Raw genomic sequence first — 205,073 nt, forward strand, 5'->3', positions numbered from 1 at the left:
CGGCCTGTTTGGCGACGCCCTGCAACAGGTGGTGGCCCTGGCTATCCTGATGCCGGTGGTCGCCAGCATGGGCGGCATCGCCGGCAGTCAGACCCTGGCGGTGGCCCTGCGGGGTATCGCGCTAAACCACTTGAAGCGCAGCAACCTCACCCTGCTACTGGATAAGGAGCTGAAGATCGCCGCCTTCAACGGCGTGCTGCTGGGCGCCCTCATAGGTGTGGTGGTCAGTTGGTGGTTCTCCTCCCTGGCGCTGGGTGGCATCATCTTCGTGGCCATCGTATTCAACAGCCTGGCGGCGGCCTCATCGGGCACGGTTATTCCCTTTGTGCTCAAGCAGATGCGCATCGACCCTGCGGTGGCGGGCTCGGTGATCCTCACCACAGTCACAGACGTGGTGGGCTTCTTCATCTTCCTCGGCCTGGGTAGCCTGCTCCTGCTGAGCTAGCCCTAGACTTGGCGTTGATTTTGAGTCGAGGCGTGTGGCGTAGCAAAAGACGGCGCGGCGAAACCTGACATAGGTAAGGTTAATAAGCTCGAATCTGTGGTAAAACACCCGGCATTCGAAAACGGTGGGCAGGATAAAACCTGCCCATCTGGTTAAACAAGATATGGAACCGATGAAAGCATTGTTTCAAAAGTGGCCCTTTCCCCCGGCTCAGGCGATCTTCTTTGTCGCCGGCGCCCTCTGTCTGACACCGGTGATCTCCTCCCCCATCGCCCTGGTGATCGGCTTCACCCTGGCAAGCCTAGGTTTGGTACCCCACAATCTGGATATCGGCGCCCTGACCAAGAAGCTGCTGGCCTACGCCATTATCGGTCTCGGCTTCGGCATTCAGCTCGACGCTGCCATCAGCGCCAGCAGCCAAAATATCGGGCTGATCTTAGGCTCTATCGTATTCACCCTGCTGCTGGGGACTGCCCTGGGTAGACTGCTCAGAGTCGATGCCAAGCTGAGCCATATGATCGCCTCGGGCACCGCCATCTGTGGTGGCAGCGCTATCGCCGCCGTGGCTCCTGCCATCAAGGCAGACAGCCAGGATACGGCCATAGCCCTAGCGACCGTGTTCGTGCTCAACTCCATCGCCCTATTTCTGTTTCCGGCCCTCGGGCATCTGTTGCAGCTGAGTCAGTATCATTTTGGGGTATGGAGCGCCATCGCCATCCACGACACCTCGTCGGTCGTGGGCGCCGCCTCGGCCTATGGTGACGAGGCGCTGCGCACCGCCACCACGCTCAAGCTGGCCAGGGCCCTGTGGATAGTGCCGGTTGCGCTGGTGAGTGCCATGGCGTTTGGCGGCAATCGACGCAAGGTCGCCGTGCCTTTCTTTATCCTCTTCTACTGTCTCGCCATACTGCTGGCACACTTCGTGCCCCAGGGACAGGTGCTGTATGACGGCATCTTTGCCTTGTCGAAGCGGGTGTTGGTGCTGTGTCTGTTTATGATAGGCGCGGGGATCACCATAGGTAAGATGCGCCAGGCGGGAATGCGGCCGATGGCCCTGGGGTTACTGCTCTGGCTGATTATCGGCGCGGGTTCTCTGCTCTACATCGTCAACTTTAGCTGAGACGCTGTAGCGCCACACCAGGGTTACTATGGTGATAAAGGCCACCAGCTCCACCAGGGATCGGGTTAGCCCTGTGGTGAGCCAGGACGCCAACAGGAAGGCGCAACATAAAAGCACTAGCCACTTCTTCATCTTTGCCTCCTTATATTTGACCAAATGGTCTGGCGAAATGATCGAGTGGCTATTATTTATTGCCGCCGAAATCTCAGCAAATATCCGTTTTTACTAACAAATAGCTGAATCGGCTAAGCACTAAATCGACTAACTTATGACGGCGTAGGGATCCTTATCGGCGTCGCTGTTCCATTGATATTCGGTGAGCGTCTCTATCTTCCGCGCCTGAGCCTCGCCATAGGTTTGGGCGATATAGAAGAGGGCTGCATCTATCCCCGCCGACACGCCGGATGAGGTGAGGAAACGGCCATCGTCCACCCAACGGGCGCTGGGCTGCCAGATAACCTTGTCGTTTAATCCTGTCACCCAGGTATAGGCCATCTTGTTGGTGGTGGCGCTCACGCCATCGAGCAGATCGGCCTTGGCCAATAAGGCCGCGCCGGTACAGACGGAGAACACCTTGTTAGAGACCTTGGCCTGACGCCTCAGCCAGTCCAACAGGCGAGTGTCGTCCACCAGCTTGCGCGTGCCCATGCCACCGGGGACCAGCAGGAGATCGCACTCGACCACATCATCGAGCAGGCGATCGGCGACCACTCTCGGCCCCTGATAGCTGCGCACGATAGACTGGGGGCCGATAAGGGTGATCTCGACGCTGGGCAGATGCCCCAGCATCTCTAGCGGGCCATGAAGATCTAAGGTTTCATAGTCGTCAAACACCAGGGCCAGCACCTTGAGCGGCGCCTGAGGTTGATCACCCGACAGGGAATGCGTCTGTATTTGATTTGAAGTAGGACTCGCGGCAAAAAGCTTAGGGGAGAGACCGGCGGCGAATACCGCGCCGCCGGCCAGGATAAATTCTCGTCTGTTCATCTATGAGTTAAGCCAGTTTAGGTAAGAGATTGGCGCCAGTGTAACCGCCCACGACGCGCCATACAGCACGACATGGGACTTCTGCTAGCCGGCGCGCAAATCCGGTGAAACCTTGATGCCTGATCCAGATCAGTAGAAAGGCGTAGGATCCACATCCAGGCTGCTGGGCGACACGCCGCGTTCGATGAAGAGGTCCGATTTAAGCAGATCCACCATGGTCACCTCGGTGTAATGCTTATGCTTCACCGAGTAGAAGGTCTTGAGCACGGGATGCAGGGCATCTCTGTCTTTCGCCTCCCAGACGATGCCAATCCGACCGTCGGAGAGCTGCACCAGTGAACCCACGGGGTAGATACCGACACAGCGGATAAACTCATACACCAGCTTCTCATCCAGATGGAAGGGGGTCAGGCTGAGGAGAATCTTAAAGGCGGCAGCCGGGCTCATCGCCTCCTTGTAGCAGCGGGTCGCGGTCAGGGCGTCGAAGATATCCACGATACAGCTCATGCGGCCATGGAGGGAGATCTCCTCTCCCTTTAGGCCATTGGGATAGCCCTTGCCATCTAGCTTCTCGTGGTGCATCAGACAGACGTCGCGGCTGATCTGCGACAGATCCTCTGTCTCGGCTAGGATCTCCTGAGCATAGACCTGATGCAGCTTCATATGCTCAAACTCTTCCGGCGTCAGGCGCCCCGGCTTATGCAGTATGCGATTATTGACGCGCACCTTACCGATATCGTGCAAGATACCGCCCACCGCCAACTGTTTAAGCACGCTACGCTTGAGCTTGAGGTAGCGACCGAAGGTCACCAGCAGGAAGGCCACATTGATGGAGTGTTCCAGCAGGTAGGCATCTTTGGAGCGCAGGGCCGAGATACACTTGAAGGCGTCGGCATCGAGCATGACGGATTCGAGCATCTTGTCCGCCAGCGCCTCGAAGGGCTCTACCTTGACCGCCTTACCCTCGAAGGTCTCGGACAAGACCTTCTTGACCAGATCTTTCGCCTCGCTCATCAGGCGTTTGGCCTTCTCCTGGGATTGATCCCGGGTCAGACGTATTATCTTCTCTGGCTCTTGTTTCGGCCTGAGTCCACACTCTGGCGCCGACCTTTCTACGTCGACCCAGACATACTCGATACCGTTTCGCACCAGCTTATCTATGGCTTGTCGATCTTTAATCTGTCCCGGATTGGTGATATTGACTCTTCCCTGATGATCGATAGCCGCAACATACATACCCAGCGCCAGGTTTGGCACCGGCACCTTCATAACATCCGCTTTTTCGTTCACACTTTCGGTCATACCGCGTTCCCAAAAAATCACCCGGTTTTCGCATCCGCTCCTTTTTAGCCTAGTCTAAATCCCTTAGCTTCGGTGCGATTGCCTGTGAAAACACTGTGATAGGAGGAAATTATAGTATGCCTGGGCGCGGCAGAACGCCAGAGGCTGGCGAGGATAGTTTCAGGCTCGATGCCGATTTATCCTATTTGCCAGCCCCAGAAAATGAGTCAAGTTTTTGTAAAGCAAAGACTAATATACTGCTACAAGAAGGTACACTCGATGGCGTCGATCAACCAACGACGACGGGCACAATTAACGCAGGAACGCTCGATATCATCCACCTGCTCATCTTCATCGTCGGCGATGAAGCCGTCGCACCCGGCCGCCAGTTGCCGCGAGGTGCTGTAGTCTTCCCCTGCTAGGGTCAGTTGCCAGCGCCCCTGGCGTAGTTCAAATGCTTGCTGCATGCTATTCCTCATCGACTTGGCCGTGGGCCGTTAATAGTGTTTCAGCTGCTGCTTGAGGGCGTTGCGCCAGCGGCCCTGATCCTCATACACCAGTAGAGAGACCTGATGATCCCGATAGACAGCCTTGACCTTGCCAGACAGATAGAGGAGCGTCTTGAAGCAGAGCTGCTCGCCGCTATCGCTGAGCACACGGTCGACCCCGGTCAGCTCGATCGCCTCACCGACCGAGAGTGACACCTCGCCCGCCTCTAGGCCGGGCAGGTTAAACTGCCCCTTGATGCGACCATCGTTGCCCTGCAGCCTAAGCCCCAGGCCCGCCAGGGCGCCTATGATCCCCTGCCCAGTGCCGCCATGTTCACTCAGATGTATGCCAAGCTGCTCGGCCAGGGCGTAGGCTTGCGCCTTGGTCTTCACCTCTTCCTTAGCCTGCTCGCCGAAGGCGATGAGCGCCTCACGATCACATGAATGCTGCAGATCCAGCAGGGCGATGCCGGGATCGGACGCCGCGGCGCTCTCGCTACGCAGATGGGCCACGGCTATTGCTAAGATCTCATCCTGAGACTTAGCGGTGCGCACCTGAAAACACATGGCGCTGTTGTGTGAGGTGTAGGGAATATCAGGGTGCACATAGAGCTGATGCCTAGTCACGAAGGCGCAGCGACTCAGGTGATTATCGCTCAGCAGATACGCTATCTCCTCGGCGATCTCCCCGGTTCCCTTGGTACCGATATCGTCGGTATCGTCGATGCACACCAACCAAGATCTCAACCCAGATGCTCTCACCATGCTTATATCTCCTCTCTATCAATCAGGTCGTGGCTACGCAGTCGCTCCAGTACGGGCGGCACCAACATGGCCGCCAACAGGGCGAAGAAGCTGCCAAACAATAGGCTCTTACCGAACTGTAGCGCCACCATTTGCGCACTCAGCCCCGCCAACAGCCCCTCGATCAGGCCCTTGCTGGCCCAGGCCAGGGTGCCCACCAGCGCCAGTATGATGCAGCGCCACTTGAGCGCCAGCAGGCTGGGCAGTAGCAGCAGGCAGATATCCATGGCGATGGCCGGCAGGCCAAACTTCACCAGCAGGAAGGGACCACCCTTGCCCACGCCCAGCGTCATGGCCATCATGCCCGCCAGCAGGCCGCATAGGCTGATGGCACCGCGTTTACCGACGGCGCCATAGCAAATTAAGTAGAAGAAGCTCATCAGGAACATGGAATGTCCCGACAGCCCCAGCTTCAGCCTCAGCATCCCCTTCAGCGCCACCAGCAGGGTGGCACAGAAGCCGATAAACAGGGCGTCATTTAGGTTGAATCCTTTATTGTTCATACGCTTGGTTCTCACTAATAGGGCCAGTGGGTCGGCTTGGGATGACGACCAAACTGGCGCAGCCTGGCCGCTGTGGCCATCTGCTTGGATAGTTTTAACAGCTGGATCAGCAACGGATAGAGCACGCAGTAGATCAGCTCGCGCCAATGCTTGGGCCGCCACAACGACTTGAGACAAATGTTGGCACCGCGCATCACCTGCATCTGATAGATCTCCCGCGTCTCCTGCCCTAGGTAAGGCAAGATGCCGAAACAGGCGGCCAGCACGAAGGCCCATTTGTGGGGCAGACAGAAGCTGAGTACCTCGCCGATACGCTGGGGCGAGCAGGCCACCGACAGCCACCAGCCGGGGATCATGGCCATCAAGATGCGGCACACGGCGATAATCCCCTCGGGCAGGCGATCGAGCCCGTGCAACAACAGATAGAGCAGGCTAGTGATCGCCAACTGACTGGTGAAGATCACCAGCAGCCCCCTGAGTCGCCCCCCCAGGTAACGCCCCTGTATCAGCAACAGCAAGTTCGCCAGCCCCAGGTAATGCAGCCATGACAGGGGCAACAGGAAGGCGCAACTGGAGAGCCCCAGTGCGAGCAAGATGGCGAGCGCGCACCAGCGGGTGTCGTTGACCGCGAAGTGGCGTTTTGTTCGGCGCACTCCTGGCGCACGTACGCCGCGTCTAGCCCACACGAGAATATGCCTGTGGCGAGGCCGAGAGTGATTCGAGACGCCCATCCACCACCCGCCAGAGGCGATCCACCGGCAGCGCCGCAATCGGCCTGTGACTGGCGATCACCAGGGCTGTGCCCTGACGGCTCAGCTCCATCAGCAGCGCCACTATCTTGTCTGTAAAATGCTCGTCCAGCCCGGCGAAGGGATCATCCAGCAGCAGTAGTTTGGGCCTGAGACAGGCGAGCGACGCCAGGGCGATCAGATGCTGCTGGCCGTAGGAAAGCGTATGAGGCGAGTGCCGCGCCAATGTAGTCAACCCAAGTTGCCCTAGGAGTTCGATGGCCCGCTCCAGCGGCAAACCGAAACGCTTGAGGCTAAACTGCATCTCCTCGATAACCGTGTTTTCAAACAGCTGTCGACTCGGCCGCTGATGCAGCAAGGCCAGGTCGGCGCCAAAGCGTCCCAACTTGGGCTTCTTGCCAAACACCTTGATGCCCAAGGGATCGATATCCGCCTGGATACCGGCCAGGCTCTTGAGCAGGGTACTCTTGCCGCAGCCGTTGTCGCCCACCAGGGCGGCAATCTCACCGGGGAAGAGCAGCAGGGAGTCGGCGTCAAACAGCTTCTGGCGCTCGCAAAAGGCCAGGGTGAAGCCATGGCTGTCGATGACGTCGCTGCCCTGTGGCCAGGCGGGCGACTCGCGCCAACTTACCTGCTTCGAAGTCGCTTCACACTCCGCCGGCGCTAACGCCTGCAGCTGGCCCTGACTGAGCTGCCATCTGTGGGTGACCAGATCCTTGAAGACGCCTCTGTGATGCTCGACGATCAACAGGGCCACACCCTGCTGCTTGAGCTGATTGAGCACGGCCGACAGCTCAGCCACACCCTGATCGTCCAGCTGCGCCCAGGGCTCGTCGAGCAGCAAGAGGTCTGGCTCGAGCACCAACTGGGCGGCGATCATCAGGCGATAGCGCTGTCCCAGCGACAGGCTGGCGATGGGCGTATCCAGGCTGATATAGAGGCCGACCCGTCTTAGGGCCGAGCGCACCTGCAGCAGCATCTCACTGCTGGCGACGCCTAAGTTTTCCAGGGCGAAGGCCACTTCGGCCCCCAGCGTCTGGCGCAGCAGCTGCACATTGGGGTCCTGCATCACCACGCCCAGGGTAGCCCCCTCGGCGATCTCGCGCTCCCCTTCCCAGGGACGCTCCAGGATCCCCAGCAGCAGCTTGAGCAGAGTCGACTTACCACAGCCGGTGTAGCCGTGGATCAGGTGACACTCGCCAGCAGCTATGGTCAGATTAAGATCCTCAAACAGCGGCTGCGCCGCTGTCTGGAAGTTAAAATGGATCTGACTGAGTCGCACCAGGGCCATGGTTTATGCCTATAGCTGCCAGTTCACGCCCAGGAACAGCTGACGCCCCGCCTGAGGTAGCCCCTCGCTCTGATAGTAACGCTCATCGAGCAGGTTAGTGGCTCTGAGGTAGACAGACAGGGCGTCACCCGCGATAGGCTGGCTCAGCTTGAGATCCACCAGTGTGTAGTCATCCAGCGACTTCTCCACCAGCTGTTTCTGACCGGCCACCTTCTCTTCGGTGTGGTACACCTGACCCATGATGTGCTCGATATTCAGGTTGATGCGGGTCGCAAAGCTAAACTCGTAATCCGCCTGCAGCCTGAATTGATGACGCGGACGGTACTCTAAGGTATCCAGTCCCGGCGCCGCATCCTTGTCTTCGCTATCGAGGAAGCTGTAACCGAAGCTCAGCGACAGGTTATCGATGCTCTGATCGCGCACCAGGAAATCGACCCCCTTGAACTGATAGCGGCCCATGTTCTGATAGATGCCATCGACATCCTTGGCGATATAGTTGTCTGCATCCGTGTAGTAAGCCGCCAGGCTCAGATCTGTGTTGCTACCCAGCCCCTGAGCCAGACTCAGCTCCAGATGTTTAGAGGTCTCGGATTGCAGATCTTGGTTACCCGACGAGAGTGAATAGAGGTTGCGCATCGATGGGAAACGCACCTTACGGGCCACACCCAGATTGAGGCGAGTCGCTTCGGCGGCCTGCCAGTAGGCTGAGGCCTGCGCCGAGTAGTCGGACTCATCTTCGCGCACACGTTGCTGCTCATGTAGGGCGCCGCCTAGGCTGGCACCGATACTATCCTGTTGATACTGATATTCCGCCGCCAGGGTGTAGAGCCAGGACGAATCGTCGAATGACTCGGCGCCGCCAGAGCCATTACCACCGCCAGTACCAGAGCCATTACCACCGCCGGTTCCTGAGCCAGAACCGCCACCTGTGCCAGATCCGCTACCCGAACCAGTTCCACTGCCTGAACCCGAACCGCTACCGGTTCCCGAGCCCGAGCCTGATCCGCCCCCAGTACCTGAGCCCGAACCACCTCCAGTTCCTGTTCCAGATCCGCTGCCAGAGCCAGTACCTGAGCCACTTCCTGAACCACTGCCGGTGCCACTTCCTGTGCCACTTCCAGAACCAGTAGTGTCGGTATCTACCTGATTACTCTCCGACTCCCAGCTCTGATGCTCTGCGATCAGGGCACCGGTCAGCAGGTGACCCTTATCGAAATCGGCGATCAGCTGCAGGTTACCGCCGCTGACCACAGAGCGGCCGTCCAGGCTCTGCTGCAGGCCGGCGAAGCTGTCATCCAGATAACGGTTTTCCAGCACGTCAGACTGATTCTGATAGATGAAGCCCCTCAGGGTCAGTAGTTCGTTGAATCTATGGGCCAGACCCAGTTGCACCGTATGAGCATCGTAGTCGTCGACACGTTCAAATTTGGCCTTGCCAGAGGTGGTGCCATCGACGGCGGGCTTGCCCCACTCGCCGCTACGCAGGCTGAGGTTTGCCATCAGTTGGGTATTGTCCGACAGCCAGTAGCTGCCCTGGGCAAACAGGTTGTTGATCGTCTTATCGCTGTTGAAACGGGTATCGCCCTGCTGCACCTCGGTATCCGGCTGATCGCCAGACACAGGCCAGCCATCGGTTTGCTGACGTGACAGCGACACCAGTCCCTGCCATCGATCGCCCGAGCCCGCTACTGTCACGTCGCCGTTGAAGGTATCGTTTTCGCCGCCCTCGAGATGACCAGAGAAGCCGGGCACATCGGCGCCCTGTTTAGTACGGATGTTGATCACGCCGCCGGCGCCGCCCGGACCATAGAGCACTGAGGTTGGGCCCATGGAGACGGTGACCGAGGCGATCTGACTGGCTGGCACCACGCTAGGATCGAACTGACCATCTTCGGCGCCGTTGGCGGGTACACCGTTGATCAGATAGATGACGTGTCTGGCCTTAAAGCCGCGCACATCGACCCTGGGCGTGCCCTGACCACCGGTGCGCACATAGACGCCGGGGGCATTCTTCAGTACCTCATCCAGGCTCTGGGCACCCATGGCCTGAATTTCATCGGCACTGATGGTCCAGCTACTCGTGGTCTGTTGCAGCGGCGTCGGCTTCTCGCCGGTCACCACTATGACTTCGGCCACATCTAAAATGGGCTCGTGTTTGACTTCCTCGGCCATGACCAGAGGACTGGCGGCTACCGCGGCTGCCACGAGTGATAATTTGAGACTGATTGGTTTGCTTTTCATGTTTTCATCGCTGTGTCATTTCCCTATGGCCGTCATTCTTCCGGCTTACACCTGTAGCAACAAGCTAACGAAAACCAAAAACAAACCCAGATCGACAAATTTGAACAAATGCCGCGGTGACGACGATAGACAAGGGACATTTTGTCCAGTGTAAAACCTTGATTAGACAAAAATACACAGGCTTGAAATGCTTCCGAAAAAACTGACAAATCTCTCTTTTCTTGGACAAGCTCACAGCTTAACCGCCTGTAACTTGACAGCTAACAGTCGGCACATTAATTTGTGGTAAAGATTCTTATTACCAATTCAGATAAGTCTCACATTCGCCGCGTTTGATGTCCTTAACCCGCCCTCAAACTCACGCACTTTTTACCAGGTTGGAGTATTTCTTGAGCGTTTCCTCGCTGCCACAGGCCATACAATCCTTATCCCGCAAACTCGAAAAACTCGACATACACCCCCAGGGTGAGCCGATCATTCAGTTGTCGGTGACGGCCTGTGTGATGCCTATGATCGCCTGGATCGCCAGCCAACCTTGTTATCCCAGGATCTACTGGCATGGCCGCGACACCCAGGAAGAGGTCGCCGCCCTGGGATGCTGTAAAGATTTCATCTTCGAAGATGCGGTAGACGACAACCAGCTTTCCCAGGCCTATCAGACCCAGAGGTCACTCTCGACCAACCAGGAGATACGCTACTACGGCGGTGTCGCCTTCGATCGTCATACCGAGTGCTGGCCCGAGTATGGCCGCGCCCATTTTATCCTGCCCAGGGTCGAGTTGAGACGCAGCGGCGATGAATACAAGCTGCTGGTCAATCTCAATGTCGAATCCGGCGATATCGAGCAGGAGCGCACGCTGGCGCTGCAGGCCCTCGCCACCCTGGTACCGCCCAAACCGCTGGCACCACCGAACAAGATACAACTGCTCAGTCGCAGCGATCGTCCCAACAAGCTACGCTGGCACGAGCTGGTCAATCAGGTCACCCATGACAGGTTTATCCAGGACACGCCTAAGGTAGTGCTGTCCCGTCTGACCCAGCTCGAAGTGAACGAGAAGGTCGATCCCTGGATGCTGCTGGCCAGCTGGCAGGGGCGCAACCAGAACAGTTTTCAGTTTGGCTTTCAGTTCAGCCCTGAGAGCGCCTTTATCTCCTGCACGCCGGAGCGTCTCTACCGACGTCGTCAGCGCGAGGTATTTACCGAGGCCTTAGCGGGCACCACCACACGCGGGCTCAACGAGGCCGAAGACGCCATGTTGGCACAACAGCTGCTGGACGACACCAAGAACAGCCATGAGAACCAGCTGGTGCGCGAACATATCGTCGATGCCCTGACCCCATTGAGCAACTATGTGGGCGCCGATGAGCTGGCCAAGGTGTTTAAGCTGAGCCATATCCAGCATCTGCACAGAGCCATTCGCGCCGAACTCAAGCCTGGGGTGAACGATTTTCAGATCCTGCAGGCCCTGCACCCCACCCCTGCCGTGGGCGGCCTGCCAAAGGCATCGGCCATCAACTTTATTCGCCAGCGAGAAGGCTACACCCGTGGCTGGTATGCCGGTGCCTGTGGCTACTTCAACAAGTATGAGAGCGAGTTTGCGGTGGCGATACGTAGTGCGCTGATCGAACCCGGACGCATCAATCTGTTTGCCGGTGCGGGGATAGTCTCGGGCTCTGAAGCCGAGGCGGAATGGAACGAGCTGGAGAATAAGCTCAAGACCATAATGTCGATCCTGACAGAGGTCTAGGTTAGTTAACTGTCGGCACTCGGGCGCGATAGCTGATGTTGGCCTGAAACAGCCTGTCCAGCTCGCCACTCTCGGCCATGCGCGCCATGACACCATTGAAGATCGCCTTCAGACGCTTGCCCTTAGGCGTCTGGGGAAAGACGAAAAACACCTCTGGATTCAACACGTTTTCCTTAATCACATATTGCTGCGGCCGATTCAGCTGGCTGGCGAGTCCCTGCAGGGAACGCTTGTAGTCGAGCACGGCATCTATCTTGCCGTTGTTGACATGATTGAGCATCTGCAGCAGATCGCTGCCCTCCTCGTAATACATGGGCACCTTGATGAAGGTGTCGTAGCGATACTCCAGCAGCGCCTTCACCTTCTTCTTTTTCAGGCTGTTGATATCCTGCCAGATGGCCGCCAGCTCTGGGGTGAGGGCCGCGTCCACCTGATCCACCTCCACCGGCAGGTCGCAGTAATAATCGGGTTTGACTTCGTCGATATAGAAGCCCAGCCCCACATCGACCTTTTGCTGCTGCACCATGTAGAGGGCGCGGGAGAATGGCACGAAATCTATGGAGAGTTTCCACTTGGGGGCGGGGAAGGCGCTTTGCAGCAGCGCGAGATAATAGCCCTTGCCATCTGGCGTGCTGTAACCGGGCCAGTTGCCGGTCACGACAGTGATCTCTTCCACCTCTTCGGACACGGCGCGCCAGGGCGTGCTCACTAGCAGACAGGTGCACAAGATAACCACAAGATAACGCCAAGATCTCATCGGCCCCCTCCTCGAAATCATGGTGATAGTCAACCAAGTGTAGTCTCTTTATGTGGTCCAAGCGGGAGCCGGGCAGAGAAAACGGCGCAAAATCCTTGCTCATTTGGTCTTAATGACTATAATTTGCCGCCCTGTCTCCCGGCCAACCCTGGAAGACGGCTAACCGAGGCGTAAGCCTTATCCAGTTTCTAAGCGGGTTCCCTCACCCCGCGTTAACCCACTAAAAAGGCCACAAGATGTTAATGTTATCCCAAGCGCAGATTCAGCGTGCGCTACTGCTGCTCGTCAGCTTTCATATTGCCATTATCACCGCAAGTAACTACTTGGTTCAGCTACCCTTTCAGCTATTTGGTTTTCATACCACCTGGGGCGCCTTTAGCTTTCCCTTCGTCTATCTGGCCACAGATCTGACGGTGAGAATCTTCGGCCAGCAGTCGGCGCGTAAGATCATCCTCAGGGCCATGATACCAGCGCTGTTGATCTCCTATCTGATCGGCGTGCTCTTCCATCAGGGCAGCTTTCAGGGTGGCGACGCCTTGGCGCAGTTCAACAACTTCGTGTTTCGTATCGCCTTCGCCAGCTTCGCCGCCTATCTGGTGGGCCAGCTGATGGACATTACCGTGTTCGCCCGCCTCAGACAGGCCAAGGCCTGGTGGGTAGCGCCTGCAGCCTCGACGGTTATCGGTAACCTTATCGACACCCTGGTGTTCTTCAGCGTGGCCTTCTACGCCTCGAGCGATCCCTTCATGGCCGAGCACTGGATGGAGATCGCCAGCGTCGACTATGGCTTCAAGCTGATCGTCAGCCTGGGGCTCTTCCTGCCCGCCTACGGCGTCTTGCTCAGGGTATTGCAGGAGCGAATTTTGCGAGAAGGCCAGACAAAATCGCAGAGCGAACTGGCCTGACCAGTTGATTTGTACTATCATCGCGGCACTCAAATTTTCACCAGTGCCGCCATGCTAGCGACAAACTTTGGAGAGCCAAGATGTACACCACAAGTATCGAGCATCACACCCAGCTGAGCGATGAGCTCATCAACACCCTGATCGACCTAAGCCAGGAGGTGCCCGAATTCGACGGCCGTCATCAGGCTGAAGACTATCAAGCACGCCTCAGCGGCAAGACCTTTCTGGTGCAGCTGATCCGCATCGAGGGCGAGTTGGCGGGTTACAAGATAGGCTATGGCGAGACCAATGGTGAGTTCTACAGCTGGCTGGGCGCCATTCTGCCAGAGTTTCGTCAGCTGGGGCTGGCCAAGGCATTGATGCAAGATCAGGAGCGCTGGGCCAAGACACAGGGCTTCAACACCCTGGCGGTGAAGACCTATAACCGCTTCGCCAACATGTTGCAGCTGCTGATCCAGCAGGGCTACAAGATAGCCGGGTTGGAAAATACCGCGACCAATATCGATGATAACAAGTTGGTTTTAAACAAATTACTGAACTAGAGCCTGTTGATCGTGAATCTTTACACGATAAAAGCTTGCAAACCTAAATGATAATTATTACTATTTAGGTGCGTTCCAAAACTCAGTCTGTTTTAAGCACTTCATCTCTGCTTACTATGATGAGTTCGCAAGCACAACATTGCTCACACACTCTTTGTGGCCGGAATATTAATATTCCGGCTCTTTTTTTATCTGAAGTCCAGACTTATAAGGCCTGCCAGGGAAACTCTACGTATCCCTAAGCCTTACCAATCACTAAACCTTACGAATCCCTATGCCTCTCTCGCCTTCTTATCCAGGGCACTGGAGAAATGCAGTCCCTCGTAAGGCGGATTGAACTGATCGTCGATCGCCTTGTGGTACAGGCCTATGGTAAACAGGGTGCCCTTGCCGACCGTGGAGCTGACCTCTATGGTGCCGCCGATACGCTTTATGATGCCATAACTTAGCGACAGCCCCAGTCCGGTACCATCCTGACGCGTGGTATAGAAAGGATCGAAGATGCGCCCCAGTTGCTCCTCAGGGATCCCCTTACCCTCATCTTCCACCTCTATCTTGACCCCTATGGGCTCACCGCCCTGGACCCAGTCATAGGTGCGGATCCAGATGCGTCCCTGTCCATCCATGGCGTGGGCGGCGTTAACCACCAGGTTGATCAGCACCTGCAGCAGCTGAGGACGATTGACCTCGATAGGATAGCTGGCGTTGAGATCCTGGATCAGCACCACCTCTTGCTTCTTGATGGAGTGCCGCACCAGGATAGCCATCTCCTCGACAATAGGCGTGAGCTGATGCATCTCCAGCGGTGCGTTGAACTCGCCGGGACGACTGTATTGCAACAGGCTGCGAATGATGGTGCTGATGCGCCCCACCTGCTCGATGACGATATCTATCTCTTCCTCGACATCCTCGGCCTTGTCGCCCAGCTCAGACTTGAGCAGCTCCATGTTACCCAGGATCACAGCCGTGGGGTTGTTGATCTCGTGGGCGATACCTGCCGTCAACTCACCCAGGGCGGTCAGCTTCTCGTTGGTCACCAGCTGCTGGCGGGTCTCGTTCAGCAGGGCCACGTTACGCTGCAGCTCCTCTGTCTTCTCCTGCAGGCTGCGGGTACGCTCCTCGACCTTGACCTCAAGCTGCTCTGCCGCCGCCTGGATCTGCGAGTTGCGTCGCTGCAACAGATCCAGCATACGGTCGAACTGCTCGGCCAGATTCGCCAGCTCGTTGTCGCGCTCCAGCCCCAAGGACCCGATTCGCAGGTTACGGCCCGATTGCACCGCCTTCACCACATGGTGAATACGCTCGATCGGCTGCAGCAGGCTGTAGGCGCCGCGGTAGACCAGCAGGCCAGACACCAGCAGCACCAACATGAGGATAGTGCCCAGCTCTATGATGTTCAGCAGGTAGTTATGAATAAAGGGAGATTCGGAAAATCCGGTGTAGATCATACCGATACGTTCGCCGCGAATATCTTTCAGCGGTGCATAGGCGGAGATAAACCAGTCGTTATAGACGAAGGCGCGGTCGACCCACAGTAGCCCCTGCACCAACACCTTCTGCCGTACCTCTTCCGACACCAGACTACCGAGCGCGCGGCCGCGCTTCTCGCTGTCCTGAGGGAAGAAGTTCAGCGGCACGTTAGTGCTGATGCGGGTGTTGTCGAGGAAGATGGTTACCGTGCCGATGGAGCGCTCTGGCAGCGTGCCCTTGTCATAAACCAGGTCACGAATATGGTCCACGATGCGAATGTCGCGATTAAGCAAGATGCCGCCATCCAGATACCAGCCCACTGTGCCATCGCTGCCCAGGATCGGCAGCAGGCTGCGGCTGAGCATGCCGCGCTTCTCCACATCCTTGCTCGGCTTCTGGGATCTTGGGGTGTCCACCAGGGTGATCACCGCCTCCTGCTCCAGGTTAGGCGCCAAACGGGCCAGACGCTGGGGCTGCAACACCATTAAACCCGAGAAGGGCTGATTGTCCTGTATCTTGGGCAGCATCACCCTTAAATCAGGGTCCTGGGCCGCCTCGGAGACGCTGATCAGTCTGAGGAAATCCAGGTCGAGCTCTGCCTGCTTCTGCTTGAGCAACTCAGCCAGCTGAGCTCTGGCGGCCTTGCTGTCGGTATCGAGATCGCGAAATTCGTTTTGAAATTCCCAGGAGGCGCGCACCAGCTCGAGCTGATTTTCCTGCTTCTCCTGCACAGAGATCAGTGTGTTGCTAGCAACGGTAAGGTCGGCCTTCACCTTCATGAAGAGCTGTTTGCCCGTGTAGCTGATGTTCCAGTAGATGGTGATGAATACTAGGCTCACCAAGGTCAGCAAGATGGGCAGTAGGGTAAGGATCAGGATGCGATAACGCACCTTGGCCTGCAGCTGCTGCCAGTTGACACCAAAGAGACGCGAGAAAAAAGACACGGTTATTCTTCCTCGAGATGATTGAGTTCGAACCACTCTTTATATTTACGATCCAGTGTCTTACGGGAAACCCCGAGATCGCGCGCGGCGGCAGACTTGTTGCCCTGATGCAGGTCGACCACTGAGGTCACATGGTGTTTCTCAACTTCCTTGAGCGACCAATCCAGCGGATAACCCAGCTCGCCAGTTGCCTCTGATTTAGGCTGCTGCTTCCAGTACTCGGCCGGCGGCTTACCCAACAGGATGCAACGCTCTATCATGTTACGCAGCTCGCGGATGTTGCCCGGCCACTCATGCTGTTGCAGCTTGAGCATATCCTCGTGGCTCCACACCACCTCTTTAACCCCGAGCTCGGCGGCCAATAGGCGGGTGAAGTGATGGGTCAACTCCACCACATCTTCGGGGCGCTCCCGCAGCGGTGGGATCACTATGTCTAATACGTTGAGTCGATAGAAGAGATCACGCCTGAAGTTGCCGGCCTCAACCTCATCCGCCAGCTTGCGGTTGGTGGCCGCCAGCACCCGGACATCGATATTGATCTCCTTCTCGCTGCCCACGGGGCGTATGGTACGCTGCTCCAGCACCCTAAGCAGGGCCGTCTGCATCTTGAGCGGCATCTCGCCTATCTCGTCGAGGAAGATGGTGCCGCCCGAGGCGAAGCTGAATAGGCCTTCACGGTTGCCCTTGGCGCCGGTGAAGGAACCGGCCGCATGGCCAAAGAGTTCACTCTCCAGCAGTTCGGGGGCGATGGCGCCACAGTTGACCGGTACAAAGGGCCCCTGACGACCGCTGAGCAGATGCAGCTGTCTGGCCACCAGCTCCTTACCCGTGCCCGATTCGCCTTCGATCAGAATTACCGCGTTGGTGGGCGCCACTCTCTCGATCACATGTTTCACCTCCATCATGGCATCGCTGCTGCCTATGATGGTGGAGGATTGGCCGATGGAGACCTCGCGGCGCAGCATGAGGTTTTCGCGCTTGAGCAGACGACGTTCGATGCAGCGGTCAACCGCCTTCATCATCTGCTCTAGGTGGAAGGGCTTCATAATAAAGTCGGAGGCGCCGGCGCGCAGCGCCTTGATGGCCACGTCCATATCGGCATAGCCCGTCATGAAGATGATGTCTGAGCGCCGCTCCTGATCGCTCAGGGCCTCGTCCCACTCGATGCCGGAACGACCCGGCAGGCGGATATCGACGATCAGCAGATCGAAGTGACAGCGGCTCCGAAGCTGCTCGGCATCTTCGACGCTACCTGCGGTTTCCACCAGGGCAAACTTCTTCGACAGCGCCTTCTTCAGGAAGCTGCGCATGCCCGGCTCATCGTCGACGATAAGCACAGATACGGCGGATGGTAGGGGCTTCATCTCTTTATTGGGCTGGCTCATATTGTCTTCTTTTGGACATTTTGACTCATATTGAACAGATTCTAGCATCAAACCTCGGCCAATTGGTCACCCTGAACCAGTAGAATCGCGCTCTGGGACAATATGTCTGGCGATAATTTGCCAAGCTTGCGATCTGCTTCACACTTTGTTGGCAACTTGTGAGCTTTTTTTGCAGATAATGGATTTGGCACTGTTTTTGCTGAAACAGAGTCGTTATTCACACAATAATCCGCGTGATCCCGGCAACATCACGCAAACCAGCAGATGCCAAGGAGCAAAAATGCTAAAGCTAAAATCAATCCTCAGCCTAGCGATCGTCGCCAGTGCCCTTACGCTAACCTCTGCCCAGGCAGAAGAGGTCATTAAACTGGCCACCACCACCAGTACAGAAAATTCTGGTCTACTCAAGCACCTACTGCCTAAGTTCGAGCAGGAGTCTGGCTATAAGGTTCAGGTTATCGCCACAGGTACGGGTAAGGCCCTCAAGCTGGCTCGCCAGGGCGACGTGGACGTGGTGATGACTCACGCCCCAGCTGCCGAAGCCAAATTCGTTAACGAAGGCTACGGCATACTGCCACGCGGCATCATGGAAAACGATTTTGTGATCTTGGGCCCGAAAAATGACCCAGCGAAGATCCGTAGCAGTAAGACAGCCGAAGAGGCCTTTGCTAAAATAGCCGACTCTGGCGCGGGCTTCGTCTCTCGCGGTGACAACTCTGGTACCAACATGAAAGAGTTGATCATCTGGAAAGGCGCCAAGGTTGAGCCAACATTTAACGGCTACCGCGCCGTGGGCCAAGGCATGGGTAAGACGCTGCTGATGGCAAACGAGCTACAGGCCTACACACTGTCTGATCGCGGTACTTTCGTTGCCTACAAGGCGAAGTTAGATCTAGCGGTTGATTATGATGGCGGTAAGACACTGGCTAACCCTTATCAAATCATGTTGATCAACCCTGAGAAATACCCAGATCTGAACCACAAAGGTGCTAAGGCGCTGAGTGACTGGCTGATCGGCAACGAAGCCCAAGGCATGATTAACAGCTACACCGTACAGGGTGAGCAACTATTTAAGGCAACATATAGCGAATGAGTGAAGGCTGGTTAGCCCTAATACAGCAGGCGTTGAGCCTGCTGTTTTCATTAGATCCCGATGTTTGGTCTATCGTCAGCGTCTCCTTTTCTGTCTCTTTTGCGGCGCTGGCGATCACCCTAATTCCCTCTATGGTACTGGGCTTCGTGCTGGCCTTCGCCCGTTTTCCCGGACGTTGGTTTGCCACAAACCTGGTACAGACGACCCAATCTATCCCCACAGTGGTGATCGGCCTCTTGGTCTATCTGATGCTTACCCGCATGGGTCCCCTGGGGGATCTTAAATGGCTATTTACCCAGAAAGGCATGATACTGGGACAGATGATGATCTGCGCCCCCGTGTTAATCGCCATGAGTCAGGCCGCCTTTACCAGCGTGGACAAGCGTGCCTGGGAAACCTCGCGCACCTTAGGCGCCTCCTGGCTGCGTTCCGTCTGGCTGGTGTGCCGCGAACTCAAGGTGCCGCTGTTGATGGCCATAGTCGCGGCCTTTAGCCGCATTCTCACCGAGGTGGGCTGTTCCATGATGGTGGGCGGCAATATTGCCGGCGTCACCCGTAATATCCCCACCGCCATCGCCCTGGAAACCAGTAAGGGCGACTTCGCCCAGGCTATCGCCCTGGGACTGGTGCTGCTTATCCTGGCCTTAGTGCTTAACTTCACTCTGGGCACCCTCAGAGGCAGAGCCGAACCTAGGAGCCTATAGCCATGGTCAAGATCATCGCCAACAACATAGAGATGCGTTTCGGCAGCCGCCTGCTGTACCGTTTAGATCGCCTCTGCCTGGCTCAGCACCAGACCATACACCTACAGGGCGACAACGGCAGCGGCAAGACTACACTGATGAAGATGTTGGCAGGCCTGCAGGCGCCTAGCCAGGGCGAGATCCACACGGAAGGTTTTAGCCCAACGCCATGGTGGCGCCGTAACCCCTTGCTGGGCAAGGCGGTCTATCTGCATCAACACCCTTATCTGTTTGATGGCAGCGTGGCCTATAACCTCAACTATGTGCAGCCCTTTTGCGACATGACAGAGCAGGAGATCGCCTCACGCACCCAGACGGCTATCGAGATGGCCCAGCTGGGTAGCCTGCTCAACCAGAGAGCCGCCAGCCTCTCTGGCGGCGAGCGCCAACGTCTGGCCATCGCCCGCGCCTGGATCATGCGTCCACGCCTGCTGATGCTGGACGAGCCTACCTCCAACATGGACAAGCTGTCCCAGCAGCTGGTGCTGACCATGGTCAGCCACCTGAAGCAACAAGGCACAGGCATGCTGATCAGCAGCCATCAGAGCTGTTCGCTCACAGGCCTGTGCGAGCAGACCTGGCAAATTCAGGCACAAGAAATTCAGGTAAGCCCGTCGCCCCTCGACGAGCGCCCCTTCACCCCATCACAGCAGGAGCTGAGATATGTCACCGCAAATTGATGCCGTGATCCTTGCCGGCGGCATGGCCAGACGCATGGGCGGCAACGATAAGGGACTGGTCGAACTCAACGATCAGCCGATGATAAAACACGCAATCGACAGGATAAAACCTCAGGTTAAGCAGATCCTGATCAACGCAAATCGCAACCAAGATCGCTATGCTGAGTTTGGTTATCCAGTATTGAGTGACGAAGACTCGGGTTATTTAGGGCCGCTGGCCGGCATGATCACGGCAATGGGACAGACCCAGGCCGACTACCTCCTGGTAGTCCCCTGCGACTGCCCGCTGCTGCCGACGGATCTGGTACAGCGTATGCTGACGGCGATCACCGCAGAAGACGCTGAGATGGCGGTAGCCAGCGACGGTAAGCGAGAGCAACCTGTGGTGTTACTGATGAAGCCTGCACTGCGGGGGTCGATGAAGGCCTTCTTGGATGCCGGCGAGCGTAAGATCGATTTCTGGTACGCCAAGCACCACTGCGTCGTGTGTGACTTCTCCGATCAGCCCAACGCCTTCGTGAACGTCAACACGCAAGAACAAAAACAACAACTTTCCGAGGCAATTGCCCACTAAAAATAGAGGTGTACATGAGCGTACCGTTTAACAATCCACTGCCGATCCCCGTCCTCGGATTTTGCGCCTACAGTGGCACAGGCAAGACGACCCTGCTGAAGAAGCTGATCCCCGAACTCAATCGTCGAGGCCTGCGGCTAGCCGTTGTCAAACATGCTCATCACAACTTCGATGTGGATATTCCCGGTAAGGACAGCTTTGAAATGCGCAAGGCCGGTGCCCGCCAGATGCTGGTCGCCTCCCATGTGCGCTGGGCGCTGATGACGGAAGATCCGGTTGAGGATGCGCCCGAGCTGCCCCACCTGCTGGCGCAAATTGAAGCCGACAAGGTGGATATCGTCCTGGTAGAGGGCTTCAAGAAGCTGGCCCTGCCTAAGGTCGAGCTACACCGAGCCGCCCACGGCAAGCCCTTTATCCATACCCATGACGAGCACATTCAGGCCATCGCCTGCTGTGATGACACTGAGCTACCCTCGGATCTCAGGCGCCTAGATATCAACGATGTGGGCCAGATAGCTGACTTCGTCATCGAATACGCCAACAATTGGCGCCCCTGCATGCCATCGCTCCCCCTCGCGCCCGAGTGCGGCTGCGAACTGGACACCAGCAAGACGCTGTCGGTGAGACAGGGGATAGACAAGATCCTCTCCTACGTCACGCCTGTGTCGACCAGCGAAGAGGTCGCCATCGACGACAGCACAGACAGGGTTTTGGCCGAGGATGCCATCTCGCCGGTAGACGTGCCCCAGCACACCAATTCGGCGATGGATGGCTTTGCGTTTGCCTACTCAGACCCCATGCTAGACAGCTACACCTTGGTGGGCGATGTGATGGCCGGTCATAGCTATCAGGGCACACTCAACCCGGGCGAGGCGGTGCGCATCATGACGGGCGCCCCCATGCCGGACGGAGCCGATACGGTGCAGATGAAGGAGATGGCTGAAGATCGCGGTGACAGCGTCAGCTTCCAAGGCAATATCAGCCTGGGGCAACACGTGCGTCAAGCCGGTGAAGACATCGCCAAGGACCACACCGCCCTGAGCGCCGGACACAGACTCAAGGCCGCCCATCAAGGCATGCTGGCCTCCTTGGGCTTTGGCAAGCTGCCCGTGTACCGCCGGCCCAAGGTCGCCGTCTTCTCCACCGGCGACGAGGTGTGTCAGCCTGGCGAGCCCTTAAAGCCTAACTGCATCTACGACTCCAACCGCTTCACCATCAAGTCCATGGTGAAACAGTTGGGCTGTGAGGTGATCGATCTCGGCATCCTGGAAGATAACGAATCAGCCCTGGTCGACGCCCTACAAGGCGCGGCGCAGCAGGCGGACGTGGTGATAAGCTCCGGTGGCGTCTCGGTAGGTGATGCCGACTTTATCAAGTTGGCACTCGCCAAGGTGGGACAGATCAACTTCTGGCGCATCAACATGCGTCCGGGTCGTCCGCTGGCCTTCGGTCAGATTGGCGATAGCCTCTTCTTCGGCCTGCCAGGTAACCCAGTTGCCGTGATGGTCTCCTTCATGCAGTTTGTGCAGCCTGCGCTGCGCAAGCTGGCGGGAGAACAGGAGTGGGCGCCGACCTTAGTGCCCGCCATCGCCGACTGCACCCTACGTAGCCGCACCGGCCGCACCGAGTTTACCCGCGGCGTCTATCATCTGGGCCCTGACGGTCGCCTGCATGTGACCAGCACAGGTGCTCAGGGTTCAGGCATGTTGAGCTCAATGGTGAAGGGTAACTGCCTTATTGTGATCGCCGAGAAAGACGAACAGCTCAACGTGGGTGATACCGTTTATATTCAACCCTTTGCCGATCTCTTATAGTCGACAATGGATTAGCTAGGCGGGTGAGACGAACTCCCCGCCGCCGTAGGTGATTCTGTATGAGTTTGATAGTCGATACCTTTGGCCGCACCGTGGAATATCTGCGTCTCTCGGTGACCGACAGATGCGATTTTCGCTGTGTCTACTGCATGAGTGAAGACCCCTGCTTCCTCGACAGAGAGCAGGTGCTCAGCCTGGAGGAACTGGCCTGGATAGGTCAGGCCTTTACCGAGCTTGGGGTCAAGAAGATCCGCCTTACTGGCGGCGAGCCCCTGGTGCGCACCGATTGCGACCAATTGGTCAAGCTGCTGGGGAGACTCCCCGGCCTCAAAGAGCTGTCCATGACCACCAATGGCTCACGCCTAAGCAAGTTTGCCGGCAAGATGCGTGAGGCGGGCCTGAGCCGGCTCAACATCAGCCTGGATACCCTGAAACCCGAGCTATTTACCCAGCTGACCCGCAACGGCAACCTGGAGCGGGTGATCCAGGGGATCGATGCCGCCAAAGCGGCAGGCTTTAACCGCATCAAGATCAACGCCGTGATCCTGCGCGGTCAGAATGACGACGAGGTATTGGATCTCATCGAGTTTTGCCGCGAGCGCGAACTGGATATCGCCTTCATCGAGGAGATGCCACTAGGTGTCATCGACGAGCGCAAGAAGAGCCGCCACTGTAGCAGCGAAGAGGTCAAGGCGATCATTGCCAAGCGCTATCCACTCAGCGTGTCTGACAAGCGTACCGGTGGCCCGGCCCGCTACTACACCATGCCCGGCAGCAAGATACACGTGGGCTTCATCTCGCCCCACAGCAACAACTTCTGCCACGAGTGCAACCGAGTAAGGGTCACAGTAGAAGGACGTTTACTCCTCTGCCTGGGTAACGAAAACTCGGTGGACCTTAAGGCGATCGTCAGGCAGTATCCCGGCGATATCGAGCGCCTTAAGCAGGCGATTCTCGAGGCGATCAAGCTCAAGCCCAAGGAACATCACTTCGGCCCAGAGGGCGACACCCAGATCCTACGTTTCATGAATGCCACCGGCGGCTGATGCCCTGGGCCATTTTCGATGATAGACTCTGACACATCTGATATTGAATGAGTCTGACTCGAGATGGCCCTGACCCGAAGAAAATGGAATAACATCATCATCTTCGCCTCCATCGCCATGGTGGCGATACTCACCTTTTTAGAACGTCACCGCCAGGCGATCCCGGAAGATGCTCAGCCCCTCTTCGATCAACAGGCGCCCCTGTTTCAGCTGCAATATGACGATCTCTGGCTCGCCCAGCAGGGCTTCGGATGGCAGTGTGACCCTCAGGTGCTCAACTGTCGCCAGTGGGCCGAGGCCTGGAGTGGTATCCTGGTCTCGCCAATCGCCAAACCCGCAGGTATAGCCACTCCCGCCCATGAGTTGGTGATCCAGATCCGCGACATAGAGACGCCACAGCTCTGGCTCATCTACCCCGAAGAGGGACTGCTCAGCTCACCGGCCGGTAACTGGTACCGGATCCCGCCGAGCCTGCGCCTGTCATTGCAGCCGATCCTCAGACTCGATAATCCTTAAACACGCGAAACGAAGAGACACCTATGCCCGAACTCCCAGAAGTCGAAGTGACCCGCCAAGGGATCTCCCCTCACCTGCTCGATCAGCAGGTCACAGGATTAACTGTGCGTAACGCCTCCCTGCGCTGGCCGGTCCCCGAGGTTGCCCAGCAGATAGTGGGGCAGACCATCAGAGGCATACGTCGCCGCGCCAAATACCTGTTGCTGGATACCGATGCCGGCACCACCATAGTTCACCTCGGTATGTCCGGCAGCCTGCGAATTCTCCCCAAGTCGACGCCGGTGGAGAAGCATGACCATATCGATCTGGAACTGGCCAGCGGCAAGGTGCTCAGGTTTAACGATCCCAGACGCTTCGGCGCCTGGCTCTGGTGCGAGCTCCCCGAAGCCGCCCACCCCTTGCTGGCTAAACTAGGCCCAGAGCCCCTGCAATCGGGCTTCAATGTCGACTATCTGGCCAAGGCCCTGGAAGGTAAGAAGAAGGCGGTCAAACTCTGCCTGATGGACAATCATATTGTGGTGGGCGTAGGGAATATCTATGCCAACGAGGCCCTGTTTGCCGCTGGCATACACCCGCAGGCCGAGGCGGGACGAATCGATAAGGAGCGCCTTACCGTGCTGGTTGCCGAGGTAAAACAGATCTTGGCTCAGGCGATCAAACAGGGCGGTACTACGCTCAAAGACTTCACTAATGCCGATGGCAAACCCGGTTATTTCGCCCAGAAACTGCATGTCTATGGCCGTGGCGGCGAGACCTGCACCCAGTGTGGCAACCTGCTGAGTGAGATCAAACTGGGCCAAAGGGCCACCGTCTTCTGCGGCCTGTGTCAGCCACGCTAATCCAAGCTCAGTAAATCCCTACCTCAAAAAGCAAAAAGGCTGACAAGATGTCAGCCTTTTTCTTTACTCGTTTTCAGCTAAAGCCTTAGCTAAACAACTACTCTAAACATTAGAAGCGATACTCATAGCTGCCGAACAGGGTCGCATTGGTATCCTTGTCGTCCGCCTCAAATTCTGACTGAGACACAGTGCCGCCCAGGCTCATCATCCCTTTCCAGATTGGCAGGCGATAGCTGAGCTCCAGCATCAACAGATCTTCCTTACGCGGCTTGGGTGCCCAACCATTATTGACCGTCTTTCCATCCTTGTTTAACTGAGCATAACGCAGCAGAGAGGTGAAGCCATGGCTATTGGCAAACTGACCGATAAGCCCCAACACATAGACGTTGGCATCGCTGTCATAGGTGCTGCCGAGCGAGCGGCCATAGTAGCGCGATCCACTCTTGTAGGTGCTGTGCTCATAGAAGCAGTTGAAAGCGTTCTGGTTCTCACCACAGGCCACCATGGTATCTGAATACTCGAAGAAGAGCTTATACTGCTGAGAGTCAAACTCGAAACGGGTATCGGCGCCAAACAGCTTGGCGCAGTCGGCCAGATCCCAGGGCATAGGGCCGCTCGAGTCTTCACAGGTACGCTCTAAGTAGAGGCCTACCGGGATATCGAACCAGGTATCGGCGTAACGAATATCGAAGCCCGCCATCTGGTTGCCTATCTTAGATTGCAACGCTGGGTCACAGCTCGCCTCACCGTTCACACAGGTGGTATTACCGGCGATGGCATCGAACAGGGTCGATAGGCCGCACTCCTCGCCCTCGCCACAGAACATTGTGGTCCAGGAGATGCCCATCTCTAACTGTCTGAAGGGGCGTATGGTGCCGCGGAAGTTCCACAGCAATGGATTGGCGACGGCGCGCTCCTCTTCCAGATAGCTGATGCCCGTTGTCAGTGTCCAGGGACCTATCCAGGAGAGCCAGGGCGTCTCGAACGCCGCCGCGTTGTTGCGGCTCAGCATCAGGCTAGGCAGCGGACGGGCATTGTTTGAGCGATGCAGGGCGGTATCGAATCCCGGTCCCCACCATTGATCCACGGCGCCGGCCGTCACCATCCAATTACCCAGGGCAACGGCAAAATAGGAGTCATCCAGGCGAATTTCTTTCTCGTCCATGGGATCATAATGGGCCGAGGCCGCGACTTTGAAGGCAAATCTGTCACCCAGATACTCGTGGGACGCCTGCACCTCTGCCTTCTCGCGATAGTCAGAACCGAAATGCTGGAATCGAGCTGGATCGCTGCCACCGGCCAGCTTGAGGCGGCTGTTACCACGATTCTCGACCGCATTGCGGTAGTAGAAGTTCACCCGGGCAAACGCGGTGGCGAGACCCGGCGAGAGCACCGAGGGTTCCACCTTACTCAGATCGCTCCCAATACCCGACCACATCAGGGGATAGGTATTGACGGGCACAGTGATCACACCGGCATCGGCGAGGGCCTGAATGTCGGCTCTGAGATAGATATCGGACACATCGACCCAGGGGGCCGCGTGGGCTAAGGAGGTGATCATCAGGCCTAAGGCCGCGACGCCTCCAACAACATAAGCGCGAATTTTTTCCATCATAACGGGCAAATTAATCCTTTTTTTGCAGCGCTTTGGCTACTTCTTCATGCACAAATTGACTGACATCACCACCATGTAATGCCACCTCTTTCACCAGCGTCGAAGAGATAAACGAGTTCTCTTCGGCCGGGGTTAAAAATACGCTCTCCAGATCGGCGCTCAGGCGCCTGTTCATATTGGCGAGCTGAAACTCATATTCGAAATCTGATACCGCACGCAGACCACGCACCAGGACACTGGCATTCTGCTCCTTGGCAAAGTCCACCAGCAGGCCGCTAAAGCCCACCACCTCAACATTGTCCAGATGCTCGGTCACTCTTTTGACCAACTTTACCCTCTCCTCCAGGCTGAATCTCGGCTGCTTAGAGGGGTTGGCGGCGATGCCTATCACCACCTGTTTGAACAACTTCGCCGCACGCTCGATAAGGTCCGTATGACCGTTTGTGACGGGGTCGAATGTTCCAGGATAAATCGCTTTCGTGTGCATGGCTCGCAGTCTTTAGTTAATGGCGGAATTGCGCCTAGTTTAACGAGTTTCCCCCCCGGATTGAACCACTGGCATCGAATTGTTTATTGTCGAAAAAACCCCTAAAAGTTACAATTTGCATCAATAGTGTAAAAATGCCGTGGGAGAATGCTCGGCAAGACACTCGCCGATGCTATGATAGATGAGATTAACCGTCGTTCTAAGCACGCTTGTTTTAAGCATTCGGCCTTAGGCGCTGTGCCTACTAACAGCCTCCCATCAGATAAGTTTTCATATGATTAAAAGCGTACTAGTCATTCGCAATGATAAAATTGGCGACTTCGTGCTCACCTGGCCCGCGCTCTATGAGCTTAAAATGGCGCTGCCCAACGCCAGCATTGAGGTCTTCGTCGATCCTTTACTGAAAGATTTCGCAAAGGCCTGCCCCTACATAGACCATGTGATAGTGGATGATGGCGACGACCAGGCAATCACCAAGGCATTTGCCGAGCGCCATTACGATGCGGTTATCGTGTCACGCTCGCAGATACGCACCTACCGACTGCTACGTAAGCTGGATATTCCCTACAAGCTGGCCCCTAAGCTCAACTGGTATCAGTATCTTTACCAGCACAGAACCAGCATAGAGGTGCCTAAAGGCCTGGGTGGCTGGCGTAAGAGCTGCATGATGGTCGAGCGCTTCCTGGCCGATCACAGGATTCCTGTCCCCACACTGCCGACACGCTACTGGGATCTCTCCCACGAGCGGCGCAAGTGGCAAGATCACTACGGCCAACAAGGCGAAGAGCGACTGATCTTCGCTCATCCCGGCACCGGCGGCTCGTCGGGCGGCATCTCCCCCAGCGACTTTGCCGGCCTGCTGGCGCAGGTAGACAAGCTGACCGCAATTGAGTGCAAGTTCGTGCTGACCTACAGCGGTCAGGAGATCGCTCTGGCCCAGCAGATCTATGACCTGCTCAGTGCCCAAGGGATCAAGGTGGTGATGGCCGAGCCACTCGCCAGCCTGGCCGACTTTGCCAAGTCTCTGGTCGCCGCCGACATGTTTATGGCAGGCTCTACCGGTCCTCTGCATATCGCCGGCTTACACAATGTGCCGACAGTCGGTTTCTACGCGGGCAGACGCTCTGCGCCTAAGGTGCGTTGGCAGACCCTAACCCAGAGCGAGAGGCGTCTGGCCTTCACTCCACCCGTCGGCAAGAAGACTGGCAGGAACATGGCGCTTATCGACTTCGATCTGGCTGCCAAGGAGATCGCGGCCTTTTTAGATACCCAATACGCGAGTCAGTCAGCTGTCAGCTAAGCTAGCTGGTGTGACTCTGTTTTTCTCACAAACGGGACAAGTATTATGATCATAGTAACGGGTGCTGCCGGCTTTATCGGTAGCAACTTAGTTAAAGCGCTCAATAATTTAGGGCGTAGTGACATTATCGCCGTAGACGACCTGACCGACGGCACCAAGATGTTTAACCTGGCCGACTGTGAAATTGCCGACTATCTGGATAAAGCCGACTTCATCGAGCAGATCGCCCAGGGACAGTTCGATGACAAGATCGAAGTGATCTTCCATCAGGGTGCCTGCTCGTCGACCACTGAGTGGGATGGCAAGTTCATGATGGCCAACAACTACGAGTATTCCAAGACACTGCTCCACTTCTGCGAGCGTAACGGCAGCCAGTTTATCTACGCCTCATCGGCTTCTGTCTATGGCGGCAGCGATAAGTTTATCGAGCAGCGGGAACTGGAGAAGCCACTCAACGTCTACGCCTACTCTAAGTTCCTGTTCGACCAATATGTCAGACAGCACAACTTCACCACTCAGGTGGCGGGCCTACGTTACTTCAACGTCTATGGGCCTAGGGAGCAACACAAGGGCGGCATGGCCAGCGTAGCCTTCCACTTCAACAACCAGATCAAGGCGAGCGGCATCTGTCGCCTGTTCCAAGGCCACGACGGCTTCGAAGATGGCAAGCAGCTAAGAGACTTCGTCTACGTGGAAGATGTGGTCAAGGTCAACCTCTGGCTTTGGCAAAACCCAGGGATCTCAGGAGTATACAACTGTGGTACGGGTCAGGCACAGAGCTTCAACGACGTGGCCAATGCGGTGATCGCCTATCATGGTAAGGGAGAAATTGAATATATTCCCTTCCCGGATAAGCTCAAGGGCGCCTATCAGAGCTATACCCAGGCCGACCTGACGCAGCTAAGAGCCGCCGGATATACCCAGGCATTTAAGACGGTCGAAGAGGGGGTTCCCGAATATCTGGACTGGCTGGCCGCGCAGCACTTTATCGGTCAGTAGTGAACGGTCTGTAAATTATCGATCAGCAAAAGAAAGCCCCGGGTGATACCTGGGGCTTTTTTTATCTTATCTCCCGCACGACCTCGATCAGCTGGGTCGTCGAGATGGCCGGTGTTCGCGGTAGATAGATCACCTGGCACAGAGGTTTGAGATGGTCGAACTTGCCTTGCCAGTCATCACCCATCACCAGGATATCGGCCTGATGCGCCTCGATATATTCCGCCTTTAACTCCAGCGATTCCTCCAAAAATACCTCGTCGACACAGGCGAGCGCCTTGACGATGCGCATTCTGTCGCGTTCGTTACAGATGGGGTAGCGCTGTTTCTTGGAGAAATTCAGCGCATCCGAGGAAACGCCCACCGTCAGGTGTTCCCCTAACTCTCTGGCGCGCTCGATAATGTTGAGGTGTCCGATATGAAACATATCGAAGGTCCCGAAAGTAATAATTCTCATGAAGCCTCTTCGGACAAAAGATAATCGACGATGCGCTGACTAGAGTGGCCATCAACCCGACCGGCCAACTCTAGAGTGTACTCTGCCCGCTTGGCAGCAAATGACTCGGGCTGGGCGATCTGTTGATCCACCACGGCTTTGAGCTCCTTGTACGACGCCGCGTGAGCGGCCACACCGGCATAACGGTAGAGATCTTCATCCATGCGATTCTTGAAACGGAAACTTAAGATGCCGCGATAACTCCAGCGCAGGTGGTAGAAATCACACCAGACCACGGGCTTATCCAAGGCCGCAAACTCAAACAGCGCCGACGAGGCGTCGCTGATCAAGAGATCGGCACTGGCCATGAAAGGCAAGAGGTTCGCCTGCTCAACAGGTGCCAGGTAGACGTTATCAAAAGTGCCCCAATGTTCCAGCAGTTGCTTCTGTTTCTTATAGCTGGGTTTGCTAAGCGAAAAATAGTGCGGCTTGAGTAAAATGTTGTATTCGCTAAAGGCGCTGGGCCAATCTTTGGCCATCTTCTCTATGCTGCTGGGATAGAAGGTCGGCGCGTAAAGCAGCGTCGGCTTGGCCGGATCTAAGCCTAATGCCGCCAGATCAAGCCCTGCCTCACTGCCCTGCACGATAGGATCCAGCTTGGCATAGCCGGTATCGATAAAGGTCTTATGGGGAAAGAGCTGCTGCAGGCGCTTGAGGCGATATTCTCCCTCGACGAAACGCACATCCATATCCGATTCGGACACAGTGTAATAGCAGGCCTTAGGGCCGATACCGTGCTGCATCAGGGCGGTCTTGCAGATCCCCTTGAGTTTAGCGGCCGCATCGAAGCTGTTGCCAAAGATCACCCAGCTGGGTTTCTCCTTCAGGTAGTAGGCGAGTGCCTCCTCCTGGGAGTCGACCCAATGGGCCTCCAGGCCATTCTGCGCCACCAGGGCATCGAGTGCCGCCTGCTGATCCTGACTGCGATAGATCACGAAGCGCACTACTTGTCCCCGAGCCTGCAACTCCTGCATGACGGGCAAATATTGCGGCAAATAGTATGGATGCAGAACATCAAAACAGATCACAATCAATCTTCTCGCTGGTTATCGAAACCTTTGACCCGGCGCGAGGGGCAGCAGATCGCCGCCAAACTCTCAACCTAGCCTCAGTCTATCAATGGGCATACTGGCGCAGATTGTAACACATTCCATTAATACTACAGCCAATTTGTCACCTCGCCAGGCGAAAGCCTGACCAGTGAGCCCGCCGCAATTGGCGCCGAGTCACAAATGAGCAAACTCATAGTCCCGGGTCACTGGCAAATAGCCATTGGCCAAGGTTTTCTCTGTCATCAAAGCCATGTATCCTTAAGCCACTTTTATTTTATCGGCTAGGGCACAATGTCTCTTATTCCAAGTGAACGATTAGCACAGGCAAGACGCCTCCTCTTTGTTTCCCCTTTGGCGCTGGGCGATTTTCTCTATATCAAGACCTTTCTGGCCGCACTCAAACAGCAGCATCCAGCACTCGAGGTGGATATTTGGCTCGACGATAACCGCAACAACCAAGACAGTTGGCGCCTCTCTCGCAGCAAGATCATGCAGCAGTGGATCGCCGCCGAGCCCGCCTTTAGCCGCAGCTATGGTTGCAGCGACAGCAAGGCGATGCAGGACAAACAGGTCGAGGCCGCCCAGGCCCTAGATTACGACCTGGTGATCACTCACTCAGGCAGCAAGAGCGAGCAATTTTCGGCGCTGGCCAGACGCATCAGTCCCAAGGGCTTTATCGTCACCAGCCTGGCCAAATCCAAATTTGGCGGACTGCTCGACCCCTGGTTTTTCCGTCACAGCGACAAGACCTTTAAGATGGATGTGGCGGCCCTCGGCGAGCAGCACCATATTACCGATCGTTACTATCAGCTGCTGCACCGAGTTGCCGGGCTGACACTGGACAAATCGGCCTTCATGCCGTCGCTGACCATCACGCCAGAGGTTACCGAGACGGGAAAGGCCTGGCTAAGCAAGACCTTTCCCGGTCAGTCTCAGGGTAGGCTCTATTTTCTCAACCACCTGTCGACCAATAAGAAGCGCGATTGGCACCAGTCTCAGCTGTTTGAATTGATCGCCCGTCTCACCGAGCAGGCACCAGACAGCCGCTTCATCGTCAACAGCACCCCGGAAAACTTTAGCGCCCTCGAGCAGGCCATCGCCGATGAGCCTAAGCTGGCGAACAGCCAGGTCGCAGTCTTTACCGTGCAAGACAACTTCTTCGAGCTGCCAGCGATGATCGCCGCCGCCGATATGGTGATCACGGTAGAAACTGCCATCATGCACTTCGCCACCGCCAGTCAGCGCCCACTTATCGCCATGATGCGGCAGAAGAAGCCCTACTGGGCGCCGCCAGAAACCGCCAGCTCCAAGGTGCTATACGCCTCTACCGGCAAGGGCTATGTCAGCGATATCGGCGTCGACGAGGTATTGGCCACGCTTGCCCAGATATCTGACGACGAGAAGCCAGCCGCCCATTCACAGTTAAGTTCATAACAGCCAAGGCCCCATTATGAAAAAAGCCATCTTCACCCTCGCCATTGGCGACAACCCCATGTACCGCGCGGCGCTAAAAAGCTTCGAGCGCTACGCCGAAAAGGTCGGTGCCGATCTCGTGGTATCGGATCGCCTGCACTACAAGATCCATATCGAGAACCCTAAATACTCGGCCAGCCCGGCCTGGCCCGAAAAGCTCTATACCGCCGAGCTATTGAAGCAATACGACAGGGTGCTCTATCTGGATGCGGACATCATGGTGACGCCATGGGCGCGAGATATTTTCGAAGAGTATCAAGATCTTGAAACTGTCTACATGTTCGACGAAGGTCCTTACACAGACCGCACCATTCCGGTCGGCGAGATCAATGCCGCCTTCGACGCCGTCGAGAACTGGCCGCAAACCGATGGCCACTACAGCTACTACAACTTCGGCATGTTCCTGATCTCGAAGGAGTGCCCCCTGTTTGAGCTCGCCACCCTGGAAGGGATGCAGCAGGTGTGTAACACGGTTAAGTTCTACGATCAGACCTATGTGAATTACGTCATTCAGAAGAACAAGATTAAGAACCAAGGCGTCGATGCCGCTTTCAATCGTATGGATCTGCTGGGCAACGAAGATTATCGCAAGGCCGACTTTATTCACTACGCCGGTCGCGGCTACCGCATTAAGTGTCCGAGCCGCGAGATCCGCTATGTGGACGACTACTGCCAGATGTATGGCGATACCCTGACACCAGCAGAGATCAAGCAGCTCAAGCTAGACGCCTGGAACCTCTATACCGCCAACCTAAAGCGTAAGAGTGGCGTGCCCCAGGGACTACTGAACTTTATCGGCAAGCCAACTCTGGGACGCAAATGGCTTAAATAAAAGTGGCTTAAATAAAAGCGGCTTAAATAACGGTTTATCTCAACAAGCAATTACTTAAGTTTTGGGGCTGCAACACTAACAATTGCAGCCCTTTTCATGCCACAGTCCACCAGCCTTTCGTTCACCTTTGCAACCGCAGATTTACCCCGCAGTTACAGCGACCCCCATGCATTAACACAAAACCAGCTAATCAATTGAAAAGATAAGACTTATCCCCTCTAACGAGTAAAATTCCGGCCAAGATTATCACTCGTTAAGGCGCCATGAAGACCTCTCTCATCATCACCACCTATAACTGGCCCCAAGCACTAAATACTGTGCTCGCCAGCGTCCAGAGGCAAAGCCAGCATCCAGACGAGGTGATCATCGCCGACGATGGCTCAGGCCCGGCAACACGCGAGCTTATCGACACACTTAAGGCCAGCTTTCCCGTCCCGCTGATCCACAGCTGGCATGAAGATAGGGGCTTTCGTCTGTCTGCCAGTCGCAATCGCGCCATAGGGCTGGCCTGCTTCGACTACATCATAATGATCGACGGCGATCTTGTGCTGCACCCAGACTTTATCGCCGACCACTTAGCCGTCGCCGAGCCCGATTGCCTGGTGACGGGCAAACGAGTGAAGCTGGGACCTACCTTAAGCCAACGAATATTAACGAGTAACGCGCGGCCGAGTCTCTTCTCGCGTGGCATCGCCAGGGGCAGAGAGCAAGCGCTTCGCAGCCGTTGGCTATGCGAGAAAAGCGGCTGGGGCACGCCGGACTCGATAGAGGGCATACACGGTTGTAACCTGGGATTCTGGCGGCGAGATGCCCTGGCCATCAACGGCTTTAATCAGGCGTTCGAGGGCTGGGGCCCTGAAGATAAGGAGTTTGCCCTGCGCATGTACCACAACGGTAAATGGCGCAAGCGGGTAAAGTTTTATGCCGTCGCCTTTCACCTGCATCACAAGGAGAGCTGCCGCCAGCAGCTGGCCTGCAACAATCTTTTGTTTCAGCACACGCTCACCCAGAGGTCAATTCGCTGCGCCCAGGGCATAAGTGAACTCGGCTCTTAAGGTGACTGGCAGAGGCTCAGATAGTCGGCGATTATCTTATCGATTGCCACCTGAGTGAGGATCTCACTGTCGGCAAGGCTTGGATAATGCTCCAAGGCCTTATCTAGCTTACGACTCAAGGCCTCACTATCCCGCCTCGGCACCAGATACTGGGCAAGCTCATTTGTCATGATCTCATCCGGCCCATGGGGACAGAGGGTGCTGACCACGGGCGTACCACAACTCAAGGACTCGATTAGCACGGTGGGCAAGCCTTCATAATCTGAACTCAGCACTAAGAGGCGCGCCGCCTTGATCCAGGGAAAGGGGTTGCCCTGAAACCCAGGGCAGATGATGCGATCGGCCACGCCATGCTTCTTGGCCAGCTTCATCGCCTTCTTGGGGTTGTTACAGAGCAGCACCAGTGGCAAGGGCTTATGCATCTTGGCAAGCGCCTGGAACAGTATGTCATGACGTTTCTGGCGGGCGACGCGACCCACGTGGATAAGGAATTCCCCCTTGGGGATATCCGGGTTCGCCTCAGCGGCCTTTGCCCTTATCGCCTCGACATCGAAGGGGTTGTAGATGGTGCGCATGCTGCGAGGCACGACTCGACCACTTTGGTTGATCTCGCGTGCTATCCCCTTGGACACTGTGATCAACGCCTGGCCGTTTAGTGCCCGCTTGGCTCTGAGCATGTTGAGATAAGCGATAGGTCCGAGCTTACGCTCGCGCTTCAACTCCTCTTCAATAGAGTTATGCACCACGATGTAGAGCGGCGACACGCTGGCGCGGGTCAGCAACAGGTTACTCTTGTCCAGATTAGACAGAATCAGATCGAACTTGCCATGGGTCTGCTCGAGTCCGCCGATCCACTGTTTCACCCTGGCCGCCGAGCGGCCTAGTCGCCACCAGGCGATGATATGACGGTCGCGCTCATCGAAACAGACATGCAGGGGAATATCTGCTGGCACGGTATAGTCATAATGTGGGGAAAGTACCAGCAGGTGCGGCTCATGACCGAGACGTTTCAACTCAGCCGCCAGGGTCAGAACAATCTTCTCTGCCCCGCCACCGGCGAGGCTGTCTATGGCCAAGCCGATACGTTTAGCGCTCACCGACGAGCCCCAAGAGTCGTTCAATCTCCGCCATGCAGATATCCAGCCCCTTAGCCTCGGCCTCTCTATCCATATTGGCAACTAGCTGCTGGGCGGTCTGGTGGTCCAGCAGGCGCTGCACCTGAGCACACATGGCATCGAGTTCGAGATCACAGCTCAGCGCCAGGCCTCGCTGCACGCAGCGCTGGATCCGCTTGGGCTGATCCTTAGAGACGGCCACCGCCAACGTCGGCACCTTGAGGGCGATCGCCTGCAGCAGGGTATCGCCGCCGCTCAGCACGGCGCCTGCGGCGCCATCGAGTAGATTGATAAACTCAAGGCTAGAGAGTCGCTCTATGGCCACCACGCCCTCTAACTGAGGTAGATCTTTGGGGTAATTAGGGCCAAATACCATGACGCTGGGGATCCCCGTCTCTCGATAACAGGCCTGTGCCACCTGGGCGAAACGCTCGGCCGCCAGGGTCGAGCCGACATAATGTCCACCGGAGCCGGCGCTATAGAGAAGGTAACCCTTTGGCTCTAGGCCATATTCTTGCTGCAAGGCGTGCTGCAAGGCGCTATCTGGCCGCGCGAAGATAGAACCGGTAAAGATCGGCTCGGGGCGGTTAATCAGGTTTAACTTAAAGCGATCAAAACGGCTGATATCGCCAATCACAAACTCGGGCTGCACCACCCAATGGCTGTCGGTGACCAAGGCACGCTCGAGCTTCATGCCGCGGGCACGCTTGCGTTTGTGTTGGCTGATGAAAACCACCTTGGCGCCGCTACGGTTGGCATGTTTAAGCTGTGCCTTGCGGCCGGCGGCATCGAAGATCACTAGGTCAGGCTTGAGCTTTGAGACCAGCTGATTGACCTCTTTCACTCGCTTGGTGGGCGTGTCGTTAACCAGATGGGTCGGATAGGGGCAATGTTTGGCATAGGGCGCGCGGCTATTGAGCACGAATTCAACCTGCGCCTGCGGCCAACGCAGCATGATCTCGTCGGCCACTATGGTGGAACGCATATATTCACCTATCCCCTCTTCACAGGAGACAGGTACAAACAGAAATTTTGGCGCCACTGACATCGACGATATCCCTAAAAATGAATGGGAAAACCCCATCTTCCCTCATTGCATGACTCAGCCGACGGTGGCCAGATGAGCCAATCAAACCTGAAGTCTACCATTAATCGCCAACCCCTGGCTAATGGCCGGCGTGTGACTGCGGCTGGCTAACTTGGTCTCCTACACTTGCTTGCGCCAGGCGATCAAACTCAGCCAGCACGGGCGCTACCTGAATCATCTCCATCAGGTGCTCTCCCTTGGCACGGGTTCCCCAGGACACCTCGCCCGAGTGTTGCTGGGCGATCACCTGCTCATAGACGCTAATCACGCTATCTAAACAGGTATAGGGGCCGGTGCGCCCAGGATTAGAGTGGGCGTAGAGGCCGATCACTGGCGTACCCTGAGTCACCGCCATATGGGCCGGGCCGGTATCTGGCGCCAGGACGATACTCGCCTGTTTCAGAAGCGCCAGAAGCTGGGTCAGCGAGGTCTTACCCACCAAATTCTCGATGCGGGGATCGCCATGTGAAAGGATCGCCTCGGCCAGCTCACGCTCCATAGGAACCGGGCCGCCACACAGCAGCACCCGATAGCCCTTCTCAAGCGCATGGTCCGCTACCTGGGCATAACGCTCGGGCAGCCAGTTGCGCTCGGCCTTACTGGCGGCGGCGCAGATCACTAAGGTCTTATCCCCATCTGGGATCAGCTGGCGGGCAAACTCGGTATCCGCGGCGGGCACTGGAATTTCCCACTTAGGCTTAAGATCCTTGACGCCCACAGCCTTGGCAAAGCCCATAAACCCCTCGAGCACATGGGGCGTCGCCAAGGGCTCCACCCGGCGATTAGTCACCAGCCACTGCCCTTCCTTGGCACGGGCGCGATCGAAGCCCAGACGCACCTTTGCCGAGATAGCCAAGGAGGCGATGGTTGCCCTCAGTGCCACTTGCATATGCAGCAGCAGATCGAAACGACGTCCCTTGAGGGCGCGGCGCAGATTGAAATAACTGCGCCAACCCTGGGATTTGTCGAAGATCACAAACTCGACGCCGGGCAGATGCTTAAGCAGCTGATACTCCACCTTGCCAATCACCCAGGTGATCTTAAGATCTGGATACTGGCGCTGAATCGCCTGCACCATGGCCACCGCATGACACACGTCACCGATGGCAGATAAACGTAAGAGACACAAAGAGTGGGCAGTCTGCAAATTCAAGCTCATATAGGGGCCGCTGAGAAATAGTAAGGGAGTAAGGATCCGCAACGAGTTTAATGTAGAATGTCACCAGGTTCCATGATTAGGCCGCCATAGGAACGAAAATGAACGAAATTCCCTGTTTACCGGCCGGGTGACACGATGAAGATCCTCAATACTTCCATTCCAGACGTTAAGCTGCTCGAGCCTCAGGTGTTCGGCGATGAGCGCGGCTGTTTTTTCGAGACATTTCGTCAGCAGTGGTTTAAGGAGCACCTGGTGGATCTCGACTTCGTGCAAGAAAATCAGAGCCATTCGCAGCAGGGCACGCTGCGTGGGCTGCACTATCAGCTCAGACAGCCTCAAGGCAAGCTGATCCGCGTGGTCAGCGGTGAGATCTTCGATGTGTGTGTCGATCTGCGCCGCAATAGCCCGAGTTTCGGTCAATGGACTGGGCACCACCTGTCGGCAGGCAACAAGCACCAGCTCTGGGTGCCACCCGGGTTCGCCCACGGCTTCTACGTCATCTCATCCGAGGCCCACTGCCTCTATAAGTGCACCGACTATTATGCGCCGAATGATGAACACAGCATCCGCTGGGACGACGACACCTTAGCCATCGATTGGCCGCTGCTCAGCACACAATCGCCAATCCTGTCGCACAAGGACAAGGGCGCAGGTACCTTTGCCGAGGCCGATTACTATGAATAGTGAACAGCATCACCCGTTAGCCGGGCGCAATATCTTGATCACAGGCGGCGCTGGCTTTATCGGCTCGGCCTTGATTCGCCACCTCATCGCGCTGGGCGGTTGCCACGTAGTGAACTATGACAAGCTTACCTATGCCGGCAATCTGGCATCGCTCGAATCCGTAGCGCAAGAACCCAACTACCATTTCATCCAGGCCGATATCAATGATGGCGATACCCTGGGCAGAGCCCTAAGGCAATACCAGATAGATCTGGTGATCCACCTCGCGGCGGAGACCCATGTGGACCGCTCTATCGCGGGGCCGAGAGCCTTTATCGACACCAATATTGTCGGCACCTTCGAGCTGCTGCAGCAATGCCTAGACTATTATCGCAAGCTGCCGACGGAGATGGCGGCACGATTTCGCCTGCACCATGTCTCAACCGACGAAGTATTTGGCGACTTAGGCTCAGACCAGGCGGGATACTTTAGCGAGCAGTCTCCCTACGCCCCCAGCTCACCTTATTCCGCCAGCAAGGCCGCGGCGGATCATCTGGTTAGGGCCTGGCATCGCACCTACGGCCTACCGGTAGTGCTGTCGAACTGCTCCAACAACTATGGCCCCTATCAATATCCGGAGAAGCTGATCCCCGTGACCCTACTTAACGCCCTGCAGGGAAAATCGATTCCCGTCTATGGCGATGGCAAGCAGATCCGCGACTGGCTCTATGTGGACGACCACGCCCATGCCCTGTGCCAGGTGGCCGCTCGGGGCGAGCCAGGCGAGAGCTACAACATAGGCGGCATGAATGAGATGACGAATCTCGAAGTCGTCAGCCTCATCTGCGATCTGTTAAATCAAAAGGTCACCGAGAAGCCCAGCGGCATCAACGATTTCAGGCAACTCATCGGCTTCGTCAAAGACAGGCCGGGGCACGACACCCGCTACGCCATTGACGCCAGCAAGCTGAGCCGCACCTTAGGCTGGCAGCCTAGCGAAAGCTTCGCCAGAGGCTTGGAGAAGACGGTGGACTGGTATCTGACACACCTGGATTGGTGCCATCAGGTGGCGAGCCAATCATGATGAGCAAGTCCATAATGGGGCCAGCACGATGAAACCAATATTGGTGATCGGCCGCCATGGGCAGGTTTCCCAGGCGCTCAAGGCAACTCAGCCAGATGGCTACCAGGTACACTATCTGGGCCGCGAGGCGTTGGATATCCGCGACAGCCAGGCGATCGAGCGGGTATTAGACCAGCAAGACTATCGACTGGTCATCAACGCCAGCGGCTATACTCAGGTCGATGCTGCCGAGACAGACAGCCAGGCCGCCTTTGCCCTCAACCACCTGGCGGTAAAGGCACTGGCCGAGCACTGCGGTAAACGGGACATCAGGCTTATCCACATTTCCAGCGACTATGTCTTCGATGGGGTCTTCGATGGGGTCATGAATGGGGCATTTGATGAGCAACAGCGTCAGCCCTATCGCCCAACGGATAGACCTAACCCGCTGAGTCGCTACGGCGAATCTAAGTGGCACGGTGAGCAGGCAGCGCTGGAATATGGCCAGGGCCATGCCTGCATAGTGCGCACCTCGTGGCTCTACTCCCCCTTCGGCCATAACTTTGTCAAGACCATGCTGACTCTGATGCGCCAGGGTAAACCGCTTAAGGTTGTCGACGATCAATGGGGCACGCCAACTTCGGCCATCGCCCTGGGGCAGTTTATCTGGCAACTCAATCAAGTGACAAAGCCAGAACCCATCTACCACTGGAGCGATCTCGGCGTCACCAGCTGGTATGAATTTGCACGGCAGATATCAGATAGCGCCTATGCCTTGGGACTACTGGATAAGCCGGCAAACATCAGCCCCATTAGCACCCAGGAATACGGCGCCCCAGCGCCTCGCCCGCGCTACAGCGCCCTGGATACCAGTCAGTCCCAGGCTATTTTGCCCGCAAAACGCTGGCAGGATAATCTCATCCAGGTACTGCAACAACTGGCGAAAGAGGGCTGACAGGGCGTCAATATCGGGTACAATTCCCCATAGCGACCATTTAAGCCTGTTGAGCCAGTGAATCTATGCAAATAAAACCCACCGATGCCGGTTGCATCGTCTTTAGCCAAGCTTCGCTCAAGGCGATCACCCCAGATTGGTTTACCTTCGATTACTGGCAAGACCTTGGGGCCATCACAGGCTCTTCGACGGGCCGCTACACCACCTGGTTTGTCAATCCAGCTCCTCTGAGCCAGGCGCCCGAGGAGGAGTGGGTGCTCAGACACTATTATCGTGGCGGCATGATGGAGAAATTCAGCCGCGATGCATATCTCTATACCGGGCTTAAGCGTTGCCGGGCGATCGCCGAATTTAACCTGTTGGAACAGCTGTTTAAGGAAGGATTTGCGGTGCCGGAACCTGTGGCGGCGCAGATCCAGCGCAGCGGCCCCTATTATCGCGGCGATATCATCATCAAGCGGATTCCGGGCGCTCGCGATCTGGTGGCCGAGCTGAGCCAGGGGCCTATGTCGGATGAAAAATGGCAGGCGCTCGGTGCCTGTATCGCCAAGTTCCATCGCCGCGGCGTTTACCACGCCGATCTTAACGCCAAGAACATACTGCTGGCCGGAGAGAACTTTACCCTGATCGATTTCGACCGCGGCGCATTGAAGCAGCCTGACAGCAAGTGGCAACAGGCCAACCTGGATCGCCTGCTACGCTCCTTCAACAAGGAGAAGGGCAAGGTGCCCGAGCTGCACTTTAGCCAGGAAAACTGGCAGCAACTGTTAGCGGGTTACGCCCAGGCCTAGCTAGGCCCACAGCTCATAGACTAGCTACTAAGCCTTAATCAAATCGCTAGCTAGGGCGAATTGGGCCGCCAGCGCCCCCTTGTTGGCCTCGACTACTTCAAGCCCGGCCTCTCTGGCGGCCAGATAGGCCGCCTTGTCGTCAAACTTATGCACCAACTGCTCAGCTAGCTCATCGCCGTCCTGCACTAAGGCTAGGGATCCCGCCTCCTTGAGCAAGCCAGTAATCTCCGCAAAATCCCAATGGTGTTGTCCCACATAGACTGGCAGGCCGATAGCCGCCGGCTCCAGAGGGTTATGACCTCCATTCTCAATCAGTGTGCCACCGACAAAAGCCTGATCCGCTGCGCCATAGAAGCTTAACAATTCCCCCATGGTGTCGCCGAGCAATACTTGAGTTTGGCCATCCACCACATCTTGTTTACTGCGGCGCGCCAGCTCGAGCCCTGCGGCCTTCACCCGGCTGGCCGCCGCGTCAAACTGCTCTGGATGCCTGGGCACCAACACCAGCAGGGCATGGGGGAAGCGCATCAACAGGCTCTTGTGCGCGGCGAGCATGATATCGAACTCCCCGGGATGTACGCTGCCCGCCACCCAGACCGGAGTCTCCATCCGCTGCCAAGTCTTACGCAGCTCTTTTGCCTTCTCTAGCAAGTCTGGCGCTATGGTGAGGTCGAACTTGAGGCTTCCCGTGACCTTTACCCGCGCGGCCTCGACGCCCAGGTCGATGAAACGCTGCGCCGCCTGAGGCGACTGGGCGGCGATCAGATCCAGTGAGCGCAACATGGGCAGCGACAGCTTGGGCCGGCCGCGATACTGGTTGGCGGACTTCTCCGACAGGCGGGCGTTGGCCAGCATCAGCCTAATACCCCGGCGTTTGGCCTGATGAATGAGGTTCGGCCAAAGCTCCGTCTCCATGATGATGATCTGCTTAGGCTGCAGCTGGCTTAGGAAACGCGCCACACACATGGGGAGATCGAAGGGCAGATAACAGTGCTGCACGCTTTCGCCAAAGGCTTTTATCACCTCGGCCGATCCGGTCGGACTCGTGGTGGTTATCGTAATGCTGAGCTCAGGGTAGGCCGCCTGTATCTGTTTAATCAGCGGAATCGCCGCCAGGGTTTCCCCCATGGAGACAGAATGGATCAGCAGATCTGCCCGCGACAGCGTCGACAGACCGAAGCGCTCACCCCAGCGGCCACGGTAATCCGGGCTCTTGATCGCCCTAATCGCCAGATAGAGAATCAGCAGAGGGCTTAGTAGATACAGCAAGGCAGAATAGAGGGTACGATTCATAGGGGACGGCACTTACACAGGGTCAAATTACTCATAAGCCTTAATAGTAACATATGCCGCTGGCCGACGGGCGGCAAACAGACGCAGGCCCAATAAGCCTCACATCAATTTATAAATAGGCAGAAAAACAGGGGGTTAATCTTAACTGGTCTGAGTAGCCATAGATTGACTTTTACCCGCTGGCTGATAACTTCAACTGGAGCCTTTACTCGAATATAGCCCTATGACTCGCGTGCCAGAAAAGGCTGGCCCACGGGTGACAAACCGACCTGACTTAGGATCAAGATGAAGACCCGCGATAAAATCGTCCACGCCGCCCTGGCCCTGTTTAACGAGCATGGTGAGCGCGCCATCACCACCAACCATATTGCCGCGCATCTGGGGATCAGCCCGGGTAACCTCTACTACCATTTTCGCAATAAAGAAGACATCATCCGCTCCATCTTCAGCCTCTATGAACAGCACTTGGAGACAGGCTTTCAGCCCTATGAAGGCAAGAAGGTCGATGTCGATCTCTTGATCGGCTACTTCGACGCCCTCTTCTACACCCTGTGGCAGTTCCGCTTCATGTACGCCAATCTGGTGATCATCCTCAGCCGCGACGAGGTGCTCAACAAGCAGTATACAGTCACCCATGAGCAGGTACTCAAGCGAGCCACCAGCATCCTTACCCAGCTAAAACAGGATGGCGTATTGGTGATCGACGACGCCGAGATCACGCCGCTGGCCGACACCATACGCATGGTGGCCTGCTTCTGGATCAGCAATCAGCTCACCCACTCAGAGGCCACCCAGATCACTAAGACCTCGCTCTACGAGGGGCTACTGCGGGTGTTGATGATCTTCAAGGCCTACGCCAGTGAGTCCGCCAGACCCACCTTCATCAGACTGGAGCAGCATTATCAGGCCCTGGCCAAGGCGGAACAGGAAGAAGATTAAACAACGGTTCTGCCACTCACCTCATCATCTGGCCTCTCGCTTAGTCTGTCGTGATAGGCCAGTTGTGACATTTCGCATTATTTTTTGTTATGCGAAAGTTGCACTTGCACTAACTTAGTTAATAGCGCAAAAAAAAATGTGGCGTCGGCCGGGTTTAAGGTTAGAATTCGGCCAGCCTAGCGCGATCCATATCCCAGGCGTCCCCCTTTCCGGCAGGCGTGTCGGCAACAATAGATGGTCGAAACTGAACTAGACTTAATCATTCATCGACGGGGCAATACCTGGCTATGACAAGCCTGACTTATGCGTTAAAGATGGTTCCTAACTTATCGCCTTTCCTCGAGTTTATCTGCCAAGTGAGCAGGCTCGGGCAAAGCATACAAAAATAAAACGAGACAGAAAGAAGGAGACTACAGGTGGCAACGACCTCATTCTACGATCAAATCAATCAGCAGCTGGCTGAAGTTAAAGCGGAAGGCTTATACAAGAGCGAGCGCGTTATTGCCTCTCCTCAGAAGACCGAAATCGAAGTCAACGGCCACGAAGTGATGAACTTCTGCGCCAACAACTACCTTGGCCTGGCCAATCATCCCGAGCTGATCGCCGCGGCGCAGCAGGGCCTGAGCGATCACGGCTTCGGCATGGCGTCTGTACGCTTCATCTGTGGTACCCAAGATATTCATAAGCAACTCGAAGCCAGCCTGAGCGAATTCCTCGGCATGGAAGATACTATTCTTTACTCTTCTTGCTTCGATGCGAACGCCGGTCTGTTCGAGACCCTGCTGGACGCCGAAGACGCCATTGTCTCAGATGCCCTGAACCACGCCTCTATCATCGACGGTGTACGTCTGTGTAAGGCCAAGCGTTTCCGCTATGCCAACAACGACATGGCCGATCTGGAGACCCAACTGCAGGCGGCAAAGGCAGCCGGTGCGCGCCACATACTGATCGCCACCGATGGTGTGTTCTCGATGGACGGCGTGATCGCCAACCTCAAAGGCGTCTGCGACCTGGCCGATAAATATGGCGCCCTGGTCATGGTGGATGACTCTCACGCCGTGGGCTTTATCGGTCAAAACGGCCGCGGTACCCACGAGTATTGCGACGTGATGGACAGAGTCGACATCATCACGGGCACCCTGGGCAAGGCCCTGGGCGGCGCATCGGGTGGATTCACCTCGGCGAAGAAAGAGGTCGTCGACTGGCTACGTCAACGCTCGCGTCCTTACCTCTTCTCTAACTCGCTGGCCCCTTCTATCGTCACCGCCTCGATTCACGTGCTGGAGATGCTAAAGTCAGGCCAGGCACTGCGCGAAGCCGTATGGGAAAACAGCCGTTACTTCCGCGAAAAAATGACTGCGGCAGGCTTTACCCTGGGCGGCGCCGACCACGCCATCATCCCTGTGATGATTGGCGATGCTAAGCTGGCCAGCGACTTCGCTAACCGTCTGTTGGAAGAGAATATCTATGTGATCGGCTTCTCCTTCCCTGTGGTACCTAAGGGCCAGGCCCGTATTCGTACCCAGATGTCGGCCGCTCATACCCGCGAGCAGCTAGATCGCGCCATCGATGCCTTCACCCGCATCGCCAAAGAGATGGGAATTATCTAGGAGTCTATCGATGAAAGCCTTAAGCAAACTCAAGCCTGAAGAAGGCATCTGGATGGTTGATGCGCCAAAACCTGAAGTTGGCCACAACGATCTACTGATCAAGATCCGCAAGACCGCCATCTGCGGTACCGACGTACATATCTACAACTGGGATGAGTGGTCACAAAACACCATTCCTGTGCCTATGGTAGTTGGCCACGAATATGTGGGCGAAGTGGTCGAGATTGGTCAGGAAGTCCGTGGCTTCCAGATTGGCGATCGCGTCTCTGGCGAAGGTCATATCACCTGTGGCCACTGCCGCAACTGCCGCGCGGGCCGCACTCACCTGTGCCGCAACACCTCGGGTGTAGGTGTTAACCGTGAAGGTGCCTTTGCCGAATACCTGGTGATCCCGGCCTTCAACGCCTTCAAGATCCCTGACGATATCTCTGACGATCTGGCTTCTATCTTTGATCCATTCGGCAATGCGGTGCACACGGCGCTGTCGTTCGACTTGGTCGGCGAAGATGTGCTGATCACAGGTGCAGGCCCTATCGGCATCATGGCCGCTGCAGTTTGTCGCCATGTCGGCGCACGCCACGTGGTGATCACAGACGTGAACGAATACCGCCTCGAGCTGGCCAAGAAGATGGGCGCCACCCGCGCCGTTAACGTGGCCAAGGAGAAGCTGGAAGATGTGATGCAAGATCTCGGCATGACTGAAGGCTTCGATGTGGGCCTTGAGATGTCGGGCGTGCCAGCAGCCTTCCACTCCATGCTGGATACCATGAACCACGGCGGTAAGATCGCCATGCTGGGTATTCCTGGCGGCGACATGGCCATCGACTGGAGCAAGGTGATCTTCAAGGGACTCATCATCAAGGGGATCTACGGCCGTGAGATGTTTGAAACCTGGTACAAGATGGCCAGCCTGATCCAATCGGGTCTGGATATCTCGCCAATCATCACACATCACTACAATGTTGATGATTTCCAAGCCGGTTTCGACGCCATGCGCTCGGGCCAATCGGGCAAGGTGATCCTCAGCTGGGATTAATCCCCCGCACCACTCGCAACCGGGGCTGTACTCTCACGGCCCCATGTTGCACACTTAACTTATCTCTCTTTTTCATTACAGGTTGACTATGTCTGCTTTTCAACACCTGAGTGTCAATCAACTCATCCATATGCTGGAAGACAATACCGAGGTACAGGTAGTCGATATCCGCGACGGCGCCAGCTTCGAGGCGGGACAGATCCCCGGTTCGACCAACCTCAACAACGAAAACCTGGCGCGTTATATTGCCGAGGCCGACATGGACAATCCCTTAGTCGTGGTCTGCTATCACGGCATCAGCAGCCAAAATGCCGCGCAATACCTGCATGAACAGGGTTTCGATGATGTCTATAGCCTGGATGGTGGCTTCCAGGCTTGGCGCGAAGCCCATTAATTTCCAGAGGTACGCCTATGTTGGAACTTGGTCGTCTCCCCAATGAGCGCGCCGCCCAGGCGCTGATCGATTACCTCAAGGGCCAGGGCATAGATTGCCAGCTGCAACATGCCGAACACGGGGTGCTCCTCTATGTCGTCCAAGAACAAGACTACGCCAAGGCGCGCCGCGAATATGAGCACTTCGTGCGCAACCCCTATGACGACAAGTACCTTCAGGCCTCCTGGGAAAACGGCAGCACAGGCACCAAGCTAGACTACGGCGCGCCTGGTCTGCAGCTGGTGACTCAGTTCCTGTCCGGGGCAGGCCCCTTGACTCTTGTTGTCATGCTCAGCTGCACGCTAATCTATCTCGGCTTCATCTTCGGCTTCGCCAATCCTATCTTCGAGGCACTCTCCTTCTTCGGCGCCGTGCCCGGCAGCGACACCAGTCAGATCTGGCGCGTATTTACCCCGAGCCTGATGCACTTCTCCGCCATGCATATCATCTTCAACCTGCTCTGGTGGTGGTATCTGGGCGGTAAGATTGAAAACAAGCTAGGGGTGACTCCACTTTTAACCTTACTGCTGATCGCCGGCACCCTGCCGAACCTGCTGCAATATGCCATAGGTGGTCCCAACTTCGGCGGCCTCTCGGGCGTGGTCTATGCGGTGGTGGGCTACACCTGGATTATGGGAGTCAGACGTCCCGAGAAGGGGATAGGCCTGCCACCTGCCTATATAGGCTTCATGTTGATCTGGCTGGTATTTGGCTTTACCGATATGTTCGGCCTCTCCATCGCCAACGGCGCCCATATCGGCGGCTTAATGGTGGGCCTGGCTCAAGGCTTTATCGACAGTCGCCGACGGGTTTAGGTAACCCCTAGATAACATGTGCCCTCAGAGAGGACGCGAGATCAAAAAGGGCCCATTAGATGGGCCCATTTTGATTGGTATTAGCCAATCACGATGAGTGAACGGTTATTTATTGCGGTTGGGCATGGGATCACGCCAGCTCAATCACCTTCTTCACCAGCTTATCTATGCCGATATGGGCCTGGGCAATATTCTCGGCCAACATGTAGGCCGGCGTACTTACCAGTTTACGCGCCTCATCGACGACGATCTGCTCGACGTTGGCTTCCACATGCTCACCGCCCATCAGGTTAAAGGCGTGGGCCGTGTCGCTGTCATGGCCTATGGTGCCCTTGGCCTTCTCGCCGTAGAGCTTAGGGATCATCACGGGTGAGATACAGATAAAGCCCACCGGCTTGTTCGCCTCGACAAACTCGCTGATGAAGGCCTTCACGCTGGGTGCCACCTCACACTCGCTGCCCACCACAGCAAAGTTACACAGGTTCTTCGCGGCGCCAAAGCCACCTGGGATCACCAGACCATCGAAGGCCTGGATATCTAACTCGTCCGTTGCCTTGATGTCGCCACGGGCAATACGCGCCGACTCCACCAGCACGTTGCGATGCTCCCCCACGGCCACCTCACCTGTGAGGTGATTCACCACGTGCATCTGCTCTATGTTGGGTGCAAAACATTGATAACTTACTCCGGCCTGGGTCAGCGACAGCAGAGTCAATACCGCCTCATGAAGTTCGCTGCCATCGAACACTCCCGCGCCGCTTAATAAAACAGCAAATTTTTTCATTAAAAACTCCTTTAATAGACCGAATGGTTTTAACAACCAGATAACAAAAGGGTTGATCTGATTATTTTTCATGCTAAGTTAGTTCATCGACTCTAACAAGGCCGAGCAATTTCGCCAAGTCAGAGCATAAATATGGATGACAAAATAAAAAATCCACAAATTAGGAATTTTTACTCGGAAGTAATACCTAGTTCACATAAAAATATAATACAAAAATAAATCAACAAGTTGCATCACCCGCTTATGTTCGTCGTCGTGATCCCTACTCGCTGAAACTTTTTTAGCTCACAGACTTATCCACAGGCTGCTGAGTAATTTGCCGTGGCCGAAATCGCCCTAATATGGCATGCTAGCGCCATCATCGCATACCGAAAAAATAGATAAAATTATGCCTAATATCGCTGAAAACCCACTCATTCTTGTGGATGGTTCTTCCTATCTTTACCGCGCCTACTATGCGCCGCCCCACCTGACCAACTCTAAGGGTGAGGCCACGGGGGCCGTGTATGGCGTGATCAACATGCTACGCAGCCTGCTTAACCAATATAAGCCAACCCAGATGGCGGTGGTGTTCGATGCCAAGGGAAAAACCTTCCGCAATGAGATGTATGCCGAATATAAGGCCCACAGACCGCCCATGCCGGACGATCTCAGGACGCAGATCGAACCGCTGCATCGCATCATTCGCGCCCTGGGGCTTCCCCTGGTCTGTATTCCCGGCGTCGAGGCCGATGATGTCATAGGCACCATCGCCAGACAGGCGAGCCAAGAAGGCCGCGCCGTGCTGATCAGCACAGGCGATAAAGATATGGCGCAGTTGGTGGATGACAAGATCACCCTGATCAACACTATGACCAATACCATCCTAGGCCCCGATGAGGTGAGCGAGAAGTTTGGTGTCGGCCCTGAGCTGATCATCGACCTACTGGCACTGCAAGGCGATAAGGCAGATAACATCCCCGGCCTGCCAGGCGTGGGGGAGAAGACGGCGCTGGCTATGCTACAAGGCGTCGGCGGCGTCGAAGCCATCCTAGCCAACCCAGAGAAGATGCCGGAACTCGGCTTTAGAGGTGCTAAGACCATGCCCGCCAAGATCGCCGAACATGGCGACATGCTCAAACTCTCCTATGAGCTGGCGACCATCAAGTGCGACGTCGAACTGGAACAAGACTGGCACCAGCTCAACATTCAAGACGCGGATCGCGACGAGCTGATCAAATGCTACGGCGAGATGGAATTTAAGCGTTGGCTAGCCGAGGTGTTAGACAACAAGTCGAACGCCGACAGCCAAGAAGAGGCAGAAGAAACGCCGGCGCCTCAGGCTATCGATACCCAGTACGACACCATTCTGACCTGGGAAGCCTTAGATGAGTGGCTCAAGACCCTGGCCGCCGCGCCGCTGTTTGCCCTGGATACCGAAACCACCAGCCTCAACTACATGGAGGCCAAACTGGTGGGCCTCTCTTTCGCCATCGAGCCTGGCAAGGCCGCTTACCTGCCGCTGGCACACGATTATGCCGATGCCCCTGAGCAGCTCGACAGCGAGCAGGTACTGGCCAAGCTCAAGCCACTGCTGGAAGATCCTAGCCTTCTCAAGGTCGGGCAAAACCTCAAGTATGACATGAGCATACTGGCCAATGTCGGCATCGCCCTCAAGGGCGTGGCCTTCGATACCATGCTCGAGTCCTATGTGTTTAACTCGGTCGCCTCCAAGCACAACATGGATGACCTGGCGCTGAAATACCTGGGTCATAAGAATATCAGCTTCGAAGAGATCGCCGGCAAGGGCGTTAAGCAGCTGACCTTCAACCAGATCCCGCTGGAGACGGCAGCACCTTACGCCGCCGAAGACGCCGATATCACACTCAGGCTGCATCAGCATCTCTGGCCGAGACTGCAAAAAGCCAGCGAGCTTGCCAGCGTCTTTACCGACATAGAACTGCCTCTGGTCAGCATCTTGTCTCAAATCGAACGCCAGGGCGTGTTGATCGACAGCATGTTGCTGGGCCAGCAGAGCGACGAATTGGCACGCAAGATAGATGAGCTGGAACAGAAGGCCTACGAGATCGCTGAAGAGCCCTTTAACCTGGGCTCGACCAAACAGCTGCAGGCCCTCTTCTTCGAGAAGCTGGGTTACCCTGTATTGAAGAAGACCCCTAAGGGCGCACCGTCCACCGCCGAAGAGGTGCTGGTCGAGCTGGCACTGGACTATCCGCTGCCCAAGATCATCCTGGAGCACAGGAGCTTATCTAAGCTTAAGAGCACCTACACAGACAAGTTGCCGCTGATGGTCGATGGTAAGACTGGCCGGGTACATACCAGCTACCACCAAGCCATCGCCGCCACGGGTCGCCTGTCATCCAGCGAACCTAACCTGCAGAACATCCCCATCCGCACCGAGGAGGGCCGCCGTATTCGTCACGCCTTCGTGGCGCCAGAGGGACGCAAGATCCTCGCTGCCGACTATTCGCAGATCGAGCTTAGGATCATGGCCCACCTCTCCCAGGATAAGGGCCTGCTGAGCGCCTTCGCCCAGGGTAAGGATATTCACAGAGCTACCGCCGCCGAGGTGTTCGACGTCGACTTCAGCGAAGTCACCAGCGAACAACGTCGCCGCGCCAAGGCGGTGAACTTCGGTCTCATCTATGGCATGTCGGCCTTCGGTCTGGCCCGCCAGCTGGATATTCCGCGTCACGAGGCCCAGCAATATATCGACATCTACTTCAAGCGCTATCCTGGCGTGCTCAAGTATATGGAAGATACCCGCGCTGCCGCCGCCGAGCAGGGATACGTATCGACCCTCTATGGTCGCAGGCTCTATCTACCAGCCATCAAGGATAGAAACGCCATGCGCCGTCAGGCAGCGGAGCGCGCCGCGATCAACGCGCCGATGCAGGGCACGGCTGCTGACATTATCAAGAAGGCCATGATCAATATCGCTCAGTGGATCGAGACAGAGACACAGGGAGAGATCACCATGATCATGCAGGTTCACGATGAACTGGTGTTTGAGGTCGACGCCGACAAGGCCGATTCGCTCAAACTCAAGGTGTGTGAACTGATGGCGCAGGCCGCCTCGTTAGATGTCGAGCTACTGGCCGAGGCTGGTATCGGCGATAACTGGGAACAGGCGCACTAGCCTTACATTTTGCGACTATTGCTCAACGGATCCTCGGCTCAATTCTCAATTAGATCAGAATTGAGCCACAAAAATGCCTCGACTATGCCCCGGCCTGTCGGGGCATTTTTTTATGCTGTGAGAGCCATTCATCCTGGCATCTCGCCCTCTCGACCCGCGAAGCCGTAAAAATCACCAAAAATAGTAATATTTTTTCACTTAAGGGCAGTTTTTAGCTAAACAGCTCTTTTAAAGGCAATTTTAGTAAATTTTAGATCAAAAACTTGTGCTTTTATTGAGCACTTTTTTAGACATTGCTCACATTATTGTCGTTTTTTACAAAAAACAGTTTCCCATATTACGACCAATGAAGTATTATTCTCTGCGTAGGGTACAGAGGTTAAGATGTTCTATCTTTCAGACCTTTTTTTATTTCACGTTAAGTGAAAAGCCAAATTCTGGCGCCCCAGCAAGTTACTTGCTGGGGCTTTTTTTCGTCTGAAATTTAATTTAGAGCAAATACTTTAATTTAAGTGAGATTCGGGCTATCCTATGACCACTGAGAACTATTGGTCGATGACCGATGGAACTTGAGTCTTGTTGAAATTTAGCTTCTCCCCAAAAGAGCTAATGTATTTTTTGCCGATGGTGTAGCCGTCGGCATTTTTTTTACCTGCCACTTTTAACCCACTCAAAGAGTTACCCGCTAATAGCCTCTGCAGCTAAGCGTCTTAGCCACTAAAAACCAGGCATAAAAAAACGCCCCCAATCTGGAGGCGCTCTCTAATCACAAACGAAAGTTGTTACTCTTGTGCGGCGTCGGCCAAGGCCTCCACCAGCCAGTCTGGATGACACCATTCGTTAAGAATCCCCAGCACCTTAGGTTTGCCGGTTCCCTTCAGGGAAGAGAATGGCTCCACCTTCACGCCGTCGCCAAAATCCGCCAAGGCCTTACGCACATCGTTAACCGTCTTCATTCGAGCACTCTGCGCCAACTTGTCACACTTGGTCAGCAAGGCAAGCACGGGAATATCGCAATCAACCGCCCACTCGATCATCTGCATGTCGAGATCCTTGAGCGGATGACGAATGTCCATCAGCACGACCAGGCCACTCAAACAGGCGCGTTCCTGCAGATATTGCCCCAGCGCCTGCTGCCATTTTTTCTTCATGGCCAGCGGTACCTGAGCGAAACCATAGCCAGGCAAATCCACCAGGCGTCTGTGCTCATCGAGCGCGAAGACGTTGATCAACTGGGTACGCCCAGGTGTCTTACTGGTTCTTGCCAGGTTCTTCTGCTCGGTTAATTGGTTTAATGCGCTCGACTTTCCGGCATTAGAGCGGCCGGCAAAGGCGATTTCGACGCCTACATCACCGGGCAAGTGCTCATCCAGATGCGCAATATCCGGCGCACTGATCAAAAACTTGGCCTGTCGAAAATCGATACGAGAATCAGTCACTACCCACCCCAAAATTTGTTATTTCTTCAGTTTAAATATCGAAGACTTGCTTACATTTGCACAATTTCGTGTAAAATATTACCCCGATCACATAAATCATATTTTATCACGCTTGCAGGTCACTCTCGTAAGCTCAGGACAAAAAATTTAACTAAAAGTTGGAACGCCATGAAAAAGTTCGCTATTGCGCTATCGATGTTAGCCACTCTATCAACTCCGGCTCTAGCAGCAGGTGATGCTGAAGCGGGAAAAACTAAAGCAATCATTTGTTCTGCCTGTCACGGTGTTGATGGTAACAGTATGATCGACATGTACCCCAAGATTGCGGGTCAACAAGAAACTTACCTGAAGAAGCAGCTAACCGAGCTGCGTCAAGCTGCCCACACAGGCGGTAAAGAAGGCCGTAACGATCCTATGATGAGCCCAATGGCGGCGGCATTGTCGGATCAGGATATCGAAGATTTAGCGGCTTACTTCTCTTCGCAAAAACTTGCGATGAGCGAAGTCAAAGACGTGCCTGAACTGGGTGAGCAACTATACAAGGGTGGTGACGCCGTACGTGGTGTGACTGCATGTATCGCCTGTCACGGTCCGAGCGGTAAAGGTTCTGAGGCTGCAGGCTTCCCAGCTATCGCGGGCCAACACGCTAACTACATCAAGATCCAGCTGAATAAGTTTCACGATACAAGTCGTAACAACGACCTAAACGGCATGATGCAAGACGTTGCCAAGAAGCTGACCAGCGAAGATATCGAAGCACTATCTAAATATATTTCAAGCATTAAATAATTAATCGCTGGATAACGAAAGGGTGGTCTATACCACCCTTTTTAACAACCCAAAGTTTACGTTTACGTAAACTGTTGAAAATTGATGCTTGACATAGATCACAGATTTCGTTTTAATTGTGCCCGTACCGAGGTAAACCCAACTGTTTGTATAAAATCTACCTAATAACAATAAACAGATTTCGGTATGTGATTACATTTAAGATATAAGAATAAAGTTAAGCAAAAATAATAATAATTTTTTGACCACTCACTAAAAATAATAAGAGAAGTACTTCGCATCTGAAGTCGGGTCGTAATAACTTGGTAAGGATATTGGTTAGGAAGGCCAATGCGCTAATTAGCATTTTCCTTACGGTTCAGAAAACAGTTGAACTGCTTACTGCTGAACTTAATGTAAACCGAACAGGGATGGTTTATTAGGCGTCAAAGATGACGATATGGATTGTGATGTGTCAATGAAGACCATCTACGGAAGCTGTGGTCAGGAAGGCGACAGGGAAAGAAAAAAAGCGTCTGGAAGACCGAAAACGAAAATAACTATGCATGGAAAGCAGATTAAAAAATAAGATGGAATCCGACTGGGAGAGTCGCATAGCAAGTAAGGAAACTTGGAATCAGAATTGAGTACCTTTGGTACTTTTTGGAAGGCGACAGTGATACTGTCGCCTTTTTTTATATCCGGCAAAAATTACGCTTCTGTTTCCGCTTGGCCTACAGTAAATTAAACCGGGTAGCAGCAATTAACCCAGCCTTTAAGAGTCATGCCCTAGCCATGCGAAGATGCCCCCTGTGCACCAGCGAAGAGACCGCCCCCTTCTATCAAGATAGAAAACGCTGCATCTATCGCTGTAAGCGCTGCATGCTGCTGTTTGCCGATGCCAACTCTCATCTGCCGCCCAGCGCCGAGGTAAAACGCTACCGCTCGGCCAATAGTAAAGACAAGCCGCTGCAACAATTTCTGTCGAGCCTGATCACTCAGTGTGAGCAGCAGGTTCAGGGCTCACTGCTTGGACTCAACTTCGGCCGACTGCTAAACCCACAGGCGATAGACGCCATCAAGGCCCGAGGCCATCAGCTCAACCAGTATGATCCACACTTCGCCCCGGATCATACCCTGCTAAGACTCGAATACGACTTCATCTGTTGTTATCGCGTCTTCGAGCACTTTCGCTTTCCTGGAAAGGAGTGGCAGCTACTTTGTTCCTTACTTAAACCCGGTGGCTGGATGGCAATCAGCACCCAGCTGCTCACCGAGCTTCAAGGCTTTCCCAAATGGCACCACAAGAACAATCTGACCCATGTCAGCTTTTATCAGCAAGCCACCTTCCAATATTTGGCAAGTCAGGCCGAGTTTAGGCTATTATTCGCCTCGAAAGATCTCATTTTGGTGCAAAAACCAACAGGATCTGGTATAACACGCGACCCAAGTTCACTTATCTAACTCAGGGTTAGGTAGGTTCACGATTTTTTGTAGTTGAGATTAACGTTATGACCCGTAAGAAATCGCGCAAGATCAATGAGAATGCGCCAAAACGTCCGCCTAGAACTAAGAAAGAAGACCGTGTCGTCACGGGTAAGAAGCAGAAGTCGGGCAATAAAGCGGGCAGTCGTCATAACGAAAAGCAGATCCAACAGAAGCAATCGGGCACGGCACAGGCCAAAGATCCTCGCCACGGCAGCAAGAAGCCTGTCGCACTTGAGCTGCCGACTAAGGCGCCTGTGGCCAAGCAGCCCAAGGCACCTAAGATGAGCGACGAACAGAAACTGCTGAAGCTAGAGGAAGATCCTAGACTCAACAAGCTGCTCGACATGCTCGAGGAGGGTCGGGATCTCAACGATGCGGACCAGGCCTGGTTAGAGAAGCAACTTACAGAGATCGAGCGCCTGATGGATCGCCTGGGCATCACAGAAGAGGATGATCTCGAGCATGTGATGAAGACCACGGTCGGCTCAGACGACGATCTGCTGGATAAGTTTGAATCTGGCGCCGATCTGCTCAAAGATTATCAAGATAAAGACTAGCCTCAGGCTAACCCAAATGGCATCGATTCGATGCCATTTCTCTATCTCGCCTCTGTGATTAACACCTAGCTAACCAACACCTCGGATTGCATTATGACTACGACACTCCTCATCCTGGGCGCCATCATCATCTTAGGTCTGGCCGCCTATGCCGCCAGCCTGTTACTCAAGCTGAAACAGCAAACCGCACGACAAAAAGCGCAACGCGAGGCACAACAGGCCGCGGCGGACGCCAAGGAGCTGGAACTGCTCGGCAACATTCACTATATCGCCGCCGCCATGCTCGAGGAGCGCTGTGAACTGTCAGAGGGCGTGATGCGTATCGGTAAGTTGTTCAATATTCTTGGCCACACAGATCAAGTGAAACACCAGTACCCGGCGCTCTTTAAGCATTATGAGATCATCGAGTCCCACCCTATCATGGAGCAGCGCAAAGCGTTGGCCAAGCAGCAGCGTATGAAGCTAGACTTAGAGAGAATGAAGTCAGAATCGGCGCTGGAAGCCGAGATCATGGCCGAGGTGGCCCTGCTGGCCAAAGCCTATGCCCACCTCAGCCACTGACGTGAGTCGGTGCACAAAAACGGCTTAAGACCAAGACATTTAAGCCGAAAAAAAGGATATTCGACAGCTAACATAAATTGCAGTGCTAATTTGCAACCTGGATCAATGTTATTCACTCAATAACATTGCATACTTCGCTAGTTGCTAATTTACCACCCTCGGAGGACACGCCTTGAAGCAGCCCACCCAAATTAGTTGGGATCAGTCAATGATCGAAAAATATAATTACAGCGGTCCTCGTTATACCTCTTACCCGACCGCACTAGAATTTGACGCCTCCTTCACCGAAGAAGACCTGCTCACCTCTATTGCCAACAGTAAGAGCAATAAACTGTCGCTGTATCTACACATTCCTTTCTGTGCCAAGCTCTGCTACTACTGCGGCTGCAACAAGGTGATCACCCGTCACCAGCACAAGGCCGACCAATATATCGAATACCTGGCGGCAGAGATCGTCAAACGCGCACCGCTGTTTAAGCATTATCAGGTCACCCAGATCCACTGGGGTGGCGGTACGCCAACCTTCCTCAGCCCAGAGCAGATCCTCAGGCTGTCGGCGCTGCTCAGAGAGCACTTTAATATTGCCGAAGAGGGTGAATACTCTATCGAAGTCGATCCACGCGAGATCGAACTCTCTATGTTAGACACCCTCAAAGAAGCTGGCTTCAACCGTATCTCGGTCGGTGTACAGGACTTCAACAAAGAAGTGCAGATTGCCGTTAACCGTGAACAGGACGAGCAGTTTATCTTCGACCTGATCGCCAAGGCCAAAGCCATGGGCTTCGTGTCGACCAACATCGACCTGATCTACGGCCTGCCACACCAGACACCGGAAAGCTTTGCAGAGACTATGCAGCGCGTACTGGATCTGTCTCCCGACAGACTCTCTGTCTTTAACTACGCTCACCTACCAGCACGTTTCGCGGCCCAGCGTAAGATTAAGGACGAGCATCTGCCGACACCACAGCAGAAGCTGGAGATGCTACACCAGACTATCGAGACGCTGACGGGTGCTGGCTACCAATACATAGGCATGGACCACTTCGCCAAGCCGGATGACGAGCTTGCCATCCTGCAAAACGAAGGCCGCCTGCACCGTAACTTCCAGGGTTACACCACCCAGGAAGAGTGTGACCTTCTGGGTCTTGGGGTCTCCTCCATCAGCCAGATTGGCGATTGCTACGCCCAGAACCAAAAAGATATCCGCCCTTACTATGAGTCAGTGGATGAGAAGGGCCACGCCCTGTGGAAAGGCTGCAAGCTTAATCGTGACGACGAGATCCGCCGCGCCGTGATCAAGCAGCTGATCTGCCACTTCGATCTGGATATGGCCAAGATGGATGAACGATTAGGCATTAAGTTTGAAGAGTACTTCGCCGAAGATCTCAAGCTACTTCAAACCTTTATCGATGATAAGCTGGTCGAAGTCAAAGACAGAAAGATCACAGTTGGCGAAACCGGTCGTCTGCTGATCCGCAACATCTGTATCTGTTTCGACGTCTACTTCCGCGATAAGGCACGTCAGCAGCAGTTCTCTCGGGTTATCTAAACCCCAAACATGAAAAAAGCCGATGATGATTCATCGGCTTTTTTGTTTATGCTTTCTTAGGCTTTGGCGGCATAAAGCGCCTTACGCTCGCTGTCAGAGATAAAGGCCATCTCCACGCCGTTGCGCTGTAGCTGTGCCAGCTCGGCGTCGCTAAAGCCCATCTCCTGCTTCACGATGCGATACTCGTGTTTGATGTCGATGGCACTCACGCCCGGATCATCTGTGTTAAGACCAATCAACACGCCCGCCTCCATGAAGGTGCGCAGCGGATGCTCCTGATAGCTGGTCACAGTCGAGGTGTGCAGGTTACTGGTTGGACAGGACTCTATGCCTATCCTGTTGGCAGCCAGATACTCCATCAGCTTAGGATCGTGGATCGCATTGACCCCATGGCCGATGCGGGTTGCCCCCAACTCCTGAATAGCCTGCCACATACTCTCGGCACCAGCAGCCTCACCGGCGTGAGCCGTGATAGCTAACCCTGCGTCACGTACCTTCTTGAAATGATCGTTAAACAGGGCGCCCGGGAAGCCTAGCTCATCCCCCGCCAGATCCATCGCCACCAGGTGCTGCTTGTGTGCCAGCAAGGCATCTAGCTCCTGCATGCAGGCATCCTGACCGAAGGAGCGAGACATGATGCCGATCAGGTTGATCTTCACCTCATAGTCCTTAAGACCCGCCTTAACCCCGTCGATAACGGCTTCGACGACCCCTTCTATCGGCAACTTGTGGTTCATCGCCATATAGTAAGGACTGAATCTCAACTCGGCGTAATCCAGACCAGAGATCGCCGCATCGGCGACGTTCTCATAGGCCACACGTTTAACCGCATCAAGATCCGCCAGAACGGCAACCATCCAGTCGAGCTTCTTTAGAAAAGCCACCAGACTCGATTCTTTCCCCTGAATCTGAACGAAAGGCGCCAAACCTTCCAAGGTATCGGCAGGTAAAGCAATATTGTGTTGGTGGCCCAGGTCCCAAATCGTTTCCACCCTGACGTTACCATCAAGATGACGATGCAGATCCACCAACGGAATGGATGTATCAATCATATTTAACCCCTATTTGAACCCCTCAGCCAATATTGTTTTTTGTCTGGTCTGAAGTTGTTGCAACTATAACATGCATTTTTTAACGATATGCATGACTTATGTTCAGCTTTCGACTTAACTCTGCTGCAATACCTGCTCACAATTTATCTAGCGCCGTGGGTGACCCGTCAAATTGAATATTGCATAATCGTGAAACCCATTCCTGGGCCCATAATAATGACAACAGGACCACCCATGTATAAACCCTTAGCCCCTTGCCTACTCTTACTCAGCCTCACGGCCTGTCAAATGGCCCCTACGGCGGATGTCGCCACGGCGCCCAAAACCAGTGTCAGCCAGAGCCATCAGCAGTTACAGCGCATCATAGACGATGCCTGGCAACTTAGATTAGAGTCTAGCCCAGAAATGGCCTACGCACAGGGAGACGAGAAGGCGGCGGGTAAACTAGATGACCTCTCACCCGAGGCGCTGGCAAACCATAACCAGGCCGAGCAGGCACTGTTAGCGCGCCTCAAGTCTTTAGATATGGCATCACTCGATAAGGCCGATCGCATCGACGCTCAGATACTCATCTATCAGTTACAAAACAGTGTCGATCAATACCGTTTCCACGACCATTATCTGCCGATCACCGCAGAGAGCGGCTTTCACGCCTATATCGCCTCCATAGCCAAAGGCAACTTCAACAGTGAGGCCGATTACCGCAATTACTTAAGCAAGCTTGAGGCGCTGCCCCGTTATTTTGCGCAGCAGACCTATTGGCTGAAACAGGGTCTGGCCCAAGGCATCACCCCGGCTAAGGTGGTCTTAAACGGCTTCGAAGAGAGCATTAGCGCCTTCATAGTGCCAGTTGAGCAGAGTGGTTATTTCAAGCCCTTCACCCACTTTCCCAAGCACTTTACCGAGACTCAGAAAGCCGAGTTGACGGCGCAGGGCAAGGCTTTGATTGAGCAGAACGTACTGCCCAGCTATCAGGCCTTCTATGATTTCATGACCCAGGAATATATCCCTGGTGCACGCCAAAGTATCGCCGCCTATGACCTCCCAGATGGCAAAGCCTTCTATGAGAATCGCGTACGCTACTACACTACGCTGCCCATGACCGCAGACGAGGTGCACCAACTCGGGCTAAAAGAGGTTAAGCGCATTCGCGCCGAGATGCAGGCGATCATAGATAAGCTCGGCTATCAGGGCAGCTTCGCCGATTTCCTCCACTTCCTGCGCACCGATCCTCAGTTCTACGCCAAAACCCCGGAGCAGCTGTTGAAAGAGGCCGCCTTTATCGCCAAGAAGGCCGATGCCATGCTGCCGAAATTCTTCGGCAAACTGCCGCGCACGCCCTATGGTATTCAGGAGGTGCCCGCCGAGATCGCCCCCAAATACACCACAGGGCGCTATTCTGGCGCCAGTGGCGATGACCAACCCGGCTATTACTGGGTCAACACCTATGCCTTGGACAAACGTCCCTTGTATGAATTAGAAGCCCTGACCCTGCACGAAGCCGTACCTGGCCATCACCTGCAGATCTCCCTCAACAAAGAGCTGACCTCCCTGCCGAACTTCCGTCGTTACAGCTATATCTCGGCCTTTGGCGAGGGCTGGGGACTCTACTCTGAGTATCTCGGACTGGAAGGTGGTTTCTACCAAGACCCCTATAGTAACTTCGGCCGTCTGACCTACGAAATGTGGCGCGCCGCCCGCCTGGTGGTCGACACTGGCATGCACGCCAAGGGTTGGACACGTCAGCAGGCCATCGACTATATGGCCGGCAATACGGCGCTGTCGCTACACAATGTCACTACGGAGATAGACAGGTATATCTCCTGGCCGGGACAGGCGCTGTCCTACAAGATAGGCGAACTCACCATCAAGCGTTTACGCGCCAAGGCCGAACAGGCACTGGGCGAAAAGTTCGATATCCGCGCCTTCCACGATGCCGTCTTGGCCAATGGATCTGTGCCCATGGCGCTGCTCGAACAGCAGATAGATGACTTCATCGCCGCTCAGGCCGCTCGCTAGCCCCTCCAGCGTATTAATGGCTTGAGGAACTTAGCCCCCTCAAGCCATTAATCGCCATAAGATATCGTGTTACACTCAGGCATCTTGTCCTTAATTCAGATCGCCCATGTCCACAGCCCCAGTCTCTACAAGCACTGACACTATCGCCACCTCACTGCCGGCTTTTTCCAGCGAACTGACTGACAATCGTCAGCAGCTAGATGCTTTCTGGCAGGGTGTCGAGCAGGGTTATCTGACGACAGGCGATGGACTCAAGCTGGCCTACTGCGTGGCCGCTCACCCCGAGTCGAATCAGGCGATAGTGATCAGCAGCGGTCGTGTAGAGGCCTACCTTAAGTATCAAGAGCTGATCTTCGATCTCTATCAGCTGGGATTTAGCGTCTACGCCCTGGACCATAGAGGACAGGGGCTGTCAGACAGGCTAACCGACAATCCGCACCAGGGGCATGTAGCGAAATTTTCCGACTATGTGGATGACCTTGGCCTCTTCATCGATACCCTAGTCATCCCCAAGCAACATGATAGGCTGTTTCTGGTGGGGCACTCCATGGGCGGCACCATAGCGACCCTGTATCTGCAGCAGGCGCCCAAGGTGTTCGATGCGGCCGTGTTATCGGCGCCCATGTATGGCATCTGCCTGCCTATGCCTAAGCCCTTCGTGCGCTGGTTGGCCGGACACCTGGACAATGGCTCGAGCAGCAAGCCCAACTACGTCTTAGGGGGCAAGAACTATCAGCCCGTTCCCTTCGAGCAGAACGAGCTCACCCATAGCGCTAAGCGCTATCAAGACTATCGTCGGCTGTATGAGACCTACCCGCAGCTGCAGCTGGGCTCCCCCACCAACCGTTGGCTAACCGAATCCCTCGATGCCTGCGAGCAAGCAGTAGAAGCAGCAAAACACACTCATACGCCGATCTTGATCTTACAGGCAGAGGAAGACTCCATCGTCGACAATCGCGCGCAAGATGCAGCCAGGGGAGAGCATTGCCACCTGTTTAAGGTCGCCCATGCCCGTCATGAGATCTTCATCGAAAGGGATAGCGCCCGAAACCAGGCGCTGGGACAACTGGCAGACTTTCTCAGCCTACACGCTTGATAACAGCGGCCGCTCTGCAAGCCTTACTAGCAGGCGAGCCAACTCTTCGCCCGGCATAGGACGGTGGAACAGATAACCTTGGTATAGGTCGCAGCAATAAGCCTTGAGCAGCTCAAACTGTGACTGAATCTCGACGCCCTCGGCGACAAACTCGAGATTCAGGCTGTGGGACATATCGATCATGGCCTTGACGATAGAAGCAGAGGCCTCGCCATTACCCATGTCTCTGATAAAGCTGGCATCTAGCTTGAGGCGATTCAGCGGCAACTCCTGCAGATAGCTCAGCGAGCTATAACCCGTACCGAAATCATCCACGGCGATGCTGATCCCTGCCTCTCTCAATTGCGTCATGGTCTGGCGCACCTGCTGCAGATCCGTCAATAACACATGCTCGGTAAGCTCGAGTTCGATATGGGTAGGGCTGATCCCTTGATCCTTTAGCATGGCCAACAGCTTAGGTGCAAACTCATCCTGGTGGAACTGACGCGCGCTGACATTGATCGAGACCATAGGTGGGCGAATACCTTGTTCCTGTAACCCACGAATGAAACGACAAGCCTCCAGCAACACCCACTCACCCAGCTCGACGATCAGGGCGCTGCCCTCGGCCACTGGGATAAAGTCGGCCGGTGAGATAGCCCCATGCTGTGGATGGTGCCAGCGCAGCAAGGCCTCGACCGAGGCAATCTCGCCCTTGGCATTCAACAACGGCTGGTAGAAGAGAGATAACTGATGACGTGCGACGGCATGCACTAGCTCTGTGCGGATCATCAGATTTTGCGCGGCGCGTTTATCCATCTCACTGCTGTAGACCACACAGGCATCGCGTCCACTCTCCTTCGCCTGAGCCAGCGCCATATTGACCCGTTTTAATTGTTGCTCCGGCGGGATCGCCTCGCTTGGATCGATGATGGCGATCCCCACACTGGCGGAGAGATTAAAGGTATGGCCACTGATATGAAAGCTGCGCGCGATCAGCTGACGCATCTGACTCGCCAGGGCCTGTGCACGACGCTGGGCACCGAGGAGATCTTCCGGTAACTTCTTCACTAGAACCACAAACTCATCGGCGGCCACACGGGCGATCAGCGAGTTAGAGGAGAAGTAGCTGGATAACCTGGCGGCGATCTGGATCAGCAGCCTGTCACCACCATGATGCCCAAGGGCATCGTTGACCACCTTAAAGTTATCCAGGTCCAGCATAAACAAGGCCGCGCAGCTTCCCGACTCATCCTGCTGCTGATACAGGGCGTCCATCAAGGCGCGGCGATTGGCGAGATCCGTGAGCGGGTCGTGCTTGGCCTGATGCATCGCCGCCTTCTGGTTACGAATATCCTCTGTCACATCGGACAGCGTGCCTATCATGCGTAGCGGTTTACCCTTCTCGTTCCACTCGACCGTCATCCCCCTGTCGAGCACCCAAATGTAATGCCCCTGCTGATGGCGCAGTCGATGCACGCTCTCAAACTCCTCGGTTTCCCCATTGAGGTAGGCGTTAAGGTTTTTGAGTATCCCCTCTTTGTCCTCAGGGTGCAGCCGGCTCTCCCAGGTTGCCAGCTCGGGCACTAAGTCTTCAGGTCCGTAGCCCAACATATCCTTCCAGCGGTCGGAGAGAAATACGCTATTGTCCTCCAGGTTCCAATCCCAGATGCCGTAACGTGAGACCTCAACGGCAAACAGCCATCTCTGCTCGCTATCCTTAAGCTGTTTCGCCCCCTGCTGGAACCTATCCTTAAAGCGCCTAAGATTCTGCTCCAGGCTATGCAATTCTATGAAGGGGGATTCGATTGCCTTTTGCCTGGAATCGGTTTCACGCTGGCCCAGGGCCGCCGCCTGGCGACTCAGGTAGCGAATCGGCGACAACACGAAATAGTAAAACAGGCCGAGCAAGACCAAGGTGGTCGCCAAGGCGATCGCGCCCGTTCGCATCAGGCCTACTAGAACGGTTTCATCGCTAGCGGCCAGCATGGGCGCCATATCATATTCGAGATAAATGAGTTCGGGACGTTCGACCGACAGGGAAGAGAGCTGTGGTGTGATAGGATAATAGGCCTGTATAGACTGACGCTTATCATTGAAGTAAATACGAGAGCTACCCTCGGCTACGCTGTCGTCGTGGGCCTGGTTCTCATAACCATCGATCACCAACTGCGCCGAGCTGTCGCGCCATACACCGTGATTGGCAAAGCGTATGTTGCCCCTGCGATCGATAAGCGTATACACGGAGAGACGAATATCGCTACCGAGCAGGGCCAGTTCCTCTTCCACCCGCGTGAAGTCTTGTGCCTTCGCTGCCATCGCTACCAGGTGATTCATCCGCATCAATCCCTGAGACAGGTGCTCTACCTGGGAGGCGGACACGTAATCTCGACGCTGCTGGCGCTCGACGAAGTAGCTACTGGTAATAAAAAACGCGAACAGCAAGACACACACCAGAGGTGCGAAGAGAATGAGCGAGGGACGTGAGAAAAATTTCAGCAAAGCCACTGCACCTAAAAAAGGGTCGTCAGACGTAACACATCTTATCAATACAGGATCAATTGCGTGTGTTTGTGCCGATTATGCCACATTTAAGTTACTTAGTGACTAAACATTATTGCATTTAGCTATAAGCATATAGAGATAAGCTAGGACGGCTTAAGCTAGTGAAACGAGCCGGGGAGGACTGGACTCGAAACTGCACTCTCGCTTTCTATTGAGGCAGAGCCTAAAAACTCCATAGAAGGAGTAAATGCTGTAGATTATCTGGAATAATCTCAGCACAGCTGAACTTCTACTCTCGGCAACAGGCTTTTTGTGCACAACGAAAAAAGCCCTAGCATTGCTGCTAGGGCTTTCGTCTTAATGTTGGCGGAGCGGACGGGACTCGAACCCGCGACCCCCGGCGTGACAGGCCGGTATTCTAACCAACTGAACTACCGCTCCTTTAGTAACACGCTTACGCGGGATACTAAATTAGGCGCCTGGAAATGACCTACTCTCACATGGGGAGACCCCACACTACCATCGGCGCGATTGCGTTTCACTTCTGAGTTCGGGATGGGATCAGGTGGGACCACAATGCTATGGTTTCCAGACAAAATTGGAAATTTAGAAAGCTGCTTGAGTTCGCACTTCAATCAAGTACTTAGTATTCTTTTGATTACGTAAAACCATCGTACGAAACCCTTTTGGGTTGTATGGTTAAGCCTCACGAGTCATTAGTACAGGTTAGCTCAACGCCTCACAACGCTTACACACCCTGCCTATCAACGTCCTAGTCTCGGACGGCTCTTTAGAGACCTTAAAGGTCTAGGGATGACTCATCTTAGGGCTCGCTTCCCGCTTAGATGCTTTCAGCGGTTATCGATTCCGAACGTAGCTACCGGGCAATGCCATTGGCATGACAACCCGAACACCAGCGGTTCGTCCACTCCGGTCCTCTCGTACTAGGAGCAGCTCCCTTCAATCATCCAACGCCCACGGCAGATAGGGACCGAACTGTCTCACGACGTTCTGAACCCAGCTCGCGTACCACTTTAAATGGCGAACAGCCATACCCTTGGGACCGACTTCAGCCCCAGGATGTGATGAGCCGACATCGAGGTGCCAAACACCGCCGTCGATATGAACTCTTGGGCGGTATCAGCCTGTTATCCCCGGAGTACCTTTTATCCGTTGAGCGATGGCCCTTCCATTCAGAACCACCGGATCACTATGACCTGCTTTCGCACCTGCTCGACGTGTATGTCTCGCAGTTAAGCTGGCTTATGCCATTGCACTAACCGTACGATGTCCGACCGTACTTAGCCAACCTTCGTGCTCCTCCGTTACTCTTTGGGAGGAGACCGCCCCAGTCAAACTACCCACCAGGCACTGTCCTCAACCCCGATTCAGGGGCCAGAGTTAGAACATCAACACTACAAGGGTGGTATTTCAAGGATGACTCCACGAGAACTGGCGTTCCCGCTTCAAAGTCTCCCACCTATCCTACACATGTAGGGTCAATGTTCAGTGCCAAGCTATAGTAAAGGTTCACGGGGTCTTTCCGTCTAGCCGCGGGTATACGGCATCTTCACCGCAATTTCAACTTCACTGAGTCTCGGCTGGAGACAGCGTGGCCATCATTACGCCATTCGTGCAGGTCGGAACTTACCCGACAAGGAATTTCGCTACCTTAGGACCGTTATAGTTACGGCCGCCGTTTACCGGGGCTTCGATCATGAGCTTCTCCGAAGATAACCCAATCAATTAACCTTCCGGCACCGGGCAGGCGTCACACCGTATACGTCATCTTGCGATTTTGCACAGTGCTGTGTTTTTGATAAACAGTTGCAGCCACCTGGTATCTGCGACTCCCGTCAGCTTAGAGAGCAAGTCTCATCACCAACAGGAGCGTACCTTCTCCCGAAGTTACGGTACCATTTTGCCTAGTTCCTTCAGCCGAGTTCTCTCAAGCGCCTTGGTATTCTCTACCCGACCACCTGTGTCGGTTTGGGGTACGATTCCTACTAACCTGAAGCTTAGAAGATTTTCCTGGAAGCATGGCATCAACTACTTCATCACCGTAGTGACTCGTCATCAACTCTCAGTATTAGGTACCCGGATTTGCCTAAGTACCCTACCTACAGCCTTAAACGCGGACAACCAACGCCGCGCTAGCCTAGCCTTCTCCGTCTCTCCATCGCAGTTAGCAGAAGTACGGGAATATTAACCCGTTTCCCATCGACTACGCCTTTCGGCCTCGCCTTAGGGGTCGACTCACCCTGCCCCGATTAACGTTGGACAGGAACCCTTGGTCTTTCGGCGAGGAGGTTTTTCACCCCCTTTATCGTTACTCATGTCAGCATTCGCACTTCTGATACCTCCAGCGTGGGTTACCCCTTCACCTTCAACGGCTTACAGAACGCTCCTCTACCGCACCAGCGCAAGCGCTAGTACCCATAGCTTCGGTGTATTGCTTAGCCCCGTTATATCTTCCGCGCAGGCCGACTCGACTAGTGAGCTATTACGCTTTCTTTAAATGATGGCTGCTTCTAAGCCAACATCCTAGCTGTCTAAGCCTTCCCACATCGTTTCCCACTTAGCAATAACTTTGGGACCTTAGCTGATGGTCTGGGTTGTTTCCCTTTTCACGACGGACGTTAGCACCCGCCGTGTGTCTCCCGAGTAGTACTCATTGGTATTCGGAGTTTGCAAAGGGTTGGTAAGTCGGGATGACCCCCTAGCCTTAACAGTGCTCTACCCCCAATGGTATTCGCTCGAGGCGCTACCTAAATAGCTTTCGAGGAGAACCAGATATCTCCCGGTTTGATTGGCCTTTCACCCCCAGCCACAAGTCATCACCGCATTTTTCAACATACGTGTGTTCGGTCCTCCAGTTGATGTTACTCAACCTTCAACCTGCCCATGGCTAGATCACCGGGTTTCGGGTCTACACCTTGCAACTAAACGCGCAGTTAACACTCGGTTTCCCTACGGCTCCGCTATTCGCTTAACCTCGCTACAAAATGTAAGTCGCTGACCCATTATACAAAAGGTACGCAGTCACGGTCTCAAGAACCGCTCCCACTGCTTGTACGTATACGGTTTCAGGTTCTATTTCACTCCCCTCACAGGGGTTCTTTTCGCCTTTCCCTCACGGTACTGGTTCACTATCGGTCAGTCAGGAGTATTTAGCCTTGGAGGATGGTCCCCCCATATTCGAACAAGATATCACGTGTCCCGTCCTACTCGTTTTCACCTAAAGTTAGTTTTCATGTACGGGGCTATCACCCTGTATCGCTGTGCTTTCCAACACATTCCACTAACACCCTCTAGGCTTAAGGGCTAATCCCCGTTCGCTCGCCGCTACTAGGGGAATCTCGGTTGATTTCTTTTCCTAAGGGTACTTAGATGTTTCAGTTCCCCTCGTTCGCCTCACTAAGCTATGTATTCACTTAGTGATGACACCTTATGGTGCCGGGTTTCCCCATTCGGACATCGTTAGCTCAAATGCTTGTTACTAGCTCGCCAACGCTTTTCGCAAGTTACTACGTCCTTCATCGCCTCTGACTGCCAAGGCATCCACCGTATACGCTTAGTCACTTAACCATACAACCCAAATGAGTTTCATCTGAGCTGCATCGCAACTAACGGTTTCTACTTTCGCCAAAAGAATACTCAAGTCACTTGATTAAAGTGTGTTTTGAGAACTCAATTATTTTTCGCAATAACCTTTCGGTTATTACTATCAGCTTTCCAAATTTTTAAAGAACAAGCATCGCCGCTCGGACGTGCCACTCGCTCTAACAAGAACAAGTTATCTGTGTGAACACTCAACAAATATCAGTCAATCGTATAGGTAAGGAGGTGATCCAGCCCCAGGTTCCCCTAGGGCTACCTTGTTACGACTTCACCCCAGTCATGAACCACACCGTGGTAAACGCCCTCCCGAAGGTTAAGCTATCTACTTCTGGTGCAGCCCACTCCCATGGTGTGACGGGCGGTGTGTACAAGGCCCGGGAACGTATTCACCGTGGCATTCTGATCCACGATTACTAGCGATTCCGACTTCATGGAGTCGAGTTGCAGACTCCAATCCGGACTACGACCGGCTTTGTGAGATTAGCTCCACCTCGCGGCTTCGCAACCCTCTGTACCGACCATTGTAGCACGTGTGTAGCCCTACTCGTAAGGGCCATGATGACTTGACGTCGTCCCCACCTTCCTCCGGTTTATCACCGGCAGTCTCCCTAAAGTTCCCGGCATTACCCGCTGGCAAGTAAGGATAAGGGTTGCGCTCGTTGCGGGACTTAACCCAACATTTCACAACACGAGCTGACGACAGCCATGCAGCACCTGTCTCAGAGTTCCCGAAGGCACCAATTCATCTCTGAAAAGTTCTCTGGATGTCAAGAGTAGGTAAGGTTCTTCGCGTTGCATCGAATTAAACCACATGCTCCACCGCTTGTGCGGGCCCCCGTCAATTCATTTGAGTTTTAACCTTGCGGCCGTACTCCCCAGGCGGTCTACTTAATGCGTTAGCTTGAGAACCCAGTGTTCAAGACACCAAATTCCGAGTAGACATCGTTTACGGCGTGGACTACCAGGGTATCTAATCCTGTTTGCTCCCCACGCTTTCGTACCTGAGCGTCAGTCTTTGTCCAGGGGGCCGCCTTCGCCACCGGTATTCCTTCAGATCTCTACGCATTTCACCGCTACACCTGAAATTCTACCCCCCTCTACAAGACTCTAGTTGACCAGTTCGAAATGCAGTTCCCAGGTTAAGCCCGGGGCTTTCACATCTCGCTTAATCAACCGCCTGCGTACGCTTTACGCCCAGTAATTCCGATTAACGCTTGCACCCCTCGTATTACCGCGGCTGCTGGCACGAAGTTAGCCGGTGCTTCTTCTGCGAGTAACGTCACAGCTAACGGGTATTAACCGTTAACCTTTCCTCCTCGCTGAAAGTGCTTTACAACCCGAAGGCCTTCTTCACACACGCGGCATGGCTGCATCAGGCTTGCGCCCATTGTGCAATATTCCCCACTGCTGCCTCCCGTAGGAGTCTGGGCCGTGTCTCAGTCCCAGTGTGGCTGATCATCCTCTCAGAACAGCTAGGGATCGTCGCCTAGGTGAGCCATTACCTCACCTACTAGCTAATCCCACCTAGGTACATCCAATCGCAGAAGGTCCGAAGATCCCCTCTTTTCCCCCGTAGGGCGTATGCGGTATTAGCAGTCGTTTCCAACTGTTATCCCCCTCGACTGGGCAGTTCCCTAGGCATTACTCACCCGTCCGCCGCTCGTCAGCAAAGAAAGCAAGCTTTCTTCCTGTTACCGCTCGACTTGCATGTGTTAGGCCTGCCGCCAGCGTTCAATCTGAGCCATGATCAAACTCTTCAATTAAAAGTTTTTTTGTTTGGCTTGCGCCAAACGACTCAATGAATTCTGATTCATATAAATGACTCGGAAGAATCATCTATATGTTTGTACATATTGCTATGAACACTCATCGTTGCATTGAGATTTAAATCGTTTTCGATTAACTCAATACCTGTGAGTGTCCACACAGATTTCTTGTTTTATCTTGTTAAAGAGCATTGCATCATTATTTTGATACCGCCGCTGGCGCCGGGCCGTTGGCTTAGGGATGCGTATTCTACACTTCCCGATGTTGGCGTCAAGTGATTTTTAAGAAGTTTTTCAACTTTTCACTCGGACCATCTGAAGGCTGTTATCGTCGCTAAGCAGCGCCGTTTGCCGTGTCAGTGGGGGCGCATTATAGGGAGCAGAAACTTTTACGCAAGGGCTTTTTTAAAGAAAGGTGCTACTTTTGCATTGTTTGCACGCTTTTTCGCCTGACTAGCTACTTTTTCCCCATTATACTGGGTGACCCTCACTCATTTGGCCGTTTTAAGGACCTAGCCATGACAAAATCTATCCGTGCCTATAAGGGCGTTAGCCCACAATTTGATGCCAGTGTGTATATTGATGAAGCCTGTGTACTCGTCGGCGATATTGCATTAGACACAGATGCCAGCGTCTGGCCCATGGTGGCGGCGCGAGGCGATGTGAATCATATCCGCATTGGTAAACGTTCGAACGTGCAGGATGGCACCATATTACATGTGACCCGTAAGTCGGCCAGCCGCCCCGAGGGTCATCCACTGCTTATCGGCGACGATGTCACCATAGGCCATAAGGCGATGTTGCATGGCTGCCAAGTGGGTAATCGTATCCTTATCGGCATGGGCGCCATCATACTGGACGGCGCGGTGATAGAAGATGACGTGATCTTAGGCGCGGGTTCTTTGGTGCCCCCAGGCAAGACACTGGAGAGTGGCCACCTCTATGTAGGCAGTCCAGCTAAGAAGGTAAGAGCGCTGACCGAGGCAGAGATAAAATTCCTCCCCGAATCGGCCGACAACTATGTCCGCCTGAAGAACGAATACATTGAAGAGGCGTTACAGGATTTACCGACCTAGACGTTTATCGGCTGGCTGGACATAGTTAGGCCTTAACTAGCTAAACCTTAAAAAGCCTGGATTTAAAAGGCGTCGATATCTCGGCGCCTTTATGACGACTAGAAGTAGTCAGTGGCGAAAGATAGCAGCGCAAATTAATCGACACGCTCTACCTGGATATGCCCCTGAACGTCGAACGCCTCCTGCTCGATCAACTTTTCTGCCTGCTCCTCAATATCGAAGCGAAACTGCTCAAACAAGGAAAGCGCCTGTTCGCTGTTGTTAATCTTCTCTGCCGCAAGATGCTCCAGCACCTTTTGCCCTATGTAGCAATCGATCACCATTCCTTGCTGCTGCGCCGTAAAATGAATGGCGCTTAGCTGGGCATCCCAGGTCAGTTGCTCGGTAAATATGATGCTTTGATTCATGGCCCATTACTCCTGTTGCCAATCGATATGAGTGCTTATTACACCTGCGCCGCGAGCTCACTACGTAGCCTTGCCAGTACAGGCTCGACGGCGGGCTCGACACCGCGCCAGATGGCGAAGCTCTTGGCTGCCTGGCCCACTAACATACCCAGGCCATCGATCGTCTGACTCGCCCCCTGGTCTAAGGCCCAGCGATTAAAGGCGGTGAGCTCCCGGCCATACATCATATCGTAGCAGACGCTATGGGCGGCGATAATCGCCTTGGGCAGATTCGGCAACTCGCCACTCAAACTGGCAGAGGTTGAGTTGATCACTATATCGAAGCTATGGGTCAGTTCATCCAAGGTACTAGCCTTCACCTGACCATAGGCCTTAAATGCATCGGCCAGTTGCTCCGCCTTGCTATGGGTACGGTTATGTATTGTCAAAGAGTCGATACCGGCATTCAGTAGCGGCAATATGGCGCCGCGCGCCGCACCACCAGCACCGATGAGCAAGACACTCTTACCGCACAGGCTACCAAGGTGACGCTCGAGATCCGCCACCAGCCCCAAGCCATCGGTATTGTCACCCTTGATGCGGCCATCGGCCAGGAGAGTGAGGGTGTTCACGGCGCCGGCAAGCTTGGCCTCATCACCCAGGCAATCACACAAGGCATAGGCCTGCTCTTTGAACGGCAGGGTCACGTTGGCCCCCTTGCCGCCATGTTCGAAGAAAGCTTGCAGAGACTCGGCGAAACCATCGAGGGGCGCCAAGATGGCTTCATATTGCAGCGACTCGCCCGTCGACTTGGCGAACGCCTGATGAATAGCCGGGGATTTGCTATGCCCTATGGGATGGCCAAATACGGCGTATCTGTCTTGCACCTGCTGCGTCATGGGGATATGGTCTCTATTTGATTCGATTGCGCTCAGTCTACTGAGCTTTTTCGGTGAAGCAAAGGGTGCCAGCATGCAATCTCTTCAGGGAAACTTGGATTGATTGCGACCGGAGAATCGGCTAGTGTGCCGCATGATACCAAGACCCAGTAAAACAGAGCCCGCGAGAGAGTCAGATGAAGTGGTTAAAAAAGATGATGGCTAAGCCTTCGGCCGAGCGCGATCCTCAGCAATCGAACGCCTATGACAAAATTGGTGGAGAGAAGGTGATCCGCGCGCTTGCCAAGCAGTTTTACCATCAGATGCAGACCAGCCCGGATACCCAGGCCTTGCTGGCCATGCATAGATCCCCCATTGCCGAGTCGGAACAGAAGCTGTTCGAGTTCCTCAGCGGCTGGCTGGGCGGCCCGCAGCTGTTTCATCAACGTCATGGGCATCCGGCCCTGCGCGCCAGACACATGCCCTTTAGCATAGACGAGACGATGCGCGATCAATGGCTACTCTGCATGCAGCGGGCATTGGCGATAGAGATTAAAGAACCGCAACACAGAGAAGCTATCTACCAGGCGATCTCGACGCTCGCCGACCATATGCGCAACCAATAAAGTATTGCCATTGCCCTGATTAAAAAAGGGCTCATTCGAGCCCTTTGTTTTTCTATTCGCCTTATGCCTTACGCCTCTAACCACTCTCTCGGCTTGAGGAAATCGCTGTAAAGCTTAGCCTCTGGGCTGCCTGCCTCAGGGGTATAGGCATACTGCCAGCGCACCAGCGGCGGCATAGACATCAGGATAGACTCGGTACGACCGCCGGTCTGCAGGCCAAATAGTGTGCCTCTGTCATACACAAGGTTAAATTCCACGTAGCGGCCACGGCGATAGAGCTGGAAATCACGCTCACGCTCACCGTATGCCGTCTCTTTACGCTTCTCGACGATAGGGGCATAGGCCTTCAGGAAGCCTTCGCCCACCGCCTGCATGAAGGCGAAGCTGTTTTCGAATCCTGGCTCGTTGAGATCGTCGAAGAAGAGGCCGCCGACACCACGGGTCTCGTTACGATGTGGCAGGAAGAAATACTCGTCGCACCATTTCTTATATTTAGGGTAAACGTCTTCACCGAAGGGCTCACACAATGCCTTGGCACTCTGATGCCAGGCCACCACATCCTCTTCAAACGGATAGTAAGGGGTCAGATCGAAGCCGCCGCCAAACCACCAGACGGGATCGGCCCCTTCCTTCTCGGCGATAAAGAAGCGTACGTTGGCATGGGTCGTCGGCACATAGGGGTTGTTAGGATGGATCACCAGGGAGACGCCCATGGCCTCGAAGCTGCGTCCGGCCAGCTCGGGTCTGTGAGCGGTAGCCGATGCCGGCATGGCCGCACCTGTCACGTGGGAAAAGTTTACTCCGGCCTGCTCAAACACCTTGCCCTTAGTCAATACGCGGCTGGTGCCGCCACCGCCCTCTTCCCGCTCCCAGGAGTCGGCGACAAACTTGGCCTCGCCATCGAGTTGTTCCAGGCCTTCACAGATCCTTTGTTGCAGGTCGAGTAAGAATGCTTTGACTTGAGTGGCATCAGGCTTCATAAAAATTCCTTGCTATGGTTATCGTAAAATCTTTCCGCTGATCACATCTATGATGGTCGATGGTTTAGGCTCGGCGCCCAGGCTACCGGCCACCAGGCCATCTATCTTGCCATCAAACTGACGTATGACTTCCTCTGGAGTCAAGGCGGGCTCTTCCCCGGTCAGGTTGGCACTGGTCGAGACGATGGGCTTACCCACCGCCTGACATAGCGCCTGCACGCCAGGATGATTGGAGACGCGCACGGCGAGGGAGTCAAACTGACCACTCAAGAGGCTAGAGAGCCCGGGGCGTTTCGGCATGATAAAGGTAAAGGGGCCGGGCCACTTGTCGAAAGCAGCCTGCAACTGCGCCTCAGTGAGGACAGAGCTATCAATATAGGGCGTTAACTGATTGAAATCGCTGGCGACCAAGATCAAACCTTTCTGCCATGGACGCTGCTTTAAATCCAGCAGCTTCTGAATCGCCTCATCGTTGTCGGGGTCACAACCCAGCCCATAAACGGCCTCGGTCGGATAGGCTATGACGCCTCCTTGCAGTACCGTTTCAACCAGGGCAGCGGGATCTTGCTGTAACATGTCGCCTTACCTTTCTGTGTTCAACGGGTCGACTTGACCCTATGGGTCGAGATTATACAGACAAAGCTAATACGAACAATGGCGGCAAAGGATAAACAGGCCCTATAGCGGACGCTTATACTTACAACTCTTTTGAGGACATTCCAGGCGCATGCCGGCTGCGCCCTTGCGCTCGACTAAGATACCGAAACCGCAATCTGGACAGGTTTCCTGCACGGGCGGGTAATTCACCAAGAACTTACACTTAGGATAGGCACTACAGGCGTAGAAGCTTTTACCGAAACGGCTGGTTCTATGCTCCATCACCCCTTTATGACAGCTGGGACAGGTGACGGCCTCGGCGGGGTCCTCCTGATCCTGCTTCTCGATATGCTTACAATCAGGATAGCGGGTACAGCCGATGAAGATACCGAAACGACCCGACTTTACTGCCAGCTCGGCGCCACATTCTGGGCACTCTGAGCCTTCGATCACCTGAGTCTCGATCGACTCGTGATGCACCAGGGGCCGGGTGTAGTCACAGCTGGGGTAGTTGTTGCAGCCGATGAATCCACCATGCTTACTGTTTTTCACCGACAGCTCACAGCCACACTTAGGGCAGAGTTCATACTCTTTCTCCAGTGCATGCTCGTGTGAACTAAACAGTTGATCATCTATCTTAGACATGGTTTTCTCGACAGCCGGTGACTCTAGCTATTTTACCAAGCTCTACAGCGCCTTGGGAATCGAATGTGCACTTAATTATAGCTAGTCTTCTTTGTGGGATTTAAATATATTGTATGCAAAATAACAAGGAGACCCTATGTTGCGTCAATCCCTCTGCGCCCTCTTGCTCATCGGCCCCAGCCTCTTGGTGGGCTGCAGCGTCACTGCACCAGGACAGATAACCCCAAGACAGATAGACTCGATCTTTATCAATGAGCTAAGCGCCTTACCGTCACAGCAGCTCTTCAGCCATAACAACCCCTTTCTCGATACCGCCAGCTTAGCTAAGGCAATACAAGCCATCATGCAGAGCCAGGATGAGGCGAGCCTAGATGCCCTGCTCTATTACCTTAGGGCCTTTAGCTATTTCGGCCCTATGGATAAGCTGACCGATACCGAATATACCGCGCTGACAGACGCCTTGAGCCGACTTGGTAATAGTCAGTTGATCGCTCAGGCGCCCAGATTACAGGAGCACTTCGCGGTAACCCTGTATCGTTACTATGGAATTGATGACAAAGGCAATGCCCAGCGCGCCGAGCAGCTTGCTAGCTTGCTCCCCCTACTTGATCGGCAACTACAACATGCCGCAAAGCAAGCGCCTAGTCAGGCAGCAGATTATGCCCTGTGGGAGACACTCAGAGCCTATGGCATGCTGCTCAATGTCGCGCGCAAACAGCCAGAGGGCGCACTCAATAAGCAGTTGATCGCCGCCGAGCTGGATAAGCCCCTGCTCGACTTTGCCGCCTCTGCACTAAGCCTGCGTGATCAGCAAGACTGGCCAAGAGCCAATGCCTATTGGGCATTGGGCCTCTATCGCCTAGCACTCCCCAGCGGAGAAGAGGGCAAGCTCACCCCGGCCGAACAGGCACTGGACGATGCCATGGTAAGACTCGCCGAGCAGGATGTCGCCAAACGTGGCGAGGCTGCCAAGACCACCTATACCTTGGGCTATCATGTGAACGCCTTCGCCGGCCTGGAGGCCTGCAAGGCCCGCAGCAGTGTCTGTCAGATCCCAAAGCTTTCGCAAGTCTTACCCATACGCCATCAATGTTCAGATAGCCTGTATATCCTGGCGCAAGATCTCACCCCTAATGAGCTGAGTACCAGCTGCACTAAGCTCACCTCACAGGAGGCCAACTTTCATCGGCTGCTCGAGACGATGCACCAGCCGACCGCCAACGATAACAATGACGCGCTGCAGGTAGTGGCCTTCAAGAATTGGAGCCAATACAACGCCTACGGCCAACTGCTGTTCGACATAGGCACGGATAACGGCGGCATGTATATCGAAGGCACGCCGTCAAATCCCGATAATCAGGCCAGCTTCTTCGCCTATCGACAGTTTTGGATCGCGCCTGAGTTTGCCATCTGGAACCTGAATCATGAATATGTGCACTATCTCGACGGCCGCTTCGTGAAATATGGCGGCTTCGGCCATTTTCCGCACAAGCTGGTGTGGTGGTCGGAAGGGCTGGCCGAGTACGTTTCCAAGGGTAATGACAATCCATCGACCCTAAAGGTCATCAAGGCTAAACTCGATGAGGCGCCGGATCTCAAGACCATCTTCGCCACCGAATATAAGGATGGCCTGGATAGAACCTATAAGTGGAGTTATATGGCCATCCGCTTCCTGGCCGAGCACCACCCAGAGGAGTTGGTGCGTCTCAGCCATTACCTGAAGACAGATTATTTCGAGGGATATGAGAAGCTGCTCGATCAACTCTTAGCGCAGCAAAGTGCTTTTTCAAACTGGCTAACCAAACAGGTTGCCCAATTTGAGGAGCATGACACGGATAAGGCGCCCGAGATAAACAAGCTTAATCGTTACGCCTATCGCGATTATCTGATGCCGAGCCACCTTAAGTTAGATGGGGCCCATCAACATTTTTAATCAAGCATTAAAAAAGGAGGCTCAGGCCTCCTTTCTTTTAAATCCGAATCGAGTCAATTAGGAATGTAGCCGACCATCGGGTTGCTCGAAGATCAGATCCTCCATCTGCTCATAGGCAGACTCGTTGCCCGGCACATTAAACAACACCATGAGGATCACCCACTTAAGGTCTTCCAGGATCAGAGCAGGTTCGTCGAGCTCCATCACGCGATCGATCACCATCTCGCGCAGCTCGACATTGAGCACCTTGATCTGTTCTAAGAAGAGCAGGAAACCACGACACTCGACATCTAACTTCTCCATCTCGGCCTGAGTATAGATACGGAAGGAGTGTTGATCATGATTACATAGGTAGGGTTGATCACTTTCTTGTAGCGATGCCAGGTGTTCTAACCAGGACAAGGCCTTGATAATCGCCGATTGATGAAAACCAGCGCGTGTCAGTTCTTGGGTCAACTCGTCTTCATCGACCAGTAACTCGACCTCACTGTGCACATAGTTTTCAAATAGATACATGAGGATATCGAACATGGCTAGCTCCTCTTAAGTCTTATATAACCACCGGGTACAGCTGAAACCCAACCTTGTAGTTCAAGTTCAAGCAACTGCTCTAATACTAGCTCTATCGTTTTTCCACTATGCTCGACCACCACATCTAATGGTGTGGCCTCATAGCCTACACTAGCTAACAGCGAGGCAAATGGCAAATCAGAAGCTAACTCCTCCCCTATATGGTGACGACGATGCAACTCTTCAAGGTGAAATTTTGATAAAGCTGCAACCTCTTCGATAATATCGGCGGCGCACTCCACCAATTTAGCGCCATCTCGTAACAAATCATGACAGCCCTGATGATCCCCCGCCAAGATATTACCCGGCACGGCAAATACCTCACGGCCCTGCTCCAGCGCCAATCTCGCGGTGATCAGCGAGCCACTCTTTCGCGCAGCCTCGACCACGAGCACGCCCAGCGACAGTCCGCTGATGATGCGATTACGCTTAGGAAAATTGCCGACGTAGGGTTTAATCTGGGGCCAGAACTCGCTGAGCACACAGCCCCTCTGCTGGATCTTCTCATAGATGGGTTTGTGACGTTTGGGGTAGACGACCTCTATGCCTGTGCCCAAGACTGCTAGGGTCACGCCTTCGGCATCTAATACCCCCTGGTGGGCGGCGCCGTCTATGCCAGCCGCCATGCCGCTGGTCACCGCCACCTTGGCCGCGGCAAGCTCCTGGGCCAGTTGATAGCTTGCGGCTAATCCCGACTGAGACGCGGCGCGGCTACCCACCATGGCGATACAGGGATGCACCAAGGCGTTGGGATCGCCTTTGGCAAAGAGAATCGGCGGCGGATCGTTGATCTGCAGTAGCAGGCTTGGATAGAGAATATCTTGGGGACAGAGAATATGATGGTGAGTCGCGGCATCTTGCCAAGCTAGCGCCTGTTCGACCAAAGAAAAATCGGGGGACAGCTTAGCCGTCAATAGGCGCTCAGGCAGGGGTAAGGCATCGGGTTCATGCTCCAGCCTTTGCCTGAGCTCTGCTACATCCATGTAGTTTAATAATTGTTTTACCCGGGCCGGTCCTAACCCGGGTACTGCAGAAACAACTAGCCAGTCGACCAGCTTGTCGTCGATGGCACTATTCGCTCGCTAACAGGGTATCCGGTTGCAGCAACTTGTCATGGACGCGCACGGGCTTCTCGTTGATCAGAATAAGCCCCATGCTGACACGGTCGAACACCTTGAATACCATCAGCTTACCGCGATAGATATCCGGCATCTTGGTGGCATTATCAGACGAAATACTGGCCAGCATTTCCTCATAGGTGCTGCGATCCTTAGGTTGTACCGGCTTGCCGTCACCATCGATCACCACCTCGACGCCATCGCGGAAGATGGAGAACACATGGCCAGGCTCGACGCCGTCTTGGCTACCACGGTCGATATAGACCACATCTAACTTACCCATGGCGCGCACATCTTTCTCAGAGGCGAGCACTGTGCCAGGCGTCGTCGCTGCCTTAGGCATGAAATACGCTGACATCAGAGAATCATCTTCGATAGGCAGCACACGATAACCCGCCTTGGTCTCGCGCATATTGCTCAGCAAACGCACCTTAGACACAGGGCCCGACTCTATGACGCGGCCACTGGCGGTCAGAATCACCTCCAGCCCCAGATCATCGCCAGATTCGGCATCTTCAAACTGGCGTCCCTTGGCATAGACACCAAACTTGTCACCAAGAGTCAGCTCCCCTTGAACATAGATAACATCGTCGGTCACATGATGCTTTGACTCGCTCTCGCCCCCCATGACCAAAGGCTGCTCATCGAACCATTCGCCATCGACGACTCGGTTTTGCACCAGATAAGGCTGGATCAGGCTGAGATCCACGGCGGGAATTGCGCCGCCTTTAGGCAGGACACGTCCTTCGGGACTCTTACGAATATGAGGCTTGACCACCAATCTGGGTTCACCGTCGATAAAGACCAGGGTCAGTCTATCTCCGGGATAGATAAGGTGAGGGTTGGCGATCTGTGGGTTAGCGCCCCAGAGCTTAGGCCAGCGCCAGGGATCCTTGAGAAATTGGGCTGAGATGTCCCAAAGGGTATCCCCTTTCTTCACCACATACGAATCGGGATGGCCAGACTTCAATGTCAAGGTATCCGCGACAACAAACGAACTACTAAAAATCATTAAACCGAGTAAAATTAGTCGTTTCATGGGGGTATCCATGCTGTTTGCCCTTTATATAGAGCTTTTACTGTTATTGAATGCCACTAAGGATTAAAATTAACCCATTAGCCTAAGTCAGTATAACCAACTGTCTCGAATTTGACAGACTTGTTAAGAGTTTATGTATGAGTTTACTAAAAGTTTTACGCTTTCCCGATGAGCGCTTACGCACGATTGCGAAGCCCATTACAGAATTTAACGCTGAGCTTCAGACACAAATCGATAATATGTTCGAAACCATGTATGAAGAGAAGGGAATTGGTCTGGCGGCGACCCAGGTAGATTATCATCATCAGTTGATCGTTATGGACCTGCAAGATGACGTAGAACGCCCTAAGGTTTTCATTAATTTAGAGATAATTGAAAAAAATGGCGATTTTTGCAACGAAGAGGGCTGCCTCTCCGTGCCCGGCATCTACGCTAAGGTCGATCGCGCCGAGTTTGTCACCATCAAGGCGCTGGACAGAGATGGCAACGAGTTCACTTTAGAGGCTGATGGCCTGTTCGCCATCTGTCTGCAACATGAGCTTGATCACCTCAATGGCAAACTGTTTGTCGATTACCTCTCGCCCCTCAAGCGTCAGCGTATCAAACAGAAACTCGAAAAAGCCGCGCGCCTCGAAGCCAAACAAGGATAAGCCTCATTTGAAACCACTCAAGATACTCTTTGCGGGTACGCCAGACTTTGCCGCCCGCCATCTACAAGCCTTAATCGATTCAGAGCACCAGGTTATCGGGGTTTACTCCCAACCAGACAGACCCGCGGGCCGTGGTAAGAAGCTACAGGCCAGCCCAGTCAAGGCCTTGGCACTGGAACATGGTATCCCCGTCTACCAACCCGTGAGCCTGAGAAACGAAGAGGCCCAGGCAGAGCTCGCCTCACTCGGTGCCGACATCATGGTGGTGGTCGCATACGGCCTGATCTTGCCTCAGGTGGTATTGGATACCCCAAGGCTTGGCTGCATCAATGTGCATGGTTCCATCCTGCCTCGCTGGCGCGGCGCGGCGCCGATTCAGCGCGCACTGTGGGCCGGCGACGCGGCAACCGGCGTCACCATAATGCAGATGGATATAGGTCTGGATACCGGCGACATGCTGCTGAAGACCCATCTGCCAATCGAAGACAGCGACACCTCCGCCAGCCTATATGAGAAGCTGGCCGAGCAGGGACCAAGCGCCCTGATCCAGGCACTAAAAGGCCTCGCTGAAGGCAGCCTAACGCCTGAGCCACAGGATGAAGCCCAGGCCAACTACGCCGAAAAGCTGAGCAAAGAGGAGGCGCAGCTCGACTGGCGCAAACCGGCCGAGCAGCTTTGGCGTGAAGTTCGCGCCTTCAACCCTTGGCCCGCGAGCCACTTCCCCCATCAGGATGCGGCAATCAAGGTATGGCAGGCCAGCGTGTCAGACGAGGCGGCTAAACAGGTCCCAGGCACCATCATCCGCGCCGACAAGCAGGGCATAGCGGTCGCCACCGGCGAAGGCGCGCTGGTGCTCGAAACCATTCAGCTGCCGGGCAAGAAGGCCATGGCGGTGGCCGACGTGCTTAACGCCCGCGGTGACTGGTTTACCCCGGGCACCCAATTACAAGGTGTCACCACAGCAGATGAGGCGCAGGCATGAAGAACCTGCGAGCCCTCGCGGCCAGAGTCGTCTTCCAGGTATTAGAGAAAGGGGTCTCACTGTCCGTGGCCCTGCCCGAACAGCAGCAAAGACTTACCAGTGGGAAAGACAAGGCCCTGTTGGCCGAACTCTGCTATGGCGTGATGCGTCACCTGCCCCAGCTCGATAAACTGGTGAGCGACTGCATGAGCAAGCCACTCAAGGGCAAGCAGCGCATCGTACATCAGCTGCTACTCGTGGGATGTTATCAGCTCTATTTTACCCGTATCCCTGGCCATGCGGCGATCTCGGAAACTGCCGAGGCCTGTCGCCAGCTCAAGTTTGAGGGGCTGGTCAAGGTGGTCAACGGCGTGCTGCGCAACCTGCAGCGCAACCAGAAACCGCTGCCCGAAGACAACGAGACCCTGGCCTTTAATACCCCAGCCTGGTTGATCAAGCGTCTCAAGGCCGCCTATCCAGATAGCTGGCAAGAGGTGATCGCCCAGAGCCATCAGCGTCCGCCCATGTGGCTGCGCAACAACCAGTTATCCCAGACCCGAGAGCAATATCTGGCGCTACTCGACGAGCAGGAGATAGCGGCGACACCGGGTGCGAACGACGACGCCATCCTCTTAGATAGCCCGAAAGATGTCGGCCTGCTCCCAGGTTTTGCCGATGGCGCCGCCTCGGTACAAGATGGCGCGGCGCAATGGGCCGCCAACCTGTTGGCGCCCGAAGCAAATGAACTGATTCTCGACGCCTGCGCCGCCCCCGGCGGTAAGAGCTGTCATCTGCTGGAGAGTCAGCCCAGCATAGATCTGGTGGCGGTAGACTTCGACGCCAAGCGTCTGGAGCGAGTGCAGCAGAACCTCGACAGATTAAGCCTCAAGGCCAAGCTGGTGCATGGCGACGCCGCCAAGATAGACACCTGGTGGCAGGGCGATAAGTTCGATCGCATCCTGCTGGACGCACCCTGTTCGGCCACCGGCGTGATCCGCCGCCACCCGGACATCAAATGGCTACGAAAGCAGGCCGATATCGAAGAGCTAGCCACATTGCAGTCACAAATTTTGGATCATTGCTGGCAGTGGCTTAAACCCGGTGGCACACTCCTGTATGCTACATGCTCAATTTTACCGCAAGAGAACGCCGAGCAGATCGCGGCTTTCTTAGCGAGAACCCAAGACGCAACCCTGGTTCCTATCGCACAACAACAAAACAGCGATGACATTGGCTGGCAGATCACGCCGGGCCAAGACAATATGGATGGGTTTTACTACGCTCGCTTGGTTAAGGGATAACGTTAGGCTATGAAAATTATCATATTAGGTGCGGGTCAGGTCGGCGGCACATTAGCCGAAAACCTGGTTGGTGAAAACAACGACATCACCATAGTCGACAATGACCGCGACCGGCTGCGCTCGCTGCAAGACAAGTATGACTTGCGGGTAGTGCTGGGCCACGGTGCCCACCCTGGTGTCCTCAAGGACGCGGGGGCCGAAGACGCCGATATGTTAATTGCCGTAACCAATAGCGACGAATGCAACATGGCGGCCTGCCAAATTGCCTTCTCCCTCTATGGCACCCCCACCAAGATCGCCCGTATCCGTTCGGAGCAGTATCTGGCGCTGCGGGACAAGCTGTTTATCGACAGCGAGACCAAGCAGAGCGAGAACCGTCCTCGCGGCGGCTTCATCATAGACGAGTTGATCGCCCCCGAGCAGCTGGTTACTGCCTATATACGTCGCTTGGTGGAATACCCAGGCGCCCTGCAGGTGCTGGAATTTGCCGAGGGACGCCTTAGCCTGGTGGCGGTGCGCGCCTATTATGGCGGCCCGCTAGTGGGTAACGCCCTGGCGGCCTTGCGCGAGCACATGCCTAACATCGACACCCGTGTGGCGGCCATCTTCAGACAGGGCCGTCCCATCATGCCACGGGGCACCACCATCATTGAGGCGGACGACGAGGTATTCTTCGTCGCCGACAGTCGCCATGTGCGCGCCGTGATGAGTGAGATGCAGAAGCTGGACAACTCCTACCGCAATATCATGATCGCCGGCGGCGGTAACATAGGCCTGGGACTGGCCAAGCAGCTACAGCGTAATCATGCGGTCAAGCTGATCGAGCACAGACCGGATCGCGCAGAGGCGCTGTCTGAGAAGCTGGAAAATACCACGGTATTCTGCGGTGACGCCTCAGATCAGGAGCTGCTGCTCGAGGAGCATATCGACCAGACCGACGTATTTATCGCGGTCACCAACGACGACGAGGCCAACATCATGGCCGCCCTGCTGGCCAAGCGTATGGGCGCCAAGAAGGTGATGGTGCTGATCCAGCGTGAAGCCTATGTGGATATCGTCCAGGAGGCCAATATCGATATCGCCATCTCACCGCAACAGGCGACCATCTCGGCGCTGCTGACCCATATTCGTCAGGGGGATATCTGTAACGTCTACTCACTACGGCGCGGCGCCGCCGAGGCGATCGAAGCCATCGCCCATGGCGATCCCAGCACCTCCAAGGTGGTGGGCAAGCAGATCAGCGAGATCAAGCTGCCACCCGGTACCACCATAGGCGCCATCGTCCGTGACGACGAGGTACTGATGGCCCACGATAAGACGGTCATCGAGCAGGGCGACCATGTGATCTTGTTCCTGGTGAACAAGAAATTTATCGGTGAAGTTGAAAAGCTGTTCCAGCCTAGTGCATTCTTCTTCTAAGCTACTCAAGAAGCCAAGACTTAAATCGCGATGCTAAATTTTCGGCCGCTACTCTTTATCTTAGGCGTGTTCCTGTCGACCCTGACCGCCTTTATGTTTTTTCCGCTGCTCTTCGCCCTACTCTATGGTGAGGAGACGGTGGGCGCCTTCATGATCGCCTCGCTGATCACAGGCACCTGCGCCAGCGCCTGTATGCATCAGGGGCAGAGTGAAAATATCCGCCTCAATATCCGCGATATGTTTCTGCTCACCAGCCTGACTTGGTTTATCGTCAGCCTGTTTGCCGCCATGCCCTTCACCCTCTATCACGGCATCAACTACACAGACGCCTTCTTCGAGACCATGTCGGGGATCACTACCACGGGCTCTACCGTGCTGTCCGGCCTGGATACCATGGATCACAGCATCCTAATCTGGCGCTCGCTACTGCAATGGCTGGGGGGGATAGGCTTTATTGTGATGGCGGTGGCCATTCTGCCGTTTCTCAACGTGGGGGGGATGCGGCTGTTTCGCACCGAATCTTCGGACTGGAGCGATAAGGCGGTGCCTCGCACCCAAGATATGGCCAAGCACCTCTTCTATGTCTACATCATACTGACGGTCTGCTGCGGCGTGGCCTACCACCTGGCGGGGATGACCTGGTTTCAGGCGATCAACCATGCTATGACCACACTCTCCACCGGCGGCTACTCCACCTCAGACAGCTCCATGGCGGCCTTCTCCAAGCCCGCCCACTGGGTCGGCACCATCTTCATGGCGGCCGGCGGTCTTCCCCTGCTGATGTTTGTTCACAGCCTGTCCCAGCGTTCGCTGCGGATCTGGAACGATGCCCAGGTGAAGGGCTACCTCATCTTCCTGGCGTTCGTCTCCTGCAGTCTGGCCTTCTGGCTCTGGCATGGACACGAGATGACCGCGGCCGACGCACTGCGCCTGGCCAGCTTTAACGTGGTCTCGGTGGTAACGACCACAGGCTATGGCCTCACCGACTACACCTCATGGGGCGCGGTGGCCAACGTGGCCTTCCTCTTCCTGATGTTTGCCGGCAGCTGTTCGGGTTCTACCTCTGGGGGGATCAAGATCTTCCGTTTCCAGATCGCCATCGCCATCATGCGTGAGCAGCTGAAACAACAGTTCCACCCTAACGGTATCTTCAAGGAGCGCTACAACGGACGCCCCATCACAGAAGATATCGTGCGCTCCCTGGTGACCTTCATCTTGCTGTTTATGCTGGTGATAGTGCTCTTGTCGGTGATCTTGGTGTCTACCGGACTCGACCCGACCACCAGCTTTACCGGTGCGGTGACGGCGGTGACCAATGTGGGCCCAGGGCTTGGGCCAGTGATCGGTCCGGCGGGGAACTTCTCCAGCCTGCCGGACATCGCCAAGTGGTCGCTGGCCATCGGCATGCTGCTGGGTCGTCTGGAGATCCTGACGGTGGCGGTGCTTTTCCACCCTAACTTCTGGAAGTACTAGACGCGGTACTGACCCCAGAGACTATGCTGCTCTGGCGTCAGGAAGGTCCAGGCCAGCACTCGAGTCAGCTTATTACCCTGGGCCATCTCAAGGGTCTCTACCCGCTTGGCGCCCACCTGCTCCAGCAGACGATAGCAGGGCTTAAGGTTCTCCTTCTTCGACACCAGAGAGGTAAACCAGAGACACTGTGAGCCGAACTCCCGGCTCTCACCGATCATCTGGCCGAGGAAGGCCTGCTCGCCCCCTTCACACCAGAGCTCAGCCTTCTGGCCGCCGAAGTTGAGCTTCTCCTGCCCCTTCGCGACCTCATGTCCCTTGGCTCGCTTGTTGGCTGCCAGATTCTTCAGCTTACGCTCGCTACCCCGGCTTGCCTCGGCAAGAGAGGCATGAAATGGCGGATTGCACAGAGTCAAATCGAACCTATCCTCGGCCCTGATAATACCGGTAAAGATCTGTTTCGAATCTGACTGCAGGCGTAGGCTTAGCTTGCCCGACAGCTGTGAATTGTTTGCAATGATCCGCTCGACATTCGTAAGAGACACTGGATCGATATCACTGGCCACGAAGCGCCAGCCGTAGACCTGATGCCCCAGCAGTGGATAGATGCCATTGGCGCCTGTGCCGATATCCAGGGCGACCACTCGCTCCCCCTTGGGCGCTCTCGTCACATTAGACAGCTTGCGCTTGGCCATCCCCTTGCTCCCGGGAGCCGATTCGGCCAGCAGATCCGCCAGGTAGTGCAGGTAGTCCACACGCCCCGGGATAGGCGGGCAGAGAAAACCCTCGGGAATATCCCAATAGCTCAATCCATAATGCAATCTGAGCAGCGCCAGATTAAGCAGCTTCACCGCCCTGGGATCGGCAAAGTCGATTGACAAGTTGCCATAGGGATTGGGACGCACGAAGGGCTTAAGCTCCGGCGTGGTATCCATCAGCGCCTCGAAGTCATAGCCCTGCCCATGCAGGTTGCGGGGGTGCAGCCCCTTGCTCGCCCCCTGGCTCTTGCCCTCAGCTGGCTTAGACTTGGCTTTTAGTTTTGCTTGTGATTTTGCTTGTGGTTTCGATTCTGGCTTAGCTTTTGGCTGAGCTTTTGATTTAGCTTTTGGCTTAGTTTGAGACGAAGGCTTTGGCCTTGAGGCCTTAGCAGACGGCTCTTGAGCAACAACTTTCTTGGCGCCGGGATGCGCGGGCTTTCGAGACGGGGTCATCAGGGGGATCCTGGCTGCACGCTCTGCATGCAGCCCATAACACATTAATCGTACAGGTATTTAGTAAACAGCAGGTTGACGATAAGCGGCTTGCCTATCTCCTGCTCCAGCAGACGATTCAGGGTATCGTAGCACTCGCGGCGGATCTCCTCCTTGCCGGTCAAGGACTTCACCTTATCTTCGGTCTGCGCCCCTAAGATCTCTATGATGGCGGCGCGCAGTAGCGGGTCGTGATGTTCAAGCACGATCAGATCTTCCGGCACCTTGACCATAAGCTCGACACTGATCTTCACAAAGCCCAGCTTCTTACGATTGGAGATATAGTTAGTCACAATATCGGGCTCGAAACCGTAATAGGCGTAGGTATCGACCACCTCTTCCTCTTCGGCAAATGCCCCCAGGCTCAGTACACTGATCACTAGCATGAGGCACAGCAGCGCAAACTTTTTCATATTAGACGAATACTCCGTTCATGATTTGATGGTCAACACTCGTTTTTCAGCCAGGCGATACCTTATTAACGGCACCGATACTTAGATGCTTTAGTACTCAAGGCTTTAATTACCGACATCAAAGCCTCGTCGTGATAAACTGCTGACGTTTTTGAGTATTGTACCGAGAATTTAATGAGTGTGACCAGGTTAAGCTTCCCCTATGGTGAATCCATTCAATGGCATTCACCGGATCAAATACCCCAGCTGCCACCGAGCCCCTTCAGGGAGTGGCTATTAGCTTCCGGTAGTTTAACCCAAAAACTCAGGTCTCACTGCAATCAATTTGAGGTCAAGGTGTTAGGCGAGGCCATGTTGCCTCCCTTCCCGGGCGAATTGCCCCACCAAGGGCAAGCCTGGATTAGAGAAGTGCTGCTCTGTCTCGATGGCATCCCCTGGGTATTTGCCCGCACGCTCGTTCCCGGCGCCATGATGGACAGCGCCCAGGATAACTTCCTCTCGCTGGGCACCCGCCCCTTGGGCGAGCTGCTGTTCACCAGTGGCGATTTCACCCCGGGCAAGATAGAGGTCGGCGAGTTTACCGCCTGCGACTCCCTCGCCAAACTGATCGATTCGCTGGAACAGGAGAGTCACCATCCCCTATGGGGCCGCAGACGCTACTTCAGTCATGGGGATCAGCAGCTGATCGTCAGCGAAATCTTCCTGCCCAAGGCCCGCCAGCTCATCGACCGGCTGGCATAAAAAAACGCCTCTTAATGAGGCGTTTTTTTGTTTAGCTTCTGCGGCGCAGTCCCAGGAGCATCAACAATGACAGGCTGATCCACCCCAGACTACCACCACCCGAATCCTGCTTGGTCTCGACCACAGGCGGCTGCACCACGGGAGCGGTCACCGTCAGCGTCAGGCTCTTGCTCGCCTGATTATTGGCCTCATCGGTCACAGTCAAAGTCACTGTATAGCTACCCGTCGCACCATAGGTGTGTGTCGGCGAGGCGGCCGTGCTCGTCTGCCCATCGCCGAAGTTCCAGGCATAACTCAGCGAGCCAACCCCTTGATTGGACAGGTTGCTAAAGGTCACCGTCAGATCGCTAGCCTTGTAACTGAAATCCGCCACCGGCTGGATGACGACGGTCACCTGAGTGTTAGCTGTGATCGACTCACCGGCGCCATCTGTCACCGTCAGGGTTACCTGATAGCTTCCCGAGGTCTGATACACATAGGTTGGTGCCGCCAGGGTGCTAGCAGCGCCGCTGACACCGAAGTTCCAGGCATACTGATAATTGCCGTCACCACCTGTCACATTGGCGCTGAAGCTGACGCTCGCACCCTCTTGTGTCTTAGCAATAGAGGCGCTCAATGCCCCAGGCGCTGGCGGAGGCGTCACAGTGCCCGAATACTCGAAGCGTACCTTGGCGCTGCTGGAATCCGTGCTCTGGGTGACCACCTCCATGGTCAGGCCTAGCTCTGGCAGTATGATGCCCGCTTGCGGCTTGAGTGGCGCACTATAATCCTGGCTGTCATCAAACAGGCTGTTGCCCGCCAGATGGTCATCACCAAAATAGGTGGATTGGTTATACAGGCTAAAGGTGGCATCGCGGATCTGGGTCGCCGTGCCATTGGTGCCAATTAGCACCTGGTCGGCGTCGACCACACCAATAAGGCCACTGCCTGGATGCTTGCTGGAGTTGTTGTCAGACTCGTTGAAGTTCTCCAGCCAGAGCAAGACACCCGGCTCGTAGGCATGACTCTTCAATCCGGCATCGACGCCGTTATAGCTGCGTAGCTGCACCAGGTAGCGGCGCGGCTTGCCCGGACGGGTGTTATCGATTCGGGCAAAGCCACCGTTGAGTGCCATGGTATTTGGCTCCTCGGCGCCGTCGCTGTAGATAACCGACTCACCGTCGAGCACCTTAAGCTCATCGAACACGAAACCATAGTCGCCCACCGCCTCATCGGTGAAGTAGACGATGCTGATCTGGCGATCGCTACTGCCCGCATAGGCACTGAGGTCGAAGCTTAGCTCCACCCAGGAATCGGCGCCTTCGGCACCCGCCACATCAGAAGACTTGCCTGTGATGATGTTCTTAGCGTTATTGATGATGTTGCTGGCCTTGGTGTGATTACCGGCTAAGGCCACATCGCCCACCTTTACCTGCACATAGTCATAGTCTGTCTCTATGTTCCAGTGCGCCTTCATCTTCAGGGTCAGGCTGCTGCTCGCCGGGAAATCCAGGCTAAAGGAGGCCGCAGTGCTCAGCAGATTCCCCTGACCCGAATAGTACTGATAGCTGCCGGCATAGGGCTGCTTGAAGGGAATATTATCCGAAGGCAGAGGAATAGAGATCTGGTTCACCAGGTTGGCATTGACGGCCTCGGCCAGCTGTACCTCCTGACCACCCGTCGGGAAGGAAGCCAGATCCACCTGAGTCTCGTTGATCCACTTGCCCTTATATTTGTTTTGCAGGTAAGAGCGAGCATAGGGACTAAAGCCTGTCGGCTGGCTGCCAGGGATATCCCCAGTCCAGCTACCGCCAGACATGATAGACCAGGAGCCCACGGGCGAACCGTCGCCGCTGTTGCTGGTGTCGTACTCGTCAGGCAGACCGAGATCGTGACCAAATTCATGGGCGACCACACCGGCGGCCGCATCTATGGGCTGAACCGTGTAACCAAATACCTTCTTGCCGGTACCAGGGATCTCATAGCCAGGCGAATTGCCCTCGTAGACAAAGTAACGGTGCGACCAGATGGCATCGTCACCCAAGACGCCACCACCGGCCTCTTCGCCTATGCTGGAGTGAAACAGCATCACATGGTCTATGTCGCCGTCGGCCTCATTGAGATTGCCGTCGCCATCGAGATCATAAGGGTCTTCCACGTCGAACGAGGCGATTTCGCTGGGCGTCATGCTGGCCAGCGCCTGGGTCACCGCCTCTTTCACCAGCTCGGGCACCGCCTTGTCGTCATCGTCGTTGTTGGGGTCATTCTGCCCGTAATAGGCCGCGTTTTGGTTGGCGGTATACCAGCCATAGACCTTACCGGTGAAATAGAAGCTTCCGCCAGATTCTGCCTGATAATATTGATACCCGGTCAACAGGTTCTGCCCCTGAGGGCCGGCAAAGCCGGTCGTCGAAAACATGAGATCCTGATAGTGGGCGACAGGGTAGTTCGAGTAATACATGGGCGTATCGGCGGCTGTCAGGCGGTTGTTGTCGTGGGGCAGATCGGGAAAGTCGATCAGCACACCCAGTACCTTCACCGTCTTAGTCACATCAGCGTCGGCCTGGGGCGTCACGAAGGACATCACCCGCGCCTTCTGCTGGGCCTTCTGACGCATACTCTGCTGAGATTCCAGCTTGGCCTGAACCTGGCCACCTTTTTCCTGATAGCCCTTGGCTCGCTGGGTGTAGGCCTTAATCGCGGCGCGCTTCTCCGCCTCGCTGGCATCACTGGCCAACTCACCGCGCTTCACCAGCCAATAGAGGATCTGCTGCTCGTTAATCACCCCGGCGTCGGCCACGCCAGTCACTTCCTTCATGGTGATCGGGGCGGCATTTGCCGACGCGCCAATCAGCAGGAGGGAGAGGCTCAATGCGGACAACGCACCGGCATAATACTGTCTCTTCATGCTAAAAATTCCTTGTGCCTCTATTTATCCCCAAACGGAACGCCTTCCCCGCTGGGTGACCCTAAGGCTGCCTAACTTAGATAATTTTAGTGGGGACTTGGGAAGGGGGCTAACTCATCGCTATAGGCATTTAGATTGCCAATAAAAATCGACACAAAAACGCGTGAGTTAAGCGGCCGGTGACTCGGCCAGACGGGTGTTAACGCCCACTTAGCGGCAAACGTAACAACAACACCCAAGGTCCACTACAAGACATTAACAGTATTTTTCCCTGTAGAGTAGAGTAAAAGTGCTATTTTTCACTAAAGAGGTATAGGCCAGCGGCAAAAAAGCGAGAAGCGCGGCCAATCGCCACGCCACGCTTATCTTTTATCTCTGCCTCAATCAGTGCTGAGCCAGCTGCGATAGATGAGCAGCAACACAGAGGCGGACCAGCTAAAGTTGGTGCAGTGCAGCCCGTCCCCGGTCAGGGGATCATAGTTTTCCCGTATGGGCCCATCACCCAGTACCCCTTCGGCCTCATTAACCAGCCGGGTGGCGAGGCGCCGCGCCAGCTCGTCGTGGCCGTAGCGGGAGACTCCCTGCAGGCCAAACAGCGCCTGATCCAACCAGACGGGGCCACGCCAGTAACGCCGCGGGGCAAAGGCCGAATTGTCGGCGCTCACAGTGGGAAAGGGCAGCTTGGTCCCGAAGTTCGAAGCATTGAGCTGAGTGGCGATCATCTGCTCCGCCTGAGCCTGACTGGCGGCGCCGGCCCACAGCGGCAACCAGCCCTCGACCCCCTTACCCTCGGCGATCATCAAACGTGAGCGCTCACCCGCTAAGCGTCTGTCGTAGAAGAAGCCACTCTGCTCATCGAAAAACTCGCTGCGGATCAGCTCCCCCAGGCGCGCCGCCTGCTTACGCCAAACCGCCGCCTCGCTATCCAATCCCAACAACTCGGCCATCTGCGCCAGATAGCCCTTCTCCGCATACAGGTAGCTGTTGAGATCCACAGACTCCTGGGAGATGGAGTAACCCAGCAGTCGCCCCTTAGCATCATAATTTTCCAGCACCTGGAGCCCATCGCCCATGTCGAAGCGCGGCGCATTGTCCATTCCCGACTCCCAGGCCGCCGCCTCGATCACCGCCTCCCTGTCCGGTTTACCCGGCTCACCATGGCGGGGATGACGATTGGCGCCATATTCAACCAGGCCGTTGTGGTTATGGTCTCGATTGCGATACCACCATTCATGGTAGGCAACCAGCTTAGGGTAGAGCTTGGTAATCAACGCCTTATCCTGGCTCTGCTGGTAGATCTGCCATACGGCCCAGGCCGCCAATGGTGGCTTGCCGTTACGCTCATTCCAGTTGCCCCCCTTGCCGCCGCGGCTGGCATCTGGGTTATAGAAGATAGCGTCGGGCAGGTTACCCGCATCCTCGGGGCGCAGCGGGTCCTTGGCATCAAACTGATAGTCAAACATCGCCAGCACGTTCGACTCGGCCAGCGCCACATCGAACTGCGCCAGCGCCACCGCCTGTTTCCAGCTGTCCCAGGCCCAGACACCGTTGAACCACTTATAGGTCACAGATGGGGTGACGGCGTCATGCTGCAGGGCGCCCGCCGGGCTACGCCAGTTGTGCAGCAGGGTCACCATGGCCTTGGCGGCCAGGCGCTTGGCTTCGAAGTCCCCTCCACGCACTAGCTTATCGAGCCGCTGCTGCCAACGAGATTGATTAACCGCAAGCTTCGCTGTCACTGTAGGCCACTCAAGCTTAGCCGCACGCCTGGCCTCGACTTGAGTATGAAAATACTGGTGGGCTGCGCGTAGCACAGTCGCCTCCCCAGGAGCTAGGGTCAACAGCCCACTGTCGGCGCGATAGCCCTGGGGCTCCTCGGCCGATAGGGTTACCGCCTGCTCAAACTGAAGCCGATAGCTGGCATCGTCGAGCTGCATCTGCCAGGTCTGATCTATGGGGGTAAACTGCCAGATAACGGCATCATCGGTCAGCACTCGCTTGTCGACCAAGCGATACTGTTTCAGTTTGGGATGAGTGGCGAAGGGACTGCCCGACCAGCTTAGGCGCCAGGAACCTGACTTGTCACTCAGGTTAATCAGCCTGGTCGAGACGATGGCGGTGCGATTATCGCTATATTCCAAGGTGGTGGAGAGCTCAAGATCCTTGAAACGAAAGCGCTGCACCAGCCCCCAGGGCTCGCTGTAGATCTCAACCTGCTCCGCCTTGGACAGATCCACACTCTGACCAGACTCCCCGGAAAACAGCTGCAGTTTCTGCAGACTATCGCTTAGATGCAGACTGTACTCCTGGGCGATAAACAGTGGCCCGGTGAAGCCACCATAGTAGGCGGACGAGTCCGGCAGATGAAAACCATGCCAGGCGCCCTGGTCCATGTAGACGGCGGGAATCGTCAGGTTACCCTCTGGATCCCGCTGCTCCATATTATTTGGGGTTCCCCGATAGTTGAGCAGATCCCGATACTCGCTGGCCTGCGCCACAGAAACAGAGGACAGAGCGCAAAGAACAGACAGAGAAAGCAGCAATAGGCGGCGAACAGATAGCGCAGGCAGACGCGTCATGGGATCACCCAAAGGTTAATTGAATACAATATCCAGATCATTCCAGAGTCGCTTGCCAGATGCAAGGAGATCTCTTCTTCTCAGGCTGAGTGTTGGCCCTTAGTCATTGAATTTCAGGCAAGCGGTAAGGAGTTCGCTAGACGCGCCAGAAGGGTTAAGCGCAGGCCAGTTCGGCGAGTGCCTAACCCTTACCTTAGATTTTCTTAGCTGGCGTGAGCGATATATTTAGCCACGCCGTCGAGGAACATCTGCACCGAGATCATCACCAGCACCATGCCCATCAGGCGCTCCACCGCCGTCAGACCCTTCTCACCCAGAAGTTTGGTAAACAGCTTATAGAAGAGCAGTATTACGGCGCTGGCCACCCAGGCGGCAAACAGGGCTATGGTCCAGTCCATCATGCGCGAACTGTCGGTATGGGCCAGCAGGATCAGCGCCGCCAACACGGACGGCCCGGCCATCAGGGGGATCGCCATAGGCACGATAAAGGGCTCTTCACCGGCCGCCAGACCCACCACGCCACCTGGCTGGGGGAAGATCATCCGAATGGCGATGAGGAAGAGTATGATGCCGCCAGCTATGCTGACCGACTCAGATCTCAGGTTAAGAAAGCTGAGAATCGCCTCGCCGGCAAACAGGAAGAGCAGCATGATGATCAGCGCGAAGATCAGCTCCCGCACCAGCACCTTGCGCCGCTTCTTAGGTTCGATATGACGAAGAATCGAGGCAAAAATGGGTAAGTTCCCCAGGGGGTCCATGATCAAAAACAACATTACCGCAGCAGAAAAGATGTCCATAGCTCAATATTCGTCAAAAGTTGAACCTATATTGTATAACTTAATGACAATATTAATCAGTAGCTAAGATAACAAAATCGACACTCTTCAAAGGTTTTTCCGCCGTCCTCGGGGGCGCCAGCCGGCGCGCGTCATGTAAATTCTTTTGCCCCTCGGGTTAATTGTTCGATTGGCAGGCATAAGACTGATATACTAGCTGGCTTTCTAGGCTCCCTTGTTAACACTTATATGTACTATCTCGTCGCCAGTTGTATTGCACTCCTGTTAGGCCCACTCTTCTATCGTTTCTTTACGACGGGGACAGGTCTGCAAAAAGGCTTGGATGGTTTCATCTTCGTGTCCCTTGGCGGCCTGGTGCTGATCCATATCCTGCCCGAGTTATTGGAACACGGTGGCTTTCTCTCCCTGCTGTTTGTTGTCGTCGGCCTCTGGGGCCCGACCCTGAGCGAGCGCCTGTTTCACCGCTACTCAGAGGTCACCCATAACCTGACCCTGACACTCGGCATAGGCGGACTCCTGCTACATACCCTCACCGACGGCGGCGCCATGGTGCTGGCCCAGCAGGACGGTAACTCCAGCCTGTTGGCTCTTGGCGTGATTCTGCATCGTCTGCCTGTGGGGCTAGCGATCTGGTGGCTGCTCAAGCCTCAGGTCGGTAGTCGCTGGGCATCCATAGTATTGGGCGGCATGATGCTGTTAACAGGCGTGGGCTATTTCGCCGGCGAGCAGCTGCTGGCGCAGCTAAGCCTGGACAACACCGTCTATCTACAGGCCTTCGTCACCGGCTCGATTCTGCACGTGGTGCTGCATCAGCCCCATGGCCACACCATAGACGACAAGCAGGGTAAGTATGAATATCAGGCCGGCATAGGCAGCCTGTTGGGTATCGTGTTGCTGTTTGTGCTGCTGGCGTTCGACTCCGGCGGCCACGATCATCACGAACACAGCCACAGCAGCGATCAACTGCTGGATTGGCTGCTAACCCTGGCGCCAGTACTCCTGCTGAGTTATAGCCTGGCGGCGATGCGCTACCTGTTTGGCCTGTCGCCTCACCATGAACGCCTGAGCCAGCGCTGGCTGCAACGCCTGGCGGGGCCAGAGGCTCTGGTGATCACCCTGCTGCTGCTTGGGCCTAGCCTGGCATTTATCCAGCTGATCGGTCTGACATTGGTGGGGATCTTACTCACCATGACCCGAGTCGAACCCACAGATCCACATCATGGATTACCGGGGTCGGCCTGGCGCTTCGGCTTCGCCCACCTGGTGGATCGCAGCGCCCCCTGGATCATCCTCAGCCTGGTGCTGGCCAACCTCATCGGCCACCCGTCTGTGCCCCTCACATCGCCTCTGGTGCAGGTTGGCGTATTGCTCCTGCTGCTTCTGCCGATGCGTTTCTGTAATCTCGGCGGCGCGGTATTGGCGCTGGCGCTGGCCTACAGCGGCTGGACCATGGAAGCCGTGATGCTGGTGTTGCTGGCGGCACCCGTCTTCAACCTGGCGCAGCTGAAATTGATGGACTGGACCCAACGTCTGACGCTCACAGGGGTGATCGGCCTCTGTCTGCTGGGCACCCACTGGTTGATCCCTGAGTGGAGCCGGCTGCTCAGCCTGCCCGAGACGGTCAACCAGCTGAGCCTGGCACTGGTCGCCATGCTGTTTGCCGCCAGCCTGCTACGACTGGGGCCGCGAAAGTTTATAGCCCGCATCATGTTGTGGAAGCCTAAGGCTCATGATCACAGCCATGCGCATTCGAATAGTCATAACCACAGCCATGAGCCTGCTAGCGGTCATGAACACAAGCACAGCCATGAGCACAAGCACACACATCATCATGAGCATGGCCAGCACTAGGGGATAGCTTTTCTCGCCGCAGGGGGCTAAGTTAGAGACAAACGCCCCCTCTGGAGCCATCCATGTGTATTCTCTTCGTCGCCCTCGAGGTACATCCCCAGTATCCACTGATCCTCTGTGCCAATCGGGACGAGTTTCATCACAGACCCACAGAGCCGGCCCACTTTTGGCCCCCTGACAATCGGCTGCTGGCGGGCAAAGATCTCGAAGCCGGTGGCAGCTGGCTCGGGGTGAATCGCCAGGGCGAGATCGCTGCACTCACCAACATTCGCGCCCCAGAGCTGCACGAGGCCAATCGTCACAGCCGGGGCGATCTGGTGATCAAGGCGCTGACCCAGTCCCAGACCATGACTACGGGCTGGCTCAGGGAGCACAGCCAACACTACAACCCCTTCAACCTGCTGTTCGGCAAGGAGTTAGAACTCTACTGCTATCACAGCGTCAGCAAGACGGTGAAGCGGCTGTCACCTGGCTTTCATGCCATCAGCAACGGCGCCCTCGACGATATCTGGCCCAAGATGGCCAAGGGGACACAGGCCCTGGAGTGGGAGATCACCCAAAGTGACGAGATAGATATTCAGGCCCTGCTGACCATAATGACGGACGAGCGTCAGGCGCCCGATGCGGATCTGCCGCAAACTGGCGTGGCTCTGGAGTGGGAGCGGCTACTCTCCTCCATCTATATCAAGCATCCGGAATATGGCACCCGCTCGACCTCCATCCTGCTGCGAGACAGGCAGGGCAGATGTGAGTTTGTCGAGGTCAGGTACGATGGTAAGGGGAGAAACCTGGGCAGGCAGGTGTTTAAGTTTGAGACCGACCCCGAACAAGGGGCCGCCACGGATAGCGAATCGCCGGAATTAGCCTAATCCGACGAGTGATCGTGCGTGATCACCCACTTGTCATCTATCTTCTCCACCAGCAGGGTAAATACCCCGTTGGGCTTGTCTTTCACCCGAGTCAGCTGCCAGCGGCCCACGACGATGGCGGCATAGTTGCTCAGCATCTTGGTCTCTTCTATGGTGAACTTGAGCTGCCCCAGGGTCGCCTTATCGGGGTAGTTCTTCTTGTAGGCCGCCAGCGTCTCTGCCCAGCCATAGCGGAATTTATTGCCCGAGACGAAACGCATCTTGTCACTCTGCCAGTAGCCTTGCATATAGGCATCCAGATCGCCGCGATTCCAGGCCGCCTCCTGATCCCGCAGGATATTGGCGATATCGTCCGTCGGTACCGCCTGCACAGGGAGTCCCAGCAGCAGGAGCAGTAAAATCCATCCTTTTTTACGCATCATCCTCTCCAGAGGGAAATATTAGTTGTATTATATAATAAATGTTCACTAAGGCATTATCTTATCTATAAAAATGCCTCGTTAGACCGATTCAGTAGAGCCCAATTTATGTTTCAATCTTTGTGTAAAGCTATCCTCAAACTCAGCGGCTGGACTATAGACGGTCGACTCCCCGAGGCGCCTCAATATATCGCCATCGTCGGCCCCCACACCAGCAACTGGGACTTCATCGTCGGCGTATTGGCCAGGGGCGCCCTAGGGCAGAAGATCCACTTCCTCGGCAAACATCAGCTGTTTATTCCTCCCTGGGGCTGGCTGTTCCGCGCCATAGGTGGCACACCGGTGGATCGCCGCAAAAACAACAACCTGGTAGACGCCGCGGCGCAACTGTTTCAGCAAGACCCTAATTTCAAGCTGGCCCTGGCACCGGAAGGTACCCGCAGCCCGGTGAAACGCTGGAAGACAGGCTTCTACCATATTGCCACCAAGGCGCAGGTGCCCATAGTCACGGTAGCGCTGGATTTTGCCGGTAAGCGAGTGGTGATCCCCGAGGCGATAAGCGTCACCGGCGATATCGACAAGGAGATGGCGCAGATCCTCGACTTCTACCGCACCATCAAGGGCCGCCACGCCAAGGCCATCCCCGACTACCACGCCTAAGACAGCCTAACAGATTGCCAAATCGGGTCGCAATGGTTATAGTGCGGCCATCGGCATTTTGTATACAATTTTCAGATGAACTTAGATACCTGGCTACTCTACCTGGCGGCAATCCTGCTTATCGCCATCTCTCCCGGCACCATGGCGGTGCTGTCCATGAGTCATGGGATCCATTTCGGCAAGGTGCGCAGCCTGGCCACCGCACTGGGTAGCGTTAGCTCGGCCCTCTTGTTGATGTTTGCCTCTGCCGCCGGCCTGGGCGCGCTACTAAGCGCCACCGAGTATGGCTTTACCCTGCTCAAGTATTGCGGCGCGGCCTACCTTATCTATCTGGGGATCAAGCTGATACTGACCAAGGCCAGCGCACAGGGGCTGGATCTGCAACACATCAAGGGTAAGGGCACGCCTAAGCAGATGTTTAAAGAGGCCTTTCTGGTAGGGATAAGCAATCCAAAGGATCTACTCTTCTTCGGCGCCCTGTTTCCGCAGTTTATCGATATCACGGCGCCCCAGGGGCCACAGCTCGCCATACTGGCACTCACCTGGGCACTGGTGGATTTCAGCTTCGTGATGATCTATGCCAGCATGGCAAACGTGTTGGCCCCAAAACTCAGGGCCAGCAACCGCCTGCATTGGTTCGACCGCACCAGCGGCGGCGTATTTCTCACCCTGGCCGCCATACTCATCACCCGAGACTAACCCTTAAGGCTACGCACATCGGCGCCGGTCGGTGCCTGGAAGGCCCGCAGGTTAAACTGCGGCAGAATCGCGTAGATATGGTCGAAGATATCCGCCTGAATATCCTCGTAGAACGCCCAGCGGGTATCGTTGGTGAAGATATAGATCTCTATGGGTAACCCCTCTGTGGTCGGCGCCAGCTGACGCACCAGCAGTGTCATCTCCTGATGCACCTTAGGGTGCTTACGCATATATTCCAGCAGATAGGCCCTGAAGGTGCCGACATTGGTCAGGTTACGGCTGTTCACCGGCATATCACCATCTTGAATCTTGGCGTTGAACTCGGCGATCTCCGCCTCTTTGCGGGCCAGGTAATCCTTGAGCAGGTTGATCTTACCCAGGCGCTTAAGCTGTTCGTCGCTGAGAAAGGCGATGGAGTCGATGTCGATATTCACCGCCCGCTTGATGCGCCGACCGCCCGACTCTGACATGCCTCGCCAGTTCTTGAAGGCGTCAGACACCAAGGCGTAGGCAGGGATCATAGTGATTGTCTTGTCCCAGTTCTGCACCTTGACCGTGGTCAGCGAGACCTCCTCCACCGCACCGTCGGCGCCGTACTTATCCATCTGGATCCAGTCACCCGGGCTCACCATACGGTTGGCCGCCAGCTGAATTCCGGCCACGAACCCCAAGATAGTGTCTTTGAACACCAACATCACCAGACCCGTGGCGACACCCAAGCCGCTGAGGAAGTAGACCGGCGACTGCTCCGCCAGCACAGAGATAGAGATGATGATGGCGACGAAGAACATAAACAGCTTGAGCAGCTGTACGAAACTCTTGATCGGCAATCGGCGGCTGATCATGTTGACGTCGGCGATCTCGTTACCCGCGTCCAGCACGCTGTAGACGGCGCGCACGAAGAGGATCACTATCGCCACATCCAGCAGTCTGTCCGCCAGGCTGCTAAGCAGCGGATGCTCCACCAAGGCCAGCGGCAGCAAGATGTTGAGGATCAAGGCAGGTACCAACTTGGCCAGCTTCTCCAGCACCCTGTGCTGCATGAAGATGTCGTCCCAACGCACCTTAGAGCGCTGGATCACTATGTTCATTGTGCTCACCACGCCGCGTTTCACCAACACATAGCCGATGAAGGCGATCAACAGACAAGCAAAGACCATGACGCCGGTAGAGACCCCGTCCGAGGGGCTATCTATGCCGAAGTGGGTCAACCAGAGCGACACCTGTGCGCGTAATTCTTGATCCAAAATTCTCTCTCCTTGCAAATTCACTTGTTGTGGCAAATCAGATAATGAGCCTGCAACAAGGCCATTTCAGCACACCAACAAAAGCGATACAACTACCTATTTTAAAAGCTATTTTAGCCTATCTGATTGACTGTAATACAGAGATTCTCAACAATCCATTGTCCCGTGATGATGGAGAAAATTATGCTAAAGCCTCTACTCGGCGCCGTCTTGCTCGTCGGCGCCAGCCCCCTGTTGGCGGCAGACCAAACCCAGGGGCCAAGCCCCAAGACGGCCATCACCCTGGATTATATTCCGGCCGAGTCGGCGCTCTATGGTATCACCCTGGCACCCAGCCATTATGACAGGAATTATGCTAACTGGGGCTACTATCTGGGCTATGCCCAAAGTCAGAAACGGGACATAGAAGTGGAGGCTCCTAGCGAGGCCTATTCCCAGGATAAGCTGTGGCGGTTCGGCCTCAGCTACGGACTCACAGACAGCCTCAGCCTCTACGGCGGCGCCAGCGCCTACACTCATGAATACTCCTACACCAACAATATCTCGCCGCGCATCGTCGACGGTAAGCCCACTTGGGAGACGGAGCGGGAGACCCGCTGGGGCGGCGAGCTCGGCGTCCGCTATCGACTTGGCCGTCATCTGGTACTCGGTCTGGGATATGACTCGGCCAGCCAGTCGGCACTCTTCAGCCTGGGCTACAGCAACTAAAATCCGCTAATCGCGATCCAGGCATATAGGAATTTAGCGCGAGTTTGACTATGCTAGAGGCCACAGACAAACCGCTAAAACTGGTTAAATTCAATGTATAAAGCACTACAAAGCTGCGCCATCATGGCCCTCTTCCTCCTGATGGCTCCCGCCTTTGCAGCCGATAAGGCTGACGATGCCGTCGCGCTGATCACCCTGGAAAATGGCGCCACCGTCAGACTCAATGCCGACTTCACCTGGGAATATGTGTTCCTGACGCCCCAGACCTCTGCCACAACAGAAGGCCAGGCGATAGAAAGCCAAGGGACTGAGACAGCCCAGACACAAGCCGAGCAGGCCAGTCAGCCCATTGCCAAGGTGCAACCTGTGGTGATCGCCAGCGGCCCGGTCGTGGGCGGCGCCATGACGGCATCAGCCATGGATCACGCCAACCTGCTGCGTTCCACCGCCAAGGGTGGCGCCAAGGTGAGCTACCTCAAGAGCCAGTGGGACAGCAAGGGGCGCCTGGGGCTCAACTTCGAGCTCAGCAGCAACAGCGAAGAGAACTATGTGATCATCGAGATGGAGATCGGCCTGTATGCCGACTCGGGCGAGCTGATCAAGACAGAGACGGTCAACGTCTGGCAGGCAATCTTCCGCGTGCCCGAGACCTATCTGCGTATGGGACAGACCCGCGACAGCGAGACCTTCTGGATAGAAGGCGTCGACAAGGCCAGGTGGAGCAAGGAGCTGATGACGCTGAAGATTATCGACATGAGCTCGCGCTAACCCAGCGTCATTCAAACAGAATAAAACAGGCCCTAGTGGCCTGTTTTTTATCCTATCTATAAGGCCATGGTCTCAGGCATCTTGACCGCCACCATATGCCCACGGGCACACAGCTTACCGTCTGCCGACAGGGTAATCTCCACCACCACCTTGCGGGGCTTCACCTCTTTGATCTCACCGACAAGCTCCAGATCCACGCCCATGGGAGTCGGCGCCAGGTAGTCTATGTTGAGGGCGGCGGTGACAAATCTGGGCGGCTCATCCAGCTGCTCGCCCGCCTGTTCGAGCGCACGCTGGGCGGCGGCGCTGGCACTGCCGGTACCATGACAATCGATAAGCGAAGCGATAAGGCCGCCATAGACGAAGCCTGGGATCGCCGTATGAAAGGGCTTGGGCATGAAGTGGGCTATGGTCTGATCGCCACGCCAGTAACTCTTGAGCTGGTGCCCCTGCTCATTGTTGCGACCACAGCCATAGCAGTGGCTCAGGTCATCCGGGTAGGCATCCTGAAAAGCGATTCCCTGCATAGTAAACTCCTCGACAAATTGGCCTTCTACGCTATCGGGATAGCGTCCCCATGGCAACACAGACTTATGGACTAATACCGATCCAAGTTGGCCCTATACGCCATCCAATAAAAAAGGGCCCTAAGGCCCTTTTCGCTCACAGCATTTCCACTAGAGGCTAGGTAGCACGCCAGCCGGTAGATACTGGTTGTAGCTGGCGCTCAGCAGCAGGTCGGTAGCCGCCTCGATATCCGGACCGAAGAATCTGTCCTTATCATAGTAGGCCACCACCTCACGCAGCTCGGCCTTAGCCTTAGCCACGGCAGTCGCAGGCTCCAGCGGTGCGCGGAAATCCAGGCCCTGAGCCGCCGCCAGCAGTTCAACTGCCAGTACGCCACGGGTGTTTTCCGACATGTCGCGCAGACGACGGGCCGCGAAGGTCGCCATAGAGACGTGATCTTCCTGGTTGGCCGAGGTCGGCAAACTGTCGACCGAGGCTGGATGGGCGTAGGTCTTGTTCTCAGAGGCCAGGGCCGCCGCAGTCACCTGAGCGATCATGAAACCTGAGTTCACCCCGCCGTTCTCCACCAAGAATGGTGGCAGCTTAGAGAGGTTAGAGTCGATCAGCAGGGCGATACGACGCTCGGCGATGGAGCCCAGCTCGGCCAAAGCAATCGCCAGGTTATCCGCCGCCATAGCCACAGGCTCGGCGTGGAAGTTACCGCCCGAGATGATGTCGCCGGTATCCTGGAACACCAGTGGGTTATCGGTTACGCCGTTGGCTTCGGTGGCCAGCACCTCGGCAGCGTGACGGATCTGTGTCAGACAGGCACCCAGCACCTGTGGCTGACAACGTAGCGAGTAGGGATCCTGCACCTTCTCACAGTTGATGTGATCCAGGCTGATCTCCGACTCATCACCCAGCAGGTGACGGAACACGGCGGCCGAGTCGATCTGACCTTTCTGACCACGGGCCGCATGGATGCGTGGGTCGAATGGGCTACGGCTGCCCATGGCGGCCTCGACGCTCATGGCGCCTATCACTGAGCTGGCCGCAAACAGATCTTCGGCGTTAAACAGACCTTCCAGCGCCAGCGCAGTAGAAGCCTGAGTGCCGTTAAGCAGCGCCAGACCTTCCTTTGCCGCCAGTTCGATTGGCTTAAGGCCGGCGATCTCCAGGCCCTCGGCGGCCGAGATGATCTGCCCCTTGTAGCTCATCTCGCCTTCGCCCAGCAGCGGCAGGCACATATGTGACAGCGGCGCCAAGTCGCCCGAGGCACCTACCGAGCCCTTCTCGGGCACACATGGGTAGACTTCGGCGTTCACCAGGGCGATCAGGAAATTGATCACCTCGAGACGAATGCCAGAGAAACCACGGCTGAGGGAGTTGATCTTCAGCACCATCATCAGGCGCACTGTGGCGTCTTGCATATACTGGCCGGTACCGGCGGCGTGTGACAGCACGATAGAGCGCTGCAGCAGCTGCAGATCCTGCTCACCAATTTTAGTGTTGGCCAGCAGACCGAAACCTGTGTTGATGCCATAGACGGTGCGGCCTTCGTCAAGCACCTTCTGTACCAGACCGGCACTGGTGTTGATGTCGGCAACCGCGCTATCACACAGCTCCAGGCTCACCTTGCCACGGCTGATGGCTCTTAGCTGTGCCAGGCTCAGGGTGCCTGGCTTTAATACTAAATGACTCATTTTTACAACCTCTTGTTCTTATTGTTTTTATAGGTCGAGCATGGGCAGATCCAGGCCCTGCTCCTTGGCGCACTGCTTAGCGATCTCATAGCCCGCATCCGCATGACGCATCACGCCGGTGGCAGGGTCGTTCCACAGCACTCGGCCCAGACGCGCCTCGGCCTCATCGGTACCATCGGCAACGATCACCACACCCGAGTGTTGGCTGAAGCCCATGCCGACGCCGCCGCCGTGGTGTAGAGACACCCAGGTCGCGCCGCTTGCGGTGTTAAGCAGGGCGTTCATCAGCGGCCAATCCGATACCGCATCGCTGCCGTCCAGCATAGATTCGGTCTCGCGGTTAGGGCTGGCCACAGAGCCAGAATCCAGGTGGTCACGACCGATCACAATTGGCGCCGACAGCTCGCCGTTTTTCACCATCTCGTTGAAGGCCTTAGCCAGACGTGCCCTGTCTTTCAGGCCAACCCAGCAGATACGTGCCGGCAAGCCCTGGAAGGCGATGCGCTCACGCGCCATGTCCAACCAGTTGTGCAGGTGTGGGTTATCAGGGATCAGCTCCTTCACCTTGGCATCTGTCTTGTAGATATCTTCCGGATCGCCAGAGAGCGCCGCCCAACGGAAGGGACCTATGCCTTCGCAGAAGAGTGGACGCACATAGGCGGGCACGAAGCCTGGGAAGTCGAAGGCATTTTCTACGCCCTCTTCGAACGCCATCTGGCGAATGTTGTTACCATAGTCTGTGGTGGCCGCGCCTGCCGCCTGCAGGGCCAGCATGGCTTTCACCTGTACCGCCATCGACTGCTTGGCTGCCTTGACCACGGCCGCCTCATCTTTTTTGCGCATCTCGGCGGCGTGTTCCAGGGTCCAGCCCTGTGGCAGATAGCCGTTTAGTGGGTCGTGGGCCGAGGTCTGGTCGGTCACTACATCCGGGGTGATACCACGCTCTACCAGCTCGGCGAAGATGTCGGCGGCGTTGGCGAGCAGGCCAACAGACACAGGCTTGCCGCTCTTGTTGGCTTCGTCGATCATCGCCAGCGCCTCATCCAGGCTAGTGGCCTTCTTGTCCACATAACGGGTACGCAGACGGAAGTCGATGCGAGTCTCGTCCACCTCACAGGCCAGTACAGAGTAGCCCGCCATGGTGCCGGCCAGTGGCTGAGCGCCACCCATGCCACCCAGGCCGCCGGTGAGGATCCACTTGCCGCTGGCGTCGCCGCCAAAGTGTTGCTTGGCCATGGCCACGAAGGTCTCGTAGGTGCCCTGAACGATACCCTGAGAGCCGATGTAGATCCAAGAACCGGCAGTCATCTGGCCATACATGGCCAGGCCCTTCTTATCCAGCTCGTTGAAGTGTTCCCAATTGGCCCAGTGTGGCACCAGGTTAGAGTTGGCGATGATGACGCGCGGCGCGTTGCTGTGGGTCTTGAACACGCCCACAGGCTTGCCCGACTGTACCAGCAGGGTCTCATCTTCTTCTAGGCGCTGCAGCACCTCAACTATCTTGTCATAGCATTGCCAGTCACGGGCCGCACGGCCGATACCGCCGTAGACCACCAGGTCTTCCGGACGCTCGGCGACATCTGGGTGCAGGTTGTTCATCAGCATGCGCATCGGCGCCTCGGTGAGCCAGCTCTTACAGCTCAGCGTAGTGCCATGTGGCGCTATGATGCGACGGCTAGGGTCGTGTCTCTTATCCATTTTTGCTTACCTCAATTGTGCTGTCTTGATGACATTATTTTTATCTTTATTCAGTAACTGATTACCTGTTGCAGCCTAAGTGCTGCTAAGGGAAACAGGCCGTTCCCAAATGGGTTTATCGCCTTAACGATTAAAGGTCAGGTGTCCGCCGAGGCGGAAACGGCTGCCCGGATGTAGCAGTCGGGCGAAACTCACCACGCCCTGACGGGACCAGGTGCGACGCAGGATCTGCAGGCAAGGCTCGCTTTGGGTTATCTGTAATCGCTCACGCTGGATATCGTCGGCCACCACGGCCTCTATGGTGTGGCGGGCCTCGGTGAGCGGCGCCACGAAGGAGAGATATTCGTGGGGCGTCTGCAGGCTAAAATCCTGGGCCAGATAGTCGGGCACCAGCTGGGGGTTAACGAAACGCTCCTCCAACTGCAGCGGCGTCCCCTGCTCGCAGTGCACCAATACCGAGTAGAACACCTCGCTGCCCTCCTCGAGTCCCAGGGCGATGGCGATCTGCGCCGTGGCCTGGGTCTGGGTCAGTGCCAACTGCTTCACGCTGTAGCCATGACCCCTGTCCTTGATCTCGTCGGCGATGTTGCGGATCGCCATCATGGAGGATTGCGACTTAAGCCCGGCCACGAAGGTGCCCAGCCCCTGGGAGCGCTCGAGCACGCCGGACTCGGTCAGCTCGGTCAGGGCGCGCCGCGCCGTCATGCGGCTACAGGTAAACAGCTCGGCCAGCTGGTTCTCCGACGGCACGCGGCTATGCTGCTGCCACTCGCCGGACTCCACCTTGGTCAAGATAAACTGTTTGATCTCTGCAAACTTGGGCGTCGCCATCTCTGCTCCTCTGTGGGCGACCCGGGTGATGATTACTTCCCAGGCATCGCCGCAAACTCGATTACACTTTTCAAATGCTGAAAATTACCGCTATAATCCTAGCTTGTATATACAAGTAAACACAAGCTAGCTCACATAAATTTATTGCCGCCACCGTTAGGGCGCGCCAGTCGAGGGAAACATCATGTCTTGGGATCAGGTTTGGATTGACGTCAACATCGCTACTATGGACCCTGAAATTTCAGCGCCTTACGGTGCGATCACCGATGCCGCCATCGCCGTCAAGGAAGGCAAGATCGCCTGGATGGGTCCCCGTAGCGAGCTCCCCGAGTTCGATGTCTTGTCAACGCCGGTTTACAGAGGCAAGGGCGGCTGGCTTACCCCGGGCCTTATCGATGCCCACACCCACCTGGTGTTCGCCGGTAACCGCGCCAACGAGTTTGAGCTGCGCCTGCAAGGTGCCAGCTATGAAGAGATCGCCCGCGCCGGCGGCGGCATCATCAGCACAGTCAAGGCCTGCCGCGAGGCCAGCGAGGCCGAGCTGTTCGAACTGGGACGCCAACGCCTCAACGCCCTCGCCAAAGAAGGGGTGACCACGGTCGAGATAAAATCTGGCTACGGCCTGGACACAGAGACTGAGCTCAAGCTCCTTAGGGTCGCCCGCGAACTGGGCAAGCATCATCATGTGGACGTGAAGACCACCTTCCTCGGCGCCCATGCCATTCCGCCCGAGTACAAGGACGACAGCGACGCCTATGTAGACCTGGTGATCGACGAGATGCTGCCCGCGGTAATTAACGAAAACCTGGCCGATGCCGTGGATGTCTTCTGTGAAAACATCGCCTTCAGCCTGGAGCAGACAGAGCGGGTACTGAGCGCCGCCAAAGCGGCCGGACTGGATATCAAGCTGCACGCCGAGCAGCTCTCTAATCTGGGCGGTTCGGCTATGGCGGCGAATCTCGGCGCCAAGTCGGTAGACCATATCGAATACCTGGACGAGGCTGGCGTGAAGGCGCTGAGCGAGAGCGGCACCTGTGCCACCCTGCTCCCCGGCGCCTTCTACTTCCTGCGGGAAACCCAGATGCCGCCTATCGACCTGCTACGTCAATACGGTGTACCCATGGTGCTGGCCAGCGACTATAACCCTGGCTCTTCGCCGCTCTGCTCCAGCCTGCTGATGCTCAACATGGGCTGCACCCTGTTCCGCCTCACCCCAGAGGAAGCCCTAGCGGGCATGACACGCAACGCCGCCAAGGCATTAGGCGTCGAGGCCACCGTCGGCATACTCAAACCTGGCATGCAGGCCGACTTCTGCCTGTGGGATATCACCACCCCAGCGGCGCTGGCCTACAGCTATGGAGTGGATGCGTGTAAGGAAGTGGTGAAAAACGGAAAGTTGGTTCATCAGTAAAGATGTTAGGCCGCCTGAGCGATGAGGCGTACTCATCGTTTGGAGTGGCCAGCAGATCAATGACGTTTGTGTAGATTCAAGTTCACCATGACGTCTTGGTGATCAATTGCCTGCCGCAGGCTTATGTGCAGACACGGCATCGACACGCTGTAAATATGTCCCTATACGCTCCACGAAAACATCCCTGTTTTCGAGGGTCTCTTCCGTATCTACACCGAGTCTTTCATCTCTTCGATTTGGCTTAATGGGTGAAAAACAGGGGTAAACTCACTCATATTTAAGTGGTTTCATGAGAGCCAGCTAGAAAGAATTCGACTTTACCGCAACTTTTACAAGCAAACATATCCAGGCTTTCTTTGTTCACAAAGAACTCAGCTAGGTTTCCCAATACGCCCCAGCGAACTCCTTCATGAAACTCTTTGGTACCGATAAAGGTCAAAGACGTATTACAACGTAAGCAATCCAATGACGTGTTAACCTTTGTTATCGTCTTTCCTCTCTCACAACTACAATTCCAACAAACTTCAAAATCGTCATCGTCGATCTCTGTCATACAATTTTGGCAAGTCCAAGCCATACATACTCCTTAATTACTTACGCTATTCCTGTGAGTTTCCACTCTCAGTAAAAGTTTTCATCTTAGTCTACATAGGGTTGGGCCAAAAATGAAAATAACTGATGTCATGTCTCTACCCAGCAAAAATATTAAATCTTCTCAATTATTATCAATAGGTTAAAAAATAAAGTTAATCGAGGAAACGTTGGATAAGGTGTGTAGGTATGTCTGAGGGTATCGAAAACAGGGATGTTTTCGTTAAGCGGCCAGGGATGGCTTTACAGCGTCCCGAAGACGTACCTGCACATAAGGTCGTTCCATCGCATCCATGCGATCACGACATTTCTAAATCCCTAAACCGCACCCGCGGCAGGCGATTAACAGCAATTATGGTAAGATATACAATCACCTATATAAATGACAACTCAGCGCAAAGTTAATAATTTGCTCTTTACCTCACAGGCTCAGTTCCAAACCGTTATTAAAGAGAGCCCGCGCTAATCCCCACCATTCTGGGTCTCAAGAAGACCTACCCTGACAACACCCGCCAAGTTGTATTGGCGGACACTTCACCGTACCGTAGGAGCAGAAGACACAGCAGTCGCCGGGGAGGGGTTTAAGAATCTCGTGGCAGCCCTGGCATTCGTAGAAGAATTGGCAGGCGTCCTGGGGCATGGTCTCCACACGCTTGTGACCACAGTGGGGACAGGTGATCTCGGATTCGAGTTGGATTGGGTTCGCCATAAAAACCTCACACAAGGATCATCACCTCAAGTTACGCCGATTAGGCGCAAATAAACAGCGCCGGGCTCACATTGCAGTAAGCAAGAATCTCGACTATTACCTAGCCAAAAACCGCGCGAAACACCAATGGTGGAACAAGATAGTTTCTCAAGCCGTGTAAAGCATTGTGACTCCGCACTGAACCAAGTGTAACCCCCGATGTACTTGGCTTTGCACATATTTCGCAAGCGGCACAGCCTCTGGCCATAGAGATAACCACTATACCTAAAAGATCTCCCCTCGCTTGATCAAGCCTGATCGATTAGGAGTCGCTATGAACAGCCACACATTCTCCCGCGCCTATCCCCTGTTAATTGCCAGCCTGCTCGCCGCCGGGCTCACCTTCAGCCCAAGCAGTCAGGCCGACTTGCTATCTGACATCTGGGATAAGCTCAAGACCACGGCAACGGACGCCGCCGACGCCGCAGAGGATGCAGGCAAGACAGTTACCAACACGGTAGATATTCAGGGTAAGGTGCTGATCCTGCAGCAGGCACAGCAGAGCTTTAACGGCTACACCCAGCAGATGTTCGACATGATCGAGAATGCCGGCAGTGAAGGCCGCATGGTGATCCAGCAGGAATTTGAGGGGCTGGCTGCCTTCGGTGGCGCCAGCTGCGCCGGGGGTAGCGAGTGCTACCGCTTTAAAAACGATCTTATCGCCTTCGTGAGCGATCTGGAATCCACAGGTAACCTGCTGTTTAACATGCAAGACAGCAGCCTGCTCGGCAACATCTACCACTTCGACCCCATGATCAGCCTGATCGATGCCATGCCGGGCTACTCCCTCTATCCCCTATACCGCGCCTTCACGGTCGACGGCGGCGCCTTCCAGTCGGGATTCTTCGATGTGTTCCACGAGATGACGACTCATCTGGAAACCCTGAGGCGGGGGCTCGGCCCCAATACCAATACAGCCGTCAACAGCAATATCAATAATCTGGTGGGAGACAGCTGCCAGTTTATCAACCAAAATCCTGCCGAGTTTGAACAGGCCGCCTTCTTTGTCACCGCCGGAGCGGGCTCCATCAAGCTGTTTGGTCAGCTGCTCAAGGCGCTGGGCACCACTAAGATAGAGCCTGTGGCTCAGGTGCACGGCTATGTGGGCGGCACCATAAAGAACAACCCGCTGAAGAAGTTCGGTGAGCTGCTAAACGGCATCTCTTCGGCGGCGCTGACGGCCGCTAATTATGGTCATAACAAGCTGAGGTACTGCCAGACCCATGCGATTCAGCAGGCGATCATCGCCAACCAGCAGGAGGTGCTCAGCAATCAGGTACAGCTGCTCGAACGTCTGGAGCGCATGGAGAACAGCCTGCCGGCGGGTTGGGCCAGGAAGGGCGGCGAATAACGCTCGGCCTGAGGGCGCTTACCAATAGAGACTAGGCCGCCTCGTTGCTGGCTAGCTCCTGGTTGTGATCTTGAATGAAGTCTTCCATAAACCAGGCGCAGAAGGTGTGGCGGCCATCCACCTCGGCCTTACCATAGATGGTGGAGGCCTGCTGGCGCACCGTCTTCTCCTTGGTCTGGCGCACCTCGGCGATCTCCTTAAAGCTGAGCCCCTTGAGGATCAAAAACGCCACCTGCTGCTCGCTCTTGGTGAAGCCCCAGGTATCGAACTGGCTGGCCACCGCCTGGCTATACTCCTGGCGCGCGGCGCGCATCTGAGTCGATAGGTTATCTATCTGCTTGTCGGCCTGGGCGAGCCTGTGGGCCAGTGCCTTGACCTGCCGGGAGCGGCGCATTAAATCGCGGCTCAGGTAGAGGGTAGCGATCACGGTCAGCAACACCAAGACACTCTCCTGGGCGATATGCCAAGCGGGGATCTCCAGCTGCACATCGGCGACGATATCCACCAGCTTAAACAACATGATAAGCACCAAGAGGGCGATGATAACCAGATCCTTTTTCATGGATATTCCTACTCCTATCACGGCCTGCCCACACTCAATTACGCGCCAGACAGCCAAAATCCACAGGCAAATCTACAGCCAAATTCCGATAATACAAAAAAGCTAAGCAACATAAAATCAATAACTTAACTTATGGTACATATGTACCATAGGCCGCTTTATGATACATCTCCCTCAAGACAGGGGCGGCACAATCACTAGACTGACGGCACACTTTAATACCACAGAAATCGCTTATGTCCGTCGTTAAGTCTTGTATCAAGATATGTCTGTTGACCGCATTAAGTAGCAGTAGTTTCTTTGGCTATGCGGCCTCGACACATCAACTCCACCACCTACTGAAGATCAGTAAGTCCAGGCTCCCCAATGCCAGCACCCAGGCGCCCGTCATCGAGGATGAACGCGCCCAGCAACTGAGCAGCTCAAGCTGGTTGATGGGGCTCCCCAGCATCAGCCTGAGCCATCTGGGCAGCCTGGACAATGGTAACAGCTACGAGCAGGAGGTGTCGCTCAATTTGCCATTAAAGTCCCCCGGCGCCTACGACAGCGACAGCCAGATCAAGCAGTTGTCCCAGGCCATCGGCAGCCAGCAGCAGGCGCTGCAGAATCTCTACCTCTCCGGCCTTATCCGTCAGAGCATCTGGGACTATCGTCTCGCCACGGTCAAGTTGGCCCAGCTGGAGCGCAAACGTAAGCTGCTGAATAAGCTGCATCAACAACAGAAGCGCCTCACCGACGTGGGCGAGCTGCCTGTGGCTAATCTGCTGCTACTCGAGCGCGAGCAGGTGGATATTGACCTGCAGCAGATCCAGCTCAAACAGCAACAGGCCGAGGCGGTCTCGCTGTTTTACCGTCTCACCGGCCAGCAGCTGCCACCTGAATCCATCGATGATGAGCCAAGCACCGAGCTGTGGCAGGTGTCAGAGTTCGACAACCAGCTGGCCCAGCACCCCCTGTGGCAGCTGCAGCGACTACAGCAGCAACAGGCGCGTCTGCTGATCGAGCGTCAGCAGGCGGGCACACAAGATCCCTGGACCCTCTCACTCACCGCCAAGCGCACCGCCGACGACCAGCTCGACGACAATCAGCTGGGGCTGGGGATCACTGTCCCCCTCGGGGTCAGCTCTGCCCTGTCCCAGAGCGACCTCGCCAGCTGGCAACAGACCAATCAGGAACAGTTACTGCAAAGCGATCGCACCTATCTACAACTCAAGACCCAGGCGGAGAAGCTGACCAAGCAACAAGAGACCCTCGGCCAGCAGCAGCGACTGCTCAAGCAGGGGCTCTCCCTGAGCCGCACCATCACCGAAGAGCTGGCCAAGGTGAAAGACCAGAACCAGGTGAGCTATGAGATCTGGCTGCGCCGCTACATGGATGCACTGGATACCGAATCGCGTCTGGCGCTCAACCGGGTCAGCCAACAACAACTTCATTCCCAGCAACTACAAGCCTTAGGAATCTCATTATGACGGCCAAGTATGGCGCCAGCCTCCTCTGTTTATCCGCGTTTCTCTCCGCCAACCTTATGCATCCCGCTCAGGCCGAGCCATTAAGCTTAGAGACCCTAGGCAAGCTTGCCTTAAGCTATGTGCAGCCACAGAAGGTGGCCAGCTATGAGGGCAGCGCCCTGCCCGCCCAGGTCGCCCGCCTACCCGGCAACGATTACTGGGTCAGCACGCCGGAAAATATCCAGCAGGTCACCTTCCTGGTCGGCCAAGGCCAGCCCGTCACCCAGGGACAGGCCATCGCCAGGCTGACCGGCCCAGAGGTGTTCCACTTCCTGGCACAGGTCGAGGCGGCCAGCAGCCTGTATCAACTGGCGAAGCAGCGCTACGATCGTAACCGCCCGCTGCTGAAGAACGGCAGCATAAGCGCCGATAAGTGGCGCGAGATCAGCCAGGACTATTTTGCCAGCCACCTCGAATATGAGCATATGCAGCATTTCATGGCCATGGTGCTCGCCAAGGATGAGGCCAGCGAGTCGCTGACCATAGGCGCGCCCGTGGCCGGTATCGTCAAACTCAATCAGCTAGACACCCCCTACCACGCCGGCACTCAGCTCTTCTCTCTGGTGCCCAGCGATGCCATTCGCGTCCGGGTCAATGTGCCCATGAGCCAGTCGGCCTCGCTGTCGGCGATCAACATCAATGCCTGTCATCTCACCATAGATGCCCAGTCGGCCATCGCCGACGGCGCCTTTATCAACGCCTGGTCTGAGTCGGTTCCTCAAGGCTGTAACTTGTTGCTGGGACAGCAGATCACTGTGATACCTGAGTATCAAAAGGCCGTCTACCTGCTGCCCAAGCACAGCGTCTTCAGCTGGGAACAGGAGAGTCAGGTATTTACCCAACAGGCGAGCCAGCTCGAGGCGGTCACCATAGAAATTTTGGGGTCGACGCCGGAGCAGTACATAGTCGCCAGCGACCTGGATCTGAGCCAGATGCAGGTGTTGTCGCAGTCGGTGGCGGCGGTGAAAGGGATCATGCTCGGCCTAGGGGGCGAATAAGATGCTGACCTCGGTAATACGCTTCTCCCTCACCCAGCGCCTGTTTGTGCTGATCGTCGCCGCCATTTTGATGGCCGCCGGCGGCAAGGCCTGGCTGGCGATCCCCTTAGATGCCTTTCCCGATATCTCGCCTACCCAGGTGAAGATCATCCTCAAGGCGCCGGGCATGACGCCCGAAGAGATAGAGGCGCAGATCACTGTGCCCATAGAGACAGAGCTGCTGGGGATCCCCAATCAGGCGATCCTACGCTCGACCACCAAGTACGCCATCAGTGACATCACGCTGGATTTCGCCGAAGGCACCGACATCTACTGGGCGAGACAGCAGGTGAGCGAACGCCTGGCCGCCGTGTGGGACAGCTTCCCCGAAGGGGTCTCCGGCGGTGTCGCCCCCATGAGCACTCCCTTGAGCGAGATCTTCATGTTCTCCCTGGAAAACCCCAACCTGTCGCTGATGGAACGCAGGCAGCTACTGGAGTGGGAGGTGCGTCCCTTGCTGCGCACTGTGCCCGGGGTGGCCGACGTTAACATTCTCGGCGGCTATGCCAAGAGCTTCAGCATCAATCCCAATCCGGCGGCCATGGCGGCGGCCGGCATAGGCTTTGCGGATCTGCAGCAGGCGATCAAGGACAACAACCACAACGAGGGCGCAGGTAAGCTCACCATAGGCACAGACACCATTATCGTGCGCGCCGAGGGCCGCATCGACGACATCGACGAGCTGGGACAACTCGTGGTGAAGGCCGACGATGCCAAGGTCTATCGCCTTAAGGATCTGGCCGAGATCCAGATAGGTCATCTGGCGCGCTACGGCGCGGTCACCAAGGATGGCGAGGAGACCGCCGAGGCACTGATCATCGCCCTGAAAGACACTAATACGGCTCAAGTGGTCGACGGCATTAAGCAGAAGCTGGCGCAGATCCAGACCAGCCTGCCAGAGGGCAGCGTGATCAACACCTTCTACGATCGCGCCAACCTGATCAACACCGCCATAGACACCATCTCCAGCGCCCTGTTCGAGGCGGTGCTACTGGTGATCGTGCTGTTGGCACTGTTTCTGGGTAATGTGCGCGCCGCCTTGGTGGTGTCCCTGTCGCTACCGCTGGCGGCCCTAATGACCTTCCTGCTGATGGATCTGTTCGACCTGTCGGCCAACCTGATGAGCCTAGGCGGTCTGGTGATCGCCATCGGTATGTTGGTGGACTCCTCTGTGGTGGTGGTCGAAAACATGGTGAATCAGATCGCCTCCAAGCAGCGACTGCCGCGCCTGCACCTGATCTTCCGCGCCACCAAGGATGTCGCCATCCCTGTGGTCTCGGGTACCATCATCGTCATAATAGTCTTCTCGCCCCTGCTGAGTCTCACCGGCCTGGAGGGCAAGCTGTTTACCCCGGTGGCGGTCACCATAGTGTTCGCCATGCTCTCCTCCCTGGTGCTGGCGCTCACCGTGATCCCTGTGATCGCCTCCTATCTGGTGAACGAGAAGGCGGCCCAGGAGCCAAGGGCGATAGAGAAGCTCAAGGCCGCCTACCTTGGCAGCCTGAAGCGCACCTTCGAGGCAAAGAAAGGCTTTATGCTGATCGCCTTCAGCCTGCTGATCGTCAGCCTGGGGCTGTTTAGCCTAGTGGGCAAGACCTTCATGCCCACCCTGGATGAGGGCGATATCATTCTGCAGCTGGAGAAGTCGCCCTCTATCTCGCTGGAGGCCTCCATCGCCATCGACAAACAGATACAGCAAACCCTGCTGAGCAAGGTGCCAGAGATCAAACAGATGGTCGCCCGCACCGGCGCCGACGAGATAGGCCTGGATCCCATGGGGCTGAACGAGACGGACGTATTTCTCGAGCTGGCCCCGCGCAGCGAGTGGCGCTTCGACACCAAGGCCGAGCTGATCGAGGCGATTCGCGGCGAGCTGCTGCAATACGCCGGGGTTAACTTCAACTTCACCCAGCCGATCCAGATGCGGGTCTCCGAGATGCTGACCGGCAGCATAGGCGATGTGGCTATCAAGGTGTTCGGCACAGATATCGACACCCTGGGCACACTGACCGGCGAGATCCAGCAACTGGTGAGCGCCACGGCCGGCAGCGTGGATGTGAAGATGTCGCTGATTGAGGGCAGCCCCTTCATCAACCTCACCCTGGATAACGAGCTGGCGAGAGGCTTCGGCATGAGCACCATGGAGTTTGCCCGCTACCTCAAGAGCCAACTCGAAGGGGTGGCGGTGACCGAGGTGCTGCAGGGCAAGAAGCGCACCCCAGTACTGATCGCCAGCGGCGAGGGTCAACTTGGTAGCATCAACGAGCTCAAGCAACAGCTGCTGGTGATGCCGGATCACTCCCTCAGGCGCCTGACCGATGTGGCCAAGCTCAGCTATAAGGAAGGCCCGATACTGATCGAGCGGGAACAGGGGGATCGCTTCTCGGTGATCACCACCAACGTCGAGGGACGGGATATCGTCGGCTTCGTCGAAGAGCTTAACGCCAAGATAGGCGAGCAGATCAAGCTTCCGGCCGGCTACAGCGTCAGCTTCGGCGGCGAGTTTGAAAACCAGCAGCGCGCCACCAACAACCTGCTGCTGGTGATCCCCATCGCCATGGCGCTGATCACCCTGATCCTCTTCACCACCTTCGGCTCCCTCTCCAAGGCTGGGCTGATCCTGGCCAACGTGCCCTTCGCCATGATGGGCGGCATCGTCAGCCTCTACCTGTCGGGGGAATACCTGTCGGTCCCCGCGTCTGTGGGCTTCATCGCCCTCCTGGGGGTGGCCGTGCTCAATTGCGTGGTGATGGTCAGCTACTATGAACAGACCCGTCACCTGTTTAGCGACCTCTTGACCCGGGTGGAACAGGGCGCCATGCGCCGCCTGCGCCCTATCCTGATGACGGCCACCACCGCCATGTTCGGCCTGATGCCGCTGGTATTCGCCACAGGCCCTGGTGCCGAGATACAGAAACCCCTGGCCATAGTGGTGATAGGCGGCCTGCTGACCTCCACCATCACCACCCTCTACCTGTTGCCTATCCTCTACTACTGGCTGGAGAAACGCCGATGAGCAGTGAACAACTACTGGTGCTGATCGCCCAAAACGATATCAAAGACGACATAGTCGATACCCTGATCGAGCTGGATTTTCTCTCCGGCTTCAGCCTGGGCAATATCTGCGGCTTCAGCCGTGAGCACAGCCACTTCAACATCAAGGAGCAGGTGGAGGGCTATCGGGAGTTCTGTAAATTCGAGATCATGCACCCCGGCAGCCAGCAGCAGGCCCTGCTCGCCGTGCTCGCCAGGGTGTGCCAACACAACCCCTGTCGCTACTGGATCATGCCGATCCAGCAGACAGGAACCCTCTGTTAACTTTGGATAACGCCTTAGGTCTGTACTCTTTAGCCTATGACTTAAGAGCCAAGGGCCTAAGGCTTACCATTGCCCTGTTTGAGCAGCAATTCGGCCTTGGCGCCGAGAAACACATAGATCCCCAGCCCCACCAGCAGGCCGACGACGGCGAACATCATGCCGATGGCGGGCTGCACATACTTCATCTCTCCCAGAGAGGCCTTAAACATGGTTAGCAGGGCCTCGATGGAGATGGCGATCAAGATAGTGGAGATGAAGCGGGTGATGGTGCGCCGGGTAGAGCTGTGACGAAAGATATCCTTGTGCATCAACACCTCCTCTTCGAGGATCGTCTTACCCAGATCGAACACCGCCAGGGCCAGGGTGATGAAGATGATGATGCTAAAGGGCTTGATGGAGCCGCTAGGTACAACTCCCTCGGCGAGCAAGGCGGCGATGTCCACGGTCGCCATGCTGATCAGCACCAGCACCATGATAAACAGCCCGACCACCAGCGCAGTATAGACCCCCTTGAACAGGGGCGTCGCCCGCCGTCTGGCCCGATCGCCCATCATAAACTCGATCAACTGAGTCAGATTGATATCCACCACGATAAAGCCCCGCCCCGAGTCGTCTTCGATGCGATAGGAGGCCGACAGGCAGAGCTGGCCGCTGGCGTTAGAGAGATAGGGAGTGGTGATCTTGAGCAACTGCGTCTCCTGCGCCTTGGAGAAGTAGGGCCTGTGGCTGCGGCTCAGGTTGCGCCCCACGGGAATCGCCTGCACCACACGATTGACTATGGCCACGTTGTCGCTGATCTGCACCCCATCGCCGTCGAGCACATAGAGCAGCTCGATAAAGGGATAGCTGTTGGCGATCTCGGCCATGGCCCGCACCCGAAAGCCGGGGTCGGACAGCATCAGGGGATCGCTTATCCCCACAAGAATCGACTCCAGCAGCTCCTTCACCAGCTGCTCATGTTCATGGTACCGCTCGATCACGCTCAAGTAACTCATTGCCGCCATAGACTGCTCCCCTTAGATAACGGCTCTAAGCTTTGCAACTATGGCGCCAATCCCACTCGCGGACACAGAAACCCGGCTAAGACAGAGGAAAACGCCGCGCCACCGGGCGAAAACCTAGGCTGGGAGGAGGCTGATAAGGAGATGAATCGCCGGAGCTTGGGCGTGCAATTCGCTCTGACTGCGCCGAAACGCATAGGCATCTGCACCAAAAGAGGGCAGATGCCGGCGTATTTCAACACAGGTAAACGGCGAAGAGCCGTATGTAGAGTCAATTAGTGCCGCTGCGCCTCTAACGCCGCCAGGCTCTCGCTGTACTTACGGGTCCAGAAGGGATGGTCTGTCTTGGCCAGCGCCTGCTTCTGCTGGGCTATGGCTAAGTCATACATCTTCAGCTCGCCATAGGCTCTTGCCAGGGCATCATGGGCGGTGTGGGAGTCAGGATTGGCCTCCACCGCCGCCTGGTAAACTGCCAGCCCCTTGTCGCTATCCTTGGCAAACTCGGCGTCCGCCAGGGCGATCAGCGAATCGGTGGACGGCACGGGGAAGCCATACTTCTGCTGCGACAGGTAATTGTAATGCTCGAGGATCGCCTTCACGCCGCCCTTGGCGATCGCCGAGTCTGGCGAGAGCACCCTGTGGTAGTCGTCGAACAGCCACTCTATGCCGTAGGCGGTCGCCAGGATAGGCTGGGTCATATAGTAGGTGCCGTCGAAACGCTTCACCTTATAGTGCAGCGCCGGATGATTGGTCGTCTCGAGCAGCTCCTCCAAAGCGGCGAAATCCGCCAGCTGACGCTGCTCGAAATCGCTGTCGCTGGTGGTCAGCATCAGGTAGCGTGGCTTGCCCTTGAGCTTCTCCAGCTTATCGGCGGCCGACTTGATCACATAGGCAAAATCGTCACTCAGCACAGGGCTCGCCGCCAGGTAGGCGTTGAACAGCTCGGGGCGATTGAGCAAGGTGTAGAGCACCAGGCCGGCGTTGCCGGTAAAACCATTCATGATACGAAAGCCATTGGTGCGATACTTGGCGTCGATGGCGGGCAGCAGCGACTGCTCCATGAAGTCCAGCAGGGCGACGCTGCCTTCCTGCTCTATCGCCTGACTCTTCAACTTGCCCAGCACCTGGTCACCGTCGGGCGCGGTGACGATTATGGTCTCCAGCCAGGGCCAGTCGCCGTTATGGCTCATCCAGTCATGCATCCCCTCGAGATAGCCGCGGCTGCGGGGATGGAAGTCGAACAGTAGCACATAGCGCTTATCTAGGTTCTCGCCATAACTGGCGGGCAGGGTGACCTTGAAGGCCATGGGCTTGTCGACGCCCGGCGCCTTAACCATCAGCGTTTCAAGGTTGGTCGGCGCCGCCTGAACCAGGTTCAAGCCACTGCCGAGCAGTAAGATAACACCAGCAATCCATTTATTTATCACGTGTATTCCTTGTTATTGTTAAGTGATAGGGCGACCTGAGCCGTTACCAGGTGGACATGAGAAAATCGCGAATACGCTCTCTGTCTTCCTGAGTATTACAGGAGATCATCTCGCCACAGGTACGACCCCGCAGCGAGGTGCCCGTACTGCTGATGCCATCGGGCACACGAGCACGCAAAGTGGCGATATGGTAGGAAAAAACCTCTTCCAGACTAGGGGCATGCACCTCGATCACCTCCATCTCATCTGTCGGAGCGGCCTGACTCTTGGGCGTAACCGGCGCCACCTTAGCCTGGCGCTTGACCTCGAGGGCCACCTCACTAACTTCGGCCAGCAGGTTAAGTGTCGGCTCATGACCCGCCTCATAGGCCTTGGTCAGGTAGTCCTTGGCCTTCACCTTGTCCTTCTCCACCAGCTCGCCTTCTACGTAGAGCATTCCCAACAGGTGAGCCGCCTCGTTAAGATCGGCGCGGTTGGCGTCTCGCAGGTAGCGCATCGCCTTGTCGATATCCTGATTCTCACCCTCCTGTAGATAGAGGATGGCCGCCTTGTACTGAGCAAAAGGGTTGCCTAACTTGGCGGCGCGGCGATACCACTTAGTGGATAAGCGCATATCGCTCTCTGTGCCATAGCCCAGACGGTACATCTCGGCCAGGGTGTACATAGCATCGGAATGGCCATAACGGGCCAGCGTCTTGTATTCCTTGAAATGATCGACGCATTCGCCACGCTCACAGCTCTCCAGCTGAATCGGCAGCGACTTTACGCTGATCTTGGCCGCAAGTGGCAGGCAGTAGCTACCAGTAATCAAGACTAAGCAGCTAATAAATTTGAGGTATTTAACAGTCATTCGCCCTTCCTTGTTTCCCTTTCCATGTTTTACGCCCCAAGCGAATGAGTATGATATTTAAGCAAAAGCAAGTCAAACCTCCACCCGAAAACGCCAGACCTGTTTCCCCTTGTGATCCGCTGCGCCTTCGCTCGTCTTTGGGCGATAATTCACTAGCCAAAGGGGCGTTTTCAGCTTAGGATCTGGCCTGTCATTTAAGCGAATCATTTCTATTAATGCATAGTGGAGTAAGCCAACGTTATGGGTATTCGAGCCATAGTTGTAGATACAGCAGGTACAACAACCGATCTGAACTTTATTCAGGACACCCTTTTTCCCTATTCGTCTAAGGCCCTCGCTGATTTTTTAGAAAATAATCAAACTAATGTATTGGTCGACAACTGCATCAGCGATGTGAAAGATATCGCGCTGGAGCCGGACGCTTCACTGGAGCGCGTGGTGGAGATACTGCAGCAGTGGATTGCCGAAGATCGCAAGGCCACTCCGCTTAAGACGCTGCAAGGCCTGATCTGGAAACAGGGCTACGCCAAGGGCGAATTTAAGGGCCACATCTACCCTGACTTCATCGACAGCGTGAAAGAGATTAAGGCGCAGAACGTGCGTCTCTACAGCTTCTCTTCTGGCTCAGTGGATGCCCAGAAGCTGCTGTTCAGCCACAGCGACGGCGGCGACCTGACCGAATATTTCGATGGCCACTTCGACACCCGCACCGGCAACAAGCTGTTTAAACAGGCCTACCTAAACATCATCAACACCATCAGCCTGGCGCCTAAGCAGGTGCTGTTTATCTCGGATGTGCTCGAGGAGCTCAAAGCTGCCGAGCAGGCGGGCATGCGTGTGATGCAGATGGTACGCGAGACCACCCAGCGCACCGGCGACTACCCGCAGATCACCAACTTTAAAGAATTGAGCTTCTAATCTGTCGGTTAAAAAATAAAGGCACTCTAGGGTGCCTTTTTTGTTGCCCGCTCGCCGAACAAATCGAAGAACGAGAGAAAGCCTCACCAAATTCATTAGCCACTCGAACGCCCTCAGGGATTGGTATTGTGGCGAGATGCTGATATCTTAATCCAAAACTAAACGCTTGTTTGAAATTAAAGGTTAAGATATGGAGCAGTTCGCTAGCCAGTTTCCCTTTCACACCCGTATCCCGGTCGCCTGGGGCGAGATGGACGCCCTGAAGCACGTCAACAATGCGGTCTATTTCCGTTATTTCGAGACGGCGCGGATAGACTTCTTTAACCAGCTGTTTCCGCTAGATAAGCTCTACCAGTACGGCATGGGCCCAGTGATCAGCGACAACCATGCTCGCTACAAGCGCCCGGTCACCTTCCCCGACACCCTATTAATCGGCGTCAGCATCAGCGACATCCACAAGGATCGCTTCACCATGCACTATCAGGTGTTCAGCGAGCAGCAACAGGCGATCACCACCAAAGGCTCCTCGGTCGCCGTCATGTTCGACTTCAATAAACAAGCCAAGGCAAATCTGCCCGACGAGTTACTGGCCGTGCTCAAGGATCACTGCATCGACTAATCTCGATTGTGCCGGGCTCACATCTCCTCGTTAAATAGCAGCACTATGCCGCCGCCACTCAGGCCGCTGTTGATGTTGAGTGTGATGCCTATCCCTATGTTACGCAGCCAGGCTGACAGCGAGGGGGTCTGCACCACCCAGCCGGCACCGAACTCGTAGTAGTGGCGCGTCCCCATGGGGTCTATCACATCGCCGCTGAGGTCGATCCGCTTGGCCAGCAGGCGCATCTCGTTCTGACGGTCGAAAAAGTCGGGCAGCCCATAATGAAACACCAGGGCGTTGCTCAGACGCCCGACCTGAGGCGTCACCGCCTGCATGCCATCGTCGGTCAGCAGGCTGCGGCCTATGCCATATCTGAGGGTACTGATAAATTCCCACTTGTTCCCCATGAGGTCACCGGTATAGGTAAACTCGGCGTTGGGATCGAACATGATGGCGCCATAGCAGGTGTTTACCAGCTTGTCGTCGAGAATGCCACTGACGCTGCGCAGCACGGGGTCGTTATAGATTAGGCGGTTTTCCAGCCAGATAAACTGCGCTCCCAGGCCAAAGACCGCCCGCCACTGTTCATTTATCTGATACTTCCAGCGATACTCGCCCGCCAGCAGGTAGCTGGTATCTTTGATCGGACTGCTAATGGTCTCATCCTCCAGCCCCTGTATGCTGTCGCTGGCGTGCACGTAGGAGAGGCGCACCTGGATGCTTTGGGACCACTCGGGCGAGAGCGGCACAGTGTCGCTCTCCCAGGGCAAGGTGTAGGAGGTCAGCTGACTGCGACGCTTGAGCGACTCTTCATCACCGGCGTTGATATCGCCTATCTCACTCAGGTCCACTATGGTGTTGGGGTTGAAATCGACTATGCCTAAGGTGATCAGGTTGGCGTCGGTCAGTACCATGGCGCTGGTGATATCGCCTTTCACCTTGGCCTCGATCGCCCCACGAATGTCGATCTCCTGAGCCAAGACAGTGGTGCCGCTTCCTAATAGGAGCGTGAGTCCCAATGCCGCAAGTCCTTGGGCCACAATGTGCTTTAAACGACTGAAAGATAGGCTTATCAAGCGGCAACCCCTAAGCGAAATGTTGACCGAATCATCTTGTGACTTATCTCCTCACCCTGTGCTAACGTTAAGAGTCATCCAACCAAACGAGAAGCAGACTATGACCCAGGAGACGATATTACACCAGGCCGACCAGCAGCGATTTGTGTTGTCGATTGCAGGCCATGATGCGGTATTAGAATATCAACGACAAGGTGATAAGGTGGATTTTGTTCGGACCTTCGTGCCGGATCCCCTCAGGGGTCAGGGCGTGGCCGGGCGCCTGGTGCGCCATGGGTTGGAGTGGGCCAAGTCCCAGCAACTCGCCATCAGCGCCAGTTGCTGGTACGTGCAGAAGTTTTTGTAACCCGTTTATTCGCCGGTCAGGGTCAGCAGCGCCTGCTTCACCTCTTCCCCTATGGGTCGGCTCTTGTCGATACTGTAGTCGTAATGCACTAAGGTGGTCTTGGCCTCGGCGGTCATCTTGCCGCCCTGCCAACTCTGCTGCGCCACCTCGAAACTGGCGTTGCCCACACGGCTGATCCAGGTCTTGATCTCCACCGGCTGACCATATTGGGTCGGCGAGGTGTAGGCTATGGTGAAGCCCGCCACAATCAGGTTCCACTCGGCCAGATTGAGAGAAGGATTGAAGATGGCGAAGATAGGCTCGCGCGCCGCCTCGAACCAGACGGGCATGACGGTATTGTTGATATGGCCCAGTCCATCGGTTTCATTGAATCTGGGTTGAATGGTTAAACTGAAAGAGCGTAACGGCACAGGGAGCTCCTAAAACTAAGTCGTTATTTTTGTGCCAAAGACGTTAACCGAGATACCAGGGTGATGCAAGATGGACTTTTGGACTACTGACCTCATAGATACTGGCCCCATAGAATAAGGGCGCCTCTTATGAGGCGCCCTTACTATTCAAACAATATCGGCTATTTCACATACATAGCATTAATTTCGGTGGCGTACTTATGATAGATCATCTTACGCCTTAGCTTCATGGTCGGCGTCAGCAGGCCGGCCTCCATGGAAAACGCCTCGGGCAGCAGGGTGAACTTCTTGATCTTCTCGAAACCTGCCAGCTCCTGCTGCAGATGCTTGAGGCGCTGCTCGAAGTGCTCGATCACATGGCTATGACGCAGTAGCTCCATGGGCGACTCGTAATGCAGCCCCTTCTCCTGAGCCCAAGCCTCTAGCGACTCGAACGCCGGTACGATAAGCGCGGTCACATAGTTTTTCGCATCGGCGATCACCGCCACCTGCTCAATGAAGGGGCAGCAACCTACCTTACCCTCGACCCGCTGCGGCGCAATATATTTGCCGTTGGAGGTCTTCATCAACTCTTTGATTCTGTCTGTGATAAACAGGTTGCCCTGCTCGTCTATCTGACCTGCATCGCCCGTCTTCAACCAGCCATCTTCGAAGCTGTCGGCGGTCTCCTGAGGGCGGTTGTAGTAGCCGCGCATCACGGTATCACCACGCACCAGGATCTCGTTGTCTTTACCTAGCTTAATCTCGACTTCCGGCAGCGTCTTGCCATTAGAGCCGGCGACACGGTTATCCAGGGTATTACAGGTCACGGTCGCCGTGGTCTCCGTCATGCCGTAGCCGCAGAGCACGGGAATATCGATGCCATGGAAGAAGCTGGCGACGTTCTGATCCAGCGCCGCGCCGCCGCAAGGCATAAACTTAAGCCTGCCACCCAGTACCTGCTGCAGCTTGCTGTACACCAACTTATGGGCCAGCTTCCACTGGGTCTTGAGCCACCAGGAAGCCTTAGCACGCCCCTGACTGACCTCGAACTGACGCTCGCCCACAGACATGGCCCAGGCGAACAGCTTCTTGCGGGTATCGGGCGCCTTATTGACCTTGTCCTGCACCGCGCTATAGACCTTCTCCAGGAAGCGCGGCACCACACACAGGGTATGGGGGCGAATATCGACGATCGCCTCTTTCACCGTCATTGGATCTTTGAGGTAGACGTTATGGCCGCCGCGGCACAACACGTAAAAGCTCCAGCCGCGCTCGAACACATGACTCAGCGGCAGGAAGGCCAGCGACACATCGCCTGGCGTAAAGGGCAAGATAGTATCGTGCTGACGGATCACAGAGGCGATATTACGATAATCCAGCATCACCCCTTTAGGGTCGCCCGTGGTGCCCGAGGTGTAGATCAGGGTCAGCAGATCGTCCAGGGCTAGATTAGCCAGACGGTTAGCCAGTTCGGCCTCGACCTCGGGCGAATGGGTTTGCGTCAGCAAGCTATCGAAGTGAACAGCCGTATCCTCTTGCTTAAGTGCCACCTCGGCATCGAAGACCACTATCTGGGTCAGGCTGGGGCAGAGTGCAAGCAGTTCGCGGGCCATACGGTACTGCTCGGCATCGCCGACGAAGATCAGTTTGGCCTGGGCATCGTCTATGATGTAGCGCGCCTGCTCCAGGGTACTGGTGGGATAGATGGGCACCACCACAGCCTTGGCCTTGAGGGCACCGACATCGGCACAGGTCCACTGGGGGCAGTTTTGCGACAGGATCGCCACCTTGTCTTGGGCCGCGAAGCCAGAAGCGATCAAAGCCTTGGCGATCTGGTCACCAATCTCGTCGAATCGTCGCCAACTGATCTGCTGCCAAGGGGCCGATAAGCCGTAGCCTTCCAATGCGATGGCATCGCCACGTTGCTGGCTCTGGGCTTGCATCAGGCTGATGGGATGATACTGTTGGAGCGACATAATTTTCTGACCCTTTTAGCGTACACTTGTACCTGTTTTGGCGCATTTTACTGCAATGGCGGCCAAAAAATAAGAGTTTTTGCTCCAATAATGTTAATTGGAGCACAAAAGCCAGGCGCTAGTCGGATCAGGCCAGGGCGTCACGCCACAACTTTCGCTTGCCCCACCAAAGCGTTAGCAGAGAAAAAGCCACCAGGCCAATATCCAGGGTCACATAGGTAGTGAGGTCTCTGCCTTCGCGCAGTGCCACCAGCGCGGTGGACAACCAGATGGCATGACAGATCACCACTAACATACTCAGTGAGATATGCATGGCGCTGCGGGCGGCGCAGCCCAGGCCCAGCAAGAAGGCGCAGACGCAGAAGGTGCTGAGTACCAGATGGCTCCAGATGAGCAGGGTAAAGTCGGGCTTGAGTATCAGGGTGCAGGTCGCCAGCAGCGCCATGGTGCCGGTGAAATACCCCAGCAGACGATACTGGGCGCTGGCGAAGGCCTCTATCAGCCCCTGTTTACCGTCGAAGCCCGGCAAGATATAGAGGGTCTCAGTCGCCCGCCATCTCTGCACGCGGCTCCAGTGCACTAAGGTACAGGCAACGGCGCTGAACTGACCCATGATGAAGAGCACGGGCAGCTCGATGCCGACAAAATAATTTACCAGCCCCAGCAGCAGCGCCAGCGCAGGCAGTAACACCAGCATCATGGAGAGCATGGGGCCGACGAAGAAGTTTACCGGATGCAGCCACCTGTCCAGACGGTTCATCAGGCTGTTTGAACCCAGATTAGGCAACCAGAACCAGCCCATCTCCAGGCCATTGAGGTAGACAGATCTGGCCTCCAGGTGCCAGATCTCTGCCCTGAGATCAGCACGGATGAGATAGATAAGCCCCACGACGGCCAGCGGCACAAGGTAGAAGCTGAGGCTAGGCAGAAATGCCGTCATCTCAGGCGTAAAGGGCAGCAGTAAAAACAGGGCGAAAGAAAAGTAAAACCCCTTGATGTGTCGGCGACAGAAATAGATGAAGGCGACCCCAGCCAGGCTCGCCAGCAGCACCTGCTGAACCGCCGCCTCGAGGGGCAATAGTATCGCCGCACTCAGCGAGATCAGGGTAGCGATAATGCCCACGATGAGCGCCTGCCATTGAATGCTCTCGGCGTAGCCGGGCACCAGGCTGGCCCACTCGGTGGCCGACAGGCGGTTGAGTTGCCAGGCGATCGCCGCGCAGGTAGAGACCTGCATCATCCCCAGCATGATAGGCATGGCGTCGTATTTGCCCGAGAACGCCAACACCAGCATCATCACCAGCGCCAGCAGTCCGGTGCCGAGAAAGCTGGCACTGCCCACATCGAACAGCCAGAAGCGCAGCATGCCGCGCAGCGCTTTAGGCATCATCTGTGCAGCTCCATGAAGAGTTGTTCCAGGTTCATTGGCGTCACCGAGGTGAAGCTTGGTGCCATGGCGGTCTCATAGTGATCTACCAGCAGCTTATCCTGCTGACGATTGAGCACAACAAGCCCCTCGGGCAGAGACTCGCCCGGCTTGAGACTCACCAGCTGCACGCTCTCCCTGAGGGCATCGATCTCCTTGAAGAGCACCAGCTTGCCCTTGCGCATCAGGGCCACATGGCTGGCGACCCGCTCGAGATCTGAGGTGATGTGTGAAGAGAAGAGCACCGCCGAGCCGGCATCCAGCGCCAGGTCGAACAGATCCGACATAAACTCGCGCCGGGCGATAGGGTCCAGGCTGGCAACCGGCTCATCGAGGATCAACAACTTAGGCCTATAGGCCATGGCCATGATCAGTGCCAGCGACTGGCGTTGCCCCACAGACAGGCGCTGTACCTGCTGCGTCCCATCGAGCTGGAAGCGACTCAGCCACTCCTGCTCCAGCGACCTGTCCCAGTTAGGATAGAAGCTGCGATGCAGGGCCAGGGCGCGCTCGACGGTGAAGCCCTCATAGCCAAAGGGTTGCTGAGGCACATAGCCTATCAGCTCCTTCTGCGCCGAGCTGATGTTGTCGCTGGTGCCGCCCAGTATCTCTATCTGCCCCTCGGTGACATCGAGGATCCCCAAAGCGCAGCGCATCAGGGTCGACTTGCCCGCACCATTTTGCCCCAGCAGGCCCACCACCATGCCGGGATAGAGGGTCATCGACAGCTCATCTATGGCTAGTTGGCCGTCAAAGGCCTTAGTGATCCCATGAAAGGCTAATATGGCTTGATTGCTCTCTTGCATCTGCATCTGTTCCTTTATTGCGCCTGTTGCCATGCCTTGGCGATGATGGCATTGAGTTCCTCCAGACTAACGCCTAACTGCTTAGCCTGGTTGATGAGTGAATTGACTTGCGGCGACATCAGATCGGCACTCGAGGTGCCCTGGCTGTCGCCACGCTGTGCCACCCGGGTGGGTTGGCCGCGGCGACGCTCGAGCCAGCCCTGCTCCACCAACTGCTGAATGGCGCGGGAGACCGTCATGGGGTTGACCGCCAGGTGCTCGGCGATCTGCCGCACCGAAGGCAATACCTCCTGGGGTTGCAGCTGGCCGCCGACGATCAGACGCACTATCTGATCGCTAAGCTGGCGGTAGATGGGGTCGCCATTACTGGGGTTGACATTGAGTAAATCTAGCATTAGCCTTTATTCACTGTATTAATACATTGATACACCGATACAGTACTAAATTAACATAGATACGGTAAATTTCAACTAAGGAATCGGTATCATGCTTCAAGGAAAGGTTAAATTGATGGCCAATAGACTCACCCGGCAGCAGCGGCTGGCCGCGCTACTCCTGCCCGCCTGCTTGGCGCTACTGCTGTTGTCTCAGCCCACCTGGGCAGACGCTCAACCAGCAGATCAGCAAGACAGCCAGCCGACATCTTGCTATGTGGACGACCTGTCTGATCGTCTGCGCTGCGGCGCCATCTGGGTTCCGGAAAACTACGCTAAGCCACAGGGCAAACAGATACAGATCCACTATCTGGTTCTGCCCGCCATCAAACCCAGTTTCGAGAAAGAAGCGCTATTAGCCATTGCCGGTGGCCCGGGTCAATCGGCCATAGATAACGCCGCCAGCTTCGACAAGATCTTTACCAAGGTGCGCCAGCAGCGGGACATACTGCTGATCGACCAGCGCGGCACCGGCCTCTCTAACCAACTCGTCTGTGAAGGCGCCGGCTTCGAAGGCGGCCTGGCCTTCAACGACGATGAGCTGGATATCGCCGCCGAGACCAAGGCCTGCCTCGCCAAGATAGATGCCGACGTCAGCCAGTATGGCAGCGAAACTGCCCTTAAAGATTTCGAGGCGGTCAGGCAAGCCCTGGGATACCAGAAGCTGCACCTGTATGGCATCTCCTACGGTACCCGCATGGCCCAGCTCTATATGCGTCACTACCCAGAGGCCCTGGCTACCGTGACCTTGGACGGCGTGGTGCCCATGCAGCAGAGTGTGCTTAATATCGGCGACGCCATCACCCGCGCCATCGACCTGCTGCTTAAAGATTGCCAGGGCAACGCCCTATGTCATCAAGAGTTCCCTAATCTCAAAGCAGAGCTAGAACAGGTCGAGGCGCAGCTCAGCCAGGGACCGCAGATCAGCCAGACCCGCGATCCCCTCACCAATGCGCCGACCCAGCTGACCATGACCCGCGCCAAATTTATGGGCGCCATCCGCATGGCGCTCTATATGCCCAATGTTAGGGCGCTGCTGCCCCACGCCATCCACCAGGCGGCTGAGGGGAATTTTCAGGCCATCATGGGGCTGTACGCCCTCACGATGAACAGCACTGGCATAGCCGCCGGCATGCATTCTGCAGTGGTTTGTGGCGAAGACTGGCACCGCTTCAGCGAGGCCGAGCGTCAGCAGATAGGCCAGAGTTACTTCGGTCGGGAGATGCTTGAGGCCTTCGATCTGAGCTGCCCTATCTGGCATATTCCGGCTGTGGGTGAAGATTTCTCCGCCCCCATTGCCAGCGCCCTACCGACACTCGTGCTGTCGGGACAGATAGACCCGGCCACGCCACCTAGCTGGGGCGAGCTGGCCATGGCCAAGCTGAGCAATGCCAAGCATTTCGTCGCCCCCTATGCGACCCATGGGGTGGCCTATCAGTCTTGCGCCAACACACTGATCGCGGAGCTTATCAGCAGCGGCAGCGTCGACGGCCTGTCTCAGGAGTGCCTGAGCAAAGATATCAGCCGTAACTTCTACCTCAACGCCAACACGGTTGAGGCCATCCCACAAGGCACACTCAGCCATTCCACTCTCGGTAGCGACCAGCAGCAAGGAGCACGCCATGATTAAGGTATCGAATTTATCTAAACGGATCGGCGAGGTACAGGCGCTGAACGACCTCAGTTTCGAGGCGCTGGACGGCCAGATCACCGGCCTGCTGGGCCCCAACGGCGCGGGCAAGACCACCTGTCTGCGCACCGTCTTCGGCCTGCTCAAGCCAGACCAAGGCATCGCCGAGATCGACGGCATAGATGTCGCCAAACAGCCTGTGGCCGCCAAACAGCAGCTGGGCCTGTTCCCAGACCCTTTCGGCCTGTATGAGCGGCTGACGCCGAGAGAATATATCCGCTACTTCGCCGAGCTTAACGGCCTCTCCCGCGAGCAGGCCAAGGCCGCCTCGGCCAAGGTGCTGAGCAAGCTGCACATGGACGACATTGCCGATCGCCGCTGCAAGGGGTTCTCCCAAGGGCAGAGAATGAAGACGGCGCTGGCCCAGGCGATAGTGCATGAGCCCACCAACATCATACTCGACGAGCCCACCCGCGGCCTGGACGTGATGAGCACCCGAGTGCTGCGCGACCTGCTCAGGGATCTCAAGCAGGCGGGACACTGCGTACTCTTCTCCAGCCATGTGATGCAGGAGGTCGCCGCCCTGTGTGATCGCGTCATCGTCATGGCCGAGGGGCGCGTGGTCGCCGTCGGCAGCCCACAGGAACTCTGCCAACAGACAGGCCAGGCCTCATTGGAAGACGCCTTCATTCAGCTAATCGGTACCGACGAGGGAATTGCAGCATGATCAGTTCAATCATTACCATGGTCAGAAAAGAGCTGACCGATGCCGCCAGGGACAAGCGCTCTGTGATGGCGGGCCTCTACTACGCCATCGGCGCGCCGCTAATGATGTGCGGCATGTTTATGATCCTCATCGGCCAGATCACCAGCCCAGAGGCGCTTAACATCACCATCACCCACGGCGAGCGCGCACCGGATCTGGTGAAATACCTCGCCAGCAACGAGATAAGTCAGGGTGATGAGGCCGATCGCAAGGAGATAGAGCTTGTCATCAGCCCAGACTACGCCGCCAACATGGCCAAGAGTCAGGCCGCCGAGATAGTGCTGATCGCCGACAACTCCAACGAGAAGCTACAATCTTCTATCCGTCGCTTGGAGAAGGCATTGCAGCAGTACAGCGCCGAGATGGGCAGCCTGCGACTGATCGCCCGCGGCATAGACCCTAAGGTGATGCAGCCGATCAAGGTTAAGGTGGAAGATCAGGCCACCTCAGACTCCAAGGGCGGCATGATCTTAGGCGTCGCCATCTTCATGATGGTCTATGCGGTGTTCATCTCTGGCATGAACCTGGCCATAGACACCAGCGCCGGCGAGCGCGAGCGCAACTCGCTAGCCCTGCTACTCAGCCATCCGGTGTCGACCCGGAATATCGTGCTGGCCAAGGTGGCGGCGGTGACCATCTTCGCCATGCTGGGGCTGATCCTCACCCTGGTGATCTCTAAGGTCGCCTATGGCTTCGTGCCCTGGCAGGAGCTGGGCTTCTCGGTCAACATCAATGTCGACTTCATCCTCTTGATGTTGGCCATCGGCCTGCCCATCGCTCTGATGGCGGCGGCGTTGCAGCTGTTCGTCTCCTTCATGGCCAAGTCGTTCAAGGAGGCGCAGTCCTACCTCACCATAGTGCTGATCGTGCCCATGATGCTGTCGATGGCGGCGAGCTACAACATAGCGCCAGATACCCTGCAGTGGCTGCCGATATCGGGACAGATGCAGGCGCTGATCGCCTTCATCAAGGGCAAGGAGATCCCCATGACGCAGCTGGCGCTCTCCAGCGCCATCACCTTCGTCATCGCCCTGGCACTGGCCCTGGGCATGGAGCGTTCACTCAAGAGCGAGAAAATCGTCTTCGGACTCTAAGCCCGACTTTGTCATCGACAAGGGCCTTCAGCAGAAGGCCCTACAAGGAGCATGCTATGGATAAGCAACAAGTGGTTATGATCGTCATGTTGGTCTTGGTGGTCGCCACCAGCCTCAGCGAACTCTATAAATACCGCCTAAGGCAAGAGAGACGCCGCCCTACACGGGGCGACACCGATGAGATGACCCGTCTGAAACAGGAAAACCAGCGACTGGCCGAGCGCGTCAGCGTGCTGGAGCGTATCGTCACCGATAGCGACTATCAGCTGAAACAAGAGTTTGCCGAGCTCAATCGCGGTGCTTAAGCTTTTGTCTTAGCTTAGTTTAACTTGGCTTTAGGCTTGGCTTAGTCCCAGGATTAGGCCCTGATTTAGACCCTGGACTAGGTAAGGCACCCAGCAATACCATAAGTTCTTTAGGGTTTTTCACTTGTGCCGCAGGCGGCAAATGGTTTTATAATGGCGGGCTAAGACAAATCGCTGTAAAAATCTTATATTCGAGACGATATGACCATAATATCCGCCATCAAACACACTTTCGTTGGCCTGTTTGCCCTGGCCAGCCTTTCGGGTTGTGCCAGCGCACTGTGCGACGCCCAGACCGACCACGCCACCAATCCAGTGCAGCGGGAGAATAACCGCCTGGAGTGCCAGCGTCAGGTGATGAACGCCATGGACGAGCATGAACGCAAGAAGAGGAAAGAGAGTGATGCCCAGTTAAAGGCCTATCTGGACAAACACCTCAAAGATACCCACTAACTTAAGACGGGCGCCCTAAGCGCCCGCCTCTAGCTTCCTGCCACCAGTCTCAATAAACAGTCTTAACAAACAGGCTTAAACAAACAGCCTGATGCGACCGATCTCAACAGCAGCTGTGGGTATTAAATTTTTGCCGGTAGGCCCTTGGCGACAGGCTGGTCAACTGAATGAACAGCTTGCGAAAGGAGCTGACATCTTCATAGCCGACCCGCTCGACAATCTGCTCCAGCGCCAACTCAGTGGTCTCCAGCAGCCGCTTGGCCTCATCGACCCGCAGACGCTGCATGTAACTGGCGGGCGTCTCGTTGAGGGCCTTCTTGAAACGGCGGATCAGGGTGCGCTTACCCAGGGCAAACTTCTGCGCTATCTCATCGAGCAACCAGTTTTGATCTAGATTGGCCTGCATCCACTGCTGAATCTTGCTCACCACCTCATCTTGATGCTGCTCAGGGGTGATCGCCATGGTCATGAAGGGCTGCTGGGAGATGCGGTTAGGATCTATGAGCAGAATCTTGGCCATCTGCTGCGCCAGCGCCTCACCCGCCAGCAAGCCCACCAGATGCAGGGCTAGACTCAGGTTAGAGGTGGTCGCCCCGGCGGTGTGAAACTGACCATCTGACACCACCAAAGAGTCCATACAGAGATTGACCCTAGCGAAGTTACGCTCAAACATCTGCGACAACCACCAGACTGTGGTGGCCCGCCTGTTGTCCAGCAGCCCAGAGGCGGCCAGCATAAGGGTACCCGAGCAGTAGGCGGCGATGGGCTTGCCCGTCTCGGCATAAGCTTTTAACGGCCCAAGCAGGGGCGCAAAGTCCAGGGAGTATGCCTTAAACTCCGCCTTGTTAGTCACGAAGGAAGAGGCCAGTACCACGGCATCGGCCGCCTCTAGCTGCGCCGCATCGCTTAGCCCCATGGCCGCGAGTTGAAAGCCCTGATTGGTGATTATCGGCTGGCCGTCGCCAGAGACGATATGGCAGTGAAACAGATCTTGGGTCGCCTCGGGGTGCAGCCTGCGATAGAGGGCATTGGTAAAGCTAAACACATCGATCAGCCCTACTATGCCGCCAGCCACCACATTGCCCGCCGCCAGTATCATGATTGTCTTCATCTCACTCTCCTCAGCAACCCAAACTGTCACTTATCACCTTTATTTTGTCAATAATGACACTTTTGAGCCATTTGTCGAGTTTTTATACTGACCCCATTGCAGATTTAACGACAAAGTGAAGGAGTAAGCAGATGAACACACGGACACTACACCTGATGTTGAGCCTGAGTTACCTGGGCGTGAGCTGGACCTTGCTACTGTGGCTGCACTTTACCACCCAGCCCAATCTCTTCGCCCATTTCATCGCCATCCCCAGCCTGCTGCTGTTCAGCGCCTACAGCGCCCACCAGATCATCCGCAAGGGCGTCTGATACTAAGATCAAGGCAATGGGCATAAAAAAGCCCGGCATGAGCCGGGCCTTTCCTTGAGTCGACTGAGCGAAACAGCTTATTTCGCCTTTGGTCTGAAGGGCTTGATCACCGCCTCGTCACACTCGAGATAAGGCCCTTCCATCAAGTCGATGCAGTAAGGGATCGCCGGGAACACGGCATCCAAGCACTCGCGGATCGATTTAGGCTTGCCGGGAAGATTGACAATCAGGCTGTCGCCACGCAGGCCAGCGGTTTGACGGGACAGAATGGCAGTAGGCACAAACTTGAGCGACTCGGCGCGCATCAACTCACCGAAGCCCGGCATCATACGATCGCACACCGCCTCGGTCGCCTCAGGGGTCACGTCACGCTTGGCCGGCCCTGTGCCACCCGTGGTGACGATGAGGCAACAATCTTGCTGATCGGCCATCTTAATCAGGGTCTGCTCGATAATGGGCTGCTCATCGGGAATGACTTCATAGACAGGTTCCCACTCCGAGGTGAGGTATTCGCCCAAGACCTCGATGATCGCCTTACCGGAAATATCTTCGTACACGCCGGCGCTGGCGCGATCACTGACTGTGACTATGCCTATCTTTGCTTTTGCCATTCCACTTTATCCTTTAGATGTTTGGGTCGTGCGCGGCGCCAAGCGCCCCGCCAGGGTTGCGCCCTAAAATAACATATTTTGCCGATCGCTAAAGTGGCCCAAAAGAGATAAAAGTGGGACAGAGATCGAATATTAGCGACCTAAGGTGAGCCAAACAGGAAAACCGCGGCGCGGATCAGTGACAGCAGGCCAGGGTATCCTCGAGCAGCTCGAGAAAGGCCTCGCGACCGGCGAGCACCGCCTGCAGATCGCCGCGGCGGGCATCGGCCTCCAGCTGACGGGCAAGCTCCACCAGCGCCGTCATGCTGAGATTACTGGCGGCGCCCTTGATGGCGTGGACGCTGGAGCGAATAGCAGTGCAATCGGCGGCCGCTATCCCCTCGATAAAGGCCTGCCTATGATCCTGCATCTCCTCGACAAACACCTGCAATACCTCATCCAGCAGCGCCTCATCGCCGGACATGAGCGCCAGGGCGCTGTCGCGATCGAACAGCTGACTCTCGGCTTCGATCGGCGTGGGCAATGCTTCAACATCCGGGTCATGGCCCAGGGCCGCCTCATAATTTTGCTGACTCAGGGAGAACCAGCGATAGAGACACTCCTTCAGTACACTAAGCACCAGCGGCTTGGTCAGGTAGTCGTCCATCCCCGCGCGCATGCAGTGTTCCCTGTCGCCCTTCATGGCGTTGGCCGTCAGGGCGATGATAGGCAGGGCACAAAACTGGCTGCCCCCCTGCCCCTCGCGAATCGCCGCCGTCGCCTGAAAGCCATCCATCTCGGGCATCAGGCAATCCATCAGGATCAGTTGATAGGGATTCCCCTGCAGCGCCGACAGTAGCGCCAGCGCCTCACGGCCATTGCTGGCGACATCGGCCTGCACTCCCAGCTGGTGAAGCATGCCGAGGGCCACCATCTGGTTAACCTTGTTATCTTCCACCAGCAACACCTTGGGCTTGTCCGGCATGCTGGGTTCCACTATCGGCTCTATGACAGGCTCGATCATCTCCTCATCGGCCCGCTCCGACAGGGCGCGGATCAGCTGGCGGATATTCAGGGGTCTGCCCAGATGTGGCACCCTGGCATCCTGTTTCTCGAACTCTGTCTGCTGCCAATAGGAGAGCAGCGGCAGGACTCTGGTACTTGGGCGATCTGCCTGCTGCTCCACCAGCTCACGCCAGGCATTTAACTCCTCGACAAAGGCCTCCCGCCGAGGGGCGAAGCTATAGATGATCACATCCGTCTCGGGGATGGCATCCTCCTCTTCCAGGTAGCTCACCCTGGCGCCCCAGCTCGTAAGCAGCTCGCCCAGCATGCGCTCAAACGCGCCTAGCTGCCCCATGAGGGTAATCCGCTCGGGCGACAGACCAGCGCGCCAATCTATCATCTTGTCGCTGTCGGCCAGCTGCTGAGTCAGGGTAAAGCTGAAGATGCTGCCCACCTCCTGCTGACTCCTGACCTTGATCTCCCCCTGCATCAGCTCGCACAGGCGTTTGGCGATGGAGAGCCCCAGCCCGGTACCACCGAACATGCGGGTGGTGGAGCTGTCGACCTGAATGAAAGGGTTAAACAACATGGCCAGCTTCTCTTTGGCTATGCCTATGCCGGTATCTTCCACCTCGCAGGAAAGCAGCACCTCGCCCGACTCGCTCAGGCGGTTCGAGAGCCGCAGGGCGATCCACCCCTCCTCAGTGAACTTGATGGCATTGCCTACCAGATTCACCAGGATCTGACGCAGACGGCTTGGGTCGCCGACCACGTAGCGATACTGCAACTGGGTGATATCCACAAACAGCGGCAGGTGACGCTCCTCCAGCTTGAGCGACACGGACTGCACGAAGAGATCCAACAGCTCCACCAGGTCAAACTCGATCGCCTCTATCTCGAACTTGCCCGACTCTATCTTGGAGAAATCCAGAATATCGTTTAGCAGCGATAGCAGGGAATCGGCGCTGGCCGAGGCCACGTCTACATAGCGCTTCTGCATCGGCGACAGCTGAGTCTCCCCCAGCAGCCCTAAAATACCTATGACGCCATTCATCGGGGTGCGGATCTCATGACTCATACAGGCGAGAAAATCCTCCTTGGTCTTGGCGGCGACCTCAGCCTTCTCCCGTGCCTCCGACAGCGCCCAGTTACTGAACTCCATCTCTTGGGCGTAGGTTTCTATCTTGCGCTCGTTGAGTTTCATCCGGGTCAGGTCTTCGACACAGATGAAGTAGCCCTCCACCTGACCATCGTCACCCACGTCCGGCACATAGGTGATATGGAAGAATCTGGGAGCCTGATCCGCATCTATGGTCTCCGCCTCAAACACCTGCTTGTTGCCCGCCAGCACACCTTGCTGATAGGGCTTTATCAGCTGGTAGACATCCGCGGGCTGAACCGCCTCCACCGTCTGATCCAGCACCTCCTCTTCGGTCTTGCCGAGCCACTGCAGATAGTGTTGGTTGATGAAACGATAGCGGCTCTGGGCGTCCACATAAGCCAGCTGAATGGGGATCACGTTGGTGATGTTGTCGATATAGCGCCGCGATTTTTGCAGCTCGAGCTGCTTCTGATTACGGGCGCTGACCGCCTCGTTGTAGCTGTTGACCAGCACGCCAAACTCATCGTCGCTGTCCAAGCGTATGGTCTTCTGGCCGCCGAAGGCCTCAATCTGACGCCGGATACGACGAATGGGGTCCAGCAGCACCCTGTGCTGCACATAGAGGTTAACCGTGAGCAGTATGGCAAAGCCCAGCAGCAGGAAGCTCACATAGTGGATCAGCTCCTCGAGACTGTAGGCCTCGATCTCCTTGGCGTCATACCTGACATAGAGCACATAGGCCCGAAGGCGCTGCAACTCGGGGGAGATCAGATACACCTGCTGCACCTGATGCACTATGCTGCCCTGGCGCCAGACCTCCTTGGAACTCTGTTTATCGCTGACCAGCCTGACCATCTCCGCCAGTTCGGGGGCCAGGCTGGTCGACAGCGGACTGCCGAGATACTGCCCCAGGTTATCGGCCACTATCTGTTTCTCACGGGGGTCGAACAGCACCAGACGCTTGATGCTCCCCTGAGCCGCCAGGCCGTTGACCACCCTGCGCATGTTGCTGAAGTCTGTGCTGGCCTCCAGGGCGAGTCGCAGCGACACAGACACCTGGGCCATCTCATAATCGACCTGATACTGGGTGCGCTCGGTCATCTCTTCATAGTAATAGAGGGCGATAAAGCCAGAGATGATCAGGGCGCACACTAAGGTGGCCAGATTCAGCTTATAGACTATGCCCTGGGCAATCTTGTCCCGATAGTGACGCCACATAGGCTAAGGCGCCCGATAGAAGAGGTTGTCGACATGGCGGCAATCGGACTCGATCGCCTCTATCTTGACCAGGGTCTCACAGACGCTGTAGCCCAGCTGAATCAGCTTGTCGTTCTGGGCAAACAGCTTGCGTTGATCCTCGCCACTCAGCAGCTTGAGGTCCGCCAGCGCGCCCTTGAAGTCGGCGACCTGAAGCCCTTCACGCTTGGCCATGATGGCCATCGCTTCCTCGGGATCCTGCTGCATATAGTCCATCGCTAGCTGCCAGGCCTGGCGGATCTGCTCCACCAGTTGTGGATGCTCGGCCAGGACGCTGGAGGAGATAGACAGGGTATCTAACACCTCCTCTGGGATCTCCTTGGTGGAGAACAGCTGACGATAGGCACCGCTGGATTGTATCTCCACCGAATAGGGCGGATAGGTCACCATGGCGGCAATCTTGCCTATGGCCAGGGCGCTCGCCGCCGCCCCCTGCTCCACATTGATCACCTTCACATCGTCTATGTTCATCTTGTGCTGTCTGAGGGCCCGCTCCAGCACGAAGATCCCCAGAGAGCTGACCTCGCAGCCAATAGTCTCGCCCCTGAGCGCCTGCATATTCTCGAACACGTCGGGTGCGATAATTACGTCGCCACCGTCAGAGTAGTCCGCCAGCAAGACGATCTTAATCGGCTTGCCCCCCAGAGGCGCCACCTGAATCGCCTCTATCATGGTACTGGCAAAGCCATCCACATAGCCGGTTAAGTAGGCTCGCTGGGCATCGGAGAGGGTCGACACCTGCACCAGCTCGATATTGGCGCCCACCTGCTGAAAGAACCCCTTCTGCTTGGCCAGATAGAGGAGTTCGTAGCCGGGCCAGGGGTTCATGGCGATGGTAATAGGTTCTTCGACCTTCTTCGGCCCGCAGCCGAGCAGAAATAGGGCGAGTAGCGACAGCAATAGCCCAGAAATGATTCCCTTAATCATTTGTTATTCTTCCTTAATCATGTTCTACCGTCAGATAGGCGCCATCCTGATAACAGACCACACAGTTGCGCCCATCGGCCTTAGCCTTGTACACGGCCTCGTCGGCCAACACCAAGAGGTGAGAGAGTTCGGCGTTCTGGGGATTGGCAGTCACCACGCCGAAGCTGCCGGTCACCTCCAGGCCCATGGGGTTGAGGCGTGCCAGTTGCTGACGCACATCCTCTGTCTTCTCTCTGGCGATATCCAGGCCGCACTCCATCAGGATGACAAACTCCTCGCCGCCCATGCGCGCCACCACATCTTCCTTGCGAAAGCAGTCCTGCAACAGCTTGGCCACCGCCTGCAGCACGAGATCGCCGATATGGTGGCCATTGAAGTCATTGATCTTCTTGAAGTGATCCAGATCCAGCATCACGATGGAGAGCTCCTGCTGGTGCCTCACCATGGCGGAGAGACTCTGGGCGGCGCGCTCGGCGAGGAAGTGACGGTTGTAGAGGCCGGTGAGCTGGTCGTGCAGCGCCATGAATTTAAGCTTGTCGCTATGCTGCTTGAGTTGGATATGGGTACTGACACGGGCGCGCACAATCGCCGGACGGATCGGCTTGGTAATATAGTCCACCGCGCCTATCTCCAGCCCCTTCTGCTCGTCTTCGTCTGAGTCTTTGGCGGTCACGAAGATGATGGGGATCTCGGCGGTCTCGGGATCGGCCTTCAGCTGACGACACACCTGATAGCCGTCCATGCCGGGCATCAGCACATCCAGCAAGATGATGTCGGGTTTCTGCTTGGCGACCCTGAGGCACTCCTCGCCGCTATCGGCGGTCCAAACCTGAAACATCTCCTTCAGACACTGCCTCATGATCAGCACATTGGTCTTCACATCATCAACCACCAGCACTACAGATTGTTCTTCCATGCAATCCCCTAATCAGCCATGAGCAATTAGCCGCAATGTTTCAAATGGATAGAGATATTTTTAAGTGTAGCAGAAAGGATTTTTTCATCCGTAAATCCCATCATTAACATCACAGATGTCAGGGCAGATGGCAAGCGGGTTTGGCCCAAGGCGATTGAGGCAAAGATGGAGAGAGCAAAGACGTAAAATGAAAAAGGGCCAACAGGCCCTTTTTTTAAATCATGAATGCTTAGAAGCGGTAGGTTAAGCCGATAACCGACTTGGTTTCCCACTTAGTCGCGTCATTGGCATAAGGCACGGCCAGCTCGCCTGAGTCTTCGCGGCCCACCTTGACATAGGCAGACAGGTTGTCGATGAACTCATAGCCGGCAACGGCGAATACGTTGCGGGTATTTGAGTTAACACCTTCGAAACGATCACGTGTGTATGACGCCTCGACACCGGCGAATAAGCCGCTATCGAACTGGTAACCTGTACCCACCTCGGCGCGGTACTCTTTAACGGTTGAATCTACAATCACCTCGGCACCATTGCCTGTGATATCCATAGGCGCTGCACCATAGACCTTGATGCGGTCTTTGCGCATCGCACGGCCTTCGGCATAAGCATAGAAGTTATCGAAATTAGTCTGTACACGCAGACCACCGCCGAATGAACCGTCGTTGAAACGCTTGTCTTCATATTGGGTCTCAACTGACGCAAACGGGATCACAGACACGGCGCCGAAGTTGAAATCGTAGCCAATTCTGGCTTCCAGGTTAGTCGACTTGTCTTGAGTGGTGTGCTCAGCCTCTACCTTACCGGTAAAGCCGTTTAGCACGTCGGCGTTAGCCGCACCGGCAGATAACGCAAGTAATGTAGCAACAACAATAGCTGACTTTTTCATGTATATTCCCCATATCTATATTTTGATGAATGTCTCTCACGAGCATCAAACCTTGGCTCGTCAGATGGGGGCCATTTTCCTTGCGACTTTTGCAAATATTGAATTAGAAACTATTCGATATTCAAATACATGAAAGACAGTCTTACGTGACGCCACACAAGCGCCAACGGAAACTAACACAATAATTTCAACGCGTTATGCCAAACTGAAAATCTACGATGCAATTTTAAGCAGAGTTAAAAAACGGACGAACAACACTTTCTTAAGGAGGGATCTGTCAGCTTAGGTTCAGGAAACTCACGCCATAACAGCTAAAACTTATCCTTCTGCACCTTAAAAATCTCCGCCGCCTCCCCCCATATTTCGATTAAACAGCGACTTAATGGCAGGCAAACTGCTCGTCATCTAACGCTCGGCCGAACTTTTATGGCAGAAAATGAAGCGCTTGGGGCGTTAAATTAATCAGCTTAATGAGAGAAATGAGCAAAGCCCTAACGACAGGCAACCCTGGCTCCTAAAAAGCTTTCGGCGGAAATAAACCTTCGGCAGATATAAACCGAGGCAGATATAAACCGAGGCAAAACGGCTAAGGGGAGTGATTAGCAAAGATGGTCGGCAAATAAGGTTAGTCAGAGCCTAAGTTAATCTGAGGCTGAGTAAGAAGCCTGAAAAACAGCACAAGCGGTGCGGCAAGCACGCAGAAACACAGGGAGGCTGAGGAAATAGATGCAGCAGGGTTAAGCACCTCAAAATGCGAGGCGCTCACCCTGCCACCAGGGGTTATCTTTCACACTCGTCGACGCGAGAATGGTAAGGATCGTCATCGGCAAGACAGAGTCTGTCGGCCTGAAGTTGACGCTGCTTCTGCTCAGCCTGCTCGGCCTTCTTCTGCGCCTCGAACTTAGCCAGGCGCTCGTCCAGCGCACGCTCGATAACATCGTGATTGAGCTCGATGCAGTCATAGTCGCCGGCGGCACATTCCCACTCGGCGCGCACGGGTTGGCTGGCAATAATCGACAGCATAAGCGCGACCATCAGGCTGCCCAGCACGCCCACCAGCTTAGAGCGACGCTGCTTGAGTAACGGCAACTCGGGCAATAGGAACTGCTCTACGCCGCCGACGGGTTCACACACTTTATTTAAATTGGCCATAGGAATTACCTCTTGTGCTAATCAAAAATGACTTACCAGGCCCCACCGACCTGTAAATACAGGGTCCACTCCTCTGGTCCCTTGGCGATATCCATCCCCGTGCGCAGCCCGAGCTGGCGCGCCATCAGGTAACGAAAGCCCACCCCCTGAGTCTTGAGCCAGGGGCTATCGGCAAAACGCTCATCTGCCATCACAGCCTTACCGGCGCCGGCAAAGCCCAGCAGGGTCCAGCGATCGTCTAGGTCATAACTCACCTCGACCTCTCCCAGGGCGGTATCATCCCCCTGATAACGCATCGCCGGCATGCCGCGCATGTCCAGGTAAGGCAAGGCGTAGAAGGGGGCATCGCCCGAGAGCGACTTGGTATCCAGACGCATGTTGACGCCCCACTTGGCATTCAGCCTGTGGTAGGCATGCAGGAAGGCGCTGTCGGTGCGATAGTCGAAATCGCCGCCGAGTCGTTTGTCGTGCTGGGTGCTCTTCAGCCGCGCCTTGATACCGCTGCGGGGCGAGAAATGGTTGTCCGTGCTGTCGTAGGTGAGCTTGACCCCCAGGGCGCCATCGCTATCGACCATGGCGCTCTCCTGGTTGAGCGGATGCTCGCCGCCCAGGTCGAACTCGGCCTCGGAGCGGGTATAGCTATATTCACCGCCGAGGAAGAAGTTGCTCTCTCCCAGGCGTACATCGATATCTTGAAACAGGTGCCAGCCTTGCAGCGAGAAACCCATGGCCGGGGCATCGATACCCGTGTAGGCCTTGAGCTTGAGATCGGCGGCGAAGATGCCACCCAGATATCGCACCCTGTCTTCCAGCCAGTTACCCGAATGAAACAGGCCACCCAGCTTGGTACCGTTATTGGTACCGGCGGCCACCACGCCCGTAACGCTCGGCGGGATCTCGGCCACGGCCAGGGGGTCTTCGAGCCGCTTCTGCCGTTGCGACTCAGACTCATGGAAGAACAGCAGGGCGGCGCCGCCGCCCACCCCTACCGCAGGCTCGGTGATCAGAATCGGCACAGGCATGAAGCCGTGGGCGTTATTGAGGATCCACTGACTGGCATCGACACGGCCATCGGTGGGATCCTTAAACTGATCGGTGAAACCTGCCTGACTAGCACCGGTTAGTAGGCTCAGGCTGAGTACTAAAAGGCTGGGGTAGCTGGGGGTTGCCATAATCTTCTGCCTCGGGAGTTGGGATGACCTTAGCGAGAAACCCTTTCGTCGCTAAGGTCTATGCGGGAAGCGCATTCTGTTAATAACCGTTGATGATGGCGTCATCTATGATCGCATCTTCGATGTAAGCGTCTTCGATCTCTTGCTCTATGATGGCGTCTTCAATGTCTTCGATGTCACGCTTGCAGCGCTCGCGTTTCACCTCGCCTTCCACCAGGCCGTCGATCGCGCCAATGGCACCACCGATGGCCGCACCACGCTTAGCGCCTTCACCACCGTCGGCGATGGCACCCGCGGCAGTGCCTATGAGGCCACCTTCGATGGCACCGGCCACCACGTCGCCCAGGGTGTCGTCACAGTAATCGGCCATGGCGAAACCAGAAGCCGCACTCAGGGATAAAGCGAGTAACAAGGGTTTGAATTTCATCTTATGCTCCGAATCATGCTGTTAATGTCGAGGTCATGATAAGCGCAAAAAGCGAATAGCTTTAGTTAGCTATCATTCGATTTGGTAATAGGTTGGTGGGAATGCGCCAAGCGCGAGGCCTTAGCCCCGCGACGCGTAGAAAAATTTCTCGTAGAGGTAGGTATAACAGTAGTTGAAGACCAGATAGAAGACCACGAAGCCGATATCCAGCCAGAAGGCCTGCCACAGCGAGATGGACAGATAGGCCGCCATGATGGGCACAGAAATAAACAGCAGCCCCAGCTCAAACAACAGGCTGTGCCAGACTCTGTCTGCCATGGATTTCACCATGGTCGACTTGAAGTAGAGCATGGCTCTGTCGAACAGCAGGTTATAGCCATAGTTCCAGGCCGCGGCAATCAGCGACATGCCTATGGCCAGGGCCAACAAGGCACGAGAATCGACCGAGGTCAGCCAGGCACCCAGGGGCACGGCTAACACCATGGCCCCCAGCTCGAACCCTACTAGATACCTGATGCGATCGAATCTCGTCTTATGTTGCATGATAACCCCCTGCGCCAACTTGGCAGCAGAATAAAGTGTTCTCCAACCGGCAACGCCGTCAGCCAAAACATTGATACGCCGGCGGAGAACATAAACCTTAAGCCGTCACTTCAGTCGCCTTGGGTGAGCGTCGTAGCTCACGCAGGCGTTGCAGTGCGATGAAACAGATTGGCACCAGGAGACAGCCGATCACTGTGGCAATCAACATGCCGCCAAAGCTGGCAATACCCAGGGCGTTACGGCTGGCTGAGCCCGCCCCCGAGGCGATAACCAGAGGCAATACCCCCAGGATGAAGGAGAAAGCCGTCATCAATACCGCTCGCAGACGCAGGGCAATCGCCTGCTTTGCCGCCTCCATGATGGAGAGCCCCTTCTCTTCACGCAGCACCTTGGCAAACTCGACAATCAGAATCGCGTTGCGACTCGCCATACCGATAAGCAATACCAGGCCCACCTGGGTGTAGAGGTTGATACTGCCACCCGCCAGGGCGGTGAAGCCCAGGGCACCAAACAGCGCCGTCGGTACACAGAGGATAATCGCCAGTGGGATCATCCAGCTCTCGTACTGCGCCACCAGGAAGAGGTAGGTGAACAGCAGCGCTAGAGCGAACAGGATAGGCGCCGAATCGCCCGCCTGTAGCTCCTGATAAGTCATGCCGGTCCACTCGTAGGCGTAGCCCTGTGGCAGGCTGGTGTCGGCAATCTGCTCCATGGCGGCGATGGCCTCACCCGAGCTGTAACCGTCGGCCGGAATCGCAATCACCTGCGCCGTGTTGTACAGGTTGTAGCGGGCGGTGTTGTCTGAGCCCACCAACGGCTTGTAGGTGGCGAAGCTCGACAGCTTGACCATCTCGCCAGACAGGGCGCGTACATAGATCTGCTCCAGGTCTTTCTCTTGCGAGCGGTAAGATTGCTCCGCCTGCAGGTTCACCTGATAGTTCTTACCGAACTTAGTGAAATCATTGACATACATATTGCCCATCATGGCAGACAGCGTGCTGTTGACCTCGTTAAGATCGACCCCCAGCGCCATCGCCTTTGCTCTGTCCACATCCAAATAGAGCTGTGGCACATTGGCACTATAGGTGGTGAAGGCCATGGCGATCTCGTCGGCATCGTTGAGCGCCGCCAGATAACCATCCAGCGCGGGCGCCATCTGTTCGACGCTGCGACCGCTGAGATCCTCAACCTGCAGGGTCAGACCGCCGGCATTACCCAGGCCGGGAATGGCTGGCATAGAAAACGCCATGCCGGTGACATCTTTGTTCTGATCGATAATCGCCTGTACCTGAGCCACCAGCGCAAACTCTGAGGTTTCTGCCGTCTGGCGCTCGCTCCAGTCGTCCAGCACCACGATCATCATGCCAGAGTTAGACGATGAGGCGCCCTTGAGCAGGCTATAACCCTTGGCGGCCACCACATGCTTGACCCCTTCGAGGGCACTGACCTCGCTGATCATCTCATCGACCATCTTGTCAGTTCTGTCCAGCGCCGAGGCTTCCGGTAGGTTCATATCCACCATGAATGAGCCCTGATCTTCCGCCGGGATAAAGCCCTTAGGCATGTTGTCGCCCAGCAGCACGATAGCGCCCATCAACAGGGCCAGCAGCACACCCGAAAGCATCAGACGCTTACCGAAGAAGCCCACCGACGAGACATAACCATTGGTCAGTCTGTTGATGAATTGGTTGAACCAGGCCAATGGGCCACGTGTCTTAGGCGCCTCGTGGCGCATCAGTGCGGCGCACAGTGCTGGTGTCAGGGTGAGGGCGACCACGGTCGAGATCACTGTCGATACCGAGATGGTCACACCAAACTGTTGATACATCTGGCCTACCAGGCCAGGGGCGAAGGAGACTGGACCGAATACCGCCAGCAGCACCAGTGCCGAGGCGATAAGGGGGGCTGTCACCTCTTTCATCGCCTTAGAGGTCGCCGCCTTGCTGTCGAGATGCTCCTCGCTCATCAGGCGTTCGACGTTCTCTATCACCACGATGGCCGCATCCACCACCACACCGATAGCCAAGATCAGGCCGAACATGGAGATGGTGTTGATATCTATCCCCATGGCCGCCATCACCACGAAGGTGCCGATGAGCGAGACGGGAATGGCGATCGAAGGGATCAGGGTCGCGCGCCAGCTCTGCAAGAAGAGGAAGGTCACGACGACTACCAGGCCGATGGCGATATAGAGGGTCTCGAACACCTCATCCATAGACACCTCGATAAAGGTGGTGGAGTCGTAGCTGATCACATGCTCCATATCGGCAGGGAAACGCTGACTGAGACGCTCCATCTCGGCGCGTACCCCTTCGGCAACCTCGAGGGCGTTGGCACCCGGCGCCTGATAGATGGCCAGGATAGGGCTCTCATTCTTGCCGTAGGTAGCCATGGCAGAGTATTGCTCCGCCGCCAGCTCGACACGGGCCACGTCTTTCAGTGTGATGAAACCGGCCTGGTTGTCGGCGCGCAGTATGATGTTTTCAAACTCCTCGACATCCACCAAGCGACCCTTGGTCTGAATCGTGTATTGGAACACCTGATTACCGGATGAAGGACGCTCGCCCAGCTTACCGGCGGCAACCGTGGTGTTTTGTGCGCTGATGGCTGCGGCCACATCGTTGGCGGTGATCGCCTTGGCGGCCATCTTCTCTGGGTTTAGCCAGACGCGCATCGAGTAGTTCTGCTCACCGATCACCTGCACCTTGCCCACACCTTTCACCCTCAGCAGGGCATCTTTGATGTTGAGCGAGGCATAGTTAGACAGGTAGAGGTTGTCGTGGCTGCCGTTAGGCGAGTAGGTGTTGACCGTCATCAAGATGGAGTTAGCCACCTTCTCGACCGTCACCCCCTGACGCTTAACCTCTTCGGGTAACTTGGCCATCGCCTTGTTGACCCGGTTCTGCACCAGCACCTGGGCCTTGTCGGGATCTGTGCCAATGGCAAAGGTCACATAGGCCAGGTAGGTGTTATCGTTGTTCGACTTGGACTCAATATAGATCATGTCCTCGACGCCGTTGATCTCCTGTTCGATCACCGAGGCGACCGTGTTGCGTATGGTGTTATGGTCGGCACCTGGGAACACGGCAAACACCTCGATAGAGGGCGGCACTATGCTGGGAAATTGCGATACTGGCATTCTTGCCAGACTGAGTAAGCCGGCCAAGGTCAGCACAATCGAGAGTACGATGGCGAACTTGGGGCGATTAATGAAGAAATCGGCCATGAGTTGTTACCCCTTCTTAGCTAGGGCGACTGGCTGCTGCACGTCGACTTCGACGCCGGCACGCACCGACTGTAGACCGCTGAGTATCACGCGCTCACCGGCTTGCAGGCCATCCTGCACTATCCAGGTATTGGCCTGACGCAGACCCAGCTTGACGTAACGGGCCTCGACCACATTGTCCTGGTTAACGGTCAACACGTAGCGACCGCCCTGATCTTCCTGCACCACGGCTTGAGGCACCACCAGCTGTTGCTGGGCCACCTGCTCGCGCGAGGACACAGAGACGAATTGGCCAGGCACCAGCAGGCCTTCTGGATTAGGGAAGGTCACACGAAAACGGATAGAACCGCTGCGGCTGTCTACATGGTTGTCGATGAAGTCGACCTCACCCTTATGGTTGTACAGGGTGCCATTGGCCAGGGTCAGCGCCATCTCGGGAGACGCTATCTCCTCGCCCGCCTGCACGCGCTTCTGCAGATCGTTGAGATACTGCTTCTCGTCCAGCTTGATGTCTACATGCATGGCGTCGCTGCTCACCAGTGTGGTGAGCGGCTCGGCATCTGGGCCAACCAGGGCGCCGACACTCACGCGGCTGTCGCTCATGATGCCGTTAAAAGGCGCGTAAATATGGGTGTTTTCCAGATCCAGCTGGGCATAGTTGAGCTCAGCCTTGGCGCTCTGCACCTCGGCCTTCATGCCGAGTAGCTCAGCCTCAATCTGCTCGACCTCCAAGCTGCTCAGGGCATCTTGCGTCAGCAAGGCCTGGGCCTTTTCATGTTTCTTCGCCTGTAGCATCATCTGCGCCGTCTTCTGCGCCAGGTTCGCCTCTAGGCGGGCGACCTCGGCCTGAAACGGCTTAGGGTCGATCTCGAACAGCAGATCCCCCTTCTTAACGTGGGCGCCATCGGTATAGACCTGGCTGATCAGGTAACCGGAGATCTTTGGCAAGATCTCCACCTGATCGACCGCCTGGGTCTTACCCATGAACTGTTCGGTGAGTTGGATCAGCTGAGGTTGCATAACCTGAACTGTGACCTTAGGTTGTTCGGTGAACTCCCCGTCGACTTCGGCTTGCTGCGAACAGGCAGCGAGTAGAATTGGAAGGGAAATCGCGATAATTTTGGCTGACGTACCCATAATGACCTCTTCTCAAGCATCGACACTCATGTGCCACAAACGATTAAATTGCGACCACTATACAGAGGAGTTTTTAATACTTTTAACTAGGTATTATTAGGTTATCGAATGGATATCAGACGGGTGTTTGGCGGGGATGAAAAGCGCTAATCTATTCGAAATGTAGATGGTTATTAATTAACCGCGGCAACATTGTTAATAGATAATGGCCTCACCAACAGCAACACGTTATATCGAGGTTATCATGTTTAGCAAAAATACCAGCCTGGGCAAGATGGATCAGTTCATGACAGTGATCACCGCCGGCGCCATCATCAGCTTATTTGTGGTTTATGAGTCGTTATTCGGCCAGGACCTGGCCATTCAGCAGGTGGTGATAGAGCTGCTGAGACACTAATACCCTGTCTCAGCTGCCATGCCTCACCGCTCGCGTGGATGATTAGCGCTTGAGCAGATCGATGAAGAAGCTCTTCGCCGGGCCCAGCTGCGCGGTCGACTTCCACAGCAGATCCACTGTGATCAAGCCGGTCTCCTTCTCGATGAGAGGCTTAAAGGTTGAGAGCGTGCCTATGGCCGCCTTCTCTTCATACATGCTCAAGGGGATGATCCCCCAGCCGATGCCCTGCTCCACCAGGCGTATCATGTCATCCAGATCTGACGCCTCCCAGGTTTCCTGAGACACGCGCCCAAGCTTGGCCAGAAACTCGTTTTGCAACATGCTGGAGCAGACGATCTGCCGCTCGTTGATCAACATCTCGCTGTCTACCGCCTCCAGATCCGCAAACTTATAGTCTGGGCTACAGATACACACCCACTCGATACGCGCAATTCCTATGAAATCCAGATTCTCAGGTACCGCCTCGGACATGATGTTAAAGCCGACATCAACCTCATCGGCTTCGATCGCCCTATTAAGGTGGTTGCCTGTTAGCTTCACCAGTTTGACCCGGGTGAAGGGAAACTTCTCCGCCATCTTCTCCAGCGCCGAGTCGAACACTGACATGGGCACCAGAGGGTCGGCGCCGATAACCAGCTGATCTTCGACCGCCTCGATCACCCCCTTGGCATAACTCTCCATACGAGTCGCCTGGCGCATAAGCGCCTTGGCCTGATGATAGAGTCGTTCCCCCTGCTCGGTGAGCTGAGGATACTTGGTGCTGCGGTCAAACAGCTCGACCCCAAGATCCAGCTCGAGGTTATTCACCCCTATGCTGACCGAGCTCTGGCTCTTGCCTATGTGTCGGGCGGCGGCCGAAAAGGATCCTTTCTCTACGGCGGCAATAAATGCGTTGAGTTGTTCTAGATTTAACATTTGCGACCTATTCGATTACAAGATACTTACTAACTCTAGTGATTAAAGCTCATCGGAGATACTAACGCCAGTAAATTTTACAACCAAGACTAGAGATCAAGACTATGAGCAAATTAATCGCAAAAACCTCAATCATCGCAGTCGCCACCTGTGCCCTGCTGTCACTAAACGCTATGGCCGCCGAGGCGCCAGCCGAAGAGAAGGTCAACTATGGTGACCCAACCGCCAGCTTCACCACTGTGGGCGTGTCCACCAGCAAAGATGTTGACCAGATCTCCGGTATGATGGGCGTTGGCAGCAACATCTATCAGTTGGATCTGAACCGCGACAAAAATACCGGCGACTTCAGCGGCCGTGGCCGTTACTTCCATGTCACCGACGGCCTGGGTTACTCTGTGGATGTGATTGGCGATGCCAACACCCAGACCATCTTGGGCGGCATGATCTACAAGTTCCAGCTTAACGACAACGTCTCTATCTTCCCTATGCTGAGCGTGGGTGGCACCCAGACCAAGCGTCCGCTGGAAAATGACAAGTATGACCGTAGCAGCCTGGTACAGGCGGGCGTCTACGCCATGTATGGTTTCGACGCGGGTCACTGGGTCTATGCCAACCCTAAGAGCACCTACCATGTGAAGAACGAGTCCTTCATCAACCAGGTCGAAGTAGGTGGCGGCTTGATGGTGACCGACAACATCTCCATCGGCGCCAAGGTAGAGTACACGGCTCCCTTCGACACCCCACAGGGCCGCATGAAGGAAGACACAGTCACCTGGTTACAGGCCAACTACTACTTCTAAGTCGAAACGAAACAGCCACCTAATGAGGTGGCTGTTTCTTTAAGCGTTGGAAATCTTGCCAACTATTGCTGCTTGAGCCGACTGTTGTTGTAGATGGCGGGCATGATCAGCAGCAGGGTGATCAGTAGGAAGATCACCAGCTCGAACAGCACCCACTCCTTGAGCAGCACAGCCGGAGCCAGCGCAGCGCCGATAGACTGGGCCGCCACCGCCAGACGAATGGCATGCCCCTCGGGGTCTGCCTCGGAGATCACCCCCATGAAGAAGGGCAGCAGGAAGTTCCACATAAACATGAAACAGCTCACCGCCGCGAAATAGACCAGGGGATCCCGGGTCGAGAATAAGAGCACGATGGCGATGCTTTGCCCCAGCACCCCGAAGGTGATCACCCGCTGACGATTGCCATATTTGGCCAACAGCGAGGCGCTCACGGCGCCGAGCAGGCTGAACAGAGTTCCGGTCGCCAGTATCACTCCCTGATCGATCTCGCTGATGCCTATACGGGTCGCCACCACGCTCAGCATGGACCATGCCCCCACGTTGGCCAACATGATCATCAGGATGGCAAACAGCGCGGTATAGAGAAACACCTTACCCGTCTTCACCCCTTTGATCATCGGCATCTGCTGCGCCCGGGTATCCACAGGCAACAGCACCATCAGCAGACAGAAGCCCGCCACCAGCACCAGCAGGCCATCGAATCCCCCCTGTAGCCTCAGCTGAGGGTAGAGGAGAAACAGCAGACCGCTGTAGAGCATCTGCATGGCGATCGCCCGGCCGAAGGCGGCATCGGGCAGCTTGTCGTGGGACAGGGTATCGAAGCAGCGCACGATCAAGATGCCGGCAAAGAAACCGGCGGCGAAACGCAAGACCACAAACCACTCCACCGCGCTGCATAGCGCACTACCAAGGTGTGCGAGTGCCAGGGCCAGAAAGACCCCGCGCTCCGAAATAAAGTTCATTCGCTGCCAGAAGAAGCAGCAGATAGAGGCCAGCGAGAAGCCAACCAGTTCTATGGTCACCACATAGGTGAGCGCCAGCACTGGCTCGGCAAACTGGCGGGAGATCACATCGAAATAGATGGGCAATAACAGGAAGACGCTAGACGCCACCGACATCTTAACGCCGGCATACAGACTAAAGCCCCCTCTGGATGTAGACAATACCCGCACTCCTCAGCCAAAACGACCATGACCTCTAGTTAAGTTTATTCATGATCTCGCGAAAAAACCTGTTAAACAGGTAAGTTACCGCCAGCGAGCGCAAAAGCCCAGCCATTATTCGCGTCAGAGGAAGGGAATGTGAGGACGCAGCTAGCGCCGACTTGTGTGGTGCCAATAAACTTTCCCAAAGCTAACTAGTGGTACTGTCGGCAAACAATAAAGATTGAAACTCACAGAGAGCGATTTGAAATTAGGGAAGACATCATGGAACAGCTTACTGATATACCTCTAACGCCCTACCGAACTAATTTTAATAACCTCAATAGCCTTTTCCACTAACTCATCCCTACCTTCTTTCACTCCTTCTATGGTTTGCTTCACCTCTAAATCCGGAATAATACCTACTCTTTGAGTTTCCCCACCATCAGGATAATAAACGCCAAGACCGGAAAATGCCGTCCTCAGTCCACCCGGCAGATCCAAGCGAACCATATTGCCATCAGCGCCTGACGTTTTACTCCCTATTATCGTAGTGTCTCTACCCGCCCTGAACGCCATCGCTGTAAACTCAGCCTGGCTTTGCGTATTTTCATTCACTAAGACAACTAGCTTTCCTTTAAAAGTCACTTCCGATGGTTTAAGAACCGCTACATTACCAACGCCAAACTCGCCAGGGTTATTTATGTTTGGATAAGTGAATTTCGCAAATGCGCTTTTATCTTCTACGAAAAACGAACCCAAACTATACATTGATGGAGTGTTAGGATAATTTCGAATATCAATTATGATGCCTGCCGCATCCTTGAATTGATTTTTTATAGAGTCCACATCCTCTTTTTCAATGGTGGCCAAAGTAACGTAACCAATATCCCCATCGATATTTTTATAGCTCTTTTCACCCTTAGGTTTGCGGTACAAATAGAAATAGTCCAACTCATCCTTTTTGAATAATTTTAGCGACGTATTACCCATTAACTTGTCGCGCCTAAAGCTTACATCTATTTTAGCCTTATTCGACCTCAACAAATCAGGAGCAATATCTCTTAGCCTTGAAGCTTCATTTGATGCCGGGTAATAACGCAGCTTATCCCTAACCAACTCTTCCACGGCGACACCATCGATCTCTGTAATAACATCGCCTATAGACAGGCCGCTCAGACGGGACATATCGCTGATATCACGCTTGTTTTCCGTGTAAAAATCCACCACAACAAGCTCACCCTCAACAAACCTTGTGAAAACTGGTGGGTAAAATTCACCTCGCATTTTCTCAACCTCACCGCGACCAGCCCACAAATTTGCATGCGTATCCTTAAGCTCAGCGATTAAAGATAGCGTCACTTTTTCATAATCTAACCGATTTTTTGCCCCTAGAAACAATGGAAGATATTCAGTTAGAACACCACTCCACTCCTTATCAGTCAAATACTTATACGGAAAGAAATATTGAACGATGTTCCAGTACCGGTATAAAGCTAATAATCTAAACCCATCATCTGGATACGGCATATTAGAATAAGCTTTTTCATTTGAAAAAATGACCCTACGCCTGCTGTTTGTGGTTACATAAAAGCTCGCGCCTTGTCTCCGTCCCTCATAAACCGAATTCAATTTTTTGATCAGTTCTTTTGATAGACCGAATTCATAGAACCATCTATGATCTGGCTTCAGAACAGACTCCTGATTTGTCACCTTACAATCAATACAGGGAGTTAACTTGCCTAAGCGATCGATCCAGCCTACCAGACTCTTGTCTCTCTCCTGAGCATCCACAGCTGAAAGATAATCGGGAAGAAACCTAAACAATTCATAATCCCAGTTATAATCACCCTTCCCCACATTGGGGTGGTGATATTTCAAAAAACCCCACACTCTTCCTAAAAGGTCTAAGTTTATTAGTCTTGCCTCATCTAACCACGACAAGTCCAACATTGAACCAGAATCAAATTCGTTATCCTTATATGCCCGAGGCATTTCACGTAGTTGAGAACTTACTAATGGCTTATCGTCTATCAGTATCTGAAGATCATCGAACCAAACCTTCCCATTACCCGATAACAGACCACCAACTGTAATGGCTGAGGCATTTTTGAGATCAACATCCAAACTAATCTCAAAATCCCTCCAATCATTGTCACCGAATAATTTCTGTTCTCGCATATTACTAAAGGCTTGATTAGGGTGAACGTTAAGCATCAACCCCGCCCATCCATCAGTAATACCCTCAGTTTTCACAGCCCCCCTCAGCTTAATGTTTTGCCCCTTTGCTTGGAGAGCCAACCCATAACCAAAGGAGCCAGCGTTAGGTTTATCCCCTTTAAACTCAACCGAAACTGATCGCTGCCCACGTTGAAAAGCCTTATCGTCAATCGAAAAGCTATACCCTGCCTCCCCTCCAGATACCCTCCAACCATCAGCAGGAAACTTATCGTAGGTTTCGAAATCTAGATCAGGAATACTTGGCTTAGCCACACCTCCAAAGGCCACTAACAAAGAAAGCAACAAAACCATGATACGTATACTTGTTTTCATTTATTATTAACTTCCTGAACTTCTTATACATTTTGTCATAGTTCCACCCGTAGTGTATGAGGCGCACCTTAACATCTCTAATTAGGTAGCCAAATTCACTATGCCACTTCAAAATGCTTATACGGGCAAACTTTATTGTCTCTGTACACCTACACAGCCTGACCGACGGCGACACCCGATGCCCAGGCCCACTGGAAGTTGAAGCCGCCGAGCCAGCCGCTGACATCCATCACCTCACCGGCAAAATAGAGTCCGGGCACCTTCTTGCTCTGCATATCCTTGGAAGAAAGTTCGTTGGTATCCACGCCACCCAGGGTCACCTCGGCGGTGCGATAGCCTTCGGTGCCATTCATCAGCAGCTGCCAATTGTGGAGATTGTCCACTATCTGATCACGCTGAGCATGCACCAGCTGATTGAGAGCCATGTTAAGCAGCGCCTCGTCGAATAACACCTCGACCAGACGTTTCGGCAGCCACTGCGACAGGGTATTGCGCAGGCTCTGCTTGGGATGTTGATCCTGGGCCTCACTCAATGCCAGGGCGGCGTCGAGCTGGGGCAACAAGTTAATAGAGATACTCTCGCCCGGCTGCCAGTAGTTGGAGATCTGCAGAATGGCCGGCCCCGACAGGCCTCTGTGGGTAAACAGCAGCGCCTCGCTAAACTGGGTACCATCTTTGGCGGTAATGGTACTGGGCACCGCAATACCAGAGAGCGGCTCAAATTTCTGCTTCTGTTCACTGTGCCAGGTAAAGGGCACCAGGCCGGCGTGAGTAGGCAACACCTTGAGACCAAACTGCTCGGCGATCTGATAGCCGAAAGGCGAGGCCCCAAGCTTAGGCATGGAGAGCCCGCCGGTTGCCACCACCAGCGACTCACAGCTGTATTCGCCCTTGCTGGTCTCCAGCCTGAAAAGACCGTCATCCTGCTTGCTGATAGCGAGAATATCGGTTCTGAGCTGCACCTCGGCGCCCGCCCATTCGCATTCGGTCAGCAGCATGCTGACTATCTCTTTGGCCGAGTCGTTACAGAACAGCTGGCCATGATCGCGCTGGTGATACTCGATGCCGTGGCGCTCCACTAGCTCGATAAAATCTTGGGACGAATAGCGCGCCAGGGCCGACTTGACGAAGTGGGGATTGGCACAGATAAAGTTAGCCGGCTCCACTTTCTGGTTGGTGAAGTTACAGCGGCCACCGCCACTGATTAAGATCTTGCGCCCCGCCTGTTTGCCGTTATCTAACACCAGGACGTCTCGGCCGCGATAGCCCGCCGTCGCTGCGCACATGAGGCCCGCCGCGCCCGCACCGATAATGATCACGTCATGATGTTTCACTTAAATACCGCCTCAAACAAATTAATAGCAACCAAACGCAGCCCCACAAACGGGGAAAAGCCAAAATGTAGGAACAATTTTGGCCGTGTTAAATCCCCTCTTTCACCATCCATGGTGATCGGGGATAAGTATCTGACTCCCATGGATGGGGGAAATGCCTAAAAATGTCAGGAACATTTTTGGCCATATACAAATCCCCTCTTTCACCATCCATGGTGATCGGGAATAAGTATCTGCCCCCCATGAATGGGGGGAATGCCTAAAAATGTCTGGAACATTTTTAGGCATATACAAATCCCCTCTTTGTCCTTCCTGGACACCGGGGATAAATACATCCCTGTATAAAAAAGGGCGCTATTTTAGCACCCTTTGTTATTTTTCGCATGAGTCGCCGATGGCCACTATTCGCTGTCAGTCGTCTCCGACTTTTTCTCTCTCGCCAACAAGGCCTTAGCCGCCTCGTGTGGCGTTCCGCCCTGGTAGAGCACCTTATACACCTGCTCGGTGATCGGCATCTCAACCCCCAGACGCTTAGCCAGGGTATAGACCTCTTTGGTGTTACGGTAACCTTCAACCACCTGGCCAATCTCGGCCTGAGCGGTATCGACATCCTTACCCTGGCCCAGGGCCAAACCGAAACGACGGTTGCGGGACTGGTTATCGGTACAGGTCAACACGAGGTCACCCAGACCCGCCATGCCCATAAAGGTAGAAGGTTGAGCGCCAATGGCCTCGCCAAGGCGAGATAGCTCCACCAAGCCACGGGTGATCAATGCTGTGCGGGCATTGGCACCAAAGCCTATGCCGTCTGACATGCCTGCGCTGATGGCGATAACGTTCTTCACCGCGCCGCCAAGTTGCAGACCGATAAAGTCGTCGTTGGCGTAGACACGCAAGCGTTTAGGGCTATGCAGCAACTCCACCAAGTCATTGGTGAAGGCCTCATCGGTACCGGCAACGGAGATTGCAGTGGGCAAGCCTGCCGCCAGCTCTTTGGCGAAGGTCGGACCCGACAATACCGCCAGCGGATACTCGTCACCTAAAATCTCGCGCGCCACTTCCTGCAACAGACGACCGGTTTCCGGCTCCAGCCCCTTGGTCGCCCAGACGATGCGGGCATCTTTGCGCAGCAGCGGCTTAGCCTGCTTGAGCACAAGACCAAACACATGGCTAGGCACGACCACCAACACATTGTTGGAGGCGGCTAATGCGGTTGCAAGGTCGGCTTCGGGAATTAAGAGATCCGGCAGTGGGATACCGGGCAGAAACGCCTCATTGGATCGATCCCTTTTCAGATTCTCGATATGCTCAGGCTCGTGGCCCCAAATAAGGGTTTTGTGTCCGTTACTGGCTAAAGAAATAGCAAGGGCGGTGCCATAAGAGCCCGCCCCCAGTACCGTTATATCGGCAGTGTTGTTCATGCGTAATTAAGCGTTCGCTTCTGCTGCTTCACCGGCAGCTTCTGCCTGCGCCTGACGCTGTTGCACGTATTGCGCGAACAGGGCGTCGAAGTTAACTGGCGCTAGGTTCAGTTGTGGGAAAGTACCACGAGCAACTAGGCTACCAACCGCTTCACGAGCGTATGGGAAAAGTACGTTCGGGCAGTATGCACCCAGTGAGTGAGCCAGCTGCTGATCAGTCAGACCAGAGATAGCGAAGATACCCGCTTGTTGAACTTCACATAGGAAAGCTGTTTCTTCACCGTTTTTAGCCGTAACAGTCAGTGACAGAACAACTTCATATACGTCGTCGGCCAGCTTAGCGCTGCGAGTGTCTAGGTCTAGCTTAACTTCTGGGTTCCACTCTTTCTGGAAAACAGCTGGGCTGTTTGGCGTTTCGAAAGAGATATCTTTAGTGTAAACACGTTGAATGTTGAACTGTGGACCCTGTTGTTCGTTATTTACTGCTTCAGCCATAATTTCCTACCTAATCAATTTTGTTCGATTCGTTCCGTATGGAGAATCATCTTCAGGGCCTTTGTTACTCGAGTCCTGATCTAGACCTCAGCCACCATCCCGATTTTAGTATTTCCTTAAATCCCACCAGATGGGCGATTTAAGCCATTTTTTATAAGAGATGACACTCTAATCAAAGATGCTTAATAAAAGCAAACTTTGTGTGGGTTATCTTTTGGTTTTGGCAACGGGTAAGTTATTTTGTTGCCATTCGCTCATCCCACCCTTGAGGTTATAGACAGTTTCGAAACCTGCTTTAACCATCAACTGAGCCGCTTGCGACGAGGTCATCCCTGCATTGCATACCATTATAATGGGACTGGCTTTAAACTTTTCAAGGGCAGATGTCTTATTATTTTTAATTTCTGCTAACGGCATGTTAATCGCGTCGACGATATGGCCTTTCTTAAACTCTTCCTTAGAGCGCACATCGACCACCTTGGCGTCTTGCTTGTTAATTAACAAGGTCGCCTGCTGATGATCTACAGTTTTCACTTTCGAGATACTAGACTTAAAAACGCTCACAATAAGCGCAGCAAACAAGCCCACCCAGGCGAGACTCAACATAGGGTTGGCTTTAAAAAATTCGATATATTCTTGCATAGTTTTCGGCCTACTTCTGTGGCTTGAGAGACTGTTCGGGCTGAGAGTATAACCGATTGTCCCGGCAGATTGCAGCATGTAGTTCACCTCTGGCAGAGCGCCGAGATTGAGAGATCCCTAAAATTGTGACGGGCTCGATGAGGGCTATCGGTGTAAATCACTTTTTGATCGCCCCTGTACGTAGTAATATTTATCCAATTTCAGAATTCTAGTTTTCTTTTTAACATTAATAGGTACCACCATGACGACACGCAAACGCCCATTGGCACTGCTGATCCTCGATGGCTGGGGTTACCGTGAAAATACCCACATGAACGCGGTATATCACGCCAACACACCAGTACTCGACCGCCTCAACAAAGAATACCCCAACAGCCTGATCTCAGGCTCGGGCTTGGATGTCGGCCTACCCGACGGCCAGATGGGTAACTCGGAAGTTGGCCACATCAACATCGGCTCAGGCCGCGTGGTCTACCAGGAGCTGACCCGCATCGGTAAGTCGATTGCAGACGGCGAGTTCGACACTAACCCCGCCTTTGTCGACGCGGTCGACAAGGCGATCGCCGCAGACGGCGCCGTACACATCATGGGGCTACTGTCACCCGGTGGCGTACACAGCCATGAAAGCCACATCCAGGCCATGTGTAAGATGGCGGTTGCGCGCGGCGCCAAGCAGGTGTATCTGCACGCCTTCCTCGATGGCCGTGACACGCCGCCAAGAAGCGCCAAGGGCAGCCTGCAGGCCTTCAACGAGCTGTTCGCCGAGCTAGGCACTGGCCGCATCGCCTCCATGATTGGTCGCTACTACGCCATGGACAGAGACAACCGTTGGGATCGCGTCTCGCAAGCCTATGAGCTGATCACCCAGGGCAAGGCGCTGCACCAGTATCAAGACGCCGTGGAGGCGCTCGACGCCGCCTATAGCCGCGATGAAAACGACGAGTTCGTTGCCAGCTCGGCCATCACTGACGCCGACGGCCAGGTTGCGACCCTCAATGACGACGACGCACTGATCTTCATGAACTTCCGCGCCGACCGTGCGCGTCAGATCACCCGCAGCTTCGTCGACCCAACGTTCGACGGCTTCGAGCGCGCGGTAACCCCTAAGATCAACTTCGTCATGCTGACCGAATACGCCGCCGACATTAAGGCACCAGTCGCCTACCCATCGGTAGATCTGGTCAACACACTGGGCGAAGTGCTGCAAAACAGCGGCAAGACGCAACTACGTATCTCGGAAACCGAGAAATACGCTCACGTCACCTTCTTCTTCAATGGCGGTAAAGAGGAGCCATTCGAGGGTGAAGACAGGATCCTTATCCAGTCGCCTAAGGTCGCCACCTATGACCTGCAGCCAGAGATGAGCTCGACCGAGCTGACCGACAAACTGGTAGAAGCGATCGAATCGACCCAATATGACGTGATCATATGTAACTACCCTAACGGTGACATGGTGGGTCATACCGGCAACTTCGATGCCGCCGTCAAGGCCTGTGAGGCAGTCGATGCCTGTATCGGTCGTGTGGTTGAGGCGCTGGCCAAGGTAGATGGTGAGTGTCTGATCACCGCCGATCATGGTAACGCCGAGCAGATGACCGACGAGCAAACTGGCCAGGCGCATACCGCCCACACCAGCGAACTCGTTCCCCTCATCTATGTGGGACGCAAGGGTGAGATCGCACCGAACGGAAGATTAAGTGATTTAGCGCCAACCATGTTAACCTTGATGGGACAAACCGTGCCATCAGAGATGACAGGGCACTCAATCATTACCCTAAGCGAGTAACGACTCTTTGCTTAAATGTTCCGGTTTCTATAAAGCCAGCATACTTGCTGGCTTTATCATGCTCTCTTGTACTGCGCAGGCATCCGACCTGAAGCAGCGTCAATCCGAGCTTGAAGCCATTCAGAAACAGATAAGCAACCAGCAGTCGGCCCTCAAGGACACCAGTCGCCAACACGAGAAGCTGATTTCTCTGCTGAAAAAAGATGAACAGGCGATCGCCGCAGCGGCAAAAAAGGTGACCAATACCAGGGCGTCACTGGCACAAACCGACAAGAAACTGGCCGAGCTAGACGGCCGCAAGGCAGAGCTTGATACCCTCAAACAGACGCAACAGAAGACACTGTCCAACCAGCTAGCCAGCGCCTATCTGGCGGGCAACCACGATTACACTAAGATGCTGCTCAATCAGCAGAGTCCGGCCACCATAGAGAGACTGCTCGCCTACTATCAGTTTCTCAACAAGGCGAGAATGGACGCCATCAAGCAGCTGCAACAGACGATGACCGAACTGACGGCCGTCGAGTCTGAGCAGAAGGCCCAGCAAACCAAGCTCAACGAGCTGATCCTCAACCAGGAGAAGCAGGCCAAGGCCCTCACCCAAGAACAACATCAGCGTCAGCAGACCCTGAAACAGATAGAGCGCACCCTCAATTCACACGGCGCCAAGCTGGAACAACTGCAGATAGAGGAAGCCAGCTTGAAGCGGGTGGTCGAACAGGCGCTAAGGGCCATGAAAGATAACCCCAGCATGGAAGGCCTATCCAGCCGCCAGAAGCTTAGCTGGCCGACCAAGGGCCGTATCCGCGCCGGGTTCGGCAGCCTACGTTCGGGCGAAGTGAAATGGAAGGGTGTGATGATGGCCGCCCCAGAGGGGCAATCGATCAACGCCATCGCCTCGGGCAAGGTGATCTATGCCGACTGGCTCAGGGGCTTCGGTATGGTGATGGTGGTCGATCACGGCAAGGGCTACATGAGCCTCTATGGCCACGCCCAGACCCTGCTTAAGGATGCCGGCGACAGCGTTAAGAAGGGTGAGACCATCGCCCTGGTCGGACGCTCGGGTGGACAGACAGAACCTGGCCTATACTTTGAAGTAAGGCATAAGGGGCAAGCGGTCGATCCTACGAGATACTGTAGACGATAACGCGACAACGACCCCGAGTAATGGGGAGGTCGTCCATGTCTCAAATGATCCGCTATTTCACCTGTGTCGCCCTAGGGCTGACCCTAGGTCTCTCTATCACCTTGTTCGGCCATGAGAATGCTAAAGAGTATCAGCCCAAGGTCAATTACCCTCTCCTCATCGACATCATCAGCACGGTAGAGACCTACTACGTAGACAAGATCTCTCAGGAAGATCTGATCCAGGCCGCCATTGAGGGGGTATTCAGCAAGCTAGACCCCTATTCAAACTTCCTCGACAGCCAGGCTTTCTCCGACATCAAGGACGCCAACAAGGGCGAATACTTCGGTTTCGGCATAGAGATAGCCACTGAGCAGAACCAGGTCACCATCATCAGCCCCTTTCCCCATTCGCCTGCCGCCAACGCAGGCATTCAGCCCGGAGACCGCATCGTCAAAGTCAACAATGAAACGGTAACAGCCAAGCAACTCGAAAATGTGCTGGAGGAGATCAAGTTCCACAGTCAGCATAATCTGGCCATCAACCTGTCGTTAAGCCGCGCCAACTCAGAAGCCCTGTTCGACGTGACACTCACCCCTAGCCTTATCGACGTCAACTCGGTAGAGGGCGAGTTGCTCGACAACGGCATCGGCTACATCAAACTCTCCAGCTTCCAGGACGACTCTACCGAAGATCTCATTAAGCTGCTGACCCAATGGCAAAATGAGCCCATGACAGGCCTGATCCTGGATCTGCGTAACAACCCTGGCGGCCTGCTGGATCAGGCGATCAAGATCGCCGACATCTTCCTCGCCAAGGGGCGTATCGTCTCTACCCGGGGTCGCTTCTTCGACGCCAACTCCGACTACTTCGCCTCGCCGCAGACCATGTTCTCCAAGCTGCCGCTTACCGTGCTAATCAACAAGGGGTCGGCCTCGGCCTCGGAGGTGCTGGCGGCGGCGCTGCAGGAAAACAAGCGCGCCACACTGATCGGCGAAAAGAGCTTCGGTAAGGGTACGGTGCAGAGCCTGATCCCCACTCTTATTGAGGGCAATGCCATCAAGCTGACCATAGCCCACTACACCACACCGAAAGGCAGGGACATACACGCCATCGGCATAGAGCCGGATATAAATATCCCGGGCGAGACTATGACTGCCGGACAAAGTATGCCTATAATCGACGAGCAAACACCCCATGAGGAGAGCGCCCACGATAGGGTTATCGAATCGGCGATCTCATGGATAAAAACAAATAGTTAGTGAATAACCAAAACAGTGCGCTTATTACTCTTATTAGCTGTCTTATTTACCACGCCACACTGCTTCGCCGCCCAGGTCTCCATCATCATTGACGACATAGGTTATCGTCAGACTGACGAGGCCGTGTTGGCATTGCCAAGCGACATCACCCTCTCAGTATTGCCCCATACCCCTCTGGGCGAAAGGCTTGCCGCCATCGCCCACGACAAGGGCCACGAGATCATGTTGCACCTGCCCATGCAGGCATTAAATGGCAAGGAGATGGGTCCAGGCGGACTGACCAATCAGATGAGCGAACAGGCTCTCAAGCGGGCGGTCGATGACGCCTTTAAGAGTGTCCCCTACGCCAAAGGTGTCAACAACCATATGGGGAGTCTGCTCACACAACTAGACGCTCCCATGACCTGGCTAATGGAGAGCCTGAAGCAGCAAGACAACTACTTTGTCGACAGCATGACCACCAGGTACAGCAAAGCCAGCGACGCAGCCAACAGGCTGGGGATTCCGCTATTGAGAAGACAACTCTTTCTGGATAACGATGTATCGCCGCAGGGGCTTGAGAGACAATTTAACCAGCTGATCCAGCTGGCGAACAAGGAGGGGCAACTCATAGTGATCGCCCACCCCTATCCGGAGACTATCAGCTTCTTAAAGGCGAATCTGTCCAGACTCTCGGATGAAGGCATCGCCGTGGTGAATACATCCAGGCTCTTGCCCTATCGCCTCGCGCAGAAGGAACCCACAGCCAGCGACAAGGCGCATTTAAGATAGGCGAACTTAAGAAAGGCTAAGTTAAAGCTCTAAGACTGGGATGGTAAGATCCGGTAGCAAGGCTCTTAACTCGTCACGGTTACTGACGACATCGGCCAATGAGTATTTGTCTAGCACGGCCAGATAAGCGTCTACCGCCTCGGCGAGCACGCCCTTGAGCTGACAGGCTGGCGAGAAACGGCAATAGGGCTTGCTGCAATCGATAGGCGACAGCGAATTTTCCAGCGTGCGCACCAGGACACCGATATTGATCTGATCCGCCGGCTTACCTAGCTTAAAACCACCTGCCTTACCACGTACCGTCTGCAGATAACCTTCTTTACCAAGATGGTGCACTATCTTAGACACATGGTTAGCCGACAGATCGAACACCTCGGTGATCTCGGCGATTCTAAACAGGGTTTCTCTCTCTGGCGATAAGGCCAGGTACATTAACGTACGAATACCAAAATCTGTATAACGAGTTAATTGCATAACCTACCTTCTAAGACTGGGTCGCCGCTTCTAAAGATGTAATCAACCAAAGTGCCTCTTCTGCCGTCGAACCACAGACTTCAGGTTCGGCGATGAAACGATCACACAACGCCGGGCGCTCAGGGTGACCGAATATCTTGCAAAGATTCCGCTCATCTAACTGGATGCAACGCACCCCAGCAGGCTTGCCATTGGGCATGCCAGGGATAGGGCTGGTGATAGACGGCGCTATACAACAAGCACCACATCCTAGACGACAATTCATACGGCATTATACCTATATTTGCGTAGCTTGTTAGTCATTAAGATCACAGCATTATTCTGAGATCTCATAAAGCTTAGCCCCACCTAATAGTAAAAGAGATAAAAACACTAAGGTTCTATAGAGAACGCCATACAGATAATGACGTTATCGCTAGAAATAAGACAACAACTCAGTTGCGTCTATCTAGCGAACTTAAGTGTTTTAACTCATTCACCTTATGCCATCGCCTTGTCTTCAGGACTATCTAAACACTGCAGTTTATCGGCCTTCACATGAGGTTTTGTAGCGTGAAGCACGAGCAGGGAGTCTTCTACACACAGAAGAAAGGCGCCTGTAAAGGCCAGCTCTGAGGCAGACATCAGATACTAACTCCGTCAATCTCACATGGGGGCGTAAGACATCCGCTTATCAAGCGCAGCTTGATGGATGACTGGAGCGCGAAACAGCAATGCTGCGAGCTGAGGGGTCCACACTGCGTAAGCAGCTTTGGGCTGCATGTGAAGTAGCGCTTTCGCGCGACCTACATGGATGTAGGAAGTGCCTTAAATTGCCAGGAGCAATTTAGGCGAGCGTAGAAAGCAAAAAGCCCTAGCGTTTTAGGCTAGGGCTCTTTGCTTTATTAGGCGCCTGGAAATGACCTACTCTCACATGGGGAGACCCCACACTACCATCGGCGCGATTGCGTTTCACTTCTGAGTTCGGGATGGGATCAGGTGGGACCACAATGCTATGGTTTCCAGACAAAATTGGAAATTCGGAAAGCTGTACTCTTTTCTAAGAGTCAATCTGAGTTCGCACTTCAATCAAGTACTTTGTATTCTTTTGATTACGTAAAACCATTACTTACTTTGCAGTAAAAACCCTTTTGGGTTGTATGGTTAAGCCTCACGAGTCATTAGTACAGGTTAGCTCAACGCCTCACAACGCTTACACACCCTGCCTATCAACGTCCTAGTCTCGGACGGCTCTTTAGAGACCTTAAAGGTCTAGGGATGACTCATCTTAGGGCTCGCTTCCCGCTTAGATGCTTTCAGCGGTTATCGATTCCGAACGTAGCTACCGGGCAATGCCATTGGCATGACAACCCGAACACCAGCGGTTCGTCCACTCCGGTCCTCTCGTACTAGGAGCAGCTCCCTTCAATCATCCAACGCCCACGGCAGATAGGGACCGAACTGTCTCACGACGTTCTGAACCCAGCTCGCGTACCACTTTAAATGGCGAACAGCCATACCCTTGGGACCGACTTCAGCCCCAGGATGTGATGAGCCGACATCGAGGTGCCAAACACCGCCGTCGATATGAACTCTTGGGCGGTATCAGCCTGTTATCCCCGGAGTACCTTTTATCCGTTGAGCGATGGCCCTTCCATTCAGAACCACCGGATCACTATGACCTGCTTTCGCACCTGCTCGACGTGTATGTCTCGCAGTTAAGCTGGCTTATGCCATTGCACTAACCGTACGATGTCCGACCGTACTTAGCCAACCTTCGTGCTCCTCCGTTACTCTTTGGGAGGAGACCGCCCCAGTCAAACTACCCACCAGGCACTGTCCTCAACCCCGATTCAGGGGCCAGAGTTAGAACATCAACACTACAAGGGTGGTATTTCAAGGATGACTCCACGAGAACTGGCGTTCCCGCTTCAAAGTCTCCCACCTATCCTACACATGTAGGGTCAATGTTCAGTGCCAAGCTATAGTAAAGGTTCACGGGGTCTTTCCGTCTAGCCGCGGGTATACGGCATCTTCACCGCAATTTCAACTTCACTGAGTCTCGGCTGGAGACAGCGTGGCCATCATTACGCCATTCGTGCAGGTCGGAACTTACCCGACAAGGAATTTCGCTACCTTAGGACCGTTATAGTTACGGCCGCCGTTTACCGGGGCTTCGATCATGAGCTTCTCCGAAGATAACCCAATCAATTAACCTTCCGGCACCGGGCAGGCGTCACACCGTATACGTCATCTTGCGATTTTGCACAGTGCTGTGTTTTTGATAAACAGTTGCAGCCACCTGGTATCTGCGACTCCCGTCAGCTTAGAGAGCAAGTCTCATCACCAACAGGAGCGTACCTTCTCCCGAAGTTACGGTACCATTTTGCCTAGTTCCTTCAGCCGAGTTCTCTCAAGCGCCTTGGTATTCTCTACCCGACCACCTGTGTCGGTTTGGGGTACGATTCCTACTAACCTGAAGCTTAGAAGATTTTCCTGGAAGCATGGCATCAACTACTTCATCACCGTAGTGACTCGTCATCAACTCTCAGTATTAGGTACCCGGATTTGCCTAAGTACCCTACCTACAGCCTTAAACGCGGACAACCAACGCCGCGCTAGCCTAGCCTTCTCCGTCTCTCCATCGCAGTTAGCAGAAGTACGGGAATATTAACCCGTTTCCCATCGACTACGCCTTTCGGCCTCGCCTTAGGGGTCGACTCACCCTGCCCCGATTAACGTTGGACAGGAACCCTTGGTCTTTCGGCGAGGAGGTTTTTCACCCCCTTTATCGTTACTCATGTCAGCATTCGCACTTCTGATACCTCCAGCGTGGGTTACCCCTTCACCTTCAACGGCTTACAGAACGCTCCTCTACCGCACCAGCGCAAGCGCTAGTACCCATAGCTTCGGTGTATTGCTTAGCCCCGTTATATCTTCCGCGCAGGCCGACTCGACTAGTGAGCTATTACGCTTTCTTTAAATGATGGCTGCTTCTAAGCCAACATCCTAGCTGTCTAAGCCTTCCCACATCGTTTCCCACTTAGCAATAACTTTGGGACCTTAGCTGATGGTCTGGGTTGTTTCCCTTTTCACGACGGACGTTAGCACCCGCCGTGTGTCTCCCGAGTAGTACTCATTGGTATTCGGAGTTTGCAAAGGGTTGGTAAGTCGGGATGACCCCCTAGCCTTAACAGTGCTCTACCCCCAATGGTATTCGCTCGAGGCGCTACCTAAATAGCTTTCGAGGAGAACCAGATATCTCCCGGTTTGATTGGCCTTTCACCCCCAGCCACAAGTCATCACCGCATTTTTCAACATACGTGTGTTCGGTCCTCCAGTTGATGTTACTCAACCTTCAACCTGCCCATGGCTAGATCACCGGGTTTCGGGTCTACACCTTGCAACTAAACGCGCAGTTAACACTCGGTTTCCCTACGGCTCCGCTATTCGCTTAACCTCGCTACAAAATGTAAGTCGCTGACCCATTATACAAAAGGTACGCAGTCACGGTCTCAAGAACCGCTCCCACTGCTTGTACGTATACGGTTTCAGGTTCTATTTCACTCCCCTCACAGGGGTTCTTTTCGCCTTTCCCTCACGGTACTGGTTCACTATCGGTCAGTCAGGAGTATTTAGCCTTGGAGGATGGTCCCCCCATATTCGAACAAGATATCACGTGTCCCGTCCTACTCGTTTTCACCTAAAGTTAGTTTTCATGTACGGGGCTATCACCCTGTATCGCTGTGCTTTCCAACACATTCCACTAACACCCTCTAGGCTTAAGGGCTAATCCCCGTTCGCTCGCCGCTACTAGGGGAATCTCGGTTGATTTCTTTTCCTAAGGGTACTTAGATGTTTCAGTTCCCCTCGTTCGCCTCACTAAGCTATGTATTCACTTAGTGATGACACCTTATGGTGCCGGGTTTCCCCATTCGGACATCGTTAGCTCAAATGCTTGTTACTAGCTCGCCAACGCTTTTCGCAAGTTACTACGTCCTTCATCGCCTCTGACTGCCAAGGCATCCACCGTATACGCTTAGTCACTTAACCATACAACCCAAATGAGTTTCATCTGAGCTGCATCGCAACTAACGGTTTCTACTTTCGCCAAAAGAATACTCAAGTCACTTGATTAAAGTGTGTTTTGAGAACTCAATTATTTTTCGCAATAACCTTTCGGTTATTACTATCAGCTTTCCAAATTTTTAAAGAACAAGCATCGCCGCTCGGACGTGCCACTCGCTCTAACAAGAACAAGTTATCTGTGTGAACACTCAACAAATATCAGTCAATCGTATAGGTAAGGAGGTGATCCAGCCCCAGGTTCCCCTAGGGCTACCTTGTTACGACTTCACCCCAGTCATGAACCACACCGTGGTAAACGCCCTCCCGAAGGTTAAGCTATCTACTTCTGGTGCAGCCCACTCCCATGGTGTGACGGGCGGTGTGTACAAGGCCCGGGAACGTATTCACCGTGGCATTCTGATCCACGATTACTAGCGATTCCGACTTCATGGAGTCGAGTTGCAGACTCCAATCCGGACTACGACCGGCTTTGTGAGATTAGCTCCACCTCGCGGCTTCGCAACCCTCTGTACCGACCATTGTAGCACGTGTGTAGCCCTACTCGTAAGGGCCATGATGACTTGACGTCGTCCCCACCTTCCTCCGGTTTATCACCGGCAGTCTCCCTAAAGTTCCCGGCATTACCCGCTGGCAAGTAAGGATAAGGGTTGCGCTCGTTGCGGGACTTAACCCAACATTTCACAACACGAGCTGACGACAGCCATGCAGCACCTGTCTCAGAGTTCCCGAAGGCACCAATTCATCTCTGAAAAGTTCTCTGGATGTCAAGAGTAGGTAAGGTTCTTCGCGTTGCATCGAATTAAACCACATGCTCCACCGCTTGTGCGGGCCCCCGTCAATTCATTTGAGTTTTAACCTTGCGGCCGTACTCCCCAGGCGGTCTACTTAATGCGTTAGCTTGAGAACCCAGTGTTCAAGACACCAAATTCCGAGTAGACATCGTTTACGGCGTGGACTACCAGGGTATCTAATCCTGTTTGCTCCCCACGCTTTCGTACCTGAGCGTCAGTCTTTGTCCAGGGGGCCGCCTTCGCCACCGGTATTCCTTCAGATCTCTACGCATTTCACCGCTACACCTGAAATTCTACCCCCCTCTACAAGACTCTAGTTGACCAGTTCGAAATGCAGTTCCCAGGTTAAGCCCGGGGCTTTCACATCTCGCTTAATCAACCGCCTGCGTACGCTTTACGCCCAGTAATTCCGATTAACGCTTGCACCCCTCGTATTACCGCGGCTGCTGGCACGAAGTTAGCCGGTGCTTCTTCTGCGAGTAACGTCACAGCTAACGGGTATTAACCGTTAACCTTTCCTCCTCGCTGAAAGTGCTTTACAACCCGAAGGCCTTCTTCACACACGCGGCATGGCTGCATCAGGCTTGCGCCCATTGTGCAATATTCCCCACTGCTGCCTCCCGTAGGAGTCTGGGCCGTGTCTCAGTCCCAGTGTGGCTGATCATCCTCTCAGAACAGCTAGGGATCGTCGCCTAGGTGAGCCATTACCTCACCTACTAGCTAATCCCACCTAGGTACATCCAATCGCAGAAGGTCCGAAGATCCCCTCTTTTCCCCCGTAGGGCGTATGCGGTATTAGCAGTCGTTTCCAACTGTTATCCCCCTCGACTGGGCAGTTCCCTAGGCATTACTCACCCGTCCGCCGCTCGTCAGCAAAGTAGCAAGCTACTTCCTGTTACCGCTCGACTTGCATGTGTTAGGCCTGCCGCCAGCGTTCAATCTGAGCCATGATCAAACTCTTCAATTAAAAGTTTTTTTGACTCTCACTCAATAAAGAGTAAAGAATCGACTCAATGAATTCTGATTCACATAAATGACTCGGAAGAATCATCTACATGTTTGTACATATTGCTATGAACACTCATCGTTGCATTGAGATTTAAATCGTTTTCGATTAACTCAATACCTGTGAGTGTCCACACAGATTTCTTGTTTTATCTTGTTAAAGAGCATTGCATCGTTATTTTCGATGCTGCCACTGGCGCCGGGCCGTTGGCTTAGGGATGCGTATTCTACACTTCCCGATGTTGGCGTCAAGGGTTAATTTCAAGAAGTTTTTCAAGCGTCGATTCTTTAACCAGAAGGCGACATTTGAAAGCCTTAAACCACTTTCTGCCCGACTCAACTCATTGCGTTTAACCGCTACTGTAATCGAGTTGCTGACTAGGCTGAACCCCTCTGTTTATCTGGCTTTCACCAGTTGAAGAAGTTGCTGCGCCGTGTCAGTGGATGCGCATTATAGGGAGACGATTCTTTTACGCAAGGGCTTTTTGAAAGAAAATGACACTTTGATGACTAAGCGGGCAATAATCAGGCATTACGTACAAAAAAGGGGCTAAAAAGCCCCTTTTCCTATCTTTCGCTACTTTTTACTATTAACGAGTAATAGTCGCAGCCAGGTTATTGGCTAAAGAAGCGTGACTCTTGGGTCGCCTCGACTGTCTCACCGTCTAATACCGTGGTGACCTTGAAGTCGACTCTGGTCATGGCCCGTGACAGTCCTACAGGATCCACGGCGACACTCACAGGCAGGGTCAACACCTCGCCTCCTTCGATAGTCACAGATTGCGGACCATACCACTGATAGTCAGGCAGACCGTCGACGCTGAGTTGATACTCATGCTTGGCTTCCGTCTTATTCAAGATCTTCAGGGTAAAGGTGTTCTCGATTAGACCTTGATCATTTTCCCTAAAGAGCTGGTTACGGTCACGAATGATATCGATACGCACAGGCGCTATGGTCACCGTCGCATAGATAAAGACTAAGATCATGAATGCCAACACGGCGCCATAACCCAGGAGCTTAGGTCGTAGTACCTTCTCTTTCACGCCTTCGAGTTTGTTTTCCGTGGTGTAGGCGATCAAGCCTTTGTCGTAACCCATGCGCTCCATGGTGGTATCACAGGCATCGATACAAGAGCCACAGTTGATGCACTCATATTGCAGACCGTTACGAATATCGATACCGGTAGGACACACCTGCACGCAGAGATCGCAGTCGATACAATCGCCCAGGCCAAGGGCCTTAGGATCGGCCTTACGCGAACGGGGACCACGATCTTCACCGCGCTTGGTGTCATAACCCACAATAAAGGTGTTCTTGTCGAACATGGCCGATTGGAAGCGGGCGTATGGGCACATGTGGATACACATGATCTCGCGCATCCAGCCGGCATTACCATAGGTGGCCACAGTAAACAGGGTTACCCAGAAATAGATGGCGCCCGAGGCGCTGCCACTAAAGACGTCGGCATAGACTTCGGTGGTCGGTACGAAATAGGAGACGAAGGTCATGGCGGTGAGTAGCGACACCAATAACCAGGAGAGATGCTTGGCCGTCTTGCGCCAAACCTTATTAAAACTCCATGGCATCTGATCTAACTTCATCCGCTTATTACGGGCACCTTCAAATTTCTCTTCGAACCAGATGAAAATAAAGGTCCACACCGTCTGCGGGCAGGTATAACCACACCAGACACGGCCAAGATAAGTTGTCACAAAAAAGAGACCAAACGCGGCTATCATTAATAATGCAGCGAGTAAGGTAAGGTCTTGGGGCCAAATGGTTAGGCCGAAGATATGAAACTTCTGCTCACCTAGGTTAAACCAGACGGCTTGTCTGTCTCCCCAGGGGATCCAGGGCAAGATAAGGAAAAAGAGCATAGCAACCCAGCCCAAGCGGCGACGTAGCTGAGTCCAAAATCCTTCTATTGCTCTAACATAAATACGATTGCGGGGATTAAAACGATCGGATTTATTCTCGTCCGGCTGATGAATTTTGATCCGCTCAGCCTTGGAATAATCCTTTTTATTTGATTCTGCGTTCATATTTAACAGCCTTACAGCTTTAATATTCCATGAAAACTGGCTTATTATACATTTCTAATACTGATTGTTCACCATGGTTGGATAAATAATGAGAGGCTGGATTATTTTAGGTGCAGGGATAGGATTACTCTATTATCTAGCGACCGAGACAGACAAACTCGATGAGCCCATCGCGCAAACCGATGCCCTGATGAAGCGTATCGAACGTAAACTCGACTCGATGACGGGAACCAAGATCATCCGTGTCGACAAAAACATCGCGATGTTCAAGACGCAAATCGCGGAGCGACTGACTCGAAAAGAGTTAGCGGCACTGGACAATATTCTCGAATCGAAAGAGTCGGTGCTCGAGTTTACCGAGAAATATTGCGGCAATAGCAGCAATCGCTTTGACGAGCTGAGCAAAGATAACCAGCAATTTATCTGCGACAAGCTCAGATAATCCCTCACAGGCTACAGAAAGCTTTGCCCAGCGCACGGTTTTCTGCAGCCTAATTGATCTCTATTCATAATGAGCCTAGCCTTGGCTCATCATCTCGATGCGACACACATAGGGTTACGAACATGACAGACAAGGTTTCCGATATCTTTGATCCCTCCTTATGGGATCGAGTGCCAGGATTTGATTTCGAAGATATTACCTACCATAGGGCGAAGGATCAGGGCACGGTACGTATCGCCATAGATCGTCCAGATTGCCTCAACTCATTTCGCCCTAAGACGGTCGATGAACTCTATATCGCCCTGGATCATGCCCGCCAATGGTCTGATGTAGGTTGTGTGCTGCTGACCGGCAACGGCCCGTCGGCCAAGGGACAGTGGTCCTTCAGTGCTGGCGGCGATCAACGTATCCGCGGCAAAGATGGCTACAAGTATGAAGGCGAAGAGACAGATAGACCCGACTTGGCGCGCATGGGCCGCCTGCATATCTTAGAGGTACAGCGCCTGATCCGTTTCATGCCTAAGGTGGTAATAGCGGTCGTGCCGGGCTGGGCGGTCGGCGGTGGTCATAGCCTGCATGTGGTCTGCGATCTTACCCTGGCCTCTAAAGAGCATGCGGTATTTAAACAAACCGACCCGGATGTAGGCAGCTTCGACTCGGGGTACGGCAGCGCCTACCTCGCCAAGATGATAGGCCAGAAACGTGCCCGGGAAATTTTCTTCCTCGGTTTTAATTACAGTGCGGAGGAGGCGTTCGACATGGGCATGGTCAATCGCGCCATCCCCCATGCTGAGTTGGAAACCGAGGCGCTGAGATGGGCCAAAGAGATCAACTCTAAGTCGCCTACGGCCATGCGTATGTTGAAGTATGGTTTCAACCTACCTGATGACGGCTTAGTGGGTCAGCAACTGTTTGCCGGTGAGGCGACACGCCTAGCCTATGGTACCGACGAGGCGGTAGAAGGACGAGATGCCTTCCTGGAAAAACGGGATCAGGATTTCTCTAAGTTCCCTTGGCATTATTAGTGTCTAAGTACGACTAAACCTAAGCGCATCGCTAATCGGTGCGCATTAAGAATCAATAGCCAAATCATACCTATCGTCCCAGAGTGCCAGTTAAGGTATCTGTCACTCTGGGCATTTTTCTCGACTCGCTCATCTTTATTAATCGTCTTACTGCATTAAGCCAATCGCACTCTCCGACTTTACAACTTAAATGATAATAATTATCATTTAATTAAATCTAAGAGGAGACGCATCATGGCTAAGACATTCACCTTTGCAGTACTACACTTCGGTGTCGCATTCGGAATCACCTACCTGTTAACCGGTAGCATAGTGATAGGTGGCGCCGTGGCACTTATAGAACCGGCGATCAACACTGTCGTGTTCTACTTCCACGATAAGGTGTGGCAACGCATAGAGAAGCGCTCCCAGCCGCTGTTAGCCTGAGTAGCAACTAGTCACCGCCAACAGTAGCTTTTAACGCTTAAAAGCAGGCCTTGTTTAGATTAATAATTGAAAAATAACTAATTTAACAGACGATAATTTTAAGCAAAAACAAATTATCTGTACCCTTTGTAGGCGACATCTGCTATAAGTCGGATTCGATATTTTGCCGTTATCAACTTACAAAGGATTGTTATGAAAGCTCTTCTTGCCGCAGCTTGCCTGCTCGTTACACCTCTCTCTTTCGCGTCGGATTACCATCACGCCCTGTCACTAGGGGCTGGCATGGGTGAATCAAGAGTCTCATCGGGCAAAGCCATCGATGGTGATGACATTCAGTCCCATTATGATCTCGCCTACCGTTACCAATTCAGTTCAGAATGGGGGGTAGAAGTGGGTTACATGCGACAGGATGTATTTATCACCAACCTCTTTAGCTTTTATGGCAATCAACTCGATGATGTCGGCAGCTTCCGAGCGGCAGCTCTGTATACACTCCCCCTGTCTCAGAGAAACCGATTGGTATTTAAACTCGGCGCGAACCAATATCGACTGGAGTTTACCGATACCGATGACAACGACCGTAAGTACACAGATGATGGTACCGGCCTGCTGGCAGGACTAGGCTGGCGGATGGAGTTTGCGTCGGGCATGGATCTCGGTCTCACCTATCACTATCAGGCGATGGATTTACTCGATACCCATACCTTTACTTTCGCCCTCGGATATCGCTTCTGATACTGACATAAATGTAGGGCAAACCTGAAGACAGCGTTTGCCCTACTATTTGTACCAAGTCCCGCTGCTGACCCTTAGTCGACGCTTTCATTCACCCTTTCAGTCGTCCCATTTATTCGACGACTAGCACACCTTTATACATCTGCATCTGGCAGTGGAATGCATACTCTCCCGGTGTCATGGCCGGAATCTTGATTACCGTAGGCTTATCCAATGCCAGCTCCTCACTGATCTCCAGTGCTGGCAGCTGTAGGGTCGCCGAACAGCCAGATTTATCCTGCCTTAGAAAGGTAAGTGAAGTCGCCTGGCCCGAGGGGATCTTGATACGCGACGGCGTATAGACCCCATCCTTGACCACTATCTCTATGCCCTCCTGACTCACGGGCGCCTCGGGCGAGTAGAGCCAGAACCACCAGACTATAAAACCGATAAGGGCGAGACAGAACAGATTGATAAATAACATACCAGCCTCCTAATGCGCTTTGGCTTTAAACAGACGCAGACGATTGGCGTTGCTCACCACGGTTAGCGATGAGAAGGCCATGGCCGCACCGGCAATCACAGGGTTAAGCAGTAAGCCAAACATGGGGTAGAGGATCCCAGCGGCAATGGGAATACCCGCGGCGTTATAGACGAAGGCGCCAAACAGATTCTGCTTGATATTTCTCAGCGTTGCCTTGCTGACCGCAATCGCATCGGCCAAACCGTGTAAGGAGCCACGCATCAAAGTAATATCGGCACTCTCAATAGCCACATCCGTGCCCGTACCTATGGCGAAGCCCACATTAGCTAGTGCCAGTGCCGGGGCGTCGTTGATACCATCACCCGTCATGCCCACTACCTCACCATCTTGCTGTAGCTCGGCGACCTTACTGGCCTTATCCTGAGGCATCACCTCGGCAAAAAACGTCTCTATGCCAACCTTAGCCGCCACCGCCGCGGCGGTGGCCTGATTATCTCCGGTTAACATCACCACCTTGATGCCATTGTGCTTAAGCCGGGCGATCGCCTCGGCCGAGTCAGGCTTAATAGGGTCTGCCACCGCTATGATGGCAATAAGCTCATTGTCTCTCGCCAGATACATGGGCGTCTTGGCCTCCGCCGCCAACTGCTGCGCCTTGGCCTGATAGGCCTGAGTATCCACACCGAAGTCCTGCATCAGCGCCTGATTACCAAACAGCAGCGTCTGCCCATTCAATTTGGCCTCGACTCCGCGCCCGGAGATGGCATTAAAGTCCTCGACGGCCTCCATCTGAATGCCGCTGCTGTTAGCCGTCTCGACAATCGCCTCGGCCAGGGGATGCTCTGAGTGTCGCTCAATGCCGGCGGCCAGGGCTAGTATCCCGTCCTCGTCGATAGAGGACGCCTGAGTCGCCACCACATCTGTGACCTGAGGTGAACCCTGAGTAATAGTGCCCGTCTTATCCAGTACCATGACACTGATCTTAGAGGCGGTTTGTAGCGCCTCGCCGTTACGGATCAGCACTCCAGACTCGGCCGCCTTGCCCACACCTACCATGACAGACATAGGCGTGGCCAACCCCAGGGCACAGGGACAGGCGATGATCAACACAGTCGTGGCCGAGACGATGGCAAACACCATTGAAGGCTCGGGGCCGAAGTTAAACCACACCATGGCGCTAACGATGGCAATGATCATGATGGCCGGTACGAAATAGCTGGCAATTACATCGGCAAGCCTACCGATTGGCGGCTTAGAGTTCTGCGCCCGCTTCACCATGGCGATGATTCTGGCAAGAGCAGTGTCTTTCCCCACTCGGGTCGCGCTAAAGACAATAGAACCGGACTTGTTTAGGGTCCCCGTGACAACCTCGCTGTCGATAGCCTTCTCAACCGGCATAGGTTCGCCGGTCAGCATAGACTCATCCACCATGGTGGTGCCCTCGATGACCACACCATCGACAGGGATCTTCTCGCCGGGGCGCACCCGTACCTTATCGCCTTGCAGCACCTGAGCGATGTCGATATCCAGTTCCTTACCGTCTCGTATCACCCGCGCCGTCTTGGCCTGTAAGCCGATCAGGCGCTTAATCGCCTCTGAGGTCTTGCCCCTGGCCTTGACCTCCAATGCCAATCCCAGGTTGATCAAACCTATGATCATCGCCGTGGCCTCAAAATAGACGTGGCGCGCCATCTCGGGCAGCAGGGTTGGAAAGGCGACCACCAGCATGGAATAGAGCCAGGCGGTGCCTGTACCTAAGGCGATAAGCGTGTCCATGTTGGCGTTGTGGTGTACAAAGGATTTCCACGCCCCCACATAGAAGTGTTTACCTGACAGGAGCATGATGCTCAGGGTCACCAAGCCCACCAGCCCCCAGGCTAATTGCTCGTTCGTGGTCGTTACCGTCATCTCCCCGATAAACAAGCCGTAGATCATCAAGGGAATACCTACGGACAGGGCGATAAAGGTATGGTGCAGCAGGCTGCGGTAATAGTCGAGATCCGCCTGCTCCTTCTCATCCATGGCATCATTACCCGCCTCGGCCTGCAGCTGGGTCGCGTTATAACCCGCCGCCTCGACGGCCGCAATCAGCTGCTCTGGCGTTGCCGTTCCAGATACTTCGACGATGCGCTCGGCAAAGTTCATCTCGGCCGAATCGACCCCGGGGACAGAATTTAATGCCTTCTCTATCTTACCGACGCAGCTGGCACAGCCGGCGCCTATGATGTTGAGTTGTACTCTGTTGGTGTCCATCTTCAATCCTCCAGGCTAGGCATCATACTTGACTCTCGATTTGCTTCTAACTGACTGCTTTCTGTATAAGCGCCTTCGATTAGATGGCAGATCATGTTGCCGGTCGGCGCCTTGTCCGGCTTATGGGACCAATCTTCCACAGCATTCGACAGCTTGCGTCTCAGCTTCACCATCTCTTCAAACTGCTTCTCAGTCTCCTCTAGCTTCTGCTGGATCATCTGCCGCACCAGGCCGCAGGCGCTCTCGCCCTGATCCGTGCGCGAGAAGATCACCTTGATCTCATCGACGCTAAATCCCAGATTTCTGGCGCTTAGGATAAACTGCATCCGCGACTGATCCTTGTCACTGTAGTCCTTGTAGCCGTTGACCGAAGACTTAGCCGGGCTCAGCAGGCCGATGCGGGTATAAAAGCGCACGGTATCACCCGTGATATTGAGATTCTTTGCTAGTTGATTGACGCGCATATCCACTCCAACAAGACATTTTTTAAGCTCATGCCTTGACTATAAACCTGTGTGTTAGACACAGGTCAAGGAACTCGAGAAGAAAAAATCGAAAGTGTGGTGAAAAAGCGGCAGGCATAAAAAAAGCAGCCGTTAGAGAGGCTGCATTTTCTGATATGGGGCTTAGTTTAAGAGCGCAAATTACTCTACCGTCACCGACTTAGCCAGGTTACGCGGCTGATCCACATCGGTACCCTTGATCAAGGCGACATGATAAGAGAGCAGCTGTAGAGGGATGGTGTAGATGAGCGGCGCCATGTAGTCATCACAATGTGGCACTGGGATCACCTTCATGGTGTCGTCTGACTCGAACTCGGCGTCCTTGTCGGCAAACACATACATGAGGCCACCGCGGGCACGCACCTCTTCGACGTTCGACTTGAGCTTTTCAAGCAGTTCGTTGTTTGGCGCCACGACGATCACCGGCATATCGGCATCGATCAGCGCCAGCGGACCGTGCTTAAGCTCACCAGATGCATAAGCTTCGGCGTGGATGTAGGAGATCTCCTTAAGCTTGAGCGCACCTTCCATCGCGATAGGATATTGATCGCCGCGGCCCAGGAACAAGGCATGATGCTTATCGGCAAAGTCTTCGGCCAACTCGGCGATGGCATCATCCAAGCCCAGCGCCTGCTCCACCTTAGCCGGCATAGACTGCAGACTCTGGGTGATCTCGGCCAGCATCTCGGGAGACATGCCGTTGTGACGACCGACAGCGGCGGTCAGCATTAGGAGACCTGCCAGCTGAACGGTAAAGGCCTTGGTTGAGGCCACGCCGATCTCGGCGCCCGCCTTCATCATGTACGCCATGTCCGACTCGCGAACCAGTGACGAACCCGGCGCGTTACAGATGGTCAGGGTCGCCTTGTAGCCCATCTCTTTGGCCAGACGCAGCGCGGCCAGGGTATCGGCGGTTTCGCCCGACTGAGAGATGGTCACCAACAGGCTGTTGGGGAACAGGTGCGACTTACGATAACGGAACTCAGAGGCGATCTCGACGTTACAGGAAACGCCGGCCCAATCCTCAAGCCAGTAACGTGCCGCCATACCCGCGTGATAGCTGGTACCACAGGCGATGATCTGCACGTGTTTGATATCTTTTAGGAACTCAGCCGCGTTTTCACCAAAGGCAGAATCCAGCACATGGCCACCAGCGATGCGTCCCTCAAGGGTATGAGCGATAGCGCGAGGCTGCTCATAGATCTCCTTGAGCATATAGTGACGGTACTCGCCCTTGTCGCCCGCATCATGGGTCACTTCAGACTCTTTCACTTCACGCTCAACCGCGTTGCCATCAACGTCGAAGATACTCACGGTGCGACGGGTCACCTCGGCCACATCACCCTCTTCGAGGAAGGCGAACGAGCGCGTCACAGGTAGCAGTGCCAACTGATCAGAGGCGACAAAGTTTTCACCCAAGCCGAAGCCTATTACCAGTGGGCTGCCTGAGCGGGCGACTATCATGCGCTCGCTGTCACGACGGTCGATCACCACTGTGCCATAGGCGCCTTCGAGTTGTTTGACCGTGGCCTGCACTGCGCCAAGCAGAGTGTCATGAGACTTAAGCTCATGGTGTACCAGGTGGCAGATCACTTCGGTATCTGTGTCTGAGTTAAAGGTGTAACCCAGGCCCTTTAGCATGTCGCGTAGCTTGTTGTGGTTTTCGATGATGCCGTTGTGCACTACGGCAATGTCACCGCTAGACTGATGAGGGTGAGCATTACGCTCACTCGGCTCGCCATGGGTCGCCCAGCGCGTGTGTGCGATACCTGTGCCACCGACCAGCGGCGCCTGCTCTAGGGCACTAGACAGCTCTTGCACCTTGCCCACACGGCGTGTGCTTGCCAGTTCATTGTTATGGATAACCGCCACACCGGCAGAGTCATAACCACGATATTCGAGGCGGCGTAGCCCCTCGACTAGAATTTCCGCAACATCCCTTTGCGCCACTGCGCCAACGATTCCGCACATAGTCTTTTCCTACTTACTCTTACTAATTTAAAAATTTACTTTGAATAGGGCGCGAGGATCACCTCTACCCCCTGCTCGATAATTTGTTCTACCGTCTGCTCATCGACTCTGTCGTCGGTCACCAGGACGCTTATCTGCTGCCATGGCAGCTCCAGGTTAGGTATGCGCCTGCCTATCTTGTCTGAGTCCACCATGACGATCACTTCACGGGAGACCTCGGCCATCACCTTGCTCAGGCCGGTCAACTCGTTGAAGGTGGTGGTGCCTCTGGCGAGATCTATCCCATCGGCGCCGATGAACAGCTGATCGAAGTTATAGGAGCGAAGCACCTGTTCGGCCACCTGCCCCTGGAAAGATTCTGAATGGGGATCCCAGGTGCCACCTGTCATCAGTAGCGTTGGCTCATTTTCCAGCTCGTGTATGGCGTTGGCCAGCTGCAACGAGTTGGTCATCACCACCAGGCCGCGCTTGGTATTGAGTTGCTGTACCAGGCCCGAGGTGGTGCTGCCGCTATCTATGATGATGCGGTTATGATCTTTTATCAGCCTGGCCGCAGCCTCGGCGATAGACAGCTTGTTGGGAGCTATCTTGGCGCTGAACTGCTGAGTCACCTCATCGGGGATCGCCACGGCGCCACCGTAACGACGCAGCAGCAGGCCAGTTTTTTCCAGCACAGCCAAGTCTTTACGTATGGTGACCTCGGAGGTCTCGAAACGATTAGCCAGCTCATCGACGCTCACCTCGCCGGTCTCATTCAAGACGGCAATAATGCTGTGGCGGCGCTGTTGAGTGTTTCGTTTATTCACAAAGAGTTTCACTTAAGTTTCGTTTCGAAAGATGAATTATAGTGATTCGAAACTTTTTTACCAGCAATAAAGATTGAAAACCGAGCCAAAAACGCAAAAAGCCGCTATCACAGATAGCGGCTTAATGAGTGAAATAAAATTGAGTTTAGAACTTGGCTTGCAGCGCTAAGCCGAAATGACGTCCCTCACCCACGGTAACATCCGTATTGGTACCACCGGCTAGGTAATCGGTATCGAACAGGTTCTTCACATTGAGACGTACACTGACATCGCTCCCCATCACATCCATGGTATAGGCGGCGCCGATATCGAAACGCACATAGGCATCCTTGGTGATGGTGTTATCCGTATTGGCGAAACGCTCACCCACATAGATGGCACCAAAGTTAAGCGCTAAGGCCTCTGTCATCTCGTAACGGGTCCAGATGTTGGCCGACCACTCGGGTGCGTCTACAGGCGTCTTGCCGTTGAGTCTGTCTTCTTGCGGGCGTTGATACTCGGCATCGAGATACATCATAGATCCTGTCATGAACCACTTGTCGCTCAGCTGCCCTTGAGCCCCCATCTCGAAGCCTTTATGACGCTGTTCACCGGATTGAGTGGTGATCGTCTTATCACCACTGGTAGGGATCACCTCGAGATCTTGGGTCACGGTAACATTGGATACCGTAATATCGAACAGGGCGCCGGTTAGCAGCAGGCTGCCATCGAACAGTTCCCACTTGGTACCGACCTCAAACTGCTCGCCATACTCAGGATCCAGATTCATCTGATCGTTCACATCATCCGGATCATTCACCATCCCCTGGGGCGTGAAGCTCTTAGAGTAGTTGAAGTAGATGCTGCCATTTTCGGCTGGCGAGTAGATCACCCCAAACTTAGGCGATACCGCATAGCTGTTGTTGCCCTTACCATCCTTCTTCTGCTCATCGTAGCGTACGCCAGCCAACAACTGCCATTGCTGGTTGATGGTCATCAGATCCTGAATATAGAAGCCATAATGCTTATAGTCGGACTCAGACTTGGTGGTATCGCGATGATAATCCAAATCCGGACGAGGAACAGGCTGCCCCGGCATCACCAACTGGTTCTTATCTCCCGCCTCCTTTAGCTGGCCATAGTAGTAGTCCAGCATATTGGCGCCGATCAACAACTTGTGCTCGAAGTCACCGGTGCTAAAGTCGCCGGTAAAGTCGATGAAGCCCGTCTTGTGTTGCCAGTCGTCATAACGGTCGAACGGGCTAATGGTGTAGCCATCGGTGAAGGGATCTTCCGAGCCCTTTACCAGGCTAGGTGAAGAATCTAAACGCTGCCGATTAAACTGCTGGTCGTTATAACCCGCCTTCACCTGCCAGTCGTCGCTGAGATGATAGGTTAGCTCGGCACCCAAGTTTGAGATGGTGTTGTCGGTAAAGGCCCAGGGCTGATCCCAGATGAGATCGCGGCCACCGATCAGCTCGCCTTGACTATTGAGCCAGCCACCACGGTCTATGCCCGTCTTATCCTGAGTGTGGTCATACTTGAGCGACAGCATGAGATCGTCTGTGATATCGAACTCAAGGTTCAGGTAGCCCAACCAGCGATCCCGCTCCTGATTGCTGCCGTCCTGATATTCACGCCAATATTGAGTGTCTTGCTTAACCAGCACTGTGCGGTAGCGTATGGTCTGCGCCTCGTTCAGGCTTCCACCGGCATCCAGCTGAAATCGGGTCGATCCATGCTCGTCGGTGTCGAAGCCCAGCTCAAACAGGGTGTCATAGGTAGGCTTCTTAGTGACCATGTTGATCAGGCCGCCTGGGCCAGACTGGCCATAGAGCATGCTAGAGGGTCCCTTTAACACCTCTACCTGTTGCAGGGTCTCGATAGGCTGCACATAGTGAGACCACTGCTGCTGACCATTGATCAGATAACCCGAACCCGATGACAGCTCGAAACCGCGGATGTTAAACACCTGACGATTCCACTTCTCGCTGCCGCTGGTGACACTCGAGTCGTTTACCAGAACCTCCGACAGGTTGGTCGCCAACTGCTCGTCGGTCACAAAGTCGGGGATCACCACCACAGATTGCGGCGTATCCATAAGATCGATATCACCACGCATGGCGCCGGAAGCAACGCCCACCTTATAGTCGTTAAAGGTTCGCCCCGTCACGGTAATACGTTCGATATTTGCCTCAACCAGGCTGCTTTCGGCATCATCGGCCACTGCTGGCGTCGCCGCCAAGGCGGCCAGCACGGCGAAACCGACAGGAGAATAGTTAAACGAACCTAGCTTAAATGACATGCAAACCTCACCACTAAACAACAAGTAAACGAAAGTTGCGACAAATATAAATGAGAATTATTTTTATTTAAGCTTATTTACATCCCTTTACACTGTAGGCCGATCCAGTTCACTAAATTAGCCTTATCAGCCAGAGAATTGGCAGTTATGCAATGAAAACTGGCATAAAAAAAGCAACCATAGAGGTCGCTTCTTCTTACTTTTGTGAGCTTATTTCTTCTGCTTCACAGGACGGGTCCAGCCTGTCAGATGACGCTGTTTCACTCGGGTGATCACCAGCTCATCGGCCGCCACATCACGGGTAATGGTTGAGCCCGCACCTAATGTGGCCCCCTTACCTATGGTCACAGGCGCCACCAGCTGAGTATCGCTGCCCACAAACACATCGTCTTCGATCACCGTCAGGTGCTTGTTGGCACCGTCATAGTTACAGGTAATGGTTCCGGCACCGATATTCACCCCAGCGCCCACCTGAGCATCGCCAATATAGGCCAGGTGACCCGCCTTAGAGCCTTCACCCAGTACAGCCTTCTTCATCTCGACGAAGTTGCCGATATGGGCATCGCGCTTGAGCTCGGCGCCTGGGCGCAGACGGGCAAAGGGACCGGCACTGGCGGCTTCACCCACAATCGCATTTTCGATAATAGAATAAGGTTTAATCTCGGCGTTATCGCCAATCTCACAGTCGATGAGGATAGCGCCTGCGCCGATAGTCACGTTATTGCCTATGGTCACCTTACCCTGGAATACCACATTGACGTCGATCATCACATCCATACCAACGGTGACGTCGCCGCGCACGTCGATGCGGGCGGGGTCACGCAGATTAGCACCTTCGAGCATTAGCTTCTCGGCGGCGCGTGCCTGATAAGCGCGCTCCAATTGAGCCAGCTGCACACGATTGTTCGCGCCTTCCACCTCGATGGCCGACTCAGGCTGCGCCGTGGTGATGCTCACGCCATCACTATGGGCCATAGAAACAATATCGGTAAGATAATATTCGCCCTGGGCATTGTCTGACGACAGTTGACCCAACCAGGCTTTAAGCTGCTTGCCGGGCGCGGCCATGATGCCTGTGTTGATCTCATTGATCTTAAGTTGTTCCTCGTTGGCATCCTTCTGCTCGATGATTCCCACCACCTTACCGGCCTCACGTACGATGCGACCATAACCGGTTGGATCAGGCAGGTTCACGGTAAGAATGGCCAGGCCGTTAGCATCACGTACCGCCAACAGGGCTTCCAGTGTCGAGGCCTGGATCAGAGGCACGTCACCGTAGAGGATCAGGACTGTATCATCGTCGCCAATATTGTCATTGGCCTGAGCCACGGCGTGACCCGTACCTAACTGCTCGGCCTGCAATACCCAATTCAGCGTCTGCTCACCCAGGCGGGTCTTAAGCTTATCGGCGCCATAACCATAGACCAGCTGAATAGCCTCACTCCCCAGTTGATGTGCGGTATCTATCACATGCTGCACCATGCTCTTATGGGCGATGGGATGGAGAACCTTGGGAAGGTCTGAGCGCATGCGGGTCCCTTTGCCTGCGGCCAAAATAACGACGTTCAGTGCCATGAAGAAATCCTTGGGTGATTACTGCTGATACAGAAGAAAATGCAAATTAAGTGGGCCGATTTTAATAGATTGCGCCGTCAAAAGCGACACGCGGCGCACCTTTAAAGGCGTTAGAAGTTGATAACCTTGTCCGACTGCAGCAACCAGAGGGCGAGATCGTCCATGGTGGCCTTCACACATCCCTCGATAGCACTCAGTTCGCTAAGCCCGCGAGCCTGCACGCAGGAGGTGCAATACTTCACCTCGGCGCCCTGGGCTAGGATAATCTCCAGCATCTGCTGCAGGTTATAGCCCTCACCCGGTTGCTGCCTGGGTAATACCCCCGTCACGGCATCGGACAAGAGAAACAGCTTAACCTTAGGTGTGGGAGTCTGCTCATTGAGCTGTATCGCCAGGCGTAGGGCGTTAAAGAGTTTCTCAGACCCATAAGGCGCATCGTTGACGACGATTAAGACTTGTTGCATGGAATATCCCTCATTGAAAACAAGGGCATCAGCCTATCATTGCGTTGAAATTGAAACGCCAGGCTCGATCACGTAAAGGGAGTAGAAAAATAATTAGGGGATGGGAAACAGATACAAAAAAGGCGGTCACCCGAGGGCACCGCCTTTTATCATCAAACAATAACCTTATCTGGCAATGTTCTTCTTGATGGTCTCTACAACGCGCAATTGAGCGATAGCCTGAGCTAATTCAATCGCTGCAGCGGCATAGTTAAAGTCTGCGCCAGCGTTAGCCATGTGGGCTTCTGCACGACGCTTGGCTTCTACGGCTGCCTGCTCATCAATCTCTTCGGCACGCAATACTACGTCAGCCAATACTGATACTGAGAAAGGTTGTACTTCCAGGATACCACCCGAAAGATAGAAGACTTCCTCTTTACCATCTTGTTTGACGATGCGCGCCATGCCAGGTTTGATATGCGTAAGCAGAGGGGCGTGACCAGGCATAACGCCTAAATCACCCTCAGCACCTGAGACTTGTAGGTGTGCTACCAGACCCGAAAAGATGCTGCTTTCTGCGCTTACAATATCAAGTTGTACTGTCATGGCTGCCATCCGTTCTCCTTAAAATATCAAGCTAATGCCTGATTATTTTTTGTTAGCTCGCTCGATAACTTCGTCGATTGAACCTGCCATGTAGAACGCTTGCTCTGGAATGTGGTCGAACTCACCTTCCAATAGGCCTTTAAAGCCACGGATAGTGTCTTTAAGGGCAACGTACTTACCTGGAGAACCGGTGAATACTTCTGCTACGAAGAATGGCTGAGACAGATATTTTTCAATCTTACGCGCACGGGCAACGGTAGTCTTATCTTCATCAGATAGTTCGTCCATACCCAGAATCGCGATGATGTCTTTCAGCTCTTTATAGCGCTGTAGTACGTTCTGTACACCACTTGCTACGTCATAGTGCTCTTGGCCAACAACCTGTGGATCTAGCTGACGTGAAGTCGAATCCAGTGGGTCAACCGCTGGGTAGATACCCAGAGAAGCAATGTTACGTGACAATACAACGGTCGCATCCAAGTGAGCGAAGGTTGTTGCAGGTGACGGATCCGTCAAGTCATCCGCAGGTACGTATACCGCTTGAACAGAGGTAATAGACCCTGTCTTAGTCGAGGTAATACGCTCCTGAAGAACACCCATCTCTTCAGCCAGTGTTGGCTGGTAACCTACCGCTGAAGGCATACGGCCTAGCAGTGCAGATACTTCGGTACCCGCTAGGGTGTAACGATAGATGTTATCGACGAACAATAGTACGTCTTTACCTTCGTCACGGAACTTCTCAGCCATAGTCAGACCGGTCAGTGCCACACGTAGACGGTTTCCTGGAGGCTCGTTCATCTGACCATAAACCATGGCCACTTTGTCGAGTACGCCAGATTCTTCCATCTCGTAGTAGAAGTCGTTACCCTCACGAGTACGCTCACCTACACCGGCGAATACTGACAAACCAGAGTGTGCTTTAGCGATGTTGTTGATCAGTTCCATCATGTTAACTGTCTTACCAACACCCGCACCACCAAACAGACCTACTTTACCACCCTTAGCAAACGGACATACAAGGTCGATTACCTTGATACCAGTTTCTAAAAGCTCAGTAGTGTTTGATTGATCTTCATATGAAGGAGCTTCACGGTGAATCACATAACGCTCATCTTCACCGATAGGACCCGCTTCATCAACTGGCTGACCTAGTACGTTCATGATACGGCCAAGAGTTGCACTCCCAACCGGAACAGTAATAGGTGAACCTGTGTTTACTACCTCGATACCACGACGCAGACCATCTGAAGAACCCATAGCGATGGTACGAACTACACCACCACCAAGCTGCTGCTGAACTTCCAGCACCAAGCCTTCACTTTTGATCTCTAGAGCGTCATAGACCTGAGGTACGGCATCATGTGGAAACTCAACGTCCACAACCGCGCCAATTACTTGGACAACAGTACCTGTGCTCATGATTAATCCTCTAAAACTTGTATTCGTTACCCAGCCTAAACCGCAGCGGCACCAGAAACAATTTCCGACAGTTCTTGCGTAATCGCAGCCTGACGGGCCTTGTTGTAGACCAACTGCAAGTCATCGATAAGTTCACCAGCGTTGTCTGTCGCAGCCTTCATAGCAACCATACGGGCTGCCTGCTCTGATGCGATGTTTTCAACAACACCTTGATACACTTGAGATTCCACATAACGAACCAATAAGGTCTCCAAAAGTTCTTTTGGATCAGGCTCGTATAGGTAATCCCAGTGATGAGAAATCTCATCTTCTTCTGACTTAGGCAAAGGTAGCAGCTGTTCGATCACAGGCGTCTGGCTCATGGTATTCACAAACTTGTTGAATACTACGTACAGACGGTCTAGCGTGCCTTCGTTGTATGCTTTTAGCATTACGCGTACTGTTCCGATCAGGTCAGCGAGCTTAGGAGCATCGCCTAATCCTGACGCGTGAGCAGACACTTTTCCGCCAAAGCTGTTGAAGAATTGTACGCTGCGTGCACCGATTGGGCAGAATTCAACTTCCGCTCCGGCTTCACGCTGCTTCTTCACGTCCGCGACAACCTTCTTAAATAGGTTGACGTTAAGACCACCACAAAGACCACGGTCGGTTGACACAACAATGTAACCAACTCGCTTAGCTTCTCTCACTTCCAAATATGGATGCTTATATTCGAGAGAACCCTGCGCCACGTGACCGATCACCTTACGCATATTTTCCGCGTATGGACGGCTCGCTGCCATGCGATCCTGCGCCTTGCGCATTTTGCTGGCTGCAACCATCTCCATTGCGGATGTGATCTTCTGAGTGTTCTGAACACTCGCGATCTTGGTTTTAATCTCTTTAGCGCCGGCCATCTTTACTCTCCAATCTGGACCTGAGGTGCCTTAAGACACCTCCGTGTCTTTACCAGGTTTGGGTTTCTACGAACTTGTCGAGGCCAGCCTTCAAACCACCTTCGATGTCGGCATTGTAGTCGCCAGTCTCGTTGATAGTCTTCATTAGGTCAGCATGCTCGCTGTTCATGTAAGAGAGCAAAGAAGCTTCGAAATCACCGATCTTGTTCAGCTCAACGCCTTTTAGGTAACCTTTTTCAGCTGCGAAAATAGACACAGACTGGTCGGCTACGCTCATTGGCGCGTATTGCTTCTGCTTCATGAGTTCGGTAACACGCTCACCATGCTCAAGCTGAGCACGAGTTGCATCGTCAAGGTCAGATGCAAACTGAGAGAACGCTGCAAGCTCTCGATACTGTGCAAGTGCAGTACGGATACCGCCAGACAGTTTCTTGATGATCTTAGTCTGAGCCGCACCACCAACACGAGAAACCGAAATACCTGGGTTAACCGCAGGACGTAGGCCTGAGTTAAATAGGTCAGTTTCAAGGAAGATCTGACCATCGGTAATCGAAATTACGTTGGTCGGCACGAATGCAGATACGTCACCCGCTTGAGTTTCAATAATAGGCAGTGCAGTCAAAGAACCGGTTTGTCCCTTAACTTCGCCATTAGTGAACTTCTCAACGTACTCAGCGTTAACGCGTGAAGCACGTTCAAGTAGACGAGAGTGAAGATAGAAAACATCACCTGGGTATGCTTCACGTCCTGGTGGACGCTTCAGTAGCAATGAGATCTGACGGTAAGCAACAGCTTGCTTAGAAAGATCATCATATACAATCAGCGCATCTTCACCACGGTCACGGAAGTATTCACCCATTGAACAACCTGAGTACGGAGCCAGGTATTGCAGCGCCGCAGCTTCAGAAGCTGTTGCCACAACAACCACTGTGTTAGCCAGTGCGCCGTGTTCTTCAAGTTTGCGTACTACGTTAGCAATAGTGGAAGCCTTCTGGCCTACTGCTACGTATACACACTTAATGCCTGAATCTTTTTGGTTGATGATGGCATCGATCGCCAGTGCTGTCTTACCAGTCTGACGGTCACCGATGACCAGCTCACGCTGACCACGACCGATTGGGATCATAGAGTCAACGGCTTTATAACCAGTTTGTACTGGCTGATCAACCGACTTACGTTCAATAACGCCTGGTGCGATCACTTCAACAGGAGAGAAACCATCGTTGTCGATAGGTCCTTTACCGTCGATTGGTTGGCCCAGAGTGTTAACTACGCGGCCAAGTAGACCACGGCCAACAGGCACTTCCAAGATACGACCAGTTGTCTTAACTTTTTGGCCTTCTGCCAGATCGGCATAAGGACCCATAACTACGGCACCGACAGAATCACGTTCTAAGTTCAACGCGATCGCATAACGGTTACCAGGCAGTTCGATCATCTCACCTTGCATTACATCGGCAAGGCCGTGAACGCGAATAATGCCGTCGCTCACTGCAACGATAGTACCTTCGTTGCGAGCTTCACTAACGACTTCGAACTGCTCGATCCGCTGTTTAATCAGATCGCTGATTTCAGTGGAATTCAGTTGCATGCTCAAACTCCCAATTACGACTGCAGCTTTTCAGACAGGCGGTTTAGTTTACCGCTAACCGAGCCATCTATGACCAGGTCACCTGCCGTGATGATTACACCAGCCACCAGGCTGGCATCTACGCTGCAATTCAGCTTAACTTTGCGTGTGAGACGTTTTTCTAGAGAAGCACTAATTTGTTGCTGTTGCTCTGCGCTAAGCTCAGTGGCAGAAACAACAGATGCTTCAACCTCTTTCGCCCACTCGTTGCTGAACTCATGAAAGAGTTCATATACAGCAGGAAGTACTTCCAAACGACCGTTTTCAGCCATTACCTTTATCAGATTTTGACCTTGCTCATTGATCTGCTCACCACACACCTTAATGAAAAGGTCGGCAAGCTGGCTGCTCGAAAGCGCACCAGACAGCAGCGGCTTCATCGTCTCGTTTTCACTGACTTGAGCGGCAAAGCTAAGCATTTCAGCCCAGCTTTCTACTGCATTTTTCTCAATAGCAAAGTCAAATGCTGCCTTTGCGTAAGGACGAGCGATGGTGCTTAATTCAGCCATAACTCACTCCCTAATCAAATTTCAGCAACAAGTTTGTTAACTATGTCACTGTGGGCGGCTTCATCAATCGAACGCTCAAGGATCTTCTCTGCACCGGCGATAGCCAGAGCAGCAACTTGCTTACGCAGGTCTTCTTTCACGCGATTACGTTCAGCTTCAATTTCTGCTTTACCCTGAGCGATGATTTTCGCACGCTCAGCGTCTGCTTCGGCTTTGGCCTCATCGACAATCTGAGCTTTACGCTTGTTAGCTTGCTCAATGATTTCGTTAGCAGTTGCCTTAGCTTCTTTTAGTTGGTCGGTGGCTTTCGCCTGGGCCAACTCTAGGTCTTTTACAGCACGATCAGCATCAGCTAGACCGTCGGCGATCCTTTTTTGGCGCTCTTCGATGGCATTCATCAAAGGGGGCCAAACAAACTTCATGCAGAACCACACGAAGATAATAAAGGCAACCGTCTGACCGATTAGGGTAGCGTTGATATTCACAACAGCCTCCTATTTAGATTAAAGACAGAAGCGTTGATTACAGCATTGCACCCAGTGGGTTAGTAAACAGCATAAATAGTGCAATACCTACACCGATCATGGTTACCGCATCCAATAGACCAGCAACAATGAACATCTTAACTTGTAGCATAGGAGCCATTTCTGGTTGACGCGCAGCGCCTTCCAAGAACTTGCCACCTAGTAGGCCGAAACCGATAGCGGTACCTAGAGCACCCATACCAATCAGTAGAGCAACAGCGATAGCTGTCATGCCTAATACAGTTTCCATCTCTATCTCCAATATTCTAAATCTTTAGTTAGTTTGTGATTTAGCTTAAAAAAAATTTCTTCAGCAACCCTTAATGATCTTCATGTGCCATGCTGAGATACACGATCGTCAGCATCATGAAGATAAACGCCTGCAGAGTGATAACCAAAATATGGAAGATTAACCAACCTAGTTGTAGAGTCACACCTAGGGCAGATAACGCCAAGTTAGCACCATACATCAACGCAATAAGGATGAAGATCAACTCACCTGCGTACAAGTTACCGAACAGACGCAATGCCAATGAAATAGGCTTAGCGATCAGGGTAACCGACTCTAGTAGGAGGTTGACGGGTATCATTGCCTTATGGTTAAAAGGCTGTAATGTCAGTTCTTTAACAAAGCCTGAAACGCCCTTGACCTTGATGCTGTAGTAGATAATCAGCACAAACACACCGATAGCTAAGCTGAAGGTGATGTTTAGGTCGGTCGTTGGTACCACTTTCATGTATGGGATACCGGCAGCAGCTGCCAGCTCAGGAATCCAGTCAACTGGAATCATATCCATGAAGTTCATCATGAATACCCACACAAAAATCGTTAGTGCCAACGGAGCAATAACAGGATTGCGGCCATGGAAGGTTTCCTTCACGCTGCCATCGACGAATTCAACGATCATCTCGATAAAGCATTGAAGCTTACCGGGAACACCTGTCGTTGCCTTCTTGCCAACGCTACGGAATAGCCACAAGAATAGAACACCAAGCCCAACCGAAAAGAACAACGAATCAATGTGCCATGTCCAGAAGCCTTCACCAACGTGTAAGTTGGTAAGGTGGTGCTGGATATAGCCCTGCGGTGTTAACGCTTCACCAGTTGCAGCCATGATTCATCCCACTTAACTTTGCTTGAAGTATAAAGGAGCTGTCCAATGCACTATTAGCGCCGATATATAACAAACAAAAAGCGGCATAAAGACCACTTTAAGATTGATAAATACCAGCGAGAACATTGCTATGGTTAACAGCAACTTTACCGCTTCCCCCCAGTAAAAGGTTTTCATTACCTTTCCTGCTGAACTTGCTCCCGTATGGGAAAAAGCGAGGGTCGCGAATACAAAATTAGGGAGTACAGCAATGGCACCACCTGCTAACGCAGACAGTCCGTACTGAGCTCCCCACACGGCGAAAAAGACAATCGAAACACCCCCAGCCACCGCCGCCTGCATCAACACCAATTTATAGGCAGACCACCGGCCACGACGTGCTAAAACCTTGCTCAATTCATCTTCTCCGCATTCTTACTTTTTGTTTCTATGACCGGACGACAAATTATCAGGCCATCTTAGAGGTACAAAAAGCTTGCGAAAGTATACCTTTTCGCACATTCAAAGCAAGTTTAAGGTAAGTAAAAATGGGGACTTTTAACGTGATCTACGCCAAAAGTCTAAAAGTGAAAGATTAACAGATGTCACAAAGTTACATAATATTACGTTAACTTGGGCTAATTAACGGATTTTCTCAATAATACCATCCAATTCAGCCAAATTTTGATAGTTAATTACCATTTTGCCCTTGCCTTTTTTGTTATGGCTAATGGAAACTTTTGCCCCTAATTTTTCAATTAATTGGCTCTCTAGACGGGCGACATCCTGATCTTTTGCGGGTTTATCGACAATTTCAGGTGGATTTAAGGTTTTATTCACTAATCGTTCAGTTTCACGAACAGTTAGTTCTTTGGCAATCACGGTTCTGGCCAGGTTAGTTTGCTCATCACCAGGCAGTGCGAGCAGGGCACGGGCATGCCCCATATCGATATCGCCATATTCCAGCATACGCTTAACCGGCTCTTCTAAGCCATTCAAACGTAAAAGGTTTGATACAGTCGTGCGCGACTTACCCACGGCATCGGCCGTCTGTTGATGGGTCAGGTCGAACTCTTTGATCAGACGCTCCAGCGCGATAGCCTCTTCCATCGCGTTAAGATCTTCACGCTGAATGTTCTCGATTAGGGCAATAACACCGGCGGCCTCATCTGGTACCTGCTTGACGATACAGGGCACCTTGTCGAGTTTAGCCAGTTGCGATGCGCGCCAGCGACGCTCACCGGCGATGATCTCATAGCCCTTATCCGACACCTTACGCACTACTATAGGCTGAATGATCCCCTGGGTCTTGATCGACTCAGCCAGCTCCTCCAGCGCCTCGGGCGACATATCCTTGCGGGGCTGATACTTGCCTGGCTGCAGCAGATCCAGGGCAATCATCTTGAGCTCTTCGTTGTTATTCGGCTCAGCCTCTTGCATCGGGGCCTGTCTTGCCGCCGCATGGCTAGTACTTAACAGTGCGTCTAATCCTTTGCCTAGACCACGTTTTTTGGGTGTCATCTGTTTTTCCTTAAGCTTGCTCTAACTGAGAATGCTGCTCAGCTCGTCGAATGATCTCGCCAGCCAACGCCAGGTAAGCCTTGGCACCGGCACTGGACTTATCGTAATACATGGCAGGGGCACCAAAACTTGGCGCCTCGGCGAGTCTCACGTTACGCGGGATCACTGTGCGATAAACCTTATCGCCAAAATGCTGTTTTAATTGATCCGACACGTCGTTAGCAAGTCGGTTGCGGGGATCGTACATGGTGCGCAGGATCCCTTCGATGGAAAGCCCAGGGTTCACCATGGCCGCCAGTTTACTGATGGTGTCCATCAGGGCGGTCAAACCTTCCAGGGCATAATATTCACACTGCATCGGCACCAATACAGAATCGGCGGCCGACATGGCGTTAACCGTCAGCATGTTCAGCGATGGCGGGCAATCGATGAAGATAAAATCATAGTAATCTTTGACTGGAGCCAGGGCGTTACGCAGGCGGATCTCCCGGGCGAAGAACTCCATCAGCTTGATCTCGGCCGCCGTCACGTCACCATTGCCGGCGATCAGATCGTATTTGCCGGCGGTATCGCGATAGACCACCTCCTCGACCGACTTTTCTTCGACCAAGAGTTCATAGGCGGTGTTTTCGACGCTGTACTTGTCGACGCCGCTCCCCATAGTCGCATTACCTTGAGGATCGAGATCGATAAGCAACACTTTTCGCTTGGTGGCCGCCAGAGAGGCCGCTAAGTTCACACAAGTTGTTGTTTTTCCGACGCCACCTTTCTGGTTAGCCACGGCTATCACTTTACCCACAATATCATCCTGTCTATCACGTTGGTCGATTCGATAGTAAAACGCCCTATCAAATTGCTTGAACTGGTTAAATAATGCAACTCTTAACCCAGGGGACTAAGCCGCTTTGACCACCCGTAGCAGGTGGCGCTGTTCGTCGAGGCGAGGCACCTTGAGCTCGAAGACGTCGGTCAGCTCGAATCCTTCGGGCATGTTCGCCATCTCTTCATCGCTCAACTGTCCCTTCAAGGCATAAAAACAGCCAGTGGGCTTTGGCAGATGGTGGCACCATTGCAACATGTCCTGAATCGACGCGAAGGCGCGGCTGAGCACGCCATCAAACTTCTCTTCGGGTTGATAGGCTTCGACCCGACTCTCGACCGAACTAATATTACCTATCGCCAGCTCAAATTGAACCTGTTTTTGAAAACGAATCCGTTTGCCCAGGCTATCGAGCAGCACAAACTCTTTATCTGGATTCATGATGGCCAGGGGGATCCCCGGAAGACCAGGTCCAGTGCCCACATCGATGAAACGCTCACCTACCAAGTGAGGGCTAGCCGCCAGGCTGTCCATGATATGACGGATCAGCATCTGCTCGGGATCCCGTACGGATGTCAGGTTATAGGCCTTGTTCCACTTGGCAAGCATGGCAACAAAATCAAGCAGTTGCTGTTTCTGCTTCGGAGTAGCCGTCATCTGCATGTCGGCAAGATAGCTGTCTAATTGGGCTGCTAACACAGGAGTATCCTCGATAAACAATGGGATATTATGAAGCCGAGTCGCAGGGATGGGAAGTGCTTGACCTCCCATCCCGGTCATCAAAATAGATTTTTTGCTGGTTTAGGCGCTCTTTCTGAGCAAGCCACGCTTCTTCAGGTGAACGAGTAGAATAGAGATTGCCGCCGGCGTGATCCCCGAGATACGCGAGGCCTGGCCCACGGTATCCGGCTTGTGATCGTTAAGCTTGGCGATCACCTCGTTGGAGAGGCCAGGCACCTCTTGATAGTCGAGATCCTGTGGCAGGCCGGTCTTCTCATGGCGAATCGCCTTGTCGATCTCATCTTGTTGACGCTGGATGTAACCCGAATATTTCACCTGGATCTGCACCTGCTCGGCGGCGCGTTGATCTTCGATGGCTGGGCCAAATCCCTCAACACTCATCAGCTTAGGGTAATCCAGTTCGGGTCTGCGCAGCAGCTCCTCGAAGGTGGCTTCACGGGTGATAGGCGTGTTGAGATGCGGGTTAAGCGCATCGACCAGCGGCGAGTTAGGGTGGATCCACTGACTACGCAGACGCTGTAGTTCGAGTTCGATCGCCTCACGCTTGGCATTGAACTTAGTCCAGCGATCATCATCCACCAGACCCAACTCGCGGCCTTTCTCGGTGAGACGCAGATCGGCATTGTCTTCACGCAGCAGCAGACGGTATTCGGCGCGGCTGGTGAACATGCGGTAGGGTTCTTTGGTGCCCAGGGTCGACAGATCGTCGACCAAGACGCCCAAATAGGCCTCGTCACGACGCGGACACCAGGCTTCTTTACCCTGTACCTGCAATGAGGCGTTCATGCCAGCCAATAGACCTTGGGCACCGGCCTCTTCGTAACCTGTGGTACCGTTGATTTGCCCCGCGAAGAACAAACCGGAAATAGCCTTGGTTTCTAAAGAGTTTTTCAGATCTCTCGGATCGAAATAGTCGTATTCGATGGCATAACCCGGACGGATGATCTCGGCATTTTCCATGCCTTGAATCGAACGCACCAGGTTCAACTGCACATCGAAAGGCAGGCTGGTGGAGATCCCGTTCGGGTAGATCTCGTTGGTGTTCAAGCCTTCAGGCTCGATAAAGATCTGATGCGAGCTCTTGTCGGCGAAGCGATTGATCTTATCTTCGATTGAAGGGCAGTAACGCGGACCTATGCCTTCAATCACCCCTGAATACATGGGGCTTCTGTCTAACCCGCCACGAATGATGTCGTGGGTGCGCTCATTGGTGTGAGTAATAAAACAGGAGATCTGCTTAGGATGATCTTTGACGTCACCGATAAAAGACATCACAGGTAGAGGATCGTCACCTTTCTGCTCAGTCATGAGATCGAAGTTAATGGTGTTGGCATCGATACGTGGTGGTGTACCGGTTTTCAGGCGGCCAACACGAATCGGTAATTCACGTAAACGATCGGCAAGGGAGATCGATGGCGGATCGCCTGCACGGCCACCGCTGTAATTTTCCAGACCAATATGGATCTTGCCGCTTAAGAAGGTTCCCGCCGTCAGTACGATTGCAGGTGCCTCGAAGGCCAGTCCCATCTGAGTAACGACCCCAATAACACGATCATTCTCGACGATGAGATCGTCTACCGCTTGTTGGAACAGGCGTAAATTAGGTTGGTTTTGCAGGATCTGTTGGATCTTGGCGCGATAAAGGGCGCGATCCGCCTGTGCACGAGTGGCACGTACCGCAGGGCCTTTACTGGAATTTAAGGTGCGAAACTGAATACCGGCATGATCGGTTGCAACGGCCATGGCGCCACCCAAGGCATCGATCTCCTTAACAAGGTGACCCTTACCAATACCCCCAATTGCCGGGTTACAGGACATCTGGCCTAAGGTATCGATATTATGGGTTAACAATAATGTCTTGGATCCCATCCTAGCAGATGCTAATGCTGCTTCGGTTCCTGCATGACCACCGCCAACAACAATTACATCAAACCGCTCATGAAAATGCATCAGATTCCCTTAAAACCTATATCGAAAATAAAAATGATATTGCCCATAGATCGGACAGAGTTACTCGATGAGTAGCCGAGTATTTTAGCATCTGGACAGCCATAGGTGAAAGATCAATTTAGGCCTTTCGATCGCCAAAGGATCTGGCTTATAGATCTTAAGATCTTTATATAGATCTTTTATTATGTTTACTATTAAGATCGCGATCTTCTGTGGGTAAGTCTATTTACCATTTAAAATCAATAGATAACGAGAGTTCGATCCTGTGATCTGATCGCGATCTAAATGAATTAAGCTTGTGGGTAGATCCCTTACTTATCCACAATGCAGATCTTAGATGTCGAGGTGGGTTGAATAATGCAGAGTTAGATCAGATCAAAATAATACCTTATCCACATATTTATCATTTCGGATCGTAATTTGTGGATAAGGTAGATCTAATCTGTGGGTGAGATCAGTGTAAAGAGGGAGGAGGGGATCTAAAGCTTATCTTGCCAGCCGCTCAACCACGCCTGGGCGGGCTCTTCGGGGATGGGATCGTATTGCACATCGATCTGGATCTTATCCACATAGACTTGTGCACCGCAATTTTCCATCGCCTCAATCAGTTTTTCCGGCCCCTGACAAAAGGTGTCGTAACTCGAGTCGCCTATGGCGCATAAGGCGTATTTAGTCCTGCTCAGATCTGGCTTTTTACTGTCGATCTCATCGAAAAATGGCTGCAGATTATCGGGGAGATCGCCTGCGCCATGTGTCGATGAGACGATCAACCACAGGCTCTTGGGATCCAGATCGTTCAGTTCGGCCTTCAGATGTACCTGGGTCTCGTGGCCCTGATCCTCCAGTTGGGCGGCTAACTCATCGGCGACATACTCGGCGCTTCCCAAGGTGGTGCCGACAATTAGTTCAATTTTTGCCATTATATTTCCTAAATTCAAATAGTTAATCTAGCTAGACAAGCAATGCTGTCAGCAGGCTGATTGCTGTCATCATAAGCCAATTCTTGGCGTTGGTCTTCTCTGCTTGCCTCATTTCGCGAGCAAAAGGGGATTAGGCCTCTAAAAGCCCAGGTATAGGCTTACTGGCGTAGAGCAGATAGTTGACCGCCGAATTGCTGGTGATCTTCCAGCGGCGGGTGAAGGGATTAAAGGCCATGCCCTCGACAGCTTTGGTCGACAATCCGTGGGGAGTGAGCATCTCGTCCAGTTCTTGGGGGGTAACGAAGTGGTGCCAGTCGTGGGTGCCTATGGGGAGGTAGCGCATGATGTACTCGGCGCCTATTATGCCGATGAGATAGGATCTCAGGGTGCGATTGAGGGTCGCCATCACCAGGAGACCGCCTGGTTTTAACAGGTCACAACAGGTGGCCACCAGCGCCGCCTGATCCTCGACATGTTCAATCACCTCGGTATTTAAGATCACATCATATTGAGGCTGATCCCTTGGAAGATCGCCGGCTAAGCAATGGCGATAATCTATGGGGATCGACCAGCTGTTAGCGTGGCGGCGTGCCAGAGTAATGTTATGTTCGCTGGCGTCTATGCCCGTTACCCGGGCACCCTGGCTGGCCAAGGGTTCGCACAGCAGGCCGACGCCGCAGCCTATGTCCAATAACGATAGCCCATCGAAGGGGATATCCTGGGTGAGATCGCGACCAAAATGGCTGGCGATCTGATCTTCTATGGCCGTGAGCCGGGTCTGATTGAAGCCGAGCACATGCTTAAACTTACCGTGGGGATCGCGCCACTCCTTGGCCAGTGCATCGAACTTGGCGATCTCCGTTTGGCTATCTATCTGGGTCTTGAAGCGGCTCAGTCGGCTTTTATCTAACATGCTTTAGCGTCTTTATTTTGTGTCTTAATTTAGTTTCTTTAATTAGAGTCTTAATCTGTGGCGATACTGGCGGCTACATCCTAAGGGGTTAACCGCGATTTATCTCTGTATTATAGATGATGCCCCTGGCGATTTTGGTGAGCTAAAAGCTGGATCACGTTAGTTTGGCCGGGGGCAGGCTAAGCTTGTCTCACTTTATACGTCTGCTTAAGGAAGTGAAGTTCAATGGTGCAGAAAATTATTTTAGATACGGATCCAGGCATAGACGATGCGATGGCCATACTGTTTGCCGAGGCGCATCCTGGTATCTCGCTCGAGGCGATCACCTGTGTTTATGGCAATGCTACGATAGATAATGCCACGGCAAACGCGCTCTTTTTAAAGCAGAAATATGCGCTAAAGGCGGATGTGGTTAAGGGCGCCGATAGGCCTCTGGTGAGACCGCCGGTGGGTCCGACGACCATAGTCCATGGCGAGACAGGCTTTGGCGATTTTCATGCGCCCAGCGTCAAAGATCTTCAGGCGGATCCCAGACCCGCCTATCAATATATTATCGATAGCGTGCGGGCTCAGCCCGGCGAGATCACTCTGGTGGCAGTCGGGCCGCTGACCAATTTAGCCCTCGCTTTACAGGCGGCGCCGGATATCGTCGATCTGGTGAAAGAGGTGGTGGTGATGGGTGGCGCCTTCGGCGTCAATGGTCACCGGGGCAATGTGACCCCTTATGCCGAGGCCAATATTCATGACGATCCCCATGCGGCAGATCTGGTCTTTACCGCGCGTTGGCCTGTGACCATCATAGGCTTGGATGTAACGCAGCAGAGCTTCTTTACCCGTGAGTATCTCGATGAACTGCGTGATGCGGCTGGGGAGCCGGGCGAGTTTATCTGGACCATTAGCCGCTTCTATCTCAAGTTTTACTCTCAAAAGCTGGGGCTGGAAGGCTGCCATGTACACGACCCATCGGCTATTGCCTATGTGATCGATAAGAGCCTGTTTACCCTGCGAGACGGTCCGGTTCGGGTGGTCACCGATGGGCCGGCCGAAGGCCATACCATACAGAAATTTGATGGTCGTCAGTATCCCCACGACGAGTGGCACGGTAAGCCGTCTCAGCGTATAGGAGTTGCGGTGGAGGACAAGCGATTGCTGGCCCTCTATCGGCAGACCTTAGTGGACTATGGCAAGCGTTGATTATGGTAAGAGTGGGCTAATGCCGGCGTGAAGCGCCTTAGCCCACGCTCTGTAGCTGGGAGGCCAGCAGCCAGATGGCCAACAGGAAGAAGATCAGCCCCATAAACTTGTTCTGATTGCTCCTGAACTTCTCGTTGTCGAGTAGATTCTTGCCCAGACTGCCAACCAGGGCCACCAGCAAGAGATTAAAACTCAGCCCCATGATGTTGAGCACTAACCCCAGGGCCAGCATCTGCTCAGTAGAGCTGGCTGTCAGTTGGCTGGAGACAAATTGGGGCAAGAAAAGCACGAAGAAGATCAGTGCTTTGGGGTTTAACAGGTTGCTGATCACCGCGCGGCGATAAAGCTGCCTGGCTAATTTTTTCTGCCCGGCGATCTCCGGCGCCTGACTCGGCGCGGCGCGCATACAGTCCCAGCCCATCTTCAGTAGGTAGAGACCACCGGCTATTCTTAATACTTCTAGTGCAATTGGGTTGAGGGCGATCAGCGCCGATACCCCCATCGCCGCCAGCAGGGTCAAGATCAAACCCGAGGTGGCATTACCGAAGCTGGCGTAGACGCCTACCTTCTTGCCATAGCTGAGACTCGAACTGGCGATGAGTAACATGTCGGGCCCGGGGATCAGGAGTAGGGCGATTACCGTGGTTAAATAGAGGGGAAGCAGTGCCAGATCTATCATGGTGTATCTACAAAAAAAGCCGTCTAGGGTCAAACAAGGCGCGGATTGTACAGGGTTGAAACGAATTTAACAGTGATCTCCTAGTGAAAGCCGCCTCTGTGTTGGCAGCTTGGCTTTACGCTTGAGAATAAATGACCTTTGGCCGAAAAGTCTGTTTTCCTGCCAAGGTATTTTCACTATACTGCGCCTCCAATTGTACCGAGCCATATCTATGCAGTCTCATCAGCCCGCACCGCCTGCAAGATCCACAAGTAAAGTCTTCATCATAGGATTGCCGCGAACCGGCACCACAAGCGTCAGTGTGGCCCTGTTGGAGATGGGGCTCAGGGTGGCGCACCAGGCCTTTACCAAACAGGCCGTTATTCTCGCCGATGCCATTTCCGATGCGCCGTGTTTTAGTGATTATCCTCAGCTACATAGCCTCTATCCGGACGCTAAATTTGTCTATCTCGATAGGCCGTTAGATGCCTGGGTGCCTTCGATGCAGATGCTGCTGAGCCGAATGTTGGTGCATCTGGAGCAAGAAAGAGGGCGTTTTCACCCTCTGCTTAAGCGCAGTTTCGGCCATACCTTTGGTATCTATCGCGTAGCCGACCCTATGGATGCTGAGCATCTAAAGACTTGTTATCAAGTGCATAAGCAGCAGGTGTTTGAATATTTTCATCAAGATCAGAGGAGCGCGCAGCAGTTCTTGAGTTTACAGCTGGAAGACCCCCAGAGTTTACCGCGCCTAGCCAACTTCATTGGATTGGATGCTCAAGTCGATAGTTCTCAACTTGCTTTTCCTCATCTTAATCGGGGGCGCAATGTCGCCAGCTGGGATGAATATAAGCATGAGCTAAAGATAAACAGCAACCTGGCCGGGCCTGAAAATCGCAAATATTTCAATTATAAAATTTAGATCAGCGATTGCTTAACTAGTCGTTTTATCGTTTGGCGCTGCCGGTGCTATTATCCCGGGTGTAAGTCTACCGACAATCGTTGCTCTGACGATTACATTGCTATCTATAGCTCTGCTCTATCTATAGTTCTTCTCTATCTAGTACCTTTCTACCTCTTCTCTACGAGAGGCTAAATCTGCCTAGTTTCACGTGGAACTCAGCTATTAGGGAGCGAGAGTCATCTCTGCCGGACATAGCTGGTCAGGCTTGGAACATCTGGTTCAAGTTTGGGGATCTAAGTTTGATAGGAGCTTAGGTTTGAGAAGATCTCAGACTGGCCGAGCTAAGTTTAAGATCAGGCCAATTCAACGTAATGGGGGTTAGGATCTTAAGCTGATATCAGCTATCACAAGGACAACAAATGGAAGAAGTGGATCACCTGAGTCGCCAGGGTAAATCTGGCCTAAAACCTGGGGAACGATGCCCGTGCGGGATGCGCGTCAGGTATACGAAAGTCTGTTCAGTGGGAGAGGATGCTCGCCCGGCGATCCCAAAAGATCTTACCTAAAATTGACGACATGCTTTTGAGTATAACTTTTTGGTTTAGATCCCATCGCGGGATCTAAATTTAGCAGCTTGTAAAACAAGCAAGACTAAAAAATAAATATAATCAACAAATTACATGATAAATTAAGTTATGCACCACTTTTGATCGCAAAGTGAATTACTTGTTGATATCTCTGTTGATTAATTCGATCGCCATCTTGGATGTTTATGCACCAAAATGAGGAAAGATCCCGCTGGGATCTTTCGCTGTTTGTTTAAATAATCTTCTCTGGATACGGCAAAGGCCCTAGCCTTAGGCTATCTGTAGAGGGCAGCATAAATGGCTGTTTGAAAAACGCTCATCTATAGTGCAATAAGAGAGCAATAAGTATGCTTATTTGCCTATACAGAACGAGCCGAAGATCTTGCCGAGCAGATCGTCTGAGGTGAACTTTCCGGTGATTTCCGACAGTGCCAGTTGACACATGCGTAGCTCTTCTGCCAGGAGCTCACCCGCTTGATAGACCTCTAACTGTTCCTGACCCAGTGCCAGATGACTGCTGGCGAGCTCTAATGCCTCTAGGTGGCGACGACGAGCCAGGAAACCGCCCTCGAGGTTGCTCTGATAGCCCATCAGGGACTTAAGGTGCGCCTTGAGTTCATCCACGCCCGAGCCTGTCTTGGCTGACAGGCGGAAGACCTTGTGGCCCTGCTCGTCGGTGGCGTCTAACGACTCACCGGTCAGATCCGCCTTGTTGCGCACCACTGTCACCCCTAGGTTTTTGGGCAGGCGATCGATAAAGTCTGGCCAGATATCATGGGGATCGACGGCGTCCGTGGTGGTGCCATCTACCATGAAGAGCACCTGATCTGCGGTCTCTATTTCGGCCCAGGCGCGCTCAATCCCTATCTGCTCTACCGTGTCTGTGGTGTCGCGCAGGCCAGCCGTGTCTATGATGTGTAGCGGCATGCCGTCGAGATGGATATGTTCTCGCAGCACGTCTCGGGTGGTGCCGGCGATTTCGGTCACGATAGCCGACTCTTTACCCGCCAGGGCATTGAGCAGGCTGGATTTGCCCGCGTTGGGACGACCGGCGATCACCACCTTCATCCCTTCGCGTATGATGGCGCCTTGCTTGGCGCTGGACTGCACCGAATCGAGCTTGGTGATGATCTTGCCAAGTGAGGCGGCAATCTTACCATCTGAGAGAAAGTCCACCTCCTCGTCGGGAAAGTCTATAGCGGCTTCCACGTAGAGACGCAGGTTGGTTACTTGATCCACCAGTTCGTGGACCTGAGTGGAGAACTCACCCTGTAGCGAGTTGAGCGCGCTCTTGGCCGCCTGTTCGCTTGTGGCATCGATCAGATCGGCAATCGCCTCGGCCTGGGTCAGATCCAGCTTGTCGTTCATGAAGGCCTGCTCACTGAATTCACCCGGCTTGGCGATACGCACGCCATCGACATCCATGACACGCTTGATCAGCATATCCAGCACTACCTGGCCGCCGTGGCCCTGGAGCTCGAGCACATCTTCGCCGGTGAAGGAGTTAGGGCCCTTGAAGTAGAGGGCGATGCCTTGGTCGATAACGGCGCCATCGGCGGCCTTGAAATCACAGTAGTCGGCATAACGAACCTTAGGCAGATGCCCGAGTACGGCCATGGCTACGTCGCTGGCCTTGTCGCCAGAGACCCTGATGATACCTACGCCGCCGCGGCCTGGTGCGGTTGCTTGTGCCACGATAGTATCTGTCGTCATTACTGTGTTTCCTGCGCTGATGGAATGAAAGCTGTCTTCATTAAAAAGCAAAAAGCGGTCAATACTGAGTATCCGACCGCTTTTTCATTAGTTGGAGCTAGAGGTTATTTTAACCCTTTTTTCTCCAAACCGGCATAGATGATCTTCTGCTGGGTGATGGCCACCAAGTTACCGACCAACCAGTAAAGTACCAGACCCGCTGGGAACCAGAGGAAGAAGACGGTAAAGATAACCGGCATCCACTGCATCATCTTCTGTTGCATAGGATCCATGGTTGGCGCCATAGGTTGCATCTTCTGCATCAGGAACATAGAGACACCCATCAGCAGCGGCAGTACATAGTAGGGATCTTGTACCGATAGGTCGGTGATCCAAAGCATGAATGGCGCGTGACGTAGCTCATAGCTTTCCAGCAGTACCCAGTAGAGGGCGATGAAGATAGGCATCTGTAGCAAGATAGGCAGACAGCCACCCATAGGGTTCACTTTCTCTTTCTTGTACAGTTCCATCATGGCCTGACCCATCTTCTGACGGTCATCGCCGAAGCGCTCTTTCATGTCCTGCAGCTTAGGTTGCAGGTTACGCATCTTGGCCATAGAGGTGTATTGCGCCTTAGTCAGCGGGTACAACATACCACGTACGGTCAGCGTTATTAGGATAATCGCCACACCCCAGTTACCCACGAAAGATTGATAGAACATCAACAACCAGTGGATAGGGATTGCCAGCCACCATAGGAAGCCGTAATCAACAACTAGGTTCAGCGATTCAGAGATGGCCGATAGGGCTTCTTGGTCCTTAGGACCCACGTAGAACTGGGCACTGATAGTCTGCTGTGTACCAGGTGCGACATCATAGACGGCACCACGGAAACCGATATTGGCCAGGCCGCCGGCGCTTACGCTAGAGAAGATGGTGTTTTGATCGTTTGCTGGTGGTACCCAGGCTGATACGAAGTAGTGTTGCAGCATGGCTGCCCAACCACCAAGGGTCTTCTTGTCCAGGTTCTTGTCGGCCATATCTTCGAAGCTGTACTTCTCGTAGCGGGTATCTGCTGTCGAGAAGGCGGCGCCGCGATAGGTCGGCATCATCATGCTGCTTTCGCTTTTCTTGATGCTGTGCTTGATCTGACCATACATCTGCACCTGTAGCTGCTCGGCTGAGGTGTTGTTGATGCGATATTCAACGCCGACATCAAACTTGCCTCTGTGCAGGGTTAACACCTTAGTGTAGGTCACGCCATTGTCGGCAACATAGGTCAGTGGGATCTCCAGGGTATCCTGGCCATCGGCTAGGGTATAGGCCTGTGACTGGCTGCTAAAGTGGGCACGGCCCTTAGCGCTGCTGTCGATGCCGTTACGGCCAATCAGACCACTCTGAGAGATGTAGTAGATGTCTTTGGTTTGCTGCAGCAGGACGAAAGGTTCTTCCTTGTCTTGCTCTAGCTTATGACCCACCAGCGCAGAGTAGACGATATCGCCACCCACTGGGTTAATTTTCAGGGTCAGTTGGTCTGTCGTGACGCTAATGAGTTCTTTAGAGGCGGCTACTGCTTCTGGAAGAGCAGCGTCGGCATCGGGAACGTCAGCACTGTGCGCATCTGTGACGGTTGAAGCTACAACTGAAGATTCAGTGGCAACCGGTTGCGGATTTTTGTCTGTTTGCCATTGCTGCCACAGCAAAAAGCTGACAAAAAGCAGACCGATGAGCAATATATTGCGTTGAGATTCCATAGCCTATTTATTACACCTGTTATTTTTTGGAGGGACGGGATCTTCACCGCCCGGATGTAAAGGGTGACATTTTAATACGCGTTTCCCTGCAAACCAACTCCCTTTCACAAATCCGTGCAATCGAATCGCTTCGAGCGCGTAATTGGAACATGTGGGGTGAAAACGGCACTTTGGCCCCAGTATAGGGCTGATAAAGATTTGGTAGCCTCGGATCAGCTTAGTGGCTAGCCATTGTAACGGCGACTGAGCTTGCGCCATAACTTCTCTACCAGTTTGTGCAATGCTGCATTATCCATTTCCAATACACCGTTTCTGACGAGCACGACGATATCGAGCGGCGGTAATTCGTGTTGGTGCAAACGAAAACTGTCGCGGATGATACGTTTAACTCGGTTGCGCTGATTGGCTCGCTTAACATAACGCTTTGCAACAGTTAATCCAATACGAGGATGCTGTAACTCATTAGGGATGGCGAGTAAGGTTATTTCAGCTGAAGAAGCTTTGATGGGATTGGAGAATACAGATTTGAATTGCGCGGGAGTTAACAGACGTAACTCCCGCGTAAAGGTATAGCTGGTCACTTGCATTTCTACTTATTAAGCAGAAAGACGAGCGCGACCTTTTGCACGACGACGTGCGATAACCTTACGGCCACCAACAGTAGCCATACGAGCGCGGAAGCCGTGAGAACGCTTGCGCTTCAGGTTGCTAGGTTGAAAAGTACGTTTACTCATTATGGCAATCCGTCTTTGTTAGGTGAATAAACCTTATCCCTATAAAAGAGGTAAGGGCAAAAAAGAGGCCGAATTGTAATCACTTTAGTTAAGCCCGTCAACAAGCAAAACCCTCAAGTGGGTAAAATCTGCCTCTATATCTTCTTATCAAGTTATCCTTACACACTATCTAGTGTGGATAACTCTGTGAATGGCCACTATATCTTGTGGATCTAGTGATCATTAGCCAGATCGAAGGTCGCCAATTATAGATCGATCTGGATCGCTTAATAAAGCTGAGTTTGCTGCTTTGTCAGATTATTTTGATCGTTAAGGATCGTTTTGGATCTGCGTATATAAATAAAGATGATCTTACTGGGGATAAATCTATTTAAAGGATAGCGATCCTAGTGATCTCGCTATAGAATACACCTCTTTTGTATGATCTTTTGGGGATAAGTA

182 protein-coding genes, 1 tRNA gene and 6 rRNA genes (1 of these 189 only partly in view) are annotated in these 205,073 nt (G+C 54.4%); 77 read left to right on the forward strand and 112 right to left on the reverse strand.

What is annotated here, in order from left to right; translation table 11 throughout:
• Together K0I63_RS19000 and K0I63_RS19005 are read left to right on the forward strand one after the other, a co-directional pair.
• A protein-coding gene (locus K0I63_RS19000; RefSeq protein ID WP_144201347.1) for a magnesium transporter crosses the window boundary here: on the forward strand, positions 1-445 show its end. The gene continues 926 nt to the left of window position 1, outside the view; 445 of the gene's 1,371 nt are visible here — the last part of the coding sequence; its start codon lies off the left edge, out of view; its stop codon occupies positions 443-445.
• A gap of 172 nt (positions 446-617) precedes the next feature.
• A complete protein-coding gene (locus K0I63_RS19005; RefSeq protein ID WP_434086781.1) occupies positions 618-1,565 on the forward strand; it encodes a YeiH family protein in 948 nt (315 codons plus the stop codon).
• Here K0I63_RS19005 and K0I63_RS19010 read toward each other — a convergent pair.
• From K0I63_RS19010 to K0I63_RS19050, 9 genes are all read right to left on the reverse strand, one after another.
• Positions 1,506-1,697: a hypothetical protein gene (locus K0I63_RS19010; protein WP_220082041.1), complete on the reverse strand. Its 192-nt coding sequence runs from the start codon at positions 1,695-1,697 to the stop codon at positions 1,506-1,508. The genes K0I63_RS19005 and K0I63_RS19010 overlap by 60 nt on opposite strands.
• Positions 1,698-1,826: 129 nt before the next feature.
• On the reverse strand, positions 1,827-2,552 hold the full coding sequence (locus tag K0I63_RS19015; RefSeq protein WP_220082042.1) for a DJ-1/PfpI family protein: 726 nt from the start codon (positions 2,550-2,552) through the stop codon (positions 1,827-1,829).
• Positions 2,553-2,681: 129 nt separating this feature from the next.
• Positions 2,682-3,854 carry an HD-GYP domain-containing protein gene (locus tag K0I63_RS19020; protein ID WP_041406802.1) on the reverse strand — a complete coding sequence of 391 codons (1,173 nt, stop codon included), beginning with the start codon at positions 3,852-3,854 and terminating at the stop codon, positions 2,682-2,684.
• A gap of 239 nt (positions 3,855-4,093) precedes the next feature.
• Entirely contained in the window at positions 4,094-4,300 is a 207-nt protein-coding gene (locus K0I63_RS19025; RefSeq protein WP_220082043.1) for a hypothetical protein, read from the reverse strand.
• A 30-nt stretch (positions 4,301-4,330) separates the two neighbouring features.
• Positions 4,331-5,068 carry a DNA-binding protein gene (locus tag K0I63_RS19030; protein ID WP_220083501.1) on the reverse strand — a complete coding sequence of 246 codons (738 nt, stop codon included), beginning with the start codon at positions 5,066-5,068 and terminating at the stop codon, positions 4,331-4,333.
• Between the two features lie 20 nt (positions 5,069-5,088).
• Complete coding sequence (locus K0I63_RS19035) at positions 5,089-5,628, reverse strand: core component of ECF transporter (protein ID WP_220082044.1); 540 nt, start codon at positions 5,626-5,628, stop codon at positions 5,089-5,091.
• Positions 5,629-5,642: 14 nt separating this feature from the next.
• On the reverse strand, positions 5,643-6,281 hold the full coding sequence (locus tag K0I63_RS19040; RefSeq protein WP_220082045.1) for an energy-coupling factor transporter transmembrane component T: 639 nt from the start codon (positions 6,279-6,281) through the stop codon (positions 5,643-5,645).
• Between the two features lie 22 nt (positions 6,282-6,303).
• A complete protein-coding gene (locus K0I63_RS19045) occupies positions 6,304-7,668 on the reverse strand; it encodes an ATP-binding cassette domain-containing protein (protein WP_220082046.1) in 1,365 nt (454 codons plus the stop codon).
• Positions 7,669-7,677: 9 nt separating this feature from the next.
• Entirely contained in the window at positions 7,678-9,909 is a 2,232-nt protein-coding gene (locus K0I63_RS19050; RefSeq protein ID WP_220082047.1) for a TonB-dependent receptor plug domain-containing protein, read from the reverse strand.
• Positions 9,910-10,298: 389 nt separating this feature from the next.
• Between K0I63_RS19050 and K0I63_RS19055 the strand changes: the two genes are divergently transcribed.
• Entirely contained in the window at positions 10,299-11,657 is a 1,359-nt protein-coding gene (locus tag K0I63_RS19055; protein WP_220082048.1) for an isochorismate synthase, read from the forward strand.
• Between the two features lies 1 nt (position 11,658).
• Here the strand turns inward: K0I63_RS19055 and K0I63_RS19060 are convergent, their stop codons facing one another.
• Positions 11,659-12,414 (reverse strand): type 2 periplasmic-binding domain-containing protein, encoded by a 756-nt coding sequence (locus K0I63_RS19060; RefSeq protein WP_220082049.1) that lies wholly within the window; start codon positions 12,412-12,414, stop codon positions 11,659-11,661.
• 236 nt (positions 12,415-12,650) lie between these two features.
• On the opposite strand from K0I63_RS19060, the gene K0I63_RS19065 reads away from it, so the two are divergent.
• Both K0I63_RS19065 and K0I63_RS19070 read left to right on the forward strand, forming a co-directional pair.
• Positions 12,651-13,319: a 7-cyano-7-deazaguanine/7-aminomethyl-7-deazaguanine transporter gene (locus tag K0I63_RS19065; RefSeq protein WP_220059394.1), complete on the forward strand. Its 669-nt coding sequence runs from the start codon at positions 12,651-12,653 to the stop codon at positions 13,317-13,319.
• 80 nt (positions 13,320-13,399) lie between these two features.
• Complete coding sequence (locus tag K0I63_RS19070) at positions 13,400-13,861, forward strand: GNAT family N-acetyltransferase (RefSeq protein WP_220082050.1); 462 nt, start codon at positions 13,400-13,402, stop codon at positions 13,859-13,861.
• A 272-nt stretch (positions 13,862-14,133) separates the two neighbouring features.
• Here the strand turns inward: K0I63_RS19070 and K0I63_RS19075 are convergent, their stop codons facing one another.
• Together K0I63_RS19075 and K0I63_RS19080 are read right to left on the reverse strand one after the other, a co-directional pair.
• Positions 14,134-16,275: a sensor histidine kinase gene (locus K0I63_RS19075; RefSeq protein ID WP_220082051.1), complete on the reverse strand. Its 2,142-nt coding sequence runs from the start codon at positions 16,273-16,275 to the stop codon at positions 14,134-14,136.
• Positions 16,276-16,277: 2 nt separating this feature from the next.
• Entirely contained in the window at positions 16,278-17,708 is a 1,431-nt protein-coding gene (locus K0I63_RS19080) for a sigma-54-dependent transcriptional regulator (protein WP_011867476.1), read from the reverse strand.
• Between the two features lie 232 nt (positions 17,709-17,940).
• Between K0I63_RS19080 and K0I63_RS19085 the strand changes: the two genes are divergently transcribed.
• From K0I63_RS19085 to mutM, 8 genes are all read left to right on the forward strand, one after another.
• Positions 17,941-18,753 carry an ABC transporter substrate-binding protein gene (locus K0I63_RS19085; protein WP_220043680.1) on the forward strand — a complete coding sequence of 271 codons (813 nt, stop codon included), beginning with the start codon at positions 17,941-17,943 and terminating at the stop codon, positions 18,751-18,753.
• On the forward strand, positions 18,750-19,457 hold the full coding sequence (locus K0I63_RS19090; RefSeq protein ID WP_220043681.1) for an ABC transporter permease: 708 nt from the start codon (positions 18,750-18,752) through the stop codon (positions 19,455-19,457). The genes K0I63_RS19085 and K0I63_RS19090 overlap by 4 nt, the downstream gene beginning before the upstream one ends.
• Positions 19,454-20,176 (forward strand): ABC transporter ATP-binding protein, encoded by a 723-nt coding sequence (locus tag K0I63_RS19095; protein WP_258407019.1) that lies wholly within the window; start codon positions 19,454-19,456, stop codon positions 20,174-20,176. The genes K0I63_RS19090 and K0I63_RS19095 overlap by 4 nt, the downstream gene beginning before the upstream one ends.
• Positions 20,160-20,750 (forward strand): molybdenum cofactor guanylyltransferase MobA, encoded by a 591-nt coding sequence (gene mobA / locus K0I63_RS19100; protein WP_220082053.1) that lies wholly within the window; start codon positions 20,160-20,162, stop codon positions 20,748-20,750. Before K0I63_RS19095 ends, mobA begins: the two co-directional genes overlap by 17 nt.
• 14 nt (positions 20,751-20,764) lie before the next feature.
• Positions 20,765-22,564 (forward strand): bifunctional molybdopterin-guanine dinucleotide biosynthesis adaptor protein MobB/molybdopterin molybdotransferase MoeA, encoded by a 1,800-nt coding sequence (locus tag K0I63_RS19105; protein WP_220082054.1) that lies wholly within the window; start codon positions 20,765-20,767, stop codon positions 22,562-22,564.
• A gap of 59 nt (positions 22,565-22,623) precedes the next feature.
• Positions 22,624-23,610, forward strand: coding sequence for a GTP 3',8-cyclase MoaA (gene moaA, locus K0I63_RS19110; RefSeq protein WP_220082055.1), 987 nt, complete (start codon positions 22,624-22,626; stop codon positions 23,608-23,610).
• A gap of 63 nt (positions 23,611-23,673) precedes the next feature.
• Positions 23,674-24,126 (forward strand): hypothetical protein, encoded by a 453-nt coding sequence (locus K0I63_RS19115; protein WP_220082056.1) that lies wholly within the window; start codon positions 23,674-23,676, stop codon positions 24,124-24,126.
• Between the two features lie 23 nt (positions 24,127-24,149).
• On the forward strand, positions 24,150-24,965 hold the full coding sequence (mutM, locus tag K0I63_RS19120; protein WP_220082057.1) for a bifunctional DNA-formamidopyrimidine glycosylase/DNA-(apurinic or apyrimidinic site) lyase: 816 nt from the start codon (positions 24,150-24,152) through the stop codon (positions 24,963-24,965).
• Positions 24,966-25,074: 109 nt separating this feature from the next.
• Here mutM and K0I63_RS19125 read toward each other — a convergent pair whose 3' ends face one another.
• A complete protein-coding gene (locus K0I63_RS19125) occupies positions 25,075-26,580 on the reverse strand; it encodes a capsule assembly Wzi family protein (RefSeq protein WP_220082058.1) in 1,506 nt (501 codons plus the stop codon).
• 10 nt (positions 26,581-26,590) lie between these two features.
• Positions 26,591-27,067, reverse strand: a complete 477-nt coding sequence (coaD, locus tag K0I63_RS19130) for a pantetheine-phosphate adenylyltransferase (RefSeq protein ID WP_011867486.1) — start codon at positions 27,065-27,067, stop codon at positions 26,591-26,593.
• Positions 27,068-27,341: 274 nt separating this feature from the next.
• Here coaD and K0I63_RS19135 point away from each other — a divergent pair, with 274 nt between their 5' ends.
• Both K0I63_RS19135 and rfaD read left to right on the forward strand, forming a co-directional pair.
• The gene (locus K0I63_RS19135; RefSeq protein ID WP_220082059.1) at positions 27,342-28,367 is read left to right on the forward strand and encodes a glycosyltransferase family 9 protein; all 1,026 of its coding nucleotides are present in this window, start codon (positions 27,342-27,344) and stop codon (positions 28,365-28,367) included.
• A 45-nt stretch (positions 28,368-28,412) separates the two neighbouring features.
• Positions 28,413-29,366, forward strand: coding sequence for an ADP-glyceromanno-heptose 6-epimerase (gene rfaD, locus K0I63_RS19140; RefSeq protein ID WP_220082060.1), 954 nt, complete (start codon positions 28,413-28,415; stop codon positions 29,364-29,366).
• A gap of 61 nt (positions 29,367-29,427) precedes the next feature.
• Here the strand turns inward: rfaD and K0I63_RS19145 are convergent, their stop codons facing one another.
• A complete protein-coding gene (locus K0I63_RS19145; protein ID WP_011867489.1) occupies positions 29,428-29,820 on the reverse strand; it encodes an FAD synthase family protein in 393 nt (130 codons plus the stop codon).
• On the reverse strand, positions 29,817-30,887 hold the full coding sequence (locus K0I63_RS19150) for a CDP-glycerol glycerophosphotransferase family protein (RefSeq protein WP_220082061.1): 1,071 nt from the start codon (positions 30,885-30,887) through the stop codon (positions 29,817-29,819). The genes K0I63_RS19145 and K0I63_RS19150 overlap by 4 nt, the downstream gene beginning before the upstream one ends.
• Before the next feature lie 315 nt (positions 30,888-31,202).
• On the opposite strand from K0I63_RS19150, the gene K0I63_RS19155 reads away from it, so the two are divergent.
• From K0I63_RS19155 to K0I63_RS19165, 3 genes are all read left to right on the forward strand, one after another.
• Positions 31,203-32,345: a glycosyltransferase family 9 protein gene (locus K0I63_RS19155; protein ID WP_220082062.1), complete on the forward strand. Its 1,143-nt coding sequence runs from the start codon at positions 31,203-31,205 to the stop codon at positions 32,343-32,345.
• Positions 32,346-32,361: 16 nt separating this feature from the next.
• Positions 32,362-33,216 (forward strand): glycosyltransferase, encoded by an 855-nt coding sequence (locus K0I63_RS19160; RefSeq protein ID WP_220059408.1) that lies wholly within the window; start codon positions 32,362-32,364, stop codon positions 33,214-33,216.
• Positions 33,217-33,479: 263 nt separating this feature from the next.
• Positions 33,480-34,271 (forward strand): glycosyltransferase family 2 protein, encoded by a 792-nt coding sequence (locus K0I63_RS19165; protein WP_220082063.1) that lies wholly within the window; start codon positions 33,480-33,482, stop codon positions 34,269-34,271.
• Here the strand turns inward: K0I63_RS19165 and K0I63_RS19170 are convergent.
• The 3 genes from K0I63_RS19170 to K0I63_RS19180 all read right to left on the reverse strand — a co-directional run bounded on the left by K0I63_RS19170 (position 34,268) and on the right by K0I63_RS19180 (position 37,632).
• Positions 34,268-35,392 (reverse strand): glycosyltransferase, encoded by a 1,125-nt coding sequence (locus K0I63_RS19170; RefSeq protein WP_258406907.1) that lies wholly within the window; start codon positions 35,390-35,392, stop codon positions 34,268-34,270. The two genes, K0I63_RS19165 and K0I63_RS19170, sit on opposite strands and share 4 nt — an antisense overlap.
• The gene (locus K0I63_RS19175; RefSeq protein ID WP_220082064.1) at positions 35,358-36,434 is read right to left on the reverse strand and encodes a glycosyltransferase; all 1,077 of its coding nucleotides are present in this window, start codon (positions 36,432-36,434) and stop codon (positions 35,358-35,360) included. Before K0I63_RS19175 ends, K0I63_RS19170 begins: the two co-directional genes overlap by 35 nt.
• Positions 36,435-36,552: 118 nt before the next feature.
• Positions 36,553-37,632 (reverse strand): glycosyltransferase family 9 protein, encoded by a 1,080-nt coding sequence (locus tag K0I63_RS19180; RefSeq protein ID WP_220082065.1) that lies wholly within the window; start codon positions 37,630-37,632, stop codon positions 36,553-36,555.
• Between the two features lie 135 nt (positions 37,633-37,767).
• Here K0I63_RS19180 and rfbC point away from each other — a divergent pair, with 135 nt between their 5' ends.
• The 4 genes from rfbC (at position 37,768) to K0I63_RS19200 (ending at position 41,104) form a co-directional block, all read left to right on the forward strand.
• Positions 37,768-38,316: a dTDP-4-dehydrorhamnose 3,5-epimerase gene (gene rfbC, locus K0I63_RS19185; RefSeq protein WP_220082066.1), complete on the forward strand. Its 549-nt coding sequence runs from the start codon at positions 37,768-37,770 to the stop codon at positions 38,314-38,316.
• A complete protein-coding gene (gene rfbB, locus K0I63_RS19190) occupies positions 38,309-39,379 on the forward strand; it encodes a dTDP-glucose 4,6-dehydratase (protein ID WP_220082067.1) in 1,071 nt (356 codons plus the stop codon). The genes rfbC and rfbB overlap by 8 nt, the downstream gene beginning before the upstream one ends.
• 28 nt (positions 39,380-39,407) lie before the next feature.
• Positions 39,408-40,313, forward strand: a complete 906-nt coding sequence (gene rfbD, locus K0I63_RS19195) for a dTDP-4-dehydrorhamnose reductase (protein WP_220082068.1) — start codon at positions 39,408-39,410, stop codon at positions 40,311-40,313.
• Positions 40,314-40,378: 65 nt separating this feature from the next.
• On the forward strand, positions 40,379-41,104 hold the full coding sequence (locus K0I63_RS19200) for a 3-deoxy-D-manno-octulosonic acid kinase (protein ID WP_220082069.1): 726 nt from the start codon (positions 40,379-40,381) through the stop codon (positions 41,102-41,104).
• 27 nt (positions 41,105-41,131) lie between these two features.
• On the opposite strand, the gene waaA is transcribed toward K0I63_RS19200, so the two are convergent.
• Complete coding sequence (waaA, locus tag K0I63_RS19205) at positions 41,132-42,397, reverse strand: lipid IV(A) 3-deoxy-D-manno-octulosonic acid transferase (protein WP_220082070.1); 1,266 nt, start codon at positions 42,395-42,397, stop codon at positions 41,132-41,134.
• 285 nt (positions 42,398-42,682) lie between these two features.
• Between waaA and K0I63_RS19210 the strand changes: the two genes are divergently transcribed.
• The 5 genes from K0I63_RS19210 (at position 42,683) to glpG (ending at position 47,230) form a co-directional block, all read left to right on the forward strand.
• Positions 42,683-43,336, forward strand: a complete 654-nt coding sequence (locus K0I63_RS19210; RefSeq protein WP_011867502.1) for a TetR/AcrR family transcriptional regulator — start codon at positions 42,683-42,685, stop codon at positions 43,334-43,336.
• A 416-nt stretch (positions 43,337-43,752) separates the two neighbouring features.
• Positions 43,753-44,946 (forward strand): glycine C-acetyltransferase, encoded by a 1,194-nt coding sequence (locus tag K0I63_RS19215; protein ID WP_144201280.1) that lies wholly within the window; start codon positions 43,753-43,755, stop codon positions 44,944-44,946.
• Between the two features lie 10 nt (positions 44,947-44,956).
• On the forward strand, positions 44,957-45,982 hold the full coding sequence (gene tdh / locus K0I63_RS19220) for an L-threonine 3-dehydrogenase (protein WP_011867504.1): 1,026 nt from the start codon (positions 44,957-44,959) through the stop codon (positions 45,980-45,982).
• A gap of 88 nt (positions 45,983-46,070) precedes the next feature.
• A complete protein-coding gene (gene glpE / locus K0I63_RS19225; RefSeq protein WP_220082071.1) occupies positions 46,071-46,376 on the forward strand; it encodes a thiosulfate sulfurtransferase GlpE in 306 nt (101 codons plus the stop codon).
• Between the two features lie 17 nt (positions 46,377-46,393).
• Complete coding sequence (gene glpG / locus K0I63_RS19230; RefSeq protein ID WP_220082072.1) at positions 46,394-47,230, forward strand: rhomboid family intramembrane serine protease GlpG; 837 nt, start codon at positions 46,394-46,396, stop codon at positions 47,228-47,230.
• A gap of 130 nt (positions 47,231-47,360) precedes the next feature.
• Here glpG and elbB read toward each other — a convergent pair whose 3' ends face one another.
• Positions 47,361-48,014, reverse strand: a complete 654-nt coding sequence (gene elbB / locus K0I63_RS19235) for an isoprenoid biosynthesis glyoxalase ElbB (protein WP_011867507.1) — start codon at positions 48,012-48,014, stop codon at positions 47,361-47,363.
• Between the two features lie 388 nt (positions 48,015-48,402).
• Between elbB and polA the strand changes: the two genes are divergently transcribed.
• Positions 48,403-51,153 carry a DNA polymerase I gene (polA, locus tag K0I63_RS19240; protein WP_220082073.1) on the forward strand — a complete coding sequence of 917 codons (2,751 nt, stop codon included), beginning with the start codon at positions 48,403-48,405 and terminating at the stop codon, positions 51,151-51,153.
• Positions 51,154-51,935: 782 nt separating this feature from the next.
• Here polA and yihA read toward each other — a convergent pair.
• Positions 51,936-52,592: a ribosome biogenesis GTP-binding protein YihA/YsxC gene (gene yihA / locus K0I63_RS19245; protein ID WP_220082074.1), complete on the reverse strand. Its 657-nt coding sequence runs from the start codon at positions 52,590-52,592 to the stop codon at positions 51,936-51,938.
• A 168-nt stretch (positions 52,593-52,760) separates the two neighbouring features.
• Here yihA and K0I63_RS19250 point away from each other — a divergent pair, with 168 nt between their 5' ends.
• The 5 genes from K0I63_RS19250 to hemN all read left to right on the forward strand — a co-directional run bounded on the left by K0I63_RS19250 (position 52,761) and on the right by hemN (position 57,515).
• On the forward strand, positions 52,761-53,381 hold the full coding sequence (locus K0I63_RS19250; protein ID WP_011867510.1) for a c-type cytochrome: 621 nt from the start codon (positions 52,761-52,763) through the stop codon (positions 53,379-53,381).
• A gap of 774 nt (positions 53,382-54,155) precedes the next feature.
• Positions 54,156-54,824 carry a methyltransferase domain-containing protein gene (locus K0I63_RS19255; RefSeq protein WP_220082075.1) on the forward strand — a complete coding sequence of 223 codons (669 nt, stop codon included), beginning with the start codon at positions 54,156-54,158 and terminating at the stop codon, positions 54,822-54,824.
• Between the two features lie 47 nt (positions 54,825-54,871).
• Entirely contained in the window at positions 54,872-55,405 is a 534-nt protein-coding gene (yihI, locus tag K0I63_RS19260) for a Der GTPase-activating protein YihI (protein ID WP_011867512.1), read from the forward strand.
• Positions 55,406-55,498: 93 nt separating this feature from the next.
• Positions 55,499-55,966, forward strand: a complete 468-nt coding sequence (locus K0I63_RS19265) for a DUF2489 domain-containing protein (RefSeq protein WP_220082076.1) — start codon at positions 55,499-55,501, stop codon at positions 55,964-55,966.
• 172 nt (positions 55,967-56,138) lie between these two features.
• Positions 56,139-57,515 carry an oxygen-independent coproporphyrinogen III oxidase gene (gene hemN, locus K0I63_RS19270; RefSeq protein ID WP_083764367.1) on the forward strand — a complete coding sequence of 459 codons (1,377 nt, stop codon included), beginning with the start codon at positions 56,139-56,141 and terminating at the stop codon, positions 57,513-57,515.
• A 56-nt stretch (positions 57,516-57,571) separates the two neighbouring features.
• Here hemN and add read toward each other — a convergent pair whose 3' ends face one another.
• Positions 57,572-58,567 carry an adenosine deaminase gene (gene add, locus K0I63_RS19275; RefSeq protein ID WP_220082077.1) on the reverse strand — a complete coding sequence of 332 codons (996 nt, stop codon included), beginning with the start codon at positions 58,565-58,567 and terminating at the stop codon, positions 57,572-57,574.
• A gap of 234 nt (positions 58,568-58,801) precedes the next feature.
• On the opposite strand from add, the gene K0I63_RS19280 reads away from it, so the two are divergent.
• Complete coding sequence (locus tag K0I63_RS19280; protein ID WP_220082078.1) at positions 58,802-60,586, forward strand: DUF885 domain-containing protein; 1,785 nt, start codon at positions 58,802-58,804, stop codon at positions 60,584-60,586.
• Between the two features lie 106 nt (positions 60,587-60,692).
• The gene (locus K0I63_RS19285) at positions 60,693-61,682 is read left to right on the forward strand and encodes an alpha/beta fold hydrolase (RefSeq protein WP_258406908.1); all 990 of its coding nucleotides are present in this window, start codon (positions 60,693-60,695) and stop codon (positions 61,680-61,682) included.
• On the opposite strand, the gene K0I63_RS19290 is transcribed toward K0I63_RS19285, so the two are convergent.
• From K0I63_RS19290 to K0I63_RS19310, 5 genes are all read right to left on the reverse strand, one after another.
• Positions 61,671-64,163, reverse strand: coding sequence for a putative bifunctional diguanylate cyclase/phosphodiesterase (locus K0I63_RS19290; RefSeq protein ID WP_220082079.1), 2,493 nt, complete (start codon positions 64,161-64,163; stop codon positions 61,671-61,673). The genes K0I63_RS19285 and K0I63_RS19290 overlap by 12 nt on opposite strands.
• 367 nt (positions 64,164-64,530) lie before the next feature.
• A tRNA-Asp gene (locus tag K0I63_RS19295) sits at positions 64,531-64,607 on the reverse strand.
• Positions 64,608-64,643: 36 nt separating this feature from the next.
• A 5S ribosomal RNA gene (rrf, locus tag K0I63_RS19300) occupies positions 64,644-64,759 on the reverse strand.
• 102 nt (positions 64,760-64,861) lie between these two features.
• Positions 64,862-67,754 (reverse strand): 23S ribosomal RNA (locus K0I63_RS19305).
• A gap of 251 nt (positions 67,755-68,005) precedes the next feature.
• Positions 68,006-69,550, reverse strand: a 16S ribosomal RNA gene (locus K0I63_RS19310).
• Together the 16S, 23S and 5S rRNA genes with 1 tRNA gene alongside form the textbook arrangement of a ribosomal RNA operon.
• A gap of 521 nt (positions 69,551-70,071) precedes the next feature.
• Here K0I63_RS19310 and K0I63_RS19315 point away from each other — a divergent pair.
• Positions 70,072-70,629, forward strand: coding sequence for a gamma carbonic anhydrase family protein (locus K0I63_RS19315; RefSeq protein ID WP_011867519.1), 558 nt, complete (start codon positions 70,072-70,074; stop codon positions 70,627-70,629).
• A gap of 134 nt (positions 70,630-70,763) precedes the next feature.
• Here K0I63_RS19315 and K0I63_RS19320 read toward each other — a convergent pair whose 3' ends face one another.
• Both K0I63_RS19320 and aroE read right to left on the reverse strand, forming a co-directional pair.
• Positions 70,764-71,036 carry a DUF1488 family protein gene (locus K0I63_RS19320; protein WP_220043710.1) on the reverse strand — a complete coding sequence of 91 codons (273 nt, stop codon included), beginning with the start codon at positions 71,034-71,036 and terminating at the stop codon, positions 70,764-70,766.
• A gap of 38 nt (positions 71,037-71,074) precedes the next feature.
• Positions 71,075-71,914 (reverse strand): shikimate dehydrogenase, encoded by an 840-nt coding sequence (aroE, locus tag K0I63_RS19325; RefSeq protein WP_258406909.1) that lies wholly within the window; start codon positions 71,912-71,914, stop codon positions 71,075-71,077.
• Positions 71,915-72,090: 176 nt separating this feature from the next.
• Here aroE and K0I63_RS19330 point away from each other — a divergent pair, with 176 nt between their 5' ends.
• Complete coding sequence (locus K0I63_RS19330) at positions 72,091-72,519, forward strand: group II truncated hemoglobin (protein ID WP_220043711.1); 429 nt, start codon at positions 72,091-72,093, stop codon at positions 72,517-72,519.
• 68 nt (positions 72,520-72,587) lie between these two features.
• Here the strand turns inward: K0I63_RS19330 and hemF are convergent, their stop codons facing one another.
• The 3 genes from hemF to K0I63_RS19345 all read right to left on the reverse strand — a co-directional run bounded on the left by hemF (position 72,588) and on the right by K0I63_RS19345 (position 74,741).
• Positions 72,588-73,499, reverse strand: coding sequence for an oxygen-dependent coproporphyrinogen oxidase (gene hemF / locus K0I63_RS19335; protein WP_011867523.1), 912 nt, complete (start codon positions 73,497-73,499; stop codon positions 72,588-72,590).
• A gap of 18 nt (positions 73,500-73,517) precedes the next feature.
• The gene (tsaC, locus tag K0I63_RS19340; protein WP_220082080.1) at positions 73,518-74,075 is read right to left on the reverse strand and encodes an L-threonylcarbamoyladenylate synthase type 1 TsaC; all 558 of its coding nucleotides are present in this window, start codon (positions 74,073-74,075) and stop codon (positions 73,518-73,520) included.
• 102 nt (positions 74,076-74,177) lie between these two features.
• Complete coding sequence (locus K0I63_RS19345) at positions 74,178-74,741, reverse strand: DNA topoisomerase family protein (RefSeq protein WP_220082081.1); 564 nt, start codon at positions 74,739-74,741, stop codon at positions 74,178-74,180.
• A gap of 136 nt (positions 74,742-74,877) precedes the next feature.
• Between K0I63_RS19345 and K0I63_RS19350 the strand changes: the two genes are divergently transcribed.
• A complete protein-coding gene (locus K0I63_RS19350) occupies positions 74,878-76,674 on the forward strand; it encodes a collagenase (protein WP_220082082.1) in 1,797 nt (598 codons plus the stop codon).
• Positions 76,675-76,731: 57 nt separating this feature from the next.
• Here the strand turns inward: K0I63_RS19350 and K0I63_RS19355 are convergent, their stop codons facing one another.
• The 3 genes from K0I63_RS19355 to K0I63_RS19365 all read right to left on the reverse strand — a co-directional run bounded on the left by K0I63_RS19355 (position 76,732) and on the right by K0I63_RS19365 (position 79,413).
• A complete protein-coding gene (locus K0I63_RS19355) occupies positions 76,732-77,205 on the reverse strand; it encodes a DUF494 family protein (RefSeq protein WP_011867527.1) in 474 nt (157 codons plus the stop codon).
• A gap of 2 nt (positions 77,206-77,207) precedes the next feature.
• Positions 77,208-78,227, reverse strand: a complete 1,020-nt coding sequence (gene dprA / locus K0I63_RS19360; protein WP_220082083.1) for a DNA-processing protein DprA — start codon at positions 78,225-78,227, stop codon at positions 77,208-77,210.
• An 88-nt stretch (positions 78,228-78,315) separates the two neighbouring features.
• A complete protein-coding gene (locus K0I63_RS19365) occupies positions 78,316-79,413 on the reverse strand; it encodes a LysM peptidoglycan-binding domain-containing protein (protein ID WP_220082084.1) in 1,098 nt (365 codons plus the stop codon).
• Positions 79,414-79,538: 125 nt separating this feature from the next.
• Between K0I63_RS19365 and def the strand changes: the two genes are divergently transcribed.
• Genes def through K0I63_RS19390 form a run of 5 tightly spaced genes read left to right on the forward strand, consistent with a single transcriptional unit; the run spans position 79,539 to position 85,205 of the window.
• On the forward strand, positions 79,539-80,051 hold the full coding sequence (gene def / locus K0I63_RS19370) for a peptide deformylase (protein WP_220082085.1): 513 nt from the start codon (positions 79,539-79,541) through the stop codon (positions 80,049-80,051).
• 7 nt (positions 80,052-80,058) lie between these two features.
• A complete protein-coding gene (fmt, locus tag K0I63_RS19375; protein ID WP_220082086.1) occupies positions 80,059-81,033 on the forward strand; it encodes a methionyl-tRNA formyltransferase in 975 nt (324 codons plus the stop codon).
• Positions 81,030-82,313: a 16S rRNA (cytosine(967)-C(5))-methyltransferase RsmB gene (gene rsmB / locus K0I63_RS19380; protein ID WP_220082087.1), complete on the forward strand. Its 1,284-nt coding sequence runs from the start codon at positions 81,030-81,032 to the stop codon at positions 82,311-82,313. The genes fmt and rsmB overlap by 4 nt, the downstream gene beginning before the upstream one ends.
• A gap of 9 nt (positions 82,314-82,322) precedes the next feature.
• The gene (trkA, locus tag K0I63_RS19385) at positions 82,323-83,732 is read left to right on the forward strand and encodes a Trk system potassium transporter TrkA (RefSeq protein WP_220079453.1); all 1,410 of its coding nucleotides are present in this window, start codon (positions 82,323-82,325) and stop codon (positions 83,730-83,732) included.
• Positions 83,733-83,762: 30 nt separating this feature from the next.
• Positions 83,763-85,205, forward strand: a complete 1,443-nt coding sequence (locus K0I63_RS19390; RefSeq protein ID WP_011867534.1) for a TrkH family potassium uptake protein — start codon at positions 83,763-83,765, stop codon at positions 85,203-85,205.
• Here the strand turns inward: K0I63_RS19390 and rlmF are convergent.
• Positions 85,202-86,413 (reverse strand): 23S rRNA (adenine(1618)-N(6))-methyltransferase RlmF, encoded by a 1,212-nt coding sequence (gene rlmF, locus K0I63_RS19395; RefSeq protein ID WP_220082088.1) that lies wholly within the window; start codon positions 86,411-86,413, stop codon positions 85,202-85,204. The genes K0I63_RS19390 and rlmF overlap by 4 nt on opposite strands.
• 44 nt (positions 86,414-86,457) lie before the next feature.
• Positions 86,458-86,865, reverse strand: coding sequence for a flagellar basal body-associated protein FliL (locus tag K0I63_RS19400; protein WP_220082089.1), 408 nt, complete (start codon positions 86,863-86,865; stop codon positions 86,458-86,460).
• Positions 86,866-87,039: 174 nt separating this feature from the next.
• On the opposite strand from K0I63_RS19400, the gene K0I63_RS19405 reads away from it, so the two are divergent.
• Positions 87,040-87,606, forward strand: a complete 567-nt coding sequence (locus K0I63_RS19405) for a chorismate--pyruvate lyase family protein (RefSeq protein ID WP_220079456.1) — start codon at positions 87,040-87,042, stop codon at positions 87,604-87,606.
• 31 nt (positions 87,607-87,637) lie between these two features.
• Here the strand turns inward: K0I63_RS19405 and K0I63_RS19410 are convergent, their stop codons facing one another.
• From K0I63_RS19410 to K0I63_RS19420, 3 genes are all read right to left on the reverse strand, one after another.
• On the reverse strand, positions 87,638-90,493 hold the full coding sequence (locus K0I63_RS19410; protein ID WP_220082090.1) for an immune inhibitor A domain-containing protein: 2,856 nt from the start codon (positions 90,491-90,493) through the stop codon (positions 87,638-87,640).
• 380 nt (positions 90,494-90,873) lie between these two features.
• Entirely contained in the window at positions 90,874-93,072 is a 2,199-nt protein-coding gene (locus K0I63_RS19415; protein WP_220082091.1) for an MGH1-like glycoside hydrolase domain-containing protein, read from the reverse strand.
• A 203-nt stretch (positions 93,073-93,275) separates the two neighbouring features.
• A complete protein-coding gene (locus K0I63_RS19420; RefSeq protein ID WP_220082092.1) occupies positions 93,276-93,869 on the reverse strand; it encodes a YhgN family NAAT transporter in 594 nt (197 codons plus the stop codon).
• Positions 93,870-94,097: 228 nt separating this feature from the next.
• On the opposite strand from K0I63_RS19420, the gene K0I63_RS19425 reads away from it, so the two are divergent.
• A complete protein-coding gene (locus K0I63_RS19425) occupies positions 94,098-95,720 on the forward strand; it encodes a ZIP family metal transporter (protein WP_220082093.1) in 1,623 nt (540 codons plus the stop codon).
• A gap of 62 nt (positions 95,721-95,782) precedes the next feature.
• Positions 95,783-96,589, forward strand: coding sequence for an NRDE family protein (locus K0I63_RS19430; protein WP_220082094.1), 807 nt, complete (start codon positions 95,783-95,785; stop codon positions 96,587-96,589).
• Here K0I63_RS19430 and K0I63_RS19435 read toward each other — a convergent pair.
• A complete protein-coding gene (locus tag K0I63_RS19435; protein ID WP_220083505.1) occupies positions 96,586-97,008 on the reverse strand; it encodes a YybH family protein in 423 nt (140 codons plus the stop codon). The two genes, K0I63_RS19430 and K0I63_RS19435, sit on opposite strands and share 4 nt — an antisense overlap.
• A gap of 108 nt (positions 97,009-97,116) precedes the next feature.
• Here K0I63_RS19435 and K0I63_RS19440 point away from each other — a divergent pair, with 108 nt between their 5' ends.
• Positions 97,117-97,668: a lysophospholipid acyltransferase family protein gene (locus K0I63_RS19440; protein ID WP_220079461.1), complete on the forward strand. Its 552-nt coding sequence runs from the start codon at positions 97,117-97,119 to the stop codon at positions 97,666-97,668.
• A gap of 75 nt (positions 97,669-97,743) precedes the next feature.
• A complete protein-coding gene (locus K0I63_RS19445; RefSeq protein WP_220082095.1) occupies positions 97,744-98,367 on the forward strand; it encodes a LysE family translocator in 624 nt (207 codons plus the stop codon).
• Here K0I63_RS19445 and K0I63_RS19450 read toward each other — a convergent pair.
• Positions 98,364-99,614, reverse strand: a complete 1,251-nt coding sequence (locus K0I63_RS19450) for a mechanosensitive ion channel family protein (protein WP_220082096.1) — start codon at positions 99,612-99,614, stop codon at positions 98,364-98,366. The genes K0I63_RS19445 and K0I63_RS19450 overlap by 4 nt on opposite strands.
• Before the next feature lie 183 nt (positions 99,615-99,797).
• On the opposite strand from K0I63_RS19450, the gene K0I63_RS19455 reads away from it, so the two are divergent.
• Both K0I63_RS19455 and K0I63_RS19460 read left to right on the forward strand, forming a co-directional pair.
• Complete coding sequence (locus K0I63_RS19455) at positions 99,798-100,322, forward strand: porin family protein (RefSeq protein WP_220082097.1); 525 nt, start codon at positions 99,798-99,800, stop codon at positions 100,320-100,322.
• Between the two features lie 93 nt (positions 100,323-100,415).
• Positions 100,416-101,090, forward strand: coding sequence for a DUF3157 family protein (locus tag K0I63_RS19460; protein ID WP_220082098.1), 675 nt, complete (start codon positions 100,416-100,418; stop codon positions 101,088-101,090).
• Between the two features lie 56 nt (positions 101,091-101,146).
• Here K0I63_RS19460 and K0I63_RS19465 read toward each other — a convergent pair whose 3' ends face one another.
• The 4 genes from K0I63_RS19465 to hutC form a co-directional block, all read right to left on the reverse strand.
• On the reverse strand, positions 101,147-101,617 hold the full coding sequence (locus tag K0I63_RS19465; protein ID WP_220082099.1) for a PaaI family thioesterase: 471 nt from the start codon (positions 101,615-101,617) through the stop codon (positions 101,147-101,149).
• 150 nt (positions 101,618-101,767) lie between these two features.
• Positions 101,768-103,300, reverse strand: coding sequence for a histidine ammonia-lyase (hutH, locus tag K0I63_RS19470; RefSeq protein WP_220082100.1), 1,533 nt, complete (start codon positions 103,298-103,300; stop codon positions 101,768-101,770).
• Between the two features lie 27 nt (positions 103,301-103,327).
• On the reverse strand, positions 103,328-104,998 hold the full coding sequence (gene hutU, locus K0I63_RS19475; RefSeq protein WP_220043732.1) for a urocanate hydratase: 1,671 nt from the start codon (positions 104,996-104,998) through the stop codon (positions 103,328-103,330).
• A gap of 123 nt (positions 104,999-105,121) precedes the next feature.
• Complete coding sequence (hutC, locus tag K0I63_RS19480; protein ID WP_220082101.1) at positions 105,122-105,829, reverse strand: histidine utilization transcriptional repressor HutC; 708 nt, start codon at positions 105,827-105,829, stop codon at positions 105,122-105,124.
• Positions 105,830-106,013: 184 nt separating this feature from the next.
• On the opposite strand from hutC, the gene hutI reads away from it, so the two are divergent.
• Complete coding sequence (gene hutI, locus K0I63_RS19485; protein WP_220082102.1) at positions 106,014-107,240, forward strand: imidazolonepropionase; 1,227 nt, start codon at positions 106,014-106,016, stop codon at positions 107,238-107,240.
• 1,075 nt (positions 107,241-108,315) lie between these two features.
• Here the strand turns inward: hutI and K0I63_RS20030 are convergent.
• Entirely contained in the window at positions 108,316-108,540 is a 225-nt protein-coding gene (locus K0I63_RS20030) for a GDCCVxC domain-containing (seleno)protein (RefSeq protein ID WP_220059451.1), read from the reverse strand.
• Positions 108,541-108,853: 313 nt separating this feature from the next.
• Between K0I63_RS20030 and K0I63_RS19490 the strand changes: the two genes are divergently transcribed.
• Positions 108,854-109,930, forward strand: a complete 1,077-nt coding sequence (locus K0I63_RS19490; RefSeq protein WP_220082103.1) for a hypothetical protein — start codon at positions 108,854-108,856, stop codon at positions 109,928-109,930.
• Between the two features lie 31 nt (positions 109,931-109,961).
• Here the strand turns inward: K0I63_RS19490 and K0I63_RS19495 are convergent, their stop codons facing one another.
• Positions 109,962-110,492 (reverse strand): helix-turn-helix transcriptional regulator, encoded by a 531-nt coding sequence (locus K0I63_RS19495; RefSeq protein ID WP_144204127.1) that lies wholly within the window; start codon positions 110,490-110,492, stop codon positions 109,962-109,964.
• A gap of 236 nt (positions 110,493-110,728) precedes the next feature.
• Here K0I63_RS19495 and K0I63_RS19500 point away from each other — a divergent pair, with 236 nt between their 5' ends.
• From K0I63_RS19500 to K0I63_RS19515, 4 genes are read left to right on the forward strand one after another with little or no spacing between them, the layout of a single operon-like run.
• The gene (locus tag K0I63_RS19500) at positions 110,729-111,961 is read left to right on the forward strand and encodes a TolC family protein (RefSeq protein ID WP_220082104.1); all 1,233 of its coding nucleotides are present in this window, start codon (positions 110,729-110,731) and stop codon (positions 111,959-111,961) included.
• Positions 111,958-112,998: an efflux RND transporter periplasmic adaptor subunit gene (locus tag K0I63_RS19505; RefSeq protein ID WP_220082105.1), complete on the forward strand. Its 1,041-nt coding sequence runs from the start codon at positions 111,958-111,960 to the stop codon at positions 112,996-112,998. The genes K0I63_RS19500 and K0I63_RS19505 overlap by 4 nt, the downstream gene beginning before the upstream one ends.
• A 1-nt stretch (position 112,999) precedes the next feature.
• Positions 113,000-116,053 carry an efflux RND transporter permease subunit gene (locus tag K0I63_RS19510; protein WP_220082106.1) on the forward strand — a complete coding sequence of 1,018 codons (3,054 nt, stop codon included), beginning with the start codon at positions 113,000-113,002 and terminating at the stop codon, positions 116,051-116,053.
• Positions 116,050-116,355: a DUF3240 family protein gene (locus K0I63_RS19515; protein WP_220082107.1), complete on the forward strand. Its 306-nt coding sequence runs from the start codon at positions 116,050-116,052 to the stop codon at positions 116,353-116,355. The genes K0I63_RS19510 and K0I63_RS19515 overlap by 4 nt, the downstream gene beginning before the upstream one ends.
• Positions 116,356-116,411: 56 nt before the next feature.
• Here the strand turns inward: K0I63_RS19515 and K0I63_RS19520 are convergent, their stop codons facing one another.
• The 3 genes from K0I63_RS19520 to K0I63_RS19530 form a co-directional block, all read right to left on the reverse strand.
• Entirely contained in the window at positions 116,412-117,359 is a 948-nt protein-coding gene (locus K0I63_RS19520) for a PDC sensor domain-containing protein (RefSeq protein ID WP_011867562.1), read from the reverse strand.
• 272 nt (positions 117,360-117,631) lie between these two features.
• A complete protein-coding gene (locus K0I63_RS19525; protein WP_220082108.1) occupies positions 117,632-118,783 on the reverse strand; it encodes an alpha/beta hydrolase-fold protein in 1,152 nt (383 codons plus the stop codon).
• Positions 118,784-118,826: 43 nt separating this feature from the next.
• Positions 118,827-119,633 (reverse strand): tetratricopeptide repeat protein, encoded by an 807-nt coding sequence (locus K0I63_RS19530; protein WP_220082109.1) that lies wholly within the window; start codon positions 119,631-119,633, stop codon positions 118,827-118,829.
• A gap of 240 nt (positions 119,634-119,873) precedes the next feature.
• Here K0I63_RS19530 and mtnC point away from each other — a divergent pair, with 240 nt between their 5' ends.
• Both mtnC and K0I63_RS19540 read left to right on the forward strand, forming a co-directional pair.
• Positions 119,874-120,551 (forward strand): acireductone synthase, encoded by a 678-nt coding sequence (gene mtnC, locus K0I63_RS19535; protein WP_220082110.1) that lies wholly within the window; start codon positions 119,874-119,876, stop codon positions 120,549-120,551.
• A 190-nt stretch (positions 120,552-120,741) separates the two neighbouring features.
• The gene (locus tag K0I63_RS19540) at positions 120,742-121,170 is read left to right on the forward strand and encodes an acyl-CoA thioesterase (RefSeq protein WP_220043743.1); all 429 of its coding nucleotides are present in this window, start codon (positions 120,742-120,744) and stop codon (positions 121,168-121,170) included.
• Between the two features lie 17 nt (positions 121,171-121,187).
• On the opposite strand, the gene K0I63_RS19545 is transcribed toward K0I63_RS19540, so the two are convergent.
• On the reverse strand, positions 121,188-122,171 hold the full coding sequence (locus tag K0I63_RS19545) for a Solitary outer membrane autotransporter beta-barrel domain (protein WP_491573754.1): 984 nt from the start codon (positions 122,169-122,171) through the stop codon (positions 121,188-121,190).
• A gap of 157 nt (positions 122,172-122,328) precedes the next feature.
• On the opposite strand from K0I63_RS19545, the gene K0I63_RS19550 reads away from it, so the two are divergent.
• Positions 122,329-122,574: a GNAT family N-acetyltransferase gene (locus K0I63_RS19550; protein ID WP_041406816.1), complete on the forward strand. Its 246-nt coding sequence runs from the start codon at positions 122,329-122,331 to the stop codon at positions 122,572-122,574.
• 5 nt (positions 122,575-122,579) lie between these two features.
• Here K0I63_RS19550 and K0I63_RS19555 read toward each other — a convergent pair whose 3' ends face one another.
• From K0I63_RS19555 to K0I63_RS19575, 5 genes are all read right to left on the reverse strand, one after another.
• Positions 122,580-122,984, reverse strand: coding sequence for an acyl-CoA thioesterase (locus K0I63_RS19555; RefSeq protein WP_011867569.1), 405 nt, complete (start codon positions 122,982-122,984; stop codon positions 122,580-122,582).
• A 161-nt stretch (positions 122,985-123,145) separates the two neighbouring features.
• Positions 123,146-124,942 (reverse strand): AMP-dependent synthetase/ligase, encoded by a 1,797-nt coding sequence (locus K0I63_RS19560; RefSeq protein ID WP_220082112.1) that lies wholly within the window; start codon positions 124,940-124,942, stop codon positions 123,146-123,148.
• 127 nt (positions 124,943-125,069) lie between these two features.
• On the reverse strand, positions 125,070-126,332 hold the full coding sequence (locus K0I63_RS19565) for a hypothetical protein (RefSeq protein ID WP_220082113.1): 1,263 nt from the start codon (positions 126,330-126,332) through the stop codon (positions 125,070-125,072).
• Positions 126,329-127,174, reverse strand: coding sequence for an ABC transporter ATP-binding protein (locus K0I63_RS19570; protein ID WP_258406911.1), 846 nt, complete (start codon positions 127,172-127,174; stop codon positions 126,329-126,331). Before K0I63_RS19570 ends, K0I63_RS19565 begins: the two co-directional genes overlap by 4 nt.
• Positions 127,175-127,188: 14 nt before the next feature.
• Positions 127,189-127,569, reverse strand: coding sequence for a GntR family transcriptional regulator (locus tag K0I63_RS19575; protein ID WP_220082115.1), 381 nt, complete (start codon positions 127,567-127,569; stop codon positions 127,189-127,191).
• A 91-nt stretch (positions 127,570-127,660) separates the two neighbouring features.
• Between K0I63_RS19575 and K0I63_RS19580 the strand changes: the two genes are divergently transcribed.
• The 5 genes from K0I63_RS19580 (at position 127,661) to K0I63_RS19600 (ending at position 131,856) form a co-directional block, all read left to right on the forward strand.
• Positions 127,661-129,238, forward strand: a complete 1,578-nt coding sequence (locus K0I63_RS19580; RefSeq protein ID WP_258406912.1) for an alpha/beta hydrolase — start codon at positions 127,661-127,663, stop codon at positions 129,236-129,238.
• A complete protein-coding gene (locus K0I63_RS19585) occupies positions 129,231-129,965 on the forward strand; it encodes an ABC transporter ATP-binding protein (RefSeq protein WP_220072666.1) in 735 nt (244 codons plus the stop codon). Before K0I63_RS19580 ends, K0I63_RS19585 begins: the two co-directional genes overlap by 8 nt.
• Positions 129,965-131,098 carry an ABC transporter permease gene (locus tag K0I63_RS19590; RefSeq protein ID WP_220083507.1) on the forward strand — a complete coding sequence of 378 codons (1,134 nt, stop codon included), beginning with the start codon at positions 129,965-129,967 and terminating at the stop codon, positions 131,096-131,098. The genes K0I63_RS19585 and K0I63_RS19590 overlap by 1 nt, the downstream gene beginning before the upstream one ends.
• 56 nt (positions 131,099-131,154) lie before the next feature.
• The gene (locus tag K0I63_RS19595) at positions 131,155-131,403 is read left to right on the forward strand and encodes a hypothetical protein (protein WP_220082116.1); all 249 of its coding nucleotides are present in this window, start codon (positions 131,155-131,157) and stop codon (positions 131,401-131,403) included.
• 201 nt (positions 131,404-131,604) lie between these two features.
• Positions 131,605-131,856 (forward strand): hypothetical protein, encoded by a 252-nt coding sequence (locus K0I63_RS19600; RefSeq protein WP_220082117.1) that lies wholly within the window; start codon positions 131,605-131,607, stop codon positions 131,854-131,856.
• Positions 131,857-131,959: 103 nt separating this feature from the next.
• On the opposite strand, the gene K0I63_RS19605 is transcribed toward K0I63_RS19600, so the two are convergent.
• Positions 131,960-132,967, reverse strand: a complete 1,008-nt coding sequence (locus tag K0I63_RS19605) for a GlxA family transcriptional regulator (RefSeq protein ID WP_220082118.1) — start codon at positions 132,965-132,967, stop codon at positions 131,960-131,962.
• Between the two features lie 131 nt (positions 132,968-133,098).
• Between K0I63_RS19605 and K0I63_RS19610 the strand changes: the two genes are divergently transcribed.
• Complete coding sequence (locus K0I63_RS19610) at positions 133,099-133,278, forward strand: hypothetical protein (RefSeq protein WP_011867580.1); 180 nt, start codon at positions 133,099-133,101, stop codon at positions 133,276-133,278.
• 77 nt (positions 133,279-133,355) lie between these two features.
• On the opposite strand, the gene mog is transcribed toward K0I63_RS19610, so the two are convergent.
• From mog to K0I63_RS19665, 11 genes are all read right to left on the reverse strand, one after another.
• Positions 133,356-133,889 carry a molybdopterin adenylyltransferase gene (gene mog / locus K0I63_RS19615; RefSeq protein ID WP_011867581.1) on the reverse strand — a complete coding sequence of 178 codons (534 nt, stop codon included), beginning with the start codon at positions 133,887-133,889 and terminating at the stop codon, positions 133,356-133,358.
• Between the two features lie 175 nt (positions 133,890-134,064).
• Positions 134,065-137,193: a hybrid sensor histidine kinase/response regulator gene (locus K0I63_RS19620; protein ID WP_220082119.1), complete on the reverse strand. Its 3,129-nt coding sequence runs from the start codon at positions 137,191-137,193 to the stop codon at positions 134,065-134,067.
• A gap of 3 nt (positions 137,194-137,196) precedes the next feature.
• Positions 137,197-138,159 carry an ABC transporter substrate-binding protein gene (locus K0I63_RS19625; protein ID WP_220082120.1) on the reverse strand — a complete coding sequence of 321 codons (963 nt, stop codon included), beginning with the start codon at positions 138,157-138,159 and terminating at the stop codon, positions 137,197-137,199.
• Between the two features lie 13 nt (positions 138,160-138,172).
• Positions 138,173-139,075: a diguanylate cyclase gene (locus tag K0I63_RS19630; RefSeq protein ID WP_220072671.1), complete on the reverse strand. Its 903-nt coding sequence runs from the start codon at positions 139,073-139,075 to the stop codon at positions 138,173-138,175.
• A gap of 229 nt (positions 139,076-139,304) precedes the next feature.
• Complete coding sequence (locus tag K0I63_RS19635; RefSeq protein ID WP_220082121.1) at positions 139,305-139,961, reverse strand: porin family protein; 657 nt, start codon at positions 139,959-139,961, stop codon at positions 139,305-139,307.
• A gap of 780 nt (positions 139,962-140,741) precedes the next feature.
• Positions 140,742-141,113, reverse strand: a complete 372-nt coding sequence (locus K0I63_RS19640; RefSeq protein WP_220043757.1) for a hypothetical protein — start codon at positions 141,111-141,113, stop codon at positions 140,742-140,744.
• Between the two features lie 32 nt (positions 141,114-141,145).
• The gene (locus tag K0I63_RS19645; protein ID WP_220082122.1) at positions 141,146-142,285 is read right to left on the reverse strand and encodes a BamA/TamA family outer membrane protein; all 1,140 of its coding nucleotides are present in this window, start codon (positions 142,283-142,285) and stop codon (positions 141,146-141,148) included.
• A 79-nt stretch (positions 142,286-142,364) separates the two neighbouring features.
• Complete coding sequence (locus K0I63_RS19650) at positions 142,365-142,712, reverse strand: hypothetical protein (RefSeq protein ID WP_220082123.1); 348 nt, start codon at positions 142,710-142,712, stop codon at positions 142,365-142,367.
• 120 nt (positions 142,713-142,832) lie between these two features.
• Positions 142,833-143,255: a PACE efflux transporter gene (locus K0I63_RS19655; protein ID WP_011867589.1), complete on the reverse strand. Its 423-nt coding sequence runs from the start codon at positions 143,253-143,255 to the stop codon at positions 142,833-142,835.
• Between the two features lie 97 nt (positions 143,256-143,352).
• Positions 143,353-146,481: an efflux RND transporter permease subunit gene (locus tag K0I63_RS19660; RefSeq protein WP_220082124.1), complete on the reverse strand. Its 3,129-nt coding sequence runs from the start codon at positions 146,479-146,481 to the stop codon at positions 143,353-143,355.
• Between the two features lie 6 nt (positions 146,482-146,487).
• Complete coding sequence (locus K0I63_RS19665; RefSeq protein ID WP_011867591.1) at positions 146,488-147,618, reverse strand: efflux RND transporter periplasmic adaptor subunit; 1,131 nt, start codon at positions 147,616-147,618, stop codon at positions 146,488-146,490.
• 244 nt (positions 147,619-147,862) lie between these two features.
• Between K0I63_RS19665 and K0I63_RS19670 the strand changes: the two genes are divergently transcribed.
• On the forward strand, positions 147,863-148,015 hold the full coding sequence (locus K0I63_RS19670; protein ID WP_190272401.1) for a hypothetical protein: 153 nt from the start codon (positions 147,863-147,865) through the stop codon (positions 148,013-148,015).
• Between the two features lie 42 nt (positions 148,016-148,057).
• Here the strand turns inward: K0I63_RS19670 and K0I63_RS19675 are convergent, their stop codons facing one another.
• Positions 148,058-148,930, reverse strand: a complete 873-nt coding sequence (locus K0I63_RS19675; protein ID WP_220082125.1) for a LysR family transcriptional regulator — start codon at positions 148,928-148,930, stop codon at positions 148,058-148,060.
• A 104-nt stretch (positions 148,931-149,034) separates the two neighbouring features.
• Here K0I63_RS19675 and K0I63_RS19680 point away from each other — a divergent pair, with 104 nt between their 5' ends.
• A complete protein-coding gene (locus K0I63_RS19680; protein WP_011867593.1) occupies positions 149,035-149,730 on the forward strand; it encodes a hypothetical protein in 696 nt (231 codons plus the stop codon).
• Between the two features lie 62 nt (positions 149,731-149,792).
• Here K0I63_RS19680 and K0I63_RS19685 read toward each other — a convergent pair whose 3' ends face one another.
• From K0I63_RS19685 to K0I63_RS19710, 6 genes are all read right to left on the reverse strand, one after another.
• Positions 149,793-150,893, reverse strand: a complete 1,101-nt coding sequence (locus K0I63_RS19685) for an MFS transporter (RefSeq protein ID WP_220082126.1) — start codon at positions 150,891-150,893, stop codon at positions 149,793-149,795.
• 288 nt (positions 150,894-151,181) lie between these two features.
• A complete protein-coding gene (locus K0I63_RS19690; RefSeq protein WP_220082127.1) occupies positions 151,182-153,425 on the reverse strand; it encodes a S41 family peptidase in 2,244 nt (747 codons plus the stop codon).
• Between the two features lie 149 nt (positions 153,426-153,574).
• Positions 153,575-154,759: a BaiN/RdsA family NAD(P)/FAD-dependent oxidoreductase gene (locus K0I63_RS19695; RefSeq protein WP_220082128.1), complete on the reverse strand. Its 1,185-nt coding sequence runs from the start codon at positions 154,757-154,759 to the stop codon at positions 153,575-153,577.
• Between the two features lie 401 nt (positions 154,760-155,160).
• A complete protein-coding gene (gpsA, locus tag K0I63_RS19700) occupies positions 155,161-156,180 on the reverse strand; it encodes an NAD(P)H-dependent glycerol-3-phosphate dehydrogenase (RefSeq protein WP_011867597.1) in 1,020 nt (339 codons plus the stop codon).
• Positions 156,181-156,186: 6 nt separating this feature from the next.
• Entirely contained in the window at positions 156,187-156,675 is a 489-nt protein-coding gene (gene secB / locus K0I63_RS19705) for a protein-export chaperone SecB (RefSeq protein ID WP_011867598.1), read from the reverse strand.
• A gap of 207 nt (positions 156,676-156,882) precedes the next feature.
• A complete protein-coding gene (locus tag K0I63_RS19710; RefSeq protein WP_041406823.1) occupies positions 156,883-157,317 on the reverse strand; it encodes a rhodanese-like domain-containing protein in 435 nt (144 codons plus the stop codon).
• A gap of 241 nt (positions 157,318-157,558) precedes the next feature.
• On the opposite strand from K0I63_RS19710, the gene gpmM reads away from it, so the two are divergent.
• Genes gpmM through K0I63_RS19730 form a run of 4 tightly spaced genes read left to right on the forward strand, consistent with a single transcriptional unit; the run spans position 157,559 to position 162,259 of the window.
• Positions 157,559-159,103: a 2,3-bisphosphoglycerate-independent phosphoglycerate mutase gene (gpmM, locus tag K0I63_RS19715; RefSeq protein ID WP_220082129.1), complete on the forward strand. Its 1,545-nt coding sequence runs from the start codon at positions 157,559-157,561 to the stop codon at positions 159,101-159,103.
• A 58-nt stretch (positions 159,104-159,161) separates the two neighbouring features.
• Entirely contained in the window at positions 159,162-160,247 is a 1,086-nt protein-coding gene (locus K0I63_RS19720) for a murein hydrolase activator EnvC family protein (RefSeq protein ID WP_220082130.1), read from the forward strand.
• 35 nt (positions 160,248-160,282) lie between these two features.
• Positions 160,283-161,488 carry a S41 family peptidase gene (locus K0I63_RS19725; protein WP_220082131.1) on the forward strand — a complete coding sequence of 402 codons (1,206 nt, stop codon included), beginning with the start codon at positions 160,283-160,285 and terminating at the stop codon, positions 161,486-161,488.
• Between the two features lie 15 nt (positions 161,489-161,503).
• Positions 161,504-162,259 (forward strand): divergent polysaccharide deacetylase family protein, encoded by a 756-nt coding sequence (locus K0I63_RS19730; protein ID WP_220082132.1) that lies wholly within the window; start codon positions 161,504-161,506, stop codon positions 162,257-162,259.
• A gap of 21 nt (positions 162,260-162,280) precedes the next feature.
• On the opposite strand, the gene K0I63_RS19735 is transcribed toward K0I63_RS19730, so the two are convergent.
• From K0I63_RS19735 to ccoG, 6 genes are all read right to left on the reverse strand, one after another.
• Entirely contained in the window at positions 162,281-162,733 is a 453-nt protein-coding gene (locus K0I63_RS19735; RefSeq protein ID WP_011867604.1) for an Rrf2 family transcriptional regulator, read from the reverse strand.
• Between the two features lie 10 nt (positions 162,734-162,743).
• Positions 162,744-162,998, reverse strand: a complete 255-nt coding sequence (locus tag K0I63_RS19740) for a YkgJ family cysteine cluster protein (RefSeq protein WP_011867605.1) — start codon at positions 162,996-162,998, stop codon at positions 162,744-162,746.
• Positions 162,999-163,623: 625 nt separating this feature from the next.
• Positions 163,624-163,739: ribosomal RNA gene (gene rrf / locus K0I63_RS19745) — 5S ribosomal RNA — on the reverse strand.
• 133 nt (positions 163,740-163,872) lie between these two features.
• A 23S ribosomal RNA gene (locus K0I63_RS19750) occupies positions 163,873-166,765 on the reverse strand.
• Between the two features lie 251 nt (positions 166,766-167,016).
• Positions 167,017-168,559, reverse strand: a 16S ribosomal RNA gene (locus K0I63_RS19755).
• A 653-nt stretch (positions 168,560-169,212) separates the two neighbouring features.
• Positions 169,213-170,640, reverse strand: a complete 1,428-nt coding sequence (ccoG, locus tag K0I63_RS19760) for a cytochrome c oxidase accessory protein CcoG (RefSeq protein ID WP_220043771.1) — start codon at positions 170,638-170,640, stop codon at positions 169,213-169,215.
• Positions 170,641-170,728: 88 nt separating this feature from the next.
• Here ccoG and K0I63_RS19765 point away from each other — a divergent pair, with 88 nt between their 5' ends.
• The 4 genes from K0I63_RS19765 (at position 170,729) to K0I63_RS19780 (ending at position 173,268) form a co-directional block, all read left to right on the forward strand.
• On the forward strand, positions 170,729-171,082 hold the full coding sequence (locus K0I63_RS19765) for a hypothetical protein (RefSeq protein ID WP_011867607.1): 354 nt from the start codon (positions 170,729-170,731) through the stop codon (positions 171,080-171,082).
• Positions 171,083-171,204: 122 nt separating this feature from the next.
• A complete protein-coding gene (locus K0I63_RS19770) occupies positions 171,205-172,107 on the forward strand; it encodes a 1,4-dihydroxy-2-naphthoyl-CoA synthase (RefSeq protein WP_220082133.1) in 903 nt (300 codons plus the stop codon).
• 234 nt (positions 172,108-172,341) lie between these two features.
• Positions 172,342-172,533, forward strand: a complete 192-nt coding sequence (locus tag K0I63_RS19775; protein ID WP_144202201.1) for a DUF2061 domain-containing protein — start codon at positions 172,342-172,344, stop codon at positions 172,531-172,533.
• Positions 172,534-172,725: 192 nt separating this feature from the next.
• On the forward strand, positions 172,726-173,268 hold the full coding sequence (locus K0I63_RS19780) for a porin family protein (protein ID WP_011867610.1): 543 nt from the start codon (positions 172,726-172,728) through the stop codon (positions 173,266-173,268).
• Positions 173,269-173,380: 112 nt separating this feature from the next.
• Here the strand turns inward: K0I63_RS19780 and K0I63_RS19785 are convergent, their stop codons facing one another.
• From K0I63_RS19785 to ubiG, 23 genes are all read right to left on the reverse strand, one after another.
• Positions 173,381-173,731 (reverse strand): cupredoxin domain-containing protein, encoded by a 351-nt coding sequence (locus K0I63_RS19785; RefSeq protein ID WP_220082134.1) that lies wholly within the window; start codon positions 173,729-173,731, stop codon positions 173,381-173,383.
• A 9-nt stretch (positions 173,732-173,740) separates the two neighbouring features.
• Positions 173,741-175,984 carry a heavy metal translocating P-type ATPase gene (locus tag K0I63_RS19790; RefSeq protein ID WP_220082135.1) on the reverse strand — a complete coding sequence of 748 codons (2,244 nt, stop codon included), beginning with the start codon at positions 175,982-175,984 and terminating at the stop codon, positions 173,741-173,743.
• 2 nt (positions 175,985-175,986) lie between these two features.
• Complete coding sequence (locus K0I63_RS19795) at positions 175,987-176,448, reverse strand: MerR family transcriptional regulator (RefSeq protein ID WP_220082136.1); 462 nt, start codon at positions 176,446-176,448, stop codon at positions 175,987-175,989.
• A gap of 180 nt (positions 176,449-176,628) precedes the next feature.
• On the reverse strand, positions 176,629-178,458 hold the full coding sequence (gene glmS / locus K0I63_RS19800; protein ID WP_144202228.1) for a glutamine--fructose-6-phosphate transaminase (isomerizing): 1,830 nt from the start codon (positions 178,456-178,458) through the stop codon (positions 176,629-176,631).
• Between the two features lie 35 nt (positions 178,459-178,493).
• Positions 178,494-179,264: a DeoR/GlpR family DNA-binding transcription regulator gene (locus tag K0I63_RS19805; protein ID WP_011867631.1), complete on the reverse strand. Its 771-nt coding sequence runs from the start codon at positions 179,262-179,264 to the stop codon at positions 178,494-178,496.
• Between the two features lie 145 nt (positions 179,265-179,409).
• Positions 179,410-181,548, reverse strand: a complete 2,139-nt coding sequence (locus tag K0I63_RS19810; protein ID WP_220082137.1) for a TonB-dependent receptor — start codon at positions 181,546-181,548, stop codon at positions 179,410-179,412.
• 210 nt (positions 181,549-181,758) lie between these two features.
• A complete protein-coding gene (gene glmU / locus K0I63_RS19815; RefSeq protein WP_220082138.1) occupies positions 181,759-183,123 on the reverse strand; it encodes a bifunctional UDP-N-acetylglucosamine diphosphorylase/glucosamine-1-phosphate N-acetyltransferase GlmU in 1,365 nt (454 codons plus the stop codon).
• Positions 183,124-183,233: 110 nt separating this feature from the next.
• Positions 183,234-183,587, reverse strand: coding sequence for a DsrE/DsrF/TusD sulfur relay family protein (locus K0I63_RS19820; protein WP_220043781.1), 354 nt, complete (start codon positions 183,585-183,587; stop codon positions 183,234-183,236).
• Positions 183,588-183,752: 165 nt separating this feature from the next.
• Positions 183,753-184,181, reverse strand: coding sequence for a F0F1 ATP synthase subunit epsilon (locus tag K0I63_RS19825; protein WP_011867635.1), 429 nt, complete (start codon positions 184,179-184,181; stop codon positions 183,753-183,755).
• Between the two features lie 33 nt (positions 184,182-184,214).
• The gene (gene atpD, locus K0I63_RS19830; protein WP_011867636.1) at positions 184,215-185,591 is read right to left on the reverse strand and encodes a F0F1 ATP synthase subunit beta; all 1,377 of its coding nucleotides are present in this window, start codon (positions 185,589-185,591) and stop codon (positions 184,215-184,217) included.
• Positions 185,592-185,626: 35 nt separating this feature from the next.
• Positions 185,627-186,487 carry a F0F1 ATP synthase subunit gamma gene (gene atpG / locus K0I63_RS19835; RefSeq protein ID WP_011867637.1) on the reverse strand — a complete coding sequence of 287 codons (861 nt, stop codon included), beginning with the start codon at positions 186,485-186,487 and terminating at the stop codon, positions 185,627-185,629.
• Between the two features lie 49 nt (positions 186,488-186,536).
• A complete protein-coding gene (atpA, locus tag K0I63_RS19840) occupies positions 186,537-188,078 on the reverse strand; it encodes a F0F1 ATP synthase subunit alpha (RefSeq protein WP_011867638.1) in 1,542 nt (513 codons plus the stop codon).
• A 14-nt stretch (positions 188,079-188,092) separates the two neighbouring features.
• Positions 188,093-188,626, reverse strand: a complete 534-nt coding sequence (gene atpH, locus K0I63_RS19845; protein WP_011867639.1) for a F0F1 ATP synthase subunit delta — start codon at positions 188,624-188,626, stop codon at positions 188,093-188,095.
• 14 nt (positions 188,627-188,640) lie between these two features.
• Positions 188,641-189,111, reverse strand: coding sequence for a F0F1 ATP synthase subunit B (gene atpF / locus K0I63_RS19850; RefSeq protein ID WP_041509599.1), 471 nt, complete (start codon positions 189,109-189,111; stop codon positions 188,641-188,643).
• 37 nt (positions 189,112-189,148) lie between these two features.
• On the reverse strand, positions 189,149-189,400 hold the full coding sequence (gene atpE / locus K0I63_RS19855; RefSeq protein WP_011639455.1) for a F0F1 ATP synthase subunit C: 252 nt from the start codon (positions 189,398-189,400) through the stop codon (positions 189,149-189,151).
• Between the two features lie 70 nt (positions 189,401-189,470).
• Complete coding sequence (gene atpB / locus K0I63_RS19860) at positions 189,471-190,265, reverse strand: F0F1 ATP synthase subunit A (RefSeq protein ID WP_144202236.1); 795 nt, start codon at positions 190,263-190,265, stop codon at positions 189,471-189,473.
• A 12-nt stretch (positions 190,266-190,277) separates the two neighbouring features.
• Positions 190,278-190,661 (reverse strand): ATP synthase subunit I, encoded by a 384-nt coding sequence (locus tag K0I63_RS19865; RefSeq protein WP_011867642.1) that lies wholly within the window; start codon positions 190,659-190,661, stop codon positions 190,278-190,280.
• 225 nt (positions 190,662-190,886) lie between these two features.
• A complete protein-coding gene (locus K0I63_RS19870) occupies positions 190,887-191,765 on the reverse strand; it encodes a ParB/RepB/Spo0J family partition protein (RefSeq protein WP_220043782.1) in 879 nt (292 codons plus the stop codon).
• Positions 191,766-191,775: 10 nt separating this feature from the next.
• Positions 191,776-192,564 (reverse strand): ParA family protein, encoded by a 789-nt coding sequence (locus tag K0I63_RS19875; protein WP_011867644.1) that lies wholly within the window; start codon positions 192,562-192,564, stop codon positions 191,776-191,778.
• Positions 192,565-192,660: 96 nt separating this feature from the next.
• Positions 192,661-193,284: a 16S rRNA (guanine(527)-N(7))-methyltransferase RsmG gene (gene rsmG, locus K0I63_RS19880; RefSeq protein WP_220082139.1), complete on the reverse strand. Its 624-nt coding sequence runs from the start codon at positions 193,282-193,284 to the stop codon at positions 192,661-192,663.
• Positions 193,285-193,386: 102 nt separating this feature from the next.
• Positions 193,387-195,276, reverse strand: a complete 1,890-nt coding sequence (gene mnmG / locus K0I63_RS19885) for a tRNA uridine-5-carboxymethylaminomethyl(34) synthesis enzyme MnmG (protein WP_220082140.1) — start codon at positions 195,274-195,276, stop codon at positions 193,387-193,389.
• Positions 195,277-195,755: 479 nt separating this feature from the next.
• Positions 195,756-196,196, reverse strand: coding sequence for an FMN-binding protein MioC (gene mioC / locus K0I63_RS19890; RefSeq protein ID WP_220082141.1), 441 nt, complete (start codon positions 196,194-196,196; stop codon positions 195,756-195,758).
• A 130-nt stretch (positions 196,197-196,326) separates the two neighbouring features.
• The gene (ubiG, locus tag K0I63_RS19895) at positions 196,327-197,109 is read right to left on the reverse strand and encodes a bifunctional 2-polyprenyl-6-hydroxyphenol methylase/3-demethylubiquinol 3-O-methyltransferase UbiG (protein ID WP_220082142.1); all 783 of its coding nucleotides are present in this window, start codon (positions 197,107-197,109) and stop codon (positions 196,327-196,329) included.
• 225 nt (positions 197,110-197,334) lie between these two features.
• Between ubiG and K0I63_RS19900 the strand changes: the two genes are divergently transcribed.
• On the forward strand, positions 197,335-198,303 hold the full coding sequence (locus K0I63_RS19900) for a nucleoside hydrolase (protein WP_220082143.1): 969 nt from the start codon (positions 197,335-197,337) through the stop codon (positions 198,301-198,303).
• A 37-nt stretch (positions 198,304-198,340) separates the two neighbouring features.
• Here the strand turns inward: K0I63_RS19900 and K0I63_RS19905 are convergent, their stop codons facing one another.
• Positions 198,341-198,982 (reverse strand): LysE family translocator, encoded by a 642-nt coding sequence (locus tag K0I63_RS19905; protein ID WP_220082144.1) that lies wholly within the window; start codon positions 198,980-198,982, stop codon positions 198,341-198,343.
• A 211-nt stretch (positions 198,983-199,193) separates the two neighbouring features.
• On the opposite strand from K0I63_RS19905, the gene K0I63_RS19910 reads away from it, so the two are divergent.
• Entirely contained in the window at positions 199,194-199,883 is a 690-nt protein-coding gene (locus K0I63_RS19910; protein ID WP_220082145.1) for a sulfotransferase family protein, read from the forward strand.
• A 920-nt stretch (positions 199,884-200,803) separates the two neighbouring features.
• On the opposite strand, the gene mnmE is transcribed toward K0I63_RS19910, so the two are convergent.
• The 5 genes from mnmE to rpmH all read right to left on the reverse strand — a co-directional run bounded on the left by mnmE (position 200,804) and on the right by rpmH (position 204,632).
• On the reverse strand, positions 200,804-202,165 hold the full coding sequence (mnmE, locus tag K0I63_RS19915; protein ID WP_220082146.1) for a tRNA uridine-5-carboxymethylaminomethyl(34) synthesis GTPase MnmE: 1,362 nt from the start codon (positions 202,163-202,165) through the stop codon (positions 200,804-200,806).
• Positions 202,166-202,269: 104 nt separating this feature from the next.
• Complete coding sequence (yidC, locus tag K0I63_RS19920; protein WP_220082147.1) at positions 202,270-203,898, reverse strand: membrane protein insertase YidC; 1,629 nt, start codon at positions 203,896-203,898, stop codon at positions 202,270-202,272.
• A 3-nt stretch (positions 203,899-203,901) separates the two neighbouring features.
• Positions 203,902-204,156, reverse strand: coding sequence for a membrane protein insertion efficiency factor YidD (gene yidD / locus K0I63_RS19925; RefSeq protein WP_011867657.1), 255 nt, complete (start codon positions 204,154-204,156; stop codon positions 203,902-203,904).
• Positions 204,123-204,479 carry a ribonuclease P protein component gene (gene rnpA, locus K0I63_RS19930; protein ID WP_220045366.1) on the reverse strand — a complete coding sequence of 119 codons (357 nt, stop codon included), beginning with the start codon at positions 204,477-204,479 and terminating at the stop codon, positions 204,123-204,125. The genes yidD and rnpA overlap by 34 nt, the downstream gene beginning before the upstream one ends.
• Before the next feature lie 15 nt (positions 204,480-204,494).
• Positions 204,495-204,632 carry a 50S ribosomal protein L34 gene (gene rpmH / locus K0I63_RS19935; protein WP_011867659.1) on the reverse strand — a complete coding sequence of 46 codons (138 nt, stop codon included), beginning with the start codon at positions 204,630-204,632 and terminating at the stop codon, positions 204,495-204,497.
• Between the last annotated feature and the right edge of the window lie 441 nt (positions 204,633-205,073).

The sequence above is a fragment of the Shewanella rhizosphaerae genome (genome assembly GCF_019457655.1).
In the GTDB taxonomy this organism is placed as follows: Bacteria; Pseudomonadota; Gammaproteobacteria; order Enterobacterales; family Shewanellaceae; genus Shewanella; species Shewanella loihica.

Excerpts from the sequence above, each read along its gene's own strand:
- K0I63_RS19580 (WP_258406912.1), top strand. The coding sequence starts at position 127,661 with ATGCTTCAAGGAAAGGTTAAATTGATGGCCAATAGACTCACCCGGCAG.
- K0I63_RS19105 (WP_220082054.1), top strand. The coding sequence starts at position 20,765 with ATGAGCGTACCGTTTAACAATCCACTGCCGATCCCCGTCCTCGGATTT.
- K0I63_RS19020 (WP_041406802.1), bottom strand. The coding sequence starts at position 3,854 with ATGACCGAAAGTGTGAACGAAAAAGCGGATGTTATGAAGGTGCCGGTG.
- K0I63_RS19320 (WP_220043710.1), bottom strand. The coding sequence starts at position 71,036 with ATGAATCAAAGCATCATATTTACCGAGCAACTGACCTGGGATGCCCAG.
- K0I63_RS19455 (WP_220082097.1), top strand. The coding sequence starts at position 99,798 with ATGCTAAAGCCTCTACTCGGCGCCGTCTTGCTCGTCGGCGCCAGCCCC.
- K0I63_RS19900 (WP_220082143.1), top strand. The coding sequence starts at position 197,335 with ATGGTGCAGAAAATTATTTTAGATACGGATCCAGGCATAGACGATGCG.
- K0I63_RS19905 (WP_220082144.1), bottom strand. The coding sequence starts at position 198,982 with ATGATAGATCTGGCACTGCTTCCCCTCTATTTAACCACGGTAATCGCC.
- K0I63_RS19355 (WP_011867527.1), bottom strand. The coding sequence starts at position 77,205 with ATGTTCGATATCCTCATGTATCTATTTGAAAACTATGTGCACAGTGAG.
- K0I63_RS19610 (WP_011867580.1), top strand. The coding sequence starts at position 133,099 with ATGAACACACGGACACTACACCTGATGTTGAGCCTGAGTTACCTGGGC.
- rlmF (WP_220082088.1), bottom strand. The coding sequence starts at position 86,413 with ATGACCCCGTCTCGAAAGCCCGCGCATCCCGGCGCCAAGAAAGTTGTT.
- K0I63_RS19160 (WP_220059408.1), top strand. The coding sequence starts at position 32,362 with ATGAAAAAAGCCATCTTCACCCTCGCCATTGGCGACAACCCCATGTAC.
- hutC (WP_220082101.1), bottom strand. The coding sequence starts at position 105,829 with ATGGCGACGCCCAAGTTTGCAGAGATCAAACAGTTTATCTTGACCAAG.
- K0I63_RS20030 (WP_220059451.1), bottom strand. The coding sequence starts at position 108,540 with ATGGCGAACCCAATCCAACTCGAATCCGAGATCACCTGTCCCCACTGT.
- K0I63_RS19775 (WP_144202201.1), top strand. The coding sequence starts at position 172,342 with ATGGCTAAGACATTCACCTTTGCAGTACTACACTTCGGTGTCGCATTC.
- atpB (WP_144202236.1), bottom strand. The coding sequence starts at position 190,265 with ATGGCTGCAACTGGTGAAGCGTTAACACCGCAGGGCTATATCCAGCAC.
- mog (WP_011867581.1), bottom strand. The coding sequence starts at position 133,889 with ATGGCAAAAGCAAAGATAGGCATAGTCACAGTCAGTGATCGCGCCAGC.
- ubiG (WP_220082142.1), bottom strand. The coding sequence starts at position 197,109 with ATGTTAGATAAAAGCCGACTGAGCCGCTTCAAGACCCAGATAGATAGC.
- def (WP_220082085.1), top strand. The coding sequence starts at position 79,539 with ATGAGTTTACTAAAAGTTTTACGCTTTCCCGATGAGCGCTTACGCACG.
- K0I63_RS19630 (WP_220072671.1), bottom strand. The coding sequence starts at position 139,075 with ATGGAAGAACAATCTGTAGTGCTGGTGGTTGATGATGTGAAGACCAAT.
- K0I63_RS19655 (WP_011867589.1), bottom strand. The coding sequence starts at position 143,255 with ATGCAACATAAGACGAGATTCGATCGCATCAGGTATCTAGTAGGGTTC.
- rpmH (WP_011867659.1), bottom strand. The coding sequence starts at position 204,632 with ATGAGTAAACGTACTTTTCAACCTAGCAACCTGAAGCGCAAGCGTTCT.
- K0I63_RS19500 (WP_220082104.1), top strand. The coding sequence starts at position 110,729 with ATGTCCGTCGTTAAGTCTTGTATCAAGATATGTCTGTTGACCGCATTA.
- atpA (WP_011867638.1), bottom strand. The coding sequence starts at position 188,078 with ATGCAACTGAATTCCACTGAAATCAGCGATCTGATTAAACAGCGGATC.
- K0I63_RS19810 (WP_220082137.1), bottom strand. The coding sequence starts at position 181,548 with ATGTCATTTAAGCTAGGTTCGTTTAACTATTCTCCTGTCGGTTTCGCC.
- K0I63_RS19135 (WP_220082059.1), top strand. The coding sequence starts at position 27,342 with ATGATTAAAAGCGTACTAGTCATTCGCAATGATAAAATTGGCGACTTC.
- K0I63_RS19740 (WP_011867605.1), bottom strand. The coding sequence starts at position 162,998 with ATGAATTGTCGTCTAGGATGTGGTGCTTGTTGTATAGCGCCGTCTATC.
- K0I63_RS19540 (WP_220043743.1), top strand. The coding sequence starts at position 120,742 with ATGGAGCAGTTCGCTAGCCAGTTTCCCTTTCACACCCGTATCCCGGTC.
- K0I63_RS19505 (WP_220082105.1), top strand. The coding sequence starts at position 111,958 with ATGACGGCCAAGTATGGCGCCAGCCTCCTCTGTTTATCCGCGTTTCTC.
- K0I63_RS19430 (WP_220082094.1), top strand. The coding sequence starts at position 95,783 with ATGTGTATTCTCTTCGTCGCCCTCGAGGTACATCCCCAGTATCCACTG.
- mnmE (WP_220082146.1), bottom strand. The coding sequence starts at position 202,165 with ATGACGACAGATACTATCGTGGCACAAGCAACCGCACCAGGCCGCGGC.
- rfaD (WP_220082060.1), top strand. The coding sequence starts at position 28,413 with ATGATCATAGTAACGGGTGCTGCCGGCTTTATCGGTAGCAACTTAGTT.
- K0I63_RS19620 (WP_220082119.1), bottom strand. The coding sequence starts at position 137,193 with ATGTGGCGTCACTATCGGGACAAGATTGCCCAGGGCATAGTCTATAAG.
- K0I63_RS19250 (WP_011867510.1), top strand. The coding sequence starts at position 52,761 with ATGAAAAAGTTCGCTATTGCGCTATCGATGTTAGCCACTCTATCAACT.
- K0I63_RS19645 (WP_220082122.1), bottom strand. The coding sequence starts at position 142,285 with ATGGCAACCCCCAGCTACCCCAGCCTTTTAGTACTCAGCCTGAGCCTA.
- K0I63_RS19690 (WP_220082127.1), bottom strand. The coding sequence starts at position 153,425 with ATGAAAACAAGTATACGTATCATGGTTTTGTTGCTTTCTTTGTTAGTG.
- K0I63_RS19660 (WP_220082124.1), bottom strand. The coding sequence starts at position 146,481 with ATGGCCGATTTCTTCATTAATCGCCCCAAGTTCGCCATCGTACTCTCG.
- K0I63_RS19035 (WP_220082044.1), bottom strand. The coding sequence starts at position 5,628 with ATGAACAATAAAGGATTCAACCTAAATGACGCCCTGTTTATCGGCTTC.
- K0I63_RS19585 (WP_220072666.1), top strand. The coding sequence starts at position 129,231 with ATGATTAAGGTATCGAATTTATCTAAACGGATCGGCGAGGTACAGGCG.
- moaA (WP_220082055.1), top strand. The coding sequence starts at position 22,624 with ATGAGTTTGATAGTCGATACCTTTGGCCGCACCGTGGAATATCTGCGT.
- K0I63_RS19465 (WP_220082099.1), bottom strand. The coding sequence starts at position 101,617 with ATGCAGGGAATCGCTTTTCAGGATGCCTACCCGGATGACCTGAGCCAC.
- K0I63_RS19600 (WP_220082117.1), top strand. The coding sequence starts at position 131,605 with ATGACCATAATATCCGCCATCAAACACACTTTCGTTGGCCTGTTTGCC.
- hutU (WP_220043732.1), bottom strand. The coding sequence starts at position 104,998 with ATGGATAAGAGACACGACCCTAGCCGTCGCATCATAGCGCCACATGGC.
- K0I63_RS19210 (WP_011867502.1), top strand. The coding sequence starts at position 42,683 with ATGAAGACCCGCGATAAAATCGTCCACGCCGCCCTGGCCCTGTTTAAC.
- yidD (WP_011867657.1), bottom strand. The coding sequence starts at position 204,156 with ATGGCGCAAGCTCAGTCGCCGTTACAATGGCTAGCCACTAAGCTGATC.
- K0I63_RS19060 (WP_220082049.1), bottom strand. The coding sequence starts at position 12,414 with ATGAGATCTTGGCGTTATCTTGTGGTTATCTTGTGCACCTGTCTGCTA.
- K0I63_RS19680 (WP_011867593.1), top strand. The coding sequence starts at position 149,035 with ATGAGCAAATTAATCGCAAAAACCTCAATCATCGCAGTCGCCACCTGT.
- K0I63_RS19770 (WP_220082133.1), top strand. The coding sequence starts at position 171,205 with ATGACAGACAAGGTTTCCGATATCTTTGATCCCTCCTTATGGGATCGA.
- mobA (WP_220082053.1), top strand. The coding sequence starts at position 20,160 with ATGTCACCGCAAATTGATGCCGTGATCCTTGCCGGCGGCATGGCCAGA.
- K0I63_RS19550 (WP_041406816.1), top strand. The coding sequence starts at position 122,329 with ATGACCCAGGAGACGATATTACACCAGGCCGACCAGCAGCGATTTGTG.
- K0I63_RS19440 (WP_220079461.1), top strand. The coding sequence starts at position 97,117 with ATGTTTCAATCTTTGTGTAAAGCTATCCTCAAACTCAGCGGCTGGACT.
- add (WP_220082077.1), bottom strand. The coding sequence starts at position 58,567 with ATGATTGATACATCCATTCCGTTGGTGGATCTGCATCGTCATCTTGAT.
- yidC (WP_220082147.1), bottom strand. The coding sequence starts at position 203,898 with ATGGAATCTCAACGCAATATATTGCTCATCGGTCTGCTTTTTGTCAGC.
- K0I63_RS19640 (WP_220043757.1), bottom strand. The coding sequence starts at position 141,113 with ATGGCCAATTTAAATAAAGTGTGTGAACCCGTCGGCGGCGTAGAGCAG.
- mtnC (WP_220082110.1), top strand. The coding sequence starts at position 119,874 with ATGGGTATTCGAGCCATAGTTGTAGATACAGCAGGTACAACAACCGAT.
- secB (WP_011867598.1), bottom strand. The coding sequence starts at position 156,675 with ATGGCTGAAGCAGTAAATAACGAACAACAGGGTCCACAGTTCAACATT.
- K0I63_RS19870 (WP_220043782.1), bottom strand. The coding sequence starts at position 191,765 with ATGACACCCAAAAAACGTGGTCTAGGCAAAGGATTAGACGCACTGTTA.
- K0I63_RS19530 (WP_220082109.1), bottom strand. The coding sequence starts at position 119,633 with ATGACTGTTAAATACCTCAAATTTATTAGCTGCTTAGTCTTGATTACT.
- gpsA (WP_011867597.1), bottom strand. The coding sequence starts at position 156,180 with ATGAACAACACTGCCGATATAACGGTACTGGGGGCGGGCTCTTATGGC.
- yihI (WP_011867512.1), top strand. The coding sequence starts at position 54,872 with ATGACCCGTAAGAAATCGCGCAAGATCAATGAGAATGCGCCAAAACGT.
- K0I63_RS19155 (WP_220082062.1), top strand. The coding sequence starts at position 31,203 with ATGTCTCTTATTCCAAGTGAACGATTAGCACAGGCAAGACGCCTCCTC.
- mioC (WP_220082141.1), bottom strand. The coding sequence starts at position 196,196 with ATGGCAAAAATTGAACTAATTGTCGGCACCACCTTGGGAAGCGCCGAG.
- tdh (WP_011867504.1), top strand. The coding sequence starts at position 44,957 with ATGAAAGCCTTAAGCAAACTCAAGCCTGAAGAAGGCATCTGGATGGTT.
- polA (WP_220082073.1), top strand. The coding sequence starts at position 48,403 with ATGCCTAATATCGCTGAAAACCCACTCATTCTTGTGGATGGTTCTTCC.
- K0I63_RS19425 (WP_220082093.1), top strand. The coding sequence starts at position 94,098 with ATGTACTATCTCGTCGCCAGTTGTATTGCACTCCTGTTAGGCCCACTC.
- gpmM (WP_220082129.1), top strand. The coding sequence starts at position 157,559 with ATGACGACACGCAAACGCCCATTGGCACTGCTGATCCTCGATGGCTGG.
- mutM (WP_220082057.1), top strand. The coding sequence starts at position 24,150 with ATGCCCGAACTCCCAGAAGTCGAAGTGACCCGCCAAGGGATCTCCCCT.
- elbB (WP_011867507.1), bottom strand. The coding sequence starts at position 48,014 with ATGAAAAAATTTGCTGTTTTATTAAGCGGCGCGGGAGTGTTCGATGGC.
- K0I63_RS19825 (WP_011867635.1), bottom strand. The coding sequence starts at position 184,181 with ATGGCAGCCATGACAGTACAACTTGATATTGTAAGCGCAGAAAGCAGC.
- K0I63_RS19595 (WP_220082116.1), top strand. The coding sequence starts at position 131,155 with ATGGATAAGCAACAAGTGGTTATGATCGTCATGTTGGTCTTGGTGGTC.
- K0I63_RS19725 (WP_220082131.1), top strand. The coding sequence starts at position 160,283 with ATGTCTCAAATGATCCGCTATTTCACCTGTGTCGCCCTAGGGCTGACC.
- K0I63_RS19010 (WP_220082041.1), bottom strand. The coding sequence starts at position 1,697 with ATGAAGAAGTGGCTAGTGCTTTTATGTTGCGCCTTCCTGTTGGCGTCC.
- K0I63_RS19765 (WP_011867607.1), top strand. The coding sequence starts at position 170,729 with ATGAGAGGCTGGATTATTTTAGGTGCAGGGATAGGATTACTCTATTAT.
- atpD (WP_011867636.1), bottom strand. The coding sequence starts at position 185,591 with ATGAGCACAGGTACTGTTGTCCAAGTAATTGGCGCGGTTGTGGACGTT.
- atpG (WP_011867637.1), bottom strand. The coding sequence starts at position 186,487 with ATGGCCGGCGCTAAAGAGATTAAAACCAAGATCGCGAGTGTTCAGAAC.
- K0I63_RS19050 (WP_220082047.1), bottom strand. The coding sequence starts at position 9,909 with ATGAAAAGCAAACCAATCAGTCTCAAATTATCACTCGTGGCAGCCGCG.
- K0I63_RS19115 (WP_220082056.1), top strand. The coding sequence starts at position 23,674 with ATGGCCCTGACCCGAAGAAAATGGAATAACATCATCATCTTCGCCTCC.
- tsaC (WP_220082080.1), bottom strand. The coding sequence starts at position 74,075 with ATGTTACAGCAAGATCCCGCTGCCCTGGTTGAAACGGTACTGCAAGGA.
- K0I63_RS19420 (WP_220082092.1), bottom strand. The coding sequence starts at position 93,869 with ATGGACATCTTTTCTGCTGCGGTAATGTTGTTTTTGATCATGGACCCC.
- K0I63_RS19560 (WP_220082112.1), bottom strand. The coding sequence starts at position 124,942 with ATGTCGCTCCAACAGTATCATCCCATCAGCCTGATGCAAGCCCAGAGC.
- K0I63_RS19515 (WP_220082107.1), top strand. The coding sequence starts at position 116,050 with ATGAGCAGTGAACAACTACTGGTGCTGATCGCCCAAAACGATATCAAA.
- K0I63_RS19665 (WP_011867591.1), bottom strand. The coding sequence starts at position 147,618 with ATGGGTACGTCAGCCAAAATTATCGCGATTTCCCTTCCAATTCTACTC.
- K0I63_RS19145 (WP_011867489.1), bottom strand. The coding sequence starts at position 29,820 with ATGAGAATTATTACTTTCGGGACCTTCGATATGTTTCATATCGGACAC.
- K0I63_RS19045 (WP_220082046.1), bottom strand. The coding sequence starts at position 7,668 with ATGGCCCTGGTGCGACTCAGTCAGATCCATTTTAACTTCCAGACAGCG.
- rfbB (WP_220082067.1), top strand. The coding sequence starts at position 38,309 with ATGAATAGTGAACAGCATCACCCGTTAGCCGGGCGCAATATCTTGATC.
- K0I63_RS19350 (WP_220082082.1), top strand. The coding sequence starts at position 74,878 with ATGTTGCGTCAATCCCTCTGCGCCCTCTTGCTCATCGGCCCCAGCCTC.
- glmS (WP_144202228.1), bottom strand. The coding sequence starts at position 178,458 with ATGTGCGGAATCGTTGGCGCAGTGGCGCAAAGGGATGTTGCGGAAATT.
- K0I63_RS19780 (WP_011867610.1), top strand. The coding sequence starts at position 172,726 with ATGAAAGCTCTTCTTGCCGCAGCTTGCCTGCTCGTTACACCTCTCTCT.
- atpH (WP_011867639.1), bottom strand. The coding sequence starts at position 188,626 with ATGGCTGAATTAAGCACCATCGCTCGTCCTTACGCAAAGGCAGCATTT.
- K0I63_RS19785 (WP_220082134.1), bottom strand. The coding sequence starts at position 173,731 with ATGTTATTTATCAATCTGTTCTGTCTCGCCCTTATCGGTTTTATAGTC.
- K0I63_RS19085 (WP_220043680.1), top strand. The coding sequence starts at position 17,941 with ATGCTAAAGCTAAAATCAATCCTCAGCCTAGCGATCGTCGCCAGTGCC.
- K0I63_RS19410 (WP_220082090.1), bottom strand. The coding sequence starts at position 90,493 with ATGAAGAGACAGTATTATGCCGGTGCGTTGTCCGCATTGAGCCTCTCC.
- K0I63_RS19180 (WP_220082065.1), bottom strand. The coding sequence starts at position 37,632 with ATGAGCTTGAATTTGCAGACTGCCCACTCTTTGTGTCTCTTACGTTTA.
- K0I63_RS19670 (WP_190272401.1), top strand. The coding sequence starts at position 147,863 with ATGTTTAGCAAAAATACCAGCCTGGGCAAGATGGATCAGTTCATGACA.
- K0I63_RS19175 (WP_220082064.1), bottom strand. The coding sequence starts at position 36,434 with ATGTCAGTGGCGCCAAAATTTCTGTTTGTACCTGTCTCCTGTGAAGAG.
- aroE (WP_258406909.1), bottom strand. The coding sequence starts at position 71,914 with ATGACGCAGCAGGTGCAAGACAGATACGCCGTATTTGGCCATCCCATA.
- K0I63_RS19490 (WP_220082103.1), top strand. The coding sequence starts at position 108,854 with ATGAACAGCCACACATTCTCCCGCGCCTATCCCCTGTTAATTGCCAGC.
- ccoG (WP_220043771.1), bottom strand. The coding sequence starts at position 170,640 with ATGAACGCAGAATCAAATAAAAAGGATTATTCCAAGGCTGAGCGGATC.
- K0I63_RS19445 (WP_220082095.1), top strand. The coding sequence starts at position 97,744 with ATGAACTTAGATACCTGGCTACTCTACCTGGCGGCAATCCTGCTTATC.
- dprA (WP_220082083.1), bottom strand. The coding sequence starts at position 78,227 with ATGGATGTAGCAGAGCTCAGGCAAAGGCTGGAGCATGAACCCGATGCC.
- K0I63_RS19080 (WP_011867476.1), bottom strand. The coding sequence starts at position 17,708 with ATGCTAGAATCTGTTCAATATGAGTCAAAATGTCCAAAAGAAGACAAT.
- K0I63_RS19200 (WP_220082069.1), top strand. The coding sequence starts at position 40,379 with ATGCAAATAAAACCCACCGATGCCGGTTGCATCGTCTTTAGCCAAGCT.
- K0I63_RS19365 (WP_220082084.1), bottom strand. The coding sequence starts at position 79,413 with ATGGATACCCCCATGAAACGACTAATTTTACTCGGTTTAATGATTTTT.
- K0I63_RS19330 (WP_220043711.1), top strand. The coding sequence starts at position 72,091 with ATGAAGTGGTTAAAAAAGATGATGGCTAAGCCTTCGGCCGAGCGCGAT.
- K0I63_RS19460 (WP_220082098.1), top strand. The coding sequence starts at position 100,416 with ATGTATAAAGCACTACAAAGCTGCGCCATCATGGCCCTCTTCCTCCTG.
- K0I63_RS19390 (WP_011867534.1), top strand. The coding sequence starts at position 83,763 with ATGCTAAATTTTCGGCCGCTACTCTTTATCTTAGGCGTGTTCCTGTCG.
- K0I63_RS19400 (WP_220082089.1), bottom strand. The coding sequence starts at position 86,865 with ATGAAAAAGTTTGCGCTGCTGTGCCTCATGCTAGTGATCAGTGTACTG.
- trkA (WP_220079453.1), top strand. The coding sequence starts at position 82,323 with ATGAAAATTATCATATTAGGTGCGGGTCAGGTCGGCGGCACATTAGCC.
- K0I63_RS19255 (WP_220082075.1), top strand. The coding sequence starts at position 54,156 with ATGCGAAGATGCCCCCTGTGCACCAGCGAAGAGACCGCCCCCTTCTAT.
- K0I63_RS19675 (WP_220082125.1), bottom strand. The coding sequence starts at position 148,930 with ATGTTAAATCTAGAACAACTCAACGCATTTATTGCCGCCGTAGAGAAA.
- K0I63_RS19495 (WP_144204127.1), bottom strand. The coding sequence starts at position 110,492 with ATGAAAAAGGATCTGGTTATCATCGCCCTCTTGGTGCTTATCATGTTG.
- K0I63_RS19720 (WP_220082130.1), top strand. The coding sequence starts at position 159,162 with ATGCTCTCTTGTACTGCGCAGGCATCCGACCTGAAGCAGCGTCAATCC.
- K0I63_RS19415 (WP_220082091.1), bottom strand. The coding sequence starts at position 93,072 with ATGACGCGTCTGCCTGCGCTATCTGTTCGCCGCCTATTGCTGCTTTCT.
- K0I63_RS19910 (WP_220082145.1), top strand. The coding sequence starts at position 199,194 with ATGCAGTCTCATCAGCCCGCACCGCCTGCAAGATCCACAAGTAAAGTC.
- K0I63_RS19165 (WP_220082063.1), top strand. The coding sequence starts at position 33,480 with ATGAAGACCTCTCTCATCATCACCACCTATAACTGGCCCCAAGCACTA.
- K0I63_RS19795 (WP_220082136.1), bottom strand. The coding sequence starts at position 176,448 with ATGCGCGTCAATCAACTAGCAAAGAATCTCAATATCACGGGTGATACC.
- glpE (WP_220082071.1), top strand. The coding sequence starts at position 46,071 with ATGTCTGCTTTTCAACACCTGAGTGTCAATCAACTCATCCATATGCTG.
- K0I63_RS19820 (WP_220043781.1), bottom strand. The coding sequence starts at position 183,587 with ATGCAACAAGTCTTAATCGTCGTCAACGATGCGCCTTATGGGTCTGAG.
- hutH (WP_220082100.1), bottom strand. The coding sequence starts at position 103,300 with ATGAGTCATTTAGTATTAAAGCCAGGCACCCTGAGCCTGGCACAGCTA.
- coaD (WP_011867486.1), bottom strand. The coding sequence starts at position 27,067 with ATGCACACGAAAGCGATTTATCCTGGAACATTCGACCCCGTCACAAAC.
- K0I63_RS19025 (WP_220082043.1), bottom strand. The coding sequence starts at position 4,300 with ATGCAGCAAGCATTTGAACTACGCCAGGGGCGCTGGCAACTGACCCTA.
- waaA (WP_220082070.1), bottom strand. The coding sequence starts at position 42,397 with ATGAATCGTACCCTCTATTCTGCCTTGCTGTATCTACTAAGCCCTCTG.
- K0I63_RS19015 (WP_220082042.1), bottom strand. The coding sequence starts at position 2,552 with ATGAACAGACGAGAATTTATCCTGGCCGGCGGCGCGGTATTCGCCGCC.
- K0I63_RS19510 (WP_220082106.1), top strand. The coding sequence starts at position 113,000 with ATGCTGACCTCGGTAATACGCTTCTCCCTCACCCAGCGCCTGTTTGTG.
- K0I63_RS19650 (WP_220082123.1), bottom strand. The coding sequence starts at position 142,712 with ATGAAATTCAAACCCTTGTTACTCGCTTTATCCCTGAGTGCGGCTTCT.
- K0I63_RS19735 (WP_011867604.1), bottom strand. The coding sequence starts at position 162,733 with ATGCAATTAACTCGTTATACAGATTTTGGTATTCGTACGTTAATGTAC.
- K0I63_RS19625 (WP_220082120.1), bottom strand. The coding sequence starts at position 138,159 with ATGATTAAGGGAATCATTTCTGGGCTATTGCTGTCGCTACTCGCCCTA.
- K0I63_RS19315 (WP_011867519.1), top strand. The coding sequence starts at position 70,072 with ATGACAAAATCTATCCGTGCCTATAAGGGCGTTAGCCCACAATTTGAT.
- K0I63_RS19125 (WP_220082058.1), bottom strand. The coding sequence starts at position 26,580 with ATGATGGAAAAAATTCGCGCTTATGTTGTTGGAGGCGTCGCGGCCTTA.
- K0I63_RS19710 (WP_041406823.1), bottom strand. The coding sequence starts at position 157,317 with ATGCAAGAATATATCGAATTTTTTAAAGCCAACCCTATGTTGAGTCTC.
- glpG (WP_220082072.1), top strand. The coding sequence starts at position 46,394 with ATGTTGGAACTTGGTCGTCTCCCCAATGAGCGCGCCGCCCAGGCGCTG.
- K0I63_RS19065 (WP_220059394.1), top strand. The coding sequence starts at position 12,651 with ATGTTAATGTTATCCCAAGCGCAGATTCAGCGTGCGCTACTGCTGCTC.
- rfbC (WP_220082066.1), top strand. The coding sequence starts at position 37,768 with ATGAAGATCCTCAATACTTCCATTCCAGACGTTAAGCTGCTCGAGCCT.
- atpE (WP_011639455.1), bottom strand. The coding sequence starts at position 189,400 with ATGGAAACTGTATTAGGCATGACAGCTATCGCTGTTGCTCTACTGATT.
- K0I63_RS19265 (WP_220082076.1), top strand. The coding sequence starts at position 55,499 with ATGACTACGACACTCCTCATCCTGGGCGCCATCATCATCTTAGGTCTG.
- K0I63_RS19570 (WP_258406911.1), bottom strand. The coding sequence starts at position 127,174 with ATGCAAGAGAGCAATCAAGCCATATTAGCCTTTCATGGGATCACTAAG.
- K0I63_RS19090 (WP_220043681.1), top strand. The coding sequence starts at position 18,750 with ATGAGTGAAGGCTGGTTAGCCCTAATACAGCAGGCGTTGAGCCTGCTG.
- rfbD (WP_220082068.1), top strand. The coding sequence starts at position 39,408 with ATGAAACCAATATTGGTGATCGGCCGCCATGGGCAGGTTTCCCAGGCG.
- K0I63_RS19575 (WP_220082115.1), bottom strand. The coding sequence starts at position 127,569 with ATGCTAGATTTACTCAATGTCAACCCCAGTAATGGCGACCCCATCTAC.
- glmU (WP_220082138.1), bottom strand. The coding sequence starts at position 183,123 with ATGGCACTGAACGTCGTTATTTTGGCCGCAGGCAAAGGGACCCGCATG.
- K0I63_RS19005 (WP_434086781.1), top strand. The coding sequence starts at position 618 with ATGAAAGCATTGTTTCAAAAGTGGCCCTTTCCCCCGGCTCAGGCGATC.
- K0I63_RS19565 (WP_220082113.1), bottom strand. The coding sequence starts at position 126,332 with ATGATGCCTAAAGCGCTGCGCGGCATGCTGCGCTTCTGGCTGTTCGAT.
- mnmG (WP_220082140.1), bottom strand. The coding sequence starts at position 195,276 with ATGCATTTTCATGAGCGGTTTGATGTAATTGTTGTTGGCGGTGGTCAT.
- K0I63_RS19605 (WP_220082118.1), bottom strand. The coding sequence starts at position 132,967 with ATGAAGACAATCATGATACTGGCGGCGGGCAATGTGGTGGCTGGCGGC.
- hemF (WP_011867523.1), bottom strand. The coding sequence starts at position 73,499 with ATGAAGCCTGATGCCACTCAAGTCAAAGCATTCTTACTCGACCTGCAA.
- rsmB (WP_220082087.1), top strand. The coding sequence starts at position 81,030 with ATGAAGAACCTGCGAGCCCTCGCGGCCAGAGTCGTCTTCCAGGTATTA.
- hutI (WP_220082102.1), top strand. The coding sequence starts at position 106,014 with ATGTCTTGGGATCAGGTTTGGATTGACGTCAACATCGCTACTATGGAC.
- K0I63_RS19345 (WP_220082081.1), bottom strand. The coding sequence starts at position 74,741 with ATGTCTAAGATAGATGATCAACTGTTTAGTTCACACGAGCATGCACTG.
- K0I63_RS19635 (WP_220082121.1), bottom strand. The coding sequence starts at position 139,961 with ATGAAAAAGTCAGCTATTGTTGTTGCTACATTACTTGCGTTATCTGCC.
- K0I63_RS19280 (WP_220082078.1), top strand. The coding sequence starts at position 58,802 with ATGTATAAACCCTTAGCCCCTTGCCTACTCTTACTCAGCCTCACGGCC.
- K0I63_RS19520 (WP_011867562.1), bottom strand. The coding sequence starts at position 117,359 with ATGGCGGCAATGAGTTACTTGAGCGTGATCGAGCGGTACCATGAACAT.
- K0I63_RS19405 (WP_220079456.1), top strand. The coding sequence starts at position 87,040 with ATGAGTGTGACCAGGTTAAGCTTCCCCTATGGTGAATCCATTCAATGG.
- K0I63_RS19790 (WP_220082135.1), bottom strand. The coding sequence starts at position 175,984 with ATGGACACCAACAGAGTACAACTCAACATCATAGGCGCCGGCTGTGCC.
- K0I63_RS19070 (WP_220082050.1), top strand. The coding sequence starts at position 13,400 with ATGTACACCACAAGTATCGAGCATCACACCCAGCTGAGCGATGAGCTC.
- K0I63_RS19285 (WP_258406908.1), top strand. The coding sequence starts at position 60,693 with ATGTCCACAGCCCCAGTCTCTACAAGCACTGACACTATCGCCACCTCA.
- K0I63_RS19435 (WP_220083505.1), bottom strand. The coding sequence starts at position 97,008 with ATGCGTAAAAAAGGATGGATTTTACTGCTCCTGCTGCTGGGACTCCCT.